Raw genomic sequence first — 230,686 nt, forward strand, 5'->3', positions numbered from 1 at the left:
AGTGCCGAGGTCTTGTCCCCTTCGATCTTCTGCAGCTGCGGTGTGCCGCCCGGCTGGAGGACCGGAAAGGCGCCGGCCTGGATGGTGAGTACGGCCCTTCCGCCGGCCGGTTTGACGGTGCGGCGCATCTTGCCGTTGCAGCAGCTGGTTTCATAGCCGCCGGGGGCAAGGGCGACGATCTCCGATACCTGGCCGACTTTGATACTGACGGCGACCCGCGGCGCCAGGTCCCAGCCGTAGGAGGAGTGCAGAAAGACGATCGCGTCCGGCTGTTCTTGTTCGACGACCTGCAGGATCAGTTTCTTGTGGACTTCCGGGTTGTACTCGCCGTAGGTGGCGGCATCCGCCAGATACAGCCTTCCGTTATAGGCGGGCAGCTGTCCTTCGCTGCCGACCAGCAGCATGGCACTCTCACCCCCCAGCTGGTCGGCAAAGCCGAACAGTTCGTAGGTGGCTTCCAGCAGTTTTCCTTCGCGGTATTCGCCGATCAGTAATGTTTTCATGGTTGTCTCCTATCTCAGGACCGTGGTTTTTTCCTTGAGTATGCCCATCACCTTCTGTACCAGATCGCCCACGTCCCCTTCCAGTACGATGCCGCCCCCTTTTTTGGCGGGGGGATGGAAGCTGGCGGTCTGCACCAGTGCTTCTTCCGTGAGCAGGTCGGCTACGGCCAGCGGGGTGATCTCCTTCTTTTTGGCCTTCATGATGTTGGGCAGGGTCGGGTAGCGCGGTACGTTGAGTCCCAGCTGGCAGGTGACCAGGGCCGGCAGGGGCAGCTTTGCGACCCCTTTGATGCCCCCTTCCAGTTCGCGTTTGGCGGTGATGCTGCCGTTGTCATAGGCAAAGCCGACCAGGGTGGTGGCACAGGCATAGCCGAGCAGTTCGGCGACGGTAACGCCGACCTGGGCCGAGCCGCGGTCCTGGGACTGCATGCCGGTGAAGATCAGGTCGAAGCCCTGTGTTTTGGCATAGGCGGCAATGATGGAGGCGACCTGCCAGGGGTCCTTTTCATGGATAGCGGGGTCCTGGATATGCACGGCGTTGTCGCACCCCATGGCCAGGGATTTCTTGATGGCTTCGACGACCCGGTCCGGGCCGATGGAGAGTACGGTCAACTGAGCAGAGTCGCCCAGCTGTTCACGCAGCTGCACCGCTTGTTCCACGGCGTATTCGTCGTATTCGTTCATGCGCCAGGCCAGATCGCTGTCGCTGTACCAGGTGCCGGAGCTGTTCGGCTTGAAGCGTGATTCCATGTCAGGAACCTGTTTGATGCAGACCAGTAGTTTCATAAATGTCTCCTTCTTGATTCTTTAGCCACAGAGATCACAGAGGCCACAGAGAAATCACAGTTTCATTTTGATTTAATGCATTTTCTCTGTGCTCTCTGTGTCCTCTGTGGCGTACAGTTATTAAACAGCTATTCGTTCCGCCACGATCTCCGCCAGGTCTCTGACCCGGATCTGTCCTTCCGCCCCGCCGGTCTTGATGCCGTCTTCAAACATGGTCAGACAGAAGGGGCAGTTGGATACCAGCAGCGGTGCACCGGTATCAGTGGCCATCTTGACCCGGGCCTCGCTGATCTTGCTGCCGATCTTTTCTTCCGCCAGGATACGGCCGCCGCCGGCGCTGCAGCAGAAGCTGTCGTAGCGGGATTTGTCCATTTCGGTGATGCGGCCGCCAGCCTGTGTGAGGATGCTGCGCGGCTGGTCGATGATGTCCATGTAGCGCCCCAGGTAGCAGGAGTCATGGTAGGTGAAGTTGAAGGGCTCGGGGGTTAGCTTGAGCCGCTCGCTGTCCAGCAGGGTGTGGATGTAGGTGCTGTAGTGCTCAACCGGGATGTCCAGACCCAGGTCCTTGTAGTCGCGGGCCAGGGTGTTGAAGCAGTGCGGACAGGTGGTGACGATCCGTTTGACCCCGTAGCCCCTGATCAGTTCGATGTTTTCCTGGGCGGTCATCTGGTACTGGTATTCGTTGCCCAGCTTGCGGGACGGTTCGCCGCAGCATTTTTCCTCTTTGCCGAGGATGCCGATTTTTACGCCGGCGGCGTTGCAGATGGTGATGAAGTTGCGGGCGATGGCCTGGTTGCGCTTGTCGAAGGAGGCGTAGCAGCCGACAAAGTAGAGGATGTCGACCTCGGAGTCCTGTTCCATGATCGTGACGTCCAGCCCTGCGGCCCATTCCCCGCGGGCGGCATAGGCCAGGCCGAAGGGGTTGCCGTTGACTTCCAGGTTGTTGATGGCGGTTTTGACTTCGTCGCCGGGGAAGGCGCCTTCCATCAGGGTCAGGTTCCGGCGCATCTCCAGGATCTTGTTGACATGCTCAATGTTGGCCGGGCAGATATCCTGGCAGGCGCGGCAGGTGGTGCAGGCCCAGAGGGCATCCTGGCTGACGGTTTCGATCAGGTTGGCCTGCGGGTTGCTGAAGGCAACCTCGCCGATCTGCTGGACGATCTTCATGGGTGAGAGCGGTTTGTCGGTGGCATAGGCCGGGCAGCGCTCCTGGCAGCGTTTGCAGGAGGTGCAGGCGTCAGCGTCGAAGATGTCTTTCCAGGTCAGGTCGCCGATTGCAGCGGCGCCGAACTGCTCGATGCTTTCGTCTTCCAGGTTGATGGTCGGGATGTAGCCCTTGGCTTCAAAGGGGGCCAGAAAGGCGTTGGCCGAGGTGGTGAAGATGTGGCGCAGCTTGGTGTAGGGTATGGCACAGAAGAAGCCGAGGACCAGGGCGAAGTGCAGCCACCAGAGGATCTTGTGCGTGACCAGCAGGGAGTCACCGCTTGTACCGGCAAACAGCTGCGCCGCGACGAAACCTATGGGGGAGAAATGTGCCAGCCCTGGATTCTGCTGCAGTTCGGTGGCAGCCATACGGGCGCCTTCGACCAGGAAACCGGTGACCAGGATGGCGAAGAGCAGCTGCAGGACGATGTAGTCGTCCCGGACGATCTCCAGCCCCTTGGGCCTGATGACGAAACGGCGGTAAAAGAGCCCGGCCAGCATGAGCAGCGACAGCAGTCCGGCCAGGTCAAGTACCAGCGAGAAGGCCTTATAGAATTCACCTGACAGGATATTGATGTGTAGCAGAGGGGTAAAGTAATCGGCCTGCAGCATGACCAGCAGGGTGCCGACAAACAGGGTCAGGAATCCCCAGAAAAACAGGGCATGGGGCAGTCCGCCGCTTTTGACGCGCGAAATCTTATCCTGGCTGAAGACGTCACGGATCATGCGCAGGACCCGCTGGTCGTACCGATCGAAACGGTTCAGTGCTTTGCCCTGTTGCCAAAGCGGCAGGCGCTTCCAGAAGCCCCAGGCCAGGACGCCAAAGGCGGCAAAGGCCAGAAGGTACATGGGGATGACGACCCCGTGTCCAATGTTCCAGTATATTTCGCGGGTTGCTTCCATCCTTACTCCTTGCCCTACACTGCATTCTACATCATGTTTTAATACTGATTAATTATCTAGTTCCTTCTCCCTCTGGGAGAAGGTGGCCGAAGTCCGGATGAGGGGCCGCGATACAATACAACACCTGCTCCCCTCACCCTAACCCTCTCCCAGAGGGAGAGGGGACTTATTGAACCCAATCGCCTACGACAACAGCAGTTTCGAGATAACCACCCGCTGTACCTCGTTGGTGCCTTCGTAGATCTCGGTGATCTTGGCGTCGCGGTACATGCGCTCCACTTCGTAGTCGGCGATGTAGCCGTAGCCGCCGTGAATCTGCACCGCCTCCTTGGTGACAAAGGTGGCGGTTTCCGAGGCGTGCATCTTGCACATGGCCGATTCCATGGTGTAGCTCTTCTTGGCATCTTTCAGGCAGGCCGCCCGGTACGTCAGGAGTTTGCTGGTTTCGATGCTGGTCCACATATCGGCCAGCTTGAACTGGATCGCCTGAAAGTCGCAGATGGGCTGGTCAAACTGCTTGCGCTCCTTGGAATAGGCCAGGGCCCGTTCAAAGGCCCCTTCGGCGATGCCGAGGGCCTGGGAGGCGATCCCGATCCGGCCGCCGTTGAGGGTGTCCATGGCAACGTTGAAGCCCTTGCCCTCCTGCCCCAGCAGGTTTTCAACCGGGACGCGCAGGTTGTCGAAGGCAAAGGCGGTGGTGTAGCTGCCGCGAATGCCCATCTTGTTCTCGTTCTTGAGGATGGTGACGCCGGGTGACTGCAGGTCGACAATGAAGGCACTGATGCCCTTGTGCTTCAGGCTGCGGTCAAAGGAGGCTATCAGCACACCGGTCCCCAGGTAGCCGCCATTGGTGATGAAGGTCTTGCCGCCGTTGATGACGAATTCATCCCCTTCACGCTTGTAGGTGGTGGCGGTCCCCCCTGCATCGCTGCCGGCATTGGGCTCGGTCAGCAGGAAACAGCCGATTTTCTTGCCGGTGTTGAGGTCCGGCAGCCATTTCTTCTTCTGCTCTTCAGTACCAAAGGTGTAGATCGGGCCGCTGGCCAGGGAGGTGTGGGCCGAGATCAGGACGCCGCTGGAGCCGCAGGCCTTGGAGACCTCTTCGACCACGATGGCGTAGGAGAGCATGTCCAGACCGGCACCGCCGTATTCTTCCGGCAGATAGCTGCCAAGAAAGCCCATTTCACTCATTTTTGCAACAAGAGAATCGGGGATCATATGATCCTCGTCGATCTTCATGGCAATCGGCTTGATTTCTTTCTCGACAAAGTCTCGTACGGCGGATTGCAACACCTTGTGGTCCTGGCTCAGTTCGAAATTCATGACTACCTCCCTGTTGTGTTGGTATTATTTTCCTTGGAACGCAGCTTTGCGCTTTTCCACAAACGCCCCCATGCCTTCTTTCTGATCCGCAGTGGCAAAGAGAACCCCGAAGAGAGAGGCTTCGTAACGGAAACCGTCCTCCTTGCCCATATTGAGACCATTGGCAATCGCGTCCTTGGCATAAGCGACGCCGAGCGTCCCGAGCCGGGCAATCGCCGTAGCCACCTCCATAGTTTTCGGGAGCAGCTCTTCGGGGGCAAATACCTGGTTTACGATCCCCCACAGGCAGGCCTTCTCGGCATTCAGCATGCTGCCGGAGAAGATCATCTCGTTGGCGCGGTTCGGCCCGATCAGCCGGGGCAGGTTCTGTGTCCCGCCAAAGCCGGGCATGATACCCAGGGTTACTTCCGGAAAACCGAACCGGGCCTTTTCGGAGGCGTAGATAAAATCACAGGCCAGCGCCAGTTCCAGGCCACCGCCCAGGGCATAGCCATTGACAGCAGCGATGACCGGCTTGGTCATCTTTTCGATCAGCATCATGACCCGCTGCCCCTTGAGGCCGAACTGATGCCCTTCAAAAGAGTTCATGGCAGACATTTCCTTGATATCCGCACCGGCAACAAAGGCCTTGTCTCCGGCACCGGTAATGACCACCACTTTGACCGCGGCATCCAGGTTCAGCCCGTACAGGGCACATTCCAGTTGTCCAAGAATGGAGCTGTTCAGGGCATTCATGGTGCGGGGGCTATTGATGGTCAGTGTGGCGACGCCATCGGTTGTTTCAATCAGCAGATCGGTAAATTCCATATTCAATCTCTCCCGTTAGTAGGTATAGAATCCTCTTCCTGATTTGCGCCCCATGTATCCGGCATTGACCATCTTGACCAGTAGCGGGCAGGGACGGTATTTGGGATCCTTGAAACCGTCATAGAGCACATTGGCGATCGCCAGCACCGTATCCAGGCCGATGAAATCCGCCAGGGTCAGCGGCCCCATCGGCTGATTGGTGCCGAGTTTCATCCCCTTGTCGATGTCTTCTGCGGTGGCGATCCCTTCATACAGGGCAAAAACTGCCTCGTTGATCATCGGGATCAGGACCCGGTTGACAATAAATCCGGGATAATCCTGGGAAACCGCCATCTCCTTCTCCAACTTGGCCACCAGTTCGGAGATCAGCCTGAAAGTTGCATCACTGGTGGCGTGCCCCCGAATGATCTCGACCAGTTTCATGACCGGCACCGGATTCATGAAATGCATGCCGATCACCTTGTCCGGACGTTTGGTAACTGAGGCGATTTTGGTAATCGGTATGGATGACGTATTGGAAGCCAGAATTGCGCTGGGTTGCACAATGTCATCCAGCTTGCGGAAGATATCCAACTTGAGAGGCTCGTGCTCAGTGACCGCTTCCACGGCAAATTCCACATGTGCCAGATCGGTCATGTTCTTCGTGGTCATTATCCGCCCCACTGTCTCCCCGACCAGCGACTCAGCGATAACACCCTTTTTTGCTTGACGCTCCAGGTTCTGCCTGATGGTTGTGATCGCTTTTTCGAGTTGCACTTCGGAAATATCGAAGAGAACAACCTGATAGCCGAACTGGGCGAAAACATGTGCAATGCCGTTACCCATCTGACCTGCGCCGAGAACTCCTACTTTCGAAATCATAGTCCCTCCATAACCCTGTTTAAGGGATAGTGTAGTAAGGCTCAACCAACTCAAACTCTCTCGAATATTACCGCCACCGCCTCGCCGCCGCCGATACACAGCGTGGCCAAGCCGTAGCGCTTGTTCTGGCGATGCAGTTCACGGATAACGGTTGCCGCCAGACGGGCGCCGCTGGCGCCGATCGGATGGCCGATGGCACAGGCACCGCCATTGACGTTGACCTTTTCCTCCGGCAGCTTCAGTCCCTTGATTGCCAGCAGCGTTACCAGGGCAAAGGCCTCGTTGATCTCGAACAGATCGATATCATTCAGGGAAAGACCGGCCTTGGCGCACACCTTTTCAATGGCGCCGATCGGCGCATCCGGGAAATTGTCCGGGTGGCGGCTTTCGGTGGCATACGCAACAATACGGGCCTTCGGCTTCAGGTTGTACCTGGTCAATGCCGCTTGATCGGCCAGCATCAGCATGGCGGCGCCATCGCTGATACTGGAGGCATTGGCGGCAGTGATGGTGCCGTCCTTTTTAAAGACAGACTTGAGGGTGGTAAACTTGTCAAAATTCACCTTAAAGGGCTCTTCATCCTCGCTGACGAGCGTCTCAGCCCCACGCACATTTTTGACGACCGGCACTATTTCATCCTTGAAGACCCCCTCCTTGATGGCAGCCTGGGAGAGTCTGAAGGAGCGCAGGGCAAAGGCATCCTGCTCCTCGCGACCGATACCGCTCTGCGCGGCACTTTTCTCGCCGATATCGCCCATATGGACGCCGGTGTAGGGGTCGGTCAGTCCGTCATGGACCATCAGGTCGATAATTTCACCGTTGCCCATGCGGAAGCCGTTGCGCGCCTTCTTGAGGAAATAGGGGGCCATGGACATATTTTCCATGCCGCCGGCAATCACGAGGGATGATTCCGCCAGGCGAATGGAATCTGCGCCGAGCATGATCGACTTAAGGCCGCTGCCGCACACCTTGTTGATCGTCAAAGCAGGTGTCGAGTCCGGGATGCCGGCAGCACGCATGGCCTGACGGGCCGGGGCCTGACCCACACCACCGGAAAGCACTTGACCGATAATCACCTCGCTGACGGCAGAAGCAGGGACGTCTGAAGCTTGCAGCAGGCCTTTGATCACCGTTGCTGCGAGTGTGGTGGAAGGAATCTCGGAGAGTACGCCACCAAAAGATCCAAACGGTGTCCTTTTTCCGTCAACAACATAAACTTCTGTATTCATTGCAAGCCTCCTGTAAGTTTGTAATCCAAATTTATATTACGTTTACGTTCTAGTCAACTAAAAATGGAACGCGTTTTTATTTATTTTTATTCAGCAGCAAGATAGTTATACGTTACAGATTGATCCTGCTGTAACAACAATGAGAACATGCTGAGTATTATACATGCATACCAACATGATTGCAGTATGTTATATCATATTAAAAACATGTTATGAACAACATCTGCTACGGCTCTGCAAAATGCGCACACGGTTTGATTGAGGGTAGGCAGGCTGTGACAGCCACGTAAATGATGTCAGTCTGATAAATATCCACCTGTAACCTTTGGCCGGTTCAATCAGTCTTCTATTCGGATAATTTAGACAAACAAAACCTGATAACACCAAGGAGAAAGAATCATGAAATGGAATGTTGCAATTTTTGCCACAATTTTTGCTTTGACTGTTGAGCAGGCGCGTGCCGACAACTTCCGCTGTCCCAACGGCAACATCGTCTCCACCGGCGACAGCATCTCCACTGTTGCGGCAAAATGTGATCCACCGGCCGGCATGTTCAAACGCGAGGAAGCGATGGAGATCGAAGTCAGCAGAGCGGAAAGCAAGACCGGGACAAAAACCATCTACATCGAGGTGCAGGAATGGACGTACAATCAGGGTTCAACGCTGCTGCATACCTTACTGTTCCGTAACGGCGTCCTGACTGAGGTACGTACCGGTGGCTTTGTACAATGACACATTACAAAAATACTGCGATTGATCTACCATGCGAAAACAGACTGAGGTACTACAATGAAACTTCATCAAAAGATTGCGGCCGGCGCCTTGTGCTGCCTGCTTGTGTTGTGTATCCCAGTCGCTCCTGTCAATGCCGCAACTGATCCGGGGATGCTCGAACAAGCCGTTTCTACGACCCTTGACCTTTGGCGTGACAACTGGATCACACAGCTTTATGAGCGATTGGCCCAGCGAGGCACAGAATCCAGGGATTCGTTTGTGGAAAAGCTGGGAGGAAATCATCCGTTTATTGAACGGACACCGGGTACTTCGGTGCGTCCGGCTTGCTGCTGGCAAAAATTGAATAACTTCAAGGTACTGAACGAGTATGACAACGAAGCTACCGTTTCCGCGAAAATCGGTCTCGAAAGCACCTATGTTTTCCCCTCTGACACCATGTATTCCGGCACACATGAAATTGTCAACGTTGATTACATCACTCGCGAATTCAAACTGATCCGTGAAGGAGGAACCTGGAAGATGCTGTTGAACGATATATTCAGTCTCCGGAGCTACCGAAGTAGCAATTAATCTCCAGCATCTATCAGGATGTTAAAAAGGGGCGCTACATCGGCAGCGCCCCTTTCCTTTTTCCTATATCTGACACTGCTACAAAAACGTGATCGCATCCGGGATATCGGTCATCTTGCGACCACCCTCAGGTGTTACGGCAAAGGTGTTTTCGATACCGATCACCCCTTTGCCCGGGATGACGAACTTCGGCTCGATGGCAATGGTCTGGCCGGCCTGCAGCGGGACCTTGAAACCCTGGGCAATGACCGGAAATTCATCCAGTTCCAGCCCGACGCCGTGCCCGACAAAACGTGCCTGCTCGCCGGGCATCCCCATGAACCTGTCGCCAAACCCGCCCTGCTCCGCCAACTCTACCGCCTTTAAAAACAGCTCTTCACAGATGGCTCCCGGTTTCAGCTCACGCTGGAGATAGGCCTGGATTTCCAGTGCCAGGTCGAAGGCGCGCTGCAACTCCGGGTCAAGGGTGCCGATGACAAACATCCGGGTCATATCGGTAATGTAGCCGTTGAAGACACCGGTGAAATCGATCATCACCGGCATATCCCGGGCAATGAGATCGAGGGATGCCCCCTGGGGAGAGGCATTGGAGAGCCCCTTGCCGGTGACCGCACCATCGAAGAAGCCGTAACTGGCGGCCCCGGACGAAAGCGCCAGCCCGCCGAACAGCTCCTGGTTATAGGCCCGCATGCGGACAAAGCCTTCGTTGCCGGCCTTGCGCAGCCGGTATTCAAACTCGGCCGCCAGGTCCAGCTCGCGCATGCCCTCCTTCAAAAACTCCGGAACCTTGGTAAAGATCGCAGAAAGTGCATCGCCGCTGGCCTTGATCTGCTGCAGCTCAAAGACGGATTTGACCGAGCGCACCTCACGGTTGAGCGGCGATATGTCGACGAATTCACGATCCGCCAGCAACTTAGAATAGAAATTCAGCTGCTGCACCGGTGCCACGTCATAGGTAAAGCCGATTTTAAGCGCCTCGGCCGGGAGTGTTGCAGCGAACTCCTTGCTGGAAGGAAAAGGGCGGATGTCCGCCAGTGGACTCTCACCCTTGGCCCGGGCAAGGCTTTTGCGCACCATCAGGATCGGTTCTCCAGCGGTCGGCAGCCAGAGGGTCGAGTTCTGGCGGGTACCGGAAAAATAGTAGACATCAATCGGAAAGATGAACAGGGCGCCGTCCAGCCCTTTATCTTTGAGCTGCGCCTGCATGGCGGTAATTCTCTGTGCAGCTTCATCGCGGGTAATCATATCTGCCTCCAGCATGGGATAGTGTAGGAACCGTACTACGGCCACTCGTTGTAATAGGCTATCTCCGGCAGCTCCTTGCGCGGCCGCGCCTTGGGCTCCTGATCCGGGTAGCCCAGCGGCGTGATGCCGATGATCCGGATATCGTCCGGAATAGCGAGGGCACGCTTGATCTGCTCTTCATTGTACCACCCCATCCAGCAGGTACCCAGCCCCAGGGCGTGGGCGGCCAGACAGAGATGTTCAAAGGCGATGGCAGTGTCGGCAATATAATACTCGATGCCGTTCTCCACCCCTGATTCCCGGGGATCGGCACAGACCACGATCACTACCGGTGCCATGGCGATCGCCTTTTTGCCCGGATTGTCATCGGGAAAGGCCGCCAGCACCCTGGCCCGTTGCTCTGCATCGTCCAGCACCAGAAAACGCCAGCACTGCATATCCTTCCAGGAAGGGGCCAGACGGGCAGCATCCAGAATCTGTTCGATCTTTTCCCGCTCAACCGGCGTGTCCTTGTATTTGCGGATGCTGCGCCGGTCGCGGATAACCTGAAAAATATCCATGTTCAATCCCCCCTGAAACAGTGCAATGACGTCGCTACTGCCGTCTCAAATCAATCAAATCAGCGCGTAATGTCCCAGCAGTGCCTGATGACTGCGAAATGCCGAGAGATAACGGGCATCTTCGGAATAGGTGGCCGGATAGATACCCGGAACCGGGCGGTGTTTGAGGTTGCTGTCCACATTGACAAAGGTGAAGAGGCACGAGTTGGAGAGCGCCTTGCTGGAGCGGTCGCGGCTGATCCGTTCAATGTTGGCCTCAACGCAGATGAAGCTGTCGCTGGTAAAGACCACCCGGCAGGTATAATGCAGCTTGTCGCCGAGCCGTACCGGATGGAAAAAATTGATGCCGTTTACCGCTGCAATTACTGAACGGTCGGGCGCAACCAGTTCCGAACAGATCGAAGAGAGTTCGTAGGCCCGGCGTATGATGTAGCCGCCGAAGATGCGATGCGGCACGTATTCCTGTTCCGGATACATACGGTCCCAGCCATCCACAACCAGTTTTTTGGCTTTCAGGCCGCTGAAACCGGGCTCTTCCTGGGCAGCATGCAGCTGCTGCAGCAGCTTGAATTCCTGGTGGCTGGGAGGTTCCTGCTCGGCGGCATGCTGCTGACGATGCTCTTCCCGGGCAGCAATCGCCTTGTTCGCGCGCTGCTGTTCCAGTTCATCGGCATACTCCAGCGGGGGCAGCACCCTGCTCTCCTCGGCGTTTTCACCGCCCCGGGCGACCATGGTGAAATAGCAGGAGGCGATATGGGTCGAGGAATCTCCCGGATGCTCGACCCGGATGCCGACCACCATCGATGAGCGGCCTACATGATTGATGCGGGCATGGATGCGGATGTCGCGATCGTTGTCGACCACGTGTCGGACAATGATATTGTCGATGGCGGCGGTGACCACACAGGCATCGCTGTGAAAACGGCGCACATAGCCGAGGGCGGTCTGTTCCGCCACAATATCCAGATCCTCCAGCAGCAGACCGAAGCGGAAGTTGCCGATGATCGGCTCGTCGACGATCATATAGCGCCGACGAACCGCCGGATCGCTGGAGAGATGCAGGGTTTTATACAGTGAAGTTTCAGCGGGTGTGACCATAAAGCGTCCTTTCTACATATTCCGGCGATAGCGGCCGCCTACCTCAAACAGGGCGTGGCTGATCTGTCCCAGGGAAGCCACCTTGACCGTTTCCATCAGTTCGGCAAAGATATTGCCGCCGCTGACCGCCGTGTCCTGCAGCCGCTTGAGGGCCGCCGGGGCCTTGTCGCGGTTGAGCTCCTGGAAGGCGCGCAGGTTGCGGATCTGCTGTTCCTTCTCCTCTTTGGTCGCCCGGGCCAGTTCACCGGTAACCTGATAACCCTCTTCATCGGCCCGCGGGTTGCGGAAGGTGTTGACCCCCACGATCGGCAGTTCACCGTTATGCTTCTTGTGCTCATACAGCATGGATTCATCCTGGATTTTGGAACGCTGATACTGGGTTTCCATCGCCCCCAGCACCCCGCCGCGCGAATCAATCCTTTCAAACTCACACAGCACCGCTTCTTCCACCAGGTCGGTCAACTCCTCGATAATGAAGGAACCCTGCAGCGAATTCTCGTTTTTGGCCAGACCGAATTCCTTGGTGATGATCATCTGGATCGCCATGGCGCGCCGCACCGACTCCTCGGTCGGCGTGGTGACCGCTTCATCGTAGGCATTGGTATGCAGCGAGTTGCAGTTGTCATAGATCGCCATCAAGGCCTGCAGGGTGGTGCGGATGTCGTTGAAATCCATTTCCTGGGCGTGCAGCGAACGCCCCGAGGTCTGGATGTGGTATTTGAGTTTCTGGCTGCGGTCGTTGGCGCCGTATTTCTCGCGCATGACCACCGCCCAGAGGCGCCGTGCCACCCGACCGATGACGGTATACTCCGGGTCCAGTCCGTTGCTGAAGAAATAGGACAGGTTCGGGGCAAAATCATCGATGTGCATCCCCCGGGACAGGTAATATTCCACGAAGGTGAAACCGTTGGACAGTGTGAAGGCCAGCTGGCTGATCGGGTTGGCACCGGCCTCGGCGATGTGGTAGCCGCTGATGGAGACAGAGTAGTAGTTGCGTATCTTTTTTTCAATGAAATACTGCTGAATATCGCCCATCATCTTCAGGGCGAATTCGGTGGAGAAGATACAGGTATTCTGTCCCTGGTCCTCCTTGAGGATGTCGGCCTGCACCGTGCCGCGCACGGTCTGGACGGTACAGCTGCTGATCTCGGCGTATTCGTCCGCAGACGGCTCCCGGCCGTTCTTGTCGCGGAAGCGGTCCACCTGCTGATTGATGGCGGCATTGAAGAAAAATGCCAGCATCATCGGCGCCGGGCCGTTGATGGTGATGGAAACGCTGGTGTTGGGGGCGCACAGGTCGAAGCCGGCAAACAGCTTCTCCATGTCATTGACCGTGCAGATGGAGACCCCGCTTTCACCGACCTTGCCGTAGATGTCCGGCGGAAAATCCGGATCCTCGCCGTAGAGCGTGACGCTGTCAAAGGCGGTCGATAAGCGTTTGGCATCGTCATCCTTGCAGAGGTAATGAAAGCGGCGGTTGGTGCGCTCCGGGCTCCCCTCGCCGGCAAACTGGCGCTTGGGATCCTCTTCGGCCCGCTTGAACGGGAATACCCCGGCGGTAAAGGGGAAGTAGCCCGGTGCGTTTTCCAGCATGCACCAGCGCAGGATCTCGCCCCAGTCGGCATAATCCGGCAAACAGACCTTGGGGATGCGTGTACCGGACAGGGTGGTCGTGTACAGGTCGCTGCGGATCTCCTTGTCCCTGACCTTTGTCACCAGCTGATCGCGGCGGTAGGCAGCCTTCAGCTCCGGCCATTCTTTGAGGATCTGTTTCGGTTCCTCATGCAGCTTGCGGTCAAAGAGGGCGATCTGCTGATCCAGGTCAGCGACCGTTGCGGCATTGCCGACAACCTCTTTGGCACCGTTCAATTGAAAGAGCCGGCGGGCCACACCCGACTGTTCCGCCACCTGTTTGCGGTAACTGCGGGAGGTATTGACAATTTCGCCCAGGTAATGCACCCGGTCCGAGGGGATGATGTATTTCTTGAGGCTGTCCTTTTCCGAGACCGGCAGCGCGGAGCGCCAATTGTTCTGTTTTTTGGCATTGATGGCATTGATCAACGCCAGGTACAGCACATTTGTGCCCGGATCGTTGAACTGGGAGGCGATCGTGCCGAACACCGGCAGGGCCTCATCGGCCACCTCAAACAGGTTGCGGTTGCGGCGGTACTGCTTGCGCACATTGCGTAGGGCATCTTCCGACCCTTTGCGTTCAAACTTGTTGATGGCCACCACATCGGCAAAATCGAGCATATCGATCTTTTCCAGCTGGGTCGGCGCTCCGAATTCACAGGTCATCACATACAGCGACACATCACAGATCCCGACCACACCGGCGTTGCCCTGGCCAATGCCGCTGGTCTCCACAAAGATCAGGTCGAAGCCGGCCGCCTTGGTCACCTCGATGGCGTCCTGGATGGCCGCCGACAGCTCGGTCTGGGATTCGCGGGTGGCCAGGGAGCGCATATAAATACGGTTGGAATTGATGGAATTCATGCGGATGCGGTCACCCAGAAGCGCCCCGCCGGTCCGCTGGCGTGAAGGATCTACCGCCAGGATGGCAACACTCTTGTCCGGGAAATCCAGGGTAAAGCGGCGCACCAGTTCATCGGTAATGGAGCTTTTGCCGGCACCGCCGGTTCCGGTGATGCCGATCACCGGGGCATCCTGTGCCATGCCGCGGATGGTAGCGCGCAGTGCGCCGTACCCGCTGGAGTGGTCGTGGACCGCCTGTTCCGCCAGGGTGATCAGGGTATTGACCGCCCTGATGTCTCGCTGCGCCAGGCGGGCAACCTGCTCCTGGGCATCGCGCTCCAGGGCGAAATCGCATTCCTGTAGCATCATATTGATCATTCCCTGCAGCCCCATGCGCCGGCCGTCTTCCGGAGAAAAGATCTTGGATACGCCGTACCCTTCGATTTCGGCAATTTCGTCCGGCACGATCACGCCACCGCCACCGCCAAAGACCTTGATATGTCCTTCGCCACGTTCCGCCAGGAGATCGATGATATACCTGAAAAACTCCACATGACCACCCTGATAGCAGCTGACCGCAATCCCCTGGGCATCCTCCTGGATGGCGGCGGTAACAACCTCCTCCACCGAGCGGTTATGCCCCAGATGAATGACTTCGGCGCCGGAAGACTGCAGGATGCGGCGGATGACGTTAATCGTGGCATCATGGCCATCGAAAAGGCTGGTGGCGGTGACAAAACGGACTTTGTGGCTGGTCTTGTATGGTTCAATGGCTGCTGACATCAGCGACCTCCTTCATGCAATTTATAATTATACAGCCAGCGTAAATTCCCAGGCGCACCAGAACTCTTCCGGATGTACATCCGGCGGACAGGCGATGCAGCAGGTAACAATGCGCGGGTCAATTGCCCTGGCAAATTCGGAGTATTCAACGATCCCCACCGACTTGCAGGGATGATCGGCCAGCCCTTTGCGCTTGCGGGCCGACTGGACGCGGCAGTCAAGCATCCGGAAGACCGCCCGCGTTTCCGTCACCTCAATGCTTTCCTGAAGATTCAGTCGGGCATAGAAGCGGTGCTTCAGGCATTCTACCAGTGCTGCTATGCCGCCGCCCGGCTTGATTCCCAGCCGTTCCATGATCCGCTTGGCTTCGATGACCGTAAAGAGGCGCCAGGCTTCTGTATCTATTTCCACGGCCACATCCATGCCGTAGCGTTTCTCGATTGCCTGGAACCAGACCCCGTCATGGGCCAGCCAGTTCTTGGCATCATCGACGATGATCCTGACCAGTTCTTCCTTGCTCAGGTTATTGAGGAGCATGACCCCCTCATCGCCAGCTCGTTCAGCACTTGACATACAACAGCTCCTTTCGCCGCATCAATAAAACACTATTTAATTTGCAACGAGTCACACTATATTATTCCATTTACGTACAAGTCAAGAACTTATGATACAGCGTTCTATCATCAACAAACTTGATTTGATTTTACAAGACAGCCCTGCGAGGCATGACCTCGCAGGGCATCCGATTAGTGGTCACTGGCCTTGGATATACCCAGACCGGTAACCTGCCGCACCTCGATCTCGTCGAACATCTCTTCGGCCCGCCGGTCACGGAACAGCAGTGTCCCCAGGATGGCTGCAATCAGACCCAGCGGTACGGAGACGATGCCGGGGTTCTTGAGCGGGAAGATCGGGGCTTTGAGGCCGACCATGGAGGTCCCGCCATTGTTCTTCTCAAAATCCTTGCGCGATTTGTCCAGCACCTTCAGATCCTTCTCGGCCAGCACGGTTCCTTCGGCCTGCTTCTTTTCCAGGGTCACGATCATCTTTTTGGCATCATCGGCGATCTTCTGCGGATAGGTCATGACCGGGGAAATTACTACCAGACCCAGGGCCGAGATCGTACCCACCAGCAGGGCCGAGATGACACCGGCCGTATTGAAGCGTTTCCAGAACAGGGACAGCATGACCGCCGGGAAGTTGCCCGAGGCGGCCACGGCAAAGGCCAGGGCCACCAGTGCCACGACATTCTCCTTCTCAGCCGCCAGCCCCATGACGATGGCTGCGATACCGACAAACAGCGAGGTGATCCGGGCAACCTTGACCTGGGTATGCTGATCGGCCTTGCCGTCCATGACGATATTGACATAGACGTCATGGGCGATGGCTGCAGATGCGGCCAGTACCAGACCGGAAACGACCGCCAGGATCGTGGCAAAGGCTACAGCGCAGATAAAGGCCAGAAACATGTCGCCACCCAGGGAACCGGCACCACCGCCCAGAAGCTGGGCCAGGAGCAGGGTCGCCATGTTGCCGCCCTTGTCAACCGAGCTGATCAGCTGGGGCGACAGGTACAGTGCGGCTCCAAAGCCGATGATGTTGATCAGGAAGAAGAAGGTACTGTTGATGAACAGGGCAATAACGATGGATTTGCGGGCTTCCTTGGCGCTGGGCACGGTAAAGAAGCGCATCAGGATGTGCGGCAGGCCGGCGGCACCCAGTGCCCAGGCGATACCGAGCGAAACCTGGTCGAGCGGGTTCTTCAGGAACAGGCCCGGCTCCATGAAACGCTGGCCATAGTCAAAGCCCGGCTTGGGCAGGGCATCCTTGAGTACGTTGATGCGGACGTGATCCTGGATCAGCTGGCTGCCGACGATGTCAGTGAAGAAGCCGACCGGGTTGAAACCGGCCTTAGCCAGCACCAGAAACGCCAACAGAACGGTACCGCTCATCAACAGGCCGGCCTTGATGATCTGCACCCAGGTGGTGGCCTTCATACCGCCGAAAACGACGTAGCCCACCATCAGGACACCGACGCCGATAACCGAGACACGATAGGGGATGTCCAGCAGGACCTGCATCAGCTTGCCGGCCCCGACCATCTGGGCGATCAGATAAAAGAGCGATACGGTGACCGTGGAGATGGCCGCCACGGCACGCACCGGCTTGGGTGAGGTGCGGAAGGAGAGGATATCGCCCAGGGTGAATTTGCCGGCATTGCGGCACGGCTCGGCAATCACCAGCAGGATGGCGATAAACGAGAACATGGGACCAACCGCATACATGAAGCCGTCGATGCCGTACAGCGAGATCAGGCCGGACATACCCAGGAACGAAGCGGCCGACATGTAGTCACCGGCAATGGCCCAGCCGTTCTGCAGGCCGGTGATGCCGCCGCCGGCAGTGTAGAAATCCGAGGCCGATTTTGTCGAGCGGGCCGCCCAGATGACTACACACAGGGTGATGCCGATGATCGCCATGAACATGCTGATAGTAATGGCGCGATTGGGTTTGACCTTGGTCGGCACCCCCGAGATGGGCGCCGGAGCAGCCACGGCTGCAGCCTGGCTCTGGACTGGCGCCGGAGACTGCAGCGCCGGTGCGGCTGTCGATGCGGCCACGCCTGCCTGTGGTGCCGATTTTGCTGGTTCTGCGCCAAACCCGACTGTTGTCAGGAGAAGTGTCAGCATCAGTGCTGAAATGATATTCTTAAACATGAGTCCCCTCCTCCTTATTGAATTTCTTTTAGCAGTTCGGCTGTCAAACGGTCGAAATCCCGGTTGGCGACCTTCGTGTAGTACATGGCGACAAAAATGGCCACGACGAATTGGGAAAGTATGAACAGGTAGCCAAAATTGATGACCCCGATCAGCTTGATCTTGAACAACTCCGGGAAGTAGCCGGACAGCAGCGGCAAAGAGAAGTAATACACCGATGCCGCAATCCACCAGCCGAACAAAAACACCCTCTTCTTGCGCTTGAGTTCCAGATACTTCGGATTCCGCGCCACCTCGCTCCAGTTATACAGCTTTGTTCCCATACCGCACCTCCTCCTTTTGTAATGAGCCCGGGTTATGTTTTTTACGTACACGTAATATTTATTTTGGTCAGCAAATGCAGTATGCTGTAAAATATCTATATCACGCTTACGTCTAAGTCAACAAAAATATTAACATCATTTTGTGAAGATCTATACAATCCACTAATTATGGCGACAAAACAGCACATGTATCTAAAATATAAAAACAAAATTAAATAGAACGTTTTTATTAATTTTCCAGAACAGCGGGTGGCGAGGATAAATATCTTTATAATCTTGAGGAGAGGGGCTATAACGCAAGTCACAATCTAATTGGAGGTTGCTATGCCGGAAACAGAAGAAATTGTCACCATAGGTGAATTATGCAAGACACTCGGGCTTACCACCCGCACCTTGCGCTATTGGGAAGAGGTGGGAATAATTGAGGCAACGGAACGATCCGACGGGGCTAATCGCGGTTATGCCCCCTATACAGTGCGGCGGATCAAGTTCATCATGAAGTTGAAGGATCTCGGACTGACCATCCGCGAGATGCAGGATCTGTACAAGGTCTATGGCGAGGCAAAGCAAACGGAACGCATGATTCCGGAGCTGGTTCGCATCCTGGATGTGCATATAAACATGATTGATGAAAAGATGGCCAAGCTGTCGTCGTTGCGCAACGAGATTGTGGGGTACCGTCAGAAGATTCAGGATAAATTCAACGCATCAGTGCAATAGACTCCGGACACGGCAACAGGAATATGTTGCAGTCAAAGGCCGCACCATGGTGCATAAAATGTGTTTTAAAATTTATCAATGTGGGGTAGTATAATAACAGTATATTATGACTATGTTAACGACTTCTATGAGAAAGGGGAGGTATGTTGTGACACCAGACACGGCAATGAGCATAGACCAGACGCTCCCTCTTCTTTCAAGCTCTCAGTCAAATCCAGCCCAGGAAGGCAAGCGGAACGCTTCGTCAAACCCAAATCCAGCCTTACCCAAAGAGGGCAATCCACTACCTGTCGATACAGTCAGCCTGTCCACATTGTCACATCAGGCAATATCTGCTGAAAAAAAGGAAGAAGCAAAGAAGGAAGAGGCAAAGAAGGTCGTCGACGCCAAAACATCTGACCAGGCCCCCGCCAAAGTGGAAATTGTATATGATCAGAAAGGTGCTTTAATCACCAAGTACATGGATACTGCCGACAGGCTTATCTACCAAGTGCCTTCAGAACTTACGCTACTGTTGCGTGAAACAGTTTCTAAATCAGATTCATCGGTGGACACGAAAGCTTAGCCATCGGGTTGCATGCCCCCCCGTAACCGTCCGCTGCGCTTTCAACGAACGTGAGTTAATGCCACACATTAAAAGAAGGAAACCGGTTGCCGGTTTCCTTCTTCACGTTCATGCCAGAACTTCCGCCACTACCCTGCTCAGCTCACTTCGATTGTACGGTTTTTGAATAAAGCCGTTGCCCCCCAGTCCCACCAATTCACACCCGGTACCTTCCCTGCTGAATCCGGAGCAGAACAGCACCTTGACCCCGGGAGACTGTTCACGTAAACGCAGGAAGGTCTCCATCCCACCCATCTTCGGCATAATCATGTCCAGCATGACCAGCGAGATCTCCTTGTCGTGAGCGGCAAACACTTTCAGTGCCTGTTCGCCGTCTTCTGCCAGAAACACCGTATAACCCAGATCTTCAAGCAGATCGCGACCCACCAACCGCAGCATATTTTCGTCATCGACCAGTAATATGCCACCACTGCCATACACAGCTTCATCCTTGAGCACCAGTTTGTTCGATTCGTCAGCGATCATCGGCAACAGAATTGTAAATACCGAACCTTGACCCTGTTGACTCCGGACACTGATTTCTCCGCCATGGCTTTTAACCGCCCCGTACACAGCCGCCAACCCGAGTCCGGTACCTTTACCAACCCCCTTGGTCGTAAAAAAGGGCTCAAATATATGCTCCATGACTGGCTTTGACATGCCGATTCCGGTATCAGTCACCGTTATTTCAACGTAACGGCCGGGAGCAAGAGAGATGCCCATTGAGCGGCAGGCATACTCATCCAGCACTTTCTCGGCGGCTGCATAGGTCAGGGTGCCTCCCTGCGGCATGGCGTCACGGGCATTAACCCCCAGATTGAGCAGCGCATTCTGCAGCTGGGTCTGGTCGCCCATTACAACCGGGTTGCCGCCCCCCAAACGGGCGAATTGCTGAATCTGCTTGTCAATTGTACGTTCCAGCAGGCTCATGACAGAGGCGACGATGTCGTGAATGTGTACCGGCTTTGAAGCGGCAGTTTCTTTGCGGGAAAAGGTCAACAGCTCACGGGTCAGATCGGCTGAACGGGTTGTAGCTTCGAGAATGGTGTTCACCAGCTTGAGGTTTTTCTCATCACCCGGCATCCGCAGTTTCAGCAGCTCGGCTGCAGCCATGATCCCGGCCAGCATGTTATTGAAATCATGGGCAATGCCTCCGGCCAACTGACCGACAACATCCATCTTCTGCGTCTGGAGCAGCTGGCTCTGGAGACGTTTCTGCTCCGTTATCTCCATGACCGCGCTCAGGACACACGGCTTGCCGCCGATTTCCAGCTGCACACCGGAAATGAGCGCTGAAAACGCCTCACCACCCTTGCGGCACATCTCGGCCTCGAAGTTTGTAATGTGGCCCTGCTCCCGCAAAAGCTGCAGATAGTTTTTGCGATCGGATTCGTGCAGCCACACCCCCAGATCAACGGTGGTTTTTCCGAGCGCCTCATCCCGGGAATAGCCGAACATATCGATAAATGTCTGATTTACTTCTGTGAAAGCCCCCTCCGGCAGACTGGTAAGGGCAACCGTTATGGGTGAGTGTTCAAAAACCGCCCTGAACTTTTGAGAAATCACTTCAGCGACCTCCAGCTGAACCCGCAACAACTCCTCAGTCTCCTTCAGTTTGTCGTGGGTGACCAGGTATTCCCCGATCTGTTCCCGCAACATCTCTTCAGTTGCCTGCAGTTCGTCCTGACTCATAATGTATTCGTCGACCTGCGACCGCAGCATCTCCTCTGTCGCCTGCAGCTCTTCCTGCGATTCCTGAAAGTCATCGATCCGTTTCTGCAGATCACTGGTCAAATGCTCTTCCATCCGCAGCATGGCTCTGAAAAGCAGCACGAGGACAAGTGCCACAACCATCGTCGCCCCAAGCATGGCCATCAGTAATGTCCGGGCATCACGATTCAATTCATCCAGCCATGAACCTGCACAGACAACCCAGTTCCACTCCTTCAGGGTGCGATAGGCGACCAGTTTTTCACGTATCTTTGTCTCACCAAGTTCCTTGTTGATCCAGGGATAGCGTATGATCCCCTCTTTCTTTTCCAGAATCTCCCGGGTAAATGCGCGGCCGTTCGAGTCCCGTAAATCGATCAGGTTGCTGCCTTCCTTGACAGGATGAATCTGGATTTTCCCGTAGTCGCGCCCCTCCTTGGCATCCAGCACAAAGATGTAGCCGCTTTCCCCGATTCGGGTGTTGCGGATTGTATCCTTCAACCCCTTGAGGTTGTCGGTAAAATCCAGTCCGACAAAGAGTACGGCAATGACGTTGCCCGCGCTGTCTTTAACCGGCTGGTACGAGGTCATGTAATCCTTGCCGAACAGTTCAGCCTTGCCGACATATCCGATACCTTTCAATAAACCCTGATAGGCGGGATGATTTCTTTCGAGGAGTGTACCGATAGCACGGCTGCCATCCTCCATCTTTAACGAGGTGGACACGCGGATGAAATCGTCATCCTTGCGGACAAACACCGTGCCGACCGCCCGGGTTTCAGCCGTAAACCGGTCAACAATCCTATTGTTCAGATTCAGGGCAATCGATCCGTTTTTTAAAAGCGGGGTTTTGACACCATTGATGGTAACCAGTTTGGCGGGGTCGAGCGAGAACCCGTCCGGGAAGCGGGTACGGAAGATAGCGGCGATCTTTACGGCGCTGTCGGATAATGCCGCGTGGTAGGACGACATGGTGTTGACCAGAAGTGCCACCTGTTGGGTCAGCTCTTCCTCGGTTCGTTTTTCAAGCCTTCGGGACAGATACGTTGCAAGTACCACGGCAAAAACAGCCAGGACCGCAATAATCAGCAGGGTGTAAACGAGAGCGGCCCGGGAACCTGCCGGTCGACCTGGTGCGGTGTGGTGCATCGTCAATATCCCTTCCTGGCATCTATACCATCATTTTCTGGATCAACCGGCAACAGCACATCTCCTGTATCGAAGATGACATCTGCTGTTACAGGACAATCCCGGGAAGCTTATCCTAAAATTTTACCACAATCTATTTTTAATATAACAATCGCCGGATTGCATGCCTTCTTCCGCATCAAGCGTTGCACCTGATATCACAAAGCAGGGTGTTGTTCACCAGGCATTTGAGGGCAGCATATTTTTTTGCTATTATTGAAACAGGTGAATTCCAGGATCAGACATTGCGGGAGCTGAGTCATGTCCTTCAATCCAGTGCTTATCGTCGCGAAAAAAGAAAAACCGGAGTGGTACCAGGCCACCGCGCAGTTCGCCAAACCCGACACCCGCAGCGCAATCCGGCAACTCCTGACGGCCCTGATCCCCTATCTGTTGCTGCTGGCCCTGATGGCCGAGACCATCCGCCACAACCAGCCCTACTGGATCACCCTTGCACTTGGCACTGCTGCAGCCGCCCTGTTCTCCCGGATCTTCATCTTTTTCCATGACTGCACCCACGGGTCGTTCCTCCCCTCACCCCGCTGGAACAGAAACGTGGGGTATATCTGCGGCATCCTGACCTTCACCGCGTTTCATGACTGGCGACGCAGTCATGCCGGGCATCACATCACCTCAGGTGACCTGGACCGGCGCGGCATGGGGGATATTACGACCATGACCGTCGAGGAGTACCTGTCTGCGCCGCCGCTCAAGCGCCTTGCCTACCGCTTGTACCGGCATCCCCTCATCCTGCTCGGCATCGGCCCGCTGTATTACTTCCTGCTGCGCAACCGCTACCCGTCGCCAGGGGCGAAAAGGATCGATTTCATCAGCGTAATCTGCACCAACCTGGCCATTGCCGCCATTGCCGTAACTGCCGGCCTGACAATCGGTTTCCGCACTTACCTCCTGGTCCAGATCCCGGTGCTGACCATGGCCGCAACCCTCGGCGTCTGGCTGTTCTACAACCAGCATCAGTTCGAGGGGGTCTACTGGGCGCGACACGAAGAATGGGACCCGTGGCGCGCCGCCATGGAAGGGGCTTCCTATTACCGGCTGCCGCGACTCCTGCAATGGGTTACGGGCAACATCGGCATCCATCATGTGCACCATGTGCGTCCCGGCATTCCGAACTACCGCCTGCAGCAGTGCTATGATGCCATTCCGGAGTTGCAGGCGGTACAGCCGCTTTCCCTGCGAAAAAGCCTGGGATCATTGCGCCTGAACCTGTATGATGAAGATATGCGCAGATTGGTCAGTTTCAGCTCCCTGAAACCGCGCAGAGGAGAGCTGTCATGATAGCGTATTTGGCTAGGAGAATGCGATTGAGTCTACGCAGTGGATGCAGAGGAGACAGACGACCATGAATGAACTGTTACCAGATGGAGAAGACATCCGACGCGCCGTCAAATGGGTATCCGGAAATCTGCAGGAGCACCCGGATCAGCCGGTGATGCCGCTCGTCAATGAAGCCATCTTCAAGTTCGATCTCTCGCCCCGGGATGCCGAATTCCTGATCGGATTCTACTCTCACAAGAGAGAAGCAGCCTGACCTCTTTTCCTTGCGACTGCTGGCAGCAGCAGGGCTGGTGAAACATCCGGCCGCCCGGAACGGGCAGGAGCACAATACATCATCGAACTGCATGGTAAATGCGCTCTGTTTCTGGTACTACTCACCGGTCGTGACAAGTTTATGATTCAACAACAGGAATTTTTGGAGATGACAATGACTGCCGATCAGAAGATAGAAGAATCAGAACAAACCTGCTCGTGCGGAGAAATGCATAAAGGACACATCTGCTGGCTCAGTCAGATGGGACTTCTGAATGAAGTCTACCATCTGACAAACAGCCCGACCATTGCCTGCTCGAAGTGTGGTGCCAAGGCCAACCTGCCCCATAATGTGTGTTTTCCCGTTTCACTTGAAAAGTAATATCCGTCGCCAGGTTCATTCGTGAGCAACGGGAGCTTGAAGAGACGAATCCTGCCCAGCCAGAACCTGCAACAATATCCTGACAAACTATGTTGTGCCAAAAGGGTACAGGAACATCCTGTACCCTGACCCACCATGCAAGCTGCTCACCTGCCCCCGCCTCCACCCAACACCTTGTAGAGCGTTACCAGATTGTTCAGACGCGCCAGACGGGTACTGATCAGGTTCAGCTGTGCCCCGTACAGGGAGCGCTGGGAGTCCAGCACCGTCAGGAAACTGTCCACCCCTTTGTCAAAGCGGGCCTGGGAGAGTGTATAGCTTTCGGCGGTGGCGTTGGTAAGCGACTGCTGGGCAGCCACCTGGTCATCGATGGTCCCCCGCTGGGCCAGGGCGTCGGCCACCTCACGGAAGGCGGTCTGAATGGCCTTCTCGTACTGGGCCACGGCGATGTCACGATCCACTTCGGACACGGTCAGATTGGCCCGGTTGCTGCCGCCGTCAAAGATCGGGAGCGTGATCTGCGGCGCGAACTTCCAGGCAAAGGAGCCGGGCTTGAACAGACCAGCCAGGTCATCTGTACCGAAACCGATGGATGAAACCAGGGTGATGCGGGGGAAAAAGGCGGCCCTGGCCGCGCCGATATTGGCGTTGGCCCCCTTAAGAACGCCTTCGGCCTGGAGGATGTCGGGACGTCCCAGCAGCACATCGGACGGCAGTCCGGGAGCAAGGTCCCTGAGCGCGGTCAGTGACAGGGAAAGCGATTGCGGAAGCAGTTCAGCCGGTACGATCGAGCCGACTACCAGGGCCAGGGCATTTTCGTCCTGGGCCACCAGGGTGGTGAAGCGGGCGATATCCACACGCGCCGTATCCACGGTGGTCTGGGCCTGATTCACGGTGAGCTGGGACGTGACTCCGGCCTCGAAGCGGCTTCTGGTCAGCTTGAACGACTCCAGCTGGTTTGTCAGCGTATCCTTGGCAAATTGCAGCCGCTCACGGTCGGCTGCCAGCGCCAGATAGGCGGCGGCGACCTGTGCAACCAGACTGATCTGAACACTGCGCTGCGCCTGCTCAGTGGCCAGGTACTGCTCCAGGGCCTGGTCCTTGAGACTGCGCACCCGGCCGAACAGATCCAGCTCATAGGAACTGACGCCCAGACCGACGCTGTACTGATCAGACCGAGTGGCCCGTCCGCTGGAGGAAAAGGATTCCGGTATGCGCTGAAAACTGGCAGCAGCGTTAGCGTCTACCTTCGGCAGCAGATCGGAGCTCCGGATCTGGTACTGGGCCCGGGAACGCTCGATGTTGAGGGTGGCGACCCGCAGGTCGCGGTTATTCTCCAGGGCCAGGGCGATCAGCGTGCGCAACTGTTCGTCCACGAAGAACTCCCGCCAGGGGATCTCGGCCAGCGGCTTCTGCGCTGGAGCGGCGGCAGACTGATAGGCCGGACCGCTGGGCCAGGCCGCCGGAACCGGGGCAACCGGCTGGGTGTATGTGGGGGCCATGGTCGCGCAGCCGCCAAGGAAAAGTACCGCGCCCAGAGGGAGAAACAGGACTGTCATCATCCGTCGTACAGGGTTCATATCAGTTTACCTCCGAAGCGGTGACTGCTTTTGGTTCTTCTGCGTGAGGTTTGTATTTCTTCTTTCCGAACATTCGGGAAACCAGGACAAAGAAGAACGGAATAAAGATCAGGTCGATAAAGGTCGCCGACAACAATCCTCCGGTGACCGCAGTTCCGATGGCGTTCTGGGCGGAAGCACCGGCCCCTTTGGTCAGCGCCAGCGGCAGGGTGCCGAAGAAGAAGGCCAGCGAGGTCATGATGACCGGCCGCAGCCTGATCTTGACCGCCATCAGCGTCGCTTCCACCAGTTCATGCCCCTGATGCATCTGGTCCTTGATGAACTGGATGATCAGGATGGCGTTCTTGGTGGAAAGGCCGACCGTCGTCAGCAGTCCGATCTGCAGATACACATCGTTGGGAAACACCCGCAGCTTGACCGCGACAACTGCACCCACCAGCCCCAGCGGCAGCATCAGCAGGTTGACGAAGGGGATGGTCCAGCTCTCGTACAGAGCCGCCACGGAGAGGAACACCACCAGCAGGGAGATGGCATACAGGGCCGGTGCCTGGGCCCCGGCATTCCGTTCCTCGTAGGAGAGGCCGGTCCATTCATAGCCGATGCCGGGCGGCAGCTGGGCCACCATCTTTTCCACTTCGTCCATGGCTTCGCCGGTACTGATGCCGGGTGCGGCCTGTCCCAGAACCTCCACAGCCGATATGCCGTTGTAACGCTCCAGGCGGGGCGAGCCATACTGCCAGCGGGCGGTGGCAAAGGCGGAAAACGGTACCATCTCCCCTTGTTTATTGCTGACATACCAGCTGTTGATATCCTCCGGCAGCATGCGGTATTTGGCGTCGGCCTGGAGGTAAACCTTCTTGACCCGGCCGTTCTGAATAAAGTCGTTGACATAGGTGCTGCCCCAGGCCGTAGAGAGGACGCTGTTGATATCAGCCTGGGAAACCCCCAGAGCTCCGGCCCGCACGTCGTCGATGTCGAGCTTGAACTGGGGCGAATCATCCTGACCGTTGGGGCGCACTGCTACCAGTTTCTTGTTTTTCATGGCCATGCCCAGCAGCTGATTGCGCGCCTCCATCAGCTTTTCATGCCCCAGGCCGCCACGATCCTGCAGCTGCAGGTCGAACCCGTTGGCCACTCCCAGTTCGAGTACTGCCGGTGGTGAGAAGGCAAAGGCGAGTCCATCCCTGAATTTCGAGAATGCCCCCATGGCCCGGCCGGCAATGGCCGACGCCTTCATATCGGGGCTCTTGCGCTGGTCCCAGTGTTTGAGCCTGACAAAGGCCAGCCCCATGTTCTGGCCGCGACCGGCAAAGCTGAAGCCGGCCACGGTAATGACGCCTTGCACGGTTTTCGACTCTTTCTCCAGGAAATGCTGTTCCAGCTGTCGGATGACCTGGATGGTCCGCTCCTGGGTGGCGCCGGCCGGCAACTGGACCTGGCAGATGATAAAGCCCTGATCCTCATCCGGCAGGAATGAGGTGGGAAGCTTCATGAAGAAGAAGGCCATGGCGGCCACAATGCAGCCATAGACCACCAGATAGCGTACCGGCTTGCCGAAAGAGCGCCCGACGATCCCTTCATACTTGGCCCGGCAGAAATCGAATGCCCGGTTGAAGTAGCGGAAGAATTGGCAGAACCAGCCGCACTCCCCGGGCGTGTGCCCTTTTTCCACCGGTTTGAGCAGGGTGGCACAGAGCGCCGGGGTCAGGATCATGGCAACCAATACGGACAGGATCATGGCCGAGATGATGGTAATGGAGAACTGGCGGTAGATGACGCCGGTGGAGCCGGGAAAGAAGGCCATGGGAAGGAAGACCGCCGTCAGTACGGTGGCGATGCCCCACAGGGCGCTGGTGATCTGCCCCATGGATTTGATGGTGGCATCATGGGGCGACAGCCCCTCCTCGGACATGATCCGCTCCACGTTCTCCACGACCACGATGGCGTCATCCACCAGCAGGCCGATGACAATCACCAGAGCGAACATGGTCAGGGTGTTGATGGAGTACCCGCAGACCGCCAATACACCCATGGTGCCCAGAAGGACCACCGGTACCGCGATGGTTGGGATCAGCGTGGCGCGGATGTTCTGCAGAAAAAGGAACATGATGATAAAGACCAGGAAGACCGCCTCGATCAGGGTCTGAACTACCTCTTCAATGGAGATCTTGACGAAGGGGGTTGAGTCGTAGGGATAGACCACCTTCATGCCGGGGGGGAAGTATTTGGACAACTCCGCCATCTTGGCTTTGATCCGGTCACCGGTTTCCAGGGCATTGGCGCCGGACGCCAGGCGGATCGCCATGCCACCCAATGGCTTGCCGTTGTAATAGGACTGAATCTCGTAGTTCTCGGTGCCGATCTTGCTTTCGGCCACATCCCTGAGCTTGACCGTAGAGCCGTCAGGATTGGTGCGCAGGATGATGGCATCGAACTGCTCCGGAGTCGTCAGCAGGGAGCGGGCGTTGATGGTGGCATTGAGTTGCTGTCCCTGGTTGGCAGGGGAGCCGCCGAACTGGCCGGCCGACACCTGGGCATTCTGGGACTGCAGCGCAGCGATGACGTCGTTGGTGGTCATGTGGTAGTTGTTCAGCTTGGCCGGGTTCAGCCAGATGCGCATGGCATTCTGGGTACCGAAAATCATCAGTTCGCCAACCCCCTCCAGGCGGCTGACGATATCCTGGAGGTTTGAGACCATGTAGTCGGTCAGCGTATTGCGATCCATGGAGCCGTCTTCCGATACCAGGCCGACGATCAGCAGGAAGTTTCGGGTGGATTTTACCACCTGAATCCCCGAGCGCTGGACAATCTGGGGCAGGAGCGGCACGGCCAGCTGCAGCTTGTTCTGCACCTGCACCTGGGCGATATTGGGGTCGGTGCCGGCCTTGAAGGTCAGGGTGATGGTCACGGCACCGGCCGAGTCGCTGGTGGACGACATATAGATCAGGTTGTCGATGCCGTTCAGCTTTTGCTCAATGACCTGGGTGACGGTGTCCTGTACGGTCTGGGCCGAAGCGCCCGGATACATGGCATTAATAGCGATCTGCGGCGGCGCGATCGGCGGGTATTGAGAGACCGGCAGTTTCTTGATCGACAGCAGGCCGGCCAGCATGACCATGATGGCAATAACCCAGGCAAAGATCGGGCGATTTATGAAAAATTTAGGCATGGAGCGGCTCCTTATATGACGTTACATGTCCCCTCTCCCTGAGAGAGAGGATTAGGGTGAGTGGGAAACGTGCTGTGCGGCACACTCTCCCCTCATCCGGCCTTCGGCCACCTTCTCCCCGGAGGAGAAGGAAATGTTGTTATTTCTTTGCTGCCGCAGGTTGCGCGGCGCCAGCAGGTGCTGCCGCTGCCGGTGCAGAACCGAACGGCACCGCTTTGACCACGGTTCCCGGCCTTGCCTTCTGCAGCCCCTCCACGATGACACGGTCACCCGCTTTCAGCCCGTCGCTGACCAGCCAGCTGTCGCCAAGCGTACGGACAACCTTGATCGGGCGCGGCTCCACCTTCTCTCCCGCTCCGACGGTCATGACCACGGCCTCGCCTTTCGGATTGCGGCTCACGCCGCGCTGCGGAATGAGAATGGCATTCTCACTTACCCCCTCCTCCAGAATGGCGCGCACAAACATCCCCGGAAGCAGGGTCTGTTTCGGGTTCGGGAAGATCGCCCGCAGCGTAATCGAACCGGTGCTTTGATCGACAGTGACTTCCGAAAATTTCAGGGTGCCGGGCAGCGGATAGGCACTGCCGTCTTCCAGCAGCAGCTTGACCCGCGCCTGGGCGGCACCATTGTTCTTCATCAGGCCGCTGGCAAGGTTCTGCTTCAATTTGAGCAGTTCAGCACTGGACTGGGTGACATCAACATACATGGAACCGAGCTGCTGGATCGTGGCCAGCGCGCCGGTCTGGTTGGCGGTCACCAGCGCCCCGTCGGTGACGGTTGAACGCCCGATCCGTCCGGAAATGGGGGCAGTCACCCTGGTGTAGGCCAGGTTGATCCGGGCGGTTTCCACGGCGGCCTTGGCAGAGGCAACATCGGCCTCGGCCTGTTTGAGCGAGGCCTGGGCATCATCGTTGTCCTGCTGGCTGACCGCCTTGATGGCAACCAGCTCCTGATAGCGCTGGGCCTTGAGCCTAACGGCATTCAAGCTGGCCTCGGCCCTGGCCTCGGCGGCCTTGGCGCTGGCAAAGGCTGCCTGGTACGTCGCCGGGTCGATCTGGTACAGCACCTGGCCGGCTTTGACATCGCCCCCCTCGGTGAAGACCCGTTTCTTGATGATGCCGTTGACCTGCGGCCGGACCTCGGCAATCAGGTTGGGCGCGGTGCGACCGGTCAGCTCCGTCGTCAATGCCACCCGCTGCGGTTTTACCACCACAATACCCACTTCAGGGGTGGGTGCCTGCGGCGGGGCAGCCTTGGGCTTACTGCAGCCGGTGACCAGAATACTGAAGGCAAGGATTCCAACACTGGCAAATAATGCTGTTCTGTACGTGATTTGCATAGACACCTCTGAGAATAGTGTGAAAATGAATGTTCATTTTTAAATATATAATCAAAAACCTTATTGCAGCCCGTTGCCCGTGTTCAGCGCTTGATGCCGTCCCAGCAAGCCTCGATGGTCCGATGGATCAGGGCTTCATCCAACTCGACAAAACCGAGAATATGATCCCGGGCCACGGATAATACCGGGCCGAAAAAGAGGGCGAACAGTATCACCAAGGGCAGGTCCTTCAGGATCTGCTGGGTTATGCCCAACTCGAACAGCTCTCTGAACACATTGCAGCCGCTGGTCGTCGTGCCCAGGATCTTATCCCGCCTGAATTCCACGCCATAGGGAGAGTTATGGAACTGCTCCAGATAGCGAAAAACCAGCGGATTGCGGATAAAATGGTGCAACAGCTCCGTACCCAGATGCAGAAAGCGCTCGCGGAACGGCTTTTCGACCGAGTACCCCTCCTGCAGAGCCACTAGGATATTCTTCTCGATATCTGCATACAGCTCATTTATCAGCACGTCCTTGTTCTCGAAGTAGCGGTAGATCGTTCCGGCAGCGACATTGGCCCGCTCGGCGATCATTGCCATGGGTGCGCCGTGGAAGCCGTTTTCAGCTATCAGCTCCAGAGCGGCATGCACTATTTCTTCCCGTTTGTCCGGCTTGATCATATAGCGTCTCCCAGAAATTGAATGAACGTTCATTCCAAGTTACCCGCATTCCACTCTTTCTGTCAATTTATTTTCTAGAGGCTGATCGTATACGACATCACGACCGGTACATGCAGTTTTCAAAGCAGCCCTGCAACAGGTAACAGGCAGCGATGACTCAGCTTCCTGGTTGATAAATCCGGTGATTCCTGCTACCACGTTGAAAAACATTCAGGCAGAACTGCGGATACGCAAGGAGTATGACCATGGATCAGAGGAAACTGGGAACACAGGGATTGAGCGTATCGGCCCAGGGGTTGGGATGCATGGGGATGTCGGAATTCTACGGGGTGCGGGACGAGGAGGAATCCATCGCCACCATCCACCGCGCTCTCGATCTGGGGGTCACCCTGTTCGACACCTCGGATGCCTACGGCCCCTTTACCAACGAGGAGCTGGTCGGCAAAGCGTTGCGCAACAGACGGGATCAGGTGGTGATCGCCACCAAGTTTGGTATCCAGAGGAGTGCCGACCCGGGCTTCCGCGGCATCAGCGGCAGGCCCGAGTATGTGCGCAGTGCCTGTGACGCCTCGCTCAAGCGCCTGGGCATGGACCACATCGACCTGTATTACCAGCACCGGGTGGACGCCGACGTGCCGATCGAGGAGACCGTGGGGGTCATGGCCGATCTGATCACGGCCGGCAAGGTGCGCTATCTGGGGCTGTCCGAGGCATGTGTCCAGACCATCACCCGCGCCCACGCTGAACATCCGATCAGCGCCCTGCAGAGCGAGTACTCCCTCTGGAGCCGCGATCCGGAAGACGAACTGCTGGCAACCCTGCGGGAGCTGGGGATCGGCTTTGTGGCCTACAGCCCGCTGGGGCGCGGCTTCCTGACCGGACAATTGAAAAGCCCCGATGCATTTGCAGCCGACGACTACCGCCGTACGTCACCCCGCTTTCAGGGAGAGAACTTTTCGAAAAACCTGGAACTGCTGGATCGGGTCCAGGCCATCGCCGCACGCAAAGGGATCACTCCCGGCCAGCTGGCCCTGGCTTGGTTGATGGCCCAGGGCAACGATATTGTGCCGATACCGGGCACCAAGCGCAGAACGTTCCTGGAGGAGAATATTGCCGCCGGCACGATCTCCCTCAGCGCAACCGAACGGGCCGAGATCGACGAAATGCTGCCCAGGGGAGCGGCGAGCGGCGAACGATACCCGGCGGCCATGATGCCGCTCGTCAACCGCTGATGCGACTTCTTATCTGCACCCGTATGATCGATATAACCAGGCGATACACGTTCCTGAAATACCTGCTGCTGGCCGGACTATTCTTGCTGGCGGGCTGCTCTGTAACGCGGCCGACCGTACCACCGGACGGCACAATGACCTGTTCGACAGCTCCCGGTGAACAGCCTCACCAGTATGCGCCGGATGACTGCCGGAAGGAAATCTGCGTTGATGGGCAGCTGCAAAGCATCGAAAAGCTGACTGAATCCGCGCCGGTCTCCGACTGGGCCGAAGAGGCCTACTGCCTGATCCACCCCCTGGATTGCTTCAGGGCATTGTCCGTCAAAAGGCACGTCCGGAAGTGGGAGCAGGACAAGGCCGACGAAGGGCTGTGGGATCGCGCCTCGCTACAAAGCGGACTCGGGGATGCAGCCCGCCATGCCTATCTGGCCTGCCAACTGACCGAGCAGTTTGGCGGCGCGTTTGCAAAAGGGCTTCTGGACGCCCATGAAGAGGACAGTTCGGTGATGTTCGGATTTGGTAAAGGATCCAGCAGCAACAGATGCTGCGACAAGCTCATGGACCTGCACAACAACCGCATCGGCATGGAGTTGGCGGGACAGCCCGCAGGCTGCGAAACCAGCGCATTGAATGCTCTTCAGCGGCTCAGGCATTCATTATGCGTAAAATGAAACCTCTTTACCTTGTACAAGCGGTAATATGACCACATGCCCATACAACGTTCCCTGACTCCATTCCTGCTGTTGTGCCTGATCGGTTTCGCCGCCTTTTTCAGCTCGTACCTGCGCATCCCGGTTATGCCGCTCTTCGCCGCCACGCTGGGGGCCGGTCCGGCCCAGGTGGGTACGATCAACGGCGCCTTCATGCTGACGGCCGGACTGTTGTCGATTCCCTTCGGGCTGCTGGCCGACCGCACCGGTCGGCGGATGCCGATCATTGCCGGCATCATTGCCACGGCGGCCTCTTCACTGCTGGTGACCCAGTGTCACCAGCCGGGTCAGATGGCCGCCGCCTATATCCTCTTCGGCGCCGGCCTGGCCGCCTTTGCCCCCGGCATGCTTTCACTGGTGGCAGATGTCATGCCTGCCGAACGCCTGGGTCAGGCCTATGGCTGGTACACCACCGCCATTTACATCGCCATGACCCTGGGGCCGGCTTCGGGGGGCTTTCTGGCCAAGGCGGTCGGCCTGCGCCAGGTGTTCTGGATCTCCGGCGGACTGTTGGCAGCGGTTGCCGTTCTGGCACTACTGGTACTGCCCCACGGCCCTCCCCGTCACAAAACCGGCCTGCAGGCCGCCTTGTCAGCCAGTGTCGAGTTGCTGCGCAACCGGCGACTGCTGGCCTGCCTGCTGGCAACCACCGGCAGCTGCATCGGTTTCGGTGTCTTCCTGACCTTTCTCCCGTTGTATGCCGCGCTGCAGGGATGTGATCCGGCCCAGGTCGGACTGGTGTTTGCCGCCCAAGCCATAACCAATGTGGTCGGCAGAGTACCGATCGGCAGACTGGCCGACCGCTGTGATCGCCGCCGGCTGGTTACCGCAGGGCTGATCTGCCTGGCTGTTGCATTGGGTGCCATGGGACAGTCGGCACACCTGGGACAGATGATGGGCTGCGCCGTGGTCATGGGGGTCGGCATGGCCCTGACCTTCACCGCCATCGGCGCCATGATCGCCGAGCTGATCCCGGCCGTGCAGCGCGGGCTGGCCATGGGAATGTACAACAGCTGTATCTATCTGGGGATGATGGCCGGCTCCACGGTTATGGGGCTCGCCCTAAAACGGATCGGCTATCCGCTCGGCTTCGCCGCAGCCGGAGGTGTGGCAGCGCTGACTGTAGTGCTGTTTTTCGTGTTGATGCAGAAAAAGCCGCTGCAGTAACCGCCAGCCTATAAGGTCTGCGTGACAGAGGCGATGGTAACGGCCACTACCGCCCGTGCCCATGCGAATCTCTTCTTCGTGGCATCAAAATCCGGCCCGGAGCTGATGAAGGCCGCCGTACCCTTGATCAGAAATCCGGTACCGGGTCCCATCTTTCCCGCCACCTTGCTGCTGCCCAACGTAATCAGCACCGTGTTGTTGTAGGCAATATTGGCCTCGGTCTTATACATGTAGCCGGCCGGTATCAGCAGGCGTCCATCGGGGGTTGTCTGCACATAACTATTCCAGGTGTTGACCATATGCGGTCCCTCCTGTCCCAAAGTTGCAATGGCAACCACCCCGTCCTGTTTCAGTACATCCAGCATTATTTCCGGAATCATCGTGTCTACCTCCAGTTTATTGATCTAAGGTCAGCTCTTAATAAATCAGGTGTTGTGTCTGCCCTGTCTCATCCTTCCGGGCGTCGGAGGCTGTTCAGGTTTTCCGCGACGCACCGATAGTACGAGGCCGGCCAGGGCAAGCAGCCCGCAGAGCCAGCCAAACCAGTCTCCCAGCACCCCGTAGACCGTGCCCCCGCGCATCATCGGCACCCGTTCGACCAGCGTTTCCCGGGTCCAGATTCCACTGCGCGCAACGATGCGGCCGAGCGGGTCCACGAATGCAGAGATACCGGTATTGGTTGAACGTACCAGCGAGCGGCGGTGCTCGATCGAGCGGAAACTTGCCAGGGCCAGGTGTTCCAGCGGTTCGGTGGTTTTACCGTACCAGGAATCGTTGGTCAGGTTGATCAGCACGTCAGGTTTGCGCCGGTCGAGCCCGCCCTGCATCAGGGAGCGGATGTGGCCGGGAAAGATGTCCTCGTAGCAGATGTTCACCGACAGCAGGTGTTTTCCGAACAACAGCGGCTCACGGATATCACCGGGTTGGAACCTGCCCCTGACCGGCAGCAGTGAGTACAGGGACGGAAAGGTCTCGCCCAGCGGAATGTACTCGCCGAAGGGGACCAGCACGATCTTGTCATAGCTGCCGAGAATCCGGCCATCGCCATCCGTGAGCAGGGCCGAGGAACGGGGCAGGTCCGCCCCCCCCTCGCCGGTTCGCAGGACAACACCGAACAGGGTGGCGGTGTGGGTATTGCCGGTCACCTCCGTCGGCAGGCTGCTCTTCTCGCGGGACGGCAGGTTGACCCCAAGGACGGATTCCGGCCAGACGATCAGGTCGACGGGGCGACTGGCGACCAGCGAGCGGGACATCTCCTGGTGTTCACTGAGCAGTTTGGTCGTGTCCAGGCGTTTTGCAGTCGCCCCGCGGTTGGTCTGAATCAACCCGATGGTCAGCTTTTCGGCCACCCCGATCTGACGCTCCACGTCCCGGATACGCAGCTGGCCGTAGATCAGCACCGCGGCCATAACCGCTGCGCAGAACAGCAGCTGGCGGGCAGCGATGCGCCGCTGCCCGAACCACTGTTCAAGCGCAAAATAGAGCGTGGAATTGAGATAGACAACGAGAAAGGTAACCCCCAGGATGCCGGTTAGATCCGCTATCTGGGTCAGAAGATAGAGCTGGTACTGGCTGGCGCCCAGGTAGTTGGGGAATATTTCGGGCCAGAACTTCTCCAGCGCGGTCCAGAGCACCGGTGCGATCCAGACCACACTCCAGCCGGTAGCGCGGGTGATCAGCCGCGTGCCGCCCGCCCAGGCGGCAAAAACGATGCCGTTGGCCGCGGCCAGCAGCAGCAGTCCGAGGGCGGCAGTTGGCCAGGGCATGCCTGCGAACTGCTGGAACATATGGATGGCCCAGTAGAAACCGCCGATGTTCATGACGATGCCGGCCAGCCAGCCGATGCAGAAGGCCCGTCCCGGGCTCTGATCCCGGATCGCCCACAGGACCGGCACGAGGCAGAACCATTCCAGGTAGAACTGGTCAAAGCCGGCGTAACCCAGAAACACGAGCAGACCGCCCGCTATCGCGGCAATCCAGGGGAGTGTAGTTTTCAGGGGATGGCTGGTCGGCATGGTCTGTCCTTATGCGGATAATGGTGTCATGGCTTTGACCTGCCGGGTTTTATGCGCAGTTCGTAAGCCAGTTGGGACATCAGTTCTTTTCTTGCTTTTTGAGATGTGGAGCTGTGAACTTCCATTTCTCCCAACATTATTCCCGGTCGCTGGTTTTCCCGGCAATCGCATTGGCAGTCGCTATATTTGCACAGCACTACTTCCTGTGTGGCGGTTTAGGCCCGCCAATTGAAATCGGGGCAGGAAAATCGGCATCCGGTTCAGGCCACTTTTTTTGATTGATCTGTCCAAAAAGTCCGGCTAGAGATTTTTTCAACTCTTTATAAGCCGCGATCGTGGGCGCACTCGCAAACCCGATTTCCAGGCCTGCAGTCAGGTCGTGATTCTGAAGTCTGAATCCCATCGAAAAAGAGAACTTGGTATTTTGGGGAAATCCTTCTTCGTCTGCCATCATGTCGTCGAAATTGGGGTAGTCTTTCGCGATCGACCATTTCACGAGCTTGAGGTCGGGATACCGCTTACGCCGCTCACTGAAACATCGTTCAACACCCTCTTCCGCAGCTTTGATCAGCGCTGCATGTTCGCGTCGAAATTCAGCCTCTTCCTCGCGAATTCTTTGCTGCAACTTGGCAGGGTCACGTTCAGACCAGTGCTTATACACCATCGAGGAGATCGACAACCGGTACCATTCTTTTTCCATTTTTGCGCTGTTGGGGCCGCTCGTAAAAGCCTCCTTTGGAAATATCGCACACAGAGCTACCAGTATCACCAAACCGATCCGGAAGGCACGTCGAAAAGCGATACGACTGAAATTGAATGTCAAATTTTCCATATAGGTACGAGGGGTACGCTGGTTACCACCCTCGAAAACTCCTTATGCCACACCTGCCCCGGAGTATGATGTCGGTTTGCTCTCGCAATTATTAGATGCCTCTTTTACGGGCAAAAACGGGGCTCCAAGGCCACAAACAGGGCTGCCTACCGCCCATTAGTTTCAACATTACAGCTGGTGGTTAGCTTGGCCCGACCCAAGCTGCTTTCCTAATCGCCTGATTCATTCAGTCGCAATAGCCGGTGCCCTTCAAATACGGTAAGTATGTCGATTCGATCACCATTCAATCGGTAGACAATGCGATATCCTCGGTAAATAAGCTCTCGAATATCAGGATTACCTATTTCCGGCACAGTCCTTCCGCTTCTCGGATTGTCAGCCAAAATTGCTTCAGTCTGGTCAATTAGGGTATCAACAAACTGAACAGCGCGCTCTACACTGTCACGTGCAATAAACTCCTCTATATCAACCAGATTTTCTCCAGCTTCCTGTGACCATGTTACGTTCATGGATTACCCGCACTTCTTCGGGCTCGCAGGGCTTTTCGCAATTCATCTGTGGTTTGGGTACGCCCGCTTTCAACGTCTTCAATCCCCTTCTCAACAGAGTCAAGAAAAGATTTTCGGTAAACCAGTTCATCGTAATCCGCAGCAGACAACAGTACACCAGCTGGTTTGCTGTTTTGGGTAATGATAAGTGGATGTCCGGATGTCTGAAGTGTTTTGAACCACTTTGAAATATTGGTTTTAAATTCTGCAATTGGAACAATGTCATTACTGATTGAAATAGCTCTCATTGTATTACCTCCTTGATACGTATCCCTTGATGGTCAAAATATAGACCAATAAAGCGACCAATACAAGTGCTGGATTTCATGCTTCGCTCAACTCAGTATTCACCGGTTCACGTGCACGCGCGTGAACCGGTGATCTCCCCAAATGGGGAGCTATATGGGGACGGGCTGATTATTTTTGCCCCTTTTACAACCTTTTTCCGATAGATCAAGTTGTCAGCAAAATTTGTATTGACGAATATATACCGAGTTGATATGTTCTGTATAGACAGACCAAGGAGAACCTGCATGGATGTTTCTATTGTGGATAATTTTATCGATTCCTGGGGGTCAATGGGGTCACTTTGGGGCGTGAATACATCTGTAGCAAGGGTCCATGGCCTCTTGATCGCCACGGAAACACCATGGTGCCTAGATGACATTGCTCAAAGACTCACCATGAGTAAGAGTAATGTAAGTACGAGCCTCAAGGAATTGCGTTCGTGGAGCGTAATTCGCAAGACCTTTGTCACTGGTGATCGGCGTGAATTCTATGTTTGCGAGCCGGACGTCTGGAAAATGCTGTTCAATATCATGAGGGAACGCAAGAAGCGGGAGTTCGACCCGATTGTTACGAGCATCCAAGAAACGCTTGAGAGCGCTAAAGCCTCACCAGACGGCATTGCACTTGAACGGTTGAAACAGATGGAGCAGATGTTACAAACATTCGACACGCTTGCTGTAAAACTCCTATCAGGCGAGAGCCAGGCGCGCGCTGTTATTTCGTTTTTTATGGGTCGCACATAATTTTTTTGACACTTCTGTTCTGCAATTACAGAACATACAGAACCAACAGTACAAAACACATCACATCGGGAGGTTGCTATGAAATCAGAACTTCATGTTGTTACCGGGGCGTTCGGTTATTCAGGCAAATATATTGCGCATCGCCTGCTTGACGCCGGATACAGGGTGAGAACCATAACCAGCCGTCAAAGCCGCCCAGACTATTTTGGCGGTTGCGTTGAGAAAAGGCCTTTAGATTTCCGCAATCACTCGCAATTGGTCAATTCACTGGCGGGGGCCACAGTCCTGTACAATACGTATTGGGTGCGTTTCAACCATTCGACATTTACTCATTCAGAAGCGGTGGAAAATACCATGCGGCTCTTTGAGGCAGCGAAAGAAGCAGGCGTTGAACGTGTGGTACACGTCAGCATCACCAACCCTTCAGAAGATTCCCCACGGGAATATTTCAGTGGCAAGGGGAGATTGGAACGTGCGCTGAAAGAATCGGGCCTGTCCTACGCCATTCTGCGACCGACTGTGCTGTTTGGTAAGGAGGACATCCTGATCAACAATATGGCATGGGTGTTACGTCGTTTCCCGGTAGTAGGCGTTTTTGGTGATGGCTCTTACCGTCTCCAACCGATATATGTTGACGACTTGGCTCGCCTTGCAGTTGAGCAGGGTGAATTGAGAGAAAATGTGACAATCAATGCGATTGGCCCGGAAACGTTTACCTATCGTGAACTATTGGCTACTATCGGCAAAATTCTACATATTCAACGACCGATTATAGGGATTCCTCCATGGCTTGGCCACCTGAGCGGATTTGTGATCGGTCGGATTGTTGGGGATGTAATAATTACGAAAGAAGAAATCAAAGGCTTGATGGCAGATTTACTCTATGTAAATGACAAACCTGCCGGCACGACTCGTCTGACGGACTGGATGCGGGATCATGCCGATACACTCGGTATTGTATATGCCAGCGAACTGGCTCGACGGGTGTGAATACCAACGGGTTTGAAGCTGACCCGCCTTCGGCTGGTCTTACTGATGGTTGGGCATTTTAGTTTCATTCCACGTGGGGGGCCACGAAAGCAAGCCTACTATCACGCGGTAAAGTTGACAAGTTGGTCAGTCAAATTCATTAATCCATTTAATTGCTTCAGTTCGATCCCGGAAGACCTTCATAACTGGTGGAACGGATTGTATTGAAGCATATGTTTCATACATTCGCAAAAGACCAAACTCCACATCTACTGAGCCTACATATGCAGTTCTTTTGTGTCTAGCTCACTTTTTTACCATTTGTGCGATACGAGTCATGTCACTAGCGCTAAGATTTAAATTGCTTCCGTTATTAAAATTCCACAGCACACCTTTAGAGATATTGCAATATTGACTGCTTATAATATCAAGCACCTCATCAAGAGTACTCTTGCCTTCCAATATGAACTCAACAATAGAGCCTGGTTCGACAATATTAGTTTTAATCATATTAGATTTCCTTTCCTGTTCAACGGGGTAGAGGGTCTGCGCGGAAAAAGCGGGACAGAATTATTTTGGGAATTAAACAGATCTGTCCCGCTTTACTGCGTTTTCCATATAGGCGACGAGGTGGACTCAGAACGGGCTTTCATAGCGCCTCCGTTGCGGCTCATTGGCTTTCCAGGCTGTGAATCGGCATGCAATATTGACCCACTTAGGGGGATAATCGGCGTCCAAAATTGACCCACCTCAGCACCTTCCTCCATACTCTCTGGAACCAACCAGAGAGAGGAGTACCGAAAGGAGATGCTGAACGTGGAAACCATCCGCAAAGTCCGTCACGCCCACTACCGAGATGGCAAAGGCATCCGGGAGATAACCCGCGAATTCAACCTTGCCAGGAACACCGTCAGAACCATCCTCCGCACCGGCATGACCGACCAGAAGTACGTAAGGACTGAACAGCCACGTCCGAAGCTCGGCTCCTTTGAAGCCAGCCTTTCTGAATGGCTGGCTGAGGACAACAGCAAGCCTGTTCGCCATCGCAGAAGCTCTCAGATCCTGTTTGAGCAGCTACAGCGTGCAGGATACGAAGGAGGCTATGACAGCGTCCGCCGCTATGTGAGCAACTGGAAGAAAGCAGACGGCACGGCTGCTGTAAAGGCCTTCATACCCCTTGCCTATGACCCTGGTGACGCTTTCCAGTTCGACTGGAGTTACGAGAAGGTCGAACTCGGTGGTGTCCCCGTAGAGATAAAGATCGCCCACTTCCGCCTGTGTCACAGCCGCAAACCGTTCTGTGTCGCCTATACCCGTGAAACTCTTGAGATGGTCATGGATGCCCATGTCCGGGCCTTCGAGTTCTTTGGCGGTGTCTGCAGGCGAGGCATCTACGACAACCTGAAGACGGTAGTTACCAAGGTGCTGATGGGCAAAGACCGGGTGTTCAACCGTCGCTTCCAGAACCTGGCCTCCCACTACCTGTTTGAACCGGTAGCCTGTACGCCAGCCGCAGGTTGGGAGAAGGGACAGGTCGAGAACCAGGTCGGCGTAGTCAGGAAACGTTTCTTTGCCCAGCGTAGGCGGTTCAAGGACGTGGCTGAGTTGAACGAATGGCTACTGGACCAGTGCCGCAATCACGCCGCCACTTTCAAGCATCCCGAGCTCAGGACCAGAACCATTGACGAGGTGTTTGCCGAAGAGCGCAACCGTCTGCTGAGTATGCCGTCTCCGTTTGATGGTTATCAGGAAAGCGTTGCGCGTGTGTCGCCGCAGCTCCTGATCAGCTTCGACCGCAACCGTTACAGCGTCAATGCGATGGCTGTCGGTAAAACAGTCTCAGTACGTGCATACGCAAGCCGGGTGATCATCGTAATGAACGGCACAACGGTTGGAGTCCACGACCGTAACCTCAGTCGTGACAAGGTCATCTACGACCCCTGGCATTATATCGCCGTACTGGAGCAGAAACCGGGAGCCTTGCGAAACGGTGCCCCCTTCAAGGAATGGGATCTGCCGGAATCGATGGGTGAGGTCAGAAAGATACTGGCGGAACGCAGCGACGGAGATCGCCAGTTCGTGGGGATATTGAGCGTCGTCCGTCGTTATGGCTTGGAAGCCGTGGCAGAAGCGTGCGCCAAATCGATAGCCGACAAGACGGTCAGCAGCGATGTCATACTCACCATTCTGTCACGCACACACGATGAGCCGCAACCGGAACCGCTGCAGCCGTCAGCACAGTTGCCGCTGCTCAGGTTGGTCCCGGTGGTGGACTGTTACCGCTATGACCGCCTCCTCTCGGGAGGTGCCTATGGTACTGCGTGACCGACTGATGGAAGCCATCGGGACGCTCGGACTGTACGGAATGAAGTCCATCCTTGATGAGGTGCTGGCGGCAGGGATAAAGAGTCGGGCCACTCCGGACAAGATACTGTGCGACCTCCTGGAAGCGGAGATGGCGGAGAGGAAGTTAAGAAGCATCCGTTACCGCATGAGTCTGGCCAGGTTCCCGGTAGACAAGGATCTCGACCGGTTCGAGTTCGCAGCCACACCAGTCAATGAGATGCAAGTCAGAACCCTCTATGATGGCAGCTTCCTGTCCGATCACAGCAACATCATCATGGTCGGCGGTACCGGAACCGGCAAGACGCACCTTGCCATCTCCATAGCTCGGCAGAGTATCAGAAATGGCAGGAAAGCCAGGTTCTTCAACGTACTGGATCTGGTGAACCAGTTGGAGCAGGAGAAACTCGACAACCGGGGTGGCAAGCTGGCGGAACACCTGGCAAGGCATGACCTGGTTGTCCTTGACGAACTGGGTTACCTGCCATTCTCCAAGAACGGCGGCCAACTCCTGTTCCACCTGATCTCGAAGCTTTACGAGAGAACATCGCTGATCATAACAACCAACCTGACGTTCGGCGAATGGCCACAGGTATTCGGGGATGGAAAGATGACGACAGCCCTGCTGGACAGGATCACTCATCACTGCGAGATAGTGGAAACCGGAAATGAAAGCTGGAGAATCAGAACGAGGATAAACAACTAAAAACTACTGCTGGGGTGGGTCAAAATTGAACGCCTATAGCGGGTCAAAATTCAATGCCGATTGACATTCCAGGCCGAAAGGATCCGAATTGTTTGTTCCCTGTAGGTGTAGACAATCATCAGGATTCGGGTTTTGCTGCCAGTGATGCAATGCGGATTGCAAGGCGGCAAGTGCCTTTTCCCTCGGGAGGTCGAGAACAAAAGTGTCAAGGTAGAACAGGTTAGGATTGGAATTTCCGGTTAAGTTCCATTGCAAGGCGTTCCTCTTAGTTGTGTCAAAACAGGGGGAAGTAACCAAGGTAAGCTCTATAGCCCAATTAAAGCTGTTATCCTTTCCGTGGACTCTTATGATTTGCATCTTCTCGATCAGTTGCCATGGCAATACATCAGCATCCTTGGTAAATGCTCTTCCGAATTTGTAATAAATATGAATTCCGTCAGAACTTATTTTCAACACAGTCGCCGGAGCTATCAGGAGTTGAATACCTCGGAGTAGGACAATAATTGAGACACACATAAGCGACCATGCAATCCAAGAGTATTTATACTCGATGGCGTTTTTAGCTAGTGCCAAGACCAAAGGCACTCCGACAGCGAGGCTTACGACGATAAACATACATGAAGGTATTCGACTGTACTTTATGATCATAGTTCATCTTCTCGCTGTTATATTCTGCCAACCAGGCGGGAGATCACCGGACGGGGGCCTTATAAGGGTTGGACTTACATGTTTTCAATTGGATAGAAATATAGGCTAGCCATTGCTATTCCTACACTGATGGCATTTGCCAAAAACAAAATCCAGAATCCCTTTTTACCAATTTTGCATTTGAATATTTTGGCTAATGTCATGGATTCAACAATTGCATTTATTGCAACAGCCATTAGGTATGTTGCTACCCACGTACCTGGATTAAACGTTCCGACATTAAAAACCTTATACATGACACTGCCGGGAAAAAACTCCCAAGCGATTCCAGCAATTGGAATCAAGGCAATTCCCAACACAGATGAAGCTGTATTTATCACGATGTCGGAAATTACGGCTCGTTTAACTGAAAGCATGAAATACTGACGAAGGAATAAGTACTCTATGATTAAACCGATAACGATTGGCCAAACCGAGAAGAGTCTCGTTTCCAAAAACAATGCCGGCCAAACAACATCTGCATGCGCGGGCACAGCCACCAGCAAGGCTAACAATATCGTGATGATTATTTTCATGTTCATTTTAATTTAGTCAAACTCAGTATTGACCGACAACCATTAATCTCCAGGCAACGTGCAATACAATTAATGCACACTTATCACACGGTCGCGGTACTACTGTCAACGTCTCTCATGCCCTTCTATCACCGGCACCAGAACAAAATACAACATCTAACGACAAGCAGGATTGACAAAGATTCCGAAGAATCTACAGGGACGGGCTACTTTTTATTGCAGGCTTAATACTATCGGGTTTTATAGCGCTCAGAAGTTCAGCAGCTACTCCGATCGCTCCGGTCAGGTTTGCATCCGTCAGGTCTGCTCCGGTCAGGTTTGCATCCGTCAGGTCTGCTCCTGTCAGGTCTGCGCCGGTCAAATTTATATCAGTCAGGTCTGCATCCGTCAGATTGGCATTGCTCAGGTCTGCTTCCGTCAGGTCTGCATTGGCCAGATTAGCTTTGGAGAGGTTGGCTGACACCAGATTGGCACTGTTCAAGCTGGCACCGGACAGATCAGCATAGCTCAGGTTTGCCATCATGAGATTGACAGCAGTCAGACGGGCAGAGCGTTTATCACAATGGCTCCAGTCAACATCCGCTAATGGCGGGTTACCACAAGATGCACCTACAGGGAACTATGTGAAAGCGATCCCAACACGACAGCGGCAATGGCCAACAGATGAAGATTGAAGGCGGATTGAGCAGAATTAATACGTTGTAGAGTTTTTACCATCATCTTAAGAGCGGCCTATCTATATGATCCTGTACCAATGAAGCATTACAATGGGAACTGAAATTAATGCCGCAGTGGCTATATTTCCCAAAACAGATAAGGTCAGTTTTGCTGTTTTGGCGAAATTTGTATTCTGTGAAGCTGCAATAAGCAGTGGTGACGTGATCATTGACAGGACATACCCGCCCCAGATGGCTGCACTGATTGACAACCACATAGTCGGTGATCTGTAGCCGATATATATCAGCAGTACAGCTGCAATAAATTTCAGTCCCCAATACTGCAATCTGTTTCCCTGGTTTTCATTGGCATTATTCATGTAATCAAGTTTTCCTCTACTCGTTATTGACCCAATGGGCATATCCCGTCTGTGCGCAGCAATAAACCGCCACGACAATTACCTCACTCTATCACACGCGTGTGTGCTGGTGTGTGCTGCTGTCAACGTCTCTCATACCATTCTATCACCGTCAACAGAACAGACGTACGCACACCCTGCGACAACGGTCTTGACAAAATCGCTTTAACGTACCATGTAAGCATAGATTACTACCATCAGGAGGAAACCAGATGAAAAATTTGCTCATGCTTGCGTTTGTCGCTGTTACGCTGCTGTTTAGCCGCACCGCCTTTGCCGAACTGACCAGACTGACTGACAATGTCTATGCCTATGTGGGCGTCAAGGACGCCTCCCCCGCCCACAGCTTTGCGGCCAACGCCGGGATCATCATCGGCCGTGACGGCGTGCTGGTGGTGGACACGCTCATCTCCGCCAAAGAAGGGGAGCGTTTCCTGGCCGATATCCGCACGGTCACGAACAAGCCGATCAAGTACGTGGTCAACACCCACACCCACCTGGACCACGCCCTGGGCAACTGCGTCTTTGCCAAACTGGGGGCCACGGTGATCTCCCAGGAGGCCGACCGGCAGTCGCTCGCCAGCCAGGGGGCCGGGATCCTGAAGAACGCCGGCAACTACGGCCTGAAGCCGGAGGATATGGCCGGCACCGAGATCAGCGTGCCGACGCTGGGCTTCAGCGAGCAGATGATCATCGACCTGGGGGGTGAAGAGGTGCGCTTGATCCGTACCGCCCCCTCCCATACCGCCGGCAGCCTGGTGGTCTTTCTCCCGGCCAAGAAGCTGCTCTTCAGCGGCGATATCCTCTTCACCGACTTTCACCCCTATCTGGCTGATGGCGATTTCAAAGGCTGGACAACAACCATCGACAACCTGCTGAGCATGGACGTGGAACGGATCGTACCGGGCCATGGGCCGCTCTCCGGCAAGAAGGATCTGCGGGAGATGCGCGCGTATCTGCTGCTGTTCGACAGCAAGGCGCGCGAGCTGGCAGCCACGTCTCAGGATGCGGACGCGATCGCTGCCCAGCTGCTGAAGATCCTGCCGAAACGCGCCATGGCCGAATGGATGGTCGCTTTCAATGTGAAGAGCAGGTATCTGGGGAAGAAATAAATTCACGTCACCACAGGAGCCATTGATACTCGCCATAAACTACGCCGCCCGGAACAGGGAATTTCCGAGACGGAGGCCAGGGAACGGCTGTATTGAAAACATCACCGTTCCCTATATTTTTTTGATTTGGTAACTCCTTGACGCCGCCGGCACTGCGGGTGTATCAAGTGTGAGAAATTATGATGGTGTGTCGGGTAACACCTGCATATATCACATTCCACGAAGAGGAGGCGTATCATGAAATCAGTATGCACGTTTCTCGCTGCACTGTTGGTACTGTTTGGGCTGCAGTGTCCTGTTGATGCTGAAGAAATAAGGGTCGGCGGTGGAGGCGCCGCTCTAGACGGTGTTATCAAGCCGCTCAAGGAACCGTTTGAGAAAGCATCCGGAATCACCATCAAACTGCTGTACAGTAATGACATCCTTTCTTACAAGAATCTTCTGGCCGGCACTGTAGATGCATCCACATTCGGCGGAAGTTTTGATGAATTTGAAATCCTGGTGAAAAAAAACGGCGCGGCATTTTCAAAGCAGGGTGATTTTTCGGTAGCACAGATCGGGAAAGCCCGTATCCACACGATCGTACACAAGAACAATCCCGTAAAGAGCCTGAGCAAAGAGCAGCTCAACGGTATTTTCACAGGCAGGACAAACAATTGGAAGGAAGTCGGTGGAAATAACGCGCCAATTCTTGTGGTGTTATCCCAGACCAATATCGCAACAAACAATGCCTTCCAAAAAGCGGTGCTGGACGGCAAGCCGCTGCTCAGTGAGTTTCTTGACGCCAGTTCCTTTAAGGACATAACGAACAGTGTTTCCAGCAACCCTGACGCGATAGCCTTCGGCCCGCGCTCGCTATTGGATGGCACGGTAAAAGATGTTGAGATTCCGGGTTATTTCCGCCCGATCAATTTGCTGACGAAAGGAATGCCTTCCGCATCAATGAAAAAGCTGATTGATTTTATCGCTGCCGAAGGCGGCAAGTATATTAAAGAGTGATGTAACCAAGGGATTAATACGGTGACCTGCAACAGGGAACGGCTGCTTTATTGAAATAGCAGCCGTTTCCTGCTAAATATGCAACTAAAAATCCTCAACGGAGCTTTACTTCGATATTACCCCCGCCAGCTGACCATTGCCTCTTTCCTCGTCGGCAGCCGGTGATACGCGTATTGCGGATAACCGATCATCAATGCACCACAGCAGGCGTGACCCTCCGGCAGGGCCAGCGCCTGCTGCAATGCAGGAACCTGGGCTGCCGCCATCATGAAAAACCCGGCCCAGCAGGCGCCAAGGCCGACAGTCGGCGCGGCCAGATCCAGGAAAGTCAGCGCAGCAGTGCAGTCCACCTGGGCCAGAGGATATGAGGTAGGAGCATGGGCAATCACAAGCGCCGGCGCACCCCGCAGCACCGGGTCTTTTCCCGCTTCCCAGGCAGCCACGGAGCGCTCCAGCCGGTAGGCCTTCGCCAGGGGATGCCCTTCCTTGATCAGATAGCGGAGCATGCCGATGATCATGGCACCCATGGCATGCAGCTGCTCCCGCGAATCGACCACCAGCCACTGCACCTGCTGGCTGTTGGAGCCGGTCGGCGCATAATGGGCCAGGTCGATCAATGCGGCCAGCTTCTCCCGCTCCACCGCTTTATCCTGATAGGTGCGAATCGAGCGGCGTGACCGGAAAAACTGCTCCGCCTGCCCACTGCCAAGCGCCAGCTCCACCTTCAGCGGCGGACAATCCTCCACCCGCATATCATCCAGTGACAGCGCGCCATGGGGACAGACGGCAACGCAATGGCCGCAGGTGATGCAGAGGTCCTCCAGCCCCGCCACCAGACCGGGCACCGCACCGTCCTTCATTTCAATGATACTCATCGGGCAAACCGCCGTGCAAATGCCGTCATGCCGGCATTTCTCCTGATCAACGTTGATTTGACTCATGTTATACCTCCGTGGCATAGTATGCAGCGTGCAAAAGGGATGATTCGATACGAGCACAATACATACAGGAGTATCGTCCTGCTTTCAATACCCCTCTGCCCCGGATGAACTGAATACGTGAGTTAACGATGAGGTGAAAAATGTTTGAGAAGCGTAGCAACGCAGGTTACCGGCTGGTGTTGGAGGGCATCGAACAGAAGACCCTGGTGCATGGCGACAGGACCCTGATGGTGGAGTTCCGGCTGCAGAAAGGGGCCGCCCTGCCCCTGCACTCCCATCCCCACGAGCAGACCGGGTATCTGGTCAAGGGCCGGATCCGGCTGACCATCGGCACGGATGTCCATGAGGTGCTGCCGGGGGATAGCTGGTGCATTCCGGGTGATATGCCCCACTGCGCCGAGATCATCGAGGAATCGACCGCTGTGGAGGTCTTCTCTCCGGTGCGGGAGGAGTACCTGCCGGCTTGAAGCTCTGAGGCTTCGAGCAGGACAATCAGGTTGCTTGTATCAGGTCACGTACATGGTTATGATCAGTTGCCATGCAAATCCAAATATCAAACGAGGATCGTATGTACCCTGAAACGGATGACATAAACGAATATCTGGTTTCCGACAGCATTGTTGACTGGCAGACTCCGGCTGTCCGGCAGAAGGCTCTGGAACTGACACAGACACTATCTGATGAGGTTGCCAAAGCCCGCTGCTTGTACGAATGGGTGCGAGACACCATTCCCCACTCCAACGATGCCGACCACGAGATGGTAACCTGCACGGCCAGCGCCGTGCTCCTCCACGGCACCGGGATCTGCTTTGCCAAAAGCCACCTCCTGGCCGCCCTGCTCCGGGCGGTCACGATCCCGGCCGGTTTCTGCTACCAGGTACTGCGGCTGGATCCCCCGGTCGATAATGAGCCGGTTTTGCACGGTTTTAACGCCATCTACCTCGCGACCCTCGACAAATGGATCCGGGTCGATGCGCGGGGCAATACCAACGGGATCAATGCCCAGTTCAGCATCCGGAAAGAGCAGCTCGCCTTTGCCATGGATCCGTTGGCCGATGAGTTCATCTATGAAACGATTTTCGCGGCACCGGCAAGCTGTGTGGTCGACAAGCTGAAACGATACAGGACCAGAAGCGAATTGTGGCTGGATCTGCCCCAGTCCCTGTAGCGGGAGGGAAGGGTCAGCGCATATCTGTTTCAAGGGACGTCATTTTATCAGATCCGACAGTAGTTGCCCGCCGACGCCGATATTGTCCCGCTCCAGTTCGTTGATCAGTACGATGAATTTTTCCGGCGGGATCCCGGTGATTTCACTGGCATCCCGTGTCAGGGTCTGCACCAGTTGCTCCTTTTTCTCCCGCGTCAATGCTGCCATATCCAGGGTAATTACCGGCATGTCTGACTCCTTTACTCCTTAATTCCGGTTATCTGCTCACACCATCGTGGCGCAAAATACCTCCGTTCGCATCTCAGGTCAAGACCTGTTGTGCTTCCTGCCTGGCAGCAGAAATTTGTGTTGAGCATCAAGTTGCGTCCCGTAACATTTCCCCTTGACACTACTAGACCGATTGGTCTATTTTTCTGAAATGGAAAAGAAAGATACACGCAGCGAAATCATCCGCATCGGTACCGACCTGATCTCCCGCCAGGGGTTCAACGCCACCGGCATAGACTCGGTGCTGAAGGAAGCAGCCGTCCCCAAGGGCTCGTTCTACCATTACTTCAAAAGCAAAGAGGATTTTGGCCTGGCGGTGATTGACCGCTTTGTCCAGAGCTTCGAACAACGACTCGATACGTTCCTGAACGATGAAGAGGTAACGCCGCTTAACCGCATCCGCAACTTCCTGGAAACCGGCCTGGCACGGGTAAGCCAGAACCAGTGCACCAAGGGGTGCCTGATCGGCAACCTGGGGCAGGAGATGGCCGACCAGAACGAGCTCTTTCGCGCCCGACTGGATGGGGTGCTCAACCTGTGGAAGGTGCGCTTTGCCGCCTGCCTGGCAGAGGCGCAGCTGCGGGGTGAGCTGTCGCAGGCCTTGGACGCGCAGCAGTTGGCAGGCTTCATCATCTCCGGCTGGGAAGGGGCGATCCTGCGCGCCAAGGTGATGAAATCGCCCCAGCCGATGCTTGATTTCATCGAAGTGCTATTTGCCACAACGCTGCGCTGATTTTTTGCACCAGATACCAGACGACTGGTCTAATTCAAACTATCAAAACGAAGGAGGGAGCATGAAGATTGTCAGCCTGCTGGGAAGCCCCCGCACAGAGGGGAACAGTTCCACTATCGCCCGCCATTTCCTGAAAACTGCACAAAACATTGGGGCGGAGACCACAACGTTCGAGCTGAACCGGCTCACCTATCGCGGCTGTCAGGGGTGCTATGCCTGCAAGACCAAGCTCGACAGGTGCGTTCTCAACGACGGCCTGACCGAGGTCCTGGCGGCGGTTCAAGCAGCGGATGTTGTGCTGTTCGCCTCGCCGGTCTATTACGGTGAAATATCCAGCCAGCTCAAGGGGTTCATGGATCGCACTTTTTCCTACCTGGTTCCCGATTACCGCACCAACCCGCAGCCGAGTCGCCTGACGCCGAAGAAGATGGTCTTCGTGCAGACCCAGGGGCACCCGGATGCAGCCATGTTTGCCGACATCTTTCCGCGCTATGAAGGGTTTCTGAAATGGATGGGCTTCAGTGATGCCCGACTGATCCGCGCTTGCGGCATCGGCCCCGGAAATATTGACGCGGTCCCCGAACAGATCCTGAAGCTGGCCGAGGATACGGCGCGGCACCTGATGTCATAACATGTCAATCTGGAGATGAGAATGGAATCACAGATCCGTAACGAGATAGTCCGCTTCGTCCACGAAAGCCCGCTCAACCGCTTTCCAGAGGGCAATGAACCCTATTTCGACGAACCGCTGGTCGGTTTTGCCGCTGCCGACGATCCGCTCTTTACCGACTACAAGGCCATCATCGGCGCCTTTCATCAGACACCGCAGGAGGTTATGGCGAGCGCCCTGGGTGCGGACCGGCGGGCGGCCTCCGTGATCAGCTGGATCCTGCCGATCACGCGGCCAACCCGGGAGAGCAACCGCCGGGAGGGACAGTATCCATCCCAGGCATGGACCCGGACCCGCTTTTTCGGCGAGCAGCTGAACGGTGCGCTGCGGCGGCACCTCGTCGCCTGGCTGGAGGAGCGGGGGCAACAGGCGGTCGCTCCCCAGTTTGCCGCAAGTTGGAAAGAGTATGCCGACACGCCGGTCGGCATCGCCTCGACCTGGTCGGAGCGCCATGCCGCCTATGCCGCCGGCCTGGGCACCTTCAGCCTGAACGATGCCCTGATCACACCCAAGGGTATCGCCCATCGCTGCGGCAGCGTGATCACCGACCTGCAACTGGCTCCAAACGAACGCCCCTACCCCCATCACCGCCACAACTGCCTCTTCTTCCGCGACGGCAGCTGCGGCCTCTGCATCGCCCGCTGTCCGGTGGGGGCTCTGTCACGGGACGGGCACGACAAGACCAGCTGCAGCCGGTATGTCTATAAAACCGTTGTCGATGCGGTCGGGGAACGCTTCGGCACGCCACAGACCGGCTGCGGCCTTTGCCAGACCAGGGTGCCGTGCGAAGGCGGCATACCGGGAGGCACTCAACAAAAGTAATTGCGAACAACATATCCGACTGCAACGGAGGGAATGTCATGGAAACATTGGAAGCGATCAGAACCAGAAGAAGCGTGCGCAGATTTTCGGATCAGCCGGTGGAGCCGGAAAAACTCCAGGCGGTTCTGGAGGCGGTGCAGCAGGCCCCGTCCTGGTCGAACAGGCAGTGCTGGCACCTGGTGGTCGTGCAGGATCAGGAGGTGCGCAACACCATCAGCGAGCTTTCCTTTGTGGAGTCGTTCTTTGCCACCTACGGGTACACAACCAACCCGGCCCAGAAGGGACTGGCCCAGGCGCCGGTCGTGATCGTGGCGTGTGCGGACCCGCTCCAGTCAGGCGATCTTCGCGGCGAGCAGTATTTCATGGCAGATATGGGGATTGCCACGCAGAACCTGATGCTGGCGGCCCATGATCAAGGGCTCGGCAGCGTCTTTGTCGGCGTGTTCGACGAAGAACAGCTTAAAAAACTGCTGAACATCCCCGCCGATATCCGGATTGTGGGCCTGTTCCCGCTCGGCTATCCCGCCGGTGACGCCAAGGGTGGCCCGCCCCGCAAGCCGCTGAGCGAATTTGTCCATTACAGGACGTGGCAGTCGTAGGTGGTGTCATGAACAAGGCCGAACGGCTGTTTCAACTGGTGATGCTGCTCCGCTCCCGGCGCACCGCCATGACAGCGGAGGCGATGGCGAAAATCATGGGTGTTTCGGTGCGCACCGTGTACCGGGACGTGCAGTCCCTCTCCCTGTCCGGTGTACCGATTGAAGGCGAGCCGGGGGTCGGATACGTGATCCGTGCCGCCAATCACCTGCCACCGCTCATCTTCACCCCCGATGAATTGCAGGCATTGCTCGTGGGAAACCGCATGGTGCAGGCGTTTACCGACCTGGAACTGGCGCCGTTGAGTTGATTGAATTCCTGAAGCAGGCGTTCAAGGCCCGTGTAAAATAGCGCATCATGATACCCAATGGAGCTCTCGCTCATGCCGAGGTAATAATCGGTGACTCCGTCATCATGCTGGGCGAGCCGATGGGGGGAGAGTGCGTGCCGATGCCTGGCGCGTTCTATCTGTATCTGGAGGACATGGAAGCCGCCTACAAACGCGCCATGGAAGCCGGGGCGACGTCCACGATGGAGCCGGCCGACCAGTTCTGGGGCGACCGACTGGCAGCGGTGAAAGACCGGTTCGGCAACATCTGGAACCTGGCAACGCATGTTGAGGATGTATCGGCAGAGGAGTTGCAGCGGCGCATGGCGGCGCGCTTCGCTCAATAAGGCACTACGCCTTGAACGCCTGATGTAATGGTGTCGTGTCTCCAGCATTTGTATCCAAACACTGGAGACACGACCAGCTGTACACTATCTGACAAATGCGTAGATGGCTGCATGCAGCACAAGCGACCGCAGACGGAGGAACCAATGGATAGTCATTCAACACTCACCCGCTGCGCCTGGGCCGGCAGCGACCCGCTCTACCAGGCCTATCATGACCAGGAATGGGGCGTGCCGGTCCACGACGACCGAACACTGTTCGAATTCCTGACCCTGGAGGGCGCCCAGGCCGGGCTCTCCTGGATCACGATCCTGCGCAAGCGAGCGGCCTACCGGGATGCCTTTGCCGGATTCGATCCGGCCGTAGTGGCGGCCTTTGACGAGGCCCGCCAGGCCGAGTTGCTGACCAACGCCGGCATCGTCCGCAACCGGCTCAAGATCGCCTCCACCATCAGCAATGCCCGCGCCTTTCTGCAGGTACAGGCGGAGTTCGGATCCTTCGACGCCTATCAATGGCGCTTCGTAGATGGCATGCCAATTCAGAACTCCTGGCGCAGCATGGCGGAGGTTCCGGCCAGCACCCCGCTGTCGGATGCCTTGAGCCGCGACCTGAAGCAGCGCGGCTTCCGCTTCGTCGGCACGACCATCTGCTATGCTCACATGCAGGCAATCGGCATGGTCAATGATCATACGGTGGATTGCTTTCGCTGGCGGGAGTTGGCGTCGTGATTTCCGGAGTGGCTGTCTGAAGGAAGCTGACCGTCCTGTCGCACGTCCCCAAACAAAAGAGCCCCCGCATCTCTGCAGGGGCTCTTTGTTATTCACATCAGCCCGTCCATCTGCTGGACGGGCAATCTACTGCATCCCTCTTTACAGTGAGATACAGGACGAATACGAAATCTATCGGTCCACATTGGCGTACCCTCCTTTCAAAAAATCAGGCAAATACACTGAACGTACTGCCACTCTCACCCGTTTCACCTCGTTGAACCTGCTTCGGCTCAACCTTCTCCGCCCCCCGGCTTTCCTTGGCTTCCGTACTTGGTGAAGGAGCTTTCAATTGCGTTGTCTGGGGCGGAACATATACCTGCGAACTTGAAATACCCGAAATATTCATGAAGAGCTCCTTGCATTCGTTAGTAATTCAAATCTAGTCCTCTTTGAATGCATCCGTCAACATAAAAGACTTGTTTGGTCTTGTTTTGTTATTTCTCTGGTTCGAGATCTCGTAACACCCGAACCGAAGCCGGATCAGTCCTGCTCTACGAGAACTCCGCCCCGGCGCTGACTCTCGCATAAACCGCCCTGCCCCGCCACTATTTCATAAAAAAACAACAACCAACGTAAAATACAAATAAAACGTTGACAATTTATGCACGAAATGATTTTATACAACAAACAGCGTTTGTGTAGTTTAGAACCAGCCGTTCTTTCAATAAAAGTCCACTGTTCAGAATCAGCACCTTCAGCACCTTCTGTCAATTGAAACCAGGTAGCAAAACAATAACCCGCAGCATTGATGTCAGTCGCCACGCAGCACCCAATTGCAAAGGAGAAGAGCCATGCAAACAGCTGTAAATCTCTGGCCGTTAATAGGAGTAGCCGTAATCATTGCCGGTTTTGTCCTGAGGCAAAACCCTGTTATGGTTGTCATCATTGCAGCCATAGTCACCGGCCTCAGCGCCGCGATGCCGATCGAGAAGATTCTCATCTCGCTGGGGACCGGATTCATAAAGACCCGCAATCTGCCACTGATCCTGCTGCTGCCGTTGGGGGTCATCGGACTGCTGGAGCGGTATGGCTTAAAGGAGCAGGCCCAGATCCTGATCGCTAAAATAAAATCAGCCACAGCCGGCCGCCTGTTGATCGTGTATCTGTTCGTACGCGAGATAACAGCTGCCTTGGGCCTGGTGAGTCTGGGCGGCCACCCGCAGATGGTCCGCCCCCTGATAGCGCCGATGGCGGAGGGTGCCACCGAAAACCGCTACGGTGCCATACCGGACAAACTGCTCTATAAGATACGTGCCATGTCAGCGGCGACGGACAATGTCGGACTCTTTTTCGGGGAAGACATCTTCGTCGCCTTTGGCGCGATCGTGCTGATGCAGACCATCCTGCGTGGCTCCGGAATCGAAGTCAACCCGCTACATATGGCCTTGTGGGGGCTGCCCACGGCCATCTGCGCATTCAGCATCCATGCCTTCCGCTTGAGCCGCCTGGATGTGGAGATCGCTCGCGAGCTGGGGACACAGGCCAGTGTAGCCCCGATTGTCTCTGAAACCATCAAAGGAGAAACCGTATGAGCACGACGATCATTCCTCTCGACTATTTCTTTATCCTGCTGGGACTGACGCTGTCGATCATCTCGCTCATGTCGTTCAGGGACAAGGGCAACCCGAAACGCATCGCGACCGGTTCCTTCTGGGCCCTGTATGCCGTGGTGTTTCTGGTCGGTGACCGCTTGCTGCCGCTGGTCGTCGGCATTATCGTGGTTACCATGGCGCTCATCGCCGGACTGGGTGGGGTTTCGCTCGGGAAATACGGGCAATTCACCCCGGAAGAACGCAGCAGCAGCGCCCGAAAGCTGGGAAACCGACTGCTGTATCCCGCACTGATCATACCGTTCACCACCATGATCGGTTCGGTCGTCTTCCAGAAGACCAAAATCGGCGGGATGTTTCTGCTGGATCAAAAGAACTTCACCCTGGTCAGTCTGGGCATCGGCTGTATCCTGGCCCTGATCACCGCCTGCCGCTTCACACGCTCCACCCCGGTCCAGGCCATGCGCGAGGCACGCCGCCTGATTGACTCAATGGGATGGGCAGTCGTACTGCCGCACATGTTGGCCGTTCTGGGACTGCTCTTCATGGATGCCGGCGTCGGCAAGGCGGTGGCACAGGTGACAACAGCGTACATCCCGATGGATTCCCGCTTTGTAGCGGTCGCGGTCTACTGCCTGGGGATGGCCGTATTCACCATGATCATGGGCAACGCCTTTGCCTCGTTCCCGGTTATGGCCGGCGGCGTTGGCATCCCTATTCTGATGGGGGCGTTCCACGGCAACCCGGCTATCGTCGCTGCAATCGGCATGTTTTCCGGGTACTGCGGCACACTGATGACACCCATGGCGGCAAATTTCAATATCGTACCGGCCGCCCTGCTCGACCTGCCGGACAAGAACGGTGTCATCAAGGTCCAGATCCTGACGGCCCTGCCGCTTTTGACCGTCAACATCTTCCTGCTGTATTACCTTATGAATGCATTCTAGGCAGCTGCCAGCAGCGGCGTAATCCTGCACATAAACCTATTTCGGGGTCTCGTAAATGGCTGCCAGGAGCAGCAGATAAAAGGAGAAGGTTGTGGCTAAACATGATGCTGATGGATCGATCTGCCGGATGGACGAGAACTGCACATGGCTTGAAAAGGAGATGCATCCGTACTTTTTTGTCTCGATGAACGACGAACCGGAGGCGCTCACAATCCTGCAGCGGGAAATGGGGACCCTTCACTATAACCACCGCCTGATCCTCGCTGACCGCGAAAAGACGTTCATCCAAGCTGTTGCCAACGCACCCGGCTCCCTGTATGAATCGCTCAGCCGGATGCGTGAGCGGGAGATTTCCTATGCCATGATCTCCCATTCGGACGGTCCCCTGCCGGGCATGACACAGACCCTGGAAATCCAGCGTTTTGAATTCGACCGCAAATCCAATCATGAGGTCCTTAACGGGAAAGGCAACAGTGTCCCCGCTGACATCCGCGAACGGATTTTCACCGATTTCTGCCGGGAATACCCTGACAGCCCAACCACTGACTTTGACAAACTGCTCAGGATCATCTGGCTGAACAACGAAAACTATGTGCGTGTCTCCCCGCCGGCCAGAGTCGCACAGATTCTGAACCTGTTCCAGATGGGCAACCAGGGGGGCGGGCTGCACCTGGACGTGGAGCCGATGGAGCAGGAGACGGAATCCAGGATCCTGTTTGCCGTAGCCAATCCGCCCCAGAAGGACTTTCTCCTGCAGGTCATGGAGGTCTTCAATCGGCTCGGGCTGGCCGTGAACCGGGCCTATTGCCTGACCATATCCAACGGCGTTCACCCCTATTTCCTCGGCACGTTTTACGTGCGCCGGAGGAGCGGCGGCATGCTGGTAAAAAATTCCGCTGACTTCATCCGTTTGCAGGGCGAGCTGTATAACACCCAGATCCTGAATGTCACGTCCCACACCTATCAGGAATTCGTCACCAAGGGTGTCATCACCGGTGAAGACGCCTCCCTGATCAACGCCTTCATCGCCTTCTGCCATACGAACCTGGCCCATAACCAGCCGGACCGTTTCGGCCTCGAAGATGTCAAGAGCGCTTTCTGCTCCCATCCCGAGATCACCCTGCAGCTGACCAGGCTGTTCCGCAGCCGTTTCGATCCCGCCGCCGGCGGCGCTACGGAGACCTATCAGGCCCTGCTGGCCGAGACACAGCAGGTCGTCAGCGAATACAACACCGGTCACCGCTACCTGGATGAGATCCGCCGGGCGATCTTCCGCTGCTGCCTGGCCTTCATACGCAACACCCTCAAGACCAACTTCTTCGTGGTAGTAAAACAGGCCCTCTCTTTCAGGATTGACCCGTCCTACCTGTCCGAGCTCGGTCCCGACTTCACGAGCGACCTGCCGCCGGGGACACCCTTCCGGATCACCTTCTTCTTCAGCAGTTTCGGCTTCGGCTACCACATCGGCTTTTCGGACATCGCCCGTGGTGGCTGGCGCACCGTTATCGCCCGCTCGAACGACGATTTCGTCACCAATTCCAACACCCTCTTCCGGGAGAATTTCGTTCTGGCCTTTACCCAGCACCTGAAGAACAAGGACATCTACGAGGGTGGCTCTAAGATGGTGCTGATCCTGAACGCCGTTGATCTCAAAACCCAGGAACGGGACCAGGAGACCTGGCGTCTGTATAAACTGCAGTACGGCGTCACCAATGCCTTCCTCGATATTTTCGTTACCGAGGACGGCGTGGCCAAAAATGCAGCCGTCATCGATTACTACCGGGAAGACGAAGCGATTGAACTTGGTCCGGACGAGAACATGCACGACAACATGATCGAAACCATCGCCCATATCTCCGCCCGGCGGGGCTATATCCTCGGCAACGGCATCATGTCCAGCAAGCAGGTCGGCATCAACCACAAGGAATACGGCGTCACCTCCCTCGGTGTGGTCACCTTTGCCGAGATCACCATGGCCGAACTGGGCATTGACATGCGCAAAGATCCTTTCTCCGTCAAGCTGACCGGCGGCCCCAACGGCGATGTGGCCGGCAACGCCATGCGGATCCTGCTCGAACGCTCGCCCCGGGTGCAGATCCGCCTGATCCTGGACGGAACCGCGGCGCTGTGTGACATGGCCGGAGCCGACCGCAAGGAACTGGCTCGCATCCTGCTCAACAATGATCTGGATGCCTTTGACCCCAAAAAGCTTCATCCCGGCGGCTTCATGCTCTTCCGCACGGGCAGCCGCAAGGAAGGTTTCCGCGAGCTCTATCGCAAGGTAACCCGGACAGACAAAGAGGTGCAGGAAGAATGGATCTCCGTTGACGAATTCTCACGGGAATTCGGCGAACTCCCCTTCTCCGTACCGGCAGACCTGTTCATCCCGGGCGGCGGCCGGCCGGAAACTATCGACACGCACAACTGGGAACGTTTTCTGCTCCCCGACGGCACACCGTCGTCACAGGTCATCGTCGAGGGGGCCAACTCGTTCATCACCCCCGACGCGCGCATCCATCTGCAGAAAAAAGGTGTCATCATCATGCGGGATGCCTCGGCCAACAAGTGCGGAGTTATCTCATCCTCCTACGAGATCATCGCCAACCTGCTGCTGACGGAAGAGGAATTCCTGGCCAACAAGGAGGAGTACGTGGCCGATGTGCTCCGGATCCTGGAAAAACGGGCCGCCGACGAGGCGCGTCTGATCCTGAAACGGCACCGGGAACAGCCGGCCCTGTTCTGCAGCGAGATTTCCAACTCGATCAGCACGGAGATCAACACCCATTACGCCCGGCTGTTCAGCTTTTTCCAGAAACGTCCGGAAATCTGCCTGGAACCGCTGTTCAAACGGGCCATCATGAGCCATTTGCCGGAATTTCTGAGCGGTACCAGCCGCTACCGGCAGCGGATCAGCAACCTGCCCCGGAAATACCTGTTTGCCATCCTGGCGGCTGAAATCGGTTCGGCCATGGTCTACCGCGGCGATCAGGAAGCGGATTTCGAAGAGTTTGTAAAGGTCTTTCTGAACCGCAACTTTCCGGAAACGTAACCATGATCCGAAAACAGTCACGGTTCTTGTCAATACCAGGGAGAGATCATGCCTGACATCAGAATTTTGAAAGCCGGGGAAAAGGGGCTGGTTGTCGACTTTGGCGATGTGATCGATCCCGGAATCAATGGCAGTGTCCATCGTCTGGCCCACGCCATAGCCACACATCTGCCGGGTGACATACTCGAAGTCATCCCGACCTACCGTTCTCTGATGGTCTATTTTGACCCGCTGCAGATCACACGGGACGCGATCAGCGCCAAGATCAGAACTCTTCTGCACTCTGCCGCCGAAAGCGGCAGCACAGACGACCGGGCAACGGTGGTCAACATCCCGGTCTGCTACGGCGCGGAATTCGGCCCGGACCTGGAATTCGTTGCCGAACATAACAAGCTCACGACCGGGGAGGTCATCGCTATCCATACCTCCCGACCGTATCAGGTCTACATGCTCGGATTTACGCCCGGCTTCCCCTATCTGGGTGGTATGTCGGACCGGATTGCCGCCCCGCGGCTGGCTCAGCCACGGGTGGAGATTCCGGCCGGTTCGGTCGGCATAGCCGGCAGCCAGACCGGCATCTATCCCATCGAGAGCCCGGGTGGCTGGCAGTTGATCGGCCGCACGCCGCTGCAGGTGTTCAACCCCGCTTCGACCAACCCTTTTCTCTTTGCAGCCGGCAACTATCTGCAGTTCACCGCAATTGCAGCCGACGCCTTTGCAGATATTCTTCACCAGGTCAAAGCGGGCTGCTATACACCTCAGACCAGCACCATCGCACGAGGGGAGATCGCCGCATGTGTACCGTAATCAAACCAGGCATGCTGACAACGATCCAGGACCAGGGGCGTAGCGGCTTTCGGGCATACGGCATGCCGGTATCCGGGGTCATGGACCGCTACGCCGCAACCATGGCCAACATCCTGGCCAACAACCCGGCTGGCGCAGCTGTGCTGGAGATGACCATGCTGGGCGGGACATTCCACTTTCCCAATGAAGCCTATCTGGCCGTTTGCGGCGCAGACATGCAGGGCACCCTGAACGGCCGCAGGATCAAAAACTGGTCGGCCTTTTATGTCCCTGCCAACAGCGAACTGGTCTTTGACTACGCCGTCAGCGGCTGCCGGACGTATCTTGCATTTTATGGCGGAATTGCCGAGCCGGAAGTCCTGGGCAGCCGCTCCACCTACACCCGCGCCGCCATCGGCGGGCTTGAGGGGCGGGCGCTGCAGGCAGAAGATGTTATCCAGATCGCCAAAGGGGACGCCATGCCCTTTGCCCTGCACGAACTGTCCTACCATCACCTGCCCAAATATACCAACGAGGTCCGCGTGCGGGTCATCCCCGGACCCCAGGACGACCTGTTCACGGCAGATGGTGTCCGGACACTGTTCAGCGAAAGCTTTACGGTTTCCGCCCGCAACGACCGCATGGGCATCCTGCTGGAAGGGCCGATTGTACAGCATGTCAACGGAGCGGATATCATTTCCGATGCCCTCTGTGCCGGTGCAATCCAGGTCCCGGGAGACGGCCATCCGATCATCATGATGGCGGACTGCCAGACCACCGGCGGCTACGCCAAGATCGGATTCGTGATCAGCCCGGACCTGTCGAAACTGGCCCAGGCCAAGGCCGGCGATACGGTGACCTTTGTGGAGTGTACCGACGCGGAGGCCATGGCAGCGTTGGCAGCCGAGAAGCTGAGCTATGAGAAGGCGGCAATCCGTTAATACTGTTTTTTGCAAACTAATTATCAGCATTGTCCGGTTTGGTTTATGCAGTTGCCATAAAAGTCCCCCCTCCCCTTGCGGGAGGGGGTTAGGGGGTGGGGGAATTTGACACATTTGATGCTGCCGGCAGCTTCACCCACCCCTCAATCCCCTCCCGTCACCAGAAGTAGGTGCCTCTAGGCAAGGGAGGGGAGGCTAAATGCAAAAAACTAACCGGAAGTCGCAGACTATTATTATGATATCGAGGGGAATATGACCATGCAGATCGATTTGAATTGCGACATGGGCGAAGGCTTTGGGGTCTATACCATCGGCAGCGACGAACAGGTCATGCCGTTCATCACCTCGGCCAATATCGCCTGCGGATTCCATGCAGCAGACCCGGGTACGATCTGGAAAACCGTCAAAATGGCCAAGGCCCACGGCGTCGCCATCGGGGCCCACCCCTCCTATCCCGATCTGGTCGGTTTCGGGCGCCGTCCCATGGAGGCCTCGGCCGATGAGGTCACGGCGGATGTACTCTACCAGATCGGCGCCCTGTCGGCCTTCTGCCGGCGTGAAGGGGTCAGGCTGCAGCACGTCAAGCCGCATGGCGCGCTCTACAACACGGGCGCCGTAAACAGCACCATCGCCCGGGCCATTGCCGAGGCGATCAAAGCGGTGGACCCCGAGCTGTACATGGTCTGCCTGAGCAACTCCGAGATGGTAACGGCGGCCCGGACAGCAGGCATCCGCTACGTGGAAGAGGTCTTCGCCGACCGGGCCTACACCCGGGAAGGCAAACTGGTGCCGCGCACCCAGGCGGGTGCAGTCATCCATGACCCGGCCGTGGCCGCGGAGCGGGTCCTGGCCATGGTCCGGGACCGCTGTGTAATAGCCATCGACGGCACGCCAGTTCCGCTCACGGCCCAGACGATCTGCGTCCATGGCGATACCGCCGAAGCGATCGAGATGATCAGGGTTATCAGGTGCAGGCTTGAGCAGGAGCAAGTTGAGCTGAGGGCGTTTAGTGCATAACTCGCAATTTTAGTTTGATAGTATTTTAAGTTCCCTCTCCTTTAGGCCCCTTGGGTCCTCTGGGAGAGGGTCAGGGTGAGGGAAAATAGAGAAATGGCCACCATTGCCACCCTCATCCGGCCTGCGGCCACCTTCTCCCAGAGGGAGAAGGATTCTCATAAGCATGCAAAAGAGGTCCGATATGACGATCGAAAACAAACTCCGCCTGCTGCAGTCAAAGAATGACGAAGCCGAACTGGGCGGCGGACAGGACAGAATCGAGAAGCATCACAAGTCCGGACGACTGACCGCGCGCGAGCGGATCGCCATCCTGCTGGACGAGGGGAGTTTTAACGAGATCGACAAGTTCGTCGTGCACCGCTGCCACAACTTCGGCATGGAGGCGCAGAAGTTCGCCGGTGACGGCGTCGTGACCGGCTACGGCACCATCGAAGGGCGCCTGACCTATGTGTTTGCCCAGGATTTTACCGTATTCGGCGGATCGCTCTCCAAATCCTATGCCGAGAAGATCGTCAAGATCATGGACATGGCCATCAAGAACGGTGCGCCGGTGATCGGGCTGAACGATTCCGGCGGGGCCCGCATTCAGGAGGGGGTCGATTCCCTGGCCGGATACGCGGACATCTTCCTGCGCAACGTCACCTCCTCCGGTGTGATCCCGCAGCTGTCAGCCATCATGGGGCCCTGCGCCGGCGGCGCGGTCTACTCTCCGGCCATCACCGATTTCATCTTCATGGTCAAGGACACCTCCTACATGTTCATCACCGGGCCGGACGTGATCAAGACCGTGACCCACGAAGAGGTCACCAAGGAGGAACTGGGCGGCGCCATGACCCACAACAGCCGGTCCGGCTGCGCCCATTTCGCCTGTTCCGACGACGAAGAGTGTCTGCTGATGCTGCGCGAACTGTTTTCCTTCATCCCGCTCAACAACATGGAAGACCCGCCCCTGGCCCCCTGCGACGACGACATCAACCGCTGCGAGGCATCCCTGCGCACCATTATCCCGGATGACCCGAACGTGCCCTACGACATCAAGGACGTCATCAAGGCAGTGGTGGACAACAACTATTTCTTCGAGGTCCAGGAACACTACGCCCGCAATCTGGTGATCGGTTTTGCCCGGCTGAACGGCCGACCGGTGGGTATCGTGGCCAACCAGCCGATCTTCCTGGCCGGCGCCCTGGACGTGGATTCCTCCCTCAAGGGTGCCCGCTTCACCCGTTTCTGCGACAGCTTCAACATCCCCCTGATCATCTTCGAGGATGTGCCGGGCTTCATGCCGGGCGTGGGACAGGAACTGGGCGGCATCATCAAGCATGGCGCCAAGCTGCTCTACGCCATGGCCGAGGCCACGGTGCCCAAGATCACCGTCATCACCCGCAAGGCCTACGGCGGCGCCTACTGCGTCATGAACTCGAAACATATCCGCGGCGACTACAGCATGGCCTTTCCGACCGCGGAAATCGCGGTCATGGGGCCGGAGGGCGCGGTCAACATCATCCATCGTGCCGAGATGGGCGCGTCCGCCAATCCGGAGGAGACCAGGAAGGCGCTGGTTGATGATTACCGCAGCAAGTTTGCCAACCCGTACAATGCCGCGGAACTGGGCTACATCGACGAGGTCATCGATCCAACCCGCACCCGCCCCAAACTGATCAGCGTGCTGGAGATGTGCAAGAACAAGCGCGACAGCAACCCACCGCGCAAGCACGGCAATATTCCGCTGTAGCAGACCAGTTCCTCCCCCTTCGCTTAGAAGCGCCTACTTTTGGCAAGGGGGAGGTCAGGAGGGGGATGGGTGTTGTGGCGCAGGATTCACCCCATCCCCACCCCAACCCTCCCCTTGAAGGGGAGGGAGTTTTGTTTCCCAAGGAGTAGTTCTCATGGACGCTGACAAGCTCTTTCGAAAAATCCTGGTTGCCAATCGCGGTGAAATCGCCGTGCGGATCATCCGCGCCTGCAAAGAGCTGCAGATCCCCACCGTGGCGGTCTACTCCGAAGCGGACCGCGCCGCCCTGCACGTGAGATTGGCCGAAGAAGCCTGCTGTATCGGCCCGGCACCGGCCAGCCGTTCCTACCTGAGGGGCGATACGATCATTGCTGCGGCCAGAAAAACCGGCTGCGACGCCATCCACCCCGGATACGGTTTCCTTTCCGAACAGGCCGAGTTTGCCGAATTGTGTGCGGCGGAAGGGATCACCTTTATCGGCGCCAATCCCCTTGCCATCCGGACCATGGGCGACAAAACCAAGGCCCGCGCCATAGCAGCCGATTGCGGTGTGCCGCTGCTGACCGGCATGCAGGCGGAGCTGATTGATGAGCAGCAGGCGCAGTGGGCCGAAAGAATCGGCTATCCGCTGATGGTCAAGGCGGTCCATGGCTGCGGCGGCAAAGGGATGCGCACGGTCCGGCACCCCGAGGAACTGGCGAAGATGGTGCGGGCCGCCCGCTCCGAATCGTTCAATTCCTTCGGCAGCCGGGCGGTCTACCTGGAGCGCTGCCTGGAAAAGCCCCGCCACATCGAAGTCCAGATCCTGGGCGACAGGCAGGGGCAGATCATCCACTTCATGGAGCGGGAATGCTCCATCCAGCTGCGCAACCAGAAGATGATCGAAGAGGCCCCCTCGCCTTTTGTGGACGACGCATTGCGCCGACAGCTGACTGAAGCGGCCATCCGTATCGCCCGGGCGGTGAGCTACGATTCGGCCGGAACCGTTGAGTTCCTGGTCGATGCGACCACCAGGGAATTCTTTTTCCTGGAAATGAATACCCGTCTGGCAATCGAGCACCCGATCACCGAGGCGATTACCGGCAGCGACCTGTGCAAGGAGATGATCCGGGTGGCCGCCGGACAGCCGCTGGCCTTTCGCCAGGAGGATATCTCCATCCGCGGCCACGCCATCGAATGTCATATCCATGCCGAGGACCCGGACAACAATTTCTTCCCCGGTGCGGGACGGATCGTCAGCCTGCGCACACCGGGCGGTCCGGGCGTGCGGGATGATTCCGGCATATACGAAGGCTTCGATGTCCCGGTCTACTACGACCCGCACCTGGCTAAACTGGTGATCTGGGCCGGCACCCGGGAACGCTGCATCAGCCGCACCCGGCGGGCGCTGTCCGAGTATTTCGTCAAAGGGATCAAGACCACCATCCCCTTCTGCGAACGGGTCATGCAGAATGGGCACTTCATGGCCGGCGACTATGACACGAACTTTATCGCCACGACCTTTGTCAAGGAAGAGGCCGCCCGGGAAAAACCCAACCAGGACGTGGCCCTGCTGGCGGTTGCCATTAAGGCCTTCCGCAGCGACCAGACCCGCGCCCGCACCAAAGCGGCTGTCTCGGACACGACCCTGCTGGCGGCCGAATCAGGCTGGAAGATGAGCGGCCGGATAAAACGCTGATGGTTCACCACACCACGGAGGATTGATTCCCAATGGCATACATCGTTACCTGTAAGGGCGAAGAGCGAAATATCAAGGTTGAAGAGTGCGGTTCCGGGCTGTACAAGGTTCTGCTGGGCAACACGGAATACCTGGTGGATTATTTTGAACCCAGGAACAACCTGCTGTCACTGATCATCGACGGCACATCCTTTGAGGTGGATATCGACAGTTGCGAATCCAGCGAGCGCTACGATGTGCATATCCAGGGGGATCATTTTGAACTGGAAGTGGTGGAGGAGAAAAAGAAGAAGCTGGCCAAGAAGCTGTCAGCCGGGCTGAGCGGCCGTCAAGAAATCAAATCCCCCATGTCGGGCAATATCTGGAAGATCATGGTCAAGGAAGGTGATCAGGTTGAGTCCGGCCAGGTGCTCCTGATCCTGGAGGCCATGAAGATGATGAATGAGATCAAGGCGACCGTGGCCGGAACCATCGGCTCGTTACGTGCCACAGAGGGTGTCCCGGTGGCAGCCAACGATCTCCTCTGCATCATCGAGCCGCCTGAGTAGCGCCTGCGGGCGCCTCACTCCTTGCAACAAAAACTTTGTGAAATCAGGGGCAACCATGTAACATGCCGGCCGCCGGGACAGAACAGTTCGCACTGAGATGCTGGGCCGGCCACTCCCTACGTCTGCAGGAGATTTTATGCCTATTCATAAAAACAGTCCATCCGGCGGTCATACGCCCCTATCTTCTCCTGATTCCGAAGACGGCCTGCGCATCGTGACCTCTGCCCACCTGGCTGCCTCCTATCCCGAGTCGTCTGAATTCGAATTCGGGCTGATCATCGCCTACCACGCCTTTGAGCGCTGGATGGTCCGCTGCATGAATGCGGCCGGGGCAAAGGACATGGCGCCGTTGGACATCCTGATCCTGCATCACATCAATCACCGCGCCAAGCAGAAACGACTGGCAGACATCTGCTTCATCCTGAACATCGAGGATACCCACCTGGCCTCTTACTCGATCAAAAAGCTCACTGCGGCAAGCCTGGTCAGCGGGACCAAGAAGGGCAAGGAAATGTATTATGCCACCACCCCCAAAGGTACTGAGCTCTGCAATCGCTACAAGACTGTACGTGACACATGCCTAATTGAAAGCCTGACAAAGAGCGAAGACGAAGCCAAGACACTGGCCGGCATCGCCAAGTTTTTACGTAACATTTCCGGCAGTTATGACCAGGCGGCCCGGGCCGCATCCTCGTTTGACCTTACACAGACGTGATGGTTTGTGACACCGCGCCTTTCTATTTCACATCCCCGTTCCTGATCCCATCCGGCCGCCAGCTTGGCGGTATCACATGACTCCCGGCCTTTTTTTTCCAGGCGATAAATCGCCAAAAACAACCGCCAAACTGTCAAAGCGAACTGCGGTTGTTGCCGATTACGATGATCAGTTCAGGGTAGCAGCGTTTGGCCGCCCTCACCGTATGCAGCTTTTAACGACACATCATGCCGTTGCCAGCGTTGGAGTCAGCAGATTTCTTAATTTTGCCAATGTCCGTTCTTCTATCTGGCGTATCCGCTCTCGTGAAGCGATATCCTGATGCGTGGCCGGATCATCACTGGTAATCATATGCTCCACACTATACCTTTCCTTTTCATTCAACCCTTGCAGAGCATGAGCAACTATTTTTTCAACTTATGTTCTTGTTGAGAGTTGCCCGGCATTTCTTCCTGGTTCATCCGGTCATCATCAATCGTTTCAAGAGCATAATTAGCACACTACTGCACTGACTGCTAAAAACACAGTAAATGACGCCATCTTTTTTAAGACATTTTCCGATTAAACATAATAATATCGGAGTATTACCTGCGATATTTTTTTTGCGCTTCCTCTTGATTTTTTTGAAATTGACATTATATTTGTGTTAGAAACTTATAACAGAAAGGAGGTAATCCTCATGGCAACCTGGGACGTATTCAAAGAACTGGACACTCTGAGAAGGGAAATTGATGAGGTGTTTCGTGGTGCAGGTTATAACAGGCCGTTTGGCTCAACATTCCTTTCGCCGGTAACAACCCGTCGTTTTCCGCTGGTCAACTTTAGCGAGGATGAAGGGCGCGTTTACATCGAGGCTCTGGTACCCGGCGTTGATCCGAAGGATGTCGATCTGTCCGTACTGCGGAATACTGTCACCATCAGCGGAGAGCGCAAACCGTTTGTCGAAAAAGAAGGCCAGATCGTGCACCGCTCCGAACTCGGCTCAGGCAAGTTCTCCCGCACGCTGGAACTACCGGTAGACATTGATCCGGAAAAGATCACGGCCCAATGCAACAACGGTATCATGCAGATCACTCTGGCCAAGGCCGAACATGCCAAGCCGAAAAAAATCGATATCAAACTTTCGTAAAACGTACATGTCCATTCAGAAGGGAGGTAATGATCATGGAAACTAACAGCATGACGGAAAAAAATGACGAACGAAATGTGCAGACCCGTGAAGAGACGCGGTCGAACGAAAAATATATCCGCCCGGCGGTGAACATTATCGAAACTGAAGAAGGGCTGGTTTTGACCGCCGACATTCCGGGTGCCGCGAAGGAGACACTCGATGTCAACGTGGAAAAGGGCATCCTGACCATCAGTGCTCCGGCACAGCATGCCATGCCGGGCACCTCGGCTTACCGTGAATTCGAGCTGGCCAACTACTACCGCCAGTTCTCGATACCTGAGAGCCTTGACCATGAAAAGGCCCATGCTGATTATGCGAATGGCATTCTGACGCTACGTGTTCCGAAGGCGGAAGCCGCCAAACCGAAACGGATCGCCGTACAGGTCGGCTGAGAGAGAAGTCTGAGCGGGAGGTGATCACAATGTCAAACCTGTTGCCCGAGAAATGGAGCGAGGCGCTGGAACGGGTTCATGGCAAAGTCGGCAATTTCCTGAACAGGCTGGTGCCTTGGAAGAAACCGGAACATTCACCGGAAAGAATCACAGCCGATACCCTTCCAGCATTCATGCAGTTGGGTGGTCCGCTGCTCGACATGCTTGAGACCCCTGATGAGCTGATCATCAGGGCCGAAGTGCCGGGACTGAAAAAGGAAGACTTCACGGTCGAGCTTGTCGGCAGGCGGTTTACAATACACGGTGAAAAGAAAGTCGTACGGGAACAGAAAGGAGGTGACGGGTGCCTCATTTCAGAATGCCGGTACGGCAGCTTCGCACGGACTCTCCAGTTGCCATACGAGATAGATGAGAAGACGATTGCGGCGGACCTCAAACACGGGGTCTTGACTGTCCGGCTCCCCAAACCGGAAAAGGGACGGCACGCCCGCTACCGGGTACCGGTCTCGTGAACCAGCAGTGCTGTACCGAGGGCCGCTTGATGCGGCCCTCACTTCTTCTTTGAAAATTTTCTCTTTATTCTTTCTTGCCAGGACGGAGGGAGGATCGATGAAAAAATAGCCGAGTCAATCCTGTAAAAATTGTTCATGACCATTTTACCGAGCTTTATGGAAAATATACAGCAACCACCGACCCTCAGAAAAAGAGCCTGTTGGATAAGAGGCTCCGTAACCTTACATCAGTACTGCAGTTTCTGGCATCAAATCAGAATTGATCAGCGGATATTGGTGATTACGCATAGTTCAAACGCTGAAAACGCACCTAAAGGAGATTTGTATGCATTACTTCATAAAAGACAGAGTGTTGCATCGTTTCCCCGTGCCAAAGCGCTGCGGCGTGCAACATCAACACGAAACACTGAGAGACACCATCCCGCACAATGTTGAACAGTGCATCTATTGCATGCGCAGATGGCCGGGTGATAACCAATAACAGGTTAAATTCTTTCAGGCGAGAGTGATACCATGGCAACTTTTCAGGATTATTACTCAATCCTTGGAGTAGGCAAAACAGCGACCCAGGAAGATATTCAGCGGGCGTACCGCAAACTGGCCCGCAAATACCACCCTGACATCAACAAGGCCGGCGATGCCGAGGAAAAGTTTAAACAGATCAATGAAGCCTACGAGGTGCTGGGTGACCTGGAAAAAAGGGCCAAGTATGATCAACTCGGCAACGGTTGGGATGGACAGTTCTCTCATCAGAGTTATCAGGGTGGTGACAACGCCCATTTCCATTTCACCAATGCCGATCCGGGCCAGTTCAGTGACTTTTTCCAGAACCTTTTCGGCGGTGGCGGTTGGAATTTTTCTGGTGAAACCGAGTTTCGTGGTGGTGGCGTCAGGCGCAGTCGGGGGCGCGACCACGAGACAGCAATCAACATCACATTGGCCGATGCCTATCATGGCGCGAAGAAGAGCGTCGAACTGGAACGGGTCGAACAGGGGAGCAACGGCAGACCGACAAGAACCCGCCGAAGCTACGATGTCAACATTCCCCAAGGGGTGACAGACGGCTCGTTGATCCGCCTGGTTGGCCAAGGCGGCAGCGGCAGCGGCGGTGGGGAAGCCGGCGACCTGTTCCTGCAAGTCAAAATACTCCCTGACAGCCGTTTCACCCTGGACGGACACGATCTGACCACCACGGTAGACCTAGCGCCATGGGAGGCGGCTCTGGGTGCAAAAGTACTGGTACCAACGGTCGATGGCCGTATCAACCTTGCCGTACCCGCCGGCACCCAAAGCGGCCAGAGCTTGCGGGTACGAGGTAAGGGGATGCCTGTAACTCCGGGCCGATACGGCGACCTGCTGGTTAATATCCGTATCGTTGTGCCGCAGCATCTCACCGCCAGAGAGCGGCACCTCTTCGAAGAACTGGCAAAAGAATCACGATTTGATCCGAGAAAGTGACAAAAGGAACCGTCATGACTGCGCAACAGTATGAAATCATCATTAGCAGAAAACATGAACTGGTCTCCGTTTCGGGGATCACCATCCATGAACTGAGCAGGCTGTGCGAGTGCCACCTGTCGGTGGCGAAACGGCTTCTTGCGATCGGACTCATCGAACCGCTCTCAGCAGGCGAAACCCCTCTGTTCGCCCGGAGCGCAGTCATCAGGACCCGCAAGGCGTTGCGCCTGAAACGGGACTTGCGGCTCAATTTCGATGCCGTGGCCCTGGTGATGGAATTATTGGACCGTATCGATGACCTGGAGCGAAGATTCTGAATGAGTACTATTATCGACCGTATAGGCGAAGATGAGTTTGTTATGTTATTGCCTGAACAAGGTAAAAACAATTTGCATATCAAAAAAATCTAACTAATCGTACTATAGGGCATCATATCCATTTTTCTGGAAGGAATGTGCAATGCCCCAAACTATTGATGAACTTATACGACGGATCAAGGAACTGCAGGAAGAACTCGAAGTAGAGTTCAAGAAGAAGCGCGACGAGTTCGAGTTCATCATTGAGAAAAAGCGGGTTCGCTTTGCCGAAGAGGTGATACGGCAGCAACGCCGTCTGAAAATCGGCTGGTTCCGCTACCTGGTCAAGGCCAGACCGTTCAATGTGCTGACAGCTCCGGTCATCTACGCCGGGTTCATCCCATTCATCATGCTGGATTTTTTTCTCTGGATTTATCAGTCAATCTGTTTTCCGATCTATGGCATCCCCAAGGCGAAGCGCTCAGAGTACCTGATCTTCGACCGGGAGGATCTCCCGTACCTAAACTTCATCGAGAAGTTCAACTGCTTCTACTGCTCCTACGGCAACGGCCTGATGGCCTATGGCCGGGAGATCGCTGCCCGGACCGAGCAATACTGGTGCCCGATCAAGCACGCCCGCCGGATCAAGACGGCACACGACCGCTATCCCCGCTTCTTTGAATATGGAGACGCCGAAAGTTACCAGAAAGGGCTGGAACGTCTGCGGCGGCAGTATCCACTGGAGGAGGTGCACGAGAAGAGGTAAACTGACGTGGTTACGGCAAGCTACATGATTTCATGCCCATCATGTGGCCAGGCAATCACATCCTGGCAGGCAAGGAAGGAAAACCTCTCACTACTCCATATTGATGTTCTTTATTCCATCCGGTCGCCAGGAAGGCGGGATGACATGGTTTCCCGCATACTCTTTTCCCGGCAGCAACGTTCCCAAGGTCACAACTCGCGACCCGAAGCGCTCATTTATAGTATCCATGGCCTGAGTTGCAAACAGCTTCTTGCGCTCATCTTCGAACAGCGGCAGTTGCTCCGCCTGGTGTTTCAGGTTGCTCAGGGTCACTCCCAGAAGCCTGACCGGCTGTTCCAGTTCAACGGTGTCAAGAATGCCAAGGGCAGCCCGGTAGATCTCATCGCTGAGGTTGATGTAGTTTTTCAATGTCGTCTGTTTTCCCCATGAGGAAAAGAAATCTGCATAGCGCACGTAAAGGTGGATGGTCTTGCCGCTGACATTGTAGCGTCTGGCCCGGCTGCCGACCATATCACTGAGCTGGAGCAGAAACCGGCGAATCTCCACCGGGTCATCTATGTCACGCTCCAGCGTACTGGAGTGTCCTACACTCTTAACGTCTCCTTCTTCAGCGAACTGGACTACCGGCGAGTTGTCTATGCCTTGCCCCATCTGCTTCAAGCGCCTGCCTATTATACCGAACTTACGTGTCAGCCGGGCCTCGTCACAGCGCCCTAACTCCCCGCAGGTGTAGATCGACATCATATTGATCTGCCGTTGCATCCGCTTGCCGATGCCGCAGAGTTCATTGATCGGCATGCGCTCAAGAATGCGGGAGACATCCTCCGGTTTGATAACGGTCAGGCCGTCCGGTTTCTGCATGTCACTGGCCAGCTTGGCCAGGAGCTTGTTGGGAGCGATGCCGATGGAGCAGGTAATACCGAAGCTGTGTCTAATACGGGCCTTGATTTGATAGGCGATGTTTTCCGCGCAGCCGAAGATAGAGAGAGAATGGGTGACGTCCAGCCAGGATTCGTCGATGCTGAAGGCCTCGACCTCCGGTGTGTAATCGCGGAAGATTTCGTTGATTTTGCTGGAGGTGTGAGTGTACTTCCCGTTGTCGCCGATAACAATGATCAGTTCCGGGCAGCAGCGCTTGCCTTCCCAGACCGCCATACCGGTCTTGACCCCTTTGGCCCTGGCTTCATAGGAACTGGTGGTGATGACCGTTCGCCCGCCCCCGCCGACCACGGCGATCGGCTTGCCGCGTAACTCTGGGTTGGCAGCTTGCTCGACCGAGGCAAAAAAGGCGTTCATATCGATATGGAGAATGGTTCTATGGTTCATGGCCGTTCCGATTTGAGTGCATTCAGGGTCCAGGTCTGGTCGCGGGTATTGTAGACCAGTTCATAGAGTGCTTCACCATCCGATACGGCGTAATGCAAACGGGGAACATCTCCGACCCGATCCTGCCAGAAATAGGTTGTCTCCTTGACTTCGTGCTTGCGCCGGTTCAGCTCGAACCACTTGGGGGTGACCTTGCCGCCGGGGGAGAATATGGCAGCTACACGCAGAGGAATTCTGCTCGAAGACACGACCTACTCCACGCTGCGGAACAGGCCAACCATCTTGCCGATGATCGTTACCTCGCCCTGACCGGGCAGAATGACCATCGGCGCGTAATGAGGGTTGGCCGGCTGGAGCAGAATGCGGTCCCGCTCCCGGAAGAACTGCTTGAGGGTGGCGTCGCCATCCACCATGACCGCCACGATTTCGCCGTTGTCGGCCACCAGCTGGGGGCGGATCAGGACGTTATCGCCGGGCAGGATACCCTTGTTGATCATCGAATCCCCCTCCACCCGAAGGAAATAGCAGCCATCCCCCTTGACCAGAGCGCTGTCCACGTTCAGGTAACCGGTGATGTCTTCAATGGCAGGCTGCAGCATACCGGCCCGTATCCTGCCGACAATCGGCAGCGAGACGGCTGTAGAAGATGGCCGCGTCAGAACGATGCCACGGGAACTCCCCTCCCGGCGACGGAGATAGCCCTTCTTCACCAGGGCATCCACGTGACTTATGGCCGTAACGGTTCCGGCAGTGCCGATATGGGCGGATATCTCCCGCAAGGTGGGAGGACAGCCGTTGGCTGCCAGGTACTCTGTGATAAACTCATAGACCTGCTGTTGACGGCTTGTAAGTGCCTGCATAATGGAGTCACCTGTCAAATAGTATATATACCAAATGATAGGTGATGATAGTGGATTGTGTCAAGAGGGAAGAATGATCGTGCAAATCTACGCAATACACAACGGGCTGCATCAGCTGGATTACCGCATAGTTGCTGCTCACTACCATTTAGTAAATTACGGAACCATGCATGGGGTTAAGATCATTGCAAAAATAACTCAAAAGCATCAAAATATCATTAACAAATAGGCATATTCTGAGCCGGTAGTTACTTCACTGAATTAGTAAAAAGTTACTATACAAAATGAGCTTGGGGAACTCCACTCCCCAGCCTCCATGGTCAACAAAAGCTAAGTTTATTGAAGAATGGGGGAAACCAGACCAGATTGAACATGCCAATGGAGATGAAATATGGAGATATAAGTCTAAACTCTGGTGTGGACCGATCCCAATATTAGTTGTGCCTGTGCCATTGATGCTACCATTGTGTGACGGCTTTGCTAATATTACTTTTCGTAATGATACTGCTATAAGCTTGGATATAAAGAGAATTGTTATGGCAGGAGGAGCAGGAGTAATAATACCTGGTGGTGGTGCAGGAGGTGCGTCTGGAGGCTCTGAAGAGGCATGTCGCAATCCAATAATAATTCCTCTAAGTCAAAAGATTCTCCAGGGAAAAACCGCTAGATTAGCTTTAAAATTGTCAGATAATATTAATGTAAACGATTCATCATATAGCGATGTTGTCACAAAAACAAAAGAGTTATTGTTATCGAGACTTGTTGATGAGGGTGTATTTAATGTTGTTTCAGATAATATCATTGATCCTGATTACAATATATTAGTAACAATTGAGCATATAAGGCTACCGCACAATTTTCTTGGTTTAACATCAAGACCGGTTATTGTTGTATCTGCCGTAATTACAAAGAATAATATCGAGATAGGTAATTTTGAGGTGTCAATTAATAATAGAAAGCATGACGTAATTGTAGATACTTCAAATATGAATATTTTACTTTATTCAGCAGTTACAAAAATTATTGAAACCCTTAAGAAACCAAATTAACATAAAATGTAGTTTATTTTACCTTCTCAGCATTAGATTTTTTATGCATTAAAGGACCAAGCGCAATTTCAACAGCATTATTAATTTGGCCATCATTTATAAACACTTGATCTTTAGGAATAGGAGTAAAACCATCGATTGTGTATTTTGATAGTAGTTGAATTCCACCAGCATTCATATATATCAGGTTCCCATTCAGATCCCATATCTTTATCAGCAATGAGCTGACCGGTACAGTACCTGACGATAATATTCCCGTCATAACCTCTAATGTCTTTCTGCCTGTTGATTTTAAATCTTCTGAAACTCCATCCCATTTTACAGACCATCCAGACCATTTAACACTTCTGTAATAAATTGAGGCAGAAAGAATTGCATCTACATTATATTTTTCATGCAATTCTTTACAGATGCGGCTCCATACAATATCGGCTTTAGTTCTGTCCATCTTTCCAGTGTTAGGATCAAATAGTCCTCCAACGCTTTCTTTGTTGAGTCTCCAAACGTCTTCAGATTCCTTCGATGAAACGATATTATATCCGCCTTCACGTAAACTATTTTCAATAAGCAATTTAAATTTATCATCTAATTGTTTTACATATTCAGATGCTTTTGGTGAATCAGGTGCAATCACCACATTGTTCATTTTACTAAAGAATTCATCTTGTGAAATTTTAAATGGATTGTATGGGTTAGGTGTTGCACAGCCTGATAATGTTACAAGCAATAATATTGTAATCACTACCTTGTAAGCACTTTGTGTCTCCATAGTGTCTAACTCCTTCTCAGGAAACTATTGAAGTTATCAATGTACATATTTAAATATTTAAAAAGCTGCTACTATCTTTATTGCAATATTTCTATCCATCTTCCTACAAAGCTCCCTTTTGTAGGCCATACGATCAACGCACGGTTATTACCATCGCTTCCTAAACGAATTGCCTTCCAGGGTTCCCCACTGAATGGTGAAACTTCGGAAATACCAACCTCAATCGGTGCAGACCAAACCCCTTCAGAAAACAATAGATAAAGAAGATGGATATGACTTCCAACCCAAATATTATTTGTATCAGCGCTCACAACTGCATGAAATCTATTGTTGCCAGCTGAAGACAACCGGGGTTCGTAAAATGCTTTAATTGTCTTTGGCAATACTTGTTTTTGTATGGAATCCATAACAAACCAACTAGAATCATTTGATTTTAGGATGAGAACACTCTCCGTTACTGGATCCATTGACAGACTATAGGAAAAGAGTCGACCAACAATATCACCAAAGCCACCGCCAACTGCTGAGTTAAACTGCTGTTTGGCATTTAAAGAAGTCATTGCAGCGGCTTCATCTATGCTATTAGTAGAACATTTTTCAAATTTGAATTTTGCCTGTCGTATTTCCGGAATACTATTAAATATAACCCTCTCAGCCTGATAGGCGACATAAATTGTTTTTTTATGTCCAGCAACAACTTGCCAATTAGTAATATCAAACTTATCATTCTGATCCAATATTGTCCACGGTGAGCAAGTAGAATCTGCTTCTGGAGCGATCACTAGTTTGTTTCCATGAGTATACCAAGGCCAAACAAGCCCCACCCCCAAGCCTCCGAACCCATACCAATCGAGACGCCCCGGGGCATCTACATCTTTGCCTTTAACAGTGAAAGCCCAAATAAGTTCATGGGCTCCTGAAACAAAACGAGGTGATAGCACTTCAATCCCATGTTTTACCCACGGGGTTTGATCTGACTTTTGCCAAATGCCATCCTGCTTTACCATATGTTCCTGATCAAGCAGAACATGTAACCGCCCTGCACGATCAAAAGAAGCGTCAATTTCATCAGGAGATATATTTCTACGAACAACTTCACGCTCGATGACTTTTTGTGAATCAACTACAATATGTTGTATCTCCTTGTTTATTGATAAAGCAATAATCACATGCCCTCGGCCTGAATTATCCACGATTATATGCGCTTTATCTCCGCCTGTTTTAGCTTTAAGGATTTCAATGACAGGACTGAGTTTAACATTCGGAGCTGGTAGCAATTTCTCTGCCACTGGAGCAGTAGCACAACCGTAACATAGCATCTGGATAAGCAATAATAATTCAATGATTGGTTTAATGGAGTTTATCATTACTTTACTCCTCCATTATCCTGAGAGACCAATTGACCACTCCCTTCGAAACTGAATTCACAGCCCACCTAACTGCAGCAGGATGATCAGTCAGGCCCTTTCCTGAGCGCATCGATGCTCCAGATGCCGCCACCCTGCGAGGCGATGAACAGGAATATGAAGCAGTACAGCGCTGCCAGTTCGCCATTGTTCTGGATCGGCAGCAGCGCCTTGGTGCCGTGCCCGATCCAGTAGGCGAAGGCCATGAGACCGCTGGCAAGAAAGGCCGCCCAACTGGTGCATAACCCGACCATGATCATGGTGCCGCCGATCAGCTCGATCGGGCCGGCAACGTAGGTGATAAATGCCGGGACCCCGGCCGGCATGGGCGTTGGAAAACCCAGCAGCTTCTGGGCGCCGTGCCAGAGAAACAGGAAACCGACGACCATCCTCATCACTGCGTAAACCTGGGAATTGTAACACGAGATACGAGGTTTCATGGCAGCACCTCCAGCTGAAACCAGGCAGAAAGCTAGCCGTAAACGTTGTTACCGCACTACGTTCCAGATTGTGCCGCAACACGCTCCTTACACTGGAGCAGCGTTCTCAACCGTTTTTATTTGTTGCCGAACAGGTCCCGGGCGCGCTTGCTGATCTCTTCCGGTGACACGTCTTCCGTATGCGTGGCCACGGACCATTTGTGCCCGAAGGGGTCGGTGACCGTGCCCATCCGGTCACCCCAGAACTGGTCCGCAACCGGCATCACCAGCGCGGCTCCGGCCGCAACGGCACGGTTCACGACCGTGTCCACATCCGCGACGTACAGCACGATCGATACGGTCGTACCGCCAATCGTCAGCGGGCCGAGCGCATTATAGTCGGGACATTCATCGCTCAGCATGATGGGTGAATCGCCGATCTTGATTTCCGCATGCATCACGTTGCCGTCCGGCGCTGCCAGCCGTGTAAGCTCCGTGGCGCCGAAGGCCTCCTTATAGAATTCAATCGCTTTGGCGGCACCCTTGATAACCAGATAGGGTGTTGCTGTATGGTAGCCGTCGGGGACCGGTTTTGTTATGGCTGTCATGGTATTGTCTCCCTTCGCTTGCATTGCCGGCATAAGCAGTTGTGCCAGCACTGCATCTCTATAAATACTTATGAGATCATTTTAGTCCGCAATTCCGGCAAATGCAAGAGGGGACCATTGACAACCGGACGTACCGCAACGAGGAGCTGTCGCCGGACAGGCTCACTCCCAGAAGATCCCGGTCGGGTCCGTGTCAACCTCGCGGAGCAGTTTTTCAAGCGTGTCCCGGTTTCGGCCGGTAGGATACGGCTGCCGCCTGTTTTTACGGTCGTACCAGTACAGCGTCCAGCTCAAGGATTCCGGGCTGTATTCAAACTGGGCGATCTTGATTTCATTCCAGATGGAGGGGTCGATGAAGAGCGGGCGGGATTCCGTCAGGGTGACCCGGTTGCCTTTGATGTCGTACTGCAGGCGCACCTGATCCGGTATACTTCTTCGTTCACACAGCTGTCCCAGCAGTGTGGCGGTTCTCTCTTGTTCTGCTTCAGGTAACGCCATGCGTCCAGGTGTCCTTTTATCCGCAAATACGGTTCAACTGCCGATACTATACGAATTCCCCCCACTAATGAAGCGAAACAAAAAGATACCGTAAATTTTCAGCCAGAGTCGGAAACAACGCGGAAGGCGTTGCACAGCGGGAATATTTTGGATAGATTCATGTATCGTTTATCGGCAGATGAGCAGAACATATACCTGTACACTTCAGCAAGTTCACCCCTGGAGAGCGACCGGCATGAAATACTCCCAGACATTCAAAGGACACGGCTACAGCTTTGCGGATCTTGGAACCGTGCTGGCCAAGGCGTCGCCGCTGCGCTCGGCGGATGAACTGGCCGGGATCGCGGCAGCATCCGAAACGGAACGGGCCGTGGCCCAATGGCTGCTGGCAGATCTGCCGCTGACGCAGTTTCTGGCAGACCCCTTAATTCCGCCGGAAACGGACGAGGTCAGCCGGCTGATTGCCGAGTCCCACGACCGGACCGCCTTTGCCCCGATCTCGTCATTCACGGTGGGTGAGTTGCGCGAATGGCTGCTGAGCGATGTCACCTCCGATGCAGACATCGAGGCGGTTCGCTGGGGATTGACGCCGGAAATGGCGGCAGCGGTCTCCAAGATCATGCGCAACCAGGACCTGATCGCAGTAGCCGGACGCTGTTCGATAACCACCCGTTTCCGCAACACCATCGGCCTGCCGGGGCGGCTCTCCACGCGGCTGCAGCCCAATCATCCCACCGACGATCCCCGCGGCATCTCCGCCAGCGTGCTGGACGGCCTGCTGTACGGCAGCGGCGACGCGGTCATCGGCATCAACCCGGCCTCCGACAGCCCGCAAAACGTGGAAACCCTGCTGCACCTGCTGGACGACATCATCCAGCACCATGAAATCCCCACCCAGTCCTGCCTGCTGACCCACATCACCACCACCCTGGAACTGATGCAGCGCGGCGCTCCGGTAGATCTGGTGTTTCAGTCCATTGCCGGAACCGAAGCGGCCAACCGGAGCTTCGGCATCAACCTGGCGCTGCTGGCCGAGGCCCGCGATACGGCCCTGGCCCTGGGGCGCGGAACCCTGGGTGATAACCTGATGTATTTCGAAACCGGCCAGGGGAGCGCCCTGTCTGCCAACGCCCATCACAACATCGATGCCCAGACCTGCGAGGCACGGGCCTATGCCGTGGCCCGCGCCTTCTCGCCGCTGCTGGTCAATACGGTGGTCGGCTTCATCGGACCGGAATACCTCTATGACGGCAAACAGATTATCCGCGCCGGGCTGGAGGATCATTTCTGCGGCAAGCTGCTGGGGCTGCCCATGGGATGCGACGTCTGCTACACCAACCACGCCGAGGCCGACCAGAACGACATGGACAACCTGTTGACCCTGCTGGCCGTGGCCGGCTGCACGTACATCATGGGTGTGCCGGGCGCCGACGACGTCATGCTGGCCTACCAGAGCAGCTCGTTCCATGATGCCCTCTATCTGCGGCGCGTGCTGGGACTGCGCCCGGCGCCGGAATTCGAGACCTGGCTGAACCGCATGGGGATTTTCAACGGGCACAATGCCCTGGGGCGGGGTGCTCAATCACCGCGACTGCTCGCGGCCGTCAATGAGCTGTCCAGGAGCATGCCATGACCGATGCGTGGATCACACTGCGCCGTTTTACCCAGGCGCGCATCGCCCTGGGGCGGGCCGGGCACGCCCTCCCGACCCGGGAGCAGCTGGAGCTCCAGCTGGCCCATGCCGGGGCGCGGGATGCGGTTCAGGTTGCCTGGGATATCGTGGGCTTTGCCGATCAGCTGGTGGCACGTGGTGAAGAGGCCATCATCCTGGAGACAGCGGTCGCCGGGCGCAGCGAGTATCTCCGGCGGCCCGACCTGGGGCGGGTTCTCAGCGCAGGAGCTCAGGAACAGTTGATAAACAGCACTGCGCTTGGAGCGGATGTAGCACTGATCGTCACCAACGGCCTCTCCTCGACCGCCATCGAACGGCACGGGATGCCGCTGCTGCAGGCGATTCGGGACGGCTACCGGGCGCATCAGATCCGTATCGCGCCGATTGCCCTGGTCGCCAACGGCCGTGTGGCACTGGCGGACGCTATCGGCAGCACGCTTGGTGCGCGGGTGGCGGTGATCATTGTCGGCGAACGCCCCGGCCTGAGTGCCGCCGACAGCCTCGGCATCTATATGACCTTTGCACCGCAACCGGGAAACTGCGACGCGCAGCGAAACTGCATCTCCAACATCCGTCCGCCGGAAGGGCTGGGCTACGCGGAAGCAGCTGCAAAGCTGCTGTACCTGACACGAGAAGCTATGAAGCGAGGAATTTCCGGGGTGGCGCTCAAGGACGAGATGGAGGACAGGAAGGCATCAAACATCAGCAGCATTTCTGCCTGAAACAGTGCGGACTTCTGAAATCAGCTTGTCAACCACATAGGGAAAGGTATCTGAGTGCAGCCGTACCTTCCGCATGAACCAGTCGTTATTGTCGTAAATGATATCCACAACATGGTGCACGGTGCCTTCATAGATACACTGCATATCCGCCTCAATCCTTCTGTATTTGGCTGCCAGCCGCAGGCAATAGACGACCGCTCCCACTGCCGCTGAAAGCACAAACGCAAACATGATACAAATGAACGTTCCTTCGGGCATCGTACACCCCCGCTCAGCACAGATCAGGATTCACCGCTGGCATTAAGAAACTGCCGTGACTGCCCAGTACCCATGGTGTGCATCTGCTTCAATAGTAGCACATTTGATGCATTATGCAGGCGCTGAAAAATGATCAGGAACAACACGGTCTACAACCTCACATGCCTGCCGATTGATCGGTATAACCTGATGCAGGCCTGTGCTATACTAGCATCAAAAGGGAGGTGTTCATCATGCTGGAGACATCTTTGACGTTGGATGGCGGCCGGGAACGGGACGATTTCTGCGACACCCGGGTATGGAGCGGGGAGTGCGAACATACGACATCTCTGATCAGCGGTGACAAGTACCTCTGCGATGTCTGCGGAACGATTCCGGGACTGGACCATGAGGTCCGCCCGGCGGCCATGCCGTATGTCAGCGGCGATTACGACAAACTGAGCTGATATGCGCTATTCACCACTTCTGACTGATCTCTACGAACTGACCATGCTGGCCGGCTACCTGGAAGAAGGTATGGCTGAAAAGACGGCTGTGTTCGATCTCTATTTCCGTTCCAACCCGTTTGAGGGTGGCTATGGAGTCTTTGCCGGCCTGGAGCCGGCACTGGAATTTCTGGAGGGCTTCCGTTTTTCAGCGGAAGAACTGGAATACCTGACCGGTCTGGGGCTGTTCAAGCCCCGTTTCATCGATTTTCTCCGAGAATTCAGATTCCGCGGCACAGTGACTGCGCCGCCGGAAGGGACACTGGTGTTTGCCAACGAGCCGCTGCTGACCGTGGAAGGAACCCTGGCAGAGGCACAGTTCGTCGAGACGGCTCTGCTGACGATCATCAACTTCCAGACCCTGGTGGCCACCAAGGCGGCCCGCATCTGCCACGCCGCCGACGGCGCCGAGGTGGTTGAATTCGGTCTGCGCAGGGCCCAGGGGCCGGATGGCGGCCTGTCGGCTTCGCGGGCGGCCTGCGTGGGAGGGTGCAAGGGCACCAGCAATGTGCTGGCCGGCAAGCTGTTCGGCCTGCCGGTGCGGGGCACCCAGGCCCACAGCTGGATTCAGGCCTTTCCTGACGAACTGGCCTCCTTCCGGGCCTATGCCGACTCCTTTCCGGACAGTACCATATTGCTGGTCGATACCTACGACACCCTGAAAAGCGGCGTCCCGCACGCCATCACGGTTGCGCGGGAACTGCGCCAACGCGGGCACGAATTGCGCGGCATCCGCATCGATTCGGGCGACCTGGCCTACCTCTCCCACGAAGCACGGCGGATGCTGGACAACGCCGGCTTCAACGGCGTCAGGATCGTCGTATCAAACGATATGGATGAATTCGTGATCGAATCGGTGCGCAGTGAAGGCGGGCGGGTGGATATCTACGGTGTCGGCACCCGGCTGGCAACCTGTGCCGGTGCAGGCGGCGGCGCGCTGGGTGGCGTCTACAAACTGGTGGAGATCGACGGAGAGCCCAGACTGAAGGTTACCGGCGATATTGCCAAGTCCACCCTGCCGGGCAAAAAACAGGTTTACAGACTAGTGGAGCCCGAAGGCGGTTTCATCCAGGATGTGGTCTGCCTGGCTGGTGAGCAGATCACCGGTGGGGAAACGGTGTATGACCCCACCAACCCCCTGCACCACACCACACTGTCGACTGAGACCCGTATAACGGAATTGCGCAGGGTGGTTATGTCAGGCGGCAGTCGCACGGTACCCGCAGAAGCGCTTGCCGCCATGGCAACTCGCTGCAAGGAAGAGCTCACGAAACTGCCGAGCGGCTGTCTGCGGCTGATCAATCCCCATCGCTACAAGGTATCAATATCGGAGGGCCTGAAAAGTCTCCGGGAAGTGCTCATAAACAGGCACGGGAAAAGCGGAGAGTAACATGCGAACAGGTGCGGCACTGCTGATTGTGGATGTCCAGAATGATTTCTGCCCGGAAGGCGCGCTTGCGGTTCCGGGCGGCGACCGGGTGGCTGAACCGCTGAGTCGGGCGGCCGGAAGCTTTGCAGCAGCCGGTTTGCCGGTGCTGGCGAGCCGTGACTGGCATCCGCCGCTTACCAGGCATTTCAAGGCATACGGGGGAACCTGGCCGCCGCATTGCGTACAGGAAACCATCGGGGCGGACTTCCATCCCGCTCTGCGCCTGCCGGAGGGGACGCTGGTCATCTCCAAGGGGAGCGATCCGGATTCGGATGCATATTCAGCCTTCGACGGACACAGCGCAGACGGGGCCTCCCTCGCCGAAATCCTGGCAGCGCTGCAGGTGCAGCATCTCTATGTCGGAGGACTGGCCACCGATTACTGCGTGCGTTCTTCGGTGCTGGATGCACGCAAGGCCGGCCTTAAGGTTACGCTGCTGGCAGACGCGACCGCCGGGGTGGATATCGTTGCCGGCGATTCTGCCAGGGCTCTGGAAGAGATGGCCCGCGTCGGGGCGACCTTCTGCACAACAGATGAGGCGATCGCCCGTATCGCTGACAATCTGTGACCGGCAGACTTTAACTCACTGTTTACCGTGCAATCTTGATGCAACCCATCTGATGCCTGCGCTACAAACAGAACAGGCCTGCATTGCTGCAGGCCTGTTCTGTTTCGGAGGGTTTGCTTTGGTCAGAACGGCTCGGAAGATGATTCCACACACTCATCACGACTCCAGGAATCCAACTCTCCGTTCATAAGTCTGACCTGGATGGTTTCCCCGGCCTGGGTACATCCAAAAGAATACCCCAACAGGCCGTTTTTCATATTGAGGAGCAGGACGTTGTCTTCCCGCTGTTCTGTACGGTAACAGACTCTATCATAAAAACTTGCGTTCATGATGACATCCTCCCTTTAGTAAGTTAGAAATAATTATATTGATTTTTCAATATAATTATTTTGTTAACGCACTTATCCCGCTTGCCGGGGGAGATGGCTTGCTATGGTCAGAGTCCCTTGAGGTTGCTGAATTCACCCCATTCCAGATATGTTCTGGGCTCTTCAACAAAGAAATAGATATTTTCGAGCATGTTCAGGTGCTCCCGCTCTTTATCAGCCAGCACCTGGCACACCCTTTTCATCTGTTCGTCTTCAGCCTGGTTTTTCAGCTGGTCAAAGAACTCAATCGTTTCCTCTTCTTCGTGTACTATGTGCATGTACGCATCCGGATCATTGCGCAATGTTTCCGCCAGATGCCGTGGATCAATATGCGGACTGAACACGCAGACACTTTCGTCAAGCGCACTGAAGGACAGCCCGCCGACTTTATTCATGTTGTCTCTCAAGTCCGTCAGTTTTTCTATATGTTCTGCTTCTGCTGATGCCAACAGGGAAAACAGACGCTTCAGCTCTTTTTCCGTGACAGCTGCGGAGAGACGCTCGTAATGGGCCTTGGTCTCCTGCTTCATTTTAATGGTGCATTCAAGGATGTTCATTGTGTTCTCCTTTCAAAACCGTATCCGCATACGCCGTATATGGCTTTATCAAGATTACTGCCAATACACTTCACCATTCACACCTTCTTCACTTATGACTTATCGTACTCTTTTTACGATAAATTCACAAACAATCTTGAGTAAATGGATCGTATTCATCACCCTGCCCCTAGCGCTGATGCCGCTGACTGAATTCCTTGAACGAACTCTTTGTCCTGACAGGTTTCAGCGCCTCTGTATGATCCCAGACATATTTTGAAAGTCCGCGTTCAACAGGCAACAGCACACGTGCGATCAGGTACACGACAAAGAAGGCACAGATGAATATGGCCAGCATCTGAAACGTGACCAGTATAGCGTTGATAATTTCCGACATGACAAGCCCCCTTTCGAGGCGGTACAGCAGTAGCTGCACTCTTGTAACAAGTATACTCCTTTCGCTGCAAAGCCGATCTACTTAGTTGTAAATATGAACGTTTCATAGCCAAATCTGATCCGTTACCTTCAATAATTAGTTGCACCTAAAAGATCCCCGAAGCGTATAATAAAATAAAAGATACAGAAGCATAACAGCCCGGACAACAGCAAACGGGGGAAGGAGGTGTGTCATGAGAGGACATGACATCATTAACACCATTAACGAACGGAGGTCTGAAGATTTTCACTTCGTTAAGTGCTGGAGAAAAGAGAATGATTTTCTGGATGTCGACCTGATCGACCGGTTTTTGGAGAATACCAAGGGGACTGAAGAATTCGGAGGGATCGACCTGTTGACCATGGATGACATGTGGAAGGAGGTCAGGCGTATCGGCGGCTCACGGGTCACATTGCTGCACAGCAAGGATGGTGACAGGGTCGAATGGACCCACAAGGGAAAAACAGGGGTACATACGAATGTGTGCGCCTATACCCCGCAAACGCTGATGGAGATTTATGATGTGGAGACAAAGGGTAATCCGATTGATTCATGACATACTGAATACAACCAACTGAAAAGGCTGCTGCATGGCAGCCTTTTCAGTACCTGATAAAACCGAAAGAACACCCATGAACGCTGCCTATGACCTGATCATACTCGGATCCGGATCCACCGCTTTTGCTGCTGCACTGCGCGCCACAAGCTACGGGGCCCGGGTACTGATGTTCGAAAAAAGTGTGCTGGGCGGCACCTGTATCAACTGGGGCTGCATACCCAGCAAGACATTGATTCATGCGGCCCTCTTCAAACACGAAGCTCACCTGGGAAACCTGATTGGCCTCAACAGTGAGGGTGGCAGCCATGGGATTGATGCCGAACGGCTCTTCCACCATCGCGAAGCGATTGTTAACGGGCTGCGCCAGGAGCGTTATCTCGACGTGCTTGGCAGCATGAAAGGGCTGGAACTGGTTAAAGGCACCGCCCGCTTCAGCGATATCCACACCATTGCATGCGACGACCGTCACTTCCATTCCGAACGCATTCTCATCGCCACAGGGGGCTCGCCCCGTATCCCCCAGCTGGCAGGACTGGAAAAATGCAGCTACTTTACCAGCCGCAGTGCCCTGCTGCTCAAAAAGCTGCCGGCCTCCCTCGTCATAATCGGCGGCGGCGTAATCGCCGTGGAACTGGGCCAGATGTACCACCGTCTAGGGTGCCGGGTGACCATCCTTGAACATGGTCCCCGCCTGCTGCCGGCCATTGAGCGCGAACTTTCCGGGTCAATTCAGGGGATTCTGGAAAAGGAAGGCATCAAGGTCGTTACGCATGCAGACTTCTGCTCTCTCGACAGGCTGGGGGAGCTGAACGTGGTTTATGCGGATGTGGAGAATAAACGTCATAAATTCACCTGTGAACAACTGCTTCTGGCAGTCGGCACCGTCCCGGCCACCAGCAATATCGGCCTGGATACAACCGGCGTGACACTGGACGCAAAGGGATTCGTCACAACTGACCGGCAGATGCGCACGTCGGTGCCGGGTATCTGGGCGGCCGGCGATGTGGTCGGCAAAATGATGATTGCTACGGTTGGCGCCAAGGAAGGTATTGTCGCAGTGGATGACATGTTCAACCAGGGTTGCGGCTGTGCCATGGATTATCTGGCCGCCCCCATGGCAATCTTTACCGACCCGGAAGTGGCCATGGTCGGGCACTCCGAAGCAAGCGCACAACAGGCCGGTTTCGATTGTGTCGTCAACTGCATGCCCGCCAGCGCCATCCCCAAGGCGCACGTCACCGGCATGACCGAAGGTGTGATCAAGATGATCGCCGACCGGGACAGCGGGCGGCTGCTCGGTGTGCACCTAGTCTGCCACCGGGGTGCGGACATGATCAATGAGGCCGCCCTGGCCCTGCACCTGCGGGCGACGGTCACCGACCTGGCAACGACGATGCATGTGTATCCCTCCATCGGCGAAGGACTCAAGCTGTGCGCCCAGGGCTTCAACCGGGATATCAGCCTGCTCTCCTGTTGTGCCGAGTGAGACTCCATTCCTTTGATTCCAACAATCCAGCTCTAAACTCAAAACAAAAGCCACTACCTGTTTTTGCAGGAAGTGGCTTGTTTGTAGGCGATACAACCGTTTACAACTAGACACTTTTCTCAAGCATGTCGTCAACCCATGACAAGGCAGCAGCCACAGTGGGGAAGCCTATGGTGCTGGTGAGCATTATGATCGCGTGACGGATTTCCGCTGAGGTAGCACCAGCATTTAAGGCGCGCGAGGCGTGACTGCAAACCGACCCCTTGGAATGGATGGCTGCCGCCGCCCCAAGTTGGATCAAATGCCCGGTTTTGTCGTCTAATGGGCCTGACGCGCGAGCTACCTTGGAAACGGTTTCGACGGCCTCAATGAGGTCGGCATGACGATCCTTCAACTTGAGATAGAGCTCGGGTAGTTGCTGTGTCATGTGATATCTCCTTTTCTGGTTAGTTTTACCAACAAGACGTTGAATTATGATCTGTACGTATCATATCCACTGCTAAATAGTATCACTAAGCGATCAATCAGCAAACACCGCTAACCTGTTTTTATAACGCAAGGCTACCAACCATAATATGGGGGGAGTTCTGGGGACATGGTGGTGATATTACCCAAGACATCGGTTATGGTAAGTGGTTGGTTTTTGTAGTTGCAGGTAACCCCGCTAATCTTTCAGAAGTTAAAGAAAAAATCACAAAACAAAACGCCGCGAAGCCATGTAGTCTAGGGGTTCACGGCATTTTTGTTTATTCTGGTTGTCTCATGTCCGGGGCTGCCCCCGCTTAATTACCTTGGTTGTTAAGTGACGAGGACTGCTACTACGACACAGGATTGAAGCATCGTTACCAACGATTACATTTCAATCCTGCTCCGAAATAACTCCATTAGTTCAGTTCATTTACCTTAAAATCCTTACAAATCCCATAAGTTAAATCCACAGTAAAATCAGCAAGTCACGCAACATGTAAAGAAACTTTACACATATCTAATGTATTGATCTGTTAGCAGAAATTGTACTTGTGTAAAGAAACTTTACAAGCCTCCCAGAGCATAACATACTGAAATTACACTTGATTCAAGACATGGGATGCATTAGTTTGTATTTAATTCGTGCTTTGCACGATACCAATTCTTTTGAGGAGTAAATCATGAAGAAACGCGTGATGATCTTGGCAGGAGCAATGATGTACACCCTGATGGCTGGATCAGCTTTTGCTGTCAACGGGAGCTGTAACGACTGGAACTTTGCCATGGAATATCTGAGAGCCCCGCAGCAATCGCAGGCTGTAATTCCCGATCTATGCGGCACTCCACGATGGTATTTTATGGATAGCGGAGATTTGACACACTCAGCATCAAAATATACGTTACTCACTACACCCAATTCGTATGATGCTGCAGTACCGGGGACAGGATTGAAGTGGTGGGGCGGCACGTCTGGTTATCCTGCTGTATTTGCCAATGCCAGTAATGAAGTCCAGATTGCCAATGGGTACCTTGAGTGGAAGCCTGCAACGGCATTTGTCCATCCGAGTCCTAATAGTGCGGCCGTAGTCGGTTGGAAAAGTACCTTTAACGGTGAAGTGCAGATGGAAGTTAACCTCGGCGATTTGGATACTAACTGTGGTGACGGTCAGACATGGTATGTCCAAAAAGGTAACACCGTCTTGGCATCAGGTGCGATTGCCATTGGCGGATCATCCAATTGGTTAAAAAGAGAAATTGACGTCAGGAATGGTGATTTTCTTTATGTCGGCGTAGAACCCGGACTATACGGCGATTATTACTGTGACACAACCACTCTTGACATCACGGTTACACGAATACCGTAAATTGCAATGACAAGGTTCGGGTGCTGTGCAGCCGCCAGACGGCACCTGACGAAATCACACAAAACAGTGACGTTCGGTCAGGATTTAATCAATGCATTGATCCTTAGATCCGTTACCTGTCGCCTACAGTCGATCATTTTCCAGTATAAGGAGAGAACCACGATGATCCCATTTAACAGGATTTCGCGCCTATTGTCTGCCCTGCACGTCAGTAACATATCAGCAGTCATCTTCTTCGCTTTCCTTTTCATCTCCCTGCAGCAGAATGCCCAGGCTGCAGGAACGCTCATTCCCGCCCCTGCACGTGTTGACATGGTATACGACTCCTCACGAGACATTGTCTACATCACGGACGGAGGATCAGTTCTTCAATACAAGATCGGGGCAAATGCTATTCTGCCTCCCTTTGTCTTAGGAGGCAGTTTGGGCGGAATGGATCTGTCTCCCGATGGCAATACACTGGTTGTCGCTGACCGGCAACGCTCAGACACTGAAATCTGGATTCACCTGGTGGATGTGCAAACAGGCTTGAGCCGGAAGGTCACGTTCCCACGGGCATTTTACGAGGGGGGCACCTTCACTGCCGCATTCGGAAATGACGGTGCAATCCTTGTCACCTCCACCTTCGAAGGATCGGGTTGGGTCCCGATGCGACGATACGATCCCGCCTCCGGGACGACAACCCAGATCGCTTCATCGATACCCCAGGACACCATGTTGACAAGCAGCAGCGACGGCAGCATTACCGGTTTTGCAGAGAGCAATATTTCTGATGGTCGTTTCGGCAGATACAGAACTATCGATGGAAACTTGCTACAGAAAACGGGATACACTGACGGCACCGGCTGGTTCAACTACGAGATCGGGGTCAATCGTAACGGGACTCAATATGCCATCCCTACCTATGGCGGAACCTTTATTTACGATACAGATCTGAAGAAAACCAATGTGGTTGGTCAGTACGCAGGCCAGCAGCCAATCGGTGTAGTTTACCATCCGGCAGAGAATATCGTTTATTTTGCATGGTCCGGCAGTACTGAGGTTAGGGCTTTTGACACAACTTCGTATAATCAGTTAGCTGCCTACAACTTCGAGTATCTCTTCACAAATCCAGGTAACCGGGCATTTACACAAGGCCGCCTAAAGATGTCGCGCGATGGTTCTCTATTGTTTGCGACGGTTTCTGGAGGTGTTCGGTACCTGCGCCTCTATGATCCGCTCGTTGCCAGTGAACAGACTGTTGTTACCGATGAAGACAAACCTTCTGCCATCACACTCACGGGCAGCGTCGGAAACAACGGCACCTTATCGTACTCGATCGCATCCAGCCCCGCCCATGGTACCTTGAGCGGCACAGCGCCAAATCTGATCTACACGCCGAACGTCAGCTATTACGGCCTCGACAGCTTTACCTTCAACGTCTCTTACGGGGCAGCTTCAGCAGTGGCAAAGGTTGCAATTACCGTGAATCCTGTAAATCACCCGCCTGTAGCCAACAGCCAGTCGGTCACCACGCTCGAAGACACTGCTAAAGAAATTACTCTGTCAGCCACAGATAGCAATGGCGACACGCTGAATTACCGTGTGACAAAAGAACCAACACATGGATACTTGATCGGCGTTATTCCTAATTTAATCTACCAGCCACATCTTGATTTCAACGGCACAGACAGCTTTGCTTTTGTAGCTAATGACGGAAAGATTGATAGCAATGAGGCGACTGTAAACATTGTTGTAACAGCGGTCAATGACTCACCGATTGCAAATAGCCAAGTTTATGTAACATATGAGGATACGGCCATAGGCATCGTTCTGGCCGCCTCAGACATTGATGGCGATGCGTTGACCTATGCTGTCGTCAGCGGCCCGGCGCATGGCACTTTGAGCGGCATCGCGCCCAATCTCATCTACACACCGGCTGCCAATTTCTACGGTACCGACAGCTTTACGTTCAAGGCCAACGACGGAGCAACCGATAGCAATGTTACTACCGTTACAATTTCAATGAACCCGGTCAACGATGCTCCTTCAGCCGTTGCTGATTCGGCACGAACGACAAAAAACACCACCGTGAGCATCCCGGTTCTAGCGAACGATCGGGATGTGGATGGCGATAAGCTTACCGTGATCGCAGTATCACATAGCACGCAAGGCGGGTTGATAACGATAAGTTCAGACGGTGCAAAAGTATCCTATACTCCTCGCCACAATTACACCGGACAGGATTTTTTCACGTACACAGTGTCTGACGGCAAAGGCGGAAGTGCGACGGCAGGCGTTAGCGTCAACATTCTGCGCAGGTAAGCATTTATTCAAATCAATAAGAGCGGGGCCGTAATTAAAAGGCCTCGCTCTTTATGCACTTACATAAATAACGCAATAGTTCGGAACGGTGCAGGAAAGCACCTGAAAATTGAATCGGTAGACCATACCGGCAAATCCGAATACAAATTACAGCTGCCGCCTGCACCACGCCAGCAGCGCTTCCGCCGTCTGTGCCCCCGCCAGTTGATCGACCACCCTGCCGTTTCGCAGCAGATACACGACCGGAATGCCGCGCACATTAAAACGCCCTGCCAGATGGGGATTATCCTGGGTATTGACCTGCACAACAACCGCCTTTCCCGCCAGCAGCTCAGCCACCTTTCGCACCGCCGGTGCGAATGAAATGCAGTGCGGTCAGGTGGGCGCCCAAAATTCAGCCAGGACCGGGCCTGGATAGCCGTGAATAAAACCGTCAAAGGTCCGTTCGTTGAGCTGCTGCGCCTGGTAGTACATCGGCATCAGCGGGGCGCGACAGGAGCCGCAGCGCCCCGCCCTGCCCTGTTTATCAGCCGGTATCCTGTTTGCTGTGCCGCAGGCGCTGCAGGTTACGGTATAGGTTGTCATCAGTAGTCACCTCTGAAACAAGCGTTACAGAATCCTTTTGCCAAACAGCGAAGCGGTCAGCTCCACCGCCAGCTGGGCGGTCCGGTTGAGCTGATCGAAGACCGGATTGATCTCCACGATGTCCAGCCCGGAGCAGCGACCCGAGTCGGCGATGATCTCCATCAGCAGCTGGGCCTCGCGGTAGCTGATACCGCCGGGGGAGGCCGTACCGACACCCGGCCCGACCTGGGGATCAAGGGCATCCATATCGAGACTGACGTGCAAGCGTTCGCGGTGTTCCAGCCGTTCCAGCGCTTCACGGGTAATCGCCCCCATGCCGCGCTCGTCGATCTCGCGCATGGTGTAGACCGTGATGCCGCTCCCCTTCAGGCGTTCCCGCTCCCCAGGATCAAGTTCCCGGATGCCGATCATCACCACATCTCCTGCCAACAGCTTGGGTCCGGGACGGCCGACATCGACCAACTCGGGGTAACCCGCACCCATCAACAACGCCAGGGTCATGCCGTGGATATTGTTGGTAAGCGTCGTCTGCGGGGTATTGAAGTCGCCGTGGGCGTCGATCCAGATCAGCCCGGCCGGCGCCACGTGGGTGCAGCCGCCGATGGATCCGATCGCCAGCGAGTGATCGCCGCCGATGAACAGAGGAATCACGTTCTCATCAGTTGCCAGCCGGGCGGCTGCATACACAGCCTGACAGGCCGAGCGGATGGCAGGAAGAAAATGCTGCCCGGCCTCATGCGAAACCGCTTCCCGCATCGGCACCGCAATATTGCCGCTGTCCTGGACTGTGTAGCCCAGCTCCGTGAGGCGGGCCGCCAGACCGGCATAGCGCAGGGCAGCCGGCCCCATATCCACACCCCGTTTGCTCTGGCCCAGATCGATCGGCACGCCGATGATTCGTATCGCCTTGTCCATAGCACATCCCTTCCGATCAGGGCATCCCGCTTTACTCCAGGTTATGCCGCAGATTGACCATGAAATCCTGGGCATTGGTCAGGATCGGCACAGCCTGGGCCGAACCGCGGTTGGCCAGCTTGTCGACACTGAACTCCGTCATATCCACCACGTAAAAATATACCGGACGCACCCCATCATCCGGCATGACCTGGTATCCCGGCAGCATATTGCCAAAAGCGATTGAATGCAGTTGCGTAGCCAATGCAATCACTGTGGTTGCCCGGCGGGCGTGGTTCCGCATGGCATCCTGGGCCTGGTAGACATCACTGATGACACCGGGCAGCGGCCCGTCATCGCGGATGGAACCTGCCAGCACATAGGGTACCTGCTTTCGCTCACAGGCTGAAATGATGCCGTCATCCAGCCCCAGCGCCCGGATAGCCAGGGGGATGGAGCCATGCCGCCGCACCAGATTGAGTATGTCCAGATGGTTATAGTGGCCGCCGGGCTGATTGGTCTGAGTGTAGATATCCTGCCCCAGCCCGGTGCGGAATCGGGCCGCCTCCAGATCATGGGTGGCCAGGGCGTTGCCGGCCAGCAGGGCATGGCAGTAGCCCTGCTCGACCATGTATGCCATGGCATCGCGGCTGTCCCGGTCGAAGGCCACGGCCGGGCCGAGCACCCAGACGATGTAGCCGTGCCGGCTGTCATGCCGCAGGACGTCGTAAAGCTCGTCGTATGAGCGTGAGAAGGGGGTCTCCCGGGTGCCTCGGGTCCGGAAGGCGAACTTGTCGGCCAACGCACCCGGCTGCCCGAATCCGGTCGTGTGAACGTACAACCCCTCAGCACCGTTTTCACTTCTGCCGAGCAGCACCGGATCGCCCACTCTGACCAGGCGTGGCTCAACCACCTCCAGGGAGCGATCCCGCAGGATCATGGCCGCATCCATGCGGCTTTCCCGGGCCAGCAGCCATTCACCGTTCCCCAGATGGACATACTCGGGATGATTGGATGTGGCATGAAAGCCATCGGGCACCACCCCGTCCGCGGGAGCGGCTTCAACCCGTGCGACGGGGGCGGCCAACAGTTCGGGACAGGAAAAATCCGGTGGGGTATAGGCAGGTAAGACGTACATGGCAGGTACTCCCCTCAAAACAGTGTCAACAGACAGAAAACTGGCAGGAACAGACCAGTCAACTGCTCCTACAATCAAGTAAACAGCCTTGTGGCAGAGATGTCAAGAAATGTGCTATAGTTGCACTGCCTGCATACAGGATTGAATTGATGCAGCAGAAAGTTTGCCGAACGACAGTCATGGAGGAAGACATGCACACCAGTTTACGCATGGTACTGCCGGATCATGAATTGCTGAAGTTGTACGAGCAGATGTTCCTTTCCCGGGAATTCGAGGAGAGTTGCGCTGAGCAATATACCAAAGGGCACATTACCGGCTTTCTGCACCTGTACAGCGGGCAGGAGGCGGTCGCGGTCGGGGCAACGGCCGGGTTGCACAAGGATGACTACATCCTCTCCGCCTATCGCGAACATGCCCAGGCCATCGTACGGGGCGCTGAACCACGGCGGGTCATGGCCGAACTGTTCGGCAAGGCCACCGGAGTCTGCAAGGGCAAGGGCGGTTCCATGCACCTGTTCGACCCCTCCCTGAACTTCATGGGCGGATATGCCATAGTCGGCGGGCAGTTCCCCATCTCGGTCGGCCTGGCCTTCAGCGCCAAATACCGTGGTGAGGACCGCATTGCCGCCTGTTTCTTCGGCGACGGAGCGGTCAACCAGGGCACCTTCCACGAGTCCCTCAACTGGGCCCAGCTCTGGCAACTGCCAGTGCTGTTCATCTGCGAAAACAACTTTTACGGCATCGGTACGGAGGTGCATCGTTCCTCGGCCCTGGCATCCATCCACAAGCGCACCTGCGGCTACGATATCCCCTCCGAAAAAGTGGACGGCATGGACGTGATCGCTGTCTACAAGGCGGTCAAGCATGCCGCGGAAAAGGTCCGTGAGAGCGGCCACCCCTACTTCATCGAGGCCACCACCTACCGCTTCCGCGGGCATTCCATGGCCGACCCGGCCAAGTATCGCTCCGCAGCCGAGCATGACGTCTGGAAGGCCCGTGACCCGCTGCCCAGCTATGCCAAGCAGCTGATCGAGGAGGGCATCGCCTCACGGGCACAACTCGAAAGCATTGAGGTCCGCTGTCGGGCAACCGTTGAGGAAGCGGTACAGTTTGCCGAACAGTCACCCTGGCCGGAAGACAGTACCGTATGGGAGGATATCTATGTCTGAGATGACCTATCGGGATGCACTCAACCTGGCCCTGAAGGAAGAGATGCGCCGCGACCCGTCGGTGTTCGTGCTGGGAGAGGATGTGGCACTGTATGAAGGCTCGTTCAAGGTTACACGGGGACTGCTGGCGGAGTTCGGCGAAGAGCGGGTCAAGGACACCCCAATCTCCGAGAACACGATTATCGGGGTATCGGTCGGGGCGGCCATGGGCGGCCTGCGTCCGGTGGCCGAACTGATGACCGTCAACTTCGCACTGCTGGCCATGGATCAGATCGTCAACCACATGGCCAAGATCCGCTCCATGTTCGGCGGACAGACCTTCCTGCCCATGACGATCCGCATGCCGGGGGGCGGCGGCAGCCAGCTGGGCGCCCAGCATTCCCAGAGCCTGGAGACCTATTTCATGCACTGCCCCGGCATGCACGTGCTCTACCCCGCCACACCGGCCGACGCCAAGGGGCTGCTGAAAAGCGCCATCCGCGACAACAATCCGACCATTTTCCTGGAGCACGAACTGCTCTACAACAGCAAGGGCGAGGTACCGGACGACCCGGAGTTCCTGGTGCCCATCGGCACAGCCGAAGTCAAGCGCCCGGGTGATCAGGTCACAATCGTCGCCTATGCCCGCATGACGATCCTGGCCCTGCAGGCGGCCGAAGAGCTGTCCGGAGAAGGTATTTCCTGTGAAGTCGTCGATCTGCGCAGCCTGGCCCCGCTGGATATGAAGACGGTTCTGGCCTCGGTCCGCAAGACCGGCCGGGTCGTGGTGGTGGAGGAATGCTGGCGCACCTGCGGCCTGGGGGGCGAGATCAGCTCCAGGATCTACGATGCCTGCTTCGACCTGCTTCAGGCCCCGGTCAAGAGAGTCTCGGGCCTGGATGTGCCCATGCCCTATTCACGCAAGATAGAAAAGATCTGTATTCCCCAGGCCGGGGACATCTCCCAGGCGGTCAGGGACGTCCTGGCCGGCAACTATTAACCTATAAAAAGCATTTGAAACGGGGATGAAGGATAAACACAGATAAATCAAATAATTAAATGCAAAAGATTGTAAACAAAAAAAGGCGAAGGATTAATTGTTAGAATCTTTAGGTTTTATCCGTGTTCACCCTATGTATCTGTGGTTAACTGCTGTTATTAGAATTGACCACGTGCCGCCATTTACCAATGCGCACCGGGGATCAAATCCCCGGCTGTTTCAGCGTGTTGTATTGAAACCGTCCCCCAGTATTCACCCCCATAAGCAGACCTGCCTGATTATCGCCTGATCCCCACCAAAGCTCGACGCACCACCCGTGACCACTTTAGTTTAAATAAAATAATTTACCAAAAATAAATTATATGTTTGACTTTTATCTGTAATGAATTATTTTATCATTACTAAACCGGATGATAATAGAACAATGATTATAGTGACAGGTTGCACAAGCAGCCAGCTTACCAGGAAGGGAGCACAACCAGTAAATGTCTGAATTAACCGGATTAAAGTCACATGACTATAATATCGGGGCCAAAATAAAGGAGCTTCGCCGTGCCAAGAAACTGAAGCTTCAGGATGTGGCCACAGAAACAGGGTTTTCGACCGCGCTTATTTCCCAGATCGAAAACAATAACGTTTCCCCCCCGATCGCTACCCTTTCCAAAATAGCCCATTTTTTCGATGTCAAAATCGGACATTTTTTCAACGAAAGCGAAGAGGAATGCCCCTTTGAAGTGCTCCGGCATACTGAGCGCACCGTTGTGCCCAAGGTGGTATCCAAGGACGGCACCAGCCATGGTTATTTCTACGAGTCCCTGTCCGTCCGCAAACAGAACAAAAAGATGGATCCCTTTCTCATCACACTCAACGAAAAGGTCACCAACACCGATACCTACAGCCACAACGGAGAAGAGTTCCTGTTTGTCATGAAAGGGACCGCCGAACTGTTGCTGGATGACCAGCGCATTGTGCTCAGCGAGGGAGACAGCGTCTATTTTGACGCCAACCTCAAGCACCGTCTGCTTTCATCCGGGGGCAACGAGGTCAAGGTCTTGGCCGTGGTCATGCGGTAACTGACCTTAACGTTCATATATATCAATAATCAAGTTAGAGACAGATGCGTTAATACTTCAGAACAAAACTTGTAAAGGAGAAACAGATGAACATCCACGAATACCAGGCCAAAGCAATCCTGCGGGAATTCGGCGTACCGGTTCCTGACGGCCACGTCTGCTACAACAGCGCCGGTGCCCGCGAGTGGGCCAAGCGCCTGGGGGAAGGCCCCTGGGTCGTCAAGGCCCAGATCCACGCCGGCGGCCGCGGCAAGGGGGGCGGCGTCAAGCTGGCCAAGACCGCCGATGAGGTCCGCATGATCTCCCGCGAGATGCTCGGCATGACCCTGCGCACCCACCAGACCGGACCGGAAGGCAAACTGGTCACCCGCGTCCTGGTGGAAAACGGCTGCAACATCGCCAATGAACTGTACGTTTCCCTGGTAGTTGACCGCGGCACATCCAAAGTCACCGTCATGGCCTCCACCGAAGGGGGCATGGACATCGAAGAGGTCGCAGCAAAGACCCCGGAAAAGATCTTTACCGAAACCATCGACCCCCTGGTCGGCCTGACCGCCTTCCAGTGCCGCAAGATCGCCTTCTCCCTGAAGCTGAGCGGCAAGCTGGTGGGCAAGGCCGTTAGTGTCCTGCAGGGACTCTACAAAACCTTTATCGCCTGTGACTGCTCCATGCTGGAGATCAACCCGCTGGTCATCACCAAAGAGGAGACCCTGATCTGCCTGGATGCCAAATTCGGCTTCGACGACAACGCCGTCTTCCGTCACCCCAAACTGAGTGACATGCGCGACTACGACGAAGAGGATCCCAACGAAGTCGAAGCCTCCCAGCACGAACTCTCCTACATCTCCCTGACCGGCAACATCGGCTGCCTGGTCAACGGTGCCGGTCTGGCCATGGCCACCATGGACATCGTCAAGCACTACGGCGGCGACCCGGCCAACTTCCTGGACGTGGGAGGCGGGGCCACCATCGAGCGCGTCACTGAAGCCTTCAAGATCATCCTCTCCGACAAGAACGTCAAGGGCATCCTGGTCAACATCTTCGGCGGCATCATGAAGTGCGACATCATCGCCACCGGCGTCGTTGAAGCCGCCAAACAGGTCTCGCTCAACGTACCCCTGGTCGTCAGGCTGGAAGGGACCAATGTCGCCCGCGGCAAAGAGATCCTGGCCGAAAGCGGCCTGGACATCGTTGCTGCCGACGGCATGGCCGACGCTGCCCAGAAAATTGTCCTGGCCGTCAATGGAGGTGCCAAATGAGTATCCTGATCAACAAGAACACCAAAGTCATCACCCAGGGCATCACCGGTGCCACCGGCCTGTTCCACGCCCAGGGGGCCCGCGACTACGGCACCCTGATGGTCGGCGGCGTCACCCCCGGCAAGGGGGGCACCACCATCGACGGCTTTCCCGTATTCGACACCGTCGAAGATGCCGTACACCAGACCGGCGCTACGGCCAGCGTCATCTACGTACCGCCCCCCTTTGCCGCCGACTCCATCATGGAAGCGGTCGACGCCGGGATCGAACTGGTCTGCTGCATCACCGAAGGCATCCCGGTCCTGGACATGGTCAAGGTCAAACAGTACATGAAGGGCAAGAAGACCCGCCTGGTCGGCCCCAACTGCCCGGGTGTCATCACCCCCGGCGAATGCAAGATCGGCATCATGCCGGGCTACATCCACAAACCGGGTCGGGTGGGCGTCGTCTCCCGTTCCGGCACCCTGACCTACGAAGCGGTCTGGCAGCTGACCTGCCTCGGCCTGGGGCAGTCCACCTGCGTCGGCATCGGCGGCGACCCGGTCAACGGCACCAACCACCTGGACGTCCTGCGCATGTTCGAGGCCGATGCCGACACGGACGCCGTGATCATGATCGGCGAGATCGGCGGCACCTCGGAGGAAGAAGGCGCGTACTTTGTCAAGGAGCACATGACCAAACCGGTAGCGGCCTACATCGCCGGGGTCACCGCCCCGCCCGGCAAACGGATGGGCCATGCCGGCGCCATCATCTCCGGCGGCAAGGGCACTGCGGCCGAGAAGGTCGCCATATTGCGGGAGTGCGGCATCAGCGTGGCGGACAGCCCGGCCGAGATGGCCCAGGCACTGCTGCGGATTTATAAGCCGTAGATCACAGGCAAATCCCCCTCAACCCCCTTTCACAAAGGGGGGTTAGGTGGGATTTGAAGTAAAGCGGGCAATCTGACTAAATTAAGCAAATACAGGAGAAAACATAGTATGAGCAAAAAAATGAACGCCCTCGACTATCATTCCATGGGTCGCAAAGGCAAGATCGAAGTCATCTCCACCAAACCGTGCCAGACCGCCGCCGACCTGTCGCTGGCCTACTCACCGGGTGTGGCCGAGCCCTGCCTGGCCATCCAGCAGAACCCGGAAGACGCCTACAAGTACACCGCCAAGGGCAACCTGGTGGCGGTCGTCTCCAACGGCACCGCTGTCCTGGGACTGGGCAACCTGGGCGCCCTGGCCGGCAAGCCGGTCATGGAGGGCAAGGGCATCCTCTTCAAGCGCTTTGCCGACATCGACGTCTTCGACATCGAGCTGGACACCGAGGACCCGGACGAGATCATCAAGGCCTGCCAGCTGCTGGAACCGACCTTCGGCGGCATCAACCTGGAGGACATCAAGGCTCCGGAATGCTTCTACATCGAAGAGACCCTCAAGAAGACCATGAAGATCCCGGTCTTCCACGACGACCAGCACGGCACCGCCATCATCTCCTCCGCCGCCCTGCTCAATGCTCTGTACCTGGTGGACAAAAAGATCGAGGATATCCGCATCGTCGTCAACGGTGCCGGCGCCTCGGCCAACTCCTGCGCCAAGCTGGCCATCTCCCTGGGGGTCAAGCCCAATAACATGATCATGTGCGACACCAAGGGGGTCATCTACAAGGGCCGGACCGAAGGGATGAATCCCTACAAGGAGCTCTTCGCCGCCGACACCCCCTTCCGCACCCTGGAAGAGGCCGCCAACGGTGCCGACGTCCTGTTCGGCCTGTCCGCCAAAGGGGCCTTTACCAAGGAGATGGTTGCCAGCATGGCCCCCAACCCGGTCATCTTCGCCATGGCCAATCCCGACCCGGAGATCACCCCGGAAGATGCCCATGCCGTACGCAAGGATGTCATGATCGCCACCGGCCGTTCCGACTATCCCAACCAGGTCAACAACGTGCTGGGCTTCCCCTTCATCTTCCGCGGCGCCCTGGATTGCCGCGCCACCTGCATCAACGAAGAGATGAAACTGGCGGCTGTCAAGGCCCTGGCCCAGCTGGCCCGGGAAGAGGTGCCCGACTCGGTCTGCAAGGCCTACGGCAACCAGAAATTCGCTTTCGGCCGCGACTACATCATCCCCAAACCCTTTGATCCGCGCGTCCTGCTGCACGTCGCTCCGGCCATAGCGCAGGCTGCCATGGAGACCGGCGTGGCCCGCCAGCCGATCGAGGACATGGCCAAATACATCGAGCACCTGGAATCGACCCAGGGCAAATCCAAAGAGATCATGCGCATGATCATCAACAAGGCCAAGAGTGATCCCAAGACCGTCGTCTTCCCCGAAGGTGACAATGAAAAGATCCTGCGGGCCGCCAAGGAACTGGTGGAAGAAGGGATCGCCCATCCGATCCTGATCGGCGACAAAAAGAAGATCGAGCAGAAGCTGGCGGAACTCAATATTGAGTTGGAGATACCGATCATCGACCCGACCGACTCGGAGCTGACGGAAAAATACGCCGAAGATCTTTACAACCTGCGCCAGCGCAAGGGACTGACCCTCTCCGAATCCCAGCGCATCCTGCGCCGCAAGTCCCGCACCCACTTCGGTTCCATGATGGTGCGCATGGGCGATGCCGACACCCTGCTGGGGGGCATCGACACCCACTATCCCGAAACCATCCGCCCGGCCCTGGAGGTCATCGGCAAGCAGCAGGGACTCTCCAGCGTGCACGGCCTCTACATGATGGTCTTCAAGAATGACGTCTACTTCCTGGCCGACACCACCGTCACCATCGATCCGACCGCCGAAGAACTGGCCGAGACCGCCATCCTGGCGGCCGAGAAGGTGCGCATGCTGGATATCGAACCTAGGGTAGCCATGCTCTCCTTCTCCAACTTCGGTTCGGTCAACCACCCCCAGGCCAAGAAGGTGCGGCGGGCGGTGGAGATCGTCAAGGAGCGGGCCCCCGAGCTGATCGTGGACGGCGAGATGCAGGCCGACACGGCCGTTGTTCCCGAACTGCTGGAAGGCTTCACCTTCTCCAAGCTCAAGAGCAACGCCAATATCCTGATCTTCCCGGACTTGAACTCCGGCAACATCTGCTACAAGCTGCTGCACCACCTGGGGGGCGCCGAGGCCATCGGTCCGATCCTGATGGGCATGAACAAACCGGTGCACGTCCTGCAGCGCGGCGACAGTGTCGATGACATCGTCAAGATGGCCGCTATTGCCGTGGTGGATGTGCAGAATATTTAGAAGCCTGAAAAACTAGAGATACTTAGCCCTTCTCCTCCGGGAGAAGGTAGCCGATGGCCGGATGAAGGGGCAACCGCTCCCTGACATCCGACGTTTCCTCCCCACCCCTCTCCCTCAGGGAGAGGGGACCTTTATACCTATACCCTCAGGAGACCCCATAGCATGTCCAGAAGAATGGTAACCATCGACGGCAACACTGCCGCCGCCCATGTGGCCCATGCCACCAACGAAGTCATCGCCATCTACCCCATCACCCCGTCGTCCGTCATGGGCGAGATATCCGACATCAAGAGTGCCGCCGGCGAGAAAAACATCTGGGGCACCGTGCCGCTGGTGGCCGAGCTGCAGTCCGAAGGGGGCGCGGCCGGCACCGTCCACGGCGCCCTGCAGTCCGGCGCACTGACTACCACCTTCACCGCCAGCCAGGGTCTGCTGCTGATGATCCCCAACATGTACAAGATCGCCGGTGAACTCACCTCCACCGTCTTCCACGTCTCGGCCCGCGCGCTGGCCACCCAGGCGCTCTCTATTTTCGGCGACCACTCGGACGTCATGTCCTGCCGTTCCACCGGCTGGGCCATGCTCTGTTCCAACAACGTCCAGGAGGTCATGGACTTTGCCCTGATCTCACAGGCCGCCACCCTGCGCAGCCGTATTCCGTTCATGCACTTCTTCGACGGTTTCCGCACCTCCCATGAAGTCCAGAAGGTTGAAGAGCTGACCTTTGACGACATGCGCGCCATGATGGACGACGAACTGGTCAACGCCCACCGACTGCGCGGCCTCTCCCCCGACCGGCCGGTCATGCGCGGCACCGCCCAGAATCCGGACGTCTACTTCCAGGGGCGCGAAACCGTCAACCGCTTCTACCCGGCCTGCATCTCGATCGTCCAGGAGGAGATGGATAAATTTGCCGGCATCACCGGCCGCAGCTACAAGCTGGTCAAATATGCCGGTGCAGCCGATGCGGAACGCATCGTCGTAGTCATGGGTTCGGGGGCTGATACGGTTCAGGACACCGTCGACACTCTCGTCAAACAGGGCGAAAAGGTCGGCGTCGTCAAGGTACACCTGTACCGTCCCTTCCCGCTGGACGCCTTCATCAAGGCACTGCCCAAAACCGTCAAAAGCATCGCCGTCCTCGACCGCACCAAGGAACCCGGTTCCCTGGGCGAACCGCTCTACATGGACGTGCGCACCGCCATCGGCGAAGCCATGTCGGACGGCAGCTGTCAATTAAACGGCTACCCGGTGATTGTCGGCGGCCGCTACGGCCTGGGCTCCAAGGAGTTCACCCCGGCCATGGCCAAGGCGGTCTTCGACAACCTCAAAGAAGCCAAACCAAAGAAAAACTTCGTCGTCGGCATCAACGAGGATGTTACCGGTTCCAGCCTGCCCTTTGATCCCGCCTTCCGTACGGAGATGGGCGGCACCTACGAGGCCATGTTCTTCGGTCTGGGATCCGACGGCACGGTCGGCGCCAACAAGAACACCATCAAGATCATCGGCGAGACCACCAACAACTTTTCCCAGGCCTACTTCGTCTACGACTCCAAGAAGGCCGGCACCATCACCGTCTCACACCTGCGCTTCGGCAAGCAGGCCATTACGGCCCCCTACCTTATCGACAACGCCGACTTCATCGCCTGCCACAACTTCACCTTCCTGGAGAAGTACGACATGGTAGCCAAGGCCAAACATGGCGGCACCTTCCTGCTCTGCTCCCCCTTCGGGCAGGACGAGGTCTGGGACAGGATGCCGCTGGAGGTCCAGCAGCAGATCATCGACAAGCAGCTCAAGTTCTACGTCATCAATGCCATCAAACTGGGCGAAGAACTGGGGCTGGGCGCCCGCATCAACGTCATCATGCAGACCGCCTTCTTCAGAATCTCCAATATCATCCCGCTGGCGCAGGCGGTCGCCGAAATCAAGGGGGCCATCAAGAAGAGCTACGGCAAGGCCGGCGACAAGGTCGTCGCCATGAACAATGCCGCCGTTGATGAAGCCCTCAGGAACATCCACGAGGTTACGGTGCCGGCCAAGGCCACCAGCACCATTACCATGCCGCCTCCGGTTGCCGGGACAGCTCCGCAGTTTGTCCAGGAAGTCACCGGCCCGATCATCGCCGGCTTCGGCGACGACCTGCCGGTCTCCCTCATGCCGATCGACGGCACCTTCCCGACCGCCACCTCCCAGTACGAGAAGCGCAACATCGCCGTGGATATCCCGGTCTGGGACAAGGAGCTCTGCATCCAGTGCGGCATCTGCTCCTTCGTCTGCCCCCATGCCACCATCCGCATGAAGGCCTATGACGAAAAGCTGCTGGCGGATGCGCCGGCCACCTTCAAATCAACCGACTGCAAGCTGCCCGAGTTCAATGGGCTGAAATACACGATCCAGATTGCCCCGGAAGACTGCACCGGATGTGGTGCCTGCGTGCACAACTGCCCGGCCAAAAGCAAGGAAAACCCGAACCACAAGGCCATCAACATGCAGTTCCAGGCACCTCTCAGAAGCGCCGAAGCTGCCAACTACGCATTCTTCCTGGCCCTGCCCGATATGGACGCCACCAAGCTCAAACTGGACACCCTGCGGGGCAGCCAGCTGGTCCGGCCGATTTTCGAATATTCGGGCGCCTGTGCCGGCTGCGGCGAGACCCCCTACCTGAAACTGCTCTCCCAGCTGTTCGGCGACCGGGCCATGATCGCCAACGCCACCGGCTGCACCTCCATTTACGGCGGCAACCTGCCGACCACACCCTGGGCCAAGCGGGCCGACGGCCGTGGACCGGCCTGGTCCAACTCCCTGTTCGAGGACAACGCCGAATTCGGTTTCGGTATGCGTCTGGCCGTGGACAAGTTCACCGAATCGGCCCGCGAACTGCTGACCGAACTCTCGGGCAGCTGTGACTGCACCCCCTGCCAGCCGCTCCTGCCGATCATGAAAGAGATCCTGGCCTCCGAGCAGAACGGCCAGGCTGAAATCGAGGCCCAGCGCGGCAGGGTTGCACAGCTGAAGGAGGCCCTCAAGGGGTGCACAGAGAAGGCAGCCGTGCAGCTGCTGCCCCTGGCCGACTACCTGGTCAAGAAATCGGTCTGGTGTATCGGCGGCGACGGCTGGGCCTATGACATCGGCTACGGCGGTCTGGACCACGTCATCGCCTCGGGCAAAAACGTCAACATCCTGGTGCTGGATACGGAGGTCTATTCCAACACCGGCGGGCAGGCGTCCAAGTCCACGCCGATCGGCGCCGTCGCCCAGTTTGCCGCCGGCGGCAAGGTCATGGCCAAGAAGGACCTGGGCATGATGGCCATGGCCTATGGCTATGTGTATGTCGCCAGTGTCTCCCTGGCCAATCCGCGGCAGGTCGTCAAGGCCTTCATGGAGGCCGAGGCCTATGACGGTCCCTCGATCATCGTGGCCTATGCCCACTGCATCGCCCACGGCATCAACATGACCACGGCCGTGGATGAGCAGAAGAAAGCGGTTTCCTCGGGCTACCTGCCGCTGTACCGTTTCAACCCGGCCCTGGCTGCTGAAGGGAAAAACCCGCTGCAGCTGGACAGCAAGGCCCCGACCACCAGTTTCGAGGATTTCGCCAACGGCGAAAACCGCTACAAGGTGCTGAGCAAGATCAACCCGGAGGCCGCCTCAGTGTTGATGAAAAAGGCCTCCACCTGGACCGCCAACCGCTTCGAGTACTATCAGAAACTGGCTGCCCTGACATACGAAAAGTAGCTGTCTGAACCAACTTTACATCAAGGCCCTGCGACAATTTGCAGGGCCTTTTTTTATTGGCACGTAAGAGCCCGTTGAACAGGTTGGGAAAGGTTACATCAGATCGGCCATTGAGACATGAGAACAAGGGCAAGCGTTAACTCTGTTAAATTGCAACGATTCCGGATATATTAGCTCAATAAGGAATTTGCACGTTAACGGAGGGTTCCGAAATGGCAAGCCCTGACAAGCAGGATAAGTGCGTTAACGAAGATGTTTTCTGCCAGAAAAATGCAGAAAACACCTTCTCACGCACTAAAGAAATCACCATGCCCAAGCTGTCCGACACCATGACGGAGGGGCTTTTTGCCGGGTGGCGCAAGAACATTGGCGACCACATCGAGCGGGGCGATATCATTGCCGAGGTTGAGACGGACAAGGCGGTCATGGAACTGGAGGCCTTTGCCTCGGGTGTGCTTATCAAAACCACGGCCAAAGAAGGAGAACTGGTTCCGGTCGGAACCGTACTCGGTCTGATCGGCGAACCGGGAGAACTGCCTGAAACACCAGCTATCGTTCCTGAAAAAAACACCCCTGACGCCCCGACTGTTGCTGTCGAAGCGGCAGATGCGACGACTGCGCCGGCACAGCCGACAGCACCGCAACCGGCACCGCTTCACCCGGAGCAGGAGCATGAAAAGGCCTCACCGCTGGTACGACGCCTGGCGCGTGATCAGGGCATCGATCTGGGGCTGATTCATGGCAGCGGCCCTGAAGGGAGAATCACCCAGGACGATCTGGCCGGATTCGCCACGCAGCACGCCACGCTACAGGAACCGATAGCCGCCCCGGCTGCTCCCTCAGCCGCCGGGATGCAGCAAGCACTGCCCGCAGAACCCGACGCAAGCCAGCCGGCCAGCTCCATGCGCCAGGCGATTTCCGCCGCAGTTACCCAATCCTGGCAGACCATACCGCACTTCGGTGTCACGATGGAAATAGACATGGAGGCCTGCAGTGAGATCGTTCGCGAACTGAAGACGGGAGCCCATCCGGTCGGATACAATGCCCTGCTGGTCAAGGCCTGCGCCCGCACACTGGCGGATTTCCCGCTATTGCGTGTGGCCGGCTCCGCTGCAGACGTCGGCATGCACATCAATTTTGCCGTGGCATTGCCGGACGGACTGCTGCTGCCGACGCTCAGGGACTGCGACCGCCTGACCGTTGCGGAGATCGAGAGCGAATCGAAGCGCTTGATCGAAAAATGCCACAGCGGACGGCTGTCTTCAGCGGAACTGAGCGGAGGCTGTTTCTCGATCTCGAACCTGGGGATGTATGGCGTGGAGGAATTCAACGCCCTGATCATGCCGGGACAGATCGCCATACTGGCGGTGGGTGCTGTAGAAGAACGGGCGGTCGTCCGCAATGGCCAGGTGGTTGCCGCTGCAACCATGCGCGTGACCCTGTCCAGCGATCACCGCAGCGTGGATGGCTCCTATGCGGCCCGCTTTCTGGCGGAATTGCGGACCATCCTGGAAAAGCCGGTTGCACTGCTGGTGTAAGTATGAACAGATCATGCAACGAATCCCCCCCCGGACAACTCCTGCAGGCCATCCGGGAATTCAACAGCCGTGAATGGTTCGAGTGCCATGAAACCGTGGAGGATCTCTGGATCGGAGAAACGGGCGAGGTGCGTGATTTTTATCAGGGGATCATCCAGATAGCGGTGGCATTGCACCATTGGCGAAACGGAAATTTCGGAGGGGCCGTCAGCCTGCTGAAGGGTGGTGCCGGCTATTTGCGCCATGTATCAGATGCGTGTCAATGGGTGGATGTTGCAGCTCTGATTGCCGATGCAGACAGGATGCGGACCGCCCTGGAGGAGCTGGGCCAGGAACGCATGGACACACTGCCCCCGGGCTTCATCCCCCTGATCAAGACCGTATCGCCGGCCCGCCCATGAACTGGCTGGTGTACATGATCCTCTGCTCGGACGACACGCTCTACACCGGCATCACGACCAACATGCAGCGGCGTTTCGACAACCATGCCGCGGGCAAGGGGGCCAAATACTTTCGTGGACGCCGGCCGCTGCAGGTGGTTTATCAGGAGAGCGGGCACACACGCAGTTCCGCCACTTCGCGGGAATTGGAGATCAAGGCCCTTGCGCGCACCGATAAAAGCATCCTGATCTTTTCCAGTAGGAATGAAATTACCCTGCACTGAGCCGGTACACTGTAGCTCTATTTTTTCTATAGTTCCCCCTCCCTTGCCTAGAGGCACCTACTTCTGGTGACGGGAGGGGGTTAGGGGGTGGGTGAAGGTGCAACGTGCCAATTCCATAGCAACATCCCCCCCACCCTAACCCTCCCCCGCCAGGGGGGAGGGGATTATTTTATTTGTTCATTTAAGAGTTCCAGCTGTTCGAGCGGCATCAGTCTCACGCAGGCAGTACAAAATCGGCCCCGGCAAACTGAATGGCAGTCGGATCAGTGGCGCGCGGCGGCGAGACGGCATGTACCCCGCCGCAGGACGGACAGCTCTGAACAAAGGTCTCCAGTATAAATGCTGCACCGCACCCCTGGCAGCTGTTTTCCAGTCCGCCGCCGGGCAGTTTCGACGTTGCCACCGAGCCGCCGTGGGCATTGAGAACAAACTCCACCAACGCCCTGCCGGACGCAAAAGGCCCTACTCCCGGTGTCCGGGAAGCTCCGCACTCACACATATGTATTCCTCCTGTCGTACTGCATCAATTTTTGTGCTATAGTGCAGATCCTAATCGATCAAGAACCTCGTTATTATGACGTGCGTCAAATAGTGTGCAATATTTTCAAGGAACTTCACAGCCCATATGAATCATGAATAAGACCCATATCCTCCAGCTCATCGTAGAGCAGCTCACCCATGACCTGGCGGTCCAGTTCAATGCCGCAAAAGCAGCCCACGAAGCATCCACCCACGAGGAAAACATCCCCGACAACAAGTACGAAACCCTCGCCCTGGAAGCCTCGTATGTGGCCCAGGGACAGGCCAACCGGGCCCAGGAGATCAGGCGGGCACTGGAATCTTACAAACAGCTGACGCTGCAGCTCTTTGATGACAGCAGCCCGATCGGCCTGACCGCGCTGGTCATGCTGGCAGGCGAAGACGACACATCGAAAACAGTCTTTATCGGACCGCTGGAAGGGGGCATGAAGCTGGTTGACCAGCCGACCGGTAACGAGATTGTAGTCATCACCCCGGCATCCCCCCTGGGCAGGGACCTGATCGGCAAAACCGTCGGGGACCCGGTCAAAATCGGCGTCGGCAATAACTGCAAAGAGTTTGAAATCATCGGTGTCAGTTGACAGGCATGGACCGCTCCTCCAAAAACCGCCTGACGGAAAGGCTCCTGCCCCAGTTCCCCGGCGAGGGTCTCTTTGACCGTGTCGCCCGGGCGGTCTGTCGGGCCGGCTGTCTGCCGCGCAAAGAGCTGTATGAAGCCTGGGAGGTTGCCCGCCGGGTCCGGCGCCGCTTCCGTGGCGGACGGGTGATTGATTTGGCCTGCGGACATGGCCTGCTGGCGCACCTGCTCCTGCTGTTGGATGACAGTTCGCCCGGCGCCATTGCAGTCGACCGGAGCATCCCGGCCAGCGCCGCACGACTGGCGGCTGTCCTGGAAGATACATGGCCACGCCTAAACGGGCGGGTACAGTTGATACAGGCGGAGCTGGAATCGATCCCGCTGGAGCGGGGCGACCTGGTTGTTTCGGTACACGCCTGCGGCGGCCTGACCGACCTGGTGCTGGAACGGGCCCTGGCCGTCGGGGCCCGGGTGGCGGTCCTGCCCTGCTGTCACGACCTGAACAAGGCCGACCTGGGAGGACTACAGGGCTGGCTGGACGGGCCGCTGGCAATGGATGTCCTGAGGGCCGAACGCCTGCGGGCGGGCGGTTACCGGGTCATGACCCAGATGATCCCGGGCGATATCACGCCCAAGAACCGCCTGTTGATGGCAGAGCCGGGTGATTGAATCACATAACCGGTTCCAAACCAGCAGGGTCCGGGTTCCTCCCCCTTCAAGAGGGAGGGGATTTCAGCCCAACGCAAAGATCTAACCGGACATTTCTAAAAAATCAGAGATAATTTATAACGTACAAAAGGAAGGTCAGCATGGCACAGCCCTGGAAGACAATTGAAAGCATCACTACAGACGAAGGGTCACTCGAACTGCGTCAGCGCGGCGAGCGTGATTTTTTGATCATGATCGGCCCACAGGTGCTCATGAACAGCCTGGCTAACCGATCCGAGGTGATGCTCGGGCAGCTCGGCTGCGGGCATCTGAAGGAGAGTGAAGGCCCGCGGGTATTGGTGGGTGGCCTGGGCATGGGCTTTACGCTCAAGGCGGTGCTGGACACCCTGCCCGCTACCGCCCAGGTCGTTGTGGCCGAACTGAACCCGACCGTCGTTGAATGGTGCCGTGGCCCCCTGGCCCCCCTCACCGACAGTGCTGTCGCAGATCCGCGGGTAACCGTAGAAATCGGCGATGTTGCCCACCGCATCCGCCGCAGCGCCGTGAACGGCGGTGATGCGCGCTTCGATGCCATCGTCCTCGACCTCTATCGCGGACCGCATGCCAAGACGCACCACAGCGACGACCCGCTCTACGGCAGCCGTGCCATCGAGAATATGCGGGCAGCGCTCAAGCCCTGCGGTGTTGTGGCTGTGTGGGGGGAACAGTATGACGAGAGTTTTGACAAGCGCCTGCGGAGTGCCGGTTTCACCGTAACCACCGATCGCCCCGGGCGGGGCGGCCTCCGGCATGTGGTCTTCATGGCTCACCTGAAACCATCAAAAAAATCAGGCAAACACGCCTCCTGAGGGACAGGCGACGCATCTCAGAAGTGGAACGTTGCTAAACCCGGCTGAGGAGTGATTTCAGCTTCACCATCTCTACGGGACAGACGTTCAGGCAGTCGTGCCCTTCCAGAAACTCAACCAGCGATGTCAGAAAGATCCCGAAGGAGGGCGGCACAGCGGCCTTGTTGTAATAGTACGTGCCGTTGTTGAACAGGACATTGAGGGCAAAACCGGTGTTGGGGGAATTCAGTTCGACCAGCCCTTTGATCAGCCGGTAGATTTCCTGCTCCAGTTTTTTCTGGGTACCGCTGGCCGGTTTGGATTTATGGGCATGCAGAAAATCCAGGCTCACCCCGGTACGCTTCGTCGTACATCCCACCAACCCGTCGAAGATCCGCATCATTTCCTTGACAATATTATCCCGCGCGACCTGCGGAGAGGCATCCTCCTCCATGGTCGGCTGGTATTTGCCCACTTTGCGGGCTGACAGACGACCGGCGGTCGAATCTGCTGCCAACCGCCATACTTTTTTTTCTTTCTCTTCCATAACCTGAACTCCTGACTTCGGTTGAATTTAAACTATTCAGAACCTTCTGACATTCCCCCCTCCCCTTGCGGGAGGGGGTTCGGGGGAGGGGGAATTTGCCATATTTTACTCAGCTGGCAGCTTCACCCACCCCTCAATCCCCTCCCGTCAAGGGAGGGGAGGTAAATTCCTACAGGCTGCAAACTACGCTTTCCCACCCTGCTCCGCTTCCTTGATCGACAACGCGATCCGCTTGCGCTGCGGGTCGGCGGACAGGACCTTGACCTTGATCACCTGCCCGGCCTTGACGGCATCATTGGGATCCTTGACATAGCGGTTGGCCAGGTGACTGATATGCACCAGGCCGTCCTGGTGCACGCCGATGTCCACAAAAGCACCGAAGGCGGTGACATTGGTCACGATCCCCTGCAGGATCATCCCCTCCTGCAGGTCGCTGATCTCGCGGATATCATCGCGGAATGTGGCGGTCTGAAACTGGCTGCGCGGGTCGCGCCCCGGCTTCTTCAACTCGGCGATGATATCATTCAGCGTCGGCAGCCCGACACTGTCGGAGACATAGCGCTTCAGATCGATCCGGTCCACCAGGGCCGGATCAGCAACCAGTTCTCCCAGAGAGACGCCCAGGTCGGCGGCCATGGCCTCCACCAGGCGGTAGCGTTCGGGATGGACGGCCGTGTTGTCCAGCGGATTTTTGCCGTCGCGGATGCGGAGGAATCCGGCCGCCTGTTCGAAGGCCTTGGCCCCGAAGCGCGGCACCTTGAGCAGGGCCTTGCGGGTGATGAAGGAACCGTTTTCATCGCGGTAACGGGTAATGGCCTTGGCCAGGGCCGGACCAACACCGGAAACATAGGCCAACAGCGCCCAGGAGGCGGTGTTCAGATCAACTCCCACGTAGTTGACACACGACTCCACCACACCGTCCAGCGACTTCTTCAGCATGGCCTGATTGACATCGTGCTGATACTGACCGACGCCGATGCTCTTGGGATCCACCTTGACCAGCTCGCCAAGCGGGTCCTGCAGCCGACGGGCGATGGAAATGGCGCCACGCACCGTCAGGTCCAGTTCCGGGAACTCTTCCCGGGCAATGTCCGAAGCCGAGTAGATGCTGGCCCCCGCCTCGCTGACCGACACCACCGACAGCGGCCGTCCGGCAGCAGCCAAGGTCTCCTTGGCAAAGATCTCCATCTCGCGGCCGGCGGTACCGTTACCGACGGCGATCATTTCGATCCCGTGGGTCTCGACCAGCCGCAGCAGGTCCTGGCGGGCCTGGGGCACACGCCCCTCGCCGATATGGGGGTAGACCGTAACATGCTCCAGGAAGCGACCGGTTCCATCGACCGCCGCCAGCTTGGAGCCGGTGCGGAAGCCGGGGTCGATCCCCAGCACCCGCTTGCCACCGGCCGGCGGCGCCAGCAGCAGGTCGCGCAGATTGCGGGCAAAGACCAGGATGGCCGCCTCATCAGCGCGGTCCTTGCTCTCCAGGCGCAGTTCCACCTCGATCGAGGGTGCGATCAGCCGTTTGTAGGCATCCTCGGCTACGTGCTCCAGCAGCGGACCGAAGATGCTTTCACGCAGGATCAGGCGCGACTTCAATCCTGCCAGGATCTGATCAACCGGCGCGCTGATCGAGAGGTAGAGCACCTCCTCTTTTTCGCCGCGCCGCATGGCCAGCATACGGTGCGAAGGGATCACCTTGAGCGGTTCCTGATAGTCATAATACATCTCGAACTTGGTGACCTGCTCTTTGAAAGCTGCCGCCACCCGCGCGGTCATCACACCCTGCTCTTTTGTCAGCCTCCGCACGTAGGTACGGGCATCGGCATTATCGGAAAGACGCTCGGCCAGGATATGCCCGGCCCCTTCCAGGGCGGCCGCTGCATCGGGCACCTCCTTTGCGGGATCGATGAAGGGCCCAGCCGCCGCCTCGGCGGTTCCCGTGGTCAGCTCCTGGGCAGCCATGATATCGGCCAGCGGCTCCAGCCCCCGCTCCCGGGCGATGGTCGCCTTGGTGCGGCGTTTGGGCTTGTACGGCAGGTACAGGTCTTCCACTTCGGTTTTCTGGCGCGAGGCCTCGATGCGCTCCCGCAGCTCGGGGGTCAGCTTGCCCTGCTCGTCGATGGATTTGAGGACCGTGGACTTGCGCTCCTCCAGCTCGCAGAAATAGGTGAACTGCTCCTCAACCGTGCGGATCTGGACCTCGTCCAGTTCGCCGGTCTGCTCCTTGCGGTAGCGGGCAATGAATGGCACCGTGGCGCCTTCCTGCAAGAGATCGACGGTATGTTCGACCTGAAACGGCTTGAGGCCGGTCGCTTCAATGATATAGGGGATGATTCTGCGGGCCTGTTCGTCTGTCAGCTTCATTACAACTCCGGTTTATAGTGATAAGCTGATCATAGTACTACAGCTGTCGCGAAATAGAAAGGCTGCAGCAGTGCGTATACGGGCAGAGCTGGTGTTGAAGGAATCGGGTTTACAATTCACAGGCAGGCGACTATAGTTCATAAAAATCGCCCGGTTTCGGCTGGTTAAGAATCGAGAGGACTACATGAAAAACGTATGTATCACAGCCGCACTGCTGCTTTTGATAACGGGAAATGCCCTGGCCGGCGTGGAGTATGACAGGTGCATCAAGGAAGAGAAGGCACTGAAGACAAAGGAAGCGGGTGATTGCAGCGGGCTCAAGCACCTGCTGAATCCGAGTGCATGTTATGCGACAAAGAAAGCGCTCAAGGAATACAGAGGGGGCAAATGCAGGCAGATCGGCCTGACAGAGAACGTCGACTTCAGCGCCCCCAAGGTTATTCCGGAGCAGAACAGCCCTCCTCCCACCAATGTCGTCAGCACGGTTCCTGTTAACAGCAATGCAAGTGAATCTGTGAAAAAGGCAGAACGTGAGACACCGCAGCAGGAATACACGATAGAACAGGTCAAAGAAGAAAATGCCCGTCTCAAGGCGGAAATCGACCGCCTCAAGACGGAGAATGAACGACTCAGAAAAACGGGGCGCTAGCCTGGGCCGTCAACTTCCGGGTACTGCGCTCAAAACCGGCCTCACGCGGAGACGCAGAGAACGCCTGCGTCTATCTCCCAATCCACCATCACATAACCTTATAAAACAGCAGCCCGAGGTACTCCCTAAGAGCTGAGGCCGAATGCACCAGGTGTCTCGCGCTCGGGAGAAAGTCCGACCAGATATACGTAAGACCGTTACCTGTCGCGAAATGGCCGGGGACGGGAGTTACCGGCATCCCCACCATTTGAAAGGCCTGGACGGAACGGCGCATGTGGTAGGCGGACGTTACCAGCAGCGGATATCTGAAACCATGCAGTCTCACGATTTCCTGGCTATACATCGCGTTCTCCCGTGTATCCCTGCTGTGCGGCTCAAGCAGCACATGGTTTTCACTGACTCCCAGATCAACCAGAAAACGCCTGATGACGGGCGCCTCGGGGGCTCTGCCCGCATAGACGCTCCCTCCGGAGATGATGATCGGGATATGCAGCCGGTGATACAAACGGGCAGCCGTCACCAGGCGAGCCATCGAATCCTCGCCGGGTGTACCGCGGCCTGTCAGATCAGCAGCCTCTTCATGAATACCGCCCCCCAGCAGGATAATGACATCCCCCCGGACATGCGGCGGGATCGTCATACCGGCCTCAAGCCTGCCCATCAACGCATCCGAAACAGGAGCTATCGAAAGAGCCCAGAGCAGCAGTGCCATGACGATGTTGATCAAGGCGCAGCAGCGCAGTTTGCGCCGCCACAACCAGACAGCAGCCAGCAGCAGGATGAGGACAAAGAAACCGGGCGGGATGACGAAGGGGGTGATCAGTTTTTTCAGAATAAACATTTTACTCTCTCAACGGCTTAAACACGACCTGCGCAGATCTGATTGCCGCGACATAAACTATTTGATCGTTATGCCCTGCCTTCGATAACTTCTTTTGTTGAAATCACCTGGGCGTAGAGGATTGACAATGCCGCCATAAAGGCCGCGTGTACCTCTGATGCCTGTATGGTCTTGCACCTGAAATTCAGCTCTTTTGTGGCGCAGGCGTCTTCGGCAACAATACAATCGAAACCCGAATCAAAGGCAGCACGAGTGGTTGCGTCGATGCACATGTGGCTCATTGCGCCGCAAATGACCAGATTGCTGACTTGTTCTTTTTGAAGCAGTTCCAGCAGCACTGTGCCACGGAAACTGTTGGGGTAGTTTTTCACGACAACGGTTTCATCATCTTGGGGAGATACCATGTGATGTATGTTCACCCCATCGGTCTCAGGCAGAAAAAACGTCGCTCCCGGGCGACTGGAAACATGCTGGATATGGATGACAGGTGATTTTGATTTTCTGAATTCGTTCAAAAGGAGCTGCGCATGTGCCGCAGCTTCTTCCATGCCGACAAGCTCCATGCTGCCGCCGGGGAAATAATCATTCTGAAAATCAACCAGTAACAGGCAGGTTCTCATATCAGTTCCTTGTTGTTCATTCGCGTGGCGGTTTGTCGCACTAGGTTAAATTCTGTCTCTCCCGTCTATAATCTCAGCGGTTAAAATCCCACCCGCAGACCTAGCACGGCACTGTGATTGAAATACTCCATCTTGAATTTATTGCCATTTGCCTCGGTGAACCGTGGCTGTGTAGTACCAAAAAAACGATAACCGAGATCAAGATTCAGATAATTATTCAGAGCAAAATCTATTCCCGTCCCCGCTTGGTAGGCAAATACCGTAGAGGTGCCGCTGGCAAAGGGTTGACCGATCACCTTCAGTCCGGAGGCCTCCATGAGTGCTGCACCTGCACCAAGGCCGACATAGGGTGCCCAGGGACTTTTATTATGGAAGACCCCCCAGCAGTTGACCAGCAGGCTGTCTACAACCACGTCGCCGCCCGCCTTGACGCTCCCGCCGGAAAAACTCACTTCGTTAAGCGGATTGCTGCGATGGGTGTATTCAAGCTCGACCCGCCCCTCCCCGATCGGATTACTGGAACCGAAGTCCCATCCGACTACAGCACTCCCCTGCATGGCCGGATCGAACTTGAGGCCAAAGCTCCCCAGGTTGTCGCTGCCCTTGGAGGTCATCAGATAGTTGCCTCCCAGGAATGCCCCCACATAGGGGCCAGTGTGTTGTGCCTGGACCTGGCTGCAGAGTACAAGTGGCAGACAGAGGGTAATTATCAATTGATATGTACGTTTCATGTGGTTCCTTCCTGGTAGTGGCAATGTTTCAACTCTTTTATTGAACTGTAACGTTAGCTGTAACAGTTTGACCGTTATAAACAGCAGAAATGATGGTTGGACCAACAGCAACCCCAGTGACTACTCCAGTTGAGCTGACAGTAGCTTTATTGGTGTCTGATGAACTCCATGTACTGATGGAAGTCACATCCTGTGCTGTACCGCCAGCAGGGGCGGCGGTAAGCTTGAAAGTTAAAGTGCCTCCAACAACTACTGTTTGACTTGGCGAAGTCAATGTTAAGACAAGGGCTGTTACTGTGAGATTAGTATTCCCGCTGATACTGACGCCGTCTGCATTTGTTAATGTGGCACTGATTGAGGTTGTTCCCGGTGCAACAGTTGTGGCCACTCCGCTCGTGGGGTCAATCTTAGCAATGGTTGGCTGGGATGAAGCCCAAGTGACCGGGGAAGTGCTGGGGATGGGGGAAGTAGTTCCGTCGGAATACTTACCCGTAGCAGCATAATTTTTGGTTATTGTTAATCCGGCAACGGTATCGTTAGCCGGCGTTACCGCAATTGATTGCAGCAACGCCGGCGTAACGGTTAGCGTCGTAGAAGTAGAGGCTGGTGCGGTTGGGAGGATATTATCAAAGCTCGCAGTAATCGTTTCAGGACCTTCAACAAGTGCCGTGGCAAGGCCTTTGCTGGCTGGATCGTTGCTTACCTTTGCGTTCGTGCCAGCGGCCGGACTCCAGTTTGCATCAAAAGTCAGGTCTTGAGTAGTGTTGTCAGAAAAGGTGCCAACCACGGTGAACTGTGTGGTCAAACCTTTGTGAACTGAAGGATTAGCTGGTGTAATCACCATGTTTGCAGATGAGACCGTGGCATTGGTTACCTGCAACGTGTAGGTGGCCGATACATTACCCACTGTCGCGGTCACAACAGCGGTTCCCGCAGCAATACCGGATACCCGGTTTTTATTCGGTGCAGTAGTAAAATTGAATTTGGCCACATTTGCGTCACTACTCGACCAAACTACTTGATCGGTAATATCATTGGGTACGCCCGAGTAAAATCCTCGTGCCGTAAGTTTGGTGGAGGTGCCCGCTGCAATTTTTGAGTTAACCGGAATTATCTCGATCGAAGTCAGAGGGATAATTCCTTCGGGCCCGCGGGTCGGGGTTCCATTATAACCACACCCGGATAACAGCAGCAGCATACATAAACCCGACAGCAACAAACCTTTCATGCGTTCTCTCCATGAATACTTTTGTGATTTCAATAGGGTCAAATTGTATCGAAAGCGAATATCCGCCTTATTTCTTGATCGTCTTGTCGCCCGGCTTCCAGTTGATCGGGCAGAGCTCTTCGGTCTGCAGCGCCTTCAGCACCCGCAGGGTCTCGTCAACACTGCGCCCCACCTTGTCGCTGTGCACGATCCGGTACTGGATCACGCCGCTGGGATCGATGATGAACAGACCGCGCCGGGCGTAACTGTTCTGTTCGTCCAGCACCCCGTAATTGCGGGCCGTCTGCTTGCTGAAATCGGACAGCAGCGGGTACTCCAGCTTGTCCAGGGCACCGCTCTTGAGCCAGGCCAGATGCGAGAATTTGCTGTCAACGGAAACCGCCAGCACCTCGGCATTGGCTGCTTTAAAGTCAGCCAGGGACTTGTTGAAGCCCTTGATCTCTGTCGGACAGACAAAGGTAAAATCACCGGGATAAAAGAACAGCACCACCCATTTGCCGCGGAAGTCGTTCAGGCTGACCTTTTTGAACTCCAGGTTGACCACCGCATCCAGAGTAAAGGGCGGGGCCGGCGACCCAACCTCGGACTCGACCACACTCTGGCTGACAGGATGGATATTGGAAACCGGGGCAGCCGCGACGACATTGCACATCGAGATGGTAAGCATAACAGTAGTGATTGCAATAAGGTATCTCATAGAATCCTCCTCAAGTATGGGTCAGACGTTCCAAACACATTAACGCAGCGCTTCAGCTTTGGCAATGCTCAAAACTAGTTCTAATTTCTGATTTTTTATGTTAGAAAATAGCCAAACAGTAACCTGTTAACATTTTATCGGGAGGTAGTACATGTCTGAGCCGAATCCGCAGGTCCTGCTGGAAACATCCATGGGGAACATCACCATTGAACTCTTCAAAGAAAAGGCGCCCATCACTGTCAGGAATTTCCTCAACTACGTCAAGGAAGGCTTCTACGACGGCCTGATCTTTCATCGCGTCATCAAGGATTTCATGGTTCAGGGTGGCGGTATGAGTGAGAATCTGGAGCAGAAGAAACCGAAGTTCGCCATCAAAAACGAGGCCACCAACGGTCTCTCCAATACACGCGGTACGCTGGCCATGGCCCGCACCGCTGTCGTAGATTCGGCCACCAGCCAGTTTTTCATCAACACCGTGGACAACCTGTTCCTCAACCACAAGAACAAGCAGCCGGACAACTTCGGTTACTGCGTCTTCGGCCAGGTAATCGAGGGCATGGACGTGGTCGACCAAATCCGTGCCGTCAAAACCGGCAACAAGAACGGACATGGCGATGTGCCGGTCGAGCCGGTCTTCATCACGAGCGCCAAGCTGATCGAAGCATAATCCGCGCTTCAGCCGTTCAAACAATGACGCCCCGTTTCCTCATGAAAACGGGGCGTTTCTGTTAGGCCTAAGATAGTTTAACCTATAAACGGCAGTTGCACCGCAGAGGACGCAGATGTTCGCAGATAAATCAATACGTTATAGAAAAAATCCTGTTACCATTATGGTAAAATGCTTTTGAGTCTTAACCACCTTATTTTCCTCTGCGTTACTCCGCGTACTCTGCGGTAAATGCTTTATTTAAGATATTTCGAAGCCTCAGTTTTTCCAGTCCCGCTGGCGCGTCTCGATTTCATCCGATTCCACTTCGTTCAGAATTTCGATATAGGTGGCATAGCGCTCCGCGCTGATGCTTCCCTGGGCGACCAGCTCGATCACGGCGCAGCCAGGCTCGGTCCTATGGCGACAGTTCCGGAAACGGCAGGCCACCTGGTGGGTTTCTTCAAAGCCGGGGTAATGGGCGGCCAGATCCTGCATGGTGATATCCACCAGGCCGAAGTCCTGGAAGCCGGGGGTGTCGACCAACTCTCCGCCGTCGGGCAGGGCATGCAGGGTCGAAACGGTTGTTGTATTGCACCCTTTATAATTCAGCTGATTAAGCCCGCCCACCTTCAGATCGATATCGGGACAGATGGCGTTCAGCAGCGAGCTCTTGCCCACACCGGTCGTACCGACAAAGGCACCGCGATGCCCCGCACCCAGAAACTCCAGCAGCGGGGCCAGCCCCGCACCTGTGGCGGCACTGAGCGGAAAGACCGCGACAGACCCGGCGTAGATGCCCTGCAAGCTTGCCACCGTATCGGCGGCCTGCTCCAGATCACACTTGTTGATCACCAGGAACGGATCCAGGTCGGCCGCACGGGCCGAGACTATGGCACGGTCGATAAATCCAGCCGGCGGCAGGGGAAACGCGGCCACAACAATGCCGAGCACATCCAGGTTGGCCCCGACTAGGTGAACGCCGCGCATGGCGTCCCGACGGCGCAGTTCCGTGCGGCGCGGCAGCCGCTCCAGCACCTCGCCCCGGATCAGCACGTCATCACCGACCACATGCCCGGAACGCCGCTTGACACGCACCATTTCGCGTGTTCCATCCGTGAACTGCACCTCGACCGCCACGCCATGATGGGCAACAATCACGCCTCTCCGTTCAGGTTCAAGTTCGGAAACAGCACTCACCTTGCGACTGCCGGCTGGTTTTGTGCGTGCCCTCACCTTTCATACCTCTGCATGCATATCTGAGCCAATCCTGCCATGTTTGTTTCCTCTTTCACAAAATGTCGGCACCAGTATAACAGGAGCAACAGGGATAACAAGCAGCACGTCATCTCTCCCTGTTATTTCACAACAACCGGGGGAACATACAGTCAATCAGTGGTTGAAACTGTATACAATTTGCGTTAAAGTACTTCCCAAATATCAAACACTAATCGTCAGATATATACGTGAGGGGAGATGATCCGATGAACGACAATCAGGTCTGCTACACATTTGATGCGGCCGTGGAAATGGCCATCAAGATGGAGGACGAGGGTTTCCGCAACTACCTCGCCGCCATCCGCAGCGTTACCGACAAGGGAGCGCGGGAGATTCTGCGCGAAAACGCCCTGGATGAACTTGACCACAAACACCAGCTTGAAAAAGCACTGCTGGAAGGGCGCATGGCAGGCGGCGCGGAACTGGATCTGCCGATTCCCACCATGCACCTGGATTACTTCCTGAAAAAACAGGAGCTGGGTCCGAAGTCAGGCGTGCGCGAAGCACTGATCTATGCCATCCATCTTGAGAAGGAAGCCGTGGAATTTTACGGCACAGTTGCCAACGGCTGCGCCGGGGCCCCGATGGGCAACCTGTTCAAACAGCTCCACATTGAGGAAAGCCGCCATCTCCAGACGCTGGAAGATCTGTATGAGCAGCACTTCATGACCGAGAACTGAGTTATACAGGCAGTTATCACCTTACAGCGGCAGGGTCGATCATCCGACCCTGCCGCTTCTTTTTACCCCCTCCTTTACATTTCATCCTTTCCAACTTCGGACACCGTGCTATAATAAGACAAAATAAGTCCTGATGTCATTAACCTTGTGCGATTAATAGCGAGGTAACCTGTATGAATACCGCGTTAAGAATACTTCTTGCCACGGCACTGCTCTTGATACCGCTCCAGCAGGGTCTGGCAGCAGCGTCGGCAGCGAAAACAGAAACAGCCATCTTCGCCGGCGGCTGTTTCTGGTGCATGGAAGCACCCTTCGACAAGCTGCCCGGTGTAGTTTCGGTTATCCCCGGCTACTCCGGCGGAAAGGAAAAGAATCCCACCTACCAGCAGGTTTCCGCCGGCGTCACCGGACATGCCGAATCAGTGCAGATTGTATTTGACCCTTCCAAAACCAGCTACAGTAAACTGCTCGACATTTTCTGGCACAACATCGATCCGACCGTGACTGACCGCCAGTTCTGCGACACCGGCAGCCAGTACCGCAGCGCCGTCTTTTATCAGGGTGAAGATCAGCATCGGATTGCCCTGCAGTCAAAGGCCGCTCTTGAAAAGAGCAAACCCTTTGCGGGAGCGATCGTAACCGAGATCACCCGGGCCAGTGCCTTCTACCCGGCTGAGGAATACCATCAGCACTACTACAAGAAAAATCCGCTGCGCTACAAATATTACCGCAACGGATGCGGGCGGGACCGACGGCTCAAGGAACTGTGGGGCAGCGCAGCGGGCCACTAAGAGTTTAGTTTCATGGGGAGGCACCATCATGATTTCGCGCAGAGTTTTCCTGATTACCTGTTTTTTCGGACTGATCGCGGCCTGCCAGCAGAAGGGGACAATCCCTGCCGCCACTTCGCCTCCCGCTGGCCCCGGCCAGATCAAACCATCACAGATACGGCTGTATTCGGCAGCCCAAAAGGGATACATCATGAGTGAAAAAGTGATAAAAAACCCGGAAGAATGGCGCAAGCAACTGACACCGGAGCAGTACCACGTTGCCCGTGAACAGGGCACAGAGCAGGCCTTTACCGGCGCCACCTGGAACAACCACGAACACGGCATCTACCAGTGTGTCTGCTGCGGCAACGACCTGTACAGCTCGGAGCACAAGTATGAATCCGGGACCGGCTGGCCCAGCTTCTGGCAGCCGATCGCCCCGGAAAACATCACTACCCGCGAGGACAACAGCTTTTTCTCCCGTCGGACAGAGGTAGTCTGCAGACGCTGTGACGCCCATCTGGGGCATGTCTTCGATGACGGCCCCAAACCGACCGGTCTGCGCTACTGCATGAACTCGGCGGCCATGAACTTCGTCAAAACGCCGTAACCGCCCCGGCCAACTAACTGCCTGAACTACGGCTGTGTTCCCTCCAAGGTGATCATCCGGCTTGGATGAAAGGGATTACGGCCTTAACTCACAAAGCTTTTTGCTTTTAACAGCAAAAACCTGCATCATGATTTTTTACTTTTCATCCCGTGCATGCCCTTCATGCAGGTAAATTAAATGTTTTCACCGTATGTTGAACAGTTCCAGTATTACTCGGAAGGATAACCATGAATTCAAGAAAAATCCTTCTGCTCTGTATTGCTGCCCTGGCTGTGGCGTTGTTCTTCCGGTTCGACCTGGATCGCTTTCTGACTTTGGAGTCACTGAAAGCAAATCACCAGGCCCTTCTGGATTATTATGCCGCCCACACGCTGGTTATGGTGGCCGGTTTCATGGCGGTCTACATCATCCAGACCGCCCTGTCACTGCCAGGTGCAGCGATCCTTTCCCTTGCGGCCGGAGCTATCTTCGGCTCGACCCTGGGTACGGTCTACGCCGTGGTCTCGGCCTCCATCGGCGCCACCCTGGCCTTTCTGGTCACCCGCTACCTGCTGCGTGATCTGGTTCTGGAACGGTTCGGCAGCAGACTGGAGGGGATGAACAGGGAACTGGAACAGCGCGGCTTCAACTATCTGCTCTTCTTGCGTCTGGTGCCGCTCTTCCCGTTTTTCCTGATCAACCTGGCAGCCGGCCTGACGCGGTTGCCATTGCGAACCTTTGTGCTCGGCACCCTGCTCGGCATCATCCCGGGCGGCTTCGTCTTCGTAAATGCCGGTGCCAGCCTGGCCACCATCACCTCACTTTCCGGCATCGCCTCGCCGCGTGTCCTGGGTTCGTTTGCACTTTTGGGACTGTTTGCGCTGATTCCGGTGTTCTACAACAAACTGACAAGGAGATCCCGCTGACATGACAATCTGCTACGATCCGGCTGATCTGGCCAAATTCGTCCAGATCGACAAGGATGCGCCCGATCGCCGAAAAGATGTCGCTCTGAATTGAAGGCCTATGAAACCTGTGACTCTCAATATCGTCCTGATCGGCATGCCGGGTTCAGGCAAAAGCACGGTCGGCGTTATCCTCGCAAAACTGCTCTCCCGCGGCTTCGTTGATACGGATCTCCTGATTCAGACCGCTCAGGGGCGCTCGCTGCAGAGCATCGTCAACACGGACGGCTACCTGGCTCTGCGCCACATAGAGGAGCAGCTGCTGGTAAGCCTCGACTGCAGCAATCAGGTCATCGCCACCGGCGGCAGCGCCGCTTACAGCCATCCTGCCATGACGCACCTGCAACAGGGGGGCATCGTGGTCTTTCTGCACGCCGACCTGGAGACACTGCACCAACGGGTGCATGACTTCTCAGAGCGCGGCCTGGCAAAAAGCCCGGACCAGACCCTGGCAGATCTGTTCGCGGAACGGCATTCCCTCTACAGCGCCTATGCTGATATTACCATCGACAGCTGCCGCCTCACTCATGAACAGGTCTGCGCCCGCATCATCGAGCAGATTGGTCCGGTGACGCTCATGAAACAAACGGGCACATGATCCTGAAGCAGGCCCGGACCGGACGGAACGGATGAACCAGAAGATGCGGTGGAGGCGGTTATCGCCTGCGCCGACCGGCTCGGGCTTTACCTGAGGCGGCTGCATATCTGCCAGGCCGGGTAGCCAAACGACGGGTCCCGACAGCGTATAATGACAGACAACGCATGCAATTTTGCTCATACACCAACCACCTGCCTGCATTTTTATGCTTGTTATTTTGGACATTTACCAAGTTCAATGGTACTGTATTGCAAATTTGTGTGATGGCACGCAACTGGCAATATTCCCACATCATCACCCACGACACGTTCATTTCACTTCCATATCCGCACCTCGTTAACAGGAGACGACATGTCTGGAAATGCGATTACCACCGAATACACACGAGCAGGCAGGAGAACCGCCATTGCCACCAAGATTCTGCTGGCGGCAACCCTGGCACTGATAACCGGCTTCATAATCGTGGGAGGCGCAGCCCTGTATCTTGAAAAACAGGCACTGGTTGGTCTGCAGCGGGAGAACAGCCTGACCTTTGTCAATGTCATGGGTGACGACATAAAAACCGCCATGATGGCGGATGACATGAAAAAGGTTGATGCCTATATCAAAGACGTCATTGAAAAAAAACGGGCCGTCTCTTTTTCCATCTACAATGAGAAAGGCGAAGAGCGCGGCAGCGGTGCCAAAGGTGACGCCCTGGTGGCCGAGGTGCTAAAGAGCAATAAGCCCGCTAGTTCCGAGGAGATTCAGAACAACATCCATATCCTTGAGACCATCCTGCCGCTTCCAAATGAAGAACGCTGTCAGGGGTGTCATGAAAAAGAAACAAAGATGCTGGGAGCACTCAAGCTGAACACCAGCATCGAACAGGGCTATGCCGCCAGCAGGAAAGCCACCTTCTGGCTGCTTGTCTCCGGGGCTGTGGCACTTGCCGCCAGCTTTGTCTGCCTGATGATTGTACTGAGAGTGACTGTGACGCAGAAGATCAACGACTTTGTTGCCAAGGTTACCGATCTTGCCAGGGGCGAGGGAGACCTCACCAAGCAGATCATCGTCAAATCCAATGACGAGTTTGGTCTTCTGGCCGACGAAATAAACTCGCTGGTGGATAAAATCAGAAGGATCATTTCCCAGATTGCCCAGACCAGTGAGCAGGTTTCCTCCTCAGCCGCAGAGCTCCAGTCCAATGCCGAACAGATGGCCACCGGGGCCGAACAGGTAGCAGCACAGGCAGAAACCGTTGCCACGGCAGGTGAGGAAATGTCGGCCACATCCGGCGATATTGCCCAGAACTGCCAGATGGCCTCGGAAGGTTCGCAACAGGCCAGTGCCGCCGCAGTTTCCGGGGCCCAGGTGGTGGATGAGACGATTGCGGTCATGAACAGCATTGCCGGACGGGTCAGAAGTTCCGCCAAGGCGGTTGAAAGTCTCGGCAGCCGCTCCGACCAGATCGGCGAGATCGTCGGCACCATTGAAGACATCGCCGACCAGACCAACCTCCTGGCGCTGAATGCTGCCATCGAGGCGGCCCGGGCCGGCGAACAGGGTCGGGGGTTCGCTGTTGTTGCCGATGAGGTGCGGGCACTGGCCGAGCGAACCACACGTGCCACCCGTGAAATCAGTGAGATGATCAAGGCTATTCAGCTGGAAACGAAAGGTGCGGTGATCGCCATGGAGGAAGGGGTCAGTGAAGTCGCCAAGGGGAGTGAAAAGGCGGCTGATTCGGGCCGGGCACTGGAACAGATTCTCCAGCAGATCAACGATGTTAACGCCCAGATTCATCAGGTAGCCACGGCTGCCGAAGAGCAGACCGCAACAACCTCTGAAATCAGCAATAACATGCAGCAGATCACAGAAGTTGTCGCCCAGACATCCCGTGGGGCACATGAATCGGCTTCTGCAGCAAACCAGCTGTCGGTACTCGCCGACGATCTGCGGCGTATCGTCAGCCAGTTCAAAGTGGATTAACGCTGATCGATTGCGTCATCCCCCCGGGCACAGACACGATCATAAGGCCTGAGCGTTCTGACAGCTTCATTTACCCCCCTCCGGGAATCCGGTTGGGGGGTTTTGTGTAGCCGCAGCCACACACCTGCTAATTGGTACACAGAAACTTTTCTCGTATTGAATTATTTTTATTTTATATACACATGCCGGGATTGAACATTAATTAAAACGTGATATCGTTTATCAACAAAATAACACCCCATTTTACAATAACTTCTTACAACAAATCTCACGCGGCAGGTACTCATGAAGATCAAAACCAAGCTCATCCTCAACATGGTCATCGGAGCTGTTGCTATCTGGTCGATTGTCATTACCAGCATCTTCAGCATGAACTTCATAAAGAACAAACTCTCCTACCTGACCCAGAAAAGTACCCCTTACCAGATGCGCACGGTCGAGTTCCAGAAGGAGTTGCAGAGTGCCATCACCGATCTGGTCAAGGTTAATGCCGCCAGGGATTTAAAAGAGTTTCAGACCTTCCGCTCAGAGGCCGAGAAATCCCTCAGTGCTTTCAAGACATCCCAGCAGGCGCTGGAAGAAATGAGCAACAGCAAGTTCGGGGCTGAAGAAGAACTTTCCGGGATAGCCAATGAACTTTTCACTGCGGCGAGCGCACGTATCGCGTCTGAAAAGGCAGCCGCGGATGCTGCGGGCAAGATCACCCAGCAGATGAAAGAATCGTCCGCACGCCTCAAGGACCTGGACAAGCGGATCCGCATACTGCAGACAGGCCGTAATAACACCTTTGCTGCGGCACTAAAGGATACGGGAAACTATTCAACCAGACTGCGCAACGTAGAGGAACTCCGCAATCTGATTAAAGACCTGCAGCTGATTTTCGTAACCGTGCAAAATGCCCAGAAACCCACCGCTGTTCTGATAGCCAAGGGCAAAGTCAATTCTGTGCAGGCCCGTATCGATAAAAACGACTATCGCAACGAAAATCTGGCCATCAGCAACGACACAAAAGTTGTATCCGACAAACTGAACGAATTTATTAAACTCCAGTCAGCCGCCCTGGCTGCCAAGGATGACGCCGAAGCCAAAAACAAGGCGATTGAGACCGGAAAGGACCTGTCGGAAAAGTTAAATGGCCTGTACCTCACTCTTGACCAGGATGCAATACTTGCATCTGAAAAGGTAGGCATCGAGACACTGAAACAGGGGAACAGCTTCGGTCAGTCCAATGCGGCCAATTCGATCCTGCTTGACAACTCTGAACTGGTTGCCCTCGGGCTTATGGTGGAAGGTCAGACCAATAAGCTCTTAACCCTTAATAGCACCGCAGAAATCGACAAACTTGATCCAGAGATAAATAGCCTTTTCGCCCGTATAACAGATCGCACGAATGCCGTTGAAAAGGCCCTACTCAAATTCGGGGCACGGGAAGAGATTAAATCCCTGAAAATTGCAACATCGTCATTAACAGTCATCCGAAATGAATTATTTGCAACAGATGGGATCATAACCGCACTGAAAAAACGGATTTCCTCTACCGAGCAGACAGTCAAGGCCGGAGAAAAATTGCGGGCAATCGTGGTCAAGCAGGGGGAGAAGGGCAAGGAAACAACTTCGGCCGCAAAGGGAGAACAGGAAAAGGCCATCGGTGCCGTCAACAAGATGGTTAAAACAAGCATTATCCTGCTGTTAGTCATCGGCTCTGCGGCAGCAATCATCGGCACGTTCTTCGGCATGTGGGGCTTCCGTTCCGTTATCAAACCGCTCAACCAGCTGATCACCGTGGTTGAAAGTGTTGCCGGAGGAAACCTGCATATCAGCGATATCCATAAAGGCAATGACGAGTTCGGCCAAGTACAGGGCGCAATGGAAAAGATGGTCCAAAATCTGCGCGACATGGTCGGACGGATCAGCATATCCACCGCCACAGTTGCCAGCAGTTCACAGGAGCTTGCCTCCACCGCGGGTGAGTTGGAACGCAATTCCCAGACCCAGACAAATGGTATCGAGACCACCGTTACCGCCATGACCGAGATGGCCCAGACCATCCAAGATGTTTCCGGCAATGCCATGAACACCTCCGATTCAGCCGGCCGCATGAAGCAGATCGCCCTGGACGGTCAGAAAGCGCTGGATACCACCTCAAAAGAGCTGTTTGCCTTTGCAGACATCGTTCGTCAGTCGGCTGAAAAGACCGAGGCACTGGGGGCAAAGTCGGAGGCCATCAATGAGATCGTCGAGATGATCAAGGACATCGCCGATCAGACCAATCTGCTGGCCCTGAACGCCTCTATCGAGGCGGCCCGGGCCGGTGAAATGGGGCGCGGCTTTGCAGTTGTTGCCGACAGTGTCCGTCAGCTGGCGCATCGCACCATTGAATCGTCAGGTGAAATCAGCCGCACCGTCAAGGATATGCACGAAGAGGTTGATGCCTCGGTGCAGATCATGAAAAAAGAGCGCCAGGCAATTGAAGGAATCATCCAGCACGTTGACGGCACACTCAAATCAATGGGAGCCATCGTAGAGCACGTCGAGCAGGTTTTCAGCATGGTGCAGACCATCGCCACCGCCACCGAAGAACAATCGGCAACGGCCGAAGATGTCAACCGCACCATGGTTGGTATCAATGATGTAACACGTCAGCTGACTGTCTCGGTGGGAGAAATCAAGGGCACATCCGAAAACTTTGCCAAACTGGCTGCCGACCTGCAGCAGATGGTCGGCTGGTTCAAACTATAAGTGCAGTTGCAAACTCAACATCAAAAAGGATAAGGAGATTTTATGCTAAGAGCTTTTTCACTAAGTGCATTATTCATTTTGTTAACGGCTGCACTATCAATGGCTGATGTAATAAAAATTGGTGCCGGCGCAGCTCCAACCGAGAATGTTTTAAAACCGATCGAAGCTGCCTTTGAAAAGGCAGCCGGCCTGGATTTGTCGATTGCTGCCAGTGGTCCCAAGCAGGCATTTATTGATCTTGACCGAGGTACTGTTGATGCTGCGGCAGCTGGTCTTTCATTTGAAGATTGGATGGCGCTTCTGAAAAAAGAGAGCGTCGTGGTTGCAGACCCGGCTGCATTCAAACCTGTCACTATCGGCAAGGACCGTGTCATCGTCATCGTACACAAGGACAACCCGGTTGCAAAACTAAACAAGGAACAACTGACCGGTATTTTCACCGGCAAGATTACCAACTGGAAAGAAGTCGGTGGGAAAGACACTCCCATACTGGTTGTATGGGGCGGGCTTACACAGGGGACCAATTCCATGTTCGTTAAGAACATCATGGATGGAGCCAAACCGACCACCGAAGTAATCGGAGTATCAACAGCAGAAGATATCCGTCAGAATGTTTCGGTCAATCTGGAGGCCATCGGTTTTGGTCCGCAAGCGATGGTGAATGCAACCGTCCGCTCACCGGAAACCCCGGAGGTAGCCCGCACCATTACCCTTATCACCAAAGGCGCACCATCGGTAAAAGTTCAAAAACTGCTCGACTTCATCAAAACTGATGGTTCAAAATATATCAAGTAGGCAATCTAACCTATGGGAGGAACGTATTTATGTTCAAACACGTCACCATACTGACTGCTGCAATCTTGGCACTTTCTGTCACGTTTGCAACTGCCGAGGAGATTAAACTTTCCGGCGGTTCAACCTCAATTACTTCTGTCATCACCCCGGTCAAGACCGCTTTTGAGAAATCTAGCGGTCACACCATCAACGCTGTAGCAGCCGGATCCAAAGCGGCACTATTGAAACTGGATGCCGGTGACGTCGAAGTAGCCACTGCCGCACATACACCGGAAGAACTGTTCGCGGTTATCGAAAAGGAAAAAATCCAGCTCAAAAACCGCGACAAACTGAAGGTCGTTCAATTGGCTGATGCGACCTTCTACGCAGTTATCGTCAATCCGGCCAATCCGGTTTCCAAGCTCTCCAAGGAACAACTGGACGGCATCTTTTCAGGAAAGATCACCAACTGGAAGGATGTGGGCGGCAAGGATGCGCCGATCCTCTGCATCGTCAGCAACCTGAGCCCCGGTACGAATGCGCTCTTCAGTGAAACCTACATGGACAAAAAGAAAATCTCGGTTGAAGGCTTGGATGCTTCGACAGCTGCCGACCTTCGGCAGATCGTTGCCAGCAATCCTGAGTCAATCGGCTTCCTTGTTGCTTCACTGGCTGATTCCAGCGTGAAAAAGCTTGAAGTGCCAACCATGAAATCAAAACCGATCATCCTGCTGACCGTCGGGGTCCCATCGGCTAAAGTTCAGAAACTGATTGATTTTATCAAGACAGAAGGGCCGAAGTACATCAAATAGAATTTGATTTTATACTTTTCAACGGATCAAATTCAACCAGAGCACTCCATTTACAGGAGCGACGATGAGCTTCCTATTAGACCTCTATCTGCACCTTAAAGTTCGAACTCGAATATTTCTGCTATGCCTCTGCTACAGCCTCTGCATCATCATTGCGGTCATAGCCGGGCGCATGTTCTCTTCGACAGTTGCAGTCATGTCTACAGCAGTTTTTGTTCTTCTCGGGATCTTTTTCAGCGGACTTCTGTTCTGGTCGGTCAATGATGCCCTCAAACGGATTATCGTCCATCTCGGAACTATGGCCGATGGTAACCTGACTCAGACGATTTCCCCCAAACGCAACAACGAGATAAGCACCATTATTCGCTCCATAGCCAGTGTTCAGTCAACCATGCGAGACATCATCACCCAGATCTCACACACCTCGGAACAGGTTGCTCAGGCGTCCCGCCAGCTCCATGAAAATGCGTCCCAAATGGCGGCAGGTACCGATGAAGTTGCGGCTCAGACCAATTCCGTTGCCGAAGCCAGCGCTGCAATGGCGACGACCTCCGGCGACATAGCCCACAGCTGCCTGGATGCGGCTGAGACATCAAATCACGCCAGTTCTACCGCACAAGCCGGCGCAGAGGTTGTCAGGCAGACCATCTGCGGCATGGAGCGCATAGCAGGGCGGGTGAAGGATGCATCCAGGACAGTAGAAGAATTAGGGTTACGATCCGAACAGATCGGCCAGATTATCGGGACAATAGAGGATATCGCCGACCAGACCAACCTCCTGGCACTCAATGCAGCAATTGAGGCGGCCCGGGCCGGGGAACAGGGTCGCGGATTTGCCGTCGTTGCCGATGAAGTGCGGGCGTTGGCCGAACGCACCACTCGCGCGACCCGTGAAATCGGAGAGATGATCAAGGCGATCCAGAACGAAACCAGGAGCGCAGTTACTGCCATTGAAGAGGGTGTTTCAGAGGTTGAAAAGGGAACCGAATATTCGACCAGATCCGGTCAAGCCCTGGAGCAGATACTCCGTCAGATCGATGATGTCACCTCGCAGGTAAACCAGATTGCCACCGCCGCTGAAGAGCAGACTGCGACAACCGGGGAGATGTCGTCGAACATCCAGCTGATAACCGACATAATCCGGCAGACTGCTCACGGAGCGACGCAGACGGCCTCTGCATCATCTGAACTGTCCAAAGGGGCGGAAGAGCTTCAGCGTATCGTCGGAAGATTCAAACTGTAACCGGACTACATGTCACCACACTTTTTTGTTATAAAAGAATCCCCGCCTCTTGCGAAGCGGGGATTCTTTTATAGTAACGTACATATCCTGTTTATCAGGGTGCAAGTAATCACCAAGTTGTATCCGCGTGCTATTTGCTCTTCTTGAGCGGATTCTGCTGTTTCCAATAGATACCCAGCACATCGCGCTCATTAGATTCCAGCTTCGCACCTTTCTTCTCCATCTCCTGCTGGATCTTCAGCATGTCTTTATTGGTAAAGATGGCAGCATCGATGATCTTGCGGCTGTGACATTTCGTACATTTACTCTCGATAATACCCTGGGCCGCCTTTACATCACCACCCCGGACATTACCCATATTGGAAACGCCCTGTTGCGCCACTGCCGCCAAGAGCGGGCTTGCACAAAGCAACATCCCCACTACTATTACTGCCGCATGGTTTGTCTTCATGATCTCTCCTTTTTGTTCGTTAAAAAGTTTTTCAGCGGCAGTATAACAGAAAAGTTAGCGATCGCACGTATCCCTTTTGCAGGTTTGCTGTAAACAATTGGTAAACAGACTATCCTGGATATCAGGGCCCGGTAAAATAAAAGGCCTGGCGCAGTTAAGCGACAGGCCTTGCAGAACGTTTAACTGAGGTGCCGCTGTCTTATTCGCGTACGAACGTATCCTGGTCTGATTCGTGAACCATACCCATGATATGGGCATATTCCGATTCAATCAGGTCGTAGTGCCCCTGGGTCTCTTTAAGAACACGCGTGAAGACGGTCCGCACAGCCGGATCAACTACCCCGTTTGCAAGCTGGGTGTACTGGCCGATGCATTCTTTTTCCTCGATCAGCGCCAGCTCCAGGGCCTTCTGCTCGACCATATCATCGCTGATCGCCTTCATCAGCTTGACATAGGTGGGGTTTTTCTCATCTGCCGGTGAATCGATGTAGGACTTGAGATCTCCGAATTCAGTTCCCTTGTAATGATCGAAAAACGCCTTGAGATGACCGACTTCTTCGTTGGCCAGCAGTTCCAGCACCTTTTTTGCCCGCGCGTTTTTTGCAACTGATGCCGCCTTGCGGTAAAAATCCATGCTGTCCTTTTCAGACCTGATGGCAAGCTTTATGGCTTCCTGAAGCGTATATTCCTTTCCCATCGAACCCCTCCTGTTAATAATAAAAGTGTATACAGTATACCCATAAATTTGAAATGTTCAACAAAATTGTTGCGGCACGGATGCAGTCAATCAACAGTCTCCAACAGGTGGTTGACTACTACCCCGGCCATTGTCAGGCCAAACAGAGGCGGCAGGTAGGAGATGCTGCCAAGGATGACACGGCGGTGCTCGCAGCTGAAGACCTGGTCACCCTTATTGGGGCAGATGCACTCGGAACCGCAGGCAGAAGACGAGGCAGGGTCGAGCTCGCGATGCCCCTCCGTTGAATAGACAACCTGAACACCGCTGCTGATGCCGGCTTGTCGCAGAATTTTTCGCATACTGCGCGCCATGCGGCAGTTTTTGGTTTCGGCAATATCGGCGACCTGGATTTTGGTCGGATCAAGCTTGTTGGCAGCCCCCATGCTGGAAATAACCGGGATGTGCTGTTCCCGGCAGATCGTTATCAGTGCAACCTTGGCGGTAAAATGGTCGATGGCGTCAAGGACGTAATCAGGCCGGGGGGAGAGGAGCTGTCCGGCGTTTTCCTTTGAAAAGAACGCCTTGACCGCAATGATCTCGGCAACAGGATTTATATCACGAAGCCGGTCTGCCATGGCCTCAACCTTTTGTTGGCCAACCGTACTGCCCAGAGCGTGAATCTGCCGGTTGATATTGGTCAGACAGATGTCATCGTAATCTACCAGGGTAATCTTCCCGACCCCGGCCCGGCCGAGCGCCTCAGCAGCATAGCTCCCGACACCGCCGACGCCGCAGATCATGACGTGACTGCTGCGAAGCCGATCCAATCCGGCCGTACCGACCAGTAGTTCGGTGCGTGACAAACGATGCAGTGTCATGGCTGCCGCTCCTTCGTATCAGCTTCAATACCTATCAAAAGTCTGCCATCCTCATCCCGCCACCGCAGCCAATCCAGTGAGTTTTGATCAATCATCAGTATCATGGCCCAGTCATTTTCAAGCCGCAGAACCTTAAACGGCTGTCTGGGAGTCAAAATATCCGCTGGCACGCCGTCGGGTTGCTGAAAAGCCTGGTAGTATTTCTTCTGCAAACCGGGCAACAGACGGGAAACCTGCCTCTTGAAAAACAGTTCCCAGGACAGGAACGGGATCTGACGCGGCGGTTTCAGCCAGGCTTCCCGACCGGCATCATCGTACACCACCCGCATCCAGGCCCCTTTGCGGGCCATGACAATCAAAGGTTGGGCAATCGGAGAAGGACCGAACATCCAGTCATACGCGGGAATTTTGGCTTTATTCAACTCTCCCAGACGGGCAAGAGCCGGCTCTTCGTAGAGCAGCAGCGGATCAGCGGAATCAGTGCCAGTGGCTGGCAGAAGGAGAATGCCGATGCCGGCATAGGGGCGCATCTTCTGGGTGGGGGACGAATCGGCCGCAACAGCGCAGACAGTACAAACCAGCAGCATGACAACGAGCGTTAAAACCTTCATTGAAGCACCTGTGCTACGATGTTACACATATCCGTAACTGCTCAAGATAGACCGGTACGGCTGCATCACCGTCACACGGTGCCCAGGAAGCGGTTTCGGCGTCGCTCAGCGGAAGATACGGCCCGGCTTTGGCTTCAAAAAAAACCGTTCCCGGCTCCAGACTCACCGCGGTGTGATAGACGCCATGGGGGATGTCGGCCGCAAGCGTATTGTTTTTATGGGACAGAATCACCGTCTCTGTTACATCGCCTGTATCGGAGAAGGTTACAATGCCCAGACGGCCACTCATCAGGATGAATGTCTCGTCCTTCTCGGAATCCAGATGGCGGTGCGGACGGATGTAGGAAGCCGGCTCAATCGCGTTGAAGAGTCGGTGACAGATGGATTCGTTTGCATAATGAAGGTTGTAGTTCTTGCGCAGACGCGCTGAATTGCAGGCTTCTTCGCTCAGCTTGGACAGGAGATCACGGGTAACGATGTTCATGCTAGCGGTTTACCAGGGCCAGCTGATTGCCGTCTGGATCGGCAATTACGGCCATTTTGCCCCAGGGGCTTGATTCCAGTGGTTCAACAAAACGCGCACCTCCGGAAGCAAGGGTCTCGCACAACGCCTCGATCTTCTCAACCTTGAGGGTTATACCGGTATGTCTGCCGACCAGTTTGCGGGCTTCGTCCTGCAGCGCCAGCGCGACCCCCAGAGTCGACGGCGCACCGGGAAAAAACTCCATCAGCATCTCGCTCTGTCCAGCCAGAGGCAGCCCCAGCAGGTCGACATAAAAGGCCTTGGCCTTCTCAAGATCGGTGACAAAAATGACGATATTTTTCATTGTTACTGACATGACATCCTCTATAAACAACAGCCTTATCCCGGAGTTTTTCCTGAATAAGGCTGTTGTTTTCGTAAGTATCTATTTCTGAGACAGTCTGTGTACGCACTCCACCATGAATTTTGCATTTTCGGGTGGCACCGTCGGAAGGATGCCGTGACCGAGATTGAAGATCAGACCGTCACGACCGGCATTTTCTTCCAGAATGCGCTTGACCTCACGCTCGATGATCTCTTTGGGGGCGTACAGTACCGTCGGATCAAGATTGCCCTGCACACCCATCTTGGTTCCGAGAACGTCGCGGGCCGTCCCCAGGTTGACATGCCAGTCGAGTCCCATCACATCGCCGCCGGCCCTCTGCACGATCGGAAGCATTGTTGCGGCGCCTTTGACAAAGTGGATCACCGGAGTTTCCATACGATTGAGCCCATTAATCAGCCGGGTCGTATACGGAAGCACATAGCGCTCATAATCGGTGGGAGAAAGGACTCCGCCCCAGGTATCAAAGATCTGGATGCACTGGGCACCGGCCTTGATCTGGGCATTGAGATACTCTATGCTCATGGTGGTGATCTTTTCCATCAGGGCCGCATACACATCGGGCGCGCTGTACATCATGCGCTTGATCTGGGCGAAATCCTTGGACCCCTTCCCTTCGACCATGTAGCAGGCCAGGGTAAAGGGGGCTCCGCCGAAGCCGATCAGGGGCACCTTGCCGGCCAGTTCACGGCGCAGTATTTTGAGCGTTTCCAGAACATAGGGAACATCCTGTTCCATCTGGGGAATACGCAGTTTCTCCACATCGGCCATGCTGCGGATCGGACTTTCGAAGACCGGCCCGGGTACAAAATCCAGTTTCATCCCCATCGGCTCAACAGGAGTGAGGATGTCAGAGAACATTATCGCGGCGTCAACGCCCAGAATATCCACCGGTTGAATAGTGACCTCGGCAGCCAGTTCGGGCGTCTTGCATAATTCCAGGAAGGTGCACTTGGAACGGACAGCCATGTACTCGGGCAGATAGCGACCAGCCTGGCGCATCAGCCAGACAGGTGTACGATCAACCGGTTTTCCCCAGCAGGCATCAAGAAAGCGAGTATTCATATCATCTCCTGTAGCAGGGCGACTCCTGTAGGGAAGCCCCGCGATGTAGTTGTGTATCTAGCAGTAAAAGAAGGGATTGTAGTGTCAGACAGGGCAAAAAGTCAAACCTTTTGAAGATTCGGCAGGTAGTTTTATCTATCCCGCGACACATGGCACTCTACCTACAAAGAATGATCAGTCGTGACAGGGGAAACAGGGATTACTTTCACTCCTCCCGACATACTTGAAATGTATGGGACCCGAGTTCCACTTTGTCGCCCGGATACAATTTACGACCACGCCGCAGTTCAACCTCGCCGTTGACGCTGACCCGCCCCTCTGCGATGAGAATCTTTGCTTCACCGCCCGATCCAACGACACTGACTCCCTTGAGAAAACTGTCAAGTTTGATGAATTCCGTCGTTATGGCAAAAGACATTCTTGTTTTCCTTTGTCCACGTATTTTAGTTATCGCATGCACCAGACAATCCGGGATTGGTACAGACCTGGCAGAAAGTACCACATTGTACCTGCAATTCATACCCCTACCGGCAAAAAGCTGCACGACATCCCGCCGTGCAGCTTTTTGAATCTGCCAGTCACCCTTATACAGGGACTGGCAAGTTATAGAAATTACAGATGATGTTAGAATATGTTCGATTACGTTTACTTAACCGTTCGTCATTTCATAATCCAGGAATTTTTGCGTATCCTCAAGCTCTCGATTGAGACGCCTCAATTCGTCCTTGTTGTACACAGCAGAACCTTTGGAAATTTCACCCTGAATTCTCTGGATACGCTCCTGAATTGAATCTGACGGACAGTTTTTGGCTACCAGCAAGCATTCATTTTTCTGTACCTGCGGTTCCTGCTGTCCCATGACAGTTTCCTCAGCGAGTACCGGTAGTGCACCTATCATCAGAGCAGCCGCAATGACTGTTATTGTTCTTGTTATCGCTTTCATGGCTGGTCTCCCTTATTAATTGATTAATTCTTATGGTTTTACTTTAGACGATATCTGCTGAAATGTAAATGATAATGATTATCAATTTCTATTATAATCATCTAAAGTTTTTCCCAGTTTTATTGTTGCTTAAGCGGATAATCCGACATGCGCACAAACGAGAATCCCTGCCTTCTCAGTTCCGGAACAGCAGCACTAATGCCTGCAGCTGTCCCGCTTTCCGGATGGTTCATATGACAAAGTATGACGTCGCCTGGAACTGATTTCATAAGCGCATTTCTTACCTGCACGGCGGAATAGGTTGCGCCGGCATCTCCCAGCACACTGAATCCGGCGACATGCTGCCCCAGCTGTTCTGATATCTCCACTGCGATTTCATCGTAATACGCCGTTCCGGAGCGATACAGTTTCGGGCGTTTCCCGGTAATCGTTTCAATATTTCTGGCGTTCATCTCGATCTCATCCACCAGTTCCGAAACACTCCGAGTTCCGTTGATGCCGTAGATCGATCGACCGTTAACCGATGCCGGCTTGTGGCGCCAGCCATGGTTGGCGATCTCAAAGAGCGGGTTGGCGGCCAGCTTTCCGAACAGATCCGGATTGGCGTCAATCCAGCGGGCGTTGACAAACAATGTCGCTGGTATCTTCTCACGGATCAGAAATTCCATCAGGGCCGTATCAACTCCCATACCCTTGGCAGAGCCGCAGGCATCCAGGGTCAGCGCAAGCACCTTCTCCTTTGTAGCCAGACGGCTACGCACGCCGGAAACATTCTCGCCCCACTGCCGGGGTATTCTCCCCGAGAAACGGGAGGAAACCTGCTGATGCAACAGCTCGAGCGCAGGCTGTTTTTCGGAAGACATCGATGGAGAAGCTGTCAGTGCCAGAACTAACGTGGTGAACAGTATTCGCAGCATGATTTTCTCCGTACGTTTGACAATATCCGTTCAATATGTTTGAAATGTAGCATTGTTTTGTGCGAGTGAAAAGCCGCGCCTACAATAAAGGTGTTGATCTCCGGAATGCAGCGTCTATTTTTCAATCGTCAATGGTTAACAGCTATGACATTGAAGTTTTTCCGAAAATGGGGTTCCTATGAAATGCCGGCCAGGCTGCGCAGCCTGCTGCATCGCACCTTCCATCTCTTCGCCAATCCCCGGTATGCAGAACGGCAAGCCGGCCGGAATGCGTTGTGTGCAATTGACAGACGACAACAGCTGCCGACTCTTCGGCAGCATACTGCGACCACCTGTCTGTGGCAGTCTGCAGCCGAGTGACGAGATGTGCGGCAGCAGCTCGTGCGAAGCGCTGGAGCGGCTTACCCGGTGGGAGCAGGCCACTCTTCCGGGATCACGTTCAGAATAATCTGGTATCTGCCCGAGAGCAGTCACTACACAAAGGAAATCGGACATTACCATGCCACATTACATAGAACCTGTTTTCCGTCCACCCAGCGAGGCCCGCAGCCTGATCTTCCAGATTACCGTCGGATGTTCTCAAAATAATTGCACCTTTTGCGGTATGTACAAGGGCAAACAGTTCCGGGTGCGTCCGGTGGATGAGATTCTGGCAGAGATCCGCGAGATACCTCTGCACTACCGTTCCCGCATAGACCGGGTTTTCCTGGCCGACGGCGACGCGCTGGTCTATCCCCACAACGGTCTGGTCACGATCCTCGACACCCTGGCCGCCACCTTTCCCGGCCTGACCCGGGTTGCGTCCTACGCATCGCCCAACAGCCTGACTACCAAGAACCCCGGGCAGCTGTCGAACCTGCGTGAAAAACGACTGCGCATCCTGTACTTCGGGCTGGAATCGGGGGACGATGACACCCTAGCAGCCATCTGCAAAGGGTACGACAGCGAAACCATGGCCCGTCTTGCCATCAAGGCCCGGGATGCAGACATGAAGCTGTCAGTCACAGCCATACTGGGTCTTGCCGGCAGCCAGCGCAGCATGGAGCACGCCCGGTCCACGGCAGCCTGGGTCAACCGCGTCAATCCCGAGTTTTTCTCACTGCTGACCCTCTTCCACCGCCACAATGATGCGTTTTTCCGGACCCTCAGGCAGTGCACCCATCGAGAGTTGATGCTGGAAGCGCGGGAGCTGCTGACCCATCTCAATCCAGCCCGGACGATCCTGCGCTCCAATCATGTCTCAAACTTCCTCGAACTGGCAGGAAGCTACCCAAAAGACCGGGAGCGACTGATTGCAGACATAAATGCTGCTATTGACCGTGCAGCAGCCACTCCCGGCTTCCTGGATGAAGTGCCGACGTATAACGAGGAGTATTACTGAAGCCGACAAAATTAGTGACCGCTGCTTAGTTTGTTAAATGGCATCTCATTTTACTTTACCTAAATTTTTATTTACTGTTTACCACCCCCATTAATTTCACTTGCATTTTGTACATCATTTGTGTAGAGAATGTTTTATATGCTTTTCAACACGTAGTTTGAATTATCCGTACCTATTGAAAACGCCCTTCTCCACCAGTCAACGAGTGACTGGTGGAATTTTAGTTTCACTAAATGGCACATCCATTAAACAACAGGAAGAAGATTATATTGCCGGGAGTGCTGACAATATCTACACTCGGTACCGTTAGCGGGGATATTTTACCCAATACTCCCACTGAAACGTCCGATCACTCGCCGCCTATTTGCAACAAACACGCAGCAAATCAGACAGTTGAAGAACGTGGCGTGACTTTTGCTGTTTTATTGGAAAATCCGCTTTGCACTAAGGGGACGGGATACTAACGTGAAAAAGAAAAAGATGATCATCTCGCAGGAGACCATGGACGTTGACTTTGTCCGCAAGGTCGAGGCCCTTTCCGGCACCTCGGTACGCCGTTGTTTCCAGTGCGGCAAATGTTCTGCCGGCTGCCCCATGGCCACTTTCATGGAGCACCCACCCAACCGCGTCGTCCGCCTGCTGCAGCTGGGCCAGTGGCAGCGCATCCTGGCCGGCCGCTCCATCTGGTACTGTGCCTCCTGTGAAACCTGCTCCACCCGCTGCCCCAACAAGGTACATCTGGCCTCCATCATGGATGCCCTTCGCAAACTTTCCTGGGACGCTGAAGGCGCCTCCAAGGAAAGTTATGTCCAGTTGGCCAACAAGCTCTTCCTGCAGAACATCCGCACCTACGGCCGCCAGTACGAAATGCGCCTGGCCGCCGTCTTCAACGTCAAATCCGGCCAGTTTCTGAAAGACCTGATGCTGGGCCCCAAGCTGCTCGCCAAGGGTAAATTGAAGATGTTCCACAGCAAAAACAAAAACCTGTCCGAAATCGAAAAGATCTTTACCCGCATCGAAGCGATGCGCGCTAAAGGGGAGGCCCTGTGACCCCGAAAAACATCATGGAGTATTCGTATTATCCCGGCTGCTCGCTGCACGCCTCGGCCGGAGAATACGACCTCTCTACCCGGGAACTGTTCAAGCAGCTCAAGATCGGCCTGACCGAGGTGCCGGACTGGTTCTGCTGCGGCGCCACCCCGGCCCACAACGTCGATGAACTCCTCTCCCTGTCACTGTGTGCCAAGAACCTGGAACTGGCCGACAAGGTTGAAGGCGACCTGGCAGTGGCCTGTGCTGCCTGCTTCTCACGCCTCAAGACCACCCAGCACGTCCTGGCTGAAAGTCCGGTCAAGCTCAAGCAGGTTGAAAAGGCCATCGACGCCCCGGTCAAACTGGACAGCAATGTCAAGCACCTGCTGGAGATTCTGGCCCACGATCTGGGTCTGGAACGACTGGCAGCTGCGGTGAACAAGCCCTTATCGGGCCTCAAGGTCGCCTGTTACTACGGCTGCCTGTTGACCCGCCCCACCGATGTCACCAACCTGGACTGCGTCGAAGCCCCCACCATCATGGAGCGGGTTATCGAAGCGGCCGGCGCAACGACAGTTGCCTGGACCCACCGCCTGGAGTGCTGCGGCGCCAACTTCACCCTCTCGCGCCCGGGGGTCGTCATCCAGCTGACCAACGCCATCCTCGATTCGGCCAAGGCGGCCGGCGCTGACTGCATCATGGTCGGCTGCCCCCTGTGCCACGGCAACCTGGATATCCGCCAAAAGGAGATCGAAGGGGTCTACAATGTGGACTACAGCCTGCCGGTATTCTACCTGACCCAGCTGGTCGGACTGGCCACCGGCCTCGGCCCTGACAAACTCGGCCTGGATGCCATGATCGTCAACCCCCTGCCGCTGTTGAAAGAGAAAGGTTTGCTCTAGATGTCAAGAATAGGCGTATTCATCTGCCATTGCGGCGAGAACATATCCCGGACCGTCGATGTCGAGCGGGTTGCAAAAGAGGTCGGCCAGCTGCCCGGCGTGGCCTTCTCCACCGACTACAAGTACATGTGCTCCGACCCGGGTCAGAACCTGCTCAAGAAGGCCATCCAGGAACAGAAGCTTTCCCACATCGTCGTAGCGGCCTGCTCGCCCCGCATGCACGAGAAGACTTTCCGCAAAGCAGTGGAAGCGGCCGGGCTGAATCCCTTCCTATGTGAGATGGCCAACATCCGCGAGCACTGTTCCTGGGTCCACGAGGACAAGGAAGAGGCTACCGCCAAGGCGGTCGAGATTGTCGGCATGATGGTCGAGCGGGTCAAGAAGAACCGTGTCCTGCCTACCATTACGGTACCGGTCACCAAGCGCTCCCTGGTCATCGGCGGCGGCATCGCCGGCATCCAGGCCGCCCTGGATATCGCCGACGCCGGCCACCAGGTCGTACTGGTCGAGCGGGAACCCTCCATTGGCGGGCACATGGCTCAGCTTTCCGAGACCTTCCCGACCCTGGACTGTTCCCAGTGCATCATGACCCCCAAGATGGTCGATGTCGCCAACCACCCCAATATCACGCTGCACACCTATTCCGAGATCGAACTGGTCGAAGGTTATATCGGCAACTTCCAGGTCACCATCAAAAAGAAGGCCCGCTCGGTCGATGAGGACAAGTGCACCGGCTGCGGGGTCTGTATGACCAAATGCCCGGTCAAGAAGATCCCCAACAAGTTCGACTGCAACCTAGGGCTGCGGCCGGCCATCTACGTCCCCTTTCCCCAGGCCGTTCCCAACACCCCGGTCATCGACCGTGAGAACTGCCTCAAGTTCAAGACCGGCAAATGCGGCCTGTGCCAGAAGGTCTGCGGCCCGGAAGCCATCGATTACGAGCAGGAAGATTCCCTGATTGTCGAACCGGTCGGCGCCATCGTGGTGGCTACCGGCTTCGACCTCTACACCATCGACGAGAAACCCAAAGGCTCCATGATCAAGGGCTACGGTGAATTCGGCCACGGCAAGATCCCGGACGTTATCGACGGCATGACCTTCGAGCGCCTGGCTTCGGCCTCCGGCCCGACCGGCGGCAAGATCCTGCGCCCCTCCGACGGCAAGGAACCCAAACAAATAGTCTTCATCCAGTGCATCGGATCGCGGGCCAGGGAAAAGGGCATCTCCTACTGCTCCAAGGTCTGCTGCATGTACACAGCCAAACACACCATGCTCTACCACCATAAGGTGCATGACGGCCAGGCCTACGTCTTCTTCATGGACGCCCGCACCCCCGGCAAGAGCTATGATGAGTTCTGGCGCCGGTCGATCGAGGAAGAGGAAGCGGTCTACATCCGCGGCATGGTCTCGCGCCTGTATCAAAAAGGCGACAAGATCGTTGTCATGGGGAGTGACATCGCCGTCGGCGTGCAGGTCGAGATCGAAGCCGACATGGTCGTGCTGGCCACGGCCGTGCAGCCGCAGAAAGGGGCCGATACCCTGGCCCAGAAGCTGGGCATCTCCTACGACAAATACAACTTCTACTCCGAGGCCCACGCCAAGCTGCGTCCGGTGGAATGTGCCACAGCCGGCATCTACCTGGCCGGCGCCTGCCAGGGCCCCAAGGACATCCCCGAAACCGTTTCCCAGGCCAGTGCCGCGGCGGCCAAGGTTATGACGCTCTTTGCCAAGGACAAGCTGGAGCGGGAGCCGATCGTGGCCCGGGTACGTGAAGCGGGCTGCGTGGGCTGCTTTGCCTGCAAGAAGGTCTGTGCCTACGGTGCCGTGGAAGAGAAGGAGATCCGCGACCGCCAGGGTAACCTGATAAAAGTGGTCGCCTATGTCAACCCGGGCGTCTGCGGAGGCTGCGGCACCTGCCAGGCCACCTGCCCGTCCAAGAGCGTTGAGCTGGACGGTTATACGGATGAGCAGATAGTTGCCATGATTGAGGCGCTTTAGAAGCAAAAACAGAAACAAAGAAATTTTAGCTTCTAGATTACCTCATGATTACTCAAGATTTTAAAATCAAAGTAATCTAGAAGTAATCATGAGGCTAAAGAAAAGGTTTTTTGCATGCACCCTGAAAAACAAAAACACTCGTTCGAACCCAAGATCATCGCCTTCGTCTGCACCTGGTGCACCTATGCCGGTGCCGACCTGGCCGGCACCAGCCGCATGCAGTATCCGTCCAATGTACGGGTGCTCAAGTTCCCCTGCACCGGACGCATCGACCCGGTCTTCATCCTCAAGGCCTTCCAGCAGGGTGCCGACGGCGTCCTGGTCTCCGGCTGCCATCCGGGCGACTGCCACTACATCGCCGGTAACTTCCACGCCCGCCGCAGATTCGCCGTCTTCAGGAAGCTGCTGGAGTTTGTGGGTGTGGATCTGAACCGCCTGCAGTTCTCCTGGGTCTCGGCTGCTGAAGGGGGCAAATGGGTCGAGGTTGTCACCGACCTGACTGAAAAGGTGCGCACCATGGGGCCGATGACCGAGTTCAAGGAACTGGCCATGGAGGAACAGTGGTCAGGGGCTATTGACACACCTGAGTTGAAAGAAGCTTACAACGCAATCTGACGGGATATACATGAGCACACAACGTATTGACACATCCATCTACTCCGCCGTCACTGAGGCCATCCAGGGCGAGGCCAAGCGTATCCTCTCCGAAGGCCAGGTCTCGGCCATCGTCGGCTACGCCGCCGCCCGCCGCAAAGGATCGGCACAGCCGATCGTAATCAGTGCCCCTGCCGATGCGGACAAGCTGATCTTTACCCCGGCCTGCGTCAACAACCTGGCCGTGTACCTGACCAAGGCCAAAAAGGAAATTCCCAAGAGCGGCCGGATCGGTATTGTGGTCAAAGGGTGCGACCTGAAGGCACTCAGCGGACTGATGGGAGAATCCCAGCTCAAGCGCGAGGATCTGTATCTGATCGGCGTCCCCTGTGCCGGAGTTCTGGGCTCCACGGTTCAACCTGCAACGGAGCTGACCTCCGAGACTATCGCCCCCAAATGTACCGAGTGCGATGCCCATCTGCCGACCGGCTGTGACTTCGTGCCGCCGCAGACTCCTGCCGCCTTCGAGCTTGATCGTAAATATGCGGCGGAGATCGCCCGACTGGAAGCCTTGACTCCTGCCGAGCGCTGGGCCTACTGGAAAGAGCAGTTTGCCAAATGCATTAAGTGCTACGCCTGTCGCCAGGTCTGCCCCTTCTGTTTCTGCGAGCAGTGCCTGTGCGACCGCAACAAGCCGCAGATGGTGGAAACAACCCCCCGTCCGGCTGGCAACACCGCCTGGCACATTGTCAGGGCCATGCACCTGGCCGGAAGATGCGCCGGCTGTGCCGAGTGTGAACGGGTTTGCCCGATGGATATCCCCCTGAACCTGCTCAACCGCAAGATGGCCAAGGAGCTGAAGGAGCTTTATGACCATGAAGCCGGCTTCGAAGTGCTGGACAAGGGACCGCTGAACATGTTTACCGAGAAGGATGATCAGAGTTTTATAAAATAAAAGGCATCTCACCGCAGAGGACGCAGAGGTGCGCAGAGGAAAACAAAACCGGGGAATATAAAAACAAGACCAATTCGAGTTGGTATAACCCCGTGTTTTTCGACTTTGATTGAGGTTTACCCCTGAATTTTAAGACGTTGATTTAGACTTTCCTCTGCGTTCCTCCGCGACCTCTGCGGTAAACAAAAGGTTTTCGAATGCAAAAATACATCTCACAACAGAACCTGAACACCCTGCTGGACTCCCTAATAGCCAAAGGCGCCCGCGTTGTTGCGCCGCGCATGAATGCCGGTACACCGCTGTACGAACCGCTTACCGCTTCCGCCGAGATGGTGGTCGACCAGCTGCCGCGCCGCTCTGCCAAGGAGGCCTTCTTTCCGGTCTGTGAAGACATCATGACCTACGAGAAGGCGGGTCAGAAGGTCAGCCTGAAGGACATCGACCCGGCCCGCTTTCCGGAGACCGTGCTGGTAGGGGTGCGACCCTGCGATGCGGTTGCCATCCCGGTGCTGGATGCGGTCTTCTCCTGGGATTACAAGGACGAGTTTTTCCTGGAGCGTAGAAAGAAGACCACGATTGTGGGCCTGGCCTGCACAACGGCCGATGATGCCTGCTTCTGCACTGCTGTGGGGCTGTCGCCTGCCGAAACCAAGGGGAGCGACCTGTTCCTGACCCCTCTGGAAGGTGGCGGATATGCCTGCGAAAGTTTCAGCGAAAAGGGTGAGGCGCTGATCACCAGTCACAAAGAGCTGTTCTCTGAACCCACCGGAACCAAAGCACTGCCGTTGGCACAGCCGCAGACCGAGAAGTTCGATTTGAAGAAGGTCAAGGCCTGGCTGGACGATAACTTCGAGCATCCGGACTGGGATTCCATCGCCACCCGCTGCGTCGGCTGCGGTGCCTGCGCCTTTGTCTGCCCGGCCTGCCACTGTTTCGATATCGTGGACGAAGGCACCGAAAAAGCCGGCAAGCGCCGCAAGAACTGGGACGCCTGCGGCTTCTGGAAATTCACCCACCACGCCTCGGGGCACAACCCGCGCGATCAGCAGCCCAAGCGCTACCGCAACCGCATCATGCACAAGTTCAAGTACTACGACGACAAATTCGGCCAGACCCTCTGCAGCGGCTGTGGACGCTGTATCCGTATCTGTCCGGTCGGGATCGACATCGCCCAGATTGTGGATGATATCAGTAAAAAATAAATAAACTATATCACCGCAGAGGACGCAGAGGTGCGCAGAGGAAAAACAAGGAAAACAAAAGTAAAACGATTTGATTCTGGTTTTACCCCATCTTTTTGATGTTGCCTTCCTCTGCGATACTCCGCGTACTCTGCGGTGAATAAAAGGTTTAAAAAATGTGTGATAACACCAACAAAAACATCTACCTCCCCTACCTGGCCACTGTCGAGGAGGTCATCGACGAGACACCGGACGTGCGTACCCTCAGGCTGGTCTTCCAGGATGAGGCCGTGCGGGAGAGTTTTTCCTTCCGGGCCGGACAGTTCGGCGAATACTCGGCCTTCGGGGCCGGGGAGTCGACCTTCTGCATCGCTTCTTCGCCGACCCGCAAGGGGTACATAGAGTGCTGCTTCCGATCCGTGGGCCGAGTGACGGAGGAGTTGCGCCGCCTGGAACCGGGGGACACCATGGGTGTGCGCGGACCCTATGGCAATTCCTTCCCGATCGAGGAATTCTTCGGCAAGAACCTGGTCTTCGTGGCCGGCGGCATCGCCCTGCCCCCACTGCGGACCCTGATCTGGAACTGCCTGGACTGGCGCGACAAATTCGGTGACATCACGATTGTCTACGGTGCCCGTACCGAGAGCGACCTGGTCTACAAGCGGGAGCTGAAGGAATGGCAGGAGCGCGCTGATGTGCGCCTGGTGAAGACGGTCGATCCGGGCGGCAATGGTCCCGAGTGGGACGGCAAAGTAGGTTTCGTACCGACCATCCTGGAAGAAGCGGCACCCAGCGCAGAGAATACCATCGCGCTGGTATGCGGTCCGCCGGTCATGATCAAGTTCACCCTGCCGGTGCTGGAAAAGCTGGGCTTTACGGATGAGCAGGTCTACACCACCCTGGAAAACCGCATGAAGTGCGGCCTGGGCAAGTGCGGCCGCTGCAATGTGGGCAATGTCTATGTCTGCAAGGACGGCCCGGTCTTTACGGCCAAGCAGGTTAAAGCCATGCCGATGGAGTTCTGAGAACCCGTCATATCAGAAACAAAAAGGGCGCCCGAATGGGTGCCCTTTTTGTTTCAACGAAAACATCAACTGTGCCGAGAGGTTACGGCCGGGCACCTGCATTGGTCAGATACCCGATGGCAGTCGTTTTTTGCGTTGCATCCAGAGTTGTCAGGGCATTGATGGCTGCACTGACACTGCTGTTGAGCAGGGCATCATCCAGATAATCGATGGAGTCATAGATCAGTCGTTTGGCATAGATCATGTTATGGGCATACGCGCCCGGATCGTGCGCCAACAGGTGCAGATTGAAGGCGGCTCCCATGTTGTCGGCAGACCCCCAGGCGGTGTAGGCCGCATTTAAGCTGTTATAGAAGTAGGGGGGGCGGTCCACCAGGTAGGTAATGCCTTTATCCGCCAGCACCTTCTGCAGGGCCAGCAGCGCTATGCTGAAGCGCGTCTTGCGGCTGTTCATCCTGGCGGCATCCAGGGTTGCAGGGGCTGTGTGGCAGCCGGCACAAATGGTGCTGGTAAGCTCCGTAACGACTCCCGCTGAGTCCTTTGTCACCGGCAAAAAGGAATGTTTATCGGGTGAACTCATATGGCAGGCAATGCAGGGGCCCTGGTTGCCTGTGCTGAAACCATAAGCAGTGTAATTGTTGATGCCGATCCTGTCATGCTTGAAATGCACCTTGTTGCTGTAATCCTTCCCGCCAAACTCATATCCGATGGATTTGAACAGGATGCCGGATGCCGCAGAATAGTGAGAACTGACAAAGGCTGTATCGAAGTTTGACAGGGCCTTGATGCTTCTGCCGCTCATCGTGCCGGAATGGCAGCCGGCGCACAGGTTGGAGGGACCAACTGCCTGATTACGGTAGCTGTCATTGGCGTAGGGCTGGATGGTCACCGGAGAGCGCAGCGCGCCGCTGGCGATATCGGTGTGACACGCATTACAGGCCAGCACCTCTCTGGTCGGATCTCCAGCACTTCCCCAGGCAGTGGTCACCTTGCCGCTGGAGTAAGCGATAAAACCGGTGGTGGTATGGCACTTGACGCAGCCATTCTGAAACTTGTAATCATGGGCGCTCCAGGCAAAGGAATATACATCCGCATGTCCCGATTTTGCCCAGCTCTTTCTGATATCAGCATTGCGCGTATCCGCAGTAACGTGACACTCAGTACACTGTATATTCGTGGTGACGTAGGATGCTGAGGTATCGGAAGTATGCGGCGGATTATCAGCGCATGCGTTTGACACCGCAAACGCTGTCAACAGAAACGTCATGAGAATTCTAATCGGTATGTTCATTTTATCCCCGGATAATTGATTCGTTGGGCATTATTGGCAATAGCAATGGAAAAATTATCGACAGCTATCTATACCGGACTGTTAATCGCCCGGAGAAGTATTGTGACAATCCACACATTTCAATACCGATCCCCAGGTAGCATTGTTATTAAAATGGCAGCTGATGTTCGTACATGTACCTCCACCTGTTGAGAAGGAATAGGCGAACGAATATCCAGCTCCCGGTTGCAGATCATAGCTTTTATTTACATGCTTGACGAAACTTGTAATTGTCGTGCCGTCTGCGGTTGTATCGGCGTGGCAGACGCCGCAGGCGAAACCTCTATGACCGGCATGACTGTTTGCCTTGGGACTGCCGCTTTGATAGGATGGTGGATATTCATGACATCCATCGCAGGCAATCGGGTTGGGTGCCCCCCAGTCGGGGGTGGTAGTGACAGGTATTATGGCTGATGACACGGAAGTGCCGTTGCTGTGGCAGTAGGTGCTGGAACAGTTGCTGTAGCCGTCTCCCGGTTCCGCTGTGCCATTGTATGTGCCGCCAAACTTGCTGACGAAATCGACATCCACCTGGTGATTTATATGTTTCGAGGTCAGCGCAGCTTTTGGTGAATAATGACACTGTCCACAATATCCATCCGGTTCAACAAATCCGGTTCCATAATGACAAACGCCACACAGATTGACTCTGTCTTTCGTGCCAAAACCGTAGTTCAGATGTTTTGTATGACTGCCGGTCTGCAAGAGAGGGCCGGTGTCATGTAAACCGTGGGCATGACAGGTGCCACATCTGCCGGTAGCAGATTCACCCCACCGGGGAGACGAGTAAGTCGGCGGCCAGGTTCCGCCATTACCTTGGCCGCTGGAATGACAGTACACATTGCCACATTGTGCATATCCTGATCCGGGAGTTTTCTGCATCGGTGAGGGATGGCCGCTGTACATACCCTGGATTGCCGTGTCTGAGTTGTCAAAAGCCACATCCACCTTCAAATTTACATGCTGCGCAGTCGAAGATATTGAGTTGGCGGAGTTAACTGTTTCAGCATGGCATTTGAAACATGGAACCGGTACTCCATACTCTGTTGCTACGTGTTCAGCGTGACTACCGGTTGTCGGTGTTGACCGGTGGCAGCCGTCGCAGCCGAGGCTGCCGCCCCAGGCTGCAGTTTTGTTTGGGGGGAGAACGTCAGCAGATCTGGTGCCGGGGCTGTGGCAGTACAGGGAGGAACAGCTGCCGAAGGCATGCCCGGTGGCCTGACTCGGCAGATAATCATTGGCACCAGTACTGCTGTATGTCCCCGAAGGGTTGTTCTGCGGATCGCGCAGCGTTATGGACAATGCCCTTTTGCCGGCGCTGGTGGCGTGGGCATAGGTCCTTACTTCGCTGGTGTGGTCACTGTGGCACTTGATGCAGTTGGCAGTGCCGCTGTAATAGCCGTCATGGCGGGCGTGACTCCCCGCAGCCCCGCCGCTGTATGCCGGTGAAACACCCGCAGGGGGCGCTCCGTGGCAGGTCGAGCAGATGACGACTCCACTGGCCCATGTCGGAGTGGTCGTCTCGAAATGACAATTGACATTGGAACAGCTGGCCAGAACCGGCAAGGAGGTCTGATTGAAAAACACCATCCCGGCAGCGATTGCTGATTCACGTGTAGTATTGTAACGGGCTTTTCCGAATGCTCCGGAGTAGTTGTTGATTGTCATCGAAAGCTGGATCTTGCCGTCCAGATGGCCGGTAGTATACGAGTCATTATTATGGCAGGTCATACAAGAGGTAAATGATGCCGGGTCCGACAGGTGGGTTCGATGATTTCCCATGAACCCACCGCTGGAAATATTCCGGTAGGGGGAGTCGATCGGCCGGTAATCATTTTTCTCTCCGTGACATCCGGAGCAGTCGAGTTGGCCGGCAAGAATAGGGGCAGCTAACAACAGCGCTGCAAAAGTTACGAGAGGATACAGGTATTTTTTCATGAGCACATCACTTTACAGTTGAATAGTTATTTCAATAGCTGAAATGTATAGCGTATACACTAAGTGTCCTGCAACTGTTTTAATACAATTTAATTGTGTTTCACTAAAAAAATTGACAAGTTTTATCCAACATTTTCATGACATGAATGCGAAAATCTTGGCACCCGAATGCTGTACATAGTATAGTTCATCCTTAGTCTGCCCAATCGTCTCCAGAATTGTGCCTATGCTGTTAAACTGCATTCAGTGACAGGAAATGAAATGATCAAGCTCAGCTCCATGCCGTTTCGCAAACAGATGATCGTCATGATAATCATTATGTCGCTGGCGCCGTTCGGGCTGATCTGTTATTCGGCCCTCACACAACACGCCATGGCTTTCCTGCCGAGCGCAGCCATACTGTTATGTTCAATAGCACTAACACTGCCTATGACCCTGTATGTCTGCAAGCGGGGGATTCTCAACAGAATTGATATCATTCGGAACGCCACGCTGAAAATTTCCCAGGGAAATCTTGATATCCGTATTGCGGATTCCATTTCGGGTGGTGAATTTGGTGAACTGGCAATAGCATTTGATGCCATGGCAGAGAAACTGGCCGCTAACGCCCTCAGCCTATCCCGGGCATATGAGGCTCAACGGGCAAGTGAAAGCAAATACCGGGAGTTGGTAGAAAACGCCAACGTAATCATCCTGAAATGGGATGGTGACGGCAGGGTCACCTACTTCAATGAATTTGCCGAAAGATTCTTCGGCTTTTCCAGCAACGAAATCATTGGCCGGAACATCATAGGAACAATCGTGCCCGAGACGGAGTCAGGCGGGCGTGACCTGATCAGAATGGTCCAGGGCATCTGCAGCAATCCGGCAGCCTTTGTCAATAGCGAAAACGAAAATATCCGCAAGAACGGTGAGCGGGTCTGGATATCATGGAATAATCATCCGCTTACCAACCCGGAAGGAAAAAACGTCGGCATCCTGTCGGTCGGGCAGGATATCACCGCGCGAAAAACTATCGAAGGAAAACTCCAGAAAAGCGAGCAGCGCTTCCGTTCCTTTGTGGAAAACGTCAATGATGTCCTGTTCGCCCTGACACCCACAGGGATTTTCAGTTATGTATCACCCCGCTGGAAAGAGGCGTTTGGATACGAACTCAGCGAAACCGTCGGCCGTCCCTTCGGCCCTTTTGTCCATCCCGACGACGTTCCGGGCTGCTTCGCGTTCCTGCAAAGGGTATTTGAGACCGGAGAAAAGCAGAGCGGTGTCGAATACCGGGTGCTGTGTAAGAACGGTACCTATCTGTGGTACAAGGCGAATGCATCGCTGATAAAGGATCCTGTCACCGGCGCACCGATACTTCTTGGCATCGGACGGGATATCACCGAGCGGAAACAGGCCGAAGAGACGCTGCGGCTGTCTGAAGAAAAGTTTTCGGCGGCATTCCGGGCATCCCCCGATGCCGTCACCCTGTCCCGCCTGAGCGACGGTGTCTACCTGGATGTCAACGAAGGTTTCACGGGCATAACCGGCTACACACCTGAAGAGATTCTGGGCAGGACATCCAGCGAGGTAAACCTGTGGATAGACCCCGTGCAGCGCGTGCACTTATTGCAAGAGCTGAAGGAACACAGGGTCGCTAAAGATGTGGAGGCCCGCTTCAGACACAAGGATGGCTCTGTACTGGTCGGGCAGATATCGGCACGCATCATCGAGATCAAAGCTGAGCCGTATGTTCTCAGCATTACACGTGACATCACCGAACGGGAACATATTCAAAGGGAAATCCTCAAGGCGCAGAAACTTGAATCAATCAGTGTCCTGGCAGGTGGAATTGCCCACAACTTCAATAACGTTCTCACGGGGGTTATCGGGTACATCTCGTATGCAAAGAAAAATCTGAATGACACAGAAAAGGTCGCACACATCCTGGTGTCGGCGGAGAAATCGGCCTACCGGGCAGCCGATCTGGCACGACAGCTTCTGACATTTTCTCAAGGGAATACGCCGGTCAGGAGGCCGGTCAGGGTGGATACCCTTGTGCAGGAATCGGTATCGCTGTTCCTGAGCGGCAGCAATGTCAAGGGCATCATTGATTGTTCATCACACCGTATGATGAATGTCGACAGTCAGCAGATCAACCAGGCGTTCAACAACATCGTTCTCAATGCCCTCCAGGCCATGCCTGACGGCGGCACACTGACCGTTCGGGCGGATGCTGTCACGCTGAAATCCGGCAACAAATACGCATTGAAGCCGGGCACATACGTACGGATCGTATTCAAGGATACCGGACAGGGCATTGACAAGGATGACCTTGTAAAAATATTCGATCCCTATTTCACCACCAAGAAATCCGGGACGGGACTCGGCTTGAGCACTACCCACTCGATTATCAAAAAGCATGGCGGCTATATCGATATCGCATCCGAATCAGGTCAGGGAACAACCGTCACCATTTTTCTGCCGGCCTCTGCAGATGAACAGCCGGTTGATGAATGTAGCACTCTTGCGGAAATTGATCGGTCCGGTATTTCAATTCTTGTGATGGACGACGAGGAGGTAATTCGAAATCTTGCTGAGGAGATACTGCGTGATTTGGGGTTTGAGGTTACGACCTGCTGTAACGGAGAAGAGGCCATTGCCCTGTACAGGTCGTCAATGACTGCACGCCATCCGTATGCCATCGTGATCCTTGATCTGGTGATCCCCGGAGGCATGGGTGGAATCGAGGCCGCGCGACGAATCCTTGAACTGGCGCCGGATGCGCGCCTGATAGCTTCAAGCGGTTATTCGAGCGACCCGGCCATAGCCGAGTACACGACATACGGCTTCTGCGAAACCATGGTCAAACCTTACAACACCGAAGAGCTGAACCGAGCACTTCAGAGCGCCTTGCAAGACCTTTCCGGCCATTGATCAGTTCGAAAAACCTGTTGAGCATTATGATCTCCCGCCCATGATTCGACAAACTCACCACGAACAGGGGATCAGGCTATTATGCAGTTACGGATCATGGGCATGACGGCTAAGGCGCTGTCCCCAGCATCATTTCAATCTTTTTCTGATCGAACCCTTCGATAATCCTGCCATTGATAATAAAGGTCGGAGTTGCGTCCACCTTGGCCCGCTTGGCGACCTCAAGCTGTTCTTCCTGCAGTTTTATCCCCTCCAGCGTTGATGCCAGCTGAGGAGCAGCATCCATCCGGCCTGACATGATATCATGATATGCCTTGGCCTTGTCCGGCATGGAAAGAATAAAACGTGCCTTTTCCTTGGCCCTCGTGTGACGGGCGAGCGGCTTGAAAAAAACATAGCGGGTCACATCCGGACGTCCTTCGAAATACTTGGACGCCTTGCGGCAGAAGGGGCAGTCCGGGTCGGTAAATTCCACAACGGTCTTGGGACCGGAACCGATTTGAATGGCCTTGCTGAAATCGATTTCAGCGGCTGCCGCCGGACGGCAGATAACAGCAACAGTTGCCAGCAGCAGGAACAAAACATGTCTGATGTTCATGATCTAAATCTCCTCTATAAACTTGGTACAGCGTGTCTCGCCAGGGTAACAGGGCAGAAGGATGACAAATTCACTACCGATGCCGGCTTCGCTTTCAGCCCAGATGATGCCGTTAAAACTTTCCACCGCCATTTTGCAGAATGCCAGTCCCAGTCCGGCGCCACCCTTTTCACGTCCGGCGGCATTGTGCGACTGGGTATAACGTTCGAAGATGCGTCCCAGGTCTTCGTGCGGAACCCCGTTTCCGGTGTCCTTGACGCTGATACGGATGAAACAGCTCCGCTGGGCAAATCCCGGTGGGGCTGCGGCGTACACCGGGATGCGGATGCGGTGCACGTCACTGTTCTCGATGCAGCAGCACGACAGTTTGATCGTCCCGCCCGCCGGAGTAAACTTCATGGCATTGACCAGCAGATTGGCAAACACCCTCGTCATCAGGTTTTTATCGACGGCGATGTCCGGCAACCCCTCACACACATCGAGTGTCAGGGCAATGTCTTCATACTCTGCCGCCCTTCTGAAGCGCTCGACTACGGCAGACGCCAGCGCCTGCGGACTCTGGGGGCGGATCATGACCGGCATCCGGCCCGATTCGAAACGCTGCACATCGAGCAGGTTGTCGATCATTGATACCACATCGTTGCAGCTGTCGATAGCAGATTGCAGATATTCCACCTGTTCGGCATTCACCGGGCCAAGCCGGCCTTCGCGCATGATATCTATGGAACCGATGATTGCCGTAATAGGATTTTTGAGGTCATGCGACAGCATGTAAAAAAATTCACCCCGCTCCTGTTCGAGTCGCACATTTTCCAGCAGCGCACGGCGATGGACCAGGGCGCGTTCGACCCTCTGGAGCATATCGTCCAGGGAAAACGGCTTGCAAAAATAGTCCGCGGCCCCTGATTTCATGCATTCAACTGCCAGATCCTCACTGCCATGGGCAGTCATCATGATCACGGAGGTTGACATACCGGTCTCGCGTATCCGGTTGAGTACTTCGATGCCACTCATGCCGGGCATCCTGATATCCGTGAGAACCAGCGAATACACCCCGTCCTGCAGCATTTTCAGGGCCGCTTCGCCGCTTCCGGCCCAGGCGGTGATGTAGCCCGCATCCTCCAGATGCAGCTTGAGAACAACTGCGATATCCGGCTCATCATCAACGATCAGTATCCTGTCGGGTATCTGCACAGTCATCAGTACACCCCCTTCGTGGTACGTGCCAGAAATGACTCCGCCAGGACAAGATCCTCGGGAGTGGTTATTTTGATGTTCCGGTAATCGCCGCGCACAATCCGGACCTTGCCGCCGCGACGTTCAACCAGCGAGGCGTCGTCGGTACCACAGAAACCATCCTGCTCTGCGGCCTGATGAGCTTCATAGATCACGCCGAAGCGGAACGACTGAGGGGTCTGGGCCTGCCAGAGAGTCTCACGGTCAGGTGTGTTGATGACAATCCCGTCGCAGACAGTCTTGATCGTATCCTTGGCCGGAACAGCCACCAGTGCGCCGTCATTACCGCAGGCGACTTCGATGGATTCCCGCAGCAATTCCGGGGTGATCAACGGACGGACGCCATCATGGATTACGACTACATCGTTGTCTGACAGGTGCGAGCGCATGGCGCGCAGACCGTTCATCACCGAATTCTGTCGTTCCCGCCCACCCGCAACAATCTCGACAACCTTGCGGAAGCCGCAGGCCGCAACCACGTGTTCCCGGCAGTAGGGGATTTCCGCCTCCGGTATGACCAGATAAATGGCTTCAATATCAGGAGATTGCTCGAACACCCCGATGGTGCGTGCCACAATCGGCAGGCCATCCAGTTGAAGATACTGCTTATTGATGGAGGCGCCCATTCGTTTGCCCATTCCGGCTGCCGGTATCAGGGCAAAGGACTTCACACGGTTCATTGCGGCACCTCCGCATGCTCTCCGGCCACCTGGAGCAGTGAAGCTGACAGGGCAGACAGATCGCGATCCATAATCGTACGGGCATCCAACAGGAACCGGTCACGGTGGATCCTGCCGATAACAGGCACCGCGGCCCGTCTCAGCGCTTCCTCGATCCGGGACGGCGACAGTCCTGAGATTCGAATCTCTATCAGTGTGGTCGGCAACTGGAGCAGCGGAAATGATCCGCCGCCGGCGCTCGATTCTCCCGGATGCGTGACAAGTGTGACAGCCGCGGGAAGGACCTTGCGAAGTTTCCGAGAAATCATCCCGGCACGGCGGACGAGCTGTGCCGCACTCATCGTCAGCATCTGCAGGGTGGGAATGGAGGTCAGCGCGCGTCGCTCATCGCGGTACAGTCGCAGGGTTGCTTCCAGGGCAGCCAGGTTCAGCTTGTCCATGCGCAGAGCCCGCAGCAAGGGGTGCCGCTTCATCGGTTCAATAAACTTCCGCTTGCCGGCAATGAGCCCGGCCTGCGGCCCACCCAGCAGCTTGTCGCCGCTGAAGGTGACCACATCGGCACCGGCATCCAGATACTGCCTGATTGTCGGCTCGCCGCTGATGCCGTAGGGAGCAAGATCCAGCAGACACCCGCTGCCGGCATCCAGCATGACCGGAATATTGCGATCCAGCCCCACGGTAGACATCTCGGCAACCGTGGCCTCGGCCGTGAAGCCTACGATAGCAAAGTTGCTGGTATGAACCTTAAGCAGCAGGGCCGTCGAATCGGTAATCGCGTCCACAATATCGCGGACATGGGTGCGATTGGTTGTGCCGACTTCGACCAGTGTCGCGCCGCTCTGGCGCATGACATCCGGGATGCGGAAGGAGCCGCCGATCTCAACCAGTTCACCGCGCGAAACAATCACCTCGCGCCCCTGAGCCAGCGCGGACAGGGCCAGCATGACCGCTGCGGCATTATTATTGACAACCAGGGCAGCCTCGGCACAGGTCAGTTCGCAGATCAATCTCTCGACATGGGCATAGCGCGTGCCGCGCTCCCCGTTCTCAAGATCGAACTCAAGATTGGAATAGCCGGCCGAAACGTTATGAATGGCTTCTTCGGCCTCCACGGCCAGAGGAGAACGCCCCAGGTTGGTGTGGACCACAACCCCGGTGCCATTGACAACGCCCCGCAGGCTGCTGGCAGACCGGCTCACAAGCCTGGCCGATATCAGGTCGACAATTCTGCCCGGTGAGCAGGCAGCGGCATCACCGTTTTTCACATCTTCACGGATACATTCCAACACCCTGCGGACAGCAGAAAGCAGCTCGGGACGGTCGTGCACGGCACGCAATGCGACCATCTCGGGCCATTCGATTACACGGTCGACCTTGGGAATTTCTTTCAGCATGTTCTGGATGCGATCTGCCATATCAACCCACCATATACCAATTCCACCGTAACCACACAGGAAATAGAATTAATCAACAAGGATGAACACATCATTGTCCGGTTTGGTTTATGCAGTTGCCTTAAAAGTTCCCCCTCCCCTTGCGGGAGGGGAGGCTAAATGCAAAAAACTAACCGGAAGTCGCGACTAAATATCGATCTGAAGTTCGGCGCGCTGGGATGCTGAAACACCTCCATCCAGCAGCACCCTGCCGCCGTACTCGGCATTTTTGCACACGAGCATCTCGGCAGTTTCAGCATCCTTCCTGCGGAATGCCTCCAGAATCTTTGCATGTTCCTGAACCACGATCTCCATTCTTCCGGGCAGGCTGAGCGACATGAAGCGCAGCCGCTGAAAGCGTGTAACGACGCTGGTAATCAACTCGTGCAGTTTTTCATTGTCTGCCGCCTTGATGAACATTTCATGAAAATCGTTGTGCACCTTGAAGAACGCCTTGAAATCGTTATGCCCGGCAAGCTCTGCCAGTCGGCTGTTGTTGGCCTGCAACCGGTCAAGTTCCTTTTCAGTCAGCTTTTTACAGGCCTGGCGGGCTGCGTACCCCTCCAGGATGCTCTTGATGGCGTAGAAATCCTCTACATCCTTCTGACTGAACTCGCTGACCACGGCACCGCGACGGGGAATAACGGTCAGATATCCTTCTGATTCCAATTGCCGAAAGGCTTCGCGGATCGGCGTGCGGCTGATACCGTAACGTTCGGCCAGCTCGGGCTCCGAAACCCTGCTGCCAGCCTTGAGTGTCCCTGAAATGATCGCATCACGGATATGTTCCAGAATTTTTTCCCGCAGGGTGAGATGCTTTTCCAGACTTTTTTTCATATAGTATAGCTCCACCGAGTAGTTTGAAACATTGTATACAGTATGCAGTTTTTGTCAATTGCATCCTTGCATTTTACTAGCTGATTATCATTAACCAGCACCCTCGCAATCGACTTCAGCACCAACGATGATCCAGGTATATCGGTCACTTCCATAATCGGGCTTGAATTTTACGACCCCAGCAGGTAATCTGCGTACCCTATGGATCCGGTCAGACATTTAAAAATTTCAATGGTGGTTCTTTTCCTGCTCGTGTCGCTGGGGACACTGGGTTACATGGGAATAGAGGGGTGGCGTTTCATCGATGCCCTCTACATGACTGTCATCACCCTGGGTACGGTCGGATTTGAGGTTGTCAAGCCGCTCAGCGATGTGGGCAAACTGTTCACCATCACCCTGATCATCGTAGGCGTCAGCGTACTGGGATATATCGTCGGCAGCCTGGCCCAGATCATGTTCGAGGGGCAGATCCAGCGGATAATGGGGAGGAAGAAAGTGGAAAAAATGATCGACGCCCTCTCGGGGCACTACATCATATGCGGGTTCGGCAGAATCGGCTCCTTGATCTGCAAGGAGTTCAAGGCAAATGAACTGCCGTTCGTGATTGTCGAGAAGGATATCGAGACGACCGAAAAACTGGATGAGGAGGGCTACCTGCACCTGAAGGGTGATGCCACCCTGGACGAAACCCTGCTCAAGGCGGGCATCAAGCGCGCCAAGGGACTAATTTCAGTTGTCACGTCCGATACGGAGAACGTCTATATCACCCTGACCGCCCGCGGTCTCAACCCCGACCTGTACATTCTGGCCCGCTCCGGGGAAGAGGGTTCCGATATTAAACTCAAGCGCGCCGGTGCCAACAAGGTCGTTTCTCCCTATCTCATCGGCGGCAGCAGGATGGCCCAGTCGATTCTGCGTCCCAACGTGGTTGACTTCATTGAAATAGCAACCGGCAGTGAACATATGGATCTGCAGATGGAGGAGATCACCATCCCGTCACATTCGGCCTTTGCCGGTGAAACACTGGTGAGCTCCGGCTTTCGAAAAGAGATCGGCGTCATCATCGTCGGCATTAAAAAGGCCCACGGCAAGATGGTCTTTAATCCCCATTCCCAAGCCAAGATCGAAGGCGGCGACACCCTGATCGTCCTGGGAGAGCCGCTTTCAATTGCAAAACTTGAAGATCTGGTAGAGCGACCGGAGACGGACGCCGTCATTAAACAGCACAGGAGCGGCAACAACAATGCTCACTGATATCCACGCCCATCTGCCCTATTCCCGGCTCGCGGAACACCTTGAATACGTCGTGGCCAATCGCATCAACCCCGAGGTGTTTTTCTCCGCCGAAACCCTGGATCACATTGTTCTGGAGGAATTGTCGGCGCAAGCACACGTACTGCGTTCAGCCGAGTTGCGCACCACCATTCACGCCCCTTTCATGGATCTGAACCCGGGTGCTCTCGACCCGTGCATTAGGGAGGTAACCCGCCGGCGCGTCCAGCAGGTATTCCAGGCTGCGGAACAGCTCAGGCCCCGGGTAATCGTGTTCCACCCCGGCTACGACGATCTCCGTTACGGCGGCAACCGTATGGACTGGCTCAAAAACAGCATCGGATTCTGGAGCGAATTTGTCCCGCGCGCCAAAGAGGTGGGCTGCATCATCGCCATCGAGAATATCTTCGAGAAAGAACCTTCCACCCTGCGCGGACTGCTGGAGGCCATCGACGAGCCCTGCTTCCGCCACTGTTTTGATGTGGGACACTGGAATATGTTCAGCAGCGGCACGCTGGAGGAGTGGTTCGTTGAATTGGGACTGTTTGTTGCCGAATGCCATATCCACGACAACAACGGCCAGGCCGATGAGCACTTGCCGCCCGGTGAAGGGCAGATCGATTTTGCCAGGCTGTTTGCCCTGCTCAATCAATATGCCCCGGACGCAGTCCGAACGATTGAGGCCCACACGATCGAGCGGTTGGAACGGGCACTGAAGAATATAAAAAAATACCTGCCAAAGGAACCCTGAATGACCGACAAAATCCTCGTCACCGGCGGCTGCGGCTACATCGGCAGCCATGTCACCCGCCAGCTCACTGAATCTGGCCGAACGGTCGTGGTCTACGACAACCTGTCCACCGGTTTCCGCGATGCCCTGATCCATGGCGAAGAGCTGATCGTGGGAGACCTGTGCGACCACGCCGCACTCGATGCGGTCTTTCAGCAACATCGCATTACCACGGTCCTGCACTTCGCTGCGGCCATCATCGCGCCGGAGTCGTGCACACTGCCGCTGAAATACTACGGCAACAACACCCGTAACACGCTGGGACTGCTGGAGGCCTGTGTCAGAAACAACGTACAGCGCTTCATCTTTTCCAGTACAGCGGCGGTCTACGGATTCCCCGATGGCGGTGTGGCCTCCGAGGAGTCCCGTCAGAGCCCCATCAATCCGTACGGCACCTCCAAACTGATGAGCGAGTGGATGCTGCGGGACACCTCCGCTGCCCATGGCTTGCAGTACGTGGCACTGCGCTATTTCAATGTGGCCGGAGCCGACCCGCAGGCCCGCATGGGACAGCGTACACCGGAAGCGACCCACCTGATCAAGGTGGCCTGCCAGGCCGCCCTGGGCATGCGGGAAAGCGTCGGGATCTATGGTACCGACTACCCGAACCCGGACGGCACCGGCATTCGTGACTACATCCATATTGAGGATCTGGCCGCAGCCCACCTGCACGCCCTGGCATATCTGGAAAAAGGGGGCGCACCAACCGCCATGAACGTCGGCTATGGGAGCGGCAGCAGTGTGCGCGAGGTATTGGAGGTTGTACGAAAGGTGAGTGGAGTGGATTTCAAGGTCATCGAATCCGATCGCCGTCCGGGAGACCCGGCTTCACTGGTGGCACAGGCCGACAGGATTCGTGAATTGACCGACTGGCAACCGAAATATAACGACCTGCGGACCATCATTGCCGACGCCTGGCGCTGGGAGAGCAAGCTGGCGGGACGCTGATCAGGTTACTCAGGTCTGCAGCAGCTTGTTCTTGAGTACCAGGATCTGAAACGTCAACGAGGCTTTGTACACCAGCTTCTGGAGCTCCTCCAACCGTTGCCGTAGAGAAATGACATCCGATGAGACAACAATCATCGCGACCACCCTGTTGTTCATCACTATCGGCAGCGACAGCACGGTTTCGCTGCTTTTCAGATTCAACGCCCTGATGATCGGCATATTGGCAGGTGATTCCGAAAGCGGGCCAAAAAAGAAGTGCTTTCCGATCAGGATCTCACTGAGTTCCGAGCTTTTTGTTACTTCCAGCCTCACCGATTCGAAATCTTTTATCTGCTTCTCGCCGTTCACGGCCCTCCATCCGACCGCACTATGCCCGCGTATTGTCAGCAAGGCACCCTTCTTGAACCCCAGTCCGAGATACTTGATAAAGATTCGGGCAACATCATCGCGGTTCTTTGCCTTTGAGAAATCCAGTGAGAGACGGTCAAACGTGTAGATCTCATGGGGCTGCTTTGGCGGGAGGTGTTGGTCCGCCAAATCTCCGAAGGGAGAGGCCGCATGCAAATCTGCCGGGATGGGGACATGCAGTAAATCCTGAAAGGGTTCGTTACCGCTAAAATCAGCACTGATCGTATATTTGGATGAATCGGATACAAGACTTTCTGCCCAATCCGGTGTTTTCGCATCTCTTCTGTTCTGCAGGTTGCTGTTTGCCCACACATAGCGATGATCGCGCGTAACGCCGTAATAGTTTTCCAATGCCTGCAGTATCTGGACTTCAGGGGCAATCAGCGGGACAATCAGGTTTCCCGTAATAAATGACAGCTCATCCAGCGCCTTGTAATCTGTCGGATCAGACATTGCAACATGCAGATGCTTGTGCTCGTACCGGACTGGGATAACTCGGAACTTCTCCGCTACGGCAGGCGAGATCCGTTCGATGACATCGGGCGGCACGACCAGCAGTTCAATATGACTGGCAGCGGGTACGCCCAGCTTTTTGCTCAGCAGGTTGACCAGCACATCCTCCTGGATATAACCGAGCTCGATCAGGCTGCTGCCCAGCTTGATGCCAAAAATAACATGGCATTTCAATGCCTCTTCAAGCTGATCCTGTGAGATGATACCTTCACTGATCAGCAGTTCGCCGAGTTTAATTGACATAGTTGTGCTCCTCTGTACTCATCAGATCTAATGCTGTCCAATTTTGTCACTCTGCGCAAACTTCGTCAATCAAGAAGAAACACGTGGTTATGGCAGGTCCGTAAATCCCAGCCCTTCGCGCCATAACTCAAATGATTCAAATCAGATACGGCCGAAATAAAACTTGACATGTCCTGTGGATTTTGGGACAGTCTCAAAATAGTTTTGTAAATCAAATATAATGTATTTATTATAATACTATATTTTGATTCAGTAACACACTTTCTCCGGAGCAAACCTATGCTCAAAAGAAGCGTTTTACGCAATCCACCATATAACATTTACACCCTCGTTTTTATTACTCCGTTTGTCTGAATAATTTGTTACGACTATCTGAAAAATGTATCCAAAACTGCCAGGTTATAATTACAATAACTGACAGCAGCAACTTAGATGTAATGGCATGTAATTTGTATATTGAATTCGCAACCTGACTTGCGTTGACACGTATGCACTAATAACGAGATGGAGTTTCTAATGAAAAAAGAAGCTGGAACAACCGGGTTTGTCAATCAGGTCATGAGAAGAGGCACCATGGTCGGGACGACGTTGATGCTGATTATGGCGCTAAGTCTCTCGATTTCACTTACCAGTGCTTGGTCCGCCCCGTTTGCCAAGCATTTCCGGTTTACCCAACCCGACAACACGCAAGTAACCCTGTGGGGACAGGGTGATGAGTTTCAAGCGGTATTCGAAACCACTACCGGATATACGGTTATTTTTGATCCACAACAGCAAGCATATTACTATGCCGAGCGCTCGGCCGACGGGAAAAGCCTCCAGTCCACGGGGGTGCCGGCCCATATTCAGGCTCCGCAGGGACTGGCACAACATATCCGCATGGATGCCGATGTTGCAGCCGCCGCAGCTCAAGCCCGGCATAAACAATGGGACACAGATACGGGATTATCCAGACGCTGGTCACAATTGAAGTCCAAGACACTGAACACCCCTCTGCCCCAGGAACTGGACGGAATACAGCTTGCACCTCCGACAGCAATAACAACCGGTACCAAGGCCGGCATGACCCTGCTGATCGACTTTTCCGATGCCCCGGCATCAATATCCCAAGCTGAAATCGATTCATTTCTCAATGGCGATTCGTATTCAGGTTATGGCAACAACGGCTCGGTGAAAAAGTATTTCAGCGATGTCTCCGCTGGCCGACTGACATATACGAACGTCGTAACTGCCTATGTGCGGATGACACAACCCAAAAGCTACTACAACAACACGTCAACAGCTCAAAACAATGGCACTCAAGGGCGATTGCTGATCAATGATGCACTGACCATCCTAAAGGCCAAACCCGAATATAACAGCACAATCCTGCCTACATTAAATGCCCTGACCACTGACGCTTCCGGCTATGTCGCAGCCTTCAACGTGTTTTTCGCCGGAGCAGACAGCGGTGTTTGGGCTAGTGGACTTTGGCCCCATTCTTGGTACCTTTCCAGCCCGGTTGCATTGGGAAACGGCAAGTATATTTCAAATTACCAGATCACCAATGTGGGCTCGGCGCTGGAACTGGGGACCTTCTGTCATGAAAACGGGCACATGCTCTGTGATTTCCCCGACCTCTATGATTACGGTTACGACTCGGTAGGGGGTGCGGGGGTCTTCAGCCTGATGGGGAGCGGCGGTCACGGGACTAACCCCAACCAGGTCGATGCCTATCTGAAGCTTGCCGCGGGTTGGGCAACGGCAACAGATCTGACCAGTTCTGATAGCTTGACAGGAACGCTGGTGGCTGCACCCAACAGCGGATACGATCAGTTCTACCGTTATCGAAAACCGGGGATTTCAACCGAATACTTTCTGCTGGAAAACCGCCAGAAAACCGGACGCGACGCCAGTCTCCCTGCGGCCGGGATCGCCGTCTGGCATGTCGATGAACTCGGAAACAAGGACAATCAGAGCTTGACGCCAAATTCGTCGCATCTCAACTATGAGCTCACCTTGGTTCAGGCAGATAACCTCTGGCATTTCGAAACGACCACCACAAACAGTGGCGACTCAAACGATCTGTTCTATCTGGGAAACAGCGCAACTGGATATACAAATACTTTGAGCAATACCAGTACACCTAATTCGAAGTGGTGGGACGGGTCGGCATCGGGAATGAGCCTGAGTGCTTTTAGTATTCCCGGCATGTCCATGACATTTAATGTTGTTGGGGCTGGTCCCAACTTCGCGATTTCAGCCTCTCCGTCTACAGTCAGCGCCGTTCAAGGGGCTTCGTCTTCTAATACCATCAGCACAACCGTATCCGGCGGTTTCAACGCAACCGTGGCGCTATCGGCAAGCGGGCTGCCGACGGGGGCCACAGCCTCCTTTAGCCCGGCCTCAATTTCAGCACCCGGTTCTGGCAGTTCAACCCTGACGCTGACCGCCGGCGCAGCGACCCCCGCCGGCACCTACAGCGTAACAGTCACCGGCACTGGAGGCGGGAAAACGAACACAGCATCAATATTGTTCACAGTAAATCCTGCCGGCCTCATCACACTTTTCAGTGACGGATTCGAAAGCACCGGCTGGTATACAGCTCAGGTTGTGGGAACCGCCGGAGCCTGGACCATGGTGGACTCGGGGATTAACCCGAGCGCCACCCCTCACAGCGGCACGCTCATGGCGGAATTCAACTCATTTGACGCCTCCAGCGGTAGCCAGACCCTCCTGTACTGGGACAGCGGCATTGCCATTCCGGCCGGAGCTACCAGTGCCACCCTGAAATTCTGGATGTACCACGATACCGACTATACATCATCAGCCGACCGGGTTCAGGTGCAGGTATCTACCGATGGCGCCAGTTGGTCGAATGTCGGCACTGCGATCAATCGCTATAACGGGACAACCGGGTGGGCGCAAGCCAGTATCGACCTGAGCGCGTACCAGGGGCAGACTCTCCGGATCGGATTTCTGGGCATCAGCTCCTGGGGCAACAACGTCTTCCTCGACGATGTAATCATCAGCGCCCAAACAGCCCCAAAAATAAAGATTGGCGCAAGCGGCTATTACTCCCTGAATCAGGCCTACCTCTCGGCTGGCGCCACGGCAACCATGCTGGCGCTGAATGGTGAACTTGCCGAAAGCCTGGAGATGAATCTGGGCAAGGATGTTGTTCTCAAGGGTGGCTACAATCAGGATTTCCAAACCATAAGCGCTGTGCCGACAACCCTGATCGGCACGCTCATCGTCAAAAGCGGCAGCCTGAGGGTTGATGGAATTCACCTGAAACCCTGATACCGGCATTCAATAAAAAAGCCACCCTCAACAAAGGGTGGCTTTTTTTCGGACCGGTTTACCTGTCTGAAACCGGCCAGCCTTGTTCAAACCCATCCGGGAAGAAATTCTCCCTGGTCCTGTTGTAGTAGCCGAATTGCAGTTTCGGAAACTCCTGCTTCAAACGCTGCAGCAGGCGGTACATCCCGATCCCCTTCCCCTTGACCCCCATCTCCCGATTGTAGTAATCCGGATCGATCGACAGGTTGCGCAGCTGAATCATATCCACCCCCGTAGCGGCCACAAACCTCAGCAGTGCCTCGACCTCTTCCGGCGCATCGGACACACCCGGGGAAACCAGGTAATTGATCATGGTGAAGCGGCCGTTTTCCTTGGCACACGCTACCGAACGGAGCACATCGGCAAAGGCATATCCCTTGGGGCGATAATAGCGGTTATACAACTCCTCGCGGACCGAGTTCAGGGAGAAACGGAATGAATCCATGCCGGCATCGCACAGCAGCTGTACACGGTCGGACAGAGAACCATTGGAATTGAAATTGACCGTTCCGCGGGAAGTGGCCTGTTTCATGCGGCGGGTAGCCTCGGCAATGGTGTCGGCCTGCAGGATCGGATCCCCCTCGCATCCCTGACCATAGGAGACAATGGCCTGTTCAGCCTGCTCCAGATGCGGAACAGCGATCTCGCACAGTTCCTCCGGGGTGGGGACAAAGGTAATGCGTTCATGGTTGGAAGGACAGCATTCCGACGGCTGCAGACTGATACACCCCAGACAGGCCGAGTTGCAGACCGGCGAGGTGGGCAGCGGCGCCTCCCAGCGGCGGTAAAAGAGATTCTTGGCGGCAAAGCAGTGATAATCAACAGCGCAGCGCGATAACTGCTCCAGCAGGCGATTGCCCGGCATATCCTGCAACATCTGCCGCACCAGCGGATCCAGCGTGCGGTCGTCATAATTGACCGGGTTCCAGTTGCTGTTGGCATCCACCTTGGTTGCGGCCACCACGAAACAGTCGCGCTCCTCGTCCCACCCCACGGCTGTGTAGGACCAGAGCGGCAGGTGCGTTTTCTTGCCGGCATACGCGCAGGCCGGCAGCAGTGTCCGCACATAGCCGGGGGCCATGAAAGCGGCCACTGCCTGAATCCGCTGGCTTTTGCGGCCTTCGCGCACCTCATCGACGGTAACGAAGGTCTTTTTTCTGGCATCCCAGGCAATCGGCGGCATGGAAGGCATGGTAAACAGCTTGCTGTCCTCCGGCAGCGGGATCAGTTCCACATCCTCCGGCAGCACCGGCTGAGTGCCGTTCATTCCGGCCATGCACAGCTCCGGGTGGTCAAAAATATTCCCCTTCGCATCGGCGTAGATCATCTTGGGAATGCGTGTCTGCATTTTTGAATACTCCAAACCCTGATATACAGGTTACATCTATATTCCGCATCAGTTTCCGGACATTTGAGCGGTTCGGTCTATTGCAGTCCGTATCCGGAATACGTCAGTCTGCTCAGCCACGTATCTTTGTCATCTATGGTAAATGACAATTTCACGGTGGTATTTTTTCCGATCCATCTGATCATACCCTGTTCATAGCGTACTGTGCGACCTAAGAGCTTAAAACAGGCTTCTTTCAGTTTCAGGTAATTCTGCTTGCCGTCGAAAAACAACTCGACTTTCTGGAGAGCGTTGTTGTTATAAAAACGATACCTGATTTCCTGGGCAGTGACCCCTTCAAACAACATGTCGTCACCTTTTATGTGATACTCAAAAAAAGGTTCCTGATCCAGAGGCAGGTACGTCTTTCCCTTAGAGAATCCGCTCCCCCACTTCCAGTCACGAAAACCGTCAACCGCATCGATGGGTGATTTCAGTTCCCTCAGAGCTTGATCAAGATCAGCATCAACAGCTGATTTGATATTCCTGCTAAATATGGATGCGGTGGCCATATCTATCGTTTTTCTGTCATAGTAATTCAAACTTGTTGCAAGAACGATATCGGATGTTGTCCCTGCCCAGTAGTATTCTCTGCTGAATTCCGATCTGAGGATATTATGGGACGGTTCTCCATATTTTCTGATAAACAGATCATACAACTTAGCGGCCTGAAGCAGGCGCGCCTCTACTTCTACTTTCCAGAGCATCCCACTGTAATAAGAATAAACCATGCTGTATATTTTTACACCGTCTAGCTCAAGCGGTGTTTTATCACCAAGTTTAAGGTACCTGGAGCTATTTTCATCTCTGCTGAAACCAACATAATCTTCCTTTGTAAACATCGTGCCTACTGTAGTACCCCAGCGCATGCTCCCGAACCCATCCGGCTCGTTGCTGAAGGCAGCGGCATCCATGGCAGCCAGACCATGTCCGAAAAGCAGCAGTAAGGTCAGGATGAGTGTTCGCATAAAGACTCCCGGACGGATAATCCACAGGAAAACGTTATCGTGCTTGAAGAAAAGCCCCTGATTTCTCAAGGGCTTTCACATGATGAAATCCATATAACTGATGGCGCAACCACCTGTTTTACATGAATTGTCACTCGGACTTAAACGGGACTACCCCCACATGCTGTTCCGACCCTGTTTGCAACCCGTGCATGTAGCGCTGAATATACGTGAACGCGGGCAATATTCCAACAGTTAATAGACATGACCCATCTCTGCCTGTTCCAGAGCCGCGTGGCAAACAGAATTCCTTTATGACCACCAAATACCCTCAATCAAGCATCTGACAGCAGCATGCAAGATTTCTAAGCATTGCATAATTAGTTTTTTTGATTATAGTTAACAAAAGTTGTTTATAAGGAAATATTTATCATAAACAAGCAAATCTCACATAAATCCAGCATCAAACGGGAGATCTTTCAAAGCAGCGCGCTGTTGGCGCTGGTTGTTATGATTATTTTCGGCTTTTTACTCTCAACTATCATTTATACCGCCGAAATATCCAAGGCACGGGCCGTCATCAGCCGAACCAATCAAGGTGTGGCGTATTTCATTGACGGTCATTTCACTGAAATCATCAACACCATAGCGCGGCTGCAGGACCACAAGGATATCAGGGGCGCAACGGCACTTGGCAAAGAGGGGCAGCAGCGCATCCTGGACGAGTACCGCTCTGTACTTACATCCAACAGGAATATCACTTATATCTATTCGGGCTATCAAAACGGCCTGATGCTGATAAACGATTACACACTGCCTGCAGGGTTTGATCCTGCAACCCGTCCCTGGTACCGGGCAGCTTTGGAGCGTAAACCCGCAACCTCGGTCGGCCTGCCCTATCAGGATGTCACCTCAAATGAATGGCTGGTTTCGACCAGCAGAGCACTGCAACAGACCGCTGGCGGAGATGAGGGTGTCATATCGATTGACTGTTCGATCGGACACATTATTAATCTTATTTCGCAACACGAAGAGTACGGATCAACAGTAAGTTTCATCATGGACCGGAGAGGTAACATAATCATGCATCCGGATCAGTCCCGCCAGGGCACAACCTTTCAGGAATTGAAGGGGGACCTTCTGCCGGGCAGCAAAGGCGACTTCACCTACCGCACGGGCAACGTGGAACATTTCGCCCATTACAGCAGGGTAGCTTCCACCGGATGGACTGTTGTGACAGCGGTCGAAAAGAAAGAAATCCTCCGTCCGATCATGTCGCAAGTACTGTTTATTATCGGCCTAACCGGCGTCATTGCACTGTTTTTGGGATTTGTACAGAGCACACTGCTGAGCAGGCGTTTGTCCCGCCCGCTTGTCGAACTGGGCAAAAGAATCAATGCCGTCATCGCCGGCAACGAGTTGCAGGCTAACAATTACGTCTATCCGGACAATGAAATCGGAATTATGGCTAGAGAAATCGGACAACTGGCAGAAAAAGGACTTACTGATAAAAATCGTGAACTTCAAGCAAGCGAAGAAATCTATAAAAAAATCCTGATGGCGTCGCCCGACGATATCACCATCGCCGATCTGTCCGGTCGAGTGATCATGTTCTCTGAGGCAGCGCCTAAAATGTTCGGTTATGACCCGGAGGATGGTCCCGGCATGATGGTCATGGATTTTATTGTTCCCGAAGACCACGAAAGGGCGCTCGCCAATATAGCCAGAATGGTGCACGAAAATTATAATGGCCCCAATGAGTACCGCGCCATCCGCAAAGACAGATCCTGCTTTGACATCGAGGTAAACAATGCACTGATCCGTGACCAGCAGGGTAATCCCGTCAGAATGGTTCTAATTGCCAGGGATATAACAAACCGCAAAAAAGCGGAGCAGCAGATCCAGAATCTGGTTCACCAGCTTGAGACAGAACGGGATCTCGCCCAACGCAATTCCCTGACGGACAGCCTGACAGGCCTGTCCAATCGCAGGTACTTCGACACGGTCTTGCAGACCGAATTTTCCCGGCACAAACGATCAGGCTCACAACTGTCCCTGATCATGATTGATGTGGATCATTTCAAGAAATACAACGACCACTATGGCCACCTTGAGGGTGATGAGTGCCTGCAGAAGATTGCCCGGACCGTCAGGACTGTGGTTGAGCGGGGGCCTGATATTGTTGTTCGCTACGGCGGAGAGGAATTTGTGGTCATCCTGCCCGAGACCAGTCGTCAGGGAGCGGCTGTTCTGGCAGGCCGTATCGGTGAATCCGTACTCAGGCTGGCACTGCCCCATGCCAAGTCGGACACATCCGAATTTGTCACGATCAGCCTCGGAGTGGCCACGGCCGGGGATCATGACATATCCGCCGCTGCCCAGCTTGTTGCCTTCGCTGACCAGGCCCTGTTCCGTGCCAAGGAGAACGGCCGCAATCGCTTTGAGGTAATGGCTGCGTCGTTGTAAGATTCATTTTGCGCAAGAATCTATAACAAACTGTTTTCGGCATGTGTGTACTCCAAACGTTTGGCTGGCATGCAACCCTGACTTTTTGCCACTCTCACCCTGATGTTTCTTACCGAGCAATTTGAGCGAGCCCTCCTTCCCATCTCCCGTCACACTGATATCTCAACAACCTCATCCACCGTTAATTTCAATGCCCGACCAATGACTTCACAGACTTTGCTATAATCGCTCACATGGATTTAAAACCGCCTTTAATCACCCAAGTTTGATACAATCAGCAAATGCAAAATCCAGCGTTCCACAAAGGAAGTATCTAACCATGAGCGGCAGATATACTCTCCAGGCTTCACCTGAGGTCATCGCCAAGACATTTGACCTGCAGGAACTCCCCGACATCGAACCGCATTACAATATTGCTCCGTGTCAGCACATTGCAACGGTCAGGCATATCGGCGACCATAACAGACTCGATTTCCTGCACTGGGGCCTGCACTCCATCGGGTCACAGGAGACAAACCCCGCGCCGATTATTGCCCAAAGTGAAACTGTCCATGAGGATCCTCATTTCATGCATGCGCTCACATACAGCCGGTGCATAATTCCTGCCTCGGGTTTCTACGAATGGCTGCCTGGCAAGGATGACCATGCACAACCCTATTACATCCGGCTCTGCAATAGCGGATTGATGGGCTTTGCCGGATTATGGGAGAAAAGCAAGGCAGAGGACGGGTCTGACGTTGAAACGTGCTGCATCCTGACCACAACTGCAAATGTGACCGTGAAGCCGATACACGACAGAATGCCGGTGATTTTGTCACCTGATGATTTTGGCTTCTGGCTCGACAGGCACGTTCAAGACCCCCGGGAGTTGCAGAGGCTCTACCGCCCCTACCCTTCCGATCTGATGGTATCCCATCCTGTTCCGGAGTTGGTCAATATCCCCCGCTTCGACAGTGCTGCCTGTATCGTGCATATGTGATGATGACACTATCTCCGGATAGTGGTACGCTTTAACAATAATATTGAACGATCAAACGTTTTCCAGAATAGTACTGATCTCCCGCTCATGGTTTGACAAGCAGGGCACACGCCTCTCATGTCAACCGATACCTCCCCATACGAGGCCAGCCGATGAACAACTCTCTCGATTTTTCTGACAGAACCGTCGTCGTCATCGGCGGCACCAGTGGTATCAACCGCGGCGTCGCCGAGCTCTTTGCCCGCCACGGAGCCCGCGTCGCCGTCGCCAGCCGCTCACAGCAAAAGGTGGATGATACCGTCGACAGTCTGCGCGGCTGCGGTGCTGAAGCGATGGGCTTTAGTGCTGACGTTCGCGATCCGGAAGCGCTGGCGGCCGGGCTCAACGCGGTCCATGCGGCCTTTGGCCCCTTGAGCGTGGTCGTCTCGGGAGCAGCCGGCAACTTCCCGGCTCTGCTCACACAGATGTCGCTGAACGCTTTCCGCGCCGTTATCGACATCGACCTGATCGGCACTTTCAACGTCATGCAAGCCGTCTACCCCTATCTGCTCAAACCGGGTGCCACAGTGATCAACATCTCCGCTCCCCAGGCGACTATTCCGATGGAAGCCCAGTCCCACGTCTGCGCCGCCAAAGCCGGGGTGGAGATGCTGACCCGCTGCCTGGCCCTGGAATGGGGCCCGCAGGGGGTACGGGTCAACGCCATCGTTCCCGGACCGATTGACGGCACCGAGGGGATGCAGCGTCTTGCCCCCAGCGACGCCATGCGTGAGGCAGCTCGCGATTCTGTGCCACTGCGCCGGCTCGGCAACCCTCAGGATATCGGCAATGCCTGCCTTTTTCTTTCTTCGGAACTCGGGAGCTATGTCAACGGAGCAATCCTGCCGGTTGATGGAGGTTGGCTGCAGAGCGGCGCCGGCGGCCTTGGCCGCACGCTGGCGGAGCTCGTCCGAAGCGGAACAGAACAGGCTGAGAAGTAGAACATTTTATCCTGTTTTATTGTCTGTCAACGGGCTGATTTTGATTGTTGCAGCAATTGAAAAAGAATATGATGTAAATCATTCTTCCAGTCCCTCATCTTGCAGCTTCCCATTTCTTCTCCTTATGACAAAACGTACAGTTCCAGCTTCGTTTTGTCGATTATTCTTCGCAGCCAAAAACTGACTCATAAGACCTATCACCCTTCACAGACTGGGGTATTCCGGCTTCTTTCAACATGCACATATGCGTAGGGGAGGATGACATGAAAATTATCTGTTCGTTTTATTCAGTCCCTTCAGCAGCGATTTCAGCGCAAATTTCACGGTTCTTCTTCAGTGGGCGATGGACGTAAAGACCTTGTGTTGTTCGGCGACAACAGGCAGTGTCTGGTCATGCACCAGTCACGTCAGTACCAGGAACTTTCGACACACCACATCTGCTAAGATATTTATAATGCTATCGTTTGACTACTGAACAAAGATCCACCGGAGCTGCCTATGACAATCAAACCATTTAAGATTGCAGCATGTATCATGTACACCTTATTCGTGCTGGTTGGGTGCGCAACCCTGCCTCCGGTATCGGCAGACATAAATCTGCTCAAAGACGTGGTGACGCCCGGGACCCTGCGAGAAACGATATTTTTGAAACTAGGTGAACCGTCAGGCAGCTTCGAGGCCGGAAGGATTCTCACCTACCGCATTGGTGAAGATGCCGAGCGTGGGTATTATATCAGGGACCGTTATGGTTTTTGGACCAACACTAGGTACAGCCTTGTCCTGGTATTTGACGAAAAAGGGCAACTAGCAAAGCATACTCTTGTCAAGGTACAATAGGAGGCGCAATGCGGAACCGCATAATTGTAATCATTGGGTTATTCATTGCATCTTTTTCCTTCAGCGGATGCCTTTTCATTCCGACCAATTATTACACGGGCGACTCCAGACACAATATTGCCGAAAAACTTCCCGCAAACATAGTTCCGGGGAAAACAACACGGGAAGAGGTTCTGCAGACCCTGGGGGAACCAGATGTGGCAACACAGGACGAATCTGAACTCTGGTACACAGCGACAAAAGCACAGGCTTTCTGGTTACTCGGGAAATTGAGCGGTGAGTTCATAATTAACTATAATCACGTCATCAGTTTCGGCAGTAATGGTTTGGTCAAGTCACTGCGGTCTGAAAATAAAACTTTAACCACTCACTGGCCGTAGTATCTGTGTCCTGCTTCTATTTTTTATAGATTATTTTAACATAACAGCGCATTGAGTACCTTGGCCTGATGATTACCCATAGACACTACTAAGAGAAATCATTGTTAATATCACATTGCAATTTGTCGGATAATTACGGTAACGCTCTAATATCAGGATGGTTGTTGAGTAATCAGAATATTTCAAACCGCGATTTTTTCGGCTAATATGCAGCAGATTACTATTTTACAATGGTAATTGAACGGAGGAAAAAATGCGCCTAATAATTAAGAAATCCACATCAATCCACATTCTTCTGGCAGTTGGGATTCTTTATATAGCTATGTTGATGTCTGGTTGCTCATCATCACTAGCTATCCACTCTGACTTTATTGTGCCAGATGATTCTCTGCGACTCGCTCAAGTGATGGAAATTGAACCACGCGCTTTGGTCGTCCAGACTGAAATGGTCTACAAGGCCATACGAGCATCAGGAGTTAGAGACTCAGACATTACCGACGGCAGCATAGTTGTGGCACGTATTTTTTGTTGTGGCGGAATGGCAGAAAAAGCAAACGCAATAATAGTATATGTTCCAGCTGGAATAAATGTAGCTTTAGGGGATATCGTCGAAGTAAGAATTGGGCATTCTCCTGATAAAAGAGATATCAGCTCATTAAATACAATCACTCGTGTAGTTCAAAAAGACGGAAATAATGAAGGTAATTGCTGGTGGGACCCAAAAAACGATCGTCTCTTGCTTAGGGTTTTGTACTGTGATTGGATGCCAAAGGAAGGATGGATAAAGCAAGGAGGGATAAGCCCTGCCTGGTATCGCCCCCCAAATGCAATCATTCTGGATAAATAAGCATAAAAATAAAATGTACTACCTATCAAAGCAAAGCATAATTATGGCATTGTGCGGTTGACGCACAAAAACGCGGCACCGAACACGTCTGAACACGTCTGAACACGCCTGACCACGTCAGATAGAAAGTCAAGCCGCGAGGCAACTGTACTGCTTGGAGTCCTGCAGGTTAACTTGCAGGAGGAATGGCTAGACCCTAAAAGGTCCTCCCGTCACCAGAAGCAGGTGCCTCTAGGCAAGGGTGGGGGAGTCTGTTTCAATGACTATTGCAAGAGGCTCATATATTTAACACTTACGCCACACAGTTCCGTACAAAATAAACTTACCGCCAGCACAGTGCCATAACCAACCTGTGTACCCCTCTGTTACCCCTGTTTATTTTCAGAGCTACCCCTGATACTGCTCCCATTACCCCGAATGTTACCCCTATTTTGCTGGATTTCAGGGTATAAGATTGGACAACAACGGACAACACAAAAGAAAAAGCCCCTGATTTCTCAAGGGCTTTCGGTTGTATCCGGATGGTGCCGGACTGTTGTATGGTGGAGGTGGTGGGAGTCGAACCCACGTCCGAAGAACCTACGATCTGAATTACTACACCGTTAGTCAGTTGCTCGATTTAACCGGTTTGCTGTGCACCTGACAAAACAGCAAACCAGCGGTCCCGTTGATCTCGGGTCACGCTACGGGCGTCGCACATCCCTATCCGGTAGTGAATGACGCCCCCGCCTTACCACCGGCATCTCACTTGGGGGCGCCTGTTAAGCAGCTAGTGCAACAGGAGTGTTATAATTGTCGGCAATTAAGCCGTTGCAGGTTTATTAAGGTCGGCCGCCTGCCCCGACCCGGTGCAATCCAGAAATTCACTTCCCCGTCGAAACCTTTACACCCCCGTAAAAATCAATGTTGAATTATGAATCGATATTTCATATTCATACTTGCTTCTGTCAATCTCTCTGCTTCGATTTCAATACCTGCGAAATCTCGCGCTGGGAGTCCTTCTTCTTCATGTCTTCACGCTTGTCGTACATCTTCTTGCCTTTGCCAAGCCCGATCTCAACCTTGACCAGACCGTCCTTGAAATACAGACGCAGCGGAATGGCCGAATAGCCCTGCTCCCGGATGCGGCCGTAAATCCTGTCGATCTCCTTGCGGTGCAGCAGCAGCTTGCGGTTGCGGTCAGGCTGGTGATTCTGGCTGTTGCCGAACTCGTAGTGCGAAATGGTCAGGTTATGCAGAAAGGCCTGACCGTCACGTACCAGCATGAAGGATTCATTCAGGCTGGCCTTGCCTGCCCGCAGGGACTTTACCTCGGTCCCCTGCAGCACCATTCCGGCCTCCAGCTTCTCCTCAATGAAGTAATCGTGGTAGGCCCTTTTGTTATTGCAGATCAGTTTCTCACCCATAGTAGAGCATATCATAGCAGACTGGCCCTGCAAAGGGAATGCAATCTTCCCGTTGTTGCGATAAAGAGATTAAAAGTGCGGCATTCGAGAATTGACAAAACACGATTTCAGGTCTATAAACAGGCAGATATCCTCGTTAGCAGAGGCGTTTGCACAAACACAGGCTACTGCCCAAAAATGTCGAAAGACGCCAATGGGTAGACCAGGTATTGTCGGCTTAAGGCTTTACCTAAGGTAGCTGGTTTCAGTACGTTAGCAGTTATTCCTTTGTTAACGTACGGATCTCGAACCTACGTTGTGCACTGCCAAAAGTCAACCAGAGAGGAAGATGCGCCTTGTGCTGTCCAAGGGTCTTCCTCCGAAGTCCCTTTTTTTGTTTCCACACCGGGAAAACGCCATGACCAATGAAATCAACGAAATCTATCTGAGCGCCGTTATCGGGCGCTCCGTGATCAACAGCAAGGGGGATGAACTCGGTACCCTGCGCGATCTGGTCATGATTCCCGGCGACGTATTTCCCGAGGTGTCCCACATCGTCATCAAGGCACGCAAGGGGCTCAAAACCCTGCCCTGGCATGAGGTCGCCCTGTTCACCCATGTCGTTATCTCCGTCGCCGGCGTCAAGCCGCCCGGACTCGCCCCCTTCGCTTCCCGTGAAGGCGAGATCCTCGTCAAGCGAGACCTGCTGGACAAACAGATTGTTGATGTCGACGGCGCCAAGGTCGTCAGGGTCAATGATATCAAGCTCGGCAATCTCAATCACAAACTGTGCATCTTCTCCGTGGATATCGGTTTCCGGGGGCTGCTGCGGCGGCTGGGCTACGAGCGTCTAGGAGAATCAATTGCCAAGACCCTGGGCAAGGAAATCCCCAATACCGAAATCAGCTGGGAATACGTGCAGCCGTTGGAGGCCAACTCCTCGAAACTGGCGCTGAACATCGCCCGCGACCAGATGAACGAGATGCATCCGGCCGACCTGGCCGATATCATCGAGAACATCCCGATCCAGAGTATCCGCACGGTGCTTGATTCCATCGATGCCGAGACCACCGGGGAAACCCTCTACGAACTCGAATCTGACATGCGAAACCTGGTTATCAGCCAGCTGGACAATGAGCAGATGTCCGACATCCTCGAGGAGATGGAGCCGGACGAGGCCGCCGATGTACTCAGCGACCTGCCGGAGCAGAAGGCCCAGGAACTGCTGGACATGATGGACCAGGAGGACGCCGAAGACATCCAGGAACTGCTGGAGCATGATGAGGATTCGGCCGGCGGCCTGATGAACCCGGACTACCTGCGGCTCACCTCCGATATCACCGTCGGCCGGGCCATGGAGATCCTCAAGGGCTGCGCCGATGACATCGAAACCATCTTCTACGGCTACGTGGTAACTGCCGACGACCGCCTGGAAGGGGTCGTCTCCCTCAAGGGCCTGATCATGAATCCGCCGGAAACCCTGATCACCGATATTATGGAGGAGAACATCAAATCCGTGCCGATCGATGCCGAGCCGGAGGACATGCTGGAAACGCTGGCCAAGTATGACCTGATTGCCATCCCGGTCCTTGACTCAGAAGAAAAAATGGCCGGCATCGTCACCGTTGACGATGTGCTGGCGCATTACCTGCCACAGATCGTAAAAATCAAGCGTCGCTAGAAACCGGGACCTATGTTCAACTATATTTCACAATTCAGGTTCCTGAAGCCGCTCAAGAGCTTCAGCCCCCGCAATGTCATGATCTTCCTGGCCATCCTCGGTCCGGGCATCATCACGGCCAATGTGGACAACGACGCCGGCGGCATCACGACCTATTCGCTGGCCGCGGCAAACTACGGCTACTCCATCCTCTGGATGATGATACCGACCACGATAGCCCTGGTCGTGGTCCAGGAGATGTGCGCCCGCATGGGGGCGGTCACCGGCAAAGGCCTGTCGGACCTGATCCGCGAATCCTTCGGCGTCAAAGTCACCTTTTACGTCATGATCGCCCTGCTGCTGACCAATATGGGCAACTCCATCTCCGAGTTCGCCGGTATCGCCGCCAGCTTGGAGATCTTCGGCATCAGCAAGTATATCTCCGTGCCGGTCTGCGCGATCCTGGTCTGGCTGCTGATCGTCAAGGGCTCATACAAGGTCGTGGAAAAGGTGTTCCTGGTGGCCTGCCTGGTCTACATCGCCTACCCGATCGCCGCCTTCATGGCCGGGCCTGACTGGAACGTCGTCATGAAAGCGACCGTCACCCCCACCTTCAAAACCGACAGCGCCTACCTGATGACCCTGATCGGCATCGTCGGCACGACCATCGCCCCCTGGATGCAGTTTTATCAGCAGGCGGCAGTCGTTGAAAAGGGCATCACCGCCGACCAGTATAATTTTTCACGGATCGACGTGGTCTTCGGCTGTATCATGGCCATTGTGGTGGCGTTCTTCATGATGGTAGCCTGCGCCTCCACCATCCACCTGCATGGATTGAAGATCGAAACCGCTGCCGATGCGGCCCTGGCACTGAAGCCCCTGGTCGGCCAGTACGCCTCGACACTGTTCGCCTTCGGCCTGTTCAATGCCTCACTCTTCGGCGCCTGTATCCTGCCGCTGTCTACGGCCTATTACATCTGCGAAGGGATGGGCTGGGAATCGGGTGTCAATAAAGACTTCGAGCAGGCACCGCAATTTTTCTGGCTGTTCACGATCATTATCGTCATCAGCGCCGGACTGATCCTGATTCCGAACGCCCCGCTGATGGCGATCATGTTCATATCGCAGGTCGTCAACGGTGCCGTGCTCCCCTTTGTGCTGATCTTCATGATCAAGCTGATCAATGACAAGAACCTGATGGGCAGCTACACCAACAAGCCCACCTTCAACATCATCGCCTGGATAACCGTGGTAACCATGATTGCCCTTACAGTTGTCATGACCGTTGACATCGTGTTTCCCGGGATCATCAAACGTCTGCTGGCGTTCTGATAAAAACAGGCCCGCCTGCATCTCTGCCGACGGGCCCATGAACCTGTATTAATTGCCGCTTACTGTGTGATAGTAACCTTGATCCCCGCTTTCCTGGCCTGCTCCGCAAACTGATCGTACTGCTTGCGCATTTCATTGAACTGCTCGGCTAATCTGTTCCGTTCAGAAAAAAGCGACTGAGTTTGTTCCTTATCAGACGTACTTTTTTTCAAAAGGGTATCAGCCTCATCAATCCGCCTTTTTAGCGCACCCATCGCAGCTTCACGCTCGCCGAACTCCTGCTTCCATTGATCGTAACTTTTACCGCCGAAGGACCCATACGGTGATTGCGATGTTCCGGTAACCGGTTCTTTCGAAGCCGTCGTTGGCGCCACTCCGGATCGGCCTGGCGATGGAACAGACTCCTTCGGCAGAGGGACCGCCCCCATATCACCCCGCCTATCCAACTTGCTGCGGTATTTGGGAGGTACGCTTGAGTAATCCTCCGTAAAATTATACGTACCGCTGTCATCGATCCAGGAATAGGTCTCTGCCATCAACGGAGCCGTCCAGAGCAGCACGCCCGCAATCACGCATATCAGTTTCATCATAGTTCCTCCTTGTGTAGAATCTAACCCGGCGGCCAGGCGAATTCCCGGCCTGCCAGCAGGTGAAAATGGATGTGGAACACCGATTGGCCGGCACCGGCACCATTATTCTGCACCACCCGGAAACCAGATTCGGCATATCCCTTCTGGATAGCGATCCCACCCGCTTTCCGGAAGATGTAACCGATCAGGTCATCATCCTGGGGTGACAGGTCGAGACTGTTGACGATATGTTTTTTCGATAGAAACAGCAGGTGCAGCGGCGCCTGGGGTGCAAGGTCCTCAATCACCAGGATCCGCTCGTCTTCAAACACCTTTTTCGACGGGATCTCCCCACGGATAATCTTGCAGAAAATGCAGTTTTCCATCACTCCTCCTTCAGACCATGGTCTGGAATATTCAGCAGGATCAGAAACTCGCGGTTGCCATCGGCCCCGGTGATGGGTGATTCGCATACCCCGCCGACTGTCAGTCCCAACTCCAGCGAAGTCTGCCTGACAGCCTCGACAACCCGTTCATGGGCAGCAGGATCGCGCACAATCCCACCCTTGCCGACCTCGGCCTTGCCAACTTCGAACTGCGGCTTGATCAGTGCAATGATGCGACCACCCGGTTTGACAAGCTTGACCGTGGCCGGCAACACCTTGGCCAGCGGGATAAAGGATGCATCGATCACCGCCAGGTCGGGTACTGCATCGAGCTGCCCGGGCAGAAGATGGCGGATATTGGTCCTCTCCATGCTGACGATACGCGGCTCCTGCTGCAGCTTCCAGGCCAGCTGGCCATAACCCACATCCACCGCGAAAACCTTCTGCGCCCCGGCCTGCAGGAGGCAGTCACTGAAGCCGCCGGTAGAGGCGCCCACATCGATGGCCACCAGTCCGGTCACATCGACGGCGAACTCGTCCAGGGCCTTGCGCAGCTTCAGTCCGCCCCGGCTCACATACAGCAGGACACCGCCCTTGATACGAACCTGCGCGTCAACCGCCACCTGCTGGCCGGACTTATCGACCGTGTGGTCGCCCACCACCACCTGACCGGCCATGATCAGTGCCCGGGCCCTCTCGCAGGTGAGAGTCAGACCACGCTCGACCATCAGTCTGTCAAGGCGCTGTTTAGTACCCATCGGTAGAGTTTGCGTGAACGGGTTTGAATAATTTTCGTTTAACTATTCGAAAAAATTTATAAATTGATACAGGGAAATTCTCGTATAAAAAAAGAAACAGCCGGAAATTGATTAGTTTAATCAATGCTATTACATACCCTTTTCCAAATTTGAATCGGTTGTGCGGATGCATTTTTTTTGCCTTTTGACTCTCCGTCCAAGTGCATCTCATATTTTCAGATTTATGCGACATGCCACCAAGTGTCATTGACGCCTGAGTCACTCCGGGAACGAAAAGAGCATCGTACTGCTCAAAAACCCGAAGAAAAAATTCGTAGTCTCCTGAAATTTTGAAACTCTTATCATAAGAGCCGAACTCATCAAACAGAGTCCGTTTATGTAAAGTCGCAACATGCGGAACCGTCATAAATGTAAAAACACCTTGCAGCGCTACGTCCCAAGGCATCCGGGAGACTCTAACTATTGATCCCGATAAATCAACATAGTTCAACTCTCCATAAACTATTGCGATATTAGTCGTCAACGAAACAGCCATTGCAGCAACAAACTTTTCAAGGCTGGTGGTATCGGAGAAGTAATCATCAGCACCCAGAAAGCAGACCCACTCCCCGGTTGCCAATTCCAGCCCCTTGTTCCAGGCAGCATACACCCCTGTATCCGGCTCACTCACATAATGACGTATGTTGTTGCAGTATTTCTGCACGACATCAACGGTTCCATCCGTGGAAGCGCCATCGATGATAATATATTCGATGCGGCCGTAACTTTGAGCGATAACACTCTGAATTGTCCGTTCAACGGTGTCCGCCATATTTTTCACAGCCGTAATCACGGTAATAAGCGGTTGATCAGCAGTTTTTTTACTTACTACATCAGAGTTGCAACTCATTACTAAACTGACCACCTTTTACCAACAGATTTCACCTGAAATGGCGACATTATTTTGTGTTTGTGACGTGTTGCCATCATTTTTTCCCATCAACGCAAAAGTCAACATAACGTACTAGCATAGTACCACTATAAATGCAAATGAGTGTCAGCATGAACGGCTCATAGTCCAATAGTATTGCTTATCCACACTGATATTATATAGACAATAAGCAGCCAACTGAACTATTTTAAGGAAGACATCCACGCAACTCTATCCAAAAGTACATCTGGACATTACTTGTGACTAGCATACGAACCAGGTTGGTAAAATACGGTTACCTCATCATCGTACTGACGGTAATAGCTCTTATTGCCGCCGCCGGCTATGCGTTTGTGCAGCAGCAGAAGCAGATTGTTATTGAAGAGGCCCGCCTTGACCTTGCAACCATTGCGGATCTCAAGGCCTCTCAGATTGTGGCATGGCGCAGGGAACGTCTGACTGAAGCAACGTCACTGTATTTCAATACCATGGTGGCCCACCGGATCAGGGAACATCTCAAAGACACTGAAGAGAAAGCAGTCCGCAAAGAGTTTCAGGCCTGGATGGAGCAGCTGCGGACTGCCAGCGGCTACAACAAGGTCATGCTTTTCAGGCCGGATGCAGAACTGATCACTTCCGTCTCGTTTGACGACAGTCAAACGAAACCTCATTACGCAAGCCATGTCAGAGCAGCTGCCCGGACACAGGAAATAATCTTTACCGACCTGCACTATGACAGTGCCAGCGACAGTATCGACATCGACCTGGTAATTCCGGTCATATCCCGGGAAAACGGACATAACACCTGCATTGCCGTCCTGCTGATCGACATCGATCCCTACAAATATCTGTACCCTCTTATCCGCACCTGGACATTTCCGAGTTATTCAGGTGAGACCCTGCTGGTCAGGCGTGACGGTAACGATGCCCTCTTCCTGAATACCCTGCGCTTCAAAACCGACTCGGCACTCAAGCACCGGGTACCGCTCTCCCGCTCGGAGATGCCGGCCGTACGTGCCGTACTGGGGCAGGAAGGGGTCTTTCACGGAACGGACTACCGGGGCGTTCCTGTCATTGCCGCACTACGCAGCATTCCGGATTCCCCCTGGTCAATCATCACCAAAATTGATACGCAGGAAATACTTGAACCGGTTATCAAGCGTGTATGGTATGTGGTGGCAACCTGCACCATTATCCTGATCGCAATCAGCCTGGCCGTTTCCCTGTGGTGGCGCAGGAAACGGGAAGCCTATGTCTTTAAACAGTATCAAACCGAATTGCAGTTCAACCAGGAGCTGAAACTGGCGGAGCAGCATCTGCTGGAGGCCAATAATCGCCTTGAAGAACGTGTTGCAGCGCGAACTGAAGAGTTGTCCAACTCAAACACCAAACTGAAACAGGAAATCGCCGAAAGGAAGAATGTGGAGGAACTGCTCCGCAAGTACTTTCAATCAATTCTGCAATCCCCGATTGCCATTATCATAACTGAACTTGACGGCACTATCGAGTTCGTCAACCCTAAATTCAGCGAGTATAGCGGCTATAGCTATGAAGAAGCGATCGGCCAAAACCCGCGCATGTTAAAATCGGAGAAAACGCCGCCAGAAACCCACAAGGAACTCTGGGCAACGATTACCGCCGGCAAGGTTTGGAAAGGGGAACTTTGCAATAAGAAAAAGAACGGAGAGTTGTACTGGGAATTTGCAAAAATCCTGCCTCTCAAAAGCCAAGACGGTCTCATTACAAACTTCATGGCCTTCAAGGAAGATATCACCACGCGCAAATTACTGGAAGAGAAGTCGCTCCGTTCCAGGAAACTGGAGACCATCGGCCAGATCGCCGGCGGTGTCGCCCATGAAGTCCGAAATCCGCTCAACGCGATTCTTTCGATCACCGAGGCCCTGTTCAAGGAGAAGGAGATTGCGGACAACCCGGAATTTGAACCTTTTATCCAGCACATCCGGACGCAGGTCAATCGCCTGGCACACCTGATGAACGAACTCCTGGATCTGGGCAACACAATTCCCACGTCCAACATTCTCTCGGTACCCTTGTTTGAGGTCTGCCAGGAAGCGATCGATCTCTGGAATCTATCCGGTTCGGCTCAAAAGATTCCGGTGATACTGACAGCAGATTCTGATCCTCTGCAGAGCAACGTTATGGTGGATAGAGGCCGGCTGGTGCAGATCATATTCAACCTTCTGGAAAATGCCGCCCAGCACAGCCCCGGCGATGCAGATATCACCCTGCACGTAAGCGCTACCGATACGTACGCCCCGCTCACCCCCATGGCTGTTATCCGCATCAGCGATGCCGGCAGCGGGATCCCGAATGAAAGCCTGGACCAGGTTTTCGATCCGTTTTATACCGGCAGAAGGGGAGGTACCGGACTGGGGCTGGCACTGGTCAAACATTTTGTTGAGGATATGGGTGGTAGCGTGGTACTTTTCAACAATGACCCTCCCCCCGGATGCTCGGCCGAGGTGCATATCCCCCGTGCAGCGGAGAATCAAACGTGAAGCCGAAATTACTGTTGATCGAAGATAACGAAGGCAGCCGCTTCGGCTTTGTACGCTACTTCACAAAGTCGGGCTATAGCGTCTGCGAGGCTGATTGCCTGACTGCAGCCGGTGAGGCCCTGGAGAAGCAGAACTTTGACGCCATAATACTGGATATCAACCTTCCGGATGGAAACGGCATCGATTTCATCGATACGATCCGCACGCTTGACCCCAGCATACCCATCATCGTCATTACCGGGGCGGGTGACATCCAGCTTGCAGTCAAGGCCATGCAGAAGGGTGCCGACAACTTCCTCACCAAGCCGGTCGACAATGCCGCCCTGACTGAATATCTGCATAAACTGCTGGAAATCGGAGACCTCAAGCGTAAGGCATCTGCCCGGCAGCGGCTCGAAAAAACCGAGGACATCTTTTTCGGCAACGTACCTGCAATGCAGGAGCTGCTCGAAATGCTGCGGATCGCAGCGACCAGCAACAGCTCGATTCTGATTACCGGAGAAACCGGAACAGGCAAAGGCATGCTGTCAAAATGGATTCATCGACAAAGCAGCAGGGCTAAGGGCGAATTTGTAGAGGTAAACTGCTCCAGCCTGCGGGGAGAAATGCTGTCCCGCGAAATCTTTGGCAACGTACGGGGGGCATTCACCTCGGCCGACCAGGATCGCAAAGGGCTGCTTGACATTGCCGACCGGGGCACACTGCTGCTTGACGAAATCGGTGATATGGGAATGGAAGTGCAGGCCCAGTTTCTCAAGGTGCTGGAAGACAAAAGCTACCGGCGGCTGGGTGATGTCAAACTGTTGAGGAGCGATTTCCGTCTGATGTGCGCCACGAATCGCGAGATTGAAACGCTGGTGCATGAAGGGCTGTTCCGTCAGGACCTGTTGTACCGCATCAACCTGCTGACGGTGCGTATCCCGCCTCTGCGGGAGCGGATAGAAGACCTGCCCGCACTTGTCGGGTATCTGCTCCATGAGATGGGGGCCCCGGAATCAGTCGTAACGGATGAAGTCATGCAGCTTTTGAAGGCCTACAGTTGGCCCGGAAATATCCGCGAATTAAAAAACATCCTTGAACGGGCACTGTTGCTCACTCCACGAGGGGCAACCCTGCGCATGGCGCACTTTTCCATCCTGGAAAACAACCGCGTCTCCGGGTCCACACCGCTCGCCGCCCCTGCCCCGCGCACCGTTCAGGACATGGAAAAGGCTCATATCCTGTCCGTACTGGACCAGGTGGGCGGCGATATTGATAAAGCCGCCAAAAGTCTCAATCTGTCACGGGCCACGGTCTATCGCAGGCTCAAACAGATCAAGGACACAAACAGCTGATGCATGTCCCGGGACGCTGCCCGTGTCTCACAATGGTCCATTTGTCTCACAATGAGATGAGAACACGCCCGCCGCACTTCCTATCTATCTGATACACATCATCAATCAGGCAATGAATAACCGGCACGATTCTTGATCCTTTCATTGGTTATGAAATCTGCCCCTCACACATCAAAGCCCCAGGCGGAACCGGGCATATCAGCCGACAGGCATCGGATTCTGATCCTCGATGACGAACCGGCGATTCTTTTTGCCTACCAAAGGTTGATTGAAAAGGAGGGGATGCATGTCGATATCACGACCTGTCTTGACGGGGCCATCAGACTCATTGCCAGATGTCATTACCTGGCAGTAGTCGCTGACGTGCGCCTGGCCGGCTCGGCCAATGAAGACGGTCTGGAATTCCTGAGGATTCTGCGGCTAGAAAGTCCCTCAACAAAGATGATTCTGGCAACGGGCTTTGGCAGCATGGAAATAGAAAAAGCAGCCCGCGCCCTGGGGGTCTCACACTATTTTGAAAAACCGGTGCAGCCTGCGGTAATTATGGGGGCACTGAAAAGCTTCTGCTATGAATCCTGAACATCCGGCCGCATGCGACGGAAACTGACAGGCGCCTCGCCATCAAAGTGGTAGGCGGGGGTATACTCGGGAACCATTCGGCGCAGCCCCTCGATAATGCCGACAATATCATTTTTGCGGGCGGCAGACAGCAGGGTCTCTATCCCGGTTTCGCAGAAGTCTGAATCCAGGCTCACAGCAGCCAGCACCTTGATCTTCTCGTGGGAGGTCGCCAACACATTCTCTCCCACAATCAGCAGTTCCTCGTACATCTTCTCACCCGGGCGAAGACCGGTAAAGGTGATGTCAATATCTTCGTATGGCTCAAGTCCGGAAAGACGGATCAACTCCTCGGCCAGTTCCAGGATCGGCAGCGGTTCACCCATATCCAGCAGGAAGATATCCCCCCCCTGCCCCAGACAGCCCGCCTGCAGCACCAGCTGACTGGCCTCCGGAATGGTCATGAAATAACGGACCACCTCCGGAGCGGTCACCGTAACAGGTCCACCATTCTTGATCTGTTCCTTGAACATCGGAATCACACTGCCGTTACTTCCCAGCACATTTCCGAACCTGACCGTCGTAAACTTCGTGGAACTATGCCGCGCAATCGACTGGATGTAGCATTCGGCAGACCTCTTGCTGGCCCCCATGACATTGGTCGGGTTAACAGCCTTGTCGGTGGAAATCATCACGAAATTACGGACATTGAAAAGGCTGGCCATGTCAGCCAGGTTCTTGCTGCCGCCGATATTGTTGGTAACCGCCTCAATCGGGTTGTATTCCATCATCGGCACATGCTTGTAGGCCGCGGCATGGAACACCACCTCCGGCATGAACTCTTCGAACAGGCACTCCAGACGATCCCGGTCACGCACATCAGCCATCACCGGTACCAGCATCAATTCCGGGCAGCTGGCGGACAACTCGCGTTCGATATGAAACAGGGGGGTTTCTGCAGAATCCAGCAGGACAATCTTGCGGGGTGAATAGCGAGCCACCTGACGGCAGATTTCACTACCGATACTTCCGCCGGCGCCGGTCACCAGCACCCGTTTTCCGGCCAGATAACCGCTGATGGCCTTGTCATCAAGCTGTACCGGATCACGTCCCAGCAGGTCGTCGATTTCCACATCCTTGATATGGGAGACCTCAACCTTTCCGGTGATCAGATCCGACAGTCCGGGCAGAATCTTGAACTGTATATTGGCAATCTTGCAGCGCCGGATGATGGTCCGTATATCCTTGCCCCGCGCCGACGGTATGGCAATGATCACCTTTACAATCCCGAGATCATCAGCCAGTTTTGACAGCTGGCGGGTATCGCCCAGGACCTTGACCCCCCCCAGGTTCATGCCGACCTTCTTCGGATCGTCATCCACAAAACCGACCACGTTGTAGTTGGCCCGGGGGCTCTTGCGGATTTCCTGCAGCAGCTGGTAGCCGGCCTCGCCCGCTCCGACGATCAGGGCCTTGGGTCCGCTCTTCATCCGGGGCAGAACGTACATCTCCCGATACACCCGCCACAGCAAACGACTGGCAACCATCAGGAACAGCAGGATACCCCAGTCCAGAATGAAGATGACCCGTGAAAAATACTGGTATTCACGCAGCACCAGGATAGAAAACAGGGAAAATACGGAGGACAGGGATACAGTTTTGATTATCTCCAGCATATCCGGCAGCGAGGCGTATTTCCACATGCTGCGGTACAGACGTGAAAACAGGAACACGGCACCCTTGCTGACAATCACAATCGGCAGGATGTGAGTCAGCAATTCAGGTCTTTTAAAAAGCTGGAAATCCGTATCGAAGAGATAGGCCAGAATATACGAACCGGCAATGAGGAACAGGTCAAGAAGAAATACAAAGTAGCGTCGTGAGGGGAAGGTCATGAGATTCCGGTCAAAGAGAGACTGGCAAAATAGCAACTTCAATAAGCGAATAAAAATAGCTGATTTACTGTAACAAAGTCAAGTTTAAATACAGTCCTGAAACACCAACATCTCGTTTGATGTTTGATGTTAATGCCGCACCGCACTAAATCAAATGTTAATATTTTTTATCAGGAATAGATTGATGAGCTGAGAATCAGTGCGTAACGCCTTCACTTTTTACTACTTTGACAACCGTATGAAATATAATGCGTAAATCCAGGATAAACGAGCGGTTCTTCAGATAGAACTCGTCAAACGCAACCTTGACCGGAATCGGCAACTCGTCACGACCATTGATTTGGGCCCAACCTGTCAGACCGGGGGTTAATGCATGCACGCCTTTTTTAGTACGCTGTTCAATCAGGTCATCCTGATTGAACAGCGCCGGACGAGGGCCGACAATGCTCATGTCACCTTTCATGATACTGAACAGTTGGGGGAGTTCGTCGATGCTGGATTTGCGGAGGAATTTGCCGATCGGTGTCAGCCAGCGGTCGGGATCGCCCAAGAGATGGGTGGCAACGGCCGGGGTGTCGGTCCGCATGGTACGGAACTTGGGCATCTTGAAAAGGAGGTTGTTGCGCCCTACCCGGTCGGACCAGTACAGGATCGGACCCGGGGAGGTCAGTTTCACAAGGACGGCGACAATAAACATGGGAAGGGCGAGCACCAGCAGGGCAGTTATTGAGCAAGTTATGTCAAACGCTTTTTTCAGCATCATGGTAAACGTGTTGATTTTGAATTTTGATTTTTTGATTTTGAATTAACTACATTTAAACTCGTAGTTTTGACAATTGACGTAAGAATATTAATGATCGATTCTGACTCAACCAAGAGTGCTTCGGCTTCTAGTGCACTAATCAATCCGCTATCTCGCAGCAATCTGAGCCAATAATTTGTTTCCCTCGCCTCTTTTGATGCTATTGACATTTTTGAAATGAAATCAGCTTTACTCTGCCCAGCCTGGGCTTCCTCAACATTCGCCCCAATACTCGTGCCAGACCGAAGCAACTGTTTCGACAAGATAAATTCGTTGGCTTTACAGAGTTTCCGATAGAGAGTTTATTATCTGAAGTGCTAATGCATAGCTTTTTTCTCGAATCAGATTTTCTTTTATAATTCAAAATCCAAAATTCATAACTAAAATTCAACATTGTTTTCGAAACCAACTCGCCGTTTTCGCCAACCCTTCATCCATTGTAAAAGGCGGCAACCACCCCAACTCTCTTCTGATCTTCGAGCTATCTACAGCCAGCGAACCGGTCAGACGGTTCACCGCTCCGCTCTTGCCTGTCAACATTCCGGCAAGTTTCATAAGCGAAGTAGGGACAGGGAAAAGCCGTGCAGGTGCACCTAATGCCGCCGCCGTGCGCTGGATTAGTTCAGGTGTTGATACATCCTCACCATCACTGACAAGATAGGTCTGACCGGCAGCGGCCGAGTGTATGGCACAGGCTGTCAGGGCATCAACCAGATTACCGACATAGATCATGCTGCGTTTGTTGGTTATGGAGGCCAGCGGGAGGGGGATGCCACGTTGAATCACTTTCATCATGTTCAGAAAATTGGCTTTAACGCCAGGTCCATAAACGAGAGTTGGCCTGACAATCACAACTTCCAGCCCGGATTCTGACATAATGATACGAAGAGCCTGTTCAGCTTCCCATTTGCTGATGCCATAAGGGTCAGACGGATTTGGAGGAGAAACCGATGTATAGGGTGAGTCTGATTCTTCACCATTTACTTTAATCGAACTGATGTAGACTAACCGTTTTACACCGGCCTTTGAAGCTTCACATGCCAATCGGACTGTTCCTTCGACGTTCACGCTGCGAAACGCAGTCAAAGGGTCAGCAGAGGGATCGTCCATAATATGAACGCGAGCTGCCAAGTGTATTATTGTATCCACACCTGACAAGGCGTGATCCCAGGATGTGTCTGCGCTCAGCGGTTCCACGGTAATCGGTTCAACTCCATCGAGCAGAAATGAAGGATCGTCAGTTGCCAGCAAGGTCCCACGTACACTGAAACCATCTGTCAGTAATCGATTGCAAAGAAAGTGACCTACAAAACCAGTTGCTCCGGTTACGAGAATTTGGGTCATGCATTATCCCTTTGCTATCCATATCTAGACTAATATTCTTCATCTATATCAGGTCTTTGAAAAACTCGTTGTATTTACGGTGATTTTGGCACCAATTTATGCTAAGATTTCGCGCATATCTTGCTGATATTTCAGGAGAATAAGTATGCGCGGTTTCGATCTACCATCTGATGCATTGTTCGTTTATCTCTCACCGGAGTCCTTTGTCCCCAAGGATCATCCACTTCGTCCTATCCGACAGATGGTAGATGCTGCACTTGAGAATCTTTCACCGGTGTTCTGCCAGATGTATTCCCATACCGGTCGGCCTTCGATTCCGCCGGAGCGGTTGCTTAAAGCCATGCTGCTTCAGGTTTTGTACTCAATTCCCAGCAACGTCAAACTTGTTGAGCAGATCCACTTCAGTCTTCTGTTCCGCTGGTTCCTCGGGATGGGGCTCGATGAGCCGGTCTGGGATAATTCCAGCTTCACTACGAACCAGGATCGTCTTATTCAGACCGATATTGCCGCCAAGTTCCTTGCGGAAGTGCTTGAGCAGGCCAGGCGCGGCAAGCTGCTATCCAAGGATCATTTCAGTGTTGATGGCACCCTGATCCAGTCATGGGCTTCTCTCAAAAGTTTCAAGCCAAAGAACGACGAGCATGAGCCCCCAAGCGGCAAGAACCCGACTCGTGATTACCAGGGTGAGAAACTGACCAACGATACTCACGCATCCAGCACAGACCCGGAAGCAAGGCTCTACCGCAAAGGTGTCAACCATGAACCCAGGTTGTCGTTTGCCGCCCATCTTTTGACTGAGAACCAGAATGGGCTGGTCATGACGAGTGCTGTTACCATCGCTGATGGCTTTGCCGAGCGTGAAACCGCCAAGGCCATGGTTGCCAAGGTAGCTCCACGAAAGCGACGAATCAGCATAGCGGCCGACAGGAACTACGACACTCGTGGATTCGTCGCAGCCATGCGAGAGTTGAACGTAACGCCTCATGTTACGCAAAACACCACTAAGAAGGGACGTCGTTCATCAATTGATGGCCGCACCACCCGCCACATCAGCTATGCAGCGAGCCAGAAGTTTCGCAAACGCATTGAGGAGGTCTTCGGCTGGCTGAAGACTGTTGGCCTGTTCCGCAAGACTCGCTATCGAGGTATCAAGAAGATCGATTGGCACTTTACCCTGGCAGTAACGGCTTACAACCTGGTCCGAATGCGAAACTTGGGGATCTGTGCCACATAAAGCGGGAGGAAACCGCCCAAAAGGCGAAATCCGGGCCGATTAAGTGGCCAAAATGGCTTCAAAGAGCAATAACATAGTTGAATAAATGAAAAAATGAAGCTGATTCTCTCCGAGAAAACTCAAGTTCAGGATATATCACTTGAATCGGTGAGTTTTTCAAAGACCTGATATATGCAGCATTGTTATAAATGATCTGTTATTCATAATATGCTTTTCATATTTGTATTAGATCGACAGTATCCTGAATATGCCCTTTGGATGAAGCACCGAATACAACTGATTGAATATTCTGCCGGTTGATAAATTCATAAGCCTCTTTTGAAGGTATAGCACCAGAGGCCAGAGTTGACATCACCATCAATTGATACTTCGAAGGGTCATTATTTTCCGAAGCTTCAAGGTATGCGTCAACACTTGGTGACATAAGATAGCCAATTTTATTATAAGAAGTACAAATCACCACTTCATCAATCCCCCATAACGCAAGTTTTTCTTTTAATCTTGGCATATTTTGGGTAATAAGGCCTGGCAACACATGGTATTTTTTTCTAATATAAATACAGTACTCCTGGAATATCTCCTTCATTTCATAGCCTAAAAACAGGTCTGTAATTATATTTTGAAGAAAAATGACCTTTACATTAAGGCCTTTGAACATTTTCATTTCAACGTCTACCAGCATCTGCATTATTTTTACAGCATCTTTCCCGAATACGGCGGCCCCACCTTTGGCAATAATTCCGAGAACCCCTAAGGTCGAATTGTCTTTTAACAGGACTTCGTTTATTGCGGGAAATATTCCTTTTTCACTTACTAGATTCGCATATTTATGCGGATAGGGAACTGAAGGATACCAGCTGATATCGGGATATTTTGAACTGTTCGTTCTAAAGTGCTCGCAGATTTCTTTTGCGCGATCGTTGCTGTTCAACATCACAGCACGGATACCGGCATCGAAGGCCATCTGATAAACACGATAAATGTTGTCAATATCGAAAAACTTCTCCGCCAGCTGCTGCGCCTTCTCCTGGGACATATGATTGATTCCAAAAAACTGATTATCGCCAAAAACTATTTTATCAATTGGTTGCATAGCTTATAATTTCCCGTTAAGTTCATAATCTTTGAAAATAGCTTCAATTACCTCGAGTGTGTTCGTTGCATCCCTAAATGAACATAGGGGTTTAATTTCTCTATTATTTATACAATCAATAAATTTGTATAGTTGGGAGGTAAATTCGTTTCCCCTCACATAAAACGGAACCGGTTTAAAAACATCTGTAATATAACGTGTATTCCATCCTTCATAGAGATTATAGTCAGGCAGTTCTGTCTTTAAGTATATTTTAAAGCTGTGTTGATCAGCCACTATTTTCCCTTTTGAACCAAAAAACTCTATTTTATTTGTTGGCTTTCTGCAACTCTCATCACTCCAGTTTACATTGAGTGTTCCCGATATGCCATTCTTGTATAAGAACGTTGCATTAACCGCATCTTCGACATTACTAGAATATATCTGAGTCAAACTCGAACCGGTTATCTTATCAGGTTTTCCGACAATAAAGTTCACTAAGTCTATGGCATGAGATGCAACCTCAAAAACGGCCCCACCCCCATTTTCGCGCGAGTCTCTCCAAGTTTTTCCTTTATCAGACTTAGTAATTGTTCGGCTATACATCTCAGATTTAAATCTGATTACATCACCAATTACTCCAGCTTGAATGTAATCCCTGACTGCCTGAAAAATGTCATTGACACGGTTTACGTATCCTACCTGATTTACGAGTTGCTTTTGGTCAAAGATAGTTGCAAGTTCGTCAGCATGTGCCCTCATAGTCGTAAAAGGCTTCTCTGAGAATACATGAATTCCTTTTTCAGCGGCCTTCATTGCAACTGGATAGTGGAGGTTCGGCGGAGTGCAAATAATTACTGCATCCAATTTTTCTTTTTCAAATAGCTCATTATAATCAGTGTATGTTTGGAGACCATCAATATATTTCTTCATCAATGCCAGTATCAGAGATGAAGTATCAGCAATGGCCTTTATAACTACGTTAGGATGGCTATTAATTATAGAGTAATGAGTAATACCCATACGACCAAAACCAATAATGCCTATATTAATATTTTTCATATGTCTATCCATCGATAACTTCTGAATATTTACTAGCAATTGTTTCCCATTGGTATAATTCTATTGCAATTTTCTTCATAGATTCTCCGTTATTTAAAAGATCAATGTCGGTTGCTGTTTTCAGCATTCTGGATAATGCAGCAGAATTAGAAAAATAACCTGCTTTAAACCCTGTAGTATATTTATTGTATATACAATCATAAGCAAAGATTGGTAAGGCTAAGTTCATTGCCTCAACTAAAGCAGGATTAGTTCCCCCAGCAGAGTGTCCATGCAAATAGACCTTACAGTTTGAACGTAATAGGTTGAGCTCTCGTTTATCATAAATTGCGTCCAAAAGAATAATATTAGGGCAGCTTTTATATTTTGCTTTTGTATTTATACCATACGAACTGTTATTCCAGTTCCCTACCAGAACAAAAAGTAAAGATAGGTTATCAGTAAACGAATCTAATAGCATGTCAATGTTATTATCTGACTGAATCCGTGCTACTGAGAATGCATAACGCAAATCAAGAAATGGATATTTTTCAATATCAGAGTGGTTCGGAACAACTTTAGTAGCTTGATCACCACCATAAGTGATTAACGTGCTATTTCTTTTATATACTCGCTGGATGTACTCTTGAATCCCAAGGTTGTCTGATATCAAATGTTCTGAAAACCTGATAGCCATTGATTCAGATAATTTCAAAAATTTACGCGTAAAGAAACTCCATTTTGATCGTTCCCAATCCAAGCCTCCAAAATTAAGAATAAACTTGGATCGATATTTCATCATTAAGGGCATTATAATGCCGCCTGACGCGCCCAAGACTATAATTTTATCAAAATCACGATACGACTGAAATATTGATAAAATATCATATGGAATACTCTGCCAACCGTTTGCCTTTAAAGGAATGTATTTTAATTTACATCCTCTGTATTCTGGTATCTTGTTGAGATTTGATTTAGAAGAACAAAAAACAGTAATTTCATGTTTAAGGGAAAGGTGTTCCACCAGATATTCTACAAGAGTTTCAAATCCTCCGTATTTTGATGGGATCCCATTAGTTCCAATTATTGCAACTTTTTTCATCCGATTATACGAGTATTGCTTTTTCATTCATTTTAATCCCTGTCTTTATGACCTTCGCAGGATTACCAACTGCGACGCAATTTGAGGGTATGTCTTTTGTAACCACAGAATTTGCACCAATAATGACTTCATCTCCAATTGTCACCCCTGGCAAAATCATAGCGCCAATGCCAATAAAGCAGTTTTTACCGATATATGTATCAGTCACCCAAGGATTACCTGGGTCTTTTTCATCACGTTTCACATGTTCATGGCACAGTATTGTTGAGCGACTCGCAATCAATGTATTGTCGCCTATATGAATACCTAATGGGTATACCCTGTCTAGATTAAGGTTACTCTCTATTATCGCAGTACTACTAATATTTTTGTAACCAATTATCTTTAGTTTTGTATAACGAATTTTCTGTATTACTTTGGAAGCCTTTTCCATAAGAAAGTATTTTAATTGCATGATATTCTCCTTGTCACATCGTTTCAGAAATAATCTGATGTAATTTGTCTTTGAATAAAATAAAATTATATTTTCTAGCCATTAGTTTGCTATTTTTTGACATATATTTAAATAATTTGCCATCTTTATAAATGTTTAATATTTTTCCCATTAACTCATCTATTTCGTATGAAGAAACTTTATAGCCATTTATACCTTCCTCAACCAATTCCACAGGCCCACCAACAGGTGGAACAATACACGGCAGACCAAATGTCATCCCTTCAAGAATTGTAAGCCCAAAGGTTTCAATCCATTCATCTGGTCTCGATAAATTTAAAAGAAGAGATGCGTTTTTGTACATCTTTACCGTATCAATAGTTTTTGCATGTATTATAATATTTCCTGGCAGTGAAACTCCTTGAAAAAATCTATCTATTTCACTTTTCTTCTCACTCACAAGTAAAGTAAATTTAATATCATTATAATGTTTCATTTGTTCGGCTATTTTTAAAAGTTCAAACACTCCCTTATATTTTTTCAAAGAACAAATCATAAGTATATTAAAGTTTGAATCAATTTTATGTTTTGCTTCGAATTTCATGCCTTCTTCAAAAAAAGCCAGTGGAACCACATTTGGCAATATAAAACTCCTTATGCCATCTATATGCTCCCTATCGAGTAAGTAATTAGAAACAAAAATTTCAACGTCACAGAAATACTTACGGAATTTTGATAATGAACGATGCACAATGTTTAAACTCGACCTGTCTTCATGGAGGTGAAAGAGTATTTTTGCACCTTTAATTCTTCCTGCAAAGCTTGCAAACATAGGGATAGTTGTATTTATGTACAAAAGATCTTTTTTATTACAAACTTTTAGTACATAAAAAAACAACGAAATCTGAGCAATCATATAATTAAATAAAGTTATTAAATTTGAATCAGAGAGATTAAATTTAAAAATTATTTTAGATATTTTTAGTGACGACAAAAAACCATCGGTGTCGTTTGTAATTAAGATATTTTTCTGATTGGGAATACATTCGATAACGCTTTTTAATACTTTTGGGCTTCCACTAAAACTATTAAAAAAATGAACATATATTATTTTTTGATTATTACATAAGTTAATATCCGTCTTACAACTTATAGCTGTCATGATTTATTATCCCATTATTTTAAATATTTTATAAATTAACGAACCTATAACCGAAAAGCAGGTCTTGGTATGAAGATCCCGCCTACAAAGGATCTTCTGAGTTGAGTTCCGACCGCATACCTGAGTAGAGATCGAAGTTGCTCAAGTATCGGCTTTGCCTTGTAACTGATCTTTTTGATGCCGTTTTTTAATATTTTATTTGCCGGTTCACGGTGATTCCAGCGAAAGACAACCTCGCTGACGTATCGCTGAAGGTGTTGTTTGCTTAGGGAGTGAAATACTCCCCATTTTGCCCGTTCGAGTATGGCGTTGAATGACTACGCCGTGTTGTTGTGGACATCGCCGTTCACAAAGTCCTTGGTTCCATGGTTAACTGACGCATGGCTAGCACAATCGTCAGCGTCTTCGGGTACACGGTATGCTGATCACTCATAAGATCAGCTGTGGTGTCTACGAACCGGTTAACCTGTGGAGCGATTTCTGAGTAGCTGTCGTTTGCATATATACAGACTAATATCAACAATGACTCTTTGATTTCAGCAATCTCATTGCTGCTCGCCTAAATGCGTTGGCTTTATCATACCCATTCAAATCAATGCTAAATACAGCTGATAAAAAATGTGCGAAACTTCGAGCGATAAACACTTGTGAAAGCAGCGTTCGCAAAACGAGTACTGCAAACCAGCCTTGATATTTTTTTATGTAAACCAAATAAGAGTTAGTCGAATCCAATACAGCTTGTTCACCGATCCAAGATCGTCCAGAACCTTCAAAATGAATAACTTTACAATTTGAACTATATACGACTCTACAACCAACTTCACAAACGCGTCTACAATAATCAACATCCTCCATATACATAAAATATTTCTCATCAAGCCCGTTAAGTTGGCTCCATAAGTCTGCACGTGTTAATAAAAAAGCACCAGTAACCCAATCAACTTCACAAAACGAATTTCTATAGAGTTCAGAATCACCACGAAATGTACGCCTGAATTTGTTAGTACGAGAGAAAAATTGTATGAATGGTGTCCAAGAAAATACTAAACTGAGGATATTGGGCATAGATCCCACCGACTCCTGTTGTCGCCCATCACCGTAAACAAGACGGCAACCCAAAACCCCGATATCTGGACGAGATGCCATCAGATCAATTAAAGAATCTATTGCAGAACAAATGATAGTGTCATTGTTCAGTAAAAGTAAATATTGACCTCTTGCTTCTTTTGCTGCGAGGTTATTCCCACCTGTGAAACCTAGATTTTTTGGACTTACAATAACTTTTACAGCTGGATAATTTTGTTTAAGGTAATCCACACTTCCATCAAATGATGAATTATCTAAAACAATTATTTCGTGGTGTAAATTGACATAAGCACTAATTGAATCCAAGCACGAACGCAAAAATTTTTTCCCATTATAGTTAACAATCAGAATAGAAAGTATAACCTCTGACGCAATACAAATACTCATAAACGCGTTATCTCTGGAACGAGATAGTGGCTTTCTAACTGGAATAGCCATATTCGTCGGATCAAGTAACCAATAAGTAGTACAAATTCTGAATTATGCATTTCTGCCATCCCACCGATCACAAACATGGCTATAACTAAACCTAAAACACACCCCAATAACAATTTAGATAAAAATATTTGTTCTACGTTAAGTGATTTTGAATAAATAACACTAAATTTTATTAAACTTAAATAAAATAATACATAGCATGTCAAACCTAAAGCACCTGTTTTTATAAGGATATATGTATAGCCATTATGTAAAATTGGAATGAACCGAAAATCAGACTGACCTAATGTCATGACCAAACCCAAATCTACCAGAGACCCAAAACCCTGTCCAATCATCAACTGAAGCGAATTCCCAGTTAAGTACGTTTCGACTGCCCTATTTGCCTCGTAACCTCTCCAATTATTACTAATATCTTGCATATCTTTATAATCATTTATTTTTACCTCTGTAAAACTCCTCGCTAATTTGCTACGGAAAGTTCCACCATCATTCATTGGTGTTGATATCAAGAATACATAGAAAGCTACTGATAGCATAAATACAATTAATATAATCCTAAAATTCATTTTTATAAATAACATCAACAACGCTAATGTTAGCATAATCAAAATCATAAGTTCGGAACGTGAATTTGAAAAATAAAAGGATGCCATCAATACAGGCAAAGCGATAAAGTGTGGAATAATTCTAGGAAATATATTAAATGCTTTCAAACGTTTGTGGAACAAATAAAACGCGAGGGCCAAAGCTGATAAATCTCCGATCCCCCTCGATTTTGCATCGGCATTTCGTTCGGCTATATCAATAAACTGTTCAATTTGAATATTTTCAAACAAATGAATAGCAGCAAACAATATGCCAAAAGATATAAATAATTTAAGAATTTTTTGCCACTTTTCACCGATATCTGCCATCCAAAACCCAATATATATCAAAGAAATTGGCGTAAGCGCATAAGCAATATCACGAAAGACGTCACGATATTCGTGACCGATTACTCCGAATAAACCCAATGACAATACTCCTATTAGCGACCAAGTAGTCTTAAGATAATCAGGATGAATTTTTCCAGCAGAGATCGTAAAAATAAAAAAACCAAGCATAGCTATCAAAGGTAATAACAATTCAGCAGATAAATAATTCTGCGCAATTATTATAATCCACGCGACTATTAAACCCCGAGTTGGAGTGAGATATCTTATTGAATTCATTGACATATTTAAAACAAACTCAACATATAAATTTACCTAGTCTAATTTATGCACACACTTCAAGTAATTTAATTTCTGCAATTTGAGATTATCTACGCTTCCGTTGCCTGAAGTGATGAAAACTGCAGCAAGAGAAACAGGTTTGTCGGAACTGAATTATAGCTAGTAAAGATACTGAACGCATGTCAATTTTTACTTAAACTGTGACCGAACTGACGGTTTTTGGTTGATTTTGCTGATATTTAAATAACAAAATATACAATAAAGTCCTTGAATAAATTCTCATCACTTTAGAAGGTCTTACCAACTAACAGTTAGTTAGTTTCAATAGTAACTTACTTATTTCATAACCTCTTGCATACCAAGTATTTTGATGCGCATATGATAAATAATTTTCTCTATTCTGCTTAATAAATAATTTTCCAGAAATTAACTGCTCAATTAAATTAAAATATTCATCTTCTGATTTATACAGATGTACAAAGTCAGAAAACTTTTCAGTCTCTTGATATTTAGTTATAATTGCTGGTTTCGCAGAGTATATATACTCATATACTTTTACGGGATTTACAGATAATACTAAATCATTGATTATGAATGGCATGACCAGAGCATCAGCATATGACATTAGCTTGTGAGCTATTCTGTGCTCAACTGGAGGAATATGAATTATTTGTTCATGATTCGGGATCGCTATTTCAGTTGGACCGATAATAACATATGTTACGCCAGAAAACTTTTCTACACTTTTTTGAATTAAATCAAAGTCGAACCAAGTCGAAATTGTACCTATATAAACAATTATTTTTGTATCTATAGATGATAATACTCTTATAAGTTTATCCGGTAACTCATATTCATTATCATCACTATGAATATTAATTGCATTATTGATAACATGAATATCTTTTTTGATATCATAACGCTGTAACAGCCTGTTCTTTAGAAATTGTGACGACGTTAATATCAAATTACTTCGCTCTAAAAGTCTATTCTCACTAATTGCAGTTTTCTGTCTGAGTGTGGGAGATGATGCAGTTAATGGAAATTCAAGCACATCGTCCATACAGTCATAAACGACATTAGTTACAGCAGGTATGTCATTCTTTATTACTTCATACATATAAGGATTTGTAATCCATAAGATATCGTAATTAGTTAAATTACTAGACAGCTGTTTATTAACAATACATATGTTTATAGCCTTTATTATTTTATAACGAGAGAACGGTAAAACAAATAGCTCTTTTATTTTTACTGTATTTTTTAATACAGAAGGAACTAATTGTTGTGACTTGTATGTTTTACAATAGCAAACAGTTACTTCATACTCATTAGTTAAAAATTCTGCTAAAAAGTGTGGACGTTGCTTTATCCACAACCAGTTAACATGCATAATGTATAAAACTCGCTTCATACAACCTCTAATTATTTTATCTTCGCGTTTCAAGTAAATGAGAATATAGTCTGCTAAAACTGAATTTACTACACACTTTTACCTATGCCGGATCTACCAAAAGGTATGTAGCCCCCCATCCCAAGAAGCAAGTAACATTAAATAATTAATATATAAACCATAAAATCGGAATCAAACGAGATTTCCTAAGCGATAATTGCATTTTAATGTTGTGCCACGATTGGGCTTTTAAAATGAAACATGATTTGCATATTACGTCTTAGTAGACGTTTCCCCAAAATTAGTCTCATAATATTTTTAAAATAAACATTATAATACAAGTTAAATCCATATTGAGAATAAGATCTAGATGGAAAAACAGACCATTCATATTTACCTAACTCAACTAATTTGTTAAAGTAATTTTCATCATATGAATTAATATGTTCTGTACCAGGCAAAATATACTCTTTATATGGGACAGTAACATACAAGTCATTGCATTTTCCCAATAATTGTGCGGCAATATACAAATCATTAGTAAGATGCTCAAAAACATTTGATGCTACAATTACATCCGCATGGGGACATGATTCATAATCGCCCTGAATAAAATCAGCTATTTCTCCATATTTCCTCCTACATAAATTAATCGCCTTTGAAGAGATGTCTACTCCAATTAATTTGGCTGTTGGAAAAAAGGTATTGTATATAGGCATTGCATCACCGAGACCACAACCGTAGTCGATTATAGTCCCATTAAAATCACCCATGATTTTAAATCTTAAGACCTGACATCTGGCAAAGTCTGTTGTTTGGGTTGGCCCTCCTTTATTTTCCCAATCACCGGAACTAAAGCGATTATCCCAATATTTTTTTGTATTTATGTTCACTTTGATTTCCTCACTATTATTATGCTAGGTATAACTACCAAGGAATGCATTTGGGTAATAGTCGGTAACTTCCCTTGAGGTCTAACCTCGGCCACCTCAGTATGCAGTTTGGCATTTGTAGAAGTAAGCCCAAGGTAATACTGGTAAACGCAGTTCATTGAGTCGTTGAACCCAGAGCATAGACCGTCAGTTCAATGTCTATTATCAGTTGATCATAAAAATCAGCTTGCTATTACTCCGGCAATTAAACAGCTGAATCAAGCTGCATAGGTAATGCATGGATGTTTGAAAAACTTCTTTGTCTTGAGTCGATCGTTTTGCAGGGTTCGCATATGTTTCCTGGCTTTTGATTCAAGCTGATTCGCATTCTGGGCTCGCTCACCTGAATGGACCCGGCCTTTGAGACTGTTGTTGAGATATTCATCCGGATTCAGTTCCGGTGAGTAGGAGGCAGTTCCTCCTATCAGGTGACACCAAGGCCCAGGTTTTTCATTCGTACCAGGTTGTAGGCCGCTGCGTGAAGGTCAAGTTGCCAGCCGATCTTCTCGATGCCGCGGTACATGGTCTTGCGTATTCTTCCAACGGTCTTCATCCAGCCAAAGCCTTCTTCGATCCGTTTTCTGATTCTTTGGCTGGCGGCATAGTTCGGATGCTTGGTTGTTCTGCCGTCAATGGCTGACTTTCGGTTGGTGTCATACTGGGCCACATTCGGCGTAATCTTGAGACTGCGTAGTTCCTTGACGAATTCGGCGGTGTCGTAGCCTTTGTCGCCGCCCAAAGTGATTCGCCGAGTTGTGCGGGGCAGCTTCTTTACCATTGTCTTGGCCGCTTCACGTTCTCCAGTACCGGATGCCGTGGCAACCTCGGTCTTGACGATCAGGCCACTGCGATTCTCCATCAGGGTGTGCCCTTGGTAGCAGAGCTTGGATTCTTTGGTCTTGCCCTTGCGGTAGAGCCGGGCATCAGGATCAGTGACAGATGCATGGGTGTCGTTTTTGAGTTTCTTACCCTTGAAGTCCACGGTTTCGTTCTTACCACCACCTGCTGATGGCGGGCCATCCTTGGGCTTGAAACTCTTGATGGAAGCCCACGCCTCAATCAAGGTTCCATCAACGGTGAAGTGCTCACGGGAAAGTAGATGTTTCCGCTCAGCCTGGGCAAGGACACGTGAAAGAAACTCAGCGGCAACGTCTGAACCGATCAGTCGTTCCTGATTCGTGGAGAAACTGGAATGGTCCCAGACCTTTTCTTCCAGGCTCATACCGAGGAACCAGCGATACAGAAAGTTGTAGTGGATCTGCTCCACCAACTGCCGATTGCTGCGGATGGAATACAGGATCATCAGCAATTGGGCTTTCAGTAGCTTCTCCGGCGGAATAGAATATCTGCCGGTAGTGGCGTACATGCTATCAAAGAGCTTATCCATCCCCTTCAGAGCTTCATTGGCCATGGTTCGTATGGCACGCAAGGGATGGGTCTTGGGAACAAAGGATTCAGGTGTCACATATGCAAATATTGCTTCTGTTTGACTGTCGTATCAGCGCATAATATTCCTCAATGATTACAGTTAATTATGCATATAAATGTATCATAAATCAGTGAAAGCAGCTACTTGAATTTCAACAACCTGTTAGAGGCATGACGTCCATATCTTGAATAAAGATATCGGCTGACCTGAGTAATGTTCGCTCCCCGGTGCATCTTGGGGCAACAATGCCAGATTTCAGCAGACGTTGAAATCGATGCATGTCAATTAAGTATTTTTCAAAAAAACTATTTGCTATGGAAGTAAAATTGCAGTTATTTTAGACACCAGTGATGTAACCCTGAATATGGTTAAGTATTTTAATGTAATTATACTTACTTATTAAGATGAAGTTTTTAATAAATTAAGATTATTTTTTCCTAGAGGAGGCGTAATTAAAATATTTTTTTAACTGCGTATATCGAAACCAATGTAGTATGAAACAAATAAGCAATCAGAGTAGCTAATGCTAATCCAAGTGCGCCAAATCCTAAATTTATAAACAATAAACTGCAACCGATAAGGCATGAAGCCCAAAGTAGATTAAATACCAACCCTAACCACATTCTACTTTTGCTAGCAATGGCCTGCCCCACAACATTATTTATAGATATCAGTACCGTACTCAAGAGCAAACACACCAACACACTGCGTCCCTCTTCAAAGCCCTTGCCATAACTCTTCATGACCAACGGTGCAAGCAGTGCAAGCGGAATTGCAACCGCGATTGCTGCCCCTCCATTTACCAATATATTATATTTCAACACGTTCTGATAATCATAACGTTTTTTATGTTCAGTTAGACTTGATAGCATTGGCATTGCAACCATACCTACCATACTCGGGATGAATGACACTACTGAACTCCACTGATTAGCAGCATCGTAAAGGCCCATCTGGGAGTACCCTCCCGGTTGATTAACTAGAATAGCATTACATGCCCATATTACGGGACTAACGAGAACCCCCCCTAATGCTGCAGGCAAACTGTACTTCCAAAGTAGTGGCCATTCGTTTAAACAACCATCAAGGTTGAATGGAACATTATTGTGAAGCGCCACTTTGCGCAGAGCGAAGTGGTTAAGTGTCCAACAAATTACAATATTGGCACAGAGCGCCCAAACTGTACCACGTAGCCCACCAAAGTATGCCCCACTAACTAGTAATGGAAAAGATATTAATCCAACATAGAGATTTACCACCGCGATTGTCTTGAATGCTTCAAAGCCAGCCAAAGCACCGGTTTGGCTTCCATTAAGAGCACTAATAAACAGAATTACAGCACCTATGCGTAACTCACCCGCAAGATGCGGTGCATTAATTGTATGAGAAGCCAGCAATGGGGCAAAGATAAGCATCCCTAACGACACTATCGCCCCAGTCACCGCAGCAAAAAGCCCTGAAATAGCCATGACGCGCCCGGCTCTTACCGGATCTGTCAATTTGAACTCAGCTACATGCTTAGTTGCTGTTACCCCCAGACCAAATCCGGCAAAAACTAGAAACATATTCATCGTTGATCGAATAATGCCGAATTCACCAAAAACTTCGCGTCCGAGCATCCTGGCCACAAGAATGGAAGCTATAAGCATAAGGGCGCGAGAGATTACCGCACCCAAAATGGACCAGAAAAAACCTCGAGCCATCCTTGTACCAATTTCCGAAGAATCTATACGCTCTGCATAGGGTCGAAGCACTCGAGGACAAAGACCATATAATAAATAGCGCAGGGAAATAGATCTCATTTATTTGTGGTTGCACACTGTTGTAGAATTTTTACAATGATCTGAGCGGAACAACCATTTCCATATGGATTGTGGGCCTGACTCATTTTATTGTATAATTCACGGTCTACTAACAATTTATCTGTCTCAGAGATTATTTGCTTTCGGTCCGTCCCTACGAGTCTAACTGTACCTGCGGCAATCGCTTCAGGTCGTTCTGTTGCGTCACGCATAACAAGAACCGGCTTCCCTAAAGATGGTGCTTCTTCCTGTACTCCACCAGAATCAGTGATAATTAGGTAGGATTGGTTCATTAACCAGACAAAGGGGAGGTAATCCAGTGGCTCAATCAGATGAACGTTTTTGACGCAAGCGAGTATACGTTTTACTGGCTCCTGTACTAATGGATTGAGGTGAACTGGGTACACAATTTCAACATCCGGATGATTCTCAGCAATTTCCTTGAGAGCAAAGCAAATATTTTCGAATCCTTCACCGAAATTTTCTCTTCTGTGGCCAGTGACAAGGATAATCTTTGATTTATCTCGGCTCAGTTTTTTGCATTTTGTTTTTTTGACTGTCTCTGTACCTGTAAAAACACTTTGGAGGTTCATATTTTTTGCAACCAAACCTTGTTCAATCTTCCGGCCAAGATTTTCGTTGGCTATTTTTTCTCTAGCAATTAATAAAGCATCAATTACAGTGTTGCCAGTAACATGAATAGTTGAGTTAATTACTCCCTCACGTAGCAAATTCTGACGAGCCTGCTCAGTAGGTGCAAAATTAATATCTGCCACGCAACTGGTAAAACAACGATTAATCTCTTCAGGGAAAGGTGCACGTTTGTTCCCAGTGCGCAAACCAGCTTCCACATGGCCAACTGTGATGCCTGCATAAAAGGAAGCCAGTGAAGCTGCCATAGTAGTAGTTGTGTCACCATGGACCAGAACAATATCAGGATAAAAATCCTTTAGTACGGGGACTAACCCCAGCAGAACACTACAGGTGACATCTGTTAGGCTCTGTTCGGGCTTCATGATATTTAGATCGTAGTCGGGTATGATTTCGAAGAGGTCCAACACCTGATCAAGCATCTGGCGATGCTGGGCGGTGACACAGACACAAACAACAAACTTATCGGGATGCTTCTGCAATTCCTTTACCACCGGTGACATCTTGATTGCCTCTGGCCGGGTCCCAAATACTACCAAAATACGTTTCATATAATACCTACAGACATATTTGAATAAGATTAATTAGTAATACAAAATACAATTTTCAAACTCAAATTCTAATAAATAAGATGGAATCTTACTAATGTTCGTGGCAGCAAGATACTCTCCAAATTAGTTTTATGAGCGTGATTGTAATCTGGTAATCGATCAGAAAGTATCAAGTGTCTGGTTGGCAGGTTAACATCATTTAAATGTAGACTAAACCAGTTTAGCTCATTCCCACCATCATAATATCTTTTCTTAAGCTGAATTGACATCCTCACGGTCACATTTCATCACGTAAATTCACACTTGACATATTAAGTCATCAATAAAAATCATGTGGAAAATCTTCATTTAGAGCTAAGTCTTTTATTCTGATCGCTGGCACACCAACATAGAGGCCGTGCGGATCAGTATCTCTTACCACAATGGCTCCGGCTCCGATTACGCATCCCTCTTCGACTGTTACCCCAGGTAAAATTACGCAACCTATTCCAAGCCAACTTCCCCGTTTAATTCGTACTGATTTGCATATTAATGGATCTAAAGGCCATCGTCTTATTACACTGGACCTCATTGCATGGGTGCCTGTGAGTATTTTTACATATGGGCCAATTCGCACATATTCATCTAAAATTACGCACGCACTTCCATCAATAAAAGAACCTATGTTAATAAACGTACCTTTACCCATGACTAAATTAGGTCCACCGATAAAAACATTAGATGCTATAAGTGCTGACTTATCAAGGTGTGCCCCACAAAACCTAAGCAGAATCAATCTGATTTTTGATAGGCATAAACCTGATGATTGAATAAAGTTTACGAACTTCCAAATTTTAGAATTAACCATAATTTTACTTTATCAAAAGCAGGTTGAATATATAAATTAGCTATTATTATGAAGTATTTTTACGATATAACTGTTTGACAGTGTTATCAGAAAAGCCTACTTTACGCAATCACTTTGCCAAATTGATTTTTTACGTTCACTCCAACGATGATAGTATCCTCTCCGAAATACACCCAAAACATCACACATAGGAATATGGAGTATGTCTTCTTCTCGGAATCTACGAACCGATATCGTAGCCGGATTAAATCGCGAAGAAGTCTGCTGGCATTTTTAATAAATCTCGTTGCAACTTCAAATGATGATTTCTTTTCTCAGCCGAGCCATTTCGGTATGAAGATCTTCTTTCACCGGAACAGACTTTAACTTTTTCAGATGACGTTATTAACCTCACTCTGTTATTATTACCTCGGCAAATAAATATATGAACTAATGCCAGTTTATGCTATAGTCCTTGCATGGAAAAAACTGATTCTCGAACCCTTAGTCAAGATGTCCAAGAAGCCCAGCGTCTCCAAATTATTCGCTTGCGAGAGGCTGGCCGTTCCAACAAAGAAACAGCTGAAATTGTTGGAGTTAGTAAGCCTCATAGCAGCACAGTCTGGCAGCGCTACAAAAAGCAAGGGCTAGATTCTCTCGTTAAAGGCAAACGCGGTCGCCGTCAAGGAGAACAACGTGATCTCACCCCTGAGCAAGAGGCAGAGATCAAAAAACTCATGATTGACAAGGCGCCGAACCAGCTCAAGCTTTCCTATGCCCTCTGGACTCGCGATGCCGTAAAGCTGCTGATTCAGCAACGCTTCAAATATGAGATGCCAATCCGAACCGTTGGCGAATATCTGAAGCGCTGGGGCTTCACCCCTCAGAAACCGGCTAAATGGGCGAAAGAGCAAAGCACTCCCGCTGTTGCCCGCTGGCTGCTTTCAGATTACCCCGCAATAGCTGCCAAAGCGAAACAGGAGAAAGCTGAAATCCACTGGGGCGATGAAACCGGCTTGCAAACGGGTGCCAATGTGGAAAAATGCTACTCGCTTAAAGGAAAGACGCCGGTTCTCAGGCAAACCGCAAAGCGCGAACGGATCAACATGATCTCCTCTATCACCAACCAAGGCCAGGTAAGGTTCATGTTCTACCGCGACAACATGAACAGCAAGCGGTCGATCGAGTTTATGCGCCGGCTAACAAAGGATACAGGGCGCAAGGTGTTTCTGATCCTGGACAACTTGAAAGTTCACCACAGCAAAATAGTTCAGGCATGGCTGGAAAAGAACAAGGCTAAAATTGAAGTATTCTACCTGCCATCCTACTCACCGGAACTGAATCCGGATGAATATCTCAACAACAGTCTCAAAGGCCGGGTCCATTCAGGTGAGCGAGCCCAGAATGCGAATCAGCTTGAATCAAAAGCCAGGAAACATATGCGAACCCTGCAAAACGATCGACTCAAGACAAAGAAGTTTTTCAAACATCCATGCATTAACCGGTTGAAGGAAGCAATCATTCCAGCCGTTTTTTTTTCATCGCTGATGGTGGCACCTTCTGCCGTCGCAACACCAAACTCTCCTTATCTTCGACAATCCATTCAACCATCTCGCCCCGCTCGAACTCCAGCGCCTGTGCCACAGCTGCCGGGAAGTTGATATACCACTGTTCGCTCTGCTTGCGCTTGATCAACTGGACCTTGGTTGGATAGCCCATAGCCGCACCTCCTAATCTAGTTATAAGTCTAGATAATATTATACAAAAAAACGAGAGTTGCAAGCTCTCGTTTCTAAAATGTCTAGTAAAAGGCCAAAGTCAAGAGGGTGGCTAATTAAAAAATTAGCCACCCAATAAATATTAAACATTAAATTTGAGCCGGGGCGTTAAAGAACTACACAAGGTGTTGAGCTGACAATATAACTACTCGGTGTATACCCTGTTAATGTAGCTCTTACTTGGTAAACATAAGTTCCAGTTGTCCTTCCAGTTAAGTAGACAGTTGTATTAGCCGTAGTCGTAGTGAGAACTGTTGCAAAAGCACCACCATCTTTCGACTCTTGGAGTTCATAGGTCACACCTGGAGTAGCAGACGCTCCCCAAATAATTCCTACAGATCCATTACTACTGTTTGGTTGATTGCCTATTGAAACAGGCACACCCGCAACCAGAGGTATTGCGACTACTGCAGGAGTACTACTTACCAAGTACGCACTTGGTGTATACCCTGTCAATGTAGCTCTTACCTGGTAAACATAAGTTCCAGTAGTTCTTCCAGTTAAGTAGACAGTTGTATTAGCAGTAGTCGTAGTGAGAACTGTTGTAAAAGCACCACCATCTTTCGACTCTTGGAGTTCATAGGTCACACCTGGAGTAGCAGAAGCCCCCCAAATAATTCCTACAGATCCATCACTACTGTTTGGTTGATTGCCAATAGAAACAGGCACACCCGCAACCAGAGGTATTGCGACTACTGCTGGAGTACTACTTACCAAGTAGGCACTTGGTGTATACCCTGTCAATGTAGCTCTTACCTGGTAAACATAAGTTCCAGTAGTTCTTCCAGTTAAGTAGACAGTTGTATTAGCTGTAGTCGTAGTGAGAACTGTTGTAAAAGCACCACCATCTTTCGACTCTTGGAGTTCATAGGTCACACCTGGAGTAGCAGAAGCCCCCCAAATAATTCCTACAGATCCATCACTACTGTTTGGTTGATTGCCAATAGAAACAGGCACACCCGCAACCAGAGGTATTGCGACTACTGCTGGAGTACTACTTACCAAGTAGGCACTTGGTGTATACCCTGTCAATGTAGCTCTTACCTGGTAAACATAAGTTCCAGTAGTTCTTCCAGTTAAGTAGACAGTTGTATTAGCTGTAGTCGTAGTGAGAACTGTTGTAAAAGCACCACCATCTTTCGACTCTTGGAGTTCATAGGTCACACCTGGAGTAGCAGAAGCCCCCCAAATAATTCCTACAGATCCATCACTACTGTTTGGTTGATTGCCAATAGATACTGGAGTAGAAACTGTTAAAACGTTTATCGTTACCACTGCAGCAGCAGAAGTAGCAGTAACACCATTGTTGTAGAACACCTTGGCGGTCAGGCTGTGAGCCCCGGCTGCTGCCGGGGTGAACGACATGGTGTACCCGTTGAACGGCAGTACTGTCGGATCAATAATCCCCAGCGTAGTAGTGCCGTCATAGAACACCACCCAGGCTACCGTTGTGTTGGCAGCAGCTGACGGAGTAGCAGCCAGTGTAATGGCCGTTCCCAGATCAATTGCCGAACCTGTTAGCGGTGTGTCCAGCGTGATGGTCGGAGCAGTTGTAGCTGCAGTAACCGTTACCGCTGCCGACGTTGATGTGACGTTGTTGCTGAAGTAGGCAATCGCCGTCAGATTATGTGTGCCTGAAACAAGAGTCCATGATGTGCTGTAGGTTGATGCTGCGCCGGCTGTTACAGGACCTGTCAACAAAACACCATTATCATAGAACTCAACTTTGCTGACTGTTATGCCTGCCGGTGAAGTTGGCACAGGAACAGTGGCAGTAACGGTTATTACACCCGCTGTCAGGTTACCAGCTACAGGTGCGGTGATGGCCGTACGTCCAATGGTGATGGCGTTAGAGCCAGCTCTCCATGGGCTGGTGACAAAACCGGATGCAACTGATGGAACTGCACGGACCTGGTAGTAGTAGGTGCTGCCTGTAGGTTTATTAGTGAAGCTGAAACGTGGCAACAGACCGGTGTAGACAGTTGTGTACGGACCTGCGAGAGCAGTCGCTTCCTGCAGTTCGTAGTTAACTCCGGTTATGGCTGTACCGATCCAGCTGACCGTATAGCTGCCGGTGATGCTGCTGGCCGGAACCGTGAACGTACCTGGTGCCGGAGCGGTGTGCAAGGCATCGGTTACGGTCATCGGACGCATCATGTCATGCTCTTCATGTGACAGGATGTGGCAATGCCATACATAGGTACCCGTGATGTCAAATTTGGCTATGACGCGGGTGACATAACCCGGAGGTGAAGCAACCGTGTCTTTCCAGCCTGCATCCCAGGCATCGGGAGGAAGCGCAACGCCACCTGTGGTGTAGGTAGGCTGTGAGAAGATTTGATCGACAAAGTTATCGCCAGGAGGTGTGAAATACGGAAGTCCTGTTACCGGATTATTTCCCAGCAACAACGGCTGACGATTGATGACCTGGAAGGCTACCTGATGCAGGTGCATCGGGTGCGCATCGACTGTGGTGTTGACGATATCCCACTGTTCTACATCATTGAAACGGATGATTTCGGTAACAGGCATACCGGCCGGGTTGAAGCCACGGCTGTCGATGGTCGGCATGGTGCGACCGAAATTGTCGGTGATCTCCATCAAAGAGATGGTACGGGTGTTGTTCGGCGTCGGAATGGCCGGAATGACCGGACGCAAAACGGTAGTCGCTGCCGGTGTCGCTGCGACGGGGATAGTGGTATTCAGCGGCTGATTGACATCAAATGCCATGATTTCAGGGATGTCCAGTGACGGAGCAACAAAACCCGCGGTGTAATCGAAGTAACCGGGCCACGGCGTATCCGGGCCGAGGTTTTTCATCATGACGCGCGTACCGCTCGGAATAGTTGAAAAATCTACCAGAACATCTACACGTTCGCCAGGCATCAGGTCGAGTTCCTGACGTGAGACCGGACGATTGAGGAGACCCTGCTCGGAGCCGATCACCCAGATGGGGACGATGGCTGCAGGATTCGTAATAGTAATGGTAGCCGGCGCAGGTGGTGGCAAAGGATTAGGTATTGTTATCGTGGCAGGCAGATCACCGCGTAACAACTGCATGACCCAGGTACGTGAGTCGGTGCCGCCGATGAAACGCATGCGGTAGACACGCGGTTCAACATTGGTTTTACCGTAAACCACGCCATTGACGACCGGCATGTTGCCGAAGTATTCAAGCGTTGCACTCGGAGCGCCGTAGGGTGCTCCTGCTCCTGCAGCACTGAAGGGGGCTTTTACAACACCGGCTGTTCCGATGTTGTTGGCATTCAACAGCAATGGATCACCAGCAACATACGGAATGAAGTGACCGTCGGCTGCTTTCATCCAGTCAATCCGCTTGCAGGTTGTCGGGTCAGCAAGACCATCGACCGTCAGGGTGCAGCCAGGGGTGGTGAGGTCATAGACCGGGTAGTCCGGCATAGCCAGCTGGCCGTTGTTGTCGAAATGGCGGTCCTGCAGAGCAAAGCCGAGTTCATAAGGACCGCTAGGCAGTACATTGGCAGTGATCAGAGCCTGCTCGTTGGCATCGGTGATCGGGAAGAAGCCTGCCAAACCCATGTTGGTGTTGTTGTGGGTAGTGCCCATGGCATGGTCATGATACCAGATTGTGCTGGCTTCCTGATCCATGGGGTAGAAGTAGGTGCCTTCCGGACCATGCTGACGGGTGGAAACAAAGTCTTCACCTTTAATCGCAAAGTTCGGTGTGAACCAGGCGCTGGTCAGGCCATCGCTCTCGGGGCCGACGTGCGCGCCGTGAACATGGGTAGTGATACGGTTATACGGGAAACAGTTAAGGGCAACTGTGCCGCAGTCAACCGATGGATCGAGACCTGTCGGCGCTTCGTTGGGCAGGTCGTTCAGCCACTGGACACGGATCGGACGCCCTCTGGTCCCCTTGATGGTCGGGGCCGGGAAGTGCCAGATGCCGGAAGTTCCATAGGTGCCATTGGTAAACGGTGTTGGTGCGTTGCCGGTTACCTGTACTCCTGCAACGACACCCGGTTTGGTGGTATCGACATAGGGCGGTGTCCATAATTGACCACCGGAACCATAGCCGTATACCTGGGTTGTCGTAACCGGATTGCCGCCTGCATCACGCAGGCCGGGGCCGCCGCCGAAGATGCCCTGAACAGCCAAAGGCTGGGCAAATTTCCTGGCGGTAATGGTGTAACAATCTTCTGTACTGGCCTGATCAGCAGGACTGGCAATGAGCTTTTTATTCCCGCAGGTTGTCGGGAAACCCAGTTTAATGGCATCCGCATTCGAATACGGCACATAGGTGAAGTAATCAGCCAGTGCGTTGGGGATGATATTCTCCCACGATGTCTGGGATGCTCCGGTCAGAAGCTGTTTACTGAAGGCCGGCATGGTAACAAGCGCCGGAGCCAGTGTTACGGTACAGCCGTTAGCTGCTGTGGTATACGGGAAGGTAGAGAAGCCTGCAGCAACGGCCTTGACACGATAGAAGTAGGTGCCGTTAGCTTTGCCTCTGACCTCATGGGAAAGGCCGATAATACCTGCCACTGCAGTGGTATTGGCAGGCGGGAAGTTGTTAAATGTTGACTCTTCCAGGGTGTAGGTGGCACCCGGAGTAGTAGATGCACCCCAGGTCACGGTATAAATACCGTTGGTGCTGGTGGCCGGCACATAGATCGATGCCGGTGCAACTGTCGGGTAAGAAACGACACAACCATTGGCACCGACAGTATAGGTGCTGTTACCCAGCGTCGGTGATACGGCCATGACGCGGTAGTAATACACCGTACCGTTGGCCTTGCCGGTGATATTTGCCGATAAAGCTGCTCCTGCATTTATGGATGTAACTGTAGTGAAGGCAGGGGTTGTGGATTCTTCCAACATGTAGGTAACAGGCGGCAGGGTCGTGGCTGTAGGGGATGCTCCCCAGGAAACGGTGTAACTGCCGTTGGTGCTGCCGGCCGGCACCGTGATACTGGCGGGTGCTTCTGCCTGTACGACCGTAATGGTTCTTGTTGCAGAAAGCAGCGAAACGACACCGTTGGTGTCGGTTGCTGTGGCGGCCAGGACGTAGGTACCAGGTGTGGCTGTGGTCCAGTTGTAACTGTAGTTGAACGGGGCAACGGCGGTCGGCAGGAATGTGCCGGTGCCGTAGAGGGCTCCATTGACATAAATGCTGATTGAGGCGATCTTCAACCCGGTGGTAGCGGTTGCAGTGGCACTGATGGTGACCGGGTTTGTGCCGTACGGTACCTGGGCGCCATCTGCCGGAGCGGTCAAGGAGGCTATCGGTTTGATTCGCGTGCCCACGACACGGTTCACTATGTTTGAATAGGGCGAGGCACCAGCTGCGTTGTAGGCAGAAACGCGGTAGTAGTAACGAATGCCGGTTACCAAAGGTGCCGTATCTGTAAAGGTGGTGGCATTGGCAAGCGCTTTGGTTGTCAGGTTCGTCCATTGGTTGGATACGAACTGATTTGTTGTTGAGGTGTTTATGGCGGAAGCTGCGGTACATGAGCCAAAACAACGCTGGATTGTAAAGCCGATTTCGTTCTGGGGATTACCCAGAGATGTAGCGGCCGGGGTCGGGTCGACCCAGGTAAGTACTGCGCCGGCAGAAACTGTCGACAAGGTCGGGGCAGGCGGCACCGTATTAGTTACGGTCAGCACGATCGGGCGCATCATGTCCATCTCTTCATGGGACAGTATGTGACAGTGCCAGACGTACTCCCAACCGAAGGATGTCATAACGTTGGTCACCGGTGTGGGCCTGGCCTGTCCGGTCAACCAGTCGACGTTATTAAAGCCCATGGCGGAATTGATAGGAATTGCCGGGTTGAGCGGACGCAGACTGTTGGCAATCCCGAAGGGCAGCATTGGTGCTACCGGACGTACAGCCACAATAGTATCCATCAGCGGACTGATTCTGACTGTGTCTTTCCAGCCAAGTTCGTTGGGGTCAGGGCGGGCGATGCGGCCATCCCAGCCAAGACGGTTGATCAGTTGTACATCAAAGATATGGAAGTGGATCGGGTGGGTATCAACACCGTTGTGAGAGATATCCCAGATCTGGGTGCCGTCAGCCAGGGTCTGCAATATAGTGGCGCTGACCTTGACCGGACCGGCAGGTGAGTTAATGATGGTTTCCGAAGGCAGGTCGGAATAGCCGTACAGAATCAGCAAGGCATTGAGGGTTGTCGGATTCGGAATCTGCATGGCCAGGTTGCCGCTCATGCGACCGTAGACCGGATCAAAGGAAGCACCCATTTCGTCATGGATCCCTTTAGGCTCCATCGGAACAACAACCGGCTTGCCTTCAGTGGTAATAAAGCTGAGTGAATGCTGATTCAAGGAAGAGCGCAGGCCCCACCAAGGGTAGGCAGTCGGGATGAGCGTTGCCGGATAAGCGGCCTGGTACTCGGCCTGGGCAACGATAATAGGCTCCTGCGCCCGCTGGAAGAGGGGTTTAGCCGGTGCAGGGTTAACTGTCGTTATTGGTGCTGCCGAGGTGAATTCGGCATCCAAAGCAGCCTGGTTGAATGTGTAAGGCGGATCCACCGGGGTTGCCCGCACCACGATCTGCATGACTGTGTGGGTATTGGGACCAACACCAGGTAACGTACCTGTGCCGCCGACCCAGGTATGGGTGATGGGATCAAATGTGCCACCGGTTCCGTAGCCGCCGGTGGATCGCATATCTGGTGCCCCTGTATAGAAATCGTAACGGGGGTCCATGGCCGGCCAGGCGGTAGGCGCATCATTAAACAGGATCAGAGTCTGACCAGCATAGGCGCTGAAGTCGACGATGACGTCGGCACGTTCAGCCGGCATCAGTGCCAGTGACGTGTCCTGAACTACGCCCCACCAGAAGGCGGTCGGATCGGTAACATAGGTGATCGGCTGTGGGTGTCTGATTGCGGGTTTGGGAAGGAAGCCGCCATCGGTACCGATCTGGATCCAGCTAGGTCCCTGTGTGGCTGGGTCGGGAACACCACCCGCACGACCATCGGTTGGCCAGAGTGCCGGCCAGCCTGCAGTGGGTGCTGCCGGCAGCATCGCAACTTCGGTGCGATTGTCCAGACGACGCGGATCAGCAGGCGCTGCAACCGGACTAGCCTTGAAAAGCGAAAGGTTGAGACCACGGTCATTGGCCGCGTTCAGGATACGGAAGCGATATGCACGGGCATCAACTTCCAGTACCGGATACGGGGCGCCGTTGACGATTGGTGTATCCATGAACGCTTCCATCCCCATGGAGGGATGCGGCGTGGCCGGGATCAATGGCGGCTGACCGGGGGTGGTACAGGTCAGTGAATTGGGTATCAGGCAGTCGGCATCAAAATACGGGTTGGCAATCGGGCCGTTGGTTATGACCGTAGGCGGCATAAACCAGGGACCATAGAACCAGCGTCCGAAAGGGTTGATACCGCTGCCGTCCGGGTTGTAAGGGTTCTGGTTGGGCATGTAGACATGCGGCAGCCAGAGATCGCCGGTCACCGGAGGGCGGATACCGTTAACATCAGGGACGCCACTGCCCCAGTTCCAGAGAGGGTCGGCAGTACGGATATTTGCTGCATCAACAAAGGTTTTGTCCTGAATGATCAATGGAATCTGTTCGGGCGGAATAACGCCGCGGGCGATCAGGTCCTGTTCGTACTGATCAGTAATCAGGTAGCCGGAGGCTTCACCGGCATACACGTTGAGACGGGTGATACCGAAGGCGTGATCGTGGTAGAACATCAGACGGGCGCTCTGCTGATTGGAGTAGTAGAACGTCAGGGAACCGTCACCCGGATCGGGCATGTCGGGGACGTTCTGAACACTGACCCCTTTCGGATAGGGGGTATTCTCGGTAGCCGGCGTCATCCACTGGTGCGGGGTACCATCACTGATCCATGGTGTACGGCCGCCGTGCAGGTGGAGGGTTGCGCGGTTCTGGGTATAGCTGGCACAGGTATTGCCCGCAACGGTGTTGTCACAGGCCGCGCCCTGACCACGGGTAGCACCCTGAAAGGCCGGCCCTTTGCCGGCGCCCATAACCGAGGTGTCAACCGGGATAAAGAGATCGCCAGCCGCTCCGGGAGCAAGTCGGTTGGTAAACTTGATACGTACCGGTCGATCCCTCTGTGCAACGATTGACGGACCCAGATACTTTACCGGTTCAGGATTGACCGTATTGTCGGCAGCGGTACAAGCCCGTTGCGGGTTTCCGCACAAACCACCTCCGGTGGTGGCGGTACCCCGGTTGACCTGAACATAGCCGCGCAGCTTGGTGCCGCCGGCAGGAAGATCAGAGTGCAACTGCTGGTTGTATTCCACCAGATCGATTTCATAATAATCAGAACCAGGATAGGTGACAATATCCGGATTGGCTATTGTCAGGTAATTACCAAGACTGTTGGCCTTGGCTTTCCCCAGACCGGGCAGCTTGTCGACAAATTTTGTCAACGGCGGACTGAAGGCCCAGTTGGCAGTGGTGTTATAGTCGGGGACAGCCCAGGTACCGGTAACGGGGTCCTTGGGACCGGTCGGGACCGGCTTTGCCACACCTGCAATGGTTTGTACGCTGCAGAGACAGAGCAGCATCACTGCCAGCCCGAATCGCCACAAATGGTGTCTAGTTTGAGTTTTCATGGTTCCTCCCATTGGGTTATTCAAGCTATTGAGCGGCCGGCGTACTCTGGGCCGGCTGCGGAGCGCTCTGTTGCTGTTGATGAAGCTTTTCCCTGCGCAACTTGAGCGCATGGGCAGCTGCCTGGCGCTGGGCAGGGGTAATGCGCTGTTTTTGCTGTTTGCGCACATTCTCGGTTTTGGCTGCCAGTTCAGGCGTCATGGGGGCCGCGCTGTCGGCAGCGAAGACAAGCCCGCCACCCATTGACAGCAGAACCGTCATCATAAGGATTGCAATGGTGTTGAATACTTGTTTTTCCATGTTGTTCTCCTTTCGTAGTTAAATCCTGAATTGTATTGATACTGCTTGAAAGTCGGATATATGGCATACAGGTTAGGGTAAGGCGGTCCCTTCCGGTTGTTGACCGCTTGTGTCATGTTCAGCAGATACCATGCCAAAAACAGTGATATGCCTATGTTGCTAAAATTACGGTGGGTTTGTTTACGAGAACTGCTGCGGATGCCACGGGATCGTATCAATATGAGATTTTATGTCTCAATGTGCATTGTGGCTACAAGTTGTGCACCCACCGGTCGGGAGAATGCACAACCTGAAAACTCACAGTCTTTTGGCGGGCTGTATCGAGGCAATTTATAATCGGTTGTTTCTCGCCGAATCCACATCATGTGCAGCCGGCTGTACTTAATGTATAACCCAGCCGCTCATGGGAAGTAAGGCGGGGGAGGCACCAGGACCGAGCTGAATGATATAGCACCCCTTGGAGACATAACGCTGCCCCGGGCCAAAACTGATGCGCTCGTAATCCAGCACGGTCTTGTCCATCTGCATGCTCATGATATCCAGCAGATGATCGCGGTACAGATTATCAAACAGCAGCCACAAACCCTGCAGAGTGGTTTGCTGCAGCATGGCAATCGTTCTTGTGGTGATCCTGCGGCTGCCCAGATTGGCGGCGGTCGTCAGGATCGGAACTTTAGCGTCGCTGCCGTCCTTTGTCCCGACAAATGGGGTCAGGCGATAAGGAAAGGTGATAAAGACCCTGGAGCGGGCCGCTTCCGGGATGGCCGTGATCTGCGCGCCAAGGTAACCGGAGGAGACAAAAATCCTGGCCGGCTCCGCCAGCAAGGAGAGCAGGGTCGGCAGTTCTGATACCTGGCTGTCGTCACTCCAAAGCAACAGTATAGCGGGGACATGCTGTTTGATTAACTTTGCCAGGGTGCCCTGCTCGCGTAACTGCTGAGTGGTCACGGTCAAGGTGGTCACGGGCGGGCGCTCCAGCTGGCTCCAGGCGGTCGTAAATCCGTTAGCCAGAGCCTTCCCGGCGGGTGAGTCCTGGACAACCTGGACGATGTGCACGTCTGCGGGAAGAGTTTCGTCGCGGTTAAGATAACGGGCGGTCGCCTCCCCTTCCTGGTAATATCCCTTGCTGAAATAATAGGTATACCAGTTGGAATCGGCGACAACCGGCAGGTTGGTTATGGGAAACAGGCAGGGGAGACGCTGAGCTTCGCAGAAGTCATTGATCGGCCGCCAATCCTGATTGGAAATGCCGCCGAGAACGGCAAAGACTGGGTTTTTGGCATACAGGGCTGCAAGTTGCTGCTGCCAGGTCTCGGGTGGACCCTTCAATTCCCAGATATCCAGGGATATACGACGAAAGGCGTATTTCATATCAATGGTGGGGGTGTAGTTGAAGTGAATGAACTGGTCGTAGAGATCTGCCTGCTGGTTAGCCTCATCAACAAAAGCGTTCAGGGGTTTAAGCAGCGCTTCTCGATCCTCCGGGCTGACATCATCCGTAATGATGGTGGCAAAAGCAAAGGATTTTCCGGTGGCACCAGGCGAATAATCGGAAGACAACAGCTCCAGATATCCGATCAGGATCGACATATCACGGTCAACCAGCGGATAGCGCGGCATGACGTCATTGAAGATCTGGCCGCCGGGATCGGTGCCGAAGCGCAGGGAGGTTGCCAGGGTTTCCCGGTTGTATGCCGGCCGTTCCGCTACTGTTTTGGCATAGATGTAGCGCCCCGCACGGTCCTGAATGTCGTTCATTGATGGAGGACGGCGATACGGCTTATAGAGCAGTGCGCCGTTGGTCGGCGGTGTTACCACTCCGCCTTCAACGGACCCCAGCCCGGCACGGAGGTGACAACTGGAGCAGGAAAAGGCACGGCTGTCGACCTCCACGTCCCCCCGGATAAAGGCCGGCATGGGGGCACCGGAGGGAAGTATACCATCACGGTACATCCGCTCGCCTAGGCGGACAATCTCGGCTTTCGGAAGTTCGGGTGCAGCAGGTGGCGCTGGTGCCGTCCGTCCATCCACAGCGGGCAGGACCACCAGGGCGGCAAGTATGACCACCCGAAACAGGGATGTCAGGGCGTTTAATAGCTGGCGTAGAGTCATGGGATTTATCCTGACAACAGGTTGGGAGTATGCAGCGACTGGCGATGTATGACCCTGACCTGGGCAAGCGGAATTCAGGATTTTGCCAGATAAAGGCTTCAACACGTCTATTTTCCTATGACGTTCTGGTACTCTTCCAGGAACTCACGGGAACTCATGATACCGAACAGACGCACCCAGCTGCCATCCTTCGGGGAGCGGATCAGGTTCAGCGGGTAGTGGGACATCTTGTCGGGGATGTAGGCATTAAAACCTTTCATCACGGCATCGATGTCGGCCCGGCTGCCGGTCAGAAAGTCCCAGCCCGGCTTGGCCCGGTAGCGCTTCAGGTACTCCTTCATGACACTTGGCGAATCGTGTTCCGGATCGATGGTGATCGAGATCAGCCGCGGCATCTGGCTGCCGGCGCCCAGCTTGCCCTGCAGATTGGCGTAACCGGCCGACAGCACCGGACAGATGGTTGTGCAGGTGCCGTAGATAAAATCCACAATAACCGGCTGATCACTGTTCAGCAAGGAGGCGAGCCGCACTTTTTTCCCGTCCTGATTAATCAGGGCTACATTGGGAATGGTGTAGTGCTCTATGGTTCGTTTGTATTTTTTGCTGTCGGCCTGAGCCGAAGAAACCGACAGGACCATGGACATAAAAAGGATCAGAAGAACTGGGGCAATTGCTGTGAACACTTTTTTCATCTGGCACCTGTTGAGTTACGGAATTATGGATAATGGATTTTGAATGTTGGATGGAGTACAGTAGCAACATCCAACACTCAAAATTCATCATTGTTTTCAGGCAGGTTATTTCTTGGCCGGTTCTGCAGGTGCCACGGGCTTTACGGCCTCTGCTCCGGGATTAACCTCCAGCAACTCCACATCGAAGTTCAGAGTCGCACCCGGCAGGATCAGGTCACCGGCACCGTTATCGCCATAGGCCAGGTTCGGCGGGCAGACCAGTCGTGCCTTGCCTCCCGGTTTCATCTTCTGCAATCCTTCGGTCCAGCAGGAGATAACGCCGTTGAGCTTGAATTCCAGCGGTTTGTTGCGTTTATACGAACTGTCGAATTCGTTACCATCGATCAAGGCTCCACGATAATTGACCTTGACGGTATCGGTCGCCTTTGGCGAATCGCCCTTGCCTTCGGTGACGGGGATAAAGACCATGCCGCTGGAGGTCTTGACAGCGTTTTTCTCCTGGGAGGCCTTTTCAAGGTATGCCTTGCCGCCTGCGGCCTGTTTTTCACCCAAGGCCTTGCGCCGCGTTCGTGCCAGCTCCTGCATCTTCTGGTTATAGGCGGTGATGTCAAAATCGGGTTTTTTGCCGGCCCGGGTATCGTGAAGCCCCAGCAGTACGGTCTCAAGCTCCGCAGACGTCAGGTTGAATACGGACAGTGACCTGGCAACATTCGTACCGATTACATACAAGGTTTTCTGCTCTTCGGTCATGGGTTTGTCGGCGGCCTGCAGAGGGGCTGCGCAGAGGGCAAGCAGTGCAACAATGATCAGTTTCTTCATAAGTGTACCTTCCTTTTGTGATGTGTTCTTCTCTGGTGAAGACGGGTTTTTAAGACACCCGGCAGAATATGCTCCGCATTATTTGATGCCGACCTTCCGGACCTCATCCATGAACTCGGATGTGCTCATGATGCCGAACACTCTGACCCAGGAACTGCTCTGCGGGGTATGGATCAGGGTCAGGGCGTAATGGGACATCTTGTTCGGTATATAGGCATCAAAGGCTCGCATGACAGCATCGATATCTTTACGGTTGCCGGTCAGAAAATCCCAGCCCGGCTTGGCGCGGTAGCGTTTGAGGTATTCCCGCATGACCTTCGGGGTGTCGTGCTCAGGATCGATCGAAATAGATACGAGATGCACCTTCTGCGAATTGCTCCCAAGTTTCTGCTGCAGGTTGATGTAACAGGCAGACAGTACCGGGCAGATGGTGGTGCAGGTGCCGTAGATGAAATCGACAATCACAGGCTGCCCTGATTCCATAAGGCTTTTCAGACGCACGGGGGTGCCGTCCTGGTTAATGAGGGTTACATCCGGAATCTGGTAACGTTCCGTCGTACGCTTGTAGGTCCTGCTTTCAGCTGCGGCACCGGTTGACAGACAGACAAGCATCAGAACAATCATCAGGCGTAAGGCAGCTGCGGTCAGCTGATTATTTTTCATGGATAGAGGGCTCCGCTTCATAGTCTCTAAAATATTACCCAGTCACTTTTCCTGATCAGTTCAGGTTTCAAGCCGGGTGCAAGCTGGACGATGTAGCATCCTTTGGACACGTAGCGCTGGCCGGGACCGAAGCTGATACGTTCATAATCGATGCTGTCGGTGTCAGCCATCATGCCGATGACATCAAGGAGATAATCCCGGTAGTAATTGCGTCGGACATGCAGCATCATTTCAAACTGCTCTTCCATGATGACCAGGCCGTTTCCCTTGCCTGCCGGGTTAAAATCCCGCTTGACGGCCTGAAACGGCTCCAGCAACACTTTCGTCAATGCGAACAAGCTGGATGATATCCTCAGATTGCTGACCGGAATAGCCCGCTTCTGCATCCAGGCCCTGGTATTGACGTGAAACCTGTTCTCCGCTTCAATGCGGTACGGATAGCTGACATAGGTGAAGGAGCGGGCCGCTTCTGGTATCCTGCCGAGATCATGCTTCAGCAGTGTCGAAGAGACATGGACCCTGACAGGTGGCGTTATCTGTCCGGCGAGTTCTGCAAGTGCGGACTCTGTACCTGCCGCAGTCCAGAGCAGGATAACTGCAGGCGCTGCCTTCTCAGACAGCCTGCGGATAGTGGCTGCGGAAACCGTCTCACCGGGCGTAAGCTGTACCGTAACGGGCGCACGTCTGCCTAGGTCCTTCCAGGCGTTTTGAAATCCGCTCGACACGGCCCTGGCACGGTCCGTATCATCTACAATCTGCAGGAGCGGCAGATCGGCACCCGCTTCGCTGCTGCGCGCCAGGAATCTCGCAGCGGCTTCACCTTCCTGATAGGCTCCTTTGGAAAAATAGAGGGTGTACCAATCCGTATCGGAAATTACCGGCAGGTCGGTAACCGGCAGGAGGCAGGGGATTTTATTCTGTTCGCTGAAACCGTGGATAGGCTGCCACCCCGCAGACGAGAGCCCGCCCAACAGGGCAAACACCGGTTCTTTGCGGTAGCGCTCCTCCAGCTGGCTCCGCCAGGTTGCAGGAGGGCCGGTCAACTCCCAGCGCGATAACGTAAACATCGGGTAGTTAAAATCAGCCGCTTTGATGTCTGGGCCATACTTGAGGTATTTGTTTCTCAGCTTGGCCTTGCGATTATGATCTTCTATGACCGCATCCAGCATGGCAAACATTTCGCTGCGCTGCCCGGACGGGACATCGCCCGCTATGACAGTTGCAAAACGTATCTCCTGCTTCGAGACCCCGGGGGAATGTTCGGCCGATAGCGTCTTCAAGTAGGCTATCAGAATTGCCATATCACGGTCATCGATCAGGTAGCGGGGCATGATGTCGTTCAACTGCCGACCGGTCGGGTTGGTCCCGCTGCGAATAACCTCGGCAAGTGCTGCATCAGTATAGGCAGGGCGATACAGGGGTTTAGCCGCAGGGTTGTCCATCATGGATTTTCTGGGTTTTGTCGGATCCGGAATAACAGGGTTGTACTGGTAATACGGCTTAAAAAGTTTCAAACCATTGGTCGGGGGGGAAAGAACCTGTCCCTCCACCGAGCCGATACCGCTGTGCAGATGGCAGCTAACGCAGCTGAATGCCGAGCCGGGGACATGGACATCCCCCTTAATGACCGCCTGCATTTCTTCGCCGGAAGGGAGCAGGCCATTGCGATACATCTTTTCCCCCAGCTTCACGATCTCTCCGGAGGGTGGCAGCACAGAATCCTGCCGGGCAAAGCTCATCCCAGGCAGTACGATAATGAACACCAGTGACAACAGGGCTGTTGCAGCTGTGAATGTTTTAGTCATGCCAGGATATCCTTCAAATGATAATCAAGGTTTGGGGCGGACGGGGGTCAATTCGCGGGCCCGCTTGTTCCTGGTGGCCAAATCATGCGGGGATGCATCTCTGGCAACCAGGACGTTTACTGCCAGTACATAGTCATCCTGGTAATCAAGAATTCCGTCATTATTCAGGTCAATGCGCTGTTTTTCATCTGCCTGGATGTCTTTCAGGTAGGCAATGAAACCTTTCATACTGAGATCACCGCTAAGCGGCGGTGCAACCGTCAACGGCACAGTTTGACTGTCGTTCCCTTGTTGAACGACTACGGCAGACTTCCAGGAACCGGCATCCGGCAACAGTTCCAGTTGCCATACTCCGGCCTCGATCTGTTTAACGGTGATCAGGCGCCCTTCAATGCAGGCAAAATTGGGTGCCGTGGCATCAGTTGTCTTAATTTTCAATGTCAGTTCAATATGCGTCTGACCATCACTGAGTGCAACCTGGGGCTTTTGCTTCACTGTATCTGCGGCGGGGTTTGAAAACAAGCGTAGCAGGGCATCAGGCGTCTTCTGTCCTGAGAAGGTACGAAAATGTTCCAGGACTGAAGTAGCGGCAGCTGGGCTGATATTTGAGGCAGGTGCCGTTTCCGGAGGGGCGGCCTGGGCATGCGGGGAAATTAGCAATGTCAGCAGAAGTGTGGCGACGATTCGAATCAAAGGAATGTTCATGTATGCTCCACTCTTTACGGAATTGAGTTTCTGATAATGCATACTGTATGTCAAGAAACGTGCCTAACAACATCATATGTTGATATCGAGTAACTTCAGCATGATACGGATATTAATACCACAAAACTGTATCAAGCCGACATATTCGTCTCATATTGAGACGGCATCATGAGAATCCTGCAGAATGAGCGATCATGTAAAATCAAAACAACCTTCGAGATACTACGGGCCCGGAGCGTTGCATCATTCTCCCGAAGCACTGAAACTCGGTCCGAAAAAATAATAACCAAGAATGAAGGCGATTAACACGGCACAAATGATGATTAGCATTTGGTGCAGTTGCTTTTGCGCCTGCCTGCTTCCCCGGATACGGCGAATTCTTCGCTCAACCCATGAGCCGCTGTGACGCCTTCGATTATGGCTGCTGGACGGTGTTACTGATTGCTGTGGCATGGACATGTGCTCCAAACGAATAGCGTCCTTCTGGGAAAGTTCACCAAGTTTGTCATCTCAGCAGCTTTCGCCACCATGATTTCTTTGGTTTGACTTCCGCCTGGTCGTCGGCTCCGTAGTAGGCATAGCCGTAGTAGCGACGACCATAGTAGCCTTTTCCGTAATAGCCCTTGCCGTAATAGCCGTAGGAGTCGGAAAAGAGCGCGGTACGGTCGTTGAGGATAAAACCGGACACCGGAGCCTGCACTGACTGGAGCAGTTCCTTCATGCGCTGGGCAGCCTTGGCCGGGATGCGTCCGGATTCCAGCACCACCACGACCATATCGGTAAAGGCGGTCAGCAGAGGGGCATCAGTGACCGGGATGACCGGCGGGGCATCGATGATAACAATATCGTAGGATTCACGAAGCCCGGTCAGCAGGTCGCGCATATTGTCGGAACAGAGCAGTTCGGCAGGATTGGGGGGAATGGTGCCTGCTGTCAGCAGGCTGATGTTCTCGATTTCGGTACTGTGCAGTGCCTCGGCCACGGATATGTCTCCGGCCAAAACTTCGGTGACACCCGGACTTCGGGAATGATCGAAGATAACGTTCATTGACGGCCGGCGCAGGTCGCAATCCACCAGAATCACCCGGTTGCCGGCCTGGGCAAAAGTCAGTGCCAGGTTGGCGGCAATGGTTGATTTTCCTTCGCCCGGGAAGCTGCTGGTGATCATGATCACCTTGGTGTCACGCTTGAGCGAAGAGAAGTGAATGGCAGTCCGCAGACCGCGAAACGCCTCGGCCGTCGGGGATTTGGGCTTGTTCTGCACAACCAGGCGCGAGGCGCGGGTGGGAGCCTGTTCACTGTCACTGTCGCCTTCTATGGCCGGGATCATGGCCAGCAGCGGCCAGCCCAGGGCACGCTTGGCCTCTTCCTCGTCCTTGATGGTGTCGTCCAGATAATCCATGAAAAAGGCCGCCCCGACCCCGAACATGAGCCCCACCAACAGACCGAGCAGCAGGTTTTTCTTCTTCTGGGGCTTGACCGGCAGGTCAGGCGTAATAGCCGGATCAACAACCTTGATGTTGCTGATGGTGGAGGCCTTGGCGATACGGGCCTCTTCATGCTTCTGCAGCAGGAACATGTAGATGTCGGCATTAACCTTGGAAAGGCGCATCAGGCGGGCCAGATCACGCTCGGCTGCCGGCAGGGTACGCATCTTGGCTTCGTACTGCTGCAGCTGCTGCAGGATGGAGGTTTCCTGCTTAGCCAGATTCAGTTTGGATGTTTCGTAGGTGGATTGCAGTTTTTTCTGGATCTGGTCGATCTGGCTCAGGACAGCCTTGACCTGGGGGTGGCTCTCGGTATTTTCAGAAAGCAGGGCCCGCTTCTGAACCTCCAGTTCAGTCAACCGGGTGGCCATGGAGGCGATCAGCGGGTCTTCGCGGAAAACAGCCGGGGTGTAGACCTGCCCTTTGCGGCGTGCCTCCAGCAGGGCCGCCAGCGCAAATTCAACCTGTTTGCGCTGCAGGGTCACCGAGGCACGGTCCTTCTCGATCTCTGACAGCTTCTTGACCAGCTCTTCGGCCTCGGCATCCAGCTTGACCACACCACTGGTTGATTTGTATGACTGCAGGTTTTTCTCGGACTGGTCCAACTCGTCACGAGTGCCCTTGAGCTGATCCTCAACGAAGGTTACGGTACGGCTGGCCTCTTCGGTTTTGAAGGAGAGGGTCCGGTCCAGGTAGGCCTGCACGAGCGTGTTGACTACGTCCCGCGCGAGGACCGGGTCGGTATTGGTGTAGGTCACCTTGATGATATTGGTCTTCTTGCCAACCTCGCTGGCCTTGATCACTTTACGCAGAGCCACGACGGTTTTATTGAAGTTGCGCTGCTTCAGCCTGAAGCTGTCACCGGAATGTCCCCCTTTGATCTCGCTGAGCAACAGGGTCAGATTTGGCGTCCGTATCAATTGGCCGGTTTTGCCCTGAACGGTTGGGGAGCCGTCGGCGGATTTGACGATGAAGCTGTCCGGAGCGGTCATTTCTATGGTGTACTCTGGATCACGGGACGTCGATGCAAATTCGGTAATGGTTATATTGAGATCGCTCGTCTTGCGGGAGATGTCCCAGGTCAGATGCAGACGTTTGACCACCTCTTCAGCATTGGATCGTGATTTAAGAATTTCGATCTCGGCGTCAACCGGATTGGAGGAGTTGAGCATGGCCAGATCGCCCAGAATGCCCCCCTTGCCCCCCTTTTCATCCTTGACATGCAGGGTAGCACCGGCTTCATAGACCGGCTTCATGATAAAGGTGAACAATGCCACACCAACGAAGAGGGCGATGAAGGAAAACAGGAAAATGCGCCTGCGGCGCATGATGACGTTGAGATAATCGGTGAGGTGGACCTCTTCGATCTGGTGCTGCGGAGGAGGAGGCTGAGGGTTGTTCATCGAATCTCCGTTATTTCTGCGTTAGGAACTTGATTGAAACAAAGGGCTGCAGCAGAGTACTTACAGCCGTCAGTGAAGGCAGGATCTCATTAATGATATCGTTCCAGGTGCCGAATCTGTTTTTTGGGATATAGACCACGTCTCCCTCCACCAGCTGCATGGGGAGGGTCTCGCCACGACGGATCTTCTCCACATCAACCACCAGCAATTCGCCGCTGGTAGTGGTCAGGGAACGTATGATCCTGACGTTCTCCAGGTCCAGACCTACAGTACGCGGGTCGGCTGAGGCAATGGCATCCAGGATATTCATGCGCCCCTGGGCCATGGGATAAGGACCTGGTTTGTTGACTGCGCCAAAGACGAAGACATTCTGGGTGCGGTTATCCGGGATGAAGACCGTGTCACCCGGCCTGAGCCAGACATTCTGTTCGATGCGGCCGTCCAGGATCAGAGAGTAAACATCAACCGGGGCAATTTTTTGATCGCGCAGAAGTCGGACCCCGCGCAGATTGGCTGTTACATCAAAACCGTTGCCCAGGGTAATGCCCTGCAGAAAGGTCATCGGGCGGTCCAGGTAATACACGCCGGGTGTTTTGAACTGTCCCATCAGGTAGATCGGCTTGCTGCGGTATTCAGCCACTTCAACCACGACCGAAGGTTCCTGTACGTATTTCCGTAGAGAGGATTCCACCTTTTCGCGAATCTGGCTGACGGTCATCCCGGCGGCCGAAACGCTGCCGATCAGCGACAGGTGAATATTACCGTTGCCGTCAACGCGGCTCCCCTTGATGGCGCCGGTGCCGGTTGTTGTGATGCCGGTGGAAAGATCCGGACGAGCGTAAACGTTGATACTGAGCACGTCGCCGATACCGACCAGGTAGTCAAAAGAGGCCGGCTGGGGGTCTGAGGGTGCCAAGGCGGCCGAGACAGGGATTTTCTCCACAATAGGGGATGCGGGAGTGACAACGGTTTTATACAGGCCGGACTTGAGGTCTTCGTGGCCGGCGCAGGAGGTTAAAACAAACATTCCTGTCAGGAGTGCCAAGGTTGCGATATGGTGAAAGCGGAACATGGAGGACACCTATAGTAAAATTTGATTGGTAAATATACATTTCGATATGCTGCTAGTCAAACAAAAAGGGTACTAAGACTACCCTTTGGACATCTCAACAGCATCGTGGAAACAGCGGCTATACAATATGAGGTGGGAGTGACTTGAGGATACGACCGGCCTGTTCAGGTGCATGCAGATCACTGCCGAAACGGTCGTAAATTCCCTTGTTATGCAACTTGTCTGCAACGGACTGCACCTGACGCCCATAGAATCCGCAGAAGCTGCCCAAATTGCCCTGAAAGGAACAGCCCAGGTCGCGCAGATAGTCAAGGAGAGAGTTGCCGGTCGAGTCTGTTTGTTCCTGATTCCGTCGGCCTCGTTCGCCACCCGCAATCAGGTTTGAAATGGTGCTCCAGAGACCTCTGCCGGCTGCACGACGAGTTGCCGGCACCAGGAGATGGCAGCGTTCAGGGTGTGCAATTACTGGCTTGAAACCTGACCGAACAACACCGTACAGCAGTTGTCGAACCATATCAGCTGTTATGCGCGGCGGAATCTCGACCAGAATCTGGAGACTGTCTCCCAGTGGAAGCGGATCTTCCAGGTAGTTCAGCAGATATTCATCCAGGAGATATTCTCGGCCAGTGTGCAAGGTCAGAGAAATGCCGTTGCTGGTCAGACATTCCTGCAGCTCCGCAACACCCCGTCGAACGCCATCGTTTCCGGTTTCATAACACCCGCGGATCTGGTGAGGGGTGCAGTACACCTCCGTGAAACCGGCGGCAGCGAGCGATGCAGCCATGGCCAATGATTGCTGCAAATCCACCGCCCCATCGTCGATGCCGTGAAGTATGTGACTGTGCCAATCGATCATTGTGCTGTTCCTTGGTACCCGCTAGATCAATCAAAAATATCTGTAAAACAAAAAGCAGCCCCACCGGATTTCTCCGGAGGGGCTGATGTCATCAAGAGTCAATTGGATCCGATAGTCTACTTGACCTTGATATTTTTTGCATTCAGACGTCCTGCGTTGATCTTCAGGGAGCCCTTTACGGTTGAGAAATTGCCGCCGGGATTGGTTGCAAATCCGTTGCCTAAACCGCCGTTAAGTGACACAGTTAAGGCCTTGTTCAACTGCAGATTTTCCTGAAATGTGAAAACCTGGGCATCAATGGTGGCAGTGGAACCGGTTGCAGCGACGTAAGCATCAAGCAGCTTGGAGTAGAGTGCAGCCCCGTTGAGCCTGACGTTATCGTTGGAAGCAAAAGTGGCTCCGACTGATGTAAGCAGCTGATCCATTGGGACAATACAGCTTCCAGTCGATGTGCATGCGCCACTCCAACCACTAAAAGTAGAATACCAAGGAACTGTAGCAGTGAGCGTTACCGGATCATTAGCAACAAACAGATTGGTGCAGCCATTGGATGAACCGTTTTCACAGACAATACCCGCTGGACTACTGGTTACCGTACCGGTACCGAGACCAGTAGTGGTGACCGTAAGTCGTGGCTGCTCAAAGGTTGCAGTAACGCTCTTGGGAGTGTCCATAGTAACTTGACAGACACCCGTACCTGTGCAAGCGCCGCTCCAACCGGCAAACAGCCAGCCAGTTAACGGAGATGCCGTAATAGTAACCACATCGGTCGGACTGTATTTTTCAATAAAAGCGTTGAGGGAACTGTTAAATAATAACGTGCCAGGTGTAGCAGAGACATTTCCACTGCCTTGTGTATATACAGCCAGCAGATTCGTAGAATTATCAACACGCAGGCTCATAACAGTTGATGTAGCACCGTTATCAATACGTCCTGTTCCTGCCACCACAATCTTATTATCAGCCTGTTGTAAAGCAACCGCATTACCGGTAAACTTGCCAATACCGGAATATTTAAAGAGTGAACTGCCGTTGTTAAATGTTTCACTGGGCTGGCCGTTTTCTTTAAGGCGCTGTACCCAGACCGCACTGTTGGCGTTATCGGCATCATAGGTACCAACAACTACGATCATATGATCCGGCTGAATGACCACAGCATTACCAGTATCATTTCCGTTATCGCCAAATGAAGCCCCGCCGGTGAGACCGTTTACATAGAAAGAAGGATCAATGGAACCATTGCTGAGAAGCCTCTGTACCCAGATATCCTTTTTCTTATTTGACAAAGACAATGTTGTGCTTTTCGACCAGTCATATGTGCCCACCAGCAGGATAGTGCCGCTGTCTTTATCAATGGCAACTGCGTTGCCGGCATGGGCACCGCCGCTCCCCAGAGATACAACGCCTCCATTACCGAAGGTGGTGTCGATTTGGCCGGCGGGTGTTACCCGCAGTACCCACATGGCACTATTCCCACTCCCCAGGCTGCGTTCCCCAGTAACAACTATATTTCCTGAAGCATCCAGAGCCACGGCATTACCGGTGTGAATACCCGGCTCAGGAACACCCGCAGAAATCTCCCCTGTAACTGTGATGCTTCCATAATGGTCTGCATCAACAAAGTTAAATGTATTGTCAACATCCGAACCATCAGGCATTAAACGGATGATCCAGGCGGATGAATTTCCACTAAGATCGTCATGAGTTCCAACCACAATGATCTGGCCGTTTGTATCGATAGCAACTGCATTGCCTGAATCATTGCCGGGACTTTCATATACAAAATCACCTCTGCCCGTCGGCCCAAAACTGGTATCCGGTACACCTGCCGAAGTCAGCCGAATTACCCAGACGTCATTCCCTGTAGTACCATTAGGATTGGCATATGTTCCGACTACAACGATATTGCCGGTAGCAGGATCGATTGCGATCGCGTTGATTTTGTCCGCTCCACCAGCTCCAAATCCGAAAGCGCCATTAACATTGTTATTAAATGAGGTATCAGGAGTTCCATTCGGATTGTATCTCAATACCACGGCATCAGTATCGCCTGAACCGTTGTCATACGCACCAGCCACCAGGATCTTGCCGTCGGATTGCACAGCCACCGCGCGACCACTGTTGAACAAGTCTCCCGTAGCACGGGCATAACCTGTGACACCATCTCCAGAGCTCCCACCCGGTGAATAGGTCGAGTCCAGGATATTTACCGCAGCGGCTGCAGTACCGATACTGCCTGAGATGCCGGTTATCGCCAATACACAGGCAAAAACAAGCGATGCGGCTCTCAGTCTTACAGGGTTTGTTTTCATGCTGCACCTCCGTTGTTTGATTTTTGTACGTATACCTGAGAATTCTTCATAAGTTGGGTAAAAATATGGTCCAATACCTCTTGCAGGCAACCTATCTTCATAAAAAATCCGTTAAGCCGTTTGTTAGAATTGCGTACCTGTTCCGGTCGAACCGGTCGAACCGGTCGCTCCGGTAACAATGACCGAGATAGGCACGGTCACAACAGGTATCGTCGGTGGGCTAAATGGTGGTGGCGTAATGACAACCGTGATGGATGAACCAACAATAACCGTCACCGTGCCTGCTACAGCAGCATTGTACAGACCGACGGCAGATAAAAGTGAGGACTCCAGCTGTTTGGTAGCAGTTGGCAGAGCTCCGCTTGAAGTCGGTATCGCAAGCAAGGCGCATGCGGCGTTGACTGAACCTGAAGCAACGTTTCCGGCAACTATCAGTTGATCAGCTGGATTGGAAAACGTTATAACATTGCGGTTTTGTGATAGTATTCTGGTCAAAGCAACATCGAGAGCTGCTGAAAGCTTCGCAGTAAGAATGGACGGAGTTGCTATGTCTGCTGCAGTTGTCCCTGTGCTCGCCAGGTTTTGAGCAATTGCCTGCATGATCAGGGTCTGGTTATAGGCGTTGCGTGTTGTGTCGCTGGTAACAAGCGCATCTGACAGCGATTTTGTTGCCGCCTCAACGGACTTGACCAACAGGAGGACCGCCGGACTGGAATTTTCGGCAATATTTGTATCGTACTCGACCCCAGCAGGTAGAAGGGCTTTAAGTTTTGCCAGAACCCCCTTAGTTGGGTCAAGCGTAGGATTTGTCGTATCAAGCGCCACCAGAGTCGTCAGCGGGGTGATGTTTCTGGCTCCGGCAGGTGCAAACATCTGGAGTGCAGGCTTACCAGTCAGTGTATCGGTACCACCTTTAGAGACAACAATATAGCTGTAGGTGGGGAGCGAAGGCAGGGTATAGCTACCATCAGCAAGAGTAGTTGTAGCTATCTCACCGCCATCCTCTACAAATCGAACGCCTGCCTCAACCCTGTCGGCAAAGATTCGTGCACCGCTTACCGGTCCCTGCACCGATTTTCCCGTCTGTACATAATTG

General features: G+C 53.5%; 216 protein-coding genes, 1 other RNA gene, 3 pseudogenes and 1 riboswitch (2 of these 221 cut by a window edge). Of the genes and pseudogenes, 103 read left to right on the plus strand and 117 right to left on the minus strand.

The window, feature by feature from the left end:
* The 7 genes from ACOCF6_RS02745 to ACOCF6_RS02775 all read right to left on the minus strand — a co-directional run.
* Positions 1–503 carry the 5' portion of an electron transfer flavoprotein subunit alpha/FixB family protein gene (locus ACOCF6_RS02745; RefSeq protein WP_482458855.1) on the minus strand. 409 nt of this gene lie to the left of the window's left edge, so the window shows 503 of its 912 coding nt (coding positions 1–503); the start codon lies at positions 501–503; the stop codon falls past the left edge of the window.
* A 9-nt stretch (positions 504–512) separates the two neighbouring features.
* Positions 513–1,289, minus strand: coding sequence for an electron transfer flavoprotein subunit beta/FixA family protein (locus ACOCF6_RS02750; RefSeq protein WP_482458856.1), 777 nt, complete (start codon positions 1,287–1,289; stop codon positions 513–515).
* 120 nt (positions 1,290–1,409) lie between these two features.
* Positions 1,410–3,395, minus strand: a complete 1,986-nt coding sequence (locus ACOCF6_RS02755) for a heterodisulfide reductase-related iron-sulfur binding cluster (RefSeq protein WP_482458857.1) — start codon at positions 3,393–3,395, stop codon at positions 1,410–1,412.
* 183 nt (positions 3,396–3,578) lie between these two features.
* Positions 3,579–4,718: an acyl-CoA dehydrogenase gene (locus ACOCF6_RS02760; RefSeq protein ID WP_482458858.1), complete on the minus strand. Its 1,140-nt coding sequence runs from the start codon at positions 4,716–4,718 to the stop codon at positions 3,579–3,581.
* Between the two features lie 24 nt (positions 4,719–4,742).
* Positions 4,743–5,525, minus strand: coding sequence for an enoyl-CoA hydratase/isomerase family protein (locus ACOCF6_RS02765; RefSeq protein WP_482458859.1), 783 nt, complete (start codon positions 5,523–5,525; stop codon positions 4,743–4,745).
* A 15-nt stretch (positions 5,526–5,540) separates the two neighbouring features.
* Positions 5,541–6,386 carry a 3-hydroxybutyryl-CoA dehydrogenase gene (locus ACOCF6_RS02770; protein ID WP_482458860.1) on the minus strand — a complete coding sequence of 282 codons (846 nt, stop codon included), beginning with the start codon at positions 6,384–6,386 and terminating at the stop codon, positions 5,541–5,543.
* A 50-nt stretch (positions 6,387–6,436) separates the two neighbouring features.
* Complete coding sequence (locus tag ACOCF6_RS02775) at positions 6,437–7,615, minus strand: thiolase family protein (protein WP_482458861.1); 1,179 nt, start codon at positions 7,613–7,615, stop codon at positions 6,437–6,439.
* Between the two features lie 399 nt (positions 7,616–8,014).
* On the opposite strand from ACOCF6_RS02775, the gene ACOCF6_RS02780 reads away from it, so the two are divergent.
* Together ACOCF6_RS02780 and ACOCF6_RS02785 are read left to right on the plus strand one after the other, a co-directional pair.
* Positions 8,015–8,347: a DUF2845 domain-containing protein gene (locus ACOCF6_RS02780; RefSeq protein ID WP_482458862.1), complete on the plus strand. Its 333-nt coding sequence runs from the start codon at positions 8,015–8,017 to the stop codon at positions 8,345–8,347.
* A 57-nt stretch (positions 8,348–8,404) separates the two neighbouring features.
* Complete coding sequence (locus ACOCF6_RS02785) at positions 8,405–8,920, plus strand: hypothetical protein (RefSeq protein WP_482458863.1); 516 nt, start codon at positions 8,405–8,407, stop codon at positions 8,918–8,920.
* Positions 8,921–8,998: 78 nt separating this feature from the next.
* On the opposite strand, the gene ACOCF6_RS02790 is transcribed toward ACOCF6_RS02785, so the two are convergent.
* From ACOCF6_RS02790 to ACOCF6_RS02820, 7 genes are all read right to left on the minus strand, one after another.
* On the minus strand, positions 8,999–10,165 hold the full coding sequence (locus tag ACOCF6_RS02790) for a M24 family metallopeptidase (RefSeq protein WP_482458864.1): 1,167 nt from the start codon (positions 10,163–10,165) through the stop codon (positions 8,999–9,001).
* Between the two features lie 35 nt (positions 10,166–10,200).
* On the minus strand, positions 10,201–10,725 hold the full coding sequence (locus ACOCF6_RS02795; RefSeq protein ID WP_482458865.1) for a nitroreductase family protein: 525 nt from the start codon (positions 10,723–10,725) through the stop codon (positions 10,201–10,203).
* A gap of 54 nt (positions 10,726–10,779) precedes the next feature.
* Positions 10,780–11,823 (minus strand): hotdog domain-containing protein, encoded by a 1,044-nt coding sequence (locus ACOCF6_RS02800; protein ID WP_482458866.1) that lies wholly within the window; start codon positions 11,821–11,823, stop codon positions 10,780–10,782.
* Between the two features lie 12 nt (positions 11,824–11,835).
* On the minus strand, positions 11,836–15,081 hold the full coding sequence (gene icmF, locus ACOCF6_RS02805) for a fused isobutyryl-CoA mutase/GTPase IcmF (RefSeq protein WP_482458867.1): 3,246 nt from the start codon (positions 15,079–15,081) through the stop codon (positions 11,836–11,838).
* A gap of 27 nt (positions 15,082–15,108) precedes the next feature.
* Complete coding sequence (locus ACOCF6_RS02810; protein WP_482458868.1) at positions 15,109–15,654, minus strand: DUF6125 family protein; 546 nt, start codon at positions 15,652–15,654, stop codon at positions 15,109–15,111.
* A 173-nt stretch (positions 15,655–15,827) separates the two neighbouring features.
* Positions 15,828–17,798 (minus strand): solute symporter family protein, encoded by a 1,971-nt coding sequence (locus tag ACOCF6_RS02815; protein ID WP_482458869.1) that lies wholly within the window; start codon positions 17,796–17,798, stop codon positions 15,828–15,830.
* A gap of 14 nt (positions 17,799–17,812) precedes the next feature.
* A complete protein-coding gene (locus tag ACOCF6_RS02820) occupies positions 17,813–18,121 on the minus strand; it encodes a DUF485 domain-containing protein (protein ID WP_482458870.1) in 309 nt (102 codons plus the stop codon).
* 324 nt (positions 18,122–18,445) lie between these two features.
* Between ACOCF6_RS02820 and ACOCF6_RS02825 the strand changes: the two genes are divergently transcribed.
* Both ACOCF6_RS02825 and ACOCF6_RS02830 read left to right on the plus strand, forming a co-directional pair.
* Positions 18,446–18,841 (plus strand): helix-turn-helix domain-containing protein, encoded by a 396-nt coding sequence (locus ACOCF6_RS02825; protein WP_482458871.1) that lies wholly within the window; start codon positions 18,446–18,448, stop codon positions 18,839–18,841.
* Between the two features lie 148 nt (positions 18,842–18,989).
* Positions 18,990–19,406 carry a hypothetical protein gene (locus ACOCF6_RS02830; RefSeq protein WP_482458872.1) on the plus strand — a complete coding sequence of 139 codons (417 nt, stop codon included), beginning with the start codon at positions 18,990–18,992 and terminating at the stop codon, positions 19,404–19,406.
* Between the two features lie 108 nt (positions 19,407–19,514).
* Here the strand turns inward: ACOCF6_RS02830 and ACOCF6_RS02835 are convergent, their stop codons facing one another.
* On the minus strand, positions 19,515–22,304 hold the full coding sequence (locus ACOCF6_RS02835) for a Cache 3/Cache 2 fusion domain-containing protein (protein WP_482458873.1): 2,790 nt from the start codon (positions 22,302–22,304) through the stop codon (positions 19,515–19,517).
* Positions 22,305–22,604: 300 nt separating this feature from the next.
* On the opposite strand from ACOCF6_RS02835, the gene ACOCF6_RS02840 reads away from it, so the two are divergent.
* The 3 genes from ACOCF6_RS02840 (at position 22,605) to ACOCF6_RS02850 (ending at position 24,276) form a co-directional block, all read left to right on the plus strand.
* Positions 22,605–23,642 carry a fatty acid desaturase gene (locus ACOCF6_RS02840; RefSeq protein WP_482458874.1) on the plus strand — a complete coding sequence of 346 codons (1,038 nt, stop codon included), beginning with the start codon at positions 22,605–22,607 and terminating at the stop codon, positions 23,640–23,642.
* A 64-nt stretch (positions 23,643–23,706) separates the two neighbouring features.
* Entirely contained in the window at positions 23,707–23,895 is a 189-nt protein-coding gene (locus tag ACOCF6_RS02845) for a hypothetical protein (protein WP_482458875.1), read from the plus strand.
* A 174-nt stretch (positions 23,896–24,069) separates the two neighbouring features.
* Positions 24,070–24,276: a hypothetical protein gene (locus ACOCF6_RS02850; protein ID WP_482458876.1), complete on the plus strand. Its 207-nt coding sequence runs from the start codon at positions 24,070–24,072 to the stop codon at positions 24,274–24,276.
* A gap of 146 nt (positions 24,277–24,422) precedes the next feature.
* Here ACOCF6_RS02850 and adeC read toward each other — a convergent pair whose 3' ends face one another.
* The 4 genes from adeC to ACOCF6_RS02870 form a co-directional block, all read right to left on the minus strand.
* Positions 24,423–25,856, minus strand: coding sequence for an AdeC/AdeK/OprM family multidrug efflux complex outer membrane factor (adeC, locus tag ACOCF6_RS02855; protein WP_482458877.1), 1,434 nt, complete (start codon positions 25,854–25,856; stop codon positions 24,423–24,425).
* A 1-nt stretch (position 25,857) separates the two neighbouring features.
* The gene (locus tag ACOCF6_RS02860; RefSeq protein ID WP_482458878.1) at positions 25,858–29,025 is read right to left on the minus strand and encodes an efflux RND transporter permease subunit; all 3,168 of its coding nucleotides are present in this window, start codon (positions 29,023–29,025) and stop codon (positions 25,858–25,860) included.
* Between the two features lie 139 nt (positions 29,026–29,164).
* Positions 29,165–30,364, minus strand: coding sequence for an efflux RND transporter periplasmic adaptor subunit (locus tag ACOCF6_RS02865; protein WP_482458879.1), 1,200 nt, complete (start codon positions 30,362–30,364; stop codon positions 29,165–29,167).
* Between the two features lie 83 nt (positions 30,365–30,447).
* On the minus strand, positions 30,448–31,026 hold the full coding sequence (locus tag ACOCF6_RS02870; RefSeq protein ID WP_482458880.1) for a TetR/AcrR family transcriptional regulator: 579 nt from the start codon (positions 31,024–31,026) through the stop codon (positions 30,448–30,450).
* Positions 31,027–31,271: 245 nt separating this feature from the next.
* On the opposite strand from ACOCF6_RS02870, the gene ACOCF6_RS02875 reads away from it, so the two are divergent.
* From ACOCF6_RS02875 to ACOCF6_RS02885, 3 genes are read left to right on the plus strand one after another with little or no spacing between them, the layout of a single operon-like run.
* A complete protein-coding gene (locus ACOCF6_RS02875) occupies positions 31,272–32,258 on the plus strand; it encodes an aldo/keto reductase (RefSeq protein ID WP_482458881.1) in 987 nt (328 codons plus the stop codon).
* On the plus strand, positions 32,258–32,929 hold the full coding sequence (locus ACOCF6_RS02880; RefSeq protein WP_482458882.1) for a DUF6973 domain-containing protein: 672 nt from the start codon (positions 32,258–32,260) through the stop codon (positions 32,927–32,929). Before ACOCF6_RS02875 ends, ACOCF6_RS02880 begins: the two co-directional genes overlap by 1 nt.
* A gap of 36 nt (positions 32,930–32,965) precedes the next feature.
* Positions 32,966–34,135, plus strand: a complete 1,170-nt coding sequence (locus ACOCF6_RS02885; RefSeq protein WP_482458883.1) for an MFS transporter — start codon at positions 32,966–32,968, stop codon at positions 34,133–34,135.
* 8 nt (positions 34,136–34,143) lie between these two features.
* Here ACOCF6_RS02885 and ACOCF6_RS02890 read toward each other — a convergent pair whose 3' ends face one another.
* From ACOCF6_RS02890 to ACOCF6_RS02910, 5 genes are all read right to left on the minus strand, one after another.
* The gene (locus tag ACOCF6_RS02890; RefSeq protein ID WP_482458884.1) at positions 34,144–34,515 is read right to left on the minus strand and encodes a pyridoxamine 5'-phosphate oxidase family protein; all 372 of its coding nucleotides are present in this window, start codon (positions 34,513–34,515) and stop codon (positions 34,144–34,146) included.
* 45 nt (positions 34,516–34,560) lie between these two features.
* On the minus strand, positions 34,561–36,150 hold the full coding sequence (gene lnt / locus ACOCF6_RS02895) for an apolipoprotein N-acyltransferase (protein ID WP_482458885.1): 1,590 nt from the start codon (positions 36,148–36,150) through the stop codon (positions 34,561–34,563).
* Positions 36,151–36,346: 196 nt separating this feature from the next.
* Positions 36,347–36,850 carry a hypothetical protein gene (locus ACOCF6_RS02900; RefSeq protein WP_482458886.1) on the minus strand — a complete coding sequence of 168 codons (504 nt, stop codon included), beginning with the start codon at positions 36,848–36,850 and terminating at the stop codon, positions 36,347–36,349.
* 341 nt (positions 36,851–37,191) lie between these two features.
* Complete coding sequence (locus ACOCF6_RS02905) at positions 37,192–37,491, minus strand: type II toxin-antitoxin system RelE/ParE family toxin (protein WP_482458887.1); 300 nt, start codon at positions 37,489–37,491, stop codon at positions 37,192–37,194.
* Positions 37,488–37,778 carry a type II toxin-antitoxin system Phd/YefM family antitoxin gene (locus tag ACOCF6_RS02910; RefSeq protein WP_482458888.1) on the minus strand — a complete coding sequence of 97 codons (291 nt, stop codon included), beginning with the start codon at positions 37,776–37,778 and terminating at the stop codon, positions 37,488–37,490. The genes ACOCF6_RS02905 and ACOCF6_RS02910 overlap by 4 nt, the downstream gene beginning before the upstream one ends.
* Before the next feature lie 285 nt (positions 37,779–38,063).
* Between ACOCF6_RS02910 and ACOCF6_RS02915 the strand changes: the two genes are divergently transcribed.
* Positions 38,064–38,561: a GbsR/MarR family transcriptional regulator gene (locus ACOCF6_RS02915; RefSeq protein WP_482458889.1), complete on the plus strand. Its 498-nt coding sequence runs from the start codon at positions 38,064–38,066 to the stop codon at positions 38,559–38,561.
* Positions 38,562–38,639: 78 nt separating this feature from the next.
* Positions 38,640–39,551, plus strand: a complete 912-nt coding sequence (locus ACOCF6_RS02920; protein ID WP_482458890.1) for an SDR family oxidoreductase — start codon at positions 38,640–38,642, stop codon at positions 39,549–39,551.
* A 285-nt stretch (positions 39,552–39,836) separates the two neighbouring features.
* Here ACOCF6_RS02920 and ACOCF6_RS02925 read toward each other — a convergent pair whose 3' ends face one another.
* Positions 39,837–40,040 carry a hypothetical protein gene (locus tag ACOCF6_RS02925; protein WP_482458891.1) on the minus strand — a complete coding sequence of 68 codons (204 nt, stop codon included), beginning with the start codon at positions 40,038–40,040 and terminating at the stop codon, positions 39,837–39,839.
* A gap of 297 nt (positions 40,041–40,337) precedes the next feature.
* Between ACOCF6_RS02925 and istA the strand changes: the two genes are divergently transcribed.
* Together istA and istB are read left to right on the plus strand one after the other, a co-directional pair.
* Positions 40,338–41,855 carry an IS21 family transposase gene (istA, locus tag ACOCF6_RS02930; RefSeq protein WP_482458892.1) on the plus strand — a complete coding sequence of 506 codons (1,518 nt, stop codon included), beginning with the start codon at positions 40,338–40,340 and terminating at the stop codon, positions 41,853–41,855.
* Complete coding sequence (istB, locus tag ACOCF6_RS02935) at positions 41,842–42,579, plus strand: IS21-like element helper ATPase IstB (RefSeq protein ID WP_482458893.1); 738 nt, start codon at positions 41,842–41,844, stop codon at positions 42,577–42,579. The genes istA and istB overlap by 14 nt, the downstream gene beginning before the upstream one ends.
* Positions 42,580–42,612: 33 nt before the next feature.
* Here the strand turns inward: istB and ACOCF6_RS02940 are convergent, their stop codons facing one another.
* From ACOCF6_RS02940 to ACOCF6_RS02960, 5 genes and pseudogenes are all read right to left on the minus strand, one after another.
* Entirely contained in the window at positions 42,613–43,152 is a 540-nt protein-coding gene (locus tag ACOCF6_RS02940) for a hypothetical protein (protein WP_482458894.1), read from the minus strand.
* A 149-nt stretch (positions 43,153–43,301) separates the two neighbouring features.
* Entirely contained in the window at positions 43,302–43,802 is a 501-nt protein-coding gene (locus ACOCF6_RS02945) for a hypothetical protein (RefSeq protein ID WP_482458895.1), read from the minus strand.
* A gap of 193 nt (positions 43,803–43,995) precedes the next feature.
* Positions 43,996–44,208, minus strand: coding sequence for a pentapeptide repeat-containing protein (locus tag ACOCF6_RS02950; RefSeq protein WP_482463254.1), 213 nt, complete (start codon positions 44,206–44,208; stop codon positions 43,996–43,998).
* A pseudogene (locus ACOCF6_RS02955) lies at positions 44,182–44,355 on the minus strand (pentapeptide repeat-containing protein); the annotation flags it as partial. The gene ACOCF6_RS02950 and the pseudogene ACOCF6_RS02955, both read right to left, overlap by 27 nt.
* Positions 44,356–44,538: 183 nt before the next feature.
* On the minus strand, positions 44,539–44,838 hold the full coding sequence (locus tag ACOCF6_RS02960) for a hypothetical protein (RefSeq protein WP_482458896.1): 300 nt from the start codon (positions 44,836–44,838) through the stop codon (positions 44,539–44,541).
* Between the two features lie 251 nt (positions 44,839–45,089).
* Here ACOCF6_RS02960 and ACOCF6_RS02965 point away from each other — a divergent pair, with 251 nt between their 5' ends.
* Both ACOCF6_RS02965 and ACOCF6_RS02970 read left to right on the plus strand, forming a co-directional pair.
* The gene (locus ACOCF6_RS02965) at positions 45,090–45,989 is read left to right on the plus strand and encodes an MBL fold metallo-hydrolase (protein ID WP_482458897.1); all 900 of its coding nucleotides are present in this window, start codon (positions 45,090–45,092) and stop codon (positions 45,987–45,989) included.
* A 237-nt stretch (positions 45,990–46,226) separates the two neighbouring features.
* On the plus strand, positions 46,227–46,988 hold the full coding sequence (locus ACOCF6_RS02970; RefSeq protein ID WP_482458898.1) for a substrate-binding domain-containing protein: 762 nt from the start codon (positions 46,227–46,229) through the stop codon (positions 46,986–46,988).
* Between the two features lie 116 nt (positions 46,989–47,104).
* Here ACOCF6_RS02970 and ACOCF6_RS02975 read toward each other — a convergent pair whose 3' ends face one another.
* On the minus strand, positions 47,105–47,929 hold the full coding sequence (locus ACOCF6_RS02975) for a nitroreductase family protein (RefSeq protein ID WP_482458899.1): 825 nt from the start codon (positions 47,927–47,929) through the stop codon (positions 47,105–47,107).
* Between the two features lie 140 nt (positions 47,930–48,069).
* On the opposite strand from ACOCF6_RS02975, the gene ACOCF6_RS02980 reads away from it, so the two are divergent.
* Together ACOCF6_RS02980 and ACOCF6_RS02985 are read left to right on the plus strand one after the other, a co-directional pair.
* Complete coding sequence (locus ACOCF6_RS02980; RefSeq protein ID WP_482458900.1) at positions 48,070–48,396, plus strand: cupin domain-containing protein; 327 nt, start codon at positions 48,070–48,072, stop codon at positions 48,394–48,396.
* A gap of 101 nt (positions 48,397–48,497) precedes the next feature.
* Positions 48,498–49,097, plus strand: coding sequence for a transglutaminase-like domain-containing protein (locus ACOCF6_RS02985; RefSeq protein WP_482458901.1), 600 nt, complete (start codon positions 48,498–48,500; stop codon positions 49,095–49,097).
* A 39-nt stretch (positions 49,098–49,136) separates the two neighbouring features.
* Here the strand turns inward: ACOCF6_RS02985 and dmpI are convergent, their stop codons facing one another.
* Positions 49,137–49,325 (minus strand): 4-oxalocrotonate tautomerase DmpI, encoded by a 189-nt coding sequence (dmpI, locus tag ACOCF6_RS02990; RefSeq protein WP_482458902.1) that lies wholly within the window; start codon positions 49,323–49,325, stop codon positions 49,137–49,139.
* 190 nt (positions 49,326–49,515) lie between these two features.
* Between dmpI and ACOCF6_RS02995 the strand changes: the two genes are divergently transcribed.
* The 7 genes from ACOCF6_RS02995 (at position 49,516) to ACOCF6_RS03025 (ending at position 53,587) form a co-directional block, all read left to right on the plus strand.
* The gene (locus ACOCF6_RS02995) at positions 49,516–50,097 is read left to right on the plus strand and encodes a TetR/AcrR family transcriptional regulator (protein WP_482458903.1); all 582 of its coding nucleotides are present in this window, start codon (positions 49,516–49,518) and stop codon (positions 50,095–50,097) included.
* Between the two features lie 61 nt (positions 50,098–50,158).
* Positions 50,159–50,728 carry a flavodoxin family protein gene (locus ACOCF6_RS03000; protein ID WP_482458904.1) on the plus strand — a complete coding sequence of 190 codons (570 nt, stop codon included), beginning with the start codon at positions 50,159–50,161 and terminating at the stop codon, positions 50,726–50,728.
* A 21-nt stretch (positions 50,729–50,749) separates the two neighbouring features.
* A complete protein-coding gene (locus ACOCF6_RS03005; protein WP_482458905.1) occupies positions 50,750–51,589 on the plus strand; it encodes an epoxyqueuosine reductase in 840 nt (279 codons plus the stop codon).
* A 38-nt stretch (positions 51,590–51,627) separates the two neighbouring features.
* Complete coding sequence (locus ACOCF6_RS03010) at positions 51,628–52,188, plus strand: nitroreductase family protein (protein ID WP_482458906.1); 561 nt, start codon at positions 51,628–51,630, stop codon at positions 52,186–52,188.
* A gap of 8 nt (positions 52,189–52,196) precedes the next feature.
* Positions 52,197–52,496: a helix-turn-helix transcriptional regulator gene (locus tag ACOCF6_RS03015; protein WP_482458907.1), complete on the plus strand. Its 300-nt coding sequence runs from the start codon at positions 52,197–52,199 to the stop codon at positions 52,494–52,496.
* 47 nt (positions 52,497–52,543) lie between these two features.
* On the plus strand, positions 52,544–52,861 hold the full coding sequence (locus ACOCF6_RS03020) for a VOC family protein (protein WP_482458908.1): 318 nt from the start codon (positions 52,544–52,546) through the stop codon (positions 52,859–52,861).
* A 144-nt stretch (positions 52,862–53,005) separates the two neighbouring features.
* Positions 53,006–53,587 carry a DNA-3-methyladenine glycosylase I gene (locus ACOCF6_RS03025; RefSeq protein ID WP_482458909.1) on the plus strand — a complete coding sequence of 194 codons (582 nt, stop codon included), beginning with the start codon at positions 53,006–53,008 and terminating at the stop codon, positions 53,585–53,587.
* Positions 53,588–53,795: 208 nt separating this feature from the next.
* On the opposite strand, the gene ACOCF6_RS03030 is transcribed toward ACOCF6_RS03025, so the two are convergent.
* Together ACOCF6_RS03030 and ACOCF6_RS03035 are read right to left on the minus strand one after the other, a co-directional pair.
* Entirely contained in the window at positions 53,796–53,975 is a 180-nt protein-coding gene (locus ACOCF6_RS03030) for a hypothetical protein (RefSeq protein ID WP_482458910.1), read from the minus strand.
* Between the two features lie 134 nt (positions 53,976–54,109).
* Entirely contained in the window at positions 54,110–54,391 is a 282-nt protein-coding gene (locus tag ACOCF6_RS03035; protein WP_482458911.1) for a hypothetical protein, read from the minus strand.
* A gap of 29 nt (positions 54,392–54,420) precedes the next feature.
* Between ACOCF6_RS03035 and ACOCF6_RS03040 the strand changes: the two genes are divergently transcribed.
* The 10 genes from ACOCF6_RS03040 to ACOCF6_RS03085 all read left to right on the plus strand — a co-directional run bounded on the left by ACOCF6_RS03040 (position 54,421) and on the right by ACOCF6_RS03085 (position 66,592).
* Entirely contained in the window at positions 54,421–55,161 is a 741-nt protein-coding gene (locus tag ACOCF6_RS03040) for a DUF969 domain-containing protein (protein WP_482458912.1), read from the plus strand.
* Positions 55,158–56,126: a DUF979 domain-containing protein gene (locus tag ACOCF6_RS03045; protein WP_482458913.1), complete on the plus strand. Its 969-nt coding sequence runs from the start codon at positions 55,158–55,160 to the stop codon at positions 56,124–56,126. The genes ACOCF6_RS03040 and ACOCF6_RS03045 overlap by 4 nt, the downstream gene beginning before the upstream one ends.
* 127 nt (positions 56,127–56,253) lie before the next feature.
* Complete coding sequence (locus tag ACOCF6_RS03050; RefSeq protein WP_482463256.1) at positions 56,254–59,175, plus strand: NAD-glutamate dehydrogenase domain-containing protein; 2,922 nt, start codon at positions 56,254–56,256, stop codon at positions 59,173–59,175.
* Positions 59,176–59,223: 48 nt separating this feature from the next.
* The gene (gene pxpB / locus ACOCF6_RS03055) at positions 59,224–59,982 is read left to right on the plus strand and encodes a 5-oxoprolinase subunit PxpB (RefSeq protein ID WP_482458914.1); all 759 of its coding nucleotides are present in this window, start codon (positions 59,224–59,226) and stop codon (positions 59,980–59,982) included.
* Complete coding sequence (locus ACOCF6_RS03060; protein ID WP_482458915.1) at positions 59,970–60,902, plus strand: 5-oxoprolinase subunit C family protein; 933 nt, start codon at positions 59,970–59,972, stop codon at positions 60,900–60,902. The genes pxpB and ACOCF6_RS03060 overlap by 13 nt, the downstream gene beginning before the upstream one ends.
* A 258-nt stretch (positions 60,903–61,160) precedes the next feature.
* Positions 61,161–61,919, plus strand: coding sequence for a LamB/YcsF family protein (locus ACOCF6_RS03065; RefSeq protein ID WP_482458916.1), 759 nt, complete (start codon positions 61,161–61,163; stop codon positions 61,917–61,919).
* Positions 61,920–62,100: 181 nt separating this feature from the next.
* Positions 62,101–63,651: an acyl-CoA carboxylase subunit beta gene (locus ACOCF6_RS03070; protein WP_482458917.1), complete on the plus strand. Its 1,551-nt coding sequence runs from the start codon at positions 62,101–62,103 to the stop codon at positions 63,649–63,651.
* A gap of 154 nt (positions 63,652–63,805) precedes the next feature.
* On the plus strand, positions 63,806–65,329 hold the full coding sequence (locus ACOCF6_RS03075; protein ID WP_482458918.1) for an acetyl-CoA carboxylase biotin carboxylase subunit: 1,524 nt from the start codon (positions 63,806–63,808) through the stop codon (positions 65,327–65,329).
* A gap of 32 nt (positions 65,330–65,361) precedes the next feature.
* Entirely contained in the window at positions 65,362–65,877 is a 516-nt protein-coding gene (locus ACOCF6_RS03080; RefSeq protein ID WP_482458919.1) for an acyl-CoA carboxylase biotin carboxyl carrier protein subunit, read from the plus strand.
* A gap of 136 nt (positions 65,878–66,013) precedes the next feature.
* The gene (locus ACOCF6_RS03085) at positions 66,014–66,592 is read left to right on the plus strand and encodes a winged helix DNA-binding protein (protein WP_482458920.1); all 579 of its coding nucleotides are present in this window, start codon (positions 66,014–66,016) and stop codon (positions 66,590–66,592) included.
* 225 nt (positions 66,593–66,817) lie between these two features.
* On the opposite strand, the gene ACOCF6_RS03090 is transcribed toward ACOCF6_RS03085, so the two are convergent.
* The gene (locus ACOCF6_RS03090; RefSeq protein ID WP_482463258.1) at positions 66,818–66,943 is read right to left on the minus strand and encodes a hypothetical protein; all 126 of its coding nucleotides are present in this window, start codon (positions 66,941–66,943) and stop codon (positions 66,818–66,820) included.
* A 328-nt stretch (positions 66,944–67,271) separates the two neighbouring features.
* Between ACOCF6_RS03090 and ACOCF6_RS03095 the strand changes: the two genes are divergently transcribed.
* The 6 genes from ACOCF6_RS03095 (at position 67,272) to ACOCF6_RS03120 (ending at position 71,187) form a co-directional block, all read left to right on the plus strand.
* Positions 67,272–67,721: an Hsp20/alpha crystallin family protein gene (locus ACOCF6_RS03095; RefSeq protein ID WP_482458921.1), complete on the plus strand. Its 450-nt coding sequence runs from the start codon at positions 67,272–67,274 to the stop codon at positions 67,719–67,721.
* Positions 67,722–67,756: 35 nt separating this feature from the next.
* Entirely contained in the window at positions 67,757–68,155 is a 399-nt protein-coding gene (locus ACOCF6_RS03100; RefSeq protein ID WP_482458922.1) for an Hsp20/alpha crystallin family protein, read from the plus strand.
* A gap of 29 nt (positions 68,156–68,184) precedes the next feature.
* Positions 68,185–68,667: an Hsp20/alpha crystallin family protein gene (locus tag ACOCF6_RS03105; protein ID WP_482458923.1), complete on the plus strand. Its 483-nt coding sequence runs from the start codon at positions 68,185–68,187 to the stop codon at positions 68,665–68,667.
* Between the two features lie 513 nt (positions 68,668–69,180).
* Positions 69,181–70,125, plus strand: coding sequence for a DnaJ C-terminal domain-containing protein (locus tag ACOCF6_RS03110; RefSeq protein WP_482458924.1), 945 nt, complete (start codon positions 69,181–69,183; stop codon positions 70,123–70,125).
* Between the two features lie 14 nt (positions 70,126–70,139).
* A complete protein-coding gene (locus tag ACOCF6_RS03115; protein WP_482458925.1) occupies positions 70,140–70,442 on the plus strand; it encodes a chaperone modulator CbpM in 303 nt (100 codons plus the stop codon).
* A gap of 142 nt (positions 70,443–70,584) precedes the next feature.
* The gene (locus tag ACOCF6_RS03120) at positions 70,585–71,187 is read left to right on the plus strand and encodes a hypothetical protein (RefSeq protein ID WP_482458926.1); all 603 of its coding nucleotides are present in this window, start codon (positions 70,585–70,587) and stop codon (positions 71,185–71,187) included.
* Between the two features lie 90 nt (positions 71,188–71,277).
* Here the strand turns inward: ACOCF6_RS03120 and dinB are convergent, their stop codons facing one another.
* From dinB to lexA, 3 genes are read right to left on the minus strand one after another with little or no spacing between them, the layout of a single operon-like run.
* Positions 71,278–72,513: a DNA polymerase IV gene (gene dinB / locus ACOCF6_RS03125; protein WP_482458927.1), complete on the minus strand. Its 1,236-nt coding sequence runs from the start codon at positions 72,511–72,513 to the stop codon at positions 71,278–71,280.
* On the minus strand, positions 72,510–72,761 hold the full coding sequence (locus tag ACOCF6_RS03130) for a hypothetical protein (RefSeq protein WP_482458928.1): 252 nt from the start codon (positions 72,759–72,761) through the stop codon (positions 72,510–72,512). Before ACOCF6_RS03130 ends, dinB begins: the two co-directional genes overlap by 4 nt.
* 3 nt (positions 72,762–72,764) lie before the next feature.
* Complete coding sequence (lexA, locus tag ACOCF6_RS03135) at positions 72,765–73,373, minus strand: transcriptional repressor LexA (protein ID WP_482458929.1); 609 nt, start codon at positions 73,371–73,373, stop codon at positions 72,765–72,767.
* 284 nt (positions 73,374–73,657) lie between these two features.
* Here lexA and ACOCF6_RS03140 point away from each other — a divergent pair, with 284 nt between their 5' ends.
* Positions 73,658–74,422, plus strand: a complete 765-nt coding sequence (locus tag ACOCF6_RS03140) for a hypothetical protein (RefSeq protein WP_482458930.1) — start codon at positions 73,658–73,660, stop codon at positions 74,420–74,422.
* 13 nt (positions 74,423–74,435) lie between these two features.
* On the opposite strand, the gene ACOCF6_RS03145 is transcribed toward ACOCF6_RS03140, so the two are convergent.
* The 5 genes from ACOCF6_RS03145 to ACOCF6_RS03165 form a co-directional block, all read right to left on the minus strand.
* Positions 74,436–75,191, minus strand: coding sequence for a hypothetical protein (locus ACOCF6_RS03145; RefSeq protein WP_482458931.1), 756 nt, complete (start codon positions 75,189–75,191; stop codon positions 74,436–74,438).
* A 77-nt stretch (positions 75,192–75,268) separates the two neighbouring features.
* Positions 75,269–76,558 carry a hypothetical protein gene (locus ACOCF6_RS03150; RefSeq protein ID WP_482458932.1) on the minus strand — a complete coding sequence of 430 codons (1,290 nt, stop codon included), beginning with the start codon at positions 76,556–76,558 and terminating at the stop codon, positions 75,269–75,271.
* Between the two features lie 86 nt (positions 76,559–76,644).
* Positions 76,645–77,037: a DoxX family protein gene (locus ACOCF6_RS03155; RefSeq protein ID WP_482458933.1), complete on the minus strand. Its 393-nt coding sequence runs from the start codon at positions 77,035–77,037 to the stop codon at positions 76,645–76,647.
* Between the two features lie 116 nt (positions 77,038–77,153).
* Entirely contained in the window at positions 77,154–77,624 is a 471-nt protein-coding gene (locus tag ACOCF6_RS03160) for a VOC family protein (RefSeq protein WP_482458934.1), read from the minus strand.
* A gap of 162 nt (positions 77,625–77,786) precedes the next feature.
* Positions 77,787–78,122, minus strand: a complete 336-nt coding sequence (locus tag ACOCF6_RS03165; RefSeq protein WP_482458935.1) for a DUF3024 domain-containing protein — start codon at positions 78,120–78,122, stop codon at positions 77,787–77,789.
* A 235-nt stretch (positions 78,123–78,357) separates the two neighbouring features.
* On the opposite strand from ACOCF6_RS03165, the gene ACOCF6_RS03170 reads away from it, so the two are divergent.
* Together ACOCF6_RS03170 and eutC are read left to right on the plus strand one after the other, a co-directional pair.
* The gene (locus ACOCF6_RS03170) at positions 78,358–79,755 is read left to right on the plus strand and encodes an ethanolamine ammonia-lyase subunit EutB (protein WP_482458936.1); all 1,398 of its coding nucleotides are present in this window, start codon (positions 78,358–78,360) and stop codon (positions 79,753–79,755) included.
* Positions 79,752–80,516 (plus strand): ethanolamine ammonia-lyase subunit EutC, encoded by a 765-nt coding sequence (eutC, locus tag ACOCF6_RS03175; RefSeq protein WP_482458937.1) that lies wholly within the window; start codon positions 79,752–79,754, stop codon positions 80,514–80,516. Before ACOCF6_RS03170 ends, eutC begins: the two co-directional genes overlap by 4 nt.
* Here eutC and ACOCF6_RS03180 read toward each other — a convergent pair.
* A complete protein-coding gene (locus ACOCF6_RS03180) occupies positions 80,490–80,774 on the minus strand; it encodes a hypothetical protein (RefSeq protein ID WP_482458938.1) in 285 nt (94 codons plus the stop codon). The genes eutC and ACOCF6_RS03180 overlap by 27 nt on opposite strands.
* A gap of 233 nt (positions 80,775–81,007) precedes the next feature.
* Here ACOCF6_RS03180 and ACOCF6_RS03185 point away from each other — a divergent pair, with 233 nt between their 5' ends.
* The 3 genes from ACOCF6_RS03185 to ACOCF6_RS03195 are packed head-to-tail and all read left to right on the plus strand — an operon-like array spanning position 81,008 to position 83,256.
* On the plus strand, positions 81,008–81,220 hold the full coding sequence (locus ACOCF6_RS03185; RefSeq protein WP_482458939.1) for a hypothetical protein: 213 nt from the start codon (positions 81,008–81,010) through the stop codon (positions 81,218–81,220).
* 1 nt (position 81,221) lies between these two features.
* The gene (locus ACOCF6_RS03190; RefSeq protein ID WP_482458940.1) at positions 81,222–82,649 is read left to right on the plus strand and encodes a nicotinate phosphoribosyltransferase; all 1,428 of its coding nucleotides are present in this window, start codon (positions 81,222–81,224) and stop codon (positions 82,647–82,649) included.
* A 1-nt stretch (position 82,650) separates the two neighbouring features.
* Positions 82,651–83,256, plus strand: a complete 606-nt coding sequence (locus tag ACOCF6_RS03195) for a nicotinamidase (RefSeq protein WP_482458941.1) — start codon at positions 82,651–82,653, stop codon at positions 83,254–83,256.
* Positions 83,257–83,378: 122 nt separating this feature from the next.
* On the opposite strand, the gene ACOCF6_RS03200 is transcribed toward ACOCF6_RS03195, so the two are convergent.
* From ACOCF6_RS03200 to ACOCF6_RS03210, 3 genes are all read right to left on the minus strand, one after another.
* Entirely contained in the window at positions 83,379–83,585 is a 207-nt protein-coding gene (locus ACOCF6_RS03200) for a hypothetical protein (protein WP_482458942.1), read from the minus strand.
* Between the two features lie 107 nt (positions 83,586–83,692).
* Positions 83,693–84,181 carry a ferritin-like domain-containing protein gene (locus ACOCF6_RS03205; RefSeq protein ID WP_482458943.1) on the minus strand — a complete coding sequence of 163 codons (489 nt, stop codon included), beginning with the start codon at positions 84,179–84,181 and terminating at the stop codon, positions 83,693–83,695.
* Positions 84,182–84,350: 169 nt separating this feature from the next.
* A complete protein-coding gene (locus ACOCF6_RS03210) occupies positions 84,351–84,557 on the minus strand; it encodes a hypothetical protein (protein WP_482458944.1) in 207 nt (68 codons plus the stop codon).
* Between the two features lie 232 nt (positions 84,558–84,789).
* Here ACOCF6_RS03210 and ACOCF6_RS03215 point away from each other — a divergent pair, with 232 nt between their 5' ends.
* Both ACOCF6_RS03215 and merA read left to right on the plus strand, forming a co-directional pair.
* Positions 84,790–85,152: a hypothetical protein gene (locus tag ACOCF6_RS03215; protein ID WP_482458945.1), complete on the plus strand. Its 363-nt coding sequence runs from the start codon at positions 84,790–84,792 to the stop codon at positions 85,150–85,152.
* Between the two features lie 76 nt (positions 85,153–85,228).
* Entirely contained in the window at positions 85,229–86,641 is a 1,413-nt protein-coding gene (gene merA, locus ACOCF6_RS03220; protein ID WP_482458946.1) for a mercury(II) reductase, read from the plus strand.
* Between the two features lie 106 nt (positions 86,642–86,747).
* Here merA and ACOCF6_RS03225 read toward each other — a convergent pair whose 3' ends face one another.
* Positions 86,748–87,068: a carboxymuconolactone decarboxylase family protein gene (locus ACOCF6_RS03225; RefSeq protein ID WP_482458947.1), complete on the minus strand. Its 321-nt coding sequence runs from the start codon at positions 87,066–87,068 to the stop codon at positions 86,748–86,750.
* Positions 87,069–87,789: 721 nt separating this feature from the next.
* Between ACOCF6_RS03225 and ACOCF6_RS03230 the strand changes: the two genes are divergently transcribed.
* Complete coding sequence (locus ACOCF6_RS03230) at positions 87,790–88,473, plus strand: hypothetical protein (RefSeq protein ID WP_482458948.1); 684 nt, start codon at positions 87,790–87,792, stop codon at positions 88,471–88,473.
* Positions 88,474–88,635: 162 nt separating this feature from the next.
* Positions 88,636–90,777 carry an Ig-like domain-containing protein gene (locus ACOCF6_RS03235; RefSeq protein ID WP_482458949.1) on the plus strand — a complete coding sequence of 714 codons (2,142 nt, stop codon included), beginning with the start codon at positions 88,636–88,638 and terminating at the stop codon, positions 90,775–90,777.
* Positions 90,778–90,924: 147 nt separating this feature from the next.
* Here the strand turns inward: ACOCF6_RS03235 and ACOCF6_RS03240 are convergent, their stop codons facing one another.
* Genes ACOCF6_RS03240 through ACOCF6_RS03250 form a run of 3 tightly spaced genes read right to left on the minus strand, consistent with a single transcriptional unit; the run spans position 90,925 to position 93,394 of the window.
* Complete coding sequence (locus ACOCF6_RS03240) at positions 90,925–91,362, minus strand: thioredoxin family protein (protein WP_482458950.1); 438 nt, start codon at positions 91,360–91,362, stop codon at positions 90,925–90,927.
* A gap of 24 nt (positions 91,363–91,386) precedes the next feature.
* Positions 91,387–92,277 (minus strand): arginase, encoded by an 891-nt coding sequence (gene rocF, locus ACOCF6_RS03245; protein ID WP_482458951.1) that lies wholly within the window; start codon positions 92,275–92,277, stop codon positions 91,387–91,389.
* A 31-nt stretch (positions 92,278–92,308) separates the two neighbouring features.
* On the minus strand, positions 92,309–93,394 hold the full coding sequence (locus ACOCF6_RS03250) for a putative NPN-dependent ornithine cyclodeaminase (protein WP_482458952.1): 1,086 nt from the start codon (positions 93,392–93,394) through the stop codon (positions 92,309–92,311).
* Positions 93,395–93,585: 191 nt separating this feature from the next.
* Between ACOCF6_RS03250 and pdhA the strand changes: the two genes are divergently transcribed.
* The 10 genes and pseudogenes from pdhA (at position 93,586) to ACOCF6_RS03300 (ending at position 107,041) form a co-directional block, all read left to right on the plus strand.
* Positions 93,586–94,563 (plus strand): pyruvate dehydrogenase (acetyl-transferring) E1 component subunit alpha, encoded by a 978-nt coding sequence (gene pdhA / locus ACOCF6_RS03255; RefSeq protein WP_482458953.1) that lies wholly within the window; start codon positions 93,586–93,588, stop codon positions 94,561–94,563.
* Complete coding sequence (locus ACOCF6_RS03260; protein WP_482458954.1) at positions 94,556–95,542, plus strand: alpha-ketoacid dehydrogenase subunit beta; 987 nt, start codon at positions 94,556–94,558, stop codon at positions 95,540–95,542. The genes pdhA and ACOCF6_RS03260 overlap by 8 nt, the downstream gene beginning before the upstream one ends.
* 485 nt (positions 95,543–96,027) lie before the next feature.
* On the plus strand, positions 96,028–96,615 hold the full coding sequence (locus tag ACOCF6_RS03265) for a helix-turn-helix domain-containing protein (protein ID WP_482458955.1): 588 nt from the start codon (positions 96,028–96,030) through the stop codon (positions 96,613–96,615).
* Positions 96,616–96,698: 83 nt separating this feature from the next.
* Positions 96,699–97,874: pseudogene (gene sucC / locus ACOCF6_RS03270) on the plus strand (ADP-forming succinate--CoA ligase subunit beta); the annotation flags it as partial.
* Entirely contained in the window at positions 97,871–98,743 is an 873-nt protein-coding gene (gene sucD / locus ACOCF6_RS03275) for a succinate--CoA ligase subunit alpha (RefSeq protein ID WP_482458956.1), read from the plus strand. The pseudogene sucC and the gene sucD, both read left to right, overlap by 4 nt.
* A 108-nt stretch (positions 98,744–98,851) precedes the next feature.
* Entirely contained in the window at positions 98,852–101,101 is a 2,250-nt protein-coding gene (locus ACOCF6_RS03280; protein WP_482458957.1) for an NADP-dependent malic enzyme, read from the plus strand.
* Between the two features lie 162 nt (positions 101,102–101,263).
* Positions 101,264–104,839 carry a pyruvate:ferredoxin (flavodoxin) oxidoreductase gene (gene nifJ / locus ACOCF6_RS03285; protein ID WP_482458958.1) on the plus strand — a complete coding sequence of 1,192 codons (3,576 nt, stop codon included), beginning with the start codon at positions 101,264–101,266 and terminating at the stop codon, positions 104,837–104,839.
* 212 nt (positions 104,840–105,051) lie between these two features.
* Positions 105,052–106,377, plus strand: coding sequence for a dihydrolipoamide acetyltransferase family protein (locus tag ACOCF6_RS03290; RefSeq protein WP_482458959.1), 1,326 nt, complete (start codon positions 105,052–105,054; stop codon positions 106,375–106,377).
* A 2-nt stretch (positions 106,378–106,379) separates the two neighbouring features.
* Positions 106,380–106,778, plus strand: coding sequence for a DUF309 domain-containing protein (locus ACOCF6_RS03295; RefSeq protein WP_482458960.1), 399 nt, complete (start codon positions 106,380–106,382; stop codon positions 106,776–106,778).
* Entirely contained in the window at positions 106,775–107,041 is a 267-nt protein-coding gene (locus ACOCF6_RS03300; protein ID WP_482458961.1) for a GIY-YIG nuclease family protein, read from the plus strand. The genes ACOCF6_RS03295 and ACOCF6_RS03300 overlap by 4 nt, the downstream gene beginning before the upstream one ends.
* A gap of 214 nt (positions 107,042–107,255) precedes the next feature.
* Here ACOCF6_RS03300 and ACOCF6_RS03305 read toward each other — a convergent pair whose 3' ends face one another.
* Complete coding sequence (locus tag ACOCF6_RS03305) at positions 107,256–107,540, minus strand: hypothetical protein (protein ID WP_482458962.1); 285 nt, start codon at positions 107,538–107,540, stop codon at positions 107,256–107,258.
* Between the two features lie 133 nt (positions 107,541–107,673).
* On the opposite strand from ACOCF6_RS03305, the gene ACOCF6_RS03310 reads away from it, so the two are divergent.
* The 3 genes from ACOCF6_RS03310 to ACOCF6_RS03320 all read left to right on the plus strand — a co-directional run bounded on the left by ACOCF6_RS03310 (position 107,674) and on the right by ACOCF6_RS03320 (position 109,675).
* Positions 107,674–108,162 carry a GreA/GreB family elongation factor gene (locus tag ACOCF6_RS03310; protein WP_482458963.1) on the plus strand — a complete coding sequence of 163 codons (489 nt, stop codon included), beginning with the start codon at positions 107,674–107,676 and terminating at the stop codon, positions 108,160–108,162.
* A gap of 5 nt (positions 108,163–108,167) precedes the next feature.
* Entirely contained in the window at positions 108,168–108,827 is a 660-nt protein-coding gene (locus ACOCF6_RS03315; RefSeq protein ID WP_482458964.1) for a methyltransferase, read from the plus strand.
* Between the two features lie 140 nt (positions 108,828–108,967).
* Positions 108,968–109,675: a spermidine synthase gene (locus ACOCF6_RS03320; protein WP_482458965.1), complete on the plus strand. Its 708-nt coding sequence runs from the start codon at positions 108,968–108,970 to the stop codon at positions 109,673–109,675.
* Between the two features lie 34 nt (positions 109,676–109,709).
* On the opposite strand, the gene ACOCF6_RS03325 is transcribed toward ACOCF6_RS03320, so the two are convergent.
* A complete protein-coding gene (locus ACOCF6_RS03325; RefSeq protein ID WP_482458966.1) occupies positions 109,710–110,201 on the minus strand; it encodes a hypothetical protein in 492 nt (163 codons plus the stop codon).
* Positions 110,202–110,384: 183 nt separating this feature from the next.
* Entirely contained in the window at positions 110,385–112,565 is a 2,181-nt protein-coding gene (locus ACOCF6_RS03330; protein ID WP_482458967.1) for a Tex family protein, read from the minus strand.
* A gap of 184 nt (positions 112,566–112,749) precedes the next feature.
* On the opposite strand from ACOCF6_RS03330, the gene ACOCF6_RS03335 reads away from it, so the two are divergent.
* Positions 112,750–113,214 (plus strand): hypothetical protein, encoded by a 465-nt coding sequence (locus tag ACOCF6_RS03335; RefSeq protein ID WP_482458968.1) that lies wholly within the window; start codon positions 112,750–112,752, stop codon positions 113,212–113,214.
* 88 nt (positions 113,215–113,302) lie between these two features.
* Here the strand turns inward: ACOCF6_RS03335 and ACOCF6_RS03340 are convergent, their stop codons facing one another.
* The 5 genes from ACOCF6_RS03340 to ACOCF6_RS03360 form a co-directional block, all read right to left on the minus strand.
* Positions 113,303–114,055: a YdcF family protein gene (locus ACOCF6_RS03340; protein WP_482458969.1), complete on the minus strand. Its 753-nt coding sequence runs from the start codon at positions 114,053–114,055 to the stop codon at positions 113,303–113,305.
* Between the two features lie 68 nt (positions 114,056–114,123).
* Complete coding sequence (locus tag ACOCF6_RS03345) at positions 114,124–114,675, minus strand: cysteine hydrolase family protein (protein WP_482458970.1); 552 nt, start codon at positions 114,673–114,675, stop codon at positions 114,124–114,126.
* Between the two features lie 80 nt (positions 114,676–114,755).
* Positions 114,756–115,406: an outer membrane protein gene (locus tag ACOCF6_RS03350; protein ID WP_482458971.1), complete on the minus strand. Its 651-nt coding sequence runs from the start codon at positions 115,404–115,406 to the stop codon at positions 114,756–114,758.
* 37 nt (positions 115,407–115,443) lie between these two features.
* Positions 115,444–116,634, minus strand: a complete 1,191-nt coding sequence (locus tag ACOCF6_RS03355) for an Ig-like domain-containing protein (protein ID WP_482458972.1) — start codon at positions 116,632–116,634, stop codon at positions 115,444–115,446.
* Between the two features lie 67 nt (positions 116,635–116,701).
* Positions 116,702–117,331 (minus strand): peroxiredoxin, encoded by a 630-nt coding sequence (locus tag ACOCF6_RS03360; RefSeq protein WP_482458973.1) that lies wholly within the window; start codon positions 117,329–117,331, stop codon positions 116,702–116,704.
* Between the two features lie 151 nt (positions 117,332–117,482).
* Here ACOCF6_RS03360 and ACOCF6_RS03365 point away from each other — a divergent pair, with 151 nt between their 5' ends.
* Positions 117,483–117,998: a peptidylprolyl isomerase gene (locus ACOCF6_RS03365; protein WP_482458974.1), complete on the plus strand. Its 516-nt coding sequence runs from the start codon at positions 117,483–117,485 to the stop codon at positions 117,996–117,998.
* 258 nt (positions 117,999–118,256) lie between these two features.
* Here ACOCF6_RS03365 and rsgA read toward each other — a convergent pair whose 3' ends face one another.
* Positions 118,257–119,213: a ribosome small subunit-dependent GTPase A gene (gene rsgA / locus ACOCF6_RS03370; RefSeq protein ID WP_482458975.1), complete on the minus strand. Its 957-nt coding sequence runs from the start codon at positions 119,211–119,213 to the stop codon at positions 118,257–118,259.
* A 248-nt stretch (positions 119,214–119,461) separates the two neighbouring features.
* Here rsgA and ACOCF6_RS03375 point away from each other — a divergent pair, with 248 nt between their 5' ends.
* From ACOCF6_RS03375 to ACOCF6_RS03420, 10 genes are all read left to right on the plus strand, one after another.
* On the plus strand, positions 119,462–119,935 hold the full coding sequence (locus tag ACOCF6_RS03375) for a ferritin-like domain-containing protein (protein WP_482458976.1): 474 nt from the start codon (positions 119,462–119,464) through the stop codon (positions 119,933–119,935).
* A 173-nt stretch (positions 119,936–120,108) separates the two neighbouring features.
* Positions 120,109–120,726, plus strand: a complete 618-nt coding sequence (gene msrA / locus ACOCF6_RS03380; RefSeq protein ID WP_482458977.1) for a peptide-methionine (S)-S-oxide reductase MsrA — start codon at positions 120,109–120,111, stop codon at positions 120,724–120,726.
* Between the two features lie 28 nt (positions 120,727–120,754).
* Positions 120,755–121,315, plus strand: a complete 561-nt coding sequence (gene msrB, locus ACOCF6_RS03385) for a peptide-methionine (R)-S-oxide reductase MsrB (protein ID WP_482458978.1) — start codon at positions 120,755–120,757, stop codon at positions 121,313–121,315.
* Positions 121,316–121,542: 227 nt separating this feature from the next.
* Complete coding sequence (locus ACOCF6_RS03390) at positions 121,543–122,220, plus strand: TVP38/TMEM64 family protein (protein WP_482458979.1); 678 nt, start codon at positions 121,543–121,545, stop codon at positions 122,218–122,220.
* A gap of 100 nt (positions 122,221–122,320) precedes the next feature.
* On the plus strand, positions 122,321–122,857 hold the full coding sequence (locus ACOCF6_RS03395; protein ID WP_482458980.1) for a shikimate kinase: 537 nt from the start codon (positions 122,321–122,323) through the stop codon (positions 122,855–122,857).
* A gap of 351 nt (positions 122,858–123,208) precedes the next feature.
* A complete protein-coding gene (locus ACOCF6_RS03400; protein ID WP_482458981.1) occupies positions 123,209–124,825 on the plus strand; it encodes a methyl-accepting chemotaxis protein in 1,617 nt (538 codons plus the stop codon).
* A 285-nt stretch (positions 124,826–125,110) separates the two neighbouring features.
* Entirely contained in the window at positions 125,111–127,564 is a 2,454-nt protein-coding gene (locus ACOCF6_RS03405) for a methyl-accepting chemotaxis protein (protein ID WP_482458982.1), read from the plus strand.
* A gap of 99 nt (positions 127,565–127,663) precedes the next feature.
* On the plus strand, positions 127,664–128,359 hold the full coding sequence (locus ACOCF6_RS03410; RefSeq protein ID WP_482458983.1) for a substrate-binding domain-containing protein: 696 nt from the start codon (positions 127,664–127,666) through the stop codon (positions 128,357–128,359).
* A 29-nt stretch (positions 128,360–128,388) separates the two neighbouring features.
* Positions 128,389–129,150, plus strand: a complete 762-nt coding sequence (locus ACOCF6_RS03415; protein WP_482458984.1) for a substrate-binding domain-containing protein — start codon at positions 128,389–128,391, stop codon at positions 129,148–129,150.
* Between the two features lie 64 nt (positions 129,151–129,214).
* Positions 129,215–130,393 (plus strand): methyl-accepting chemotaxis protein, encoded by a 1,179-nt coding sequence (locus tag ACOCF6_RS03420; protein ID WP_482458985.1) that lies wholly within the window; start codon positions 129,215–129,217, stop codon positions 130,391–130,393.
* Between the two features lie 130 nt (positions 130,394–130,523).
* On the opposite strand, the gene ACOCF6_RS03425 is transcribed toward ACOCF6_RS03420, so the two are convergent.
* The 10 genes from ACOCF6_RS03425 to ACOCF6_RS03470 all read right to left on the minus strand — a co-directional run bounded on the left by ACOCF6_RS03425 (position 130,524) and on the right by ACOCF6_RS03470 (position 136,803).
* Positions 130,524–130,844, minus strand: coding sequence for a hypothetical protein (locus tag ACOCF6_RS03425; protein ID WP_482458986.1), 321 nt, complete (start codon positions 130,842–130,844; stop codon positions 130,524–130,526).
* Between the two features lie 199 nt (positions 130,845–131,043).
* Positions 131,044–131,541: a ferritin family protein gene (locus ACOCF6_RS03430; RefSeq protein ID WP_482458987.1), complete on the minus strand. Its 498-nt coding sequence runs from the start codon at positions 131,539–131,541 to the stop codon at positions 131,044–131,046.
* A gap of 86 nt (positions 131,542–131,627) precedes the next feature.
* Positions 131,628–132,401: a tRNA threonylcarbamoyladenosine dehydratase gene (locus ACOCF6_RS03435; protein WP_482458988.1), complete on the minus strand. Its 774-nt coding sequence runs from the start codon at positions 132,399–132,401 to the stop codon at positions 131,628–131,630.
* Complete coding sequence (locus tag ACOCF6_RS03440; RefSeq protein WP_482458989.1) at positions 132,398–133,012, minus strand: hypothetical protein; 615 nt, start codon at positions 133,010–133,012, stop codon at positions 132,398–132,400. The genes ACOCF6_RS03435 and ACOCF6_RS03440 overlap by 4 nt, the downstream gene beginning before the upstream one ends.
* Before the next feature lie 13 nt (positions 133,013–133,025).
* A complete protein-coding gene (locus ACOCF6_RS03445; RefSeq protein WP_482458990.1) occupies positions 133,026–133,496 on the minus strand; it encodes a WbuC family cupin fold metalloprotein in 471 nt (156 codons plus the stop codon).
* A gap of 1 nt (position 133,497) precedes the next feature.
* Positions 133,498–133,851 (minus strand): VOC family protein, encoded by a 354-nt coding sequence (locus ACOCF6_RS03450; protein WP_482458991.1) that lies wholly within the window; start codon positions 133,849–133,851, stop codon positions 133,498–133,500.
* A gap of 69 nt (positions 133,852–133,920) precedes the next feature.
* Positions 133,921–134,943: a uroporphyrinogen decarboxylase gene (gene hemE, locus ACOCF6_RS03455; protein WP_482458992.1), complete on the minus strand. Its 1,023-nt coding sequence runs from the start codon at positions 134,941–134,943 to the stop codon at positions 133,921–133,923.
* Between the two features lie 205 nt (positions 134,944–135,148).
* Positions 135,149–135,361 carry an RNA-binding S4 domain-containing protein gene (locus ACOCF6_RS03460; protein WP_482458993.1) on the minus strand — a complete coding sequence of 71 codons (213 nt, stop codon included), beginning with the start codon at positions 135,359–135,361 and terminating at the stop codon, positions 135,149–135,151.
* Positions 135,362–135,592: 231 nt separating this feature from the next.
* Positions 135,593–135,886 carry a hypothetical protein gene (locus ACOCF6_RS03465; protein ID WP_482458994.1) on the minus strand — a complete coding sequence of 98 codons (294 nt, stop codon included), beginning with the start codon at positions 135,884–135,886 and terminating at the stop codon, positions 135,593–135,595.
* A gap of 119 nt (positions 135,887–136,005) precedes the next feature.
* Positions 136,006–136,803 carry a polysaccharide deacetylase family protein gene (locus ACOCF6_RS03470; protein ID WP_482458995.1) on the minus strand — a complete coding sequence of 266 codons (798 nt, stop codon included), beginning with the start codon at positions 136,801–136,803 and terminating at the stop codon, positions 136,006–136,008.
* A 178-nt stretch (positions 136,804–136,981) separates the two neighbouring features.
* On the opposite strand from ACOCF6_RS03470, the gene ACOCF6_RS03475 reads away from it, so the two are divergent.
* The 9 genes from ACOCF6_RS03475 to ACOCF6_RS03515 all read left to right on the plus strand — a co-directional run bounded on the left by ACOCF6_RS03475 (position 136,982) and on the right by ACOCF6_RS03515 (position 145,871).
* A complete protein-coding gene (locus ACOCF6_RS03475) occupies positions 136,982–137,251 on the plus strand; it encodes a YkgJ family cysteine cluster protein (RefSeq protein WP_482458996.1) in 270 nt (89 codons plus the stop codon).
* A 51-nt stretch (positions 137,252–137,302) separates the two neighbouring features.
* A complete protein-coding gene (locus ACOCF6_RS03480) occupies positions 137,303–138,184 on the plus strand; it encodes a radical SAM protein (RefSeq protein ID WP_482458997.1) in 882 nt (293 codons plus the stop codon).
* A 465-nt stretch (positions 138,185–138,649) separates the two neighbouring features.
* Positions 138,650–139,234 (plus strand): 4Fe-4S dicluster domain-containing protein, encoded by a 585-nt coding sequence (locus ACOCF6_RS03485; RefSeq protein ID WP_482458998.1) that lies wholly within the window; start codon positions 138,650–138,652, stop codon positions 139,232–139,234.
* Positions 139,231–140,118 carry a CoB--CoM heterodisulfide reductase iron-sulfur subunit B family protein gene (locus ACOCF6_RS03490; protein ID WP_482458999.1) on the plus strand — a complete coding sequence of 296 codons (888 nt, stop codon included), beginning with the start codon at positions 139,231–139,233 and terminating at the stop codon, positions 140,116–140,118. The genes ACOCF6_RS03485 and ACOCF6_RS03490 overlap by 4 nt, the downstream gene beginning before the upstream one ends.
* Positions 140,119–142,116 (plus strand): 4Fe-4S dicluster domain-containing protein, encoded by a 1,998-nt coding sequence (locus ACOCF6_RS03495; RefSeq protein WP_482459000.1) that lies wholly within the window; start codon positions 140,119–140,121, stop codon positions 142,114–142,116.
* 114 nt (positions 142,117–142,230) lie between these two features.
* Entirely contained in the window at positions 142,231–142,731 is a 501-nt protein-coding gene (locus ACOCF6_RS03500) for a hydrogenase iron-sulfur subunit (RefSeq protein WP_482459001.1), read from the plus strand.
* A gap of 10 nt (positions 142,732–142,741) precedes the next feature.
* A complete protein-coding gene (locus ACOCF6_RS03505) occupies positions 142,742–143,665 on the plus strand; it encodes a Fe-S oxidoreductase (protein ID WP_482459002.1) in 924 nt (307 codons plus the stop codon).
* A 197-nt stretch (positions 143,666–143,862) separates the two neighbouring features.
* Positions 143,863–144,867, plus strand: coding sequence for a 4Fe-4S dicluster domain-containing protein (locus ACOCF6_RS03510; RefSeq protein WP_482459003.1), 1,005 nt, complete (start codon positions 143,863–143,865; stop codon positions 144,865–144,867).
* Positions 144,868–145,022: 155 nt separating this feature from the next.
* Positions 145,023–145,871, plus strand: coding sequence for an FAD/NAD(P)-binding protein (locus ACOCF6_RS03515; protein ID WP_482459004.1), 849 nt, complete (start codon positions 145,023–145,025; stop codon positions 145,869–145,871).
* A gap of 82 nt (positions 145,872–145,953) precedes the next feature.
* Here the strand turns inward: ACOCF6_RS03515 and ACOCF6_RS03520 are convergent, their stop codons facing one another.
* Positions 145,954–147,162 (minus strand): hypothetical protein, encoded by a 1,209-nt coding sequence (locus ACOCF6_RS03520; protein WP_482459005.1) that lies wholly within the window; start codon positions 147,160–147,162, stop codon positions 145,954–145,956.
* A gap of 81 nt (positions 147,163–147,243) precedes the next feature.
* The gene (locus tag ACOCF6_RS03525; RefSeq protein WP_482459006.1) at positions 147,244–149,139 is read right to left on the minus strand and encodes a CxxxxCH/CxxCH domain c-type cytochrome; all 1,896 of its coding nucleotides are present in this window, start codon (positions 149,137–149,139) and stop codon (positions 147,244–147,246) included.
* A 261-nt stretch (positions 149,140–149,400) separates the two neighbouring features.
* Between ACOCF6_RS03525 and ACOCF6_RS03530 the strand changes: the two genes are divergently transcribed.
* Positions 149,401–152,055, plus strand: coding sequence for a PAS domain S-box protein (locus tag ACOCF6_RS03530; protein WP_482459007.1), 2,655 nt, complete (start codon positions 149,401–149,403; stop codon positions 152,053–152,055).
* A gap of 109 nt (positions 152,056–152,164) precedes the next feature.
* On the opposite strand, the gene ACOCF6_RS03535 is transcribed toward ACOCF6_RS03530, so the two are convergent.
* The 5 genes from ACOCF6_RS03535 to ACOCF6_RS03555 form a co-directional block, all read right to left on the minus strand.
* Complete coding sequence (locus ACOCF6_RS03535; protein ID WP_482459008.1) at positions 152,165–152,653, minus strand: thioredoxin fold domain-containing protein; 489 nt, start codon at positions 152,651–152,653, stop codon at positions 152,165–152,167.
* A 3-nt stretch (positions 152,654–152,656) separates the two neighbouring features.
* Positions 152,657–153,853: an ATP-binding response regulator gene (locus ACOCF6_RS03540; RefSeq protein ID WP_482459009.1), complete on the minus strand. Its 1,197-nt coding sequence runs from the start codon at positions 153,851–153,853 to the stop codon at positions 152,657–152,659.
* Positions 153,853–154,569 carry a 2-C-methyl-D-erythritol 4-phosphate cytidylyltransferase gene (ispD, locus tag ACOCF6_RS03545; protein WP_482459010.1) on the minus strand — a complete coding sequence of 239 codons (717 nt, stop codon included), beginning with the start codon at positions 154,567–154,569 and terminating at the stop codon, positions 153,853–153,855. Before ispD ends, ACOCF6_RS03540 begins: the two co-directional genes overlap by 1 nt.
* Positions 154,566–155,984 carry an L-seryl-tRNA(Sec) selenium transferase gene (selA, locus tag ACOCF6_RS03550; RefSeq protein ID WP_482459011.1) on the minus strand — a complete coding sequence of 473 codons (1,419 nt, stop codon included), beginning with the start codon at positions 155,982–155,984 and terminating at the stop codon, positions 154,566–154,568. Before selA ends, ispD begins: the two co-directional genes overlap by 4 nt.
* 165 nt (positions 155,985–156,149) lie before the next feature.
* On the minus strand, positions 156,150–156,839 hold the full coding sequence (locus tag ACOCF6_RS03555) for a GntR family transcriptional regulator (protein ID WP_482459012.1): 690 nt from the start codon (positions 156,837–156,839) through the stop codon (positions 156,150–156,152).
* Between the two features lie 201 nt (positions 156,840–157,040).
* Between ACOCF6_RS03555 and ACOCF6_RS03560 the strand changes: the two genes are divergently transcribed.
* Genes ACOCF6_RS03560 through galE form a run of 3 tightly spaced genes read left to right on the plus strand, consistent with a single transcriptional unit; the run spans position 157,041 to position 159,849 of the window.
* Positions 157,041–158,093 carry a potassium channel family protein gene (locus tag ACOCF6_RS03560; RefSeq protein WP_482459013.1) on the plus strand — a complete coding sequence of 351 codons (1,053 nt, stop codon included), beginning with the start codon at positions 157,041–157,043 and terminating at the stop codon, positions 158,091–158,093.
* Complete coding sequence (locus tag ACOCF6_RS03565) at positions 158,083–158,862, plus strand: sugar phosphate isomerase/epimerase family protein (RefSeq protein WP_482459014.1); 780 nt, start codon at positions 158,083–158,085, stop codon at positions 158,860–158,862. The genes ACOCF6_RS03560 and ACOCF6_RS03565 overlap by 11 nt, the downstream gene beginning before the upstream one ends.
* Positions 158,863–159,849: a UDP-glucose 4-epimerase GalE gene (gene galE, locus ACOCF6_RS03570; RefSeq protein WP_482459015.1), complete on the plus strand. Its 987-nt coding sequence runs from the start codon at positions 158,863–158,865 to the stop codon at positions 159,847–159,849. It abuts the gene before it with no gap.
* Positions 159,850–159,858: 9 nt separating this feature from the next.
* Here galE and ACOCF6_RS03575 read toward each other — a convergent pair whose 3' ends face one another.
* A complete protein-coding gene (locus tag ACOCF6_RS03575) occupies positions 159,859–161,013 on the minus strand; it encodes a GspE/PulE/PilB domain-containing protein (RefSeq protein WP_482459016.1) in 1,155 nt (384 codons plus the stop codon).
* Between the two features lie 516 nt (positions 161,014–161,529).
* Here ACOCF6_RS03575 and ACOCF6_RS03580 point away from each other — a divergent pair.
* A complete protein-coding gene (locus tag ACOCF6_RS03580) occupies positions 161,530–164,295 on the plus strand; it encodes a M6 family metalloprotease domain-containing protein (RefSeq protein WP_482459017.1) in 2,766 nt (921 codons plus the stop codon).
* Between the two features lie 58 nt (positions 164,296–164,353).
* On the opposite strand, the gene ACOCF6_RS03585 is transcribed toward ACOCF6_RS03580, so the two are convergent.
* Together ACOCF6_RS03585 and ACOCF6_RS03590 are read right to left on the minus strand one after the other, a co-directional pair.
* Complete coding sequence (locus tag ACOCF6_RS03585) at positions 164,354–165,682, minus strand: radical SAM family protein (protein WP_482459018.1); 1,329 nt, start codon at positions 165,680–165,682, stop codon at positions 164,354–164,356.
* Positions 165,683–165,759: 77 nt separating this feature from the next.
* Entirely contained in the window at positions 165,760–166,689 is a 930-nt protein-coding gene (locus ACOCF6_RS03590) for a hypothetical protein (protein WP_482459019.1), read from the minus strand.
* A gap of 489 nt (positions 166,690–167,178) precedes the next feature.
* Between ACOCF6_RS03590 and ACOCF6_RS03595 the strand changes: the two genes are divergently transcribed.
* The 6 genes from ACOCF6_RS03595 (at position 167,179) to ACOCF6_RS03620 (ending at position 173,157) form a co-directional block, all read left to right on the plus strand.
* Positions 167,179–169,134 carry a diguanylate cyclase gene (locus ACOCF6_RS03595; protein ID WP_482459020.1) on the plus strand — a complete coding sequence of 652 codons (1,956 nt, stop codon included), beginning with the start codon at positions 167,179–167,181 and terminating at the stop codon, positions 169,132–169,134.
* Between the two features lie 319 nt (positions 169,135–169,453).
* Positions 169,454–170,113 carry an SOS response-associated peptidase gene (locus ACOCF6_RS03600; protein ID WP_482459021.1) on the plus strand — a complete coding sequence of 220 codons (660 nt, stop codon included), beginning with the start codon at positions 169,454–169,456 and terminating at the stop codon, positions 170,111–170,113.
* Between the two features lie 152 nt (positions 170,114–170,265).
* Positions 170,266–171,093 carry an SDR family oxidoreductase gene (locus ACOCF6_RS03605; RefSeq protein WP_482459022.1) on the plus strand — a complete coding sequence of 276 codons (828 nt, stop codon included), beginning with the start codon at positions 170,266–170,268 and terminating at the stop codon, positions 171,091–171,093.
* Between the two features lie 498 nt (positions 171,094–171,591).
* Positions 171,592–171,930, plus strand: a complete 339-nt coding sequence (locus ACOCF6_RS03610; RefSeq protein ID WP_482459023.1) for a hypothetical protein — start codon at positions 171,592–171,594, stop codon at positions 171,928–171,930.
* An 8-nt stretch (positions 171,931–171,938) separates the two neighbouring features.
* Complete coding sequence (locus tag ACOCF6_RS03615) at positions 171,939–172,310, plus strand: hypothetical protein (protein WP_482459024.1); 372 nt, start codon at positions 171,939–171,941, stop codon at positions 172,308–172,310.
* Positions 172,311–172,563: 253 nt separating this feature from the next.
* Positions 172,564–173,157 carry a hypothetical protein gene (locus tag ACOCF6_RS03620; protein ID WP_482459025.1) on the plus strand — a complete coding sequence of 198 codons (594 nt, stop codon included), beginning with the start codon at positions 172,564–172,566 and terminating at the stop codon, positions 173,155–173,157.
* Positions 173,158–173,697: 540 nt separating this feature from the next.
* Here the strand turns inward: ACOCF6_RS03620 and ssrA are convergent.
* Together ssrA and smpB are read right to left on the minus strand one after the other, a co-directional pair.
* Positions 173,698–174,050: a transfer-messenger RNA gene (gene ssrA / locus ACOCF6_RS03625) on the minus strand.
* 54 nt (positions 174,051–174,104) lie between these two features.
* Positions 174,105–174,563 carry an SsrA-binding protein SmpB gene (smpB, locus tag ACOCF6_RS03630; protein ID WP_482459026.1) on the minus strand — a complete coding sequence of 153 codons (459 nt, stop codon included), beginning with the start codon at positions 174,561–174,563 and terminating at the stop codon, positions 174,105–174,107.
* A 125-nt stretch (positions 174,564–174,688) separates the two neighbouring features.
* Positions 174,689–174,894, plus strand: a riboswitch (M-box (ykoK) riboswitch).
* 66 nt (positions 174,895–174,960) lie between these two features.
* Between smpB and ACOCF6_RS03635 the strand changes: the two genes are divergently transcribed.
* Together ACOCF6_RS03635 and ACOCF6_RS03640 are read left to right on the plus strand one after the other, a co-directional pair.
* The gene (locus ACOCF6_RS03635) at positions 174,961–176,223 is read left to right on the plus strand and encodes a magnesium transporter (protein ID WP_482459027.1); all 1,263 of its coding nucleotides are present in this window, start codon (positions 174,961–174,963) and stop codon (positions 176,221–176,223) included.
* A 12-nt stretch (positions 176,224–176,235) separates the two neighbouring features.
* A complete protein-coding gene (locus tag ACOCF6_RS03640) occupies positions 176,236–177,534 on the plus strand; it encodes an Nramp family divalent metal transporter (RefSeq protein ID WP_482459028.1) in 1,299 nt (432 codons plus the stop codon).
* Positions 177,535–177,593: 59 nt separating this feature from the next.
* Here the strand turns inward: ACOCF6_RS03640 and ACOCF6_RS03645 are convergent, their stop codons facing one another.
* From ACOCF6_RS03645 to ACOCF6_RS03660, 4 genes are read right to left on the minus strand one after another with little or no spacing between them, the layout of a single operon-like run.
* Positions 177,594–178,124 carry a hypothetical protein gene (locus tag ACOCF6_RS03645; RefSeq protein WP_482459029.1) on the minus strand — a complete coding sequence of 177 codons (531 nt, stop codon included), beginning with the start codon at positions 178,122–178,124 and terminating at the stop codon, positions 177,594–177,596.
* Positions 178,125–178,144: 20 nt separating this feature from the next.
* Positions 178,145–178,489 (minus strand): histidine triad nucleotide-binding protein, encoded by a 345-nt coding sequence (locus ACOCF6_RS03650; RefSeq protein ID WP_482459030.1) that lies wholly within the window; start codon positions 178,487–178,489, stop codon positions 178,145–178,147.
* Entirely contained in the window at positions 178,489–179,247 is a 759-nt protein-coding gene (locus tag ACOCF6_RS03655) for a TlyA family RNA methyltransferase (RefSeq protein WP_482459031.1), read from the minus strand. Before ACOCF6_RS03655 ends, ACOCF6_RS03650 begins: the two co-directional genes overlap by 1 nt.
* Positions 179,237–180,136 (minus strand): glycosyltransferase family 2 protein, encoded by a 900-nt coding sequence (locus ACOCF6_RS03660; RefSeq protein WP_482459032.1) that lies wholly within the window; start codon positions 180,134–180,136, stop codon positions 179,237–179,239. Before ACOCF6_RS03660 ends, ACOCF6_RS03655 begins: the two co-directional genes overlap by 11 nt.
* Positions 180,137–180,417: 281 nt before the next feature.
* On the opposite strand from ACOCF6_RS03660, the gene ACOCF6_RS03665 reads away from it, so the two are divergent.
* The 3 genes from ACOCF6_RS03665 (at position 180,418) to ACOCF6_RS03675 (ending at position 184,589) form a co-directional block, all read left to right on the plus strand.
* Positions 180,418–182,676 carry a sensor histidine kinase gene (locus ACOCF6_RS03665; protein ID WP_482459033.1) on the plus strand — a complete coding sequence of 753 codons (2,259 nt, stop codon included), beginning with the start codon at positions 180,418–180,420 and terminating at the stop codon, positions 182,674–182,676.
* Positions 182,673–184,010, plus strand: coding sequence for a sigma-54-dependent transcriptional regulator (locus ACOCF6_RS03670; protein ID WP_482459034.1), 1,338 nt, complete (start codon positions 182,673–182,675; stop codon positions 184,008–184,010). The genes ACOCF6_RS03665 and ACOCF6_RS03670 overlap by 4 nt, the downstream gene beginning before the upstream one ends.
* A 150-nt stretch (positions 184,011–184,160) precedes the next feature.
* Entirely contained in the window at positions 184,161–184,589 is a 429-nt protein-coding gene (locus ACOCF6_RS03675) for a response regulator (protein WP_482459035.1), read from the plus strand.
* Here the strand turns inward: ACOCF6_RS03675 and ACOCF6_RS03680 are convergent.
* The 4 genes from ACOCF6_RS03680 to ACOCF6_RS03695 all read right to left on the minus strand — a co-directional run bounded on the left by ACOCF6_RS03680 (position 184,577) and on the right by ACOCF6_RS03695 (position 188,609).
* A complete protein-coding gene (locus ACOCF6_RS03680; RefSeq protein ID WP_482459036.1) occupies positions 184,577–186,463 on the minus strand; it encodes a polysaccharide biosynthesis protein in 1,887 nt (628 codons plus the stop codon). The genes ACOCF6_RS03675 and ACOCF6_RS03680 overlap by 13 nt on opposite strands.
* A 196-nt stretch (positions 186,464–186,659) precedes the next feature.
* Positions 186,660–187,226, minus strand: coding sequence for a sugar transferase (locus tag ACOCF6_RS03685; RefSeq protein ID WP_482459037.1), 567 nt, complete (start codon positions 187,224–187,226; stop codon positions 186,660–186,662).
* A complete protein-coding gene (locus ACOCF6_RS03690; RefSeq protein WP_482459038.1) occupies positions 187,223–187,528 on the minus strand; it encodes a four helix bundle protein in 306 nt (101 codons plus the stop codon). Before ACOCF6_RS03690 ends, ACOCF6_RS03685 begins: the two co-directional genes overlap by 4 nt.
* Positions 187,529–187,652: 124 nt before the next feature.
* Positions 187,653–188,609, minus strand: a complete 957-nt coding sequence (locus ACOCF6_RS03695) for a UDP-glucose 4-epimerase family protein (protein ID WP_482459039.1) — start codon at positions 188,607–188,609, stop codon at positions 187,653–187,655.
* A 145-nt stretch (positions 188,610–188,754) separates the two neighbouring features.
* On the opposite strand from ACOCF6_RS03695, the gene ACOCF6_RS03700 reads away from it, so the two are divergent.
* A complete protein-coding gene (locus ACOCF6_RS03700; RefSeq protein ID WP_482459040.1) occupies positions 188,755–189,843 on the plus strand; it encodes an IS5 family transposase in 1,089 nt (362 codons plus the stop codon).
* 214 nt (positions 189,844–190,057) lie between these two features.
* Here the strand turns inward: ACOCF6_RS03700 and ACOCF6_RS03705 are convergent, their stop codons facing one another.
* The 14 genes and pseudogenes from ACOCF6_RS03705 to ACOCF6_RS03770 all read right to left on the minus strand — a co-directional run bounded on the left by ACOCF6_RS03705 (position 190,058) and on the right by ACOCF6_RS03770 (position 204,999).
* Positions 190,058–190,936 (minus strand): hypothetical protein, encoded by an 879-nt coding sequence (locus tag ACOCF6_RS03705; protein ID WP_482459041.1) that lies wholly within the window; start codon positions 190,934–190,936, stop codon positions 190,058–190,060.
* 3 nt (positions 190,937–190,939) lie between these two features.
* The gene (locus ACOCF6_RS03710; RefSeq protein WP_482459042.1) at positions 190,940–191,977 is read right to left on the minus strand and encodes a Gfo/Idh/MocA family protein; all 1,038 of its coding nucleotides are present in this window, start codon (positions 191,975–191,977) and stop codon (positions 190,940–190,942) included.
* Positions 191,978–191,981: 4 nt separating this feature from the next.
* On the minus strand, positions 191,982–193,085 hold the full coding sequence (locus ACOCF6_RS03715) for a DUF1972 domain-containing protein (protein WP_482459043.1): 1,104 nt from the start codon (positions 193,083–193,085) through the stop codon (positions 191,982–191,984).
* Positions 193,063–193,512, minus strand: a complete 450-nt coding sequence (locus ACOCF6_RS03720; RefSeq protein ID WP_482459044.1) for an acyltransferase — start codon at positions 193,510–193,512, stop codon at positions 193,063–193,065. The genes ACOCF6_RS03715 and ACOCF6_RS03720 overlap by 23 nt, the downstream gene beginning before the upstream one ends.
* 13 nt (positions 193,513–193,525) lie before the next feature.
* Positions 193,526–194,653 carry a glycosyltransferase family 4 protein gene (locus ACOCF6_RS03725; protein WP_482459045.1) on the minus strand — a complete coding sequence of 376 codons (1,128 nt, stop codon included), beginning with the start codon at positions 194,651–194,653 and terminating at the stop codon, positions 193,526–193,528.
* 44 nt (positions 194,654–194,697) lie between these two features.
* Positions 194,698–195,158 (minus strand): annotated as a pseudogene (locus tag ACOCF6_RS03730) (transposase); the annotation flags it as partial.
* A gap of 11 nt (positions 195,159–195,169) precedes the next feature.
* Positions 195,170–196,126, minus strand: coding sequence for a glycosyltransferase family 2 protein (locus tag ACOCF6_RS03735; protein ID WP_482459046.1), 957 nt, complete (start codon positions 196,124–196,126; stop codon positions 195,170–195,172).
* Complete coding sequence (locus tag ACOCF6_RS03740) at positions 196,123–197,397, minus strand: O-antigen ligase family protein (RefSeq protein ID WP_482459047.1); 1,275 nt, start codon at positions 197,395–197,397, stop codon at positions 196,123–196,125. Before ACOCF6_RS03740 ends, ACOCF6_RS03735 begins: the two co-directional genes overlap by 4 nt.
* A 301-nt stretch (positions 197,398–197,698) precedes the next feature.
* Positions 197,699–198,808, minus strand: a complete 1,110-nt coding sequence (locus ACOCF6_RS03745) for a glycosyltransferase family protein (RefSeq protein ID WP_482459048.1) — start codon at positions 198,806–198,808, stop codon at positions 197,699–197,701.
* A gap of 203 nt (positions 198,809–199,011) precedes the next feature.
* Positions 199,012–199,680, minus strand: a complete 669-nt coding sequence (locus ACOCF6_RS03750) for a class I SAM-dependent methyltransferase (RefSeq protein WP_482459049.1) — start codon at positions 199,678–199,680, stop codon at positions 199,012–199,014.
* 463 nt (positions 199,681–200,143) lie between these two features.
* The gene (locus tag ACOCF6_RS03755) at positions 200,144–201,196 is read right to left on the minus strand and encodes an IS5 family transposase (RefSeq protein WP_482463260.1); all 1,053 of its coding nucleotides are present in this window, start codon (positions 201,194–201,196) and stop codon (positions 200,144–200,146) included.
* A 404-nt stretch (positions 201,197–201,600) separates the two neighbouring features.
* Entirely contained in the window at positions 201,601–202,950 is a 1,350-nt protein-coding gene (locus tag ACOCF6_RS03760; RefSeq protein WP_482459050.1) for an oligosaccharide flippase family protein, read from the minus strand.
* Positions 202,947–204,152, minus strand: a complete 1,206-nt coding sequence (wecB, locus tag ACOCF6_RS03765) for a non-hydrolyzing UDP-N-acetylglucosamine 2-epimerase (RefSeq protein WP_482459051.1) — start codon at positions 204,150–204,152, stop codon at positions 202,947–202,949. Before wecB ends, ACOCF6_RS03760 begins: the two co-directional genes overlap by 4 nt.
* A 319-nt stretch (positions 204,153–204,471) precedes the next feature.
* Positions 204,472–204,999 carry an acyltransferase gene (locus ACOCF6_RS03770; protein WP_482459052.1) on the minus strand — a complete coding sequence of 176 codons (528 nt, stop codon included), beginning with the start codon at positions 204,997–204,999 and terminating at the stop codon, positions 204,472–204,474.
* Between the two features lie 458 nt (positions 205,000–205,457).
* Here ACOCF6_RS03770 and ACOCF6_RS03775 point away from each other — a divergent pair, with 458 nt between their 5' ends.
* Complete coding sequence (locus tag ACOCF6_RS03775; RefSeq protein ID WP_482459053.1) at positions 205,458–206,639, plus strand: IS630 family transposase; 1,182 nt, start codon at positions 205,458–205,460, stop codon at positions 206,637–206,639.
* Between the two features lie 225 nt (positions 206,640–206,864).
* On the opposite strand, the gene ACOCF6_RS03780 is transcribed toward ACOCF6_RS03775, so the two are convergent.
* The 13 genes from ACOCF6_RS03780 to ACOCF6_RS03840 all read right to left on the minus strand — a co-directional run.
* Positions 206,865–215,366, minus strand: coding sequence for a multicopper oxidase domain-containing protein (locus ACOCF6_RS03780; RefSeq protein WP_482459054.1), 8,502 nt, complete (start codon positions 215,364–215,366; stop codon positions 206,865–206,867).
* 25 nt (positions 215,367–215,391) lie between these two features.
* Positions 215,392–215,664, minus strand: coding sequence for a hypothetical protein (locus tag ACOCF6_RS03785; RefSeq protein ID WP_482459055.1), 273 nt, complete (start codon positions 215,662–215,664; stop codon positions 215,392–215,394).
* Between the two features lie 381 nt (positions 215,665–216,045).
* Positions 216,046–217,776 (minus strand): type 1 periplasmic-binding domain-containing protein, encoded by a 1,731-nt coding sequence (locus ACOCF6_RS03790; RefSeq protein ID WP_482459056.1) that lies wholly within the window; start codon positions 217,774–217,776, stop codon positions 216,046–216,048.
* A gap of 107 nt (positions 217,777–217,883) precedes the next feature.
* Positions 217,884–218,468 (minus strand): SCO family protein, encoded by a 585-nt coding sequence (locus ACOCF6_RS03795; RefSeq protein ID WP_482459057.1) that lies wholly within the window; start codon positions 218,466–218,468, stop codon positions 217,884–217,886.
* A 105-nt stretch (positions 218,469–218,573) separates the two neighbouring features.
* Entirely contained in the window at positions 218,574–219,287 is a 714-nt protein-coding gene (locus ACOCF6_RS03800) for an FKBP-type peptidyl-prolyl cis-trans isomerase (protein ID WP_482459058.1), read from the minus strand.
* A 78-nt stretch (positions 219,288–219,365) separates the two neighbouring features.
* Positions 219,366–219,950 (minus strand): SCO family protein, encoded by a 585-nt coding sequence (locus tag ACOCF6_RS03805; RefSeq protein ID WP_482459059.1) that lies wholly within the window; start codon positions 219,948–219,950, stop codon positions 219,366–219,368.
* Between the two features lie 26 nt (positions 219,951–219,976).
* Entirely contained in the window at positions 219,977–221,755 is a 1,779-nt protein-coding gene (locus ACOCF6_RS03810) for an ABC transporter substrate-binding protein (RefSeq protein WP_482459060.1), read from the minus strand.
* 24 nt (positions 221,756–221,779) lie between these two features.
* On the minus strand, positions 221,780–222,460 hold the full coding sequence (locus ACOCF6_RS03815) for a hypothetical protein (protein ID WP_482459061.1): 681 nt from the start codon (positions 222,458–222,460) through the stop codon (positions 221,780–221,782).
* A gap of 505 nt (positions 222,461–222,965) precedes the next feature.
* Entirely contained in the window at positions 222,966–225,350 is a 2,385-nt protein-coding gene (locus ACOCF6_RS03820) for a GumC family protein (protein WP_482459062.1), read from the minus strand.
* A 10-nt stretch (positions 225,351–225,360) separates the two neighbouring features.
* Complete coding sequence (locus ACOCF6_RS03825) at positions 225,361–226,422, minus strand: polysaccharide biosynthesis/export family protein (protein ID WP_482459063.1); 1,062 nt, start codon at positions 226,420–226,422, stop codon at positions 225,361–225,363.
* A 118-nt stretch (positions 226,423–226,540) separates the two neighbouring features.
* The gene (locus ACOCF6_RS03830; protein ID WP_482459064.1) at positions 226,541–227,278 is read right to left on the minus strand and encodes a CpsB/CapC family capsule biosynthesis tyrosine phosphatase; all 738 of its coding nucleotides are present in this window, start codon (positions 227,276–227,278) and stop codon (positions 226,541–226,543) included.
* A gap of 116 nt (positions 227,279–227,394) precedes the next feature.
* Positions 227,395–229,590, minus strand: a complete 2,196-nt coding sequence (locus ACOCF6_RS03835) for an InlB B-repeat-containing protein (protein WP_482459065.1) — start codon at positions 229,588–229,590, stop codon at positions 227,395–227,397.
* Positions 229,591–229,713: 123 nt separating this feature from the next.
* Positions 229,714–230,686: the 3' portion of a hypothetical protein gene (locus ACOCF6_RS03840; protein WP_482459066.1), read on the minus strand. 95 nt of this gene lie beyond the right edge of the window; the window shows 973 of its 1,068 coding nt (coding positions 96–1,068); the start codon falls outside the window, past its right edge — the gene reads right to left on this strand; the stop codon is at positions 229,714–229,716.

The sequence above is a fragment of the Geobacter psychrophilus genome, from assembly GCF_056821595.1.

Bases quoted from the DNA above. Each gene is read 5' to 3' on its own strand.
- ACOCF6_RS03510 (WP_482459003.1), top strand. From the start codon at position 143,863: ATGCAAAAATACATCTCACAACAGAACCTGAACACCCTGCTGGACTCC.
- ACOCF6_RS03705 (WP_482459041.1), bottom strand. From the start codon at position 190,936: ATGCAACCAATTGATAAAATAGTTTTTGGCGATAATCAGTTTTTTGGA.
- ACOCF6_RS03360 (WP_482458973.1), bottom strand. From the start codon at position 117,331: ATGAGATACCTTATTGCAATCACTACTGTTATGCTTACCATCTCGATG.
- ACOCF6_RS03575 (WP_482459016.1), bottom strand. From the start codon at position 161,013: ATGTCAATTAAACTCGGCGAACTGCTGATCAGTGAAGGTATCATCTCA.
- ACOCF6_RS03150 (WP_482458932.1), bottom strand. From the start codon at position 76,558: ATGATAAACTCCATTAAACCAATCATTGAATTATTATTGCTTATCCAG.
- ACOCF6_RS03800 (WP_482459058.1), bottom strand. From the start codon at position 219,287: ATGAAGAAACTGATCATTGTTGCACTGCTTGCCCTCTGCGCAGCCCCT.
- ACOCF6_RS03640 (WP_482459028.1), top strand. From the start codon at position 176,236: ATGTTCAACTATATTTCACAATTCAGGTTCCTGAAGCCGCTCAAGAGC.
- ACOCF6_RS03655 (WP_482459031.1), bottom strand. From the start codon at position 179,247: ATGGGTACTAAACAGCGCCTTGACAGACTGATGGTCGAGCGTGGTCTG.
- ACOCF6_RS03520 (WP_482459005.1), bottom strand. From the start codon at position 147,162: ATGAACATACCGATTAGAATTCTCATGACGTTTCTGTTGACAGCGTTT.
- ACOCF6_RS02835 (WP_482458873.1), bottom strand. From the start codon at position 22,304: ATGCACCACACCGCACCAGGTCGACCGGCAGGTTCCCGGGCCGCTCTC.
- lnt (WP_482458885.1), bottom strand. From the start codon at position 36,150: ATGCCGACCAGCCATCCCCTGAAAACTACACTCCCCTGGATTGCCGCG.
- ACOCF6_RS02975 (WP_482458899.1), bottom strand. From the start codon at position 47,929: ATGAGTCAAATCAACGTTGATCAGGAGAAATGCCGGCATGACGGCATT.
- ACOCF6_RS02905 (WP_482458887.1), bottom strand. From the start codon at position 37,491: ATGAACGTAACATGGTCACAGGAAGCTGGAGAAAATCTGGTTGATATA.
- ACOCF6_RS02825 (WP_482458871.1), top strand. From the start codon at position 18,446: ATGCCGGAAACAGAAGAAATTGTCACCATAGGTGAATTATGCAAGACA.
- ACOCF6_RS03565 (WP_482459014.1), top strand. From the start codon at position 158,083: ATGCTCACTGATATCCACGCCCATCTGCCCTATTCCCGGCTCGCGGAA.
- ACOCF6_RS03200 (WP_482458942.1), bottom strand. From the start codon at position 83,585: ATGAACGCAAGTTTTTATGATAGAGTCTGTTACCGTACAGAACAGCGG.
- ACOCF6_RS03475 (WP_482458996.1), top strand. From the start codon at position 136,982: ATGAAATGCCGGCCAGGCTGCGCAGCCTGCTGCATCGCACCTTCCATC.
- ACOCF6_RS02840 (WP_482458874.1), top strand. From the start codon at position 22,605: ATGTCCTTCAATCCAGTGCTTATCGTCGCGAAAAAAGAAAAACCGGAG.
- ACOCF6_RS02920 (WP_482458890.1), top strand. From the start codon at position 38,640: ATGAAATCAGAACTTCATGTTGTTACCGGGGCGTTCGGTTATTCAGGC.
- ACOCF6_RS03310 (WP_482458963.1), top strand. From the start codon at position 107,674: ATGAATAAGACCCATATCCTCCAGCTCATCGTAGAGCAGCTCACCCAT.
- ACOCF6_RS02910 (WP_482458888.1), bottom strand. From the start codon at position 37,778: ATGAGAGCTATTTCAATCAGTAATGACATTGTTCCAATTGCAGAATTT.
- ACOCF6_RS03530 (WP_482459007.1), top strand. From the start codon at position 149,401: ATGATCAAGCTCAGCTCCATGCCGTTTCGCAAACAGATGATCGTCATG.
- hemE (WP_482458992.1), bottom strand. From the start codon at position 134,943: ATGAATACTCGCTTTCTTGATGCCTGCTGGGGAAAACCGGTTGATCGT.
- ACOCF6_RS03395 (WP_482458980.1), top strand. From the start codon at position 122,321: ATGAAACCTGTGACTCTCAATATCGTCCTGATCGGCATGCCGGGTTCA.
- ACOCF6_RS03660 (WP_482459032.1), bottom strand. From the start codon at position 180,136: ATGAGTTGCAACTCTGATGTAGTAAGTAAAAAAACTGCTGATCAACCG.
- ACOCF6_RS03070 (WP_482458917.1), top strand. From the start codon at position 62,101: ATGACGATCGAAAACAAACTCCGCCTGCTGCAGTCAAAGAATGACGAA.
- ACOCF6_RS03525 (WP_482459006.1), bottom strand. From the start codon at position 149,139: ATGAAAAAATACCTGTATCCTCTCGTAACTTTTGCAGCGCTGTTGTTA.
- ACOCF6_RS02790 (WP_482458864.1), bottom strand. From the start codon at position 10,165: ATGATTACCCGCGATGAAGCTGCACAGAGAATTACCGCCATGCAGGCG.
- ACOCF6_RS03540 (WP_482459009.1), bottom strand. From the start codon at position 153,853: ATGACTGTGCAGATACCCGACAGGATACTGATCGTTGATGATGAGCCG.
- ACOCF6_RS03555 (WP_482459012.1), bottom strand. From the start codon at position 156,839: ATGAAAAAAAGTCTGGAAAAGCATCTCACCCTGCGGGAAAAAATTCTG.
- ACOCF6_RS03340 (WP_482458969.1), bottom strand. From the start codon at position 114,055: ATGTTTATTCTGAAAAAACTGATCACCCCCTTCGTCATCCCGCCCGGT.
- adeC (WP_482458877.1), bottom strand. From the start codon at position 25,856: ATGAACCCTGTACGACGGATGATGACAGTCCTGTTTCTCCCTCTGGGC.
- ACOCF6_RS03190 (WP_482458940.1), top strand. From the start codon at position 81,222: ATGCGCTATTCACCACTTCTGACTGATCTCTACGAACTGACCATGCTG.
- ACOCF6_RS03195 (WP_482458941.1), top strand. From the start codon at position 82,651: ATGCGAACAGGTGCGGCACTGCTGATTGTGGATGTCCAGAATGATTTC.
- ACOCF6_RS03500 (WP_482459001.1), top strand. From the start codon at position 142,231: ATGCACCCTGAAAAACAAAAACACTCGTTCGAACCCAAGATCATCGCC.
- galE (WP_482459015.1), top strand. From the start codon at position 158,863: ATGACCGACAAAATCCTCGTCACCGGCGGCTGCGGCTACATCGGCAGC.
- ACOCF6_RS02785 (WP_482458863.1), top strand. From the start codon at position 8,405: ATGAAACTTCATCAAAAGATTGCGGCCGGCGCCTTGTGCTGCCTGCTT.
- msrA (WP_482458977.1), top strand. From the start codon at position 120,109: ATGAATACCGCGTTAAGAATACTTCTTGCCACGGCACTGCTCTTGATA.
- ACOCF6_RS03785 (WP_482459055.1), bottom strand. From the start codon at position 215,664: ATGGAAAAACAAGTATTCAACACCATTGCAATCCTTATGATGACGGTT.
- istA (WP_482458892.1), top strand. From the start codon at position 40,338: ATGCTGAACGTGGAAACCATCCGCAAAGTCCGTCACGCCCACTACCGA.
- ACOCF6_RS03005 (WP_482458905.1), top strand. From the start codon at position 50,750: ATGGAATCACAGATCCGTAACGAGATAGTCCGCTTCGTCCACGAAAGC.
- ACOCF6_RS03830 (WP_482459064.1), bottom strand. From the start codon at position 227,278: ATGATCGATTGGCACAGTCACATACTTCACGGCATCGACGATGGGGCG.
- ACOCF6_RS03225 (WP_482458947.1), bottom strand. From the start codon at position 87,068: ATGACACAGCAACTACCCGAGCTCTATCTCAAGTTGAAGGATCGTCAT.
- ACOCF6_RS03040 (WP_482458912.1), top strand. From the start codon at position 54,421: ATGCAAACAGCTGTAAATCTCTGGCCGTTAATAGGAGTAGCCGTAATC.
- ACOCF6_RS03740 (WP_482459047.1), bottom strand. From the start codon at position 197,397: ATGTCAATGAATTCAATAAGATATCTCACTCCAACTCGGGGTTTAATA.
- ACOCF6_RS02880 (WP_482458882.1), top strand. From the start codon at position 32,258: ATGCGACTTCTTATCTGCACCCGTATGATCGATATAACCAGGCGATAC.
- ACOCF6_RS03295 (WP_482458960.1), top strand. From the start codon at position 106,380: ATGAACAGATCATGCAACGAATCCCCCCCCGGACAACTCCTGCAGGCC.
- ACOCF6_RS03700 (WP_482459040.1), top strand. From the start codon at position 188,755: ATGCGCGGTTTCGATCTACCATCTGATGCATTGTTCGTTTATCTCTCA.
- ACOCF6_RS03835 (WP_482459065.1), bottom strand. From the start codon at position 229,590: ATGAAAACAAACCCTGTAAGACTGAGAGCCGCATCGCTTGTTTTTGCC.
- ACOCF6_RS02755 (WP_482458857.1), bottom strand. From the start codon at position 3,395: ATGGAAGCAACCCGCGAAATATACTGGAACATTGGACACGGGGTCGTC.
- ACOCF6_RS03425 (WP_482458986.1), bottom strand. From the start codon at position 130,844: ATGAAGACAAACCATGCGGCAGTAATAGTAGTGGGGATGTTGCTTTGT.
- ACOCF6_RS03290 (WP_482458959.1), top strand. From the start codon at position 105,052: ATGGCAAGCCCTGACAAGCAGGATAAGTGCGTTAACGAAGATGTTTTC.
- ACOCF6_RS03080 (WP_482458919.1), top strand. From the start codon at position 65,362: ATGGCATACATCGTTACCTGTAAGGGCGAAGAGCGAAATATCAAGGTT.
- dmpI (WP_482458902.1), bottom strand. From the start codon at position 49,325: ATGCCGGTAATTACCCTGGATATGGCAGCATTGACGCGGGAGAAAAAG.
- ACOCF6_RS03460 (WP_482458993.1), bottom strand. From the start codon at position 135,361: ATGTCTTTTGCCATAACGACGGAATTCATCAAACTTGACAGTTTTCTC.
- smpB (WP_482459026.1), bottom strand. From the start codon at position 174,563: ATGGGTGAGAAACTGATCTGCAATAACAAAAGGGCCTACCACGATTAC.
- ACOCF6_RS02965 (WP_482458897.1), top strand. From the start codon at position 45,090: ATGAAAAATTTGCTCATGCTTGCGTTTGTCGCTGTTACGCTGCTGTTT.
- ACOCF6_RS03325 (WP_482458966.1), bottom strand. From the start codon at position 110,201: ATGGAAGAGAAAGAAAAAAAAGTATGGCGGTTGGCAGCAGATTCGACC.
- ACOCF6_RS03060 (WP_482458915.1), top strand. From the start codon at position 59,970: ATGTGTACCGTAATCAAACCAGGCATGCTGACAACGATCCAGGACCAG.
- ACOCF6_RS03165 (WP_482458935.1), bottom strand. From the start codon at position 78,122: ATGGCGTTACCTGAAGCAGAACAAGAGAGAACCGCCACACTGCTGGGA.
- ACOCF6_RS03315 (WP_482458964.1), top strand. From the start codon at position 108,168: ATGGACCGCTCCTCCAAAAACCGCCTGACGGAAAGGCTCCTGCCCCAG.
- ACOCF6_RS03430 (WP_482458987.1), bottom strand. From the start codon at position 131,541: ATGGGAAAGGAATATACGCTTCAGGAAGCCATAAAGCTTGCCATCAGG.
- ACOCF6_RS03720 (WP_482459044.1), bottom strand. From the start codon at position 193,512: ATGCAATTAAAATACTTTCTTATGGAAAAGGCTTCCAAAGTAATACAG.
- ACOCF6_RS03405 (WP_482458982.1), top strand. From the start codon at position 125,111: ATGAAGATCAAAACCAAGCTCATCCTCAACATGGTCATCGGAGCTGTT.
- ACOCF6_RS03450 (WP_482458991.1), bottom strand. From the start codon at position 133,851: ATGTCAGTAACAATGAAAAATATCGTCATTTTTGTCACCGATCTTGAG.
- ACOCF6_RS03635 (WP_482459027.1), top strand. From the start codon at position 174,961: ATGACCAATGAAATCAACGAAATCTATCTGAGCGCCGTTATCGGGCGC.
- ACOCF6_RS02870 (WP_482458880.1), bottom strand. From the start codon at position 31,026: ATGATCAAGCCGGACAAACGGGAAGAAATAGTGCATGCCGCTCTGGAG.
- ACOCF6_RS03250 (WP_482458952.1), bottom strand. From the start codon at position 93,394: ATGTACGTCTTACCTGCCTATACCCCACCGGATTTTTCCTGTCCCGAA.
- ACOCF6_RS03725 (WP_482459045.1), bottom strand. From the start codon at position 194,653: ATGACAGCTATAAGTTGTAAGACGGATATTAACTTATGTAATAATCAA.
- ACOCF6_RS03260 (WP_482458954.1), top strand. From the start codon at position 94,556: ATGTCTGAGATGACCTATCGGGATGCACTCAACCTGGCCCTGAAGGAA.
- ACOCF6_RS03000 (WP_482458904.1), top strand. From the start codon at position 50,159: ATGAAGATTGTCAGCCTGCTGGGAAGCCCCCGCACAGAGGGGAACAGT.
- ACOCF6_RS02780 (WP_482458862.1), top strand. From the start codon at position 8,015: ATGAAATGGAATGTTGCAATTTTTGCCACAATTTTTGCTTTGACTGTT.
- ACOCF6_RS03095 (WP_482458921.1), top strand. From the start codon at position 67,272: ATGGCAACCTGGGACGTATTCAAAGAACTGGACACTCTGAGAAGGGAA.
- ACOCF6_RS03535 (WP_482459008.1), bottom strand. From the start codon at position 152,653: ATGAACATCAGACATGTTTTGTTCCTGCTGCTGGCAACTGTTGCTGTT.
- ACOCF6_RS03805 (WP_482459059.1), bottom strand. From the start codon at position 219,950: ATGAAAAATAATCAGCTGACCGCAGCTGCCTTACGCCTGATGATTGTT.
- ACOCF6_RS03390 (WP_482458979.1), top strand. From the start codon at position 121,543: ATGAATTCAAGAAAAATCCTTCTGCTCTGTATTGCTGCCCTGGCTGTG.
- ACOCF6_RS03600 (WP_482459021.1), top strand. From the start codon at position 169,454: ATGAGCGGCAGATATACTCTCCAGGCTTCACCTGAGGTCATCGCCAAG.
- ACOCF6_RS03825 (WP_482459063.1), bottom strand. From the start codon at position 226,422: ATGTTCCGCTTTCACCATATCGCAACCTTGGCACTCCTGACAGGAATG.
- ACOCF6_RS02765 (WP_482458859.1), bottom strand. From the start codon at position 5,525: ATGGAATTTACCGATCTGCTGATTGAAACAACCGATGGCGTCGCCACA.
- ACOCF6_RS03435 (WP_482458988.1), bottom strand. From the start codon at position 132,401: ATGACACTGCATCGTTTGTCACGCACCGAACTACTGGTCGGTACGGCC.
- ACOCF6_RS02890 (WP_482458884.1), bottom strand. From the start codon at position 34,515: ATGATTCCGGAAATAATGCTGGATGTACTGAAACAGGACGGGGTGGTT.
- pdhA (WP_482458953.1), top strand. From the start codon at position 93,586: ATGCACACCAGTTTACGCATGGTACTGCCGGATCATGAATTGCTGAAG.
- ACOCF6_RS03675 (WP_482459035.1), top strand. From the start codon at position 184,161: ATGAAATCTGCCCCTCACACATCAAAGCCCCAGGCGGAACCGGGCATA.
- ACOCF6_RS03265 (WP_482458955.1), top strand. From the start codon at position 96,028: ATGTCTGAATTAACCGGATTAAAGTCACATGACTATAATATCGGGGCC.
- ACOCF6_RS03470 (WP_482458995.1), bottom strand. From the start codon at position 136,803: ATGCTGCGAATACTGTTCACCACGTTAGTTCTGGCACTGACAGCTTCT.
- ACOCF6_RS03650 (WP_482459030.1), bottom strand. From the start codon at position 178,489: ATGGAAAACTGCATTTTCTGCAAGATTATCCGTGGGGAGATCCCGTCG.
- ACOCF6_RS03440 (WP_482458989.1), bottom strand. From the start codon at position 133,012: ATGAAGGTTTTAACGCTCGTTGTCATGCTGCTGGTTTGTACTGTCTGC.
- ACOCF6_RS03790 (WP_482459056.1), bottom strand. From the start codon at position 217,776: ATGACTCTACGCCAGCTATTAAACGCCCTGACATCCCTGTTTCGGGTG.
- ACOCF6_RS02985 (WP_482458901.1), top strand. From the start codon at position 48,498: ATGTACCCTGAAACGGATGACATAAACGAATATCTGGTTTCCGACAGC.
- selA (WP_482459011.1), bottom strand. From the start codon at position 155,984: ATGGCAGATCGCATCCAGAACATGCTGAAAGAAATTCCCAAGGTCGAC.
- ispD (WP_482459010.1), bottom strand. From the start codon at position 154,569: ATGAACCGTGTGAAGTCCTTTGCCCTGATACCGGCAGCCGGAATGGGC.
- eutC (WP_482458937.1), top strand. From the start codon at position 79,752: ATGACCGATGCGTGGATCACACTGCGCCGTTTTACCCAGGCGCGCATC.
- dinB (WP_482458927.1), bottom strand. From the start codon at position 72,513: ATGAACCATAGAACCATTCTCCATATCGATATGAACGCCTTTTTTGCC.
- ACOCF6_RS02800 (WP_482458866.1), bottom strand. From the start codon at position 11,823: ATGGTCACACCCGCTGAAACTTCACTGTATAAAACCCTGCATCTCTCC.
- ACOCF6_RS03155 (WP_482458933.1), bottom strand. From the start codon at position 77,037: ATGAAACCTCGTATCTCGTGTTACAATTCCCAGGTTTACGCAGTGATG.
- ACOCF6_RS03780 (WP_482459054.1), bottom strand. From the start codon at position 215,366: ATGAAAACTCAAACTAGACACCATTTGTGGCGATTCGGGCTGGCAGTG.
- ACOCF6_RS03010 (WP_482458906.1), top strand. From the start codon at position 51,628: ATGGAAACATTGGAAGCGATCAGAACCAGAAGAAGCGTGCGCAGATTT.
- ACOCF6_RS03480 (WP_482458997.1), top strand. From the start codon at position 137,303: ATGCCACATTACATAGAACCTGTTTTCCGTCCACCCAGCGAGGCCCGC.
- ACOCF6_RS03105 (WP_482458923.1), top strand. From the start codon at position 68,185: ATGTCAAACCTGTTGCCCGAGAAATGGAGCGAGGCGCTGGAACGGGTT.
- ACOCF6_RS03075 (WP_482458918.1), top strand. From the start codon at position 63,806: ATGGACGCTGACAAGCTCTTTCGAAAAATCCTGGTTGCCAATCGCGGT.
- ACOCF6_RS02750 (WP_482458856.1), bottom strand. From the start codon at position 1,289: ATGAAACTACTGGTCTGCATCAAACAGGTTCCTGACATGGAATCACGC.
- ACOCF6_RS03605 (WP_482459022.1), top strand. From the start codon at position 170,266: ATGAACAACTCTCTCGATTTTTCTGACAGAACCGTCGTCGTCATCGGC.
- ACOCF6_RS02860 (WP_482458878.1), bottom strand. From the start codon at position 29,025: ATGCCTAAATTTTTCATAAATCGCCCGATCTTTGCCTGGGTTATTGCC.
- ACOCF6_RS02960 (WP_482458896.1), bottom strand. From the start codon at position 44,838: ATGAATAATGCCAATGAAAACCAGGGAAACAGATTGCAGTATTGGGGA.
- ACOCF6_RS03230 (WP_482458948.1), top strand. From the start codon at position 87,790: ATGAAGAAACGCGTGATGATCTTGGCAGGAGCAATGATGTACACCCTG.
- ACOCF6_RS03210 (WP_482458944.1), bottom strand. From the start codon at position 84,557: ATGTCGGAAATTATCAACGCTATACTGGTCACGTTTCAGATGCTGGCC.
- ACOCF6_RS03410 (WP_482458983.1), top strand. From the start codon at position 127,664: ATGGCTGATGTAATAAAAATTGGTGCCGGCGCAGCTCCAACCGAGAAT.
- ACOCF6_RS03710 (WP_482459042.1), bottom strand. From the start codon at position 191,977: ATGAAAAATATTAATATAGGCATTATTGGTTTTGGTCGTATGGGTATT.
- ACOCF6_RS03280 (WP_482458957.1), top strand. From the start codon at position 98,852: ATGAGCAAAAAAATGAACGCCCTCGACTATCATTCCATGGGTCGCAAA.
- ACOCF6_RS02845 (WP_482458875.1), top strand. From the start codon at position 23,707: ATGAATGAACTGTTACCAGATGGAGAAGACATCCGACGCGCCGTCAAA.
- ACOCF6_RS03505 (WP_482459002.1), top strand. From the start codon at position 142,742: ATGAGCACACAACGTATTGACACATCCATCTACTCCGCCGTCACTGAG.
- ACOCF6_RS03045 (WP_482458913.1), top strand. From the start codon at position 55,158: ATGAGCACGACGATCATTCCTCTCGACTATTTCTTTATCCTGCTGGGA.
- ACOCF6_RS03745 (WP_482459048.1), bottom strand. From the start codon at position 198,808: ATGAAGCGAGTTTTATACATTATGCATGTTAACTGGTTGTGGATAAAG.
- ACOCF6_RS03775 (WP_482459053.1), top strand. From the start codon at position 205,458: ATGGAAAAAACTGATTCTCGAACCCTTAGTCAAGATGTCCAAGAAGCC.
- ACOCF6_RS03735 (WP_482459046.1), bottom strand. From the start codon at position 196,126: ATGAGTATTTGTATTGCGTCAGAGGTTATACTTTCTATTCTGATTGTT.
- ACOCF6_RS03205 (WP_482458943.1), bottom strand. From the start codon at position 84,181: ATGAACATCCTTGAATGCACCATTAAAATGAAGCAGGAGACCAAGGCC.
- icmF (WP_482458867.1), bottom strand. From the start codon at position 15,081: ATGTCAGCAGCCATTGAACCATACAAGACCAGCCACAAAGTCCGTTTT.
- msrB (WP_482458978.1), top strand. From the start codon at position 120,755: ATGATTTCGCGCAGAGTTTTCCTGATTACCTGTTTTTTCGGACTGATC.
- ACOCF6_RS03300 (WP_482458961.1), top strand. From the start codon at position 106,775: ATGAACTGGCTGGTGTACATGATCCTCTGCTCGGACGACACGCTCTAC.
- ACOCF6_RS03050 (WP_482463256.1), top strand. From the start codon at position 56,254: ATGGACGAGAACTGCACATGGCTTGAAAAGGAGATGCATCCGTACTTT.
- nifJ (WP_482458958.1), top strand. From the start codon at position 101,264: ATGTCCAGAAGAATGGTAACCATCGACGGCAACACTGCCGCCGCCCAT.
- ACOCF6_RS02900 (WP_482458886.1), bottom strand. From the start codon at position 36,850: ATGGAAAAAGAATGGTACCGGTTGTCGATCTCCTCGATGGTGTATAAG.
- ACOCF6_RS03590 (WP_482459019.1), bottom strand. From the start codon at position 166,689: ATGCGAACACTCATCCTGACCTTACTGCTGCTTTTCGGACATGGTCTG.
- ACOCF6_RS03120 (WP_482458926.1), top strand. From the start codon at position 70,585: ATGCCCCAAACTATTGATGAACTTATACGACGGATCAAGGAACTGCAG.
- ACOCF6_RS03320 (WP_482458965.1), top strand. From the start codon at position 108,968: ATGGCACAGCCCTGGAAGACAATTGAAAGCATCACTACAGACGAAGGG.
- ACOCF6_RS03100 (WP_482458922.1), top strand. From the start codon at position 67,757: ATGGAAACTAACAGCATGACGGAAAAAAATGACGAACGAAATGTGCAG.
- wecB (WP_482459051.1), bottom strand. From the start codon at position 204,152: ATGAAACGTATTTTGGTAGTATTTGGGACCCGGCCAGAGGCAATCAAG.
- ACOCF6_RS03330 (WP_482458967.1), bottom strand. From the start codon at position 112,565: ATGAAGCTGACAGACGAACAGGCCCGCAGAATCATCCCCTATATCATT.
- ACOCF6_RS03695 (WP_482459039.1), bottom strand. From the start codon at position 188,609: ATGACCCAAATTCTCGTAACCGGAGCAACTGGTTTTGTAGGTCACTTT.
- ACOCF6_RS03620 (WP_482459025.1), top strand. From the start codon at position 172,564: ATGCGCCTAATAATTAAGAAATCCACATCAATCCACATTCTTCTGGCA.
- ACOCF6_RS03355 (WP_482458972.1), bottom strand. From the start codon at position 116,634: ATGAAAGGTTTGTTGCTGTCGGGTTTATGTATGCTGCTGCTGTTATCC.
- ACOCF6_RS03445 (WP_482458990.1), bottom strand. From the start codon at position 133,496: ATGAACATCGTTACCCGTGATCTCCTGTCCAAGCTGAGCGAAGAAGCC.
- ACOCF6_RS03810 (WP_482459060.1), bottom strand. From the start codon at position 221,755: ATGACTAAAACATTCACAGCTGCAACAGCCCTGTTGTCACTGGTGTTC.
- ACOCF6_RS03015 (WP_482458907.1), top strand. From the start codon at position 52,197: ATGAACAAGGCCGAACGGCTGTTTCAACTGGTGATGCTGCTCCGCTCC.
- ACOCF6_RS03420 (WP_482458985.1), top strand. From the start codon at position 129,215: ATGAGCTTCCTATTAGACCTCTATCTGCACCTTAAAGTTCGAACTCGA.
- ACOCF6_RS03160 (WP_482458934.1), bottom strand. From the start codon at position 77,624: ATGACAGCCATAACAAAACCGGTCCCCGACGGCTACCATACAGCAACA.
- ACOCF6_RS03140 (WP_482458930.1), top strand. From the start codon at position 73,658: ATGAGCTTGGGGAACTCCACTCCCCAGCCTCCATGGTCAACAAAAGCT.
- ACOCF6_RS02795 (WP_482458865.1), bottom strand. From the start codon at position 10,725: ATGGATATTTTTCAGGTTATCCGCGACCGGCGCAGCATCCGCAAATAC.
- ACOCF6_RS03350 (WP_482458971.1), bottom strand. From the start codon at position 115,406: ATGAAACGTACATATCAATTGATAATTACCCTCTGTCTGCCACTTGTA.
- merA (WP_482458946.1), top strand. From the start codon at position 85,229: ATGAACGCTGCCTATGACCTGATCATACTCGGATCCGGATCCACCGCT.
- ACOCF6_RS02970 (WP_482458898.1), top strand. From the start codon at position 46,227: ATGAAATCAGTATGCACGTTTCTCGCTGCACTGTTGGTACTGTTTGGG.
- ACOCF6_RS03180 (WP_482458938.1), bottom strand. From the start codon at position 80,774: ATGCCCGAAGGAACGTTCATTTGTATCATGTTTGCGTTTGTGCTTTCA.
- ACOCF6_RS03085 (WP_482458920.1), top strand. From the start codon at position 66,014: ATGCCTATTCATAAAAACAGTCCATCCGGCGGTCATACGCCCCTATCT.
- ACOCF6_RS03585 (WP_482459018.1), bottom strand. From the start codon at position 165,682: ATGCAGACACGCATTCCCAAGATGATCTACGCCGATGCGAAGGGGAAT.
- pxpB (WP_482458914.1), top strand. From the start codon at position 59,224: ATGCCTGACATCAGAATTTTGAAAGCCGGGGAAAAGGGGCTGGTTGTC.
- ACOCF6_RS03090 (WP_482463258.1), bottom strand. From the start codon at position 66,943: ATGATTACCAGTGATGATCCGGCCACGCATCAGGATATCGCTTCACGA.
- ACOCF6_RS03415 (WP_482458984.1), top strand. From the start codon at position 128,389: ATGTTCAAACACGTCACCATACTGACTGCTGCAATCTTGGCACTTTCT.
- ACOCF6_RS03215 (WP_482458945.1), top strand. From the start codon at position 84,790: ATGAGAGGACATGACATCATTAACACCATTAACGAACGGAGGTCTGAA.
- ACOCF6_RS03685 (WP_482459037.1), bottom strand. From the start codon at position 187,226: ATGATGCTGAAAAAAGCGTTTGACATAACTTGCTCAATAACTGCCCTG.
- ACOCF6_RS03020 (WP_482458908.1), top strand. From the start codon at position 52,544: ATGATACCCAATGGAGCTCTCGCTCATGCCGAGGTAATAATCGGTGAC.
- ACOCF6_RS02875 (WP_482458881.1), top strand. From the start codon at position 31,272: ATGGATCAGAGGAAACTGGGAACACAGGGATTGAGCGTATCGGCCCAG.
- ACOCF6_RS03795 (WP_482459057.1), bottom strand. From the start codon at position 218,468: ATGAAAAAAGTGTTCACAGCAATTGCCCCAGTTCTTCTGATCCTTTTT.
- ACOCF6_RS03615 (WP_482459024.1), top strand. From the start codon at position 171,939: ATGCGGAACCGCATAATTGTAATCATTGGGTTATTCATTGCATCTTTT.
- ACOCF6_RS03065 (WP_482458916.1), top strand. From the start codon at position 61,161: ATGCAGATCGATTTGAATTGCGACATGGGCGAAGGCTTTGGGGTCTAT.
- ACOCF6_RS03760 (WP_482459050.1), bottom strand. From the start codon at position 202,950: ATGAGATCTATTTCCCTGCGCTATTTATTATATGGTCTTTGTCCTCGA.
- ACOCF6_RS03170 (WP_482458936.1), top strand. From the start codon at position 78,358: ATGAAATACTCCCAGACATTCAAAGGACACGGCTACAGCTTTGCGGAT.
- lexA (WP_482458929.1), bottom strand. From the start codon at position 73,373: ATGCAGGCACTTACAAGCCGTCAACAGCAGGTCTATGAGTTTATCACA.
- ACOCF6_RS03515 (WP_482459004.1), top strand. From the start codon at position 145,023: ATGTGTGATAACACCAACAAAAACATCTACCTCCCCTACCTGGCCACT.
- ACOCF6_RS03820 (WP_482459062.1), bottom strand. From the start codon at position 225,350: ATGAACAACCCTCAGCCTCCTCCTCCGCAGCACCAGATCGAAGAGGTC.
- ACOCF6_RS03025 (WP_482458909.1), top strand. From the start codon at position 53,006: ATGGATAGTCATTCAACACTCACCCGCTGCGCCTGGGCCGGCAGCGAC.
- ACOCF6_RS03185 (WP_482458939.1), top strand. From the start codon at position 81,008: ATGCTGGAGACATCTTTGACGTTGGATGGCGGCCGGGAACGGGACGAT.
- ACOCF6_RS02770 (WP_482458860.1), bottom strand. From the start codon at position 6,386: ATGATTTCGAAAGTAGGAGTTCTCGGCGCAGGTCAGATGGGTAACGGC.
- ACOCF6_RS02850 (WP_482458876.1), top strand. From the start codon at position 24,070: ATGACTGCCGATCAGAAGATAGAAGAATCAGAACAAACCTGCTCGTGC.
- ACOCF6_RS03345 (WP_482458970.1), bottom strand. From the start codon at position 114,675: ATGAGAACCTGCCTGTTACTGGTTGATTTTCAGAATGATTATTTCCCC.
- ACOCF6_RS03335 (WP_482458968.1), top strand. From the start codon at position 112,750: ATGAAAAACGTATGTATCACAGCCGCACTGCTGCTTTTGATAACGGGA.
- rocF (WP_482458951.1), bottom strand. From the start codon at position 92,277: ATGGACAAGGCGATACGAATCATCGGCGTGCCGATCGATCTGGGCCAG.
- ACOCF6_RS02885 (WP_482458883.1), top strand. From the start codon at position 32,966: ATGCCCATACAACGTTCCCTGACTCCATTCCTGCTGTTGTGCCTGATC.
- ACOCF6_RS03560 (WP_482459013.1), top strand. From the start codon at position 157,041: ATGGATCCGGTCAGACATTTAAAAATTTCAATGGTGGTTCTTTTCCTG.
- ACOCF6_RS03770 (WP_482459052.1), bottom strand. From the start codon at position 204,999: ATGGTTAATTCTAAAATTTGGAAGTTCGTAAACTTTATTCAATCATCA.
- ACOCF6_RS02925 (WP_482458891.1), bottom strand. From the start codon at position 40,040: ATGATTAAAACTAATATTGTCGAACCAGGCTCTATTGTTGAGTTCATA.
- ACOCF6_RS03375 (WP_482458976.1), top strand. From the start codon at position 119,462: ATGAACGACAATCAGGTCTGCTACACATTTGATGCGGCCGTGGAAATG.
- ACOCF6_RS03110 (WP_482458924.1), top strand. From the start codon at position 69,181: ATGGCAACTTTTCAGGATTATTACTCAATCCTTGGAGTAGGCAAAACA.
- ACOCF6_RS03365 (WP_482458974.1), top strand. From the start codon at position 117,483: ATGTCTGAGCCGAATCCGCAGGTCCTGCTGGAAACATCCATGGGGAAC.
- ACOCF6_RS03610 (WP_482459023.1), top strand. From the start codon at position 171,592: ATGACAATCAAACCATTTAAGATTGCAGCATGTATCATGTACACCTTA.
- ACOCF6_RS02815 (WP_482458869.1), bottom strand. From the start codon at position 17,798: ATGTTTAAGAATATCATTTCAGCACTGATGCTGACACTTCTCCTGACA.
- ACOCF6_RS03815 (WP_482459061.1), bottom strand. From the start codon at position 222,460: ATGAACATTCCTTTGATTCGAATCGTCGCCACACTTCTGCTGACATTG.
- ACOCF6_RS03645 (WP_482459029.1), bottom strand. From the start codon at position 178,124: ATGATGAAACTGATATGCGTGATTGCGGGCGTGCTGCTCTGGACGGCT.
- ACOCF6_RS03400 (WP_482458981.1), top strand. From the start codon at position 123,209: ATGTCTGGAAATGCGATTACCACCGAATACACACGAGCAGGCAGGAGA.
- ACOCF6_RS02915 (WP_482458889.1), top strand. From the start codon at position 38,064: ATGGATGTTTCTATTGTGGATAATTTTATCGATTCCTGGGGGTCAATG.
- ACOCF6_RS02945 (WP_482458895.1), bottom strand. From the start codon at position 43,802: ATGAAAATAATCATCACGATATTGTTAGCCTTGCTGGTGGCTGTGCCC.
- ACOCF6_RS03715 (WP_482459043.1), bottom strand. From the start codon at position 193,085: ATGAAAAAGCAATACTCGTATAATCGGATGAAAAAAGTTGCAATAATT.
- ACOCF6_RS02865 (WP_482458879.1), bottom strand. From the start codon at position 30,364: ATGCAAATCACGTACAGAACAGCATTATTTGCCAGTGTTGGAATCCTT.
- ACOCF6_RS03305 (WP_482458962.1), bottom strand. From the start codon at position 107,540: ATGTGTGAGTGCGGAGCTTCCCGGACACCGGGAGTAGGGCCTTTTGCG.
- ACOCF6_RS03145 (WP_482458931.1), bottom strand. From the start codon at position 75,191: ATGGAGACACAAAGTGCTTACAAGGTAGTGATTACAATATTATTGCTT.
- ACOCF6_RS02995 (WP_482458903.1), top strand. From the start codon at position 49,516: ATGGAAAAGAAAGATACACGCAGCGAAATCATCCGCATCGGTACCGAC.
- ACOCF6_RS02760 (WP_482458858.1), bottom strand. From the start codon at position 4,718: ATGAATTTCGAACTGAGCCAGGACCACAAGGTGTTGCAATCCGCCGTA.
- ACOCF6_RS03595 (WP_482459020.1), top strand. From the start codon at position 167,179: ATGATTATTTTCGGCTTTTTACTCTCAACTATCATTTATACCGCCGAA.
- ACOCF6_RS02810 (WP_482458868.1), bottom strand. From the start codon at position 15,654: ATGTCAAGTGCTGAACGAGCTGGCGATGAGGGGGTCATGCTCCTCAAT.
- ACOCF6_RS02775 (WP_482458861.1), bottom strand. From the start codon at position 7,615: ATGAATACAGAAGTTTATGTTGTTGACGGAAAAAGGACACCGTTTGGA.
- ACOCF6_RS03495 (WP_482459000.1), top strand. From the start codon at position 140,119: ATGTCAAGAATAGGCGTATTCATCTGCCATTGCGGCGAGAACATATCC.
- ACOCF6_RS02820 (WP_482458870.1), bottom strand. From the start codon at position 18,121: ATGGGAACAAAGCTGTATAACTGGAGCGAGGTGGCGCGGAATCCGAAG.
- ACOCF6_RS03580 (WP_482459017.1), top strand. From the start codon at position 161,530: ATGAAAAAAGAAGCTGGAACAACCGGGTTTGTCAATCAGGTCATGAGA.
- sucD (WP_482458956.1), top strand. From the start codon at position 97,871: ATGAGTATCCTGATCAACAAGAACACCAAAGTCATCACCCAGGGCATC.
- ACOCF6_RS03465 (WP_482458994.1), bottom strand. From the start codon at position 135,886: ATGAAAGCGATAACAAGAACAATAACAGTCATTGCGGCTGCTCTGATG.
- istB (WP_482458893.1), top strand. From the start codon at position 41,842: ATGGTACTGCGTGACCGACTGATGGAAGCCATCGGGACGCTCGGACTG.
- ACOCF6_RS02980 (WP_482458900.1), top strand. From the start codon at position 48,070: ATGTTTGAGAAGCGTAGCAACGCAGGTTACCGGCTGGTGTTGGAGGGC.
- ACOCF6_RS03680 (WP_482459036.1), bottom strand. From the start codon at position 186,463: ATGACCTTCCCCTCACGACGCTACTTTGTATTTCTTCTTGACCTGTTC.
- ACOCF6_RS03030 (WP_482458910.1), bottom strand. From the start codon at position 53,975: ATGAATATTTCGGGTATTTCAAGTTCGCAGGTATATGTTCCGCCCCAG.
- ACOCF6_RS03235 (WP_482458949.1), top strand. From the start codon at position 88,636: ATGATCCCATTTAACAGGATTTCGCGCCTATTGTCTGCCCTGCACGTC.
- ACOCF6_RS03115 (WP_482458925.1), top strand. From the start codon at position 70,140: ATGACTGCGCAACAGTATGAAATCATCATTAGCAGAAAACATGAACTG.